The following is a 230686-nucleotide window of genomic DNA, read 5'->3' as shown; positions in this document are numbered from 1 at the left end:
TCCACCCCGGAATGGTGTCCGCATCCGGCAACCGGATGCGGCGGTGGAACACCTCGAGCAGCTCTTCTGGCGTCATCTGCCCATCGTGCTCCACCGCCGCAACGGATTTACGGCAGGACGCGGTTCATCAGGTCGAAGAACGCGTTGGCCAGCACCAGCTCGTAGCGGTCGTCGAGTAGAGCGGCGAGCTGGCTGATGTCGGTCGGCGTCCAGTTCCAGGCGTTGATCCCGCCGGAGATGAACAGCGGCTTGCTGCCGTCCCACTTGGCGACCTGGACGTCGAGCGCGGCCTTGTACTCGGCCGCGTTACCCGGCGCGCCCCACTGACCGGCGATCGGCAGACCGCCCTTGCGGGTGGCGAGCAGCTCGCCGTCCCAGGTCTGCATGATGCCCTTCAGCGGCGTGTACTTCGCGAAGCCGCGGGCGATCTCCTCCGAGAGGACGACCCACTTGTCGTCCTCCCGGTGCGAGTAGGAGTAGACCTGGTCCATGCCGGTGCGGCGCAGCTGCGAGCCGGTCAGCTTGAGGAACTGGGTGAACTCGCTCGGCACCCAGGAGCCCGGGTAGGTGTAGCCCGCGCCGGACGGGCCGCAAACGAGCAGGTCGTTCGCGGTCGCCGTCCGCTGGAAGTGACTGAACAGGTTCGGACCGGTCTCCAGCAGCAGCGGACTGATCGTCCAGTTCGCCGGAGCGTCACCGCGATGCGGGTCGTCCCACAGCTCGCGCATGTGCCGCTGGCAGTACTGGATGTTGTCGCCCTCGCCGAAGGTGAGCGTCAGGTAGACCTTGTTCTTCGGCTTCGTGATCCGACGGATCGGTCGGACCTTCTCCGAGATCGGAGCGGTGTAGCCGGCGTGCACGGTGCCGTTCATGTAGAAGTCGGCGGCGATCACCGGCGACCCGCCCTTGGAGGCGAGGTCGACGCCGTCCCACTCGCCGGCGACGTCGTTGGCGAACCAGCCCATGTACGGCGCGAGCGTCGGCCACTTCGCGAAGTGCTCGATGACCAGCTCACCGGACGCGCCGCTCGGCGGCAGCCACAGCACCAGCGCCTTGGTCGCGGTCACGTAGTCGCGGAAGTACGCGAACGGCTCGATCCGGGTCGGCGCGGTGTCGGTGATCGTGACCAGGTACTGGTTCCACATCGTCACGGTGACCACGAGGGACGTCGTCCCGGCGGGCGGGTCGAAGGCGTAGATGTAGTAGCCGCCGCCGTCGCTGAACCGGTTGGCGTCGCCGCCGATACTCGAGTTCGCGCCGTCGAAGAGGTACTGCTCCTCCTCCGGGGTGCCCGGCTTGAAGTGCGCGATCTCCACGCCGTTCGCCTTCACCCAGACCTCGGACACCGACGGGCCCCACCCGTCGTTGCCGAACGAGTCCTGGAACCGGACGAACACCTTGCCCTGACCGAGTTTCGGCGAGACGTCGAGATCGTAGTTGCCGCGGTTGGACGAGTCCCGGATCTGGCGGGTCTCACGCGCGATCTCCTGCCACTGCACGTTCTCGACGGCGACCACCCGGGTCGGCGGCAGACCGGCCAGCAGCTTCTTGGTGACCCGCGGGAACAGGTGCTCCAGCTGCCACCGGTAGGTCTTCAGCCGGTCGTCGTCGAACTGGCCGCGCAGGTCCTTCAGGATCCGCAGCCCGTGCGCCTTGGCCTGGTCGGCGTTCGCGACGACGGCGTCCTCGAGACCGGCCAGCGTGGTGGCGACGTTGAGCGAGTCCGGGACGGCGGGGTCGTACACGATCGCGCCGCGGACCCGGTGCCGGTACTTCGCGACCAGGTCGAGCGGGTTGCGGTGCAGCGTCGTCGGCAGCCGCATGTCGGCCAGCCACTTGGCGTCCGGCGTGCTCTGGGTGCCGGTGTCGAACAGGAAGTACAGCTCGGGCCGGGTGCGGTTGACGATGCCTTGCAACGTTGTCAGCAGCGTTTGATCCTGGCCGCTGAGTTTGCTCGCGTCGCCATAGTGCAGGTACTTGGGGCGGTTGAAGGCCGGCAGCAGCCGGGCGGGGCTGCCGGACGTCGATGAAGCAGCTTCTGCGGCCGTTGTGAGCCCCGGAACGAGTCCGATTCCTCCTGCCGTCACCGCACCGCTGCCCGCCAGGAACGTTCGTCTCGAGACCATCGTGACCACTCCCCTGTCGCTGACATCGATGTCAAATCTGGCCGGACAGTAGCAACCCCATGAGAGCGTGTACAGGCCTCGTTACAACGTTGACGGTCAGTGATTGGAATCGTTTCCGATTGATCGGACGTCTACCACGCCTGGCGCAGGATCTCCGTCGTCTCGGCCAGGCTGATCCCGGCCCGCCGGGCCGCGCGGGCCAGCACGGTCGCGGCCGCGCGCGTCTCCTCGTCGTCCACCTGGCTGCGCGCCGCGAGGACGAACGTCCCGTTCCGGCCGCGCGTCTCGATCATCCGGTCGGCCTCCAGCTCCTTGTACGCGCGGGCCACCGTGTTCACCGCGAGCCCGAGATCCCCGGCCAGCTGGCGCACGGTCGGCAGCCGCGTCCCCTGCGCCAGCTCGCCGCGCCGGATCAGCCCGTCAATCTGGTCCTTCACCTGCTCGTACGGCGGTTTCGCACCCGCCGGATCCACCGTGATGATCATCCGACGACCCGCCGCACCCGGCCAAGCCCCCACCGGCTGACGGCGACCGCCGTCGTCACGCAGATCAATCCCATCGACACCAGGAACATCCCGAACCCCACCCACACGAACGACGCCGGCACATCCGCCGGCCACTCGAACGAGCTCGGCACGGCGGCGCCCAGCAACCAGCTGACCGCAATCATCGCCGACCCGAGATCCCGCAAGGTCGCCGCCCGCAACGCCTCCTGCCACAGCAGCTGCTCCGGCCGCCCCGACGACTGACTCACCCCGAGCGCCATCCGCTGCAACCACACCCCGCCGCCCCACAGCGCCACGGCAATCACCCCACTGCCGACCAGGATCCACCCACGCTCCGGCCGATCCGCGCTCCCGAGCACCACCAGACCCAGCCCGATACAAACCAGCGGCACCACGACGATCACATGATGCGCGACAACCTCGATCGGACTCAGATAGTCGTCGAGCCGCCGCGGCCGCAACGTCGCCTGCCGCGGCCCGTCCACCCGCGACAACCGCACAGCCCGATACCCGTGCACCAACGTCGCCACCCCACCGATCGCCGCCACCAAAGCGAACAGCAACGTCAGCAGCCGAAGATCCAGCGCATCCCCCGTCACCAACTCGGCCCCGAACACCAAATCAGCCACCAACAACCCCACACCGGTCACCACCACCCCGGCCAGCACCCCCAGCACCACAACATCCTGCCGCCGCACAAACCACTGCCGAGCCGACTCACACAACTCCACATCCGCCGGCAACCCACCCCGCCGCAACAGCCGATTCACCTCCGCATCCGCCGCCCGCTTCCGCTGCGACCAAACCACCCCCAACGCAACCACCATCACCCCGAGCACCACCACCACGACCCCGCTCCCTCCACTCGTTTGTACCAAATGTATTGATACAAACAAGCGTCGTCAAGCCAGGCGGGCCAGGTCCTGCTCGACCGCGGCGCGCTCGGGGCTGGTGTCGAGGTAGGTGAGCGCGTCCTCGAGATGGGCGCGGGCCGGCTCGGGCCGATCGAGGACGGCGTACGCCCGTCCGAGCGTGATCAGCACCTCGGCGATCGTCGACTGCTCGCCGAGCTCGCGCCGGATTCGGAGCGCGCGTTCACCGGCTTCGACGGCCTCGTGCGGGCGCCCGCTGAGCAAGAGTGCGTTGGCGAGGTTGCCGCTGGCCCAGGCGATCCGCAGCCGGTCGTCGTGGCGCTCGAAGATCACCAGCGCCTCGGCGGCCCGCCGGACGCCCTCGACGTGGTCGCCGAGGTCGGAGCTGGTCTGGCCGAAGTTCAGCAGCATCGAGCCGAGCGGGTTGTCCTCGCCGCTGCTCCGGGCCGCTTCGACTGCTGCCAGGTGATGCCGTCTGGCCTGCTCCAGGTTGTGCATCCGTCCGTAGCAGATACCGAGACCGCTCAGGCAGACCGCGAGCCGGACGGGATCGCCCAGCACCCGAGCCGCTTCGAGCGACCGGAGGTGCTGGTGTTCGGCCTCCTCCAGCCGGCCGATCCGCGAGTACAGTCCGGCCAGGTTGCTGGACGTGTGGTAGATCGCCCACGGCTCCTCGGTGCGGAGCGCGCAGCGAACCCCGCGCTCGGCGATGACGATCCACTCGTCGTACTCCTGGCGCAGGTCGAAGTAGTCCCACAGCATCCGCGCCAGCTGCCAGCCGTGCACCGGCAGGCCGGACTCCAGCGCCTTCTCCATCAACGACGCAAACACCCCGAGACGCTGGTCGAACCAGCGCATCGCCGCATGGCCGTCCTGGAACTGTCTGCCGGGTACGCCTCGGATCGACTCGTGCAGCTCGAACCCGTTCGCTCCCGGCACCAGGGTGTGGCCGTGATGCACAGTGGCGACGTACCAGCCGAGCAAACGAGTAGTCGCCTCCTGCGGTACTGCGGCTCGGTCCTGGACGTAGGCGCGGATCAGGTCGTGGAAGTCGTACGAGCCCAGCGCGGGCTCAGCAAGCAGGTGGACGGCGCTCAGCCGGTCCAGCGTCGCACGGGCATCCGGTCCGGACAGATCGAGGACCGCCGCGGCAGTGTCCACCTCGAACGGGCCGACCGGCAGTACAGAAAGCAGGAGAAGGGACGCCAGGTCGGCCGGGGCCAGCTGGTCGCACGACCAGGACAGGACGGCGCGTAGGTCGGTCTCGTCCTCATCCACTCGCAGCAGGCTCAGCTTGTCCTGGTGTCCTTGGAGATCGGCTGCGATGACCTCCAGCGACTCATTCGGGTACCTGGTCACCCGCTCCGCGACCAGACGCAACGCCAAGGGCGAGAAGGCCGACAGCTGCAGCAGACTGTCCACTGCGGCCGGTTCGGCACCGACTCGGTGTCCGCCGGCGACCGCAGCCAGCAGCTCCCGGCCCTCGGCCCGGGTCAGGTCGCCGAGCTCCACTGCGGTGGCGTTCTCTCGGACCTGCAGTCCACGCAGGCGATTGCGGCTGGTCACCAGAACATCCGGACCGGCACCGGGCAGCAGCGGACGAACCTGGCGCGCGTCGAGCGCATTGTCGAGCAAGAGGAACAACCGGCGCCCTGCGGTTCGGCTACGCAGCAGGGCGGACCTCTCATCGAGCGTCGACGGGATGGACTCCTCAGGTACGCCGAGCGACCGGAGCAGGGACCAACAGGCTACTTCCGGCTGCAGCGGCGTCTCCGGGCCGAAGCCGCGTAGGTCCAGATAGAAGAGGCCGTCCGGGTAGCCGTCAGCAGCGCTGTGCGCCCAGTGCAGCGCAAGCGCGGACTTACCGATGCCACCGGGCCCATGGACCAGTGCCAAGCCGGAGCCGGCCCCAGCAAACGCCGTGCGCAGCCCGTCCAGTGCGGTGGCCCGCCCGACGAACGCCCCCGGCGGTCTGGGCAGCTGATGTGCCGGGGCAGCCGCCTGACCGACCAGCAACTGCCGGTACAGCTCCTGCAGAGGCGCCGACGGATCGGTCCCCAGCTCGTCCGCGAGCAAGCGGCGTACGGTCTCGTAGGTTTCCAGGGCCTCAGCCTGTCGCCCCTGCTTGGCGAGCGACGCGATCAGGCGCAGCCAGAGCGACTCGCGCAGCGGGTGGCTTCTGGTCAGCAACGCGAACTCCGTGGTCAGAGCTGCCAGCTCGTCGGCCTCTGTCTCCAGATCGAACCGCGCCTCCAGCAAACTGAGGTACTGCTCCTGCAGCATCGGTGCGTACGCCGCCCGCAACTCGTCGGAGCCGCAGTCGACCAGCGGCTCGCCTCTCCAGAGCGCGACCGCCTGCCGCAGCTCTGCGGCCCTGGTACTTCGGCAGAGCTGCAGGAACTCCTGGACGTCGACTTCGACGCCGTCCGCCAGCCGGTACCCGGACGGCCCGCTGAGCAGCAGGTCCTTCCCCAGCACCCGACGGAGCCGGGCAACCGTGTTCTGCAGCGCCGAACGTGTCTGCGGCTTGCCGTTGTGCCAGAGCTGCGCCATCAGCCGCTCAGCTTCGACCCAGCCCTCGGCGAGCGCCAGCGCGGCCAGCAGAGAACGCTGCTGGCGCGCGCTGACGACAAGGTCCTGGCCGTCCAGCTCTACCGTGAGCGGGCCGAGGACTCCGATTCGAAGGCGTGTCCGCACTCCGTCATTGTCCCAGACCTCCGGTCTACGAGGCGGTCAGCTTCCAGCGCTGACAGGCGCCCTGCCAGTACTCCCAGACGTTCATCGAGTTGGTGGTGGTGCTGACACAGCCGGGGACGTCGAGGACCAGGCCCGACTCGGTCTGCTGGACGGTGTGGCTGCCGTCGATCGCGGGTTCGATCCGCCAGGTCTGGCAGTCGCTGGCGTCGAGGTCGAACGCGATGACCTGGCCGCCGATCAGCCGGGAACAGCCGGCGACCTGAAGCGCCTTCTGCGAGCCCGGGTCGATGATCTGGTACACGTCGTCGCCGAGCGGCTTGAGCTGCCAGCGCTGGCACTGGGTGTTGGACCAGTTCCAGACGCGGACCGGCTGTGCGCCGTCGCAGTTCGTCAGGTCCAGCACGTAGTCCTTCTGCGCATCGTTGATCGTCGTCATCGTGCGCATCTTGTACCGGCCGTCGAGCTGCGGTGAGTTGAGCGCGGCCCGGACGACCCACTGCTGATCCGGCTGCTCGGCGCATGGCCGCTGGACCAGGTCGCCGCCGTTGGCGACGCCACCGCTGATGCCGCCGCACTTGCCGCTGTGCGCGAACTTGAGCCGGAACACCGCGTCGTAGCTGCTGCCTTCGACGTACTCGAGCAGGACCTGCTGGTTACCGGTCCCCTGGCAGGTCGTCTGCACGATCGCCGCCTCGTTCGCCGTACTCGCGTTCTTGACGTCCAGACACTTGAGGCCGTTGCCGCCGTTCACGTGCGCCGGGTGCAGCTCGTACTGCTCGGTGCCTGCCACCGGGACGATACGGAAGCGCTGGTGCAGGCCGCTGTAGCAGTCCCACTGCTGGAAGACCGGTGTCCCGGTCTGAGCACCCGCCTCGACTTCCATGCACTTGCCGCTGTGCCGCGCGACCAGCTCGTACGTCCGGGACTCCAGGTCGAACGGCGGCGCCGTACTCGCTCCGACGTTCGTCTCCTTCCAGCCGGACGCCGGTGCGCCGAAGGCCGTACCGGTCGAGCGCAGCTGGAAGGCCTCCCGACCGCCTCTGGTCAGCGACGAGACCAGTGCGACGTCGTCCTTACCGTCCTTGTCGTAGTCACCGACCTGCAGGTACGAGCGGACGGCGTCCCATCCGCTGCCGGTCCACCAGTCCTGCAGAGCGAACCCGCTGCCCGTGCCGTGGAAGACGCGCAGTCGTGCGCCGGGGCTGTCGTCGTAGACCGTCACTACGTCGTCCTTGCCGTCGCCGTCGACGTCCCCGATCACTGGGTTGCCCTTGTCCAGGCAGTAGTCGCCGGAGAACGCGACGGACGGCGCAGCGAACCCGGTACGAGTCGAGCGGTAGGTGTCGACCACTGTGGTGCAGGCTGCGGTCTGCTTGAGCACAACCAAGTCGTCGACCTGGTCGCCGTCCGTATCACCCACGACGATCTTGCTGTGCGCCCACTCCCCCGAGCCTGCGGCGGTTTGCAACCACTGCACGGGCGCACCGAGATCTCCACCCGGGTAAACCAGCGCCTGCCAGTTTCCCTGTCCAGTGTTGAGCTGGAGGACGATGTCGGCGATTCCGTCACCAGTAACGTCACCCGCGGCGACTCGGGCCGAAACAACCGTCCAGCCAGTAGTGGCACGCTGCCAGACCGGTCCGCTGCGAGCGTCGTACCGATCACCGTCGGACTCCAGCAAGTAGAGGCCGACCCGGTGGCCGGGTTCGTCGCGGAACAGCGCGATGTCAGCCTTGCCGTCGCCGGTGAAGTCGCCCTGGACCGAGCGGGTCCGGGACAACGCGAAACCGCCGCTGTTGTCGCTGTCCCAGGCCATCGTGCCGTTGGTGAAGCCGCCGTCCTTGCTGGTCAGGTTCCACACTCCGGTCCGGCCGGCGCCGTGGTCCAGGACCAGGTTGACGTCGGCCGCGCCGTCGCCGTTCACATCACCGCGCACCTTGTACTTGTTCGGGTTCGTCTTGGCGATCAGGCGCCATTCGGCCGGCGGGCCCGCGGACCCGGCCCGGTCGACCGCGCTGACGAACAGGCTCCGGCTGCTCGACGGAACCGTCATCGGCAGCCGCGCGGCGCCGTCCGGCCCGGCCTTCACCCGCATCGTCATCTTCGAGCGGACGAAGCCGTAGCGGTACTCCGCCACGTCGGTGTCCCCCGCGCCCGGCTGCAGGTTCAGGAACCCGACCTCCCGGGCCGGCTGACCGGGGAGACCGTGCGGGAAGTCGGTCGACGTGATCGTCGGCTTCTTCGGCTCCACGATGTCGATCTTGAAGAAGCACGGCTCGCTGAACGGCCCGAACTCGACGCCGTCGTCGGCGACCTTGTCGTTGCTGCGCGCCGTGTAGAAGTAGGTGCCGCCGTTGACCAGCTGACCGTCCGGGACCGGGGACCAGCTGAACGCCGTCCCGCTGCCGGTCAGCGCCGAGTCCTGCAGATGCGCCGACGTGTTCTCGGGCCAGCGGGCGATCTCCAGCCGATTCGAGATGTTGTCGCCGTCCGGGTCGCTGACCACCGCGGAGAACTGCGGCTTGGTGGTACCGATCACCGTCGGCGCGGCCTGCGTGCCGCACGGGCGCGGGGTCGTGAAGTTCACCCGGATCGGCATCCGCGGCGGGGTGTTGTAGGTGACGACGAGCGCCGCCGTACCGGCCCGGAACTTCTTCCACTGGTACTCCCCCGGGCCCTGGATCTGCAGCGACTCGTTGGGCGCCTTGAGGCCGAACGTCACACTGGACTCGCGGCGATCCGCGACGCCCTGGACGAGCGACTTCAGCCCGTCGGTCATGAAGCCCATCGCGAAGTCGTTCCCGCGCGCGGCGCCCTCCGCGGTTGCCAGGTGCTGGAGCCAGTGCCCGCCGGTGTTGTTCCAGGTGACCGGCTGCGCGCGGCTGATCGGCTTGGTGTGCCAGAGCTCGACCGGGGTCGGCGTACCGGACGGGGTGTGCCAGAGCGTGATGCTGAACTTGGCGTCGATGATCCGGGCGCCGGCGAGCCCCGACGTACCGAGTTGGAACAGTGATCGGTAGACGTCGGGGTCCGAACCCCAGGCGGAGCCGACCTTGGCGCCGTCGCCGCGGTCGTAGTCCCAGTACGACTGGTCCTTGTGCGCCTGGTTGACGTGGGTCCACAGGTCACCGACGAAGCTCGTCCAGGGCGGATCGATCCGCAGCGGGAACTTCGTGTCCGGGCCGGTCAGTAGTCGCTGGTCGGGGACGACGGTCAGGACCCCTCCGTCATGCTTGACCGGCATCGCCGCCGTACGCTTCGCGGCGTCCCACATCAGCGCCTGAGTCGAACTGAACACCGTGCGTCCCTTGCGGTCCAGCGCAACCGTCGTCCCGTTCGCCTGCACCTTGATCGTCAGCCCTTCGGCGCGGACCGGGAAGCTCAGCCGTCGCAACGCCGGGTTCAGCGCGGCGGCGCGATTCTTGACCACCAGCACCTTGGTGAACCCGGCCGGCTCCGCACGCAGCTCCAGATCGACTCCGGGCAGCACCTCACGGTAGGTCGCGGCCGGCCCCCGTAGTACCGGCCGCGACAGGTTACCCGGCCAACCGAGCCGGATCCGCGCGTTCTTCTTGCCCAGCGCAACCAGATCCACACCCGGGCCGCCGCCGGACAGCACCAGCCCCGTCCCGCTCGCCGTCGGCCGAACCTTGCCGTCGGCACCGAAGCGCAGCGTGTGATCGACCGGCGTCCACCCCGTCGCCGTCCGCACCCGGACCGCCTGCGCGTGCTGGATCAGCGTGTGTTTGCCGTCCGGATTCACGAAGACCTGACTGGTCTCGGTCCGCGCGCCGTCGACCTCGACCGGTTTTCCGGTCCGCCGTGCGTCCGCGGCCGCGCCCTGGAGCGGTTGCTGTTCCGGCGCCGGCACAGCCACGGATTCGGGTGTCGCTTCGACCGAGAACCCCAGCGGGATCAGGACGAGCGCAGCCGCGACGGCCAGCGATCTGAGTATTCCGGGACGGCGCACGGACGGCTCCCTCTGCAGCAGGCGGATCGAGGACGGCAGTCACGGTGACATCGGCCCGGCCGGGCGCGGAAGCATTACAAGATTCCTTGCAGTCTCACTTCCAGATTTCGTGAAATCGTTGCCCGGCCGCGTGGGCGATCGCTTCACTCGGGGCGATTCCGTCCCCATTCAGGAGGTAGATCCATGCGTCGTCGACGACGGCACGTGTTCCGGACCGCCGTGGCGGGGATGGTGGCGTTCAGCCTGCTCGCCAGTACGCCGGGGCTGTCCGCCGCCACGCCACCACCCGAGAGCCGAGCCACGAAGGACCCCAAGGCAGGCTGGAAAGCCCGCAAGGACCAGCCGATCCCCGTCCAGGACATCGCGGCGAAGCCCGGCGTACCGGACCGGGACGGCGAGCTGGCCGTCACCAGCGTGCCGGCGCCGGTCTGGCCGCAGGCTGGGAAGGCCGAGGTCGCCGTCCCCAAGCCTGACGGCAGGGAACAGTTCCGCAAGCAGCTGAGCGGCCGGGAGCAGTTCCGCGGCGCACGCGCCGGCGTCCTGCCAGTACTGATCGGCCCAGCCGCGACCGTCACTGCCAAGTCTGCCGCTGCCCCGGCCAAGGTCGCCGTGGAGCTGGACGGTCGGATCGGCAACGAAGTCCGGCTGCGGGTGCGTCGTACGGACGGCGTTCGCAGTAGCGGCCCGGTGTCGCTGCAGCTCGACTACAGCGGCTTCAAGCAGGCCTTCGGCGGCGACTGGAGCACGCGGCTCCAGCTGGTGAAACTGCCGGACTGTACGGACGCCGCCTGTCGCGCGATCCCGCTGCCGACGCGTAACGACGGCAGGGGCCAGGTCGCGGCCGACGTACCGGTGGGTGCGGAGTTCTCGACGTTCGCCCTGCGGGCCGCGGCGTCCGGTCCGGCCGGCGATGCCACGGCGACCTCACTGAGCCCGACCGCGACCTGGCAGGTCGGCGGCTCCTCGGGCGACTTCGCCTGGTCCTACCCGATGCAGGTCCCGCCGAGTCTCGGCGGCCCGAAGGCCGACCTGTCGCTCAGCTACTCCTCGGGCAGCGTCGACGGCCGGACGACGGCCGGTAACAGCCAGTCCTCCTGGGCGGGCGCCGGCTTCGAATTCGCTCCGGGCGGCACGATCGAGCGTAAGTACGCGCCCTGCGGCGGCAAGTCCGAGCAGACCGGGAACAACGGCAAGACACCGGTCGGCGACTACTGCTGGGCCACCGACAACGCGACGTTCTCGCTGAACGGCGGTGGCGGCGAGCTGATCCTCGACGACGACTCGAAGAAGTGGAAGTCGCGCACCGACGACGGGATGACCGTCGAGCGCAAGACCGGCGCCGCGAACGGCGACAACGACGGCGAATACTGGGTGCTGACCGACAAGGCCGGCACCAAGTTCTACTTCGGCCAGAACAAGTTGCCTGGCGCAACCTCTGCCGCGCAGGACACCAACTCGGCCTTCACGATGCCGGTCTTCGGCAACCACGCCGGCGAGCCGTGCCACGGCGCCACGTTCGCGACGTCGTACTGCGACCAGGCGTACCGCTGGAACCTCGACTACGTGGTCGATGCCTTCGGCAACACGATGAGCCTGTTCTACGACCGCGAGGAGAACCGGTACGCCCGCGCGGGCACCGCGACGACGGTCAGTAAGTACACGCGGGCCGGCAACATCAAGCGGATCGAGTACGGCCAGCGCGACGGCAAGGTCTTCGACGACGCCGCCAAGGTCGCGGCCGTCACCTTCGACACCGCCGAGCGCTGCGTCAAGTCGTCCGGTTGCGTCGCGGCGGACTACCCCGACACGCCGCTCGACCTCGAGTGCACGAGCGACACGAACTGCAACAACAAGTTCTACCCGTCGTTCTGGACCAAGAAGCGGCTCGCCAAGATCACCAGCCACGTCTGGCGCGGTTCGGCCTTCGCCCCGGTCAGCTCGTGGACCCTGCGGCACACCTACCTGAACCCGAACGACGAGGGCCGCTCACCGATGCTGTGGCTCGAAGGCATCACGAACGCCGGCCTGGTCGCCGGCCAGACCACGTTGCCCGAGACAACCTTCGGCGCCGAGCTGAAACCGAACCGCATCCTCGGCCCGGACTCGATCGGCCAGCCCGCGCTGAACTGGCCGCGGATGAAGACGATCACCTACGGCACCGGCGGCCAGATCGTCGTCGGTTACCTCGGCGCCGACTGCAGCCTGCCCGGCAACGTGCCGGCTCCCGACCAGAACACCAAACGCTGCCACCCGATCAAGTGGACCCCGCAGAACCAGGCCGAACGCGAGGACTGGTTCCACAAGTACGTCGTCGGCTCGGTCACGGAGGTCGACCTCGTCGGCGGCACCACCGGCTCCGTCACCAAGGTCGAGTACCTGACCCCGCCCGCCTGGCGCTACGACGACGAGGACGGCCTGGTCGAGATCGGCAAGAAGACCTGGTCCCAGTGGCGCGGCTACGAGAAGGTCAAGGTCATCACCGGCGACGGCGTCGACGGCCCGCAACAGGTCAAGGTCAACACCTACTTCCGCGGTATGGACGGCGACAAACTCGCCGCCGGCGGCACCAAACAGGTGACCATCACCGACTCCACCGGCGCCAAGACCCCCGACACCAACGCCTTGTCGGGAAAGCTCCGCGAACAGGCGACCTACGACGGCGCCACCCTCGTCGACCGCGCCGTCACCGACCACTGGGTCTCCAAAGCCCGAGCCACCCGCGAACGCCCCTGGGCCACCACCACCGCCCACCAAGTCGAAGAACAAGCCGTCCGCCAGGACGAAGCCGTCGGCGCCGGCTGGCGCAAAAGCGCCTCCTCCAACACCTTCGACCCCACCACCGGCCTCCTCACCGCCAAAACCGACGAACGCGACAAGTCCACCCCCACCGACGACACCTGCACCCGCTACGAATACTTCGCCAACCCCTCCCGAGGCCTCACCGGCCTCCCCACCCGCCAGCAAACCGTCGCCGCCAGCTGCAACCAGCCCTGGACGAAGGCCGACGTCCTCACCGACCAGAAAATCACCTACGACCCAACAACCGGCGCCAGACTGACCACCCAGCGACTGAGCGGCTTCGATGCGGCCGGCCAGGAGATCTACCAGACGGTCAGCACGGCGAAGTACGACGTGTTCGGCCGGACCGAGCGCACAGCTGACGCCAAGAACAACGCGACCAGCACGGAGTACACGCCGAAGTCGGGCGGGCCGCTCACCGAGACGAAGGTCATCCAGCCGAACGGCCAGACCAGCACGACGAAGGTCGACCCGGCCTGGGGCGAAGAGACCGAGGTCGTTGACCCGGCCGGCCGCAAGTCGACCACCAAGCGTGACGGACTCGGCCGTGTCATCGAGAGCTGGCTCGCCGGCAACTCCGGCGGCGTCCCGAACCAGAAGACGGAGTACGCCGACGGTCAGGACAAGTCCGGTCTGGTGACCATCAGCTCGCTCGGTGCGGGCGGCGAGGTCGAGGTCAAGCGGGAGTTCAGCGACGGTCTGATGCGCCGGCGCCAGACGCAGGTCGAGTCGGCTGACGGTTTCGGCCGCGTGGTCACCGACTACATCTACGATTCCCAGGGCCGCGAGGTGAAGCAGAACGGCCCGTACTACAACGACGCTCCACTCGGCTTCGAGATCGTCAAACCTGCCGACGAGCGGAATCTCCCGGCGCAGAAGGTGACGACGTACGACGCGCTCGGCCGGCCGGCGGCCGAATCGCTGCGGTCGGAGAGCAACCAGCTGTGGAAGCGTACGCACGACCACGCGACCGGCGTCCAGACGACCGAGCCGCCGAACGGCGAGCAGGCAACGACCCGGATCACCGATCTCGAGGGCCGGCTCGTCGAGCTGCGCAAGTTCCACGGCAGCACAGCGACCGGGGACTACGACGCGACGACGTACGCCTATCACCCGAACGGACAGCTGGCTGTCCTGACCGACGCCGCAGGTAACACCTGGCGCTACGACTACGACCAGCGTGGCCGCAAGGTCAGGGACGACGACCCGGACAAGGGCGTGACGACGTACACCTACAACGACCTGGACCAGCTGGAGACCTCGAAGGACGCTCGCGGCGTCGTCCAGTCCTTCAGCTATGACGCGCTCGGCCGGCGGACGGCGCAACACACCGACGGCAAACTGCTCAACGAATGGAAGTACGACGACCTCAAGGCCGGCTCGCTGACCAGCACGACCCGGTACGTGAGCGGCAACCCGTACACGACCCGGTTCACCGGCTACGACGAGGCTGGTCGGCCGAGCGGGCAGCAGGTGGTGATTCCAGCGAGTGAAGGAAAGCTGGCGGGCACCTACACCGTCAGTCAGACCTACGCACCGGGCGGTCAGCTGACATCGGCAAAGTTGCCTGGTGTCGGCGGTCTGCCCGAGGAGACGCTGAACTACGGCTACGAGGGCAACCGGCCGACCAGTCTGATCGGGACCGATCGCTACGTCACGGAGGTCGACTACACGCCGTACGGCGAGACCAGCCGGATCAAGATGGAGCGTGGTGACAACTGGGCCGAGCAGCATTATGACTACGAGCTGGGCACGCACCAGTTGAAGAGCGCTGTCTTCATGACACCGAACGGGCTCGAGTCGAACGTTGCGTACTCGTACGACCAGGCCGGCAACATCACCAAGGTGACGGACTCGCCGACCACCATCAGTGCCGTCGACACCCAATGCTTCGGCTACGACCACTACCGGCGGCTGACCAACGCGTGGACTCCGGGCGGCGGCGACTGTACCGCTGCTCCGACCAAGGCCGGGCTGGGCGGGCCGGCGCCGTACTGGCACAGCTGGACGTTCGACGTCACCGGTAACCGGAAGTCCGAGAAGCGGGTCACTCCGACGGCTGAAACGACCAGCACGTACGAGTATCCGGCCGCGGGTGGGCCGAGACCGCATGCGGTCCAGAAGGTCAGCAGTGGGGCAAAGGTCGACTCCTATGCCTACGACGAGGCAGGCAACCTCAAGAGCCGGACTCGCAATGGAACTCCGGAAACTCTGTCCTGGACCGGAGACGGCCATCTGGACACCGTCGCCGGAGGCGGCAAGTCGTCGACCAACGTGTACGACGCCGACGGCAATCGCCTGCTCCGCAAGGACGCCAAGGGGACCACGCTGTTCCTCGGTGACACCGAGCTGACGCTGAGCGCCGACGGATCACTGCTCGGCACCCGGTACTACTCACTCGGCGACCAGAAGGTCGCGATCCGAGTGGGTTCGGCCAAGCTCACCTGGGTGAGCAGCGATCACCACGGCACGATGAGCATCCAGGTGGACGCCGACAGCCTCGCGGTCCAGCGTCGCCGGACGACGCCGTACGGGGAGAACCGGGGAGCCGCCCCGACCACCTGGCCGGGCCAGCGCGGCTTCGTCGGGGGTGTGGACGACGCGCAGAGCGCGCTGGTGCACCTCGGCGCCCGTGCGTACGACCCAGGTCTCGGCAGATTCATTTCGGTGGATCCCGTCATCGACCACGAGGATCCGCAGCAGATGAACGCGTATGCCTACGCGAACAACAGTCCGGTCAGCTTCAGCGACCCGGACGGCCAGCGGTACGTGGTCGAGACCGTCACCATGCTGCGAACCGTCGTCAAGGTCAACTACAAGCGGATCATCGAGGAGAAGCGCGTCCTCGAACGCACCCGGGTGTTCGTCCGCGTGCTCACCTTCGCGTCGCAGGTCCTGCGGCAACTCGGCTTCCATGCGGTAGCTGCCGTGCTCGGGTACTGGGCCTGGCGGGAGACCTGGAAGATCGTCAAGATCCAGCGGACCATCCGGGAGCTGGTCAAGGTCCAGGAACGGGTCACGAAGCTTCTCAGACGCTGGGTCGACGAGCCCGAGGCCAAACAGCTCGACCAGATGATGAAGAACGTCAACAACCTGCTCCGTGCGGCCGCCCTTCAAGCCGCCGCGGCGGCGAGCCAGTGGGCCGCCGTCCACCAGCGAGTCAATCGCGCCGAGCGTGGTGGCGGGGGCGCGTCACCGGCCGGAGCCAACCCGGCGCCGCCGGTCGACGTCCCGCTGAAACCGGTCAGCCCGCAGACCCAGCAGTACATCAAGTCGGGTGTGAAGCTCACGGTGGGAGGACTCGCGGCCGGAGCCTGCGGCGCGCTCAGCTTCGGCTTTCTCGCAGCCGTCTGTGGCGCGGCCGCCGGAGAAGCCGCCGACTCCTGGGCGGGCGAGGTGACCAAGTGGTGGGCCGAAGGCGGCGGCAAGACCTGGCGGCAGCGGGTTGCCAACGGGAACGCCGACCCGAAGAAGTGCCACTACGCGATGGGTTCGGGGAACTGCTGAGCTGAAACGGCCGGGCCGCGGGGTTCGTCCCGCGGCCCGGCTGGGTCAGGTGAGGAGGTTGAGGAGGGCTTCGGCTCGGGGGGTTCGGTGGACTTGGACTGATTGGCCGGTGCGGGTTCGGGTGATGAGGCCGGCGGCGGTGAGGTGGGTGCAGTGGTAGGTGGTTTGGCTGGGGGTGAGGGAGGTTTGGCGGGCGAGGGCGCCCATGGTGGTGGGGGTTTCGAGGGTGCGGAGGAGGGTGGCGCGGACGGGGCCGAGGAGGAGAGTGAGGACGTCGGTGGTGGTGGGGGTCGGGGTGGTGGGGGTGAAGCCGGGGACGGGGTAGCCGAGCCAGGCTTTGGCGGGGTCGTCGAGGTTGAAGATGGAGGCTCGGGTGCCGGCGACCAGGGGGACGAGGTGGAGGGGGCGATCGGCCAGGTCGGACTGGTACGGGAGGGAGTCGGGGAGGTGGAGGACGCCGTCGGCGTAGGTGGTGCGGCGGGCGAGGGTGCTGAGGATGACGTCGAGGGTGCCGGTGACTGCGGCTCGGCCGATGCGTTCGGTCTCGCGTTCGCGCAGTGGGGTGCTGGCGGCCCAGATGGGGCGGTAGATGCGCCAGGCGGCGGTCAGGACGGCGGTGTAGCTGGCCAGCCAGCGGGTGGGGTTGCGGAGCGCGGCGTTCCAGGAGGCCGGCGGGCTGTCGGGGAGGATCTGCTCGATGCTGTCGATCAGCTCCTGCGGGCTCAGGTCGGCGATCTGCTCCAGCTGCTGGTCGACGGGGGCCGCGCTCATCGGGGTCAAGCAGTCCGGCAGCAGACCGTGTTCGAACTGGGCTGCCACCGCGGCGACCGCCGTACCGGGCAGCTCGCGGCGCAGCGCCGTCGTCCAGGCTCGTGGCACTCCTTGGCGTGGTCCGCCGACGGCGTCCACCAGGATAGCGGTCAGGCTCGTGATCGCCGGAGACAGCACCCGCACCTGGACGGCGTCCAGATCGCCCAGCACGAGCCGAGTCCGCCCGGCGGGCAGAGCACGTACTGCCGGCCCCCATGCCGGGTTCTCTCGTAGTTGCGCCAGCTCTCCCATGTGAGGTCCCTCCCGGGCTGCCCAGCCGCGACGTCCCGTCGCAGCGGCCCCCGGCGGGAGCCGGCCTCAGTACAGCCGCGGCCGCTCGCAGTCCGGTCGCACTCCGCTCTCAGTCCGCGAAGTCGGCGGGCGTGTAGGGGCGTTGTTCGACGAGGACGAGCCAGTTGCCGGAGTTGTCGCGGAGGACGGCTTCGATGCCGTAGGGGCGTTCGGAGGGCTCTTGGAGGTACTCGACGCCGTTGGCGACCAGGTCGGCGAAGGTCTTGCGGCAGTCGTCGGTGGCCAGGCCGACGCCGTGCATCATGCCTTTGGCGAGGATCCGGCGGACGGCGTCCGCGGACTCGGCGTCCATCGGCGGGCCGGGGAGCATCAGGGCGAGCTCGAGTTCGGGGTGGTCGGCCTGGTGGACGGTGACCCAGCGGAAGTCCGCGCTGAGGGTGATGTCGGTCTTCAGGACGAAGCCGAGTTTCTCGGTGTAGAACGCCTTGGCCGCGTCGATGTCGTTCACGTAGACGGTGACCAGATGGACGTTGGTGATCACGGTGTCTCCTCGTTGTCGGTGAGATCTCGACCGTAGGCGTGTGGGCCGCGCGGTTGCTTCTCCGGAATTGCGGAGTCCAGCCCGAGCATGAAGACGAAGCACCCGGGGATTCGGGCGCCCTGCTGGGTGCGCTGGTACGCCGTCGGCGTCGTCCCGACCAGCTCGGTGAAGCGGCGCGAGAACGTGCCCAGGCTGCTGTAGCCGACCAGCCCGCACACCTCGGTCACTGTCAGGTTCGTCGCCCGGAGCAGGTCGGTGGCGCGCTCGATCCGGCGCCGGGTCACGTACTGCATCGGCGTCTCGCCGTACTCGGCCGCGAAGCAGCGGAGGAAGTGGTACTTCGACACCCCGGCTGCCCGGGCCAGGGCGGCCAGATCGAGCGGCTCGGCGAAGTGGCGGTCGGCCGTGTCGCGTGCGCGGCGCAGGTGCGCCAAGAGGTCCACCGGCACCATGCTGCGATGGTAGTACTGCAACCGGACGGCCGGCTGCGGACCTATAGGGGTATGACGATGACTTCGCGGCGGACGGACCATGCTCCGCCGGTGGACGGGGACGAGGACCTGTGGGACGCGCTGCGGGCGCGGGATCCGGAGGCGCTCGGGGAGTTGTTCAGCCGGTACGCGGACGCGGTGCATGCCTACGCGGTGCGGCATACCGGGTCCTACGCGTACGCCGACGACGCCGTCCAGGCGACATTCGTGACGGCGTGGCGGCAGTTCGGGCGTACTGACCCCGGACCGTTGCAGCACGGGAGTGCGAAGCCGTGGCTGCTGGCAATCGCTCGAAACGAGCTGCGGAACAGCACGCGGGCCCGACGCAGGATGACGCAGTTTCTGCTTCGCCAACCGGCTCCTGTGCACCACCCGGACCACTCCGAGGCCGTAGCGGCTCGGGTGGACTCGGAGCAGCACATCCGGGCCGTGCGGGCAGCCCTGGCGGCTCTTCCGGGCCATGAGCGCGAAACGATCGAGCTGGTCTATTGGGCCCAGCTGTCGATTGCGGACGCCGCTGTCGTCCTCGGAGTCGCCGAGGGCACTGTCAAGGCCCGGCTGTCCCGGGCGCGCCGTCGTCTGCCCGCACTGCTGGAGGAAAACCGATGAACCTCAGCACTCCCCCGCCGGTCGAGCAGCTCGACCCGGAGTACGCAGCCGACCTCAAGCACGACCTGGTCCGCAAAGCACGCCAGCAGGACCAGCCGGGATCGCACCGGCGCGCGCTGTTCACCTGGGTACCGATTGTCGCGGCCATCGCCGCAGTCGCGGTCAGCACGATCAGCGTGGTCAATCTGAGCCGTTCCGACGGCTCAGGACCGGCAGGGCCGCGCGGCGTCGTCCAGGTGCCTGCCAACGAGTCACCGGAGCAGACACTCGAGAGGGGCATTGCGACTCCGCCTGAGATCGATGGAGCGGCGTGGGAATGCCTCACCCCACAGAAGAACGCCTACGGCTACCCGAACCACCTGGGTAACCCGGAGCAGGCGAAGACCATTCGCAGCGCGCACTGGATCACTATCCCGGGCAGTACGCCGCGGCTGGCGCTCACGTTCGTCACCAAGAAGGACAACGTCTGGTACCAGTGCCTGGACGGCGAATTCCTGCGCGACGGAACCGTGGCCGACGGCCGCCACTGGACCGACGACCCGGTCCACGGCACCTGGGCCTGGTCGACGGTAGATGGAGCAGCGCGGGCGTCGTTCTCGTTCCGCACCGACCCGCGAGTCGACCGGGTCCAGCTCCGGATCCGCGGCACCGAGAAGGCGTCGCCCTGGTTCTGGGTGCAGGTCGAGGACATGTCGGGGTACGTCGCAGGCGAACTACCCGGTGCCGTGGCCGAACACCGCCGGTCCGAGGTCGACGTCCGCGCCCTGAACAAAGACGGCAAGCAGATCTGGGCCAAGACCTTCGGGTGAACGCAACGCGCCGGCCGGACCCTCAAGGGGCCCGGCCGGCGCGGGGTGGTCTCGGTTGGCGGAGGGGTCAGCCGCGGCCGCCCTGCGTGCTCACCCGGTCTTCCTGCTGCACCAGCGCGTCGAACTCGGAACGGGTCAGCTCGCTGGTGTCACCGGCCAGCGGAGCCGTCCGGCTGCAGTTGACGGCCGGGGCCGGCTGGCCGGTCAGGTACGCGATCGCCACCCGGAACGTCTCGCAGCGGCGTCCGTCCTCGGCTCCGGCCGGGTAGCCGATCGCTGCGTTGACCCGGCCCATCTTGAGGGCGTCGGCGTACGGGTTGATGTTGCGGGCGACCGTCCAGTACCAGCGGGCGATCTGCGCGCTGTAACGGATGTCCCGCGCCAGCTCGGGGTTGGCGATCAGATCGACGCCGAGCCACTGGCCCGCTGGGCGGTAGTTGAAGTCGCCGGTGAGCTGGATGTAGCCGCGGCCGCCGTACGGGCGGGTGTCGCCGATCTCGCGGATGTCGTACTCGAGGCGCGACTCGTGGACGAGCGTGGCCAGGAAGGCGGCCTTGCGGTACGGCGTGTTGATCTGCGCTTGGCGCATCGCCTGGTTCAGCCCCGGCAGCCCGGCCCTCACCGTGTCCGGCTTGGCGATCCGGCTGCGGAACATCGCGTCGATATCGGCGTAGGTGATGTCAACCCAGGGCGGCTCGGGCTCGGTCGCGCACTCGGCGACGCCGGGCAGTTTGTCCTCGGGAATCGAGACGAACACGACCGAGACATAGCCGCCGAGCGCGGGCACGTGGGCCCACCACTCGCTGGTGCCCTCACTGGTCGTCACCCGGCTGCCCCGCTTCTGGCAGTCGACGTCGATCTGGGTCGGGCCGGGCAGCGTGCGGACGACCGCGGCCGTGAGGTAGGCGTCGGCGCGGACGTTCACCCCCGTGCCGTACGTCGAGAACACGGCCGCCTGTGCGGGGGTCGCGGCGACCAGGCCGGCGGCGATCACGCCCAGTCCGGCGAGTAATGCGGTACTGAGACGGCGAAGGATCATCAGGAACTCCAGGGCGGGAGGGACGGAAATCCGTGAAAATTTTCCTATAGACCACTTTCCATGGTCACTTTCCACCGATCTCCGTCCCGCGGCAACCCTTTCGACCCTGATGAATCAGCCCTTCGACCCAGATCGATCAGCCGACCGTGCCCGGCGCCTTGGTCAGCGCCTCGAACTCGGCGCGGCTGAGCCCGCTGGTGTCGCCGGACATCTTGGCCGGGCGCGTGCACTTCACGCCGCTCGGCACCGAGCCGCTCAGGTAACGCAGCGCGTTCTTGAACGAGTCGCAGCGCCGGGTGTCCTCGCTACCGGCCGGGTAGCCGATCGCGGCGTTGACCCGGCCCATGTCCAGGGCATCGGCGTACGGGTTGATGTTGCGCGCGACCGTCCAGTACCAGCGGGCGATCGGGGCGCTCCACTGCAGCGAGCGGGCCAGCTCCGGGTTGCCGAGCAGATCGATGCCGAAGTACCGGCCGGCCGGTCCGTAGTTGAAGTCGCCGGTGAGCTGGATGTACCCGCGGCCGCCGTACAGCCGGGTGTCGCCGATCTCGCGGATGTTGTACTCCAGGCGCGACTCGTGCACGAGCGTGGCCAGGAAGGCGGCCTTCCGCCGGGCCGTGTTGATCTGGGCGTCGCGCATCGCCTGGTTCAGCGACGGCAGCCCGGTCTCGACGAGCGACGGGTTCGCGATCCGGCTGCCGAACATCGCCTTGACGTCGGCCAGCGTCACATCACCGGTCTGCGGCGGATCCTGCGGGCAGTCCGGTACGCCGGGCAGCTTCGCACCGGGCGTGTCGAGATACGCGACGGTCGCATAGCCGTTGTGCGCGGGCAGATGCGCCCACCAGGTCGTCGTCCGCGATCCGACGGTGACCGAGTCACCGGACTTCTGGCAGTCGACCTCGACCGACGTCGGCCCGGCCAGCACCTTGACGACCGAAGCCGACAGATAGGCGTCGGAGCGGATGTTGAGGTTGTTCGCGGTGGTCCGGAAGGGCGCCGCGTACGCCGGGGCCGTCACGGCGACGCTGACGGCCGCGACCGCGAGCGCGGACACGAGAATGCGTTTGAGCATGAGCACTCCTGGGGCGGGAGGAGATGAGGACCTTCACCGTCCCACCGCCGCCAGGGAGTTGCTCAAGTACGCAACAGCGTCAGGCCTTCTTCTCCACGGCCTTGAAGTCGACGCCGGCTTCCTTGCGCTGGGCCGGGGTGATCGGCGCCGGGGCCGCGGTCAGCGGGTCGAACCCGCCGCCGGACTTCGGGAACGCGATCACGTCGCGGATCGACTCCGTGCCGGCCAGCAGCGCGGTGATCCGGTCCCAGCCGAAGGCGATCCCGCCGTGCGGCGGCGCGCCGAACTTGAACGCGTCGAGCAGGAAGCCGAACTTCTCGGTCGCCTCCTCGTCGGTCAGGCCCATCACCTTGAAGACCCGCTTCTGCACGTCCTCGCGGTGGATACGGATCGACCCGCCGCCGATCTCGTTGCCGTTGCAGACGATGTCGTAGGCGTAGGCCAGCGCCGAGCCCGGGTCGGTGTCGAAGGTGTCGACCGAGTCCGGCTTCGGGGAGGTGAAGGCGTGGTGGACGGCGGTCCACGCGCCCGAGCCGACCGCGACGTCACCGGCGGCGGTCGCCTCGTCGGCCGGCTCGAACAGCGGCGCGTCGACGACCCACAGGAACGACCAGGCCGACTCGTCGATCAGGCCGCCGCGACGGCCGATCTCCAGCCGGGCCGCGCCGAGCAGCGCCCGCGACGACTTGACCGGGCCGGCGGCGAAGAAGACGCAGTCGCCCGGCTTCGCGCCGATGTGGTCGGCCAGCCCGGCGCGCTCCTGCTCGGACAGGTTCTTGGCGACCGGTCCGCCCAGCTCGCCGTCCTGGCCGACGAGCACGTAGGCCAGACCCTTCGCGCCGCGCTGCTTGGCCCACTCCTGCCAGGCGTCCAGCTGCTTCCGCGGCTGGTCCGCGCCGCCGGGCATCACGACGGCGCCGACGTACGGCGCCTGGAAGACCCGGAACGGGGTGTCCTTGAAGTAGTCGGTGCACTCGACGAGCTCGAGGCCCATCCGCAGGTCGGGCTTGTCGGAGCCGAACCGGGCCATCGCCTCGGCGTACGTCATCCGCGGGATCGGCGTCTGGATCTCGTACCCGACGAGCTTCCACAGCGACGCCAGGACCTCTTCGGCCAGCGCGATGACGTCGTCCTGGTCGACGAAGCTCATCTCGATGTCGAGCTGGGTGAACTCCGGCTGCCGGTCGGCGCGGAAGTCCTCGTCGCGGTAGCAGCGCGCGATCTGGTAGTACCGCTCCATCCCGGCCACCATCAGCAGCTGCTTGAACAGCTGCGGCGACTGCGGCAGCGCGTACCAGGAGCCGGGCTGCAGCCGCGCCGGGACCAGGAAGTCACGCGCGCCTTCCGGCGTGGACTTGGTCAGCGTCGGCGTCTCGATCTCGACGAAGTCGTGGTTCGCGAGGACGTCGCGGGCCGCCTTGTTCACCTGGCTGCGCAGCCGCAGCGCCGAACCCGGGCCCTGGCGGCGCAGGTCCAGGTAGCGGTACTTGAGCCGGACCTCCTCGTTCACCGGCGTCGCGTGGTGCTCCTCGACCGGGAACGGCAGCGGGTCGGCCGAGTTCAGCACCTCGACCTCGGTCGCGATGATCTCGATCTCGCCGGTCGGCAGGTTCGGGTTGGTGTTGCCGTCCGGACGCGCGTTCACCTCGCCGACGATCTTCAGGCAGAACTCGGCGCGCAGCGGGTGCGCGACCTCCTCGTCGCGGATGACGACCTGGACCGTGCCGCTCGCATCGCGCAGGTCGATGAACGCCACGCCGCCGTGGTCGCGCCGCCGCGCCACCCAGCCGGCCAGCGTCACGGTCTGCCCGGCGTGCTCGGCACGCAACGAGCCTGCGGAATGGGTACGGATCACGAGTTCTCCTGGAGGGTTTCGATACCGGGTCGTACGTCGGCGGCCGGGGGTTCCCAGGTCGCCGGGTCGGCGGGCGTCTGCTCGCCGCTGCGGATGTCCTTGATCTCGGGGCCGTTCTCGGTGCTGAACAGCACGAACGGGATCCCCCGCCGGTCCGCGAACTTGATCTGCTTACCGAACTTCGCTGCCGCCGGCGCCACCTCGACCGGGATCCCCCGGCTCCGCAGCTGCGCGGCCGTCCGCATCGCCTCGGCCCGGTCCTCCTCGGCGTTCAAGGCGACCAGGACGGCGGACGGCGTACTGCGGCTGCCCTTCAGCAGCCCCTGCGACACCAGCCGGTGCACCAGCCGGGAGACGCCGATCGAGATACCGACACCGGGGTACGTCGTCTTGCCGTCGGAGGCGAGCGCGTCGTACCGGCCGCCACCGCCGACCGAGCCGAACGACTCCTGGCCGACCAGGTAGATCTCGTAGACGGCGCCGGTGTAGTAGTCGAGCCCGCGGGCGATCCGCAGGTCGGCCAGCAACAGACCGGGCGCGTGCTCGGCCGCGGCCGCCATCACCTGGCTGAGCTGCTCGAGCCCCTCGTCCAGCGTCGGGTGCTCGACACCGAGCGCGCGGACCTGCTCGACGAACGACGTGTCGGCGCTGGAGATGTCGGCCAGCTGGACCGCGAGCCGGGCCTGCTTGTCACTCGCGCCGGACTCGACCAGCCGCTCGACCACCTTCTCCGGGCCGATCTTGTCGATCTTGTCGACGATCCGGAGCACGGTGGTGACGTCGTCCAGACCGAGGCCGCGGTAGAAGCCCTCGGGGATCTTGCGGTTGTTGACCTTGATGACGAACTCGGGCACCGGCAGCTTGCGCAGCGCGTCCGCGATCACCAGCGGCAGCTCGACCTCGTAGTGGTTCGGCAGCTCGCCGCTGTCGACGATGTCGACGTCGGCCTGGGTGAACTCGCGGTAGCGGCCCTCCTGCGGGCGCTCGCCGCGCCAGACCTTCTGGATCTGGTAGCGGCGGAACGGGAAGGCCAGCTTGCCGCCGTGCTCCAGCACGTAGCGGGCGAACGGGACGGTCAGGTCGAAGTGCAGGCCCAGCGACGCGTCCTCGTCGGCGCCGGCGGCCAGCCGGCGGACGCCGTAGATCTCCTTGTCGGCGTCCTCGCCCTGATTGGACAGCCGCTCGACCGGCTCGACCGCGCGGGTCTCGATCGACGCGAAACCGTGCAACTCGAAGGCCTCCCGGATCGTGTCGAGGAACCGCAGCTCCACGATGCGATCGGACGGAAGGAACTCCGGGAACCCGCTGAGCGGGGTCACCTTACTCATGGCTTGGGAATCTCCAGGTCTTGCAGATAGGGGTTGGTCGCCTTCTCCCGGCCGATCGTGGTCTGGCCGCCATGACCCGGCAGGACGACGATCTCGTCGCTCATCGGCAGGATCTTGGTGGCCAACGTATGCAGCATCGCCGGATGGTCGCCGCCGGGCAGATCCGTCCGGCCGATCGACCCGGCGAACAGGACGTCCCCGGAGAAGAGCACCGCGGGCACGTCCTCCGGCCCGAGGTACGGCGTCGTGAAGGTGACCGAGCCCTTGGTGTGGCCGGGGGTGTGGTCGACGGTGAAGTGCAGCCCGGCCAGCTCGATGCGCTGGCCGTCGGTGAGCTCGGCGACGTCGTCCGGCTCGGCGAACTCGTGCTTGCCGCCGAGCAGCATCGCGGCCGACTCCCGGCTGATACCGGCCATCGGATCGGCCAGCAGATGCCGGTCGTCGGGGTGGATCCAGGCGGTCGCGTCGTACGTGCCGCAGACCGGGAGGACGGAGAACATGTGGTCGATGTGACCGTGCGTGAGCAGCACGGCGACGGGTTTCAGCTTGTTCTCGCGGACGACCTGCTCGACGCCGGCGGTCGCGTCCTGACCGGGGTCGATGACGATGCACTCCGCGCCCTGGCCGGTGGCGACGACGTAGCAGTTCGTACCCCACGAACCCGCGGGGAACCCGGCGATGAGCACGACTGACCTTCCGCAGACCTGAGCTGGACCACCCAAGGCTACCGGTGGCTCGTGGGCGACTTCGCACCGGATTGTGACGCAACAGCATTGCGTGACGGCCGAAGGTTTGTGATTGTTCTGGGATAAGCGTCGGGTTTGCGGCCCGACGCGCCCGGACGGCCCCTGTTCGCGCAGTTGGACCGGGGGCCGACCAGAATGGGCACGAGCGCAGTACATACCGCCGGAAGGGGCGAGTTGTGGCCGGAGAGAGCTGGGGCCGGGTAGCCGAGGACGGAACGGTCTTCGTACGGACGAAGGATGGCGAACGGGCGGTCGGCCAGTGGCCGGACGCGAACCCGGAGGAGGCCCTGGCCTTCTACACCCGCCGGTACGACGCCCTGGCGTTCGAGGTGGAGCTGCTGGAGCAGCGCGTCCAGGCGGGGACGGTCTCGCCGGACGACGCCCGCGCGGCGGTGAAGAAGGTGAACAGCTCGCTGGAGGACGCGCAGGCGGTCGGCGATCTCGACGGGCTGAAGACCCGTCTGGAGGCGCTCACCCCGCTGCTCGCCCAGCAGCGCGAGAAGCGCAAGGCCGAGCGGGCCGCGAAGGTCGAGGAGGCGCGCGCCGCCAAGACCAAGATCGCCACCGAGGCCGAGACGATCGCGGCCGGCACCGACTGGCGGCACGGCGTCACCCGGCTGCGCGAGCTGCTCGACGAGTGGAAGGCGCTCCCCCGGCTGGACAAGTCCTCCGACGACGAGCTGTGGCACCGGTTCTCGTCCGCGCGGACGACGTACACCCGGCACCGCAAGCAGCACTTCGCCGAGCTGTCCTCCAAGCGCGACGAGGCCGCCACCGTCAAGGAGCGCCTGGCCGCCGAGGCCGAGGGGCTGTCGGCGTCCACCGACTGGGGCCCGACGTCCGGCCGCTTCCGCGAGCTGATGCGCCAGTGGAAGGCCGCCGGCCCCGCCCCGCGTGAGGTCGACGACAAACTCTGGGCCCGCTTCCGCGCCGCCCAGGACACCTTCTTCGGCGCCCGCGACGCCGTCCAGGCCGAGGAGAACGCCGAACAGGTCGAGAACCTCAAGGCCAAGGAGGCCCTGCTGGTCGAGATCGAGGCCATCCTCCCGGTCAAGGACGCCAAGACCGCCCGCGACCAGCTCCGCGACCTGCTCGACCGCTGGGACCAGATCGGCAAGATCCCACGCGACTCGATGCGCCCCATCGACGGCCGCCTGCGCGCCGTCGAACAGGCCGTCAAGTCCGCCGAGGACGACGTCTGGGCCCGCTCCAACCCCGAAGCCCGCGCCCGCGCCGAGGCCACCGTCAAACAACTCCAGTCCCTCATCACCGACCTGGAGAAACAAGCCGCCAAACACGAGGCCCAGGGCAACACCCGCAAAGCCACCGAAGCCCGCGAAGCCATCGCCGCCCGCCGCGAATGGCTAACCCAAGCCCAAAACGCCCTCACCGACTTCAGCTGACCGAGACCACGCTGCGGCCTGCCACGGCAGGCCGCAAGATGGCCTGTGGATAACTCGACGCACGCCTCGGCGACTTCGGTCATCCTGCTGAGATGTTCAAGCACGACGACCCCCACGTCTTCGGTGGCATCCCCTTCACCGCCCGCCAAGTCCCGCGCAAACTGCGCTGGTTCCAGGACCGCGGGCTGATCCGTCAGCTAATCAAGGGCGTGTACGTCGACGTCCGCATGCCCGACACCCCACGGCTCCGCGCCGACGCACTGCAGCTCGTCGTACCGGCGGACGCCACAATCTGCGGGCGGACCGCCGCCTGGCTGCACGGCATCGAGCCGACCGCGCTAGGCCCGGAGTCGCTCCTGCAACCGCACTGGACCTTCAGTCCGCGCCCGTCGGTAGAGCTGCACGGTCTCAAGGTCACCTCCCCGGCTGCCACCGCGGTCGAGCTGGCCCAACAGCTCCCCCGGCCCTTCGCCCTCTCCACCATCGACGCGCTCCTCAACCGCCGCATCGTCTCCCGCAACGAGCTTCACGACGCCGCAGCCGCCTACTTCGCCCCCGACAGCACCTCCCAAGCCGCACAGCTCCTCCACCTGGCCGACGGCCGAGCCGACTCCCCCGGCGAGTCCTGGCTCCGCCTCCGCCTCTTCGACGCCGGCTTTCCACGCCCCGAGCTGCAAGTCCGCGTCGAGGGCCACGGCCGCACCTTCCACCTCGACCTCGGCTACCCCGATCACCCCGTCGACGGCCGCCGCCTGGGCCTCGAGTACGACTCCGACGCCTGGCACTCCACCGACCCCCAGCAACAACGCGACGAAACCCGCCGCACAGCCCTGGACGCCCTCAACTGGCACATCATCCCCGTCCGCCGCCCCGACCTCTGGGGCTCCTACCCAGCCCTAGAACTAGCCGTAGGCAGCTTCCTCTGCCAGCAGCCGCGCCTACCCCGCCGCTGGTAGACCGGCGGCGGGGTGCGGTCGGGTCAGGCGGTTCGGCGGCGGTGGATGACGAAGGCGAGGACGAGGATGCCGAGGGCTGAGGTGGTGAGGGGGAGCCAGAGGTTGGTGGTTGGGGTGGGGGTGGTGGGGGCGTAGCCGCCGGCGGTGCCGTTGGTGGCGTAGGTGCTGCCGGGTTGTTTGTCGGCGTAGCGGGTGACGACGAGGTCTTGGTAGGCCTTGGTGGTGATGGGGGCGCTGCCGACCGACTCGGTGGCGGAGGGGTTCAGGGCGCGGATCTGGTCGCCGGTGAGGGCGTACCAGGCGCCAATTTGGGGTTCGGTGAAGATGAGGGCGCCGTTGGCTTTGGCGAACATGCGGGACTCGGTGTCGCCGGTGGCTACGTTGACGGCTTGCCAGGTGCCGGTGGCGTCGGGGGCGGTGTAGACGGTGAGTTTGTCGGTGCCACGGCTGGCGGAGGTGGCGGCGTACCAGAAGGTGGCTACGGGGGCCGCGGCGTCGCGGACGAAGGCGGGGTTGAGCGCGTAGACCGGGCGGGCCTCGCGGGCGACGGTGGGTTTGGCGATCGTCTTGGCGGACTTCGACGCGGCCGTCGCCTGGCCGAGGAGGCTGAACGCGGTCGGCGAGCTCGCGGCGGTGGTTGCCTTCGACAACTCGGCGGCCGGGACGGGCTCCGGTCCGGCGGCCTGCGCGGCGGCGCCGAAGGCGAGGGTCAGGCCGAGGCCGGCGGCCAGGACGGCGGCCGAGCGGAGCAGGATGTTCTTGAGCATCTCAGGCTCCGATCCGGTAGAGCGAGTGCGTCCAGGTGAACTGCGAGTTCGATCGGTACCAGTTGTAGGTCGAGAAGTTGTAGCGCGGGTCGTCCGGCCACGGGTTGTAGTACTTGATCGTGGAGTCGGCGGAGTTGTAGCCGATGATGTCCATCATGTGCCCGCCACCGGCCGTCCAGCCGATCCGCGTCATCACCGGGCGACCGGCCGCGATCTCGGTGACGAGCGTGCTGAAACTGAGCGTCGACGAGACGTAGCTGCCGGAGCTGATCCCGATCGCGTTGAACGCGCGCTGGTCGTTGCCCAGCGTGGCCTGGTTGTTCGGGCAGGTCGCGTTCATGTTGTTGCCGAACGCAAGGTTGCAGAACTGGTTCTGCGAGTAGTTCTTGCCGTAGAAGGCGGCGATGCTGTTCCCGGTCGCGGCCCAGCACCAGTTCGACTTCTGCTGGGACTGCCCGGTGATGTTCAGGTAGTAGCTGCCGGGGGCGGCAGCGGCGACCGGCGCGAGCGGGACCAGTGCGGCCACGCCGAACACGGTTGCCAGTAGCAATGACCACGAGCGGCGGAGGCGGAGCCTGCTCATGTTCCCTCCTCGATTGGGGTGCTGGTGGCGTCCATAGTCAGGACGTGCCGCGGCCCCGGCAAGAAGTGACTCCCGCGCCGAATCGCGCTGTGAACGGCAGCAGGGCGTGAACAGCGGGTCACCGAGCGATATCGGCGCGCGCTGTGAACGTTTACACTGACGCGCATGACCGGTTCGTCGGTGCCCGCCGTCACCCCGGACTCCTCCTTCGCGACCGCGCTCCGGCAGGCGATCGCCCACCGCGGCCTGGCCCTGAACCGGATCCGCACCCACCTCGCCGATCGCGGCCTGCACGTCGGCATCGCCACCTTGAGTACCTGGCAAAGCGGACGCCGAGTCCCGCGCGACGACTCGCTCGCCGTCATCACCGCGCTCGAGGAGCTGCTCCAGGTCCCGCCCGGCTGGCTCACCGTCCGCATCCCGCCGGCCCGCACCGACCAGCTCGCGGCCCACCAGCCGTACGCCGTCGTCGACTACGCCGAAGCCCTCGGCCGGCTCCTGGACCGGCTCCGCCGGGAGGCCCACGGCCGCCTCCGCAACCTGACCGTCGTCGAGGAGATCCAGGTCGGCGCGGATCGCAGTACGCCGCGCCGCCGCGTCGTCCAGAGCGTCGTCGCCGTTCAGCCGGTCGATCGCATCATCGTCGCCCATCAGGGCGAGCCCGGCTGCGACGCCGAGCAGCTCGCCGTCACCGGCCTCAGCGGCTGCCGCAACGGCCGGATCGCCCGCTCCCCCGAAGCCGGTGCCATCCTCGCCGAGCTGCTCCTCGACCGGGTGCTCGCCGTCGGCGACACCGCCGTCGTCCACTACGAGATCGAGGACCACACGGCCCTACCGTCGACGAACTACTACCGCTTCGACGAGTGGGGCGGCACGCACTACGTCCTCGAAGTCCAGTTCGACCGGACGGCGCTCCCCGTCCGCGTCAGCTCGTACCGCCGCCCACAAGCCAAACCCGCTGCCGACCGCGACGAGCTGCTCCTCACGCCGGACGGCCGCGCGCATCTCCTCGAGTCCACCACCGAGCCGGGCCTCCTCGGCATCAATTGGGAGTGGGACTAACTGCGGAAGCCCGCGTGGACGTGATCGTGATGCGTCCGGTCCGAGAAGTAGGCCGCGCCTGACAGCACGACCGGCCCGCCGACGTTGTAGGAGCCGACCGCCTCGGAGGCCTTCATGTACGCCGAGATCAGCGTCCGCGAGGTGGACGGCGCGACGACCGCCTTGCCGTCGATCTCCCACGTGTCGAACGCGCGCCCGCGCGGGTGGTCGCTCGGACGATCGGTCCCGAACACGTTGATCGGATGGCCGGAGCGGATCACGCTGACGCCGATCCGGTAATCCTTGGCCAGCTCCAGCATCGCCGTCAGCACACTGTCGTGCACCTGCCCTGACCGCACATCGGCAATAGATGCCGGGGGCAACAGAATCTGCTCGTTCGCGAGCACTCGCCGCGCCAGCGCCGACAACTGCTTCGCCGCCGGCCCCGGCTGCGCCGGATGGGTCGCCGTCACGCGCCAGCTCCCACCCGAACGCGCGAGCCGGACGTCGACCGTCGTACCGCCCGTCACCACCCGGCCGCCGCTGATCGAGTACACCCGGCACGGCACCAGCACACTCGCGGTCGTGCTGAGGATGCCGCCGTACTGCGCGTCGATCACCTCGACCACGTTCCCCGGCCGCTCCAGCAGCTTGCGCACCGCGGCCAGCGCCGCGCGCTTCACCTCCGGGGCGATCTCCCCCGCCCCAGGCGCCCACGGACGCACGGTCGGCAGCGCCGGAGCGGACGGCGTCCCCGGAGTCGCGCTCCCCGTCCCGGTCGACCCCAGCCCCGGGGTCGGCGTCACCGGCGGTACCGTCCCGGTCGAGGTCGGCGAACCGCTGGGGGACGGCGTCCCGGTCGTCGATGAGCCACTGCAGCCGACCAGCAGCGCAGCACCCGCGATCAGCAGCCCGCGCCGCCCGAACTCACCCGAGGAGACCATGTCTGCAGTCTCCCCGGCCGCACAAACCGCCTACTGCGTCACGCGGTAGACGTCGAACACGCCCTCCACCGATCGCACTGCCTTCAGCACGTGGCCGAGGTGGGTCGGATCACCCATCTCGAACGTGAAGCGGGACTTGGCGATCCGGTCGCGGGTCGTGGTCAGCGCCGCGGACAGGATGTTCACGTGGTAGTCGGACAGCACGCGGGTGATGTCCGAGAGCAGACGGGCCCGGTCCAGCGCCTCGACCTGGATCGCGACCAGGAACAGCGACTGCGCCGTCGGGGCCCACTCGACCTCGACGATCCGCTCGGGCTGGGTCGACAGGTTCTCCACGTTGGCGCAGTCGGCGCGGTGCACCGAGACGCCCGCGCCGCGGGTGATCCAGCCGATGATCTCGTCACCGGGCACCGGCGTACAGCACCGGGCCAGCTTCGAGAGGACGTCGGTCGCGCCCTTGACGATGACGCCGGCGTCGCCGCGCGCCGTCCGCTTACGGCGCTCACGCGTCGCCGGCAGCCGCAGGCCCTCGGCCAGATCCTCGGCCGCACCCTCTTCACCGCCGTACGTCTCGATCAGCCGCCGGACGACGGCCTGCGCGCTGACATGCGATTCGCCGACGGCGGCGTACAGACCGGTGACGTCGGGGTAGCGCAGCGAGTTGGCGACCGCGGTGAGCGTCTCGTGCGACAGCAGGCGCTGCAGCGGCAGGCCCTCCTTGCGCAGCTGCTTGGCGATCGCGTCCTTACCGTGCTCGATCGCCTCGTCGCGGCGCTCCTTGGAGAACCAGTGCTTGATCTTGTTCCGCGCGCGCGGGCTCTTGACGAAGGCGAGCCAGTCCCGCGAGGGGCCGGCGCCTTGGGCCTTCGAGGTGAAGACCTCGACCACGTCGCCGTTCTCCAGGGTGCTCTCCAGGGGCACCAGGCGGCCGTTGACGCGGGCCCCGATACAGCGGTGGCCGACCTCGGTGTGCACGGCGTACGCGAAGTCCACCGGGGAGGAGCCGGCCGGCAGCGACATCACGTCACCGCGCGGGGTGAAGACGTAGACCTCGGAGTTGTTGATCTCGAAGCGCAGCGAGTCGAGGAACTCCGACGGGTCCGACGTCTCGCGCTGCCAGTCGACCAGCTGCCGCACCCAGGGCATCTCGTTCGGCGTGCTGACGTCGGTGACCGGGACCTCGGGGGCCGGTGCGTTCGGGTCTTCCTTGTACTTCCAGTGCGCGGCGATCCCGTACTCGGCGCGGCGGTGCATCGAGAAGGACCGGATCTGCAGCTCGACCGGCTTGCCCTGCGGGCCGATCACGGTCGTGTGCAGCGACTGGTACATGTTGAACTTCGGCATCGCGATGTAGTCCTTGAACCGGCCGGGGACCGGGTTCCACCGCGCGTGCAGGATGCCGAGCGCGGCGTAACAGTCGCGGACCGACTCGACCAGGACCCGGATGCCGACCAGGTCGTAGATGTCGCCGAACTCGCGGCCGCGGACGATCATCTTCTGGTAGATCGAGTAGTAGTGCTTCGGGCGGCCGGTGACGGTCGCCTTCACCTTGGCGGCGCGCAGATCCTCGTGCACCTGGTCGATGACCGAGGCCAGGTACTCGTCCCGCGAGGGCGCGCGCTCGGCGACCAGCCGGACGATCTCGTCGTACACCTTCGGGTGCAGGGTCGAGAACGACAGGTCCTCGAGCTCCCACTTGATCGTGTTCATACCGAGCCGGTGCGCCAGCGGGGCGTAGATCTCCAGCGTCTCGCGGGCGATCCGCTCCTGCTTCTCCTGACGCAGGAAGCCCAGCGTCCGCATGTTGTGCAGCCGGTCGGACAGTTTGATGACGAGGACGCGGATGTCCTTGGCCATCGCGACGACCATCTTGCGGATCGTCTCGGCCTGCGCGGACTCGCCGTACTTGACCTTGTCCAGCTTGGTGACGCCGTCGACCAGCATCGCGATCTCGGCGCCGAAGTCACGGGTCAGCTCCTCGACCGTGTACGGCGTGTCCTCGACCGTGTCGTGCAGCAGCGCGGCGCACAGCGTCGGGACCGTCATACCGAGCTCGGCGAGGATCGTGGCCACGGCCAGCGGGTGCGTGATGTAGGCGTCGCCGCTCTTGCGCAGCTGGCCGGTGTGGTACTTCTCCGCCGTCCGGTAGGCGCGCTCGATCATCGCCAGGTCGGCCTTGGGATGCGTGGCCCGGACCACCCGGAACAGCGGCTCCAGCATCGGAGCCCGGTTCGGATGCCGCGTCCCGCCGAGACGGGCCAGCCGGGCCCGCACACGAGCCGGGGCGATCCGCGGCGGCTGGGCGGCCGGCGGCGGTGACACGGGAGCCGGGCGCACCGGTGCCGGGGCGCGCGGAGGCTCCTGCGGTACTACGTTCGGTACCGCTGACGTCATCGCCGGGTCTTCGCCCACGTTGTGTCCCTCCGCCGACAGACCCCCAGTCTAGGGGCCACCGGCCAACGACAGAGAAACACCCTGTGGACAACACGCCGGGTCATTGACTGGTCACGCAGAGTTTATCCGAATTCAGACCGACAGCAACGAAGTGATCTGCTCACCGGCCAGCCGATCCCGCCACGGCAGGAACGACAGCTCCAGCAGGACGGCGGTGCCCGCGACCTCGGCCCCGGACCGCCGGATCAGCTTCAGGCACGCCTCGACCGTCCCACCGGTGGCCAGCACGTCGTCGATCACCAGCACCCGGTCACCGGGCGCGAACGCGTCCTGGTGCACCTCGATGGTCGCCTCGCCGTACTCCAGCGCGTACGACTCCTCGTACGTCGCGGCCGGCAGCTTGCCCTTCTTCCGGACCGGGACGAACCCGGCGCCGAGGGCGAGCGCGACCGGGGCGGCGAGGATGAACCCGCGCGCCTCGATCCCGACCACCTTGTCGACCACCGGGCGGCCGTCGTCGTCCGTACCGGCCGCGGCCAGCGCCTCGACCACCTGGGCGAACCCCAGGTGATCGGCCAGCAGCGGGGTGATGTCCTTGAACACCACCCCCGCCTGCGGGTAGTCCTGGATGTCGCGGATGCCGTCGGCCAGGACCTGCTCCAGCGTCCGCGCCATTACTTACCGCGCTTCGAGCGCGGCTTCCGCGACGGCTGCGGCCGGCCCGCGCCCGCGGTGTTCATCGGCCGGGACGCCGGCGTCGGCGCGGACCCGGTCGCCCGCGGCGCGTCCTGCACCGCCGTGGCGCCGGAGCCCGCCGTGACCAGCTTGTCCTGGACGCCGGACTTGGCCGTCGTCCCACCGGCGGCCTGGGCGCGCTTGGCGGTGACGCGGCGGTTCAGCGCCTGCATCCCCGGCTCGCGCTCCTTGAAGACCGCCAGCAGCGCCGGAGCGATGAAGATCGACGAGTAGGCGCCGACGGCGATACCGACGAACAGGGCCAGCGAGAGGTCCTTCAGCGGGCCGCTGCCGAGCACCCAGACGCCGACGGCCAGGATCGCCCCGACCGGCATCAGTGCGATCAGCGTGGTGTTGATCGAGCGCACGATGGTCTGGTTGACGGCCAGGTTGGTCGCGTCCGAGTAGGTGTAGCGGTTCGAGCCGGTGATCCCGCGGGTGTTCTCGCGGACCTTGTCGAAGACCACGACCGTGTCGTAGAGCGAGTACCCGAGGATGGTCAGGACGCCGATCACCGTGGCCGGCGTGACGTCGAAACCGATCAGCGCGTAGATGCCGACCGTGATCAGCACGTCGTGCAACAGCGCGATGATCGCGGCCATCGAGGCCTTGGGCTCGCGGAAGTAGCCCCAGATCACCAGGAAGACCAGGCCGACGAAGACCGCCAGCGCGATCAGCGCCTTGTTCGCGATCTGCTCACCCCAGGAGGCGCCGATCTGCTGTGAGGTGACCTGCTCCGGACCGATGCCGGCTTCCTTGGCGATCGCGTTCCGGACCGAGACGACCTGCGCCTGCTCGAGCGGCTTGGTCTGGACCCGGACCCGCTCGTTGTTGATCGTGGTGACGACCGGGTCGCCGAGGCCGTCGATGTTCAGCGCCTTCACCGTGTCGGTGAAGTTCTGCACGGTGCTGTCGGTGACCGCGACCTTCGCCTCGTACTCGACGCCGCCGCGGAACTCGATCCCGAGCGCCAGGCCGCGGGTGAACAGGCCGCCCAGCGAGAGCAGGACCAGGACGATCGAGACCACGAACCAGAGCTTGCGCTTGCCGATGAAGTCGTAGGAGACCTCACCCTTGTGCAGCTTGTTCCCGAGCTGTCCGAGCTTCGACATCAGACCTCCCCTCCGATCGGCTTCCGCGTGGACGGCGTCTTCCGCGGGCGCGGGGTCACCGGGCCGGCGCTGTGGCCGGGTAGCCGCTCGACGCCGAGATGCTCCGGATCCAGGCCGGACAGCTTGTGGCCGTGGCCGAAGAAGTTCGTCCGGGCCAGCAGCGTGACCAGCGGCTTGGTGAAGACGAACACGACGACCAGGTCGATCAGCGTGGTCAGGCCGAGCGTGAACGCGAAGCCGCGGACGCTGCCGACGGCCAGGATGTAGAGCACCAGCGCGGCCAGCAGCGAGATCGAGTCGGCCGCGATGATGGTGTGCTTGGCGCGGGCCCAGCCGGTCTCCACCGAGGAGCGCAGGCTGCGGCCCTCGCGGACCTCGTCGCGGAGTCGCTCGAAGTAGATGACGAACGAGTCCGCGGTGATCCCGATGGCGACGATCAGACCGGCGATCCCGGCCAGCGTCAGGGTGAACCCGATCGCCTTGCCGAGCAGGACCACCATCGCGAAGGTCAGCAGCGACGCGACCGCCAGCGAGGCGACCACGACCAGTCCGAGACCGCGGTAGTACAGGAACGAGAACAGCACGACGAGCGCGAGCCCGGCGATACCGGCCCAGATACCGGCCGAGAGCTGGTCCCCGCCGAGCTGCGGCGAGACGGTCTCGACCGACGAGGTGTCGAACGCGACCGGGAGCGCGCCGAACTTCAGCACGTTGGCCAGGTCGCGGGCCTCGGCCTCGGTGAAGCTGCCGGTGATCTGCGCCGTCCCGCCCGGGATCGGCTGCGAGACGCTCGGCGTGGAGATCGCGACGCCGTCCAGCACGATCGCGAACAGGTTCTGGCCCTCGCCGCGCTGGGAGATGTTCTGGGTGGCCTTGAGGAACTTGGTGCCGCCCTCGCCGGTGAACTCCAGGTTCACCTGCCACTGCAGGCCGCCCTGCGGGATCCCGGCCGAGGCGTCCGACAGGTCGGTGCCCTTCAGGATCGCGGGGCCGAGCAGGTACTTGAACTGCTGAGCCTTGTCACAGGAGAACTGCGGCTTGGCCGGGTCGTCGTCCTGCTTGTCGCCGCACTTGAACGCCGCGAACGCCGCCTGGGTGGCCGCATCGGGGGTGTAGGTGAGCGGGTCGCCGCCCGGCGCGACCGGCGGGACCGACGGCTTCGGGGTCGGGGTGGTCGACGGCTTCGGCGTCGGAGTCGGCGTCGCCTGCCCGAGAGCGCTGCTCCAGGCCCGCCCGTTCGGCGTCGAGCTGACCGGCGTACTCGGCTTGACCGACGTGCTCGGCTTCGGCGTGGTGCTCGGCTTCGGTGTCGAACCGGGCTTCGGCGTACCCGACGGGGTGGTCGACGGCACCGGCATCTGCTGCGACGCCTGCGCGTCGTACACGACCCGGAAGTACAGCAGGGCTGTCTGACCGATCTGGGCCACCAAGCTGTCCTGCGTCGCGCCGGGCACCGCCACCGTGATGTGGTTGTTGCCCGAGGTGGTGATGTCGGCCTCCGCGACACCCGCCCCGTTCACGCGCTGCGAGATGATGTTCTTGGCCTCGTTGAGCTGCTCGGAGGTCACCTGGCCGCCGCCGGTGACGTTCTTGGCGGTCAGCGTGATGGTGGTGCCGCCACGCAGATCCAGACCGAGCTTGGGCTTCCAGGTCTTGGTCAGTCCCATGATCCCGAACAGCAGGACCACGATGACTGCCAGGGCAAGCAGGAGCCGACCAGGGCGGGATGTCGTCGGAGTTGCCACGTCAGATTCAACCTTTGCTTCTGGGCAGGCCTAGGCGTCGTGAGGGCGCCTAGGCGCGCCGCAGGCCGTCAGTGGGGTATGTCAGTTCTCGGTGTGCTTCGGCGTGTCCTGCACCTTGCCGTCAGCCTTGTCCCGGCCGGCGTCCGGTACGTCGACCGGGTCCTTGCTCGGGTCGGTGACCTCACCCACCTCGTCGGCGACGTCCTTGGTCGCCTCGTCCGCGGTCTCCGGCTCGGCCTCGTCCGGGATGACGCGGCCGATGGCGGCCTTGACCACCTGGACCAGGACGCCGTCGGAGATCTCCAGCGTCACGTACTCGTCGTCGGTCTCCTCGACGATGCCGACCATGCCGCTGGTGGTGACGACCTTGGTGCCGGGCTGCAGCGCCGCGACGGTCGCCGCCTGGCGCTCGCGCTGCTTGCGCTGCGTGCGGCTCATGAACCAGATCATCCCGACGATCAGGATCAGCGGCAGCAGCAGCGTGATGCCGCCGCCTCCGGAAGAGGCCAACGGGGAGGCGAGGAGTTGCATCGGGTCTCAGAGTCCTTCGGAATCGGGAGTACGAACGTCCCGCACGCTCTGCTCACAGCGTGCAGGCCGCAGCGGAATGACCTCAGGTCAGGCCATCGGGAGTCTAACCCCGGCCGCCAACAACCGCGTCACGACACCGGGTCACGTTTGCGTTACTCGGCGGACGCCGGGCGGCCCTTCACTCTCCGTCGAATGGTTCCGCGATCACTCGGAGTCGAACAAGGTGTCCGCGAAGGTCGCTCCTTTCGGCACGGCCATCCCGAGGTGCCGCCAGGCGGCCGGGGTCGCGACGCGGCCGCGCGGCGTCCGGGCTAGATAGCCGGAGCGGACCAGGAACGGCTCCGCGACCTCCTCCACGGTCTCGCGCTCCTCACCGACTGCGACGGCCAGGGTGGACAGGCCGACCGGGCCGCCGCCGAAGCGCCGGCAAAGCGCATCGAGGACCGAGCGGTCCAGCCGGTCCAGGCCCATCTTGTCGACCTCGTAGAGCTCGAGCGCGGCCTTGGACAGCGCCAGCGTGATGATGCCGTCGGCGCGGACCTCGGCGTAGTCGCGGACGCGGCGCAGCAGCCGGTTCGCGATTCGGGGAGTGCCCCGGGAGCGGGACGCGATCTCGGCCGCCCCCTCGGGGGTGATGTCGACCTCGAGGAGCGCGGCCGACCGGTTGACGATCTTCTCCAGCTCGCCGGCGTCGTAGAACTCCAGATGGCCGGTGAAACCGAAGCGGTCGCGCAGCGGGCCCGGCAGCAGCCCGGCCCGGGTGGTCGCGCCGACCAGCGTGAACGGCGGGATCTCCAGCGGGATCGCGGTGGCGCCAGGCCCCTTGCCGACGATCACGTCGACCCGGAAGTCCTCCATCGCCATGTAGAGCAGCTCTTCGGCCGGTCGCGACATCCGGTGGATCTCGTCCAGGAAGAGAACTTCGCCCTCGCCCAGCCCGGACAGGATCGCCGCCAGATCGCCGGCGTGCTGGATCGCGGGCCCGCTCGTCACCCGCAGCGGCGCCGACAGCTCGGCGGCGATGATCATCGCCAGCGTGGTCTTGCCCAGGCCGGGCGGCCCGGACAGCAGCACGTGGTCGGGCGCGCGATGCCGGGCGCGCGCGGCATGCAGCACCAGCTCCAGCTGCTCGCTGACCCGGCGCTGCCCACCGAACTCGGCCAGCGTGCGCGGGCGCAGCGCGGACTCGATCTTGCGCTCTTCCAGATCCACGGCGTCCGCGGACACCAGCGGCCGGACGTTGTCGTCCATCGGCTAGGCCTTCGACAGCGCGCGCAACGCGGCCCGCAGCAGATCGGGAACCGACGGGTTCGGGTTGTCGGCGGCCAGCGGCGACACCGCGGTGACGGCGTCCTCGGCGTCCCGCGCGGACCAGCCGAGGCCGACCAGACCGGCGTGCACCTGGTCGCGCCAGGCCTCCGCGGCCTGCAGCGGCCGGCCAGACACCGTCTTCGACGGGGCGCCGATCTTGTCCTTCAGCTCCAGCACGATCCGCTGCGCGCCCTTCTTACCGATGCCCGGCACCTTGCACAGGACGGCGAGATCCTCCGAGGCGACCGCCTGGCGCAACTGGTCCGGGCTGAGCACGGCCAGCGCGGCCTGCGCGAGCCGCGGACCGACGCCGGACGCCGTCTGCAACAGCTCGAACAGGCTCTTGGCGTCGTCGTCGGCGAAACCGTAAAGGGTCAGCGAGTCCTCCCGGACGACCATCGAGGTCGCCACCCGGGCCTCCTGCCCGGGGCGCAGCCCGGCCAGCGTGCCAGGGTCGCAGTAGACCTGCAGGCCCACTCCCCCGACCTCGATCACGGCGCTGTCGACGCCGATCGCCGCCACCGGACCCCGTACGAACGCGATCACCGCGAACCTCCACTCACTGTCTTGCCGTGCCGCGCCGCGGCGGCCGTCTTGCTTTGCTGAGCCTCGACCGCCGCGCGCAGCCGCGCCTTCTGCAGCCGGGCCTGCGCCTCGGCCTGGGCCTCCAGCTGCGACCGGGCGGCTGCCGCCTGCTGCAACTTACCGGCCACGCCACCGCGCCAGACATGACAAATGGCCAACGCGAGCGCGTCGGCGGCGTCCGCGGGCGTCGGGCGCTCGGGCAACCGCAGGATCCGGGTCACCATCGAGGTCACCTGCTCCTTGTCGGCCCGGCCCGACCCCGTGACGGCGGCCTTCACCTCACTCGGCGTGTGCAACGCGACCGGCAGCCCGCGCCGCGCGGCCACCACCATCGCGATCCCGGAGGCCTGCGCCGTCCCCATCACCGTCCGCACGTTGTGCTGCGCGAACACCCGCTCCACAGCCACCGCGTCCGGCTGGTGCTCGACGATCCACCGCTCCAGCTCCGCCTCGATCCGGACCAGCCGCTGGGCGACCTCGTCCTCGACCGGCGTCCGGATCACGCCGACGGCAACCATCGTCGGCGGCCGCCCAGGCACGCCCTCCACGACGCCGAGCCCGCACCGGGTCAATCCCGGGTCGACGCCGAGCACGCGCATGGACCACCTCCGAACGTTTGTTCGACAAACCCTAACGGGCCGTTCGGACAGCCTGTTAATCGACGCGCCGCCCGCTCAGAAGAAGTCGAGCATGTACGCCGAGGCCCCTCCGAACGCGGCGTCCAGGACGGCGTCCCCGGCCGGAGATCCACCGCTCGCGAGGCCGGCGCCGCGCAGAGTGGCGAGTGGCGTTCCGGCGTACAGAGCGGCCAGGCCGCGAGCTCCCAGCCGCAGCGCATCGGCGCTGGCTGCGCCCGGCGTCAGGACGCCGACGCCGTCCGCGATCGAGAGCCGCCAGTCACCGGTGTTGCCGCTGAACTCGGAGTCGTCGATGTGCAACTCCGCCTCCAGCGTTCCTGGCCCGAAGCCGCGCGCAGCGATCGCGGCCGGCGCGTCGAGCAAGCGCAGCATCCAGCGCACGGCACGGGCGTCGCCGTCCGCCTCGTGCTCGGCCAGCAGGTGCACTGGGTCGTAGGGCGCGCTGAAAACGTTGACGGACTTCGCAATCGACGCACCGGAGCCGACAGTGGCCAGCAAGGCCCGCGTGGTCGCTTCTGAGCCCGCGATGAGCTCGTCGACGTCCAGGTTGCCGTCGGCCCAGTTGTAGACGACGAAACCGTCGTCGGCGACGTACGCGAAGTTGTCGTCGTCCTCTAGCCAGCTCTCGATCTCACTGAGCGGCCAGATCAGCGGTCCGTTCGACCGGCGGGCCTGATGGGTCTTCGACGCGAGGTCGAGGAACAGCTGCGCGTCAGCGCGCCCAGCACGGCGCACCTGCACGTCTCTGCCACCGAGGACGCGTAGGTCCGCAGCCTGGAAGGTGAACTTGTTGCGCGCACCGGCGAACTCGTAACCGAGGTGGCGGTACAGAACAGTGGTCGCCGGGTAGAGCCCGGACAGCGGGTAGCCCTTCTCCACTGCACGCTGCATGACACCGCGCATCAGCAGACTGCCGACGCCACGGCCGCGGTACTCCGGTGCGACGATCACGCCGGCCACACCAGCCATCGGCACCCGGCGTCCGCCCCACCACTGCTCGAACGGCCAGATGCGACCAGCCGCGACCAGCTCGTCACCTGCGGCCACTCCGACGTACCGGCCGTCAGCTATGAACCCCAGTGCGCTCTTGCGGAACTCGTCCTTGTCCCCACCCGGCCCGAAGGACCGCGCTCTGACCTGCCAGACCGTGTCCAGGTGTTCTTCGGTGATGTCGACGACCCGCAGCGCATCAGTCACCCGACCGACCCTACGTGAGCCGTGGGCTGCGGGGCATCGCTATTTCCGGTCGGTGACCCACAGGTTGATGGTGCCCTCGACGACGACGGTGCCGTCGTCCCGAGTCGCCTTCACCCGCACCGGTACGTCGGGGCCGGCGGTCCAGTCGTCCGGGTCGGTCTCGGCCGAGCAGGTGAGGCCGGAGGTGGACTTGGCCAGGTAGGCGACCTCCATGCCCTTGGGCAGCCACCTCTTGCCGCTGGGGATGGTCGCCTCGGCCAGCGCGCCCATGGCGGCTTCCAGCCCGTTGCAAACCGCGATGGCGTGCACCGTGCCGATGTGGTTCTGCACCGCCCGCCGCTTCGGCAGCACCAGGGAGGCGTAGTTCGGCCCCACCTGGACGAACCGCGGCCGGATGGACCGGAAGTACGGCGCCTTCCAGGTGAATGCCAGCGAGAACACCCGCTCCCCGCCCGGCACCGCCCGCAACCGCTCCCACATCGCCAGCACCTGTGTAGCCATGCCGGTCAGGTTACCCGCGAGTAAGCAGTTCCGCTAGGACGGCGGCGGCGCAGTGGACTCCCGGAAGATCAGCTGGTTGACCTTGCGGGTCACCGGCTGCGGTGCGGGCTGGCCGTTGATGGCGGCGAGCAGCCGATGGATGCCGTCACGGCCCTGACCCTCACGGTCGACAGCGACGGTGGACAGGGACGGCGTGGTGAAGCGGGTGATCTCGTCGTCGTCCCAGCCGAAAACGCTCAGATCATCCGGAACGCGCCAGCCGCGCGACAGCGCACCCCGGACGACGCCCTGCGCGACCACGTCGTTCGCAGCCACCACCGCGGTGACGCCGCAGTCCGCAGGCAGGCTGGTGACGGCGTCGAAACCGCTCTGCGCGGACCACTCGCCGCCGAGGACGCCGACCGACCGCAGCCCGAGGCGCTCGATCGTCGCGAGGTAGACGCTCTTGCGGTTGCGGGCCGAGGTGAACGTCTGATCGCCCGCGACGTGCAGAAATGTTTCGTGGCCGAGCCCGGCCAGATACTCGACGATTTCCCGGACCTCGGCCGCGCCGGCCAGCTCACCCAGCACGTGCAGCTTTTCGTCGTACCCCTCACTCTCGACCACCGGAACCCCTTGCGCGGATTTACTCCGGCTGACCACAGAGGAAATCGCAAGAATTCCGTCGACCTGGCCCGAACGCGCCAAATCGTCAATACGCGCCGACCGCGCCCGGGGGCCGCCCTCGACACTCACGACGTCGACCTGGTAGCCCGCCTGATGGGCGGTCTCGGAGGCCGCCGCGAGCTGCCGGCCGGGAAAGTGCGGACCGGCCGCGAGGACGATCGCGAGCCGGTTCGTCCGCCGGGTCCGCATCGACCGGGCGACCAGATTCGGCCGGTAGTCCAGCGTTTTCACGGCGAACTCGACCTTGACCCGGGTCTTGGGTTTCACGCTGTCGCGGTCCTGCAGATAGCGCGACACCGTGGTGTGCGAAACACCGGCCAGCCGGGCCACCTCGTGGATGGTCGCGGGCCGCTTGGGGCGTGCGTCGGTCACCGGCAAAGGTTACACCGAGCCCTTGACACCCGCCACGGGCTGCGGTTAGCTCCTGCAGCAGAAGTGGATCGATCACATTTTGAATCCAGCCTCAGGGAGGTCCCTGTGACTGCCTTTCTCCAGCGCTTACGCCGCGACTATCCGGTGCTTTTACTGGCGATCCCCGGAATGCTGGTGATCTGCGCGTTCCAGTATTACCCGCTGTGGGGAAACATCATCGCCTTCCAGGATTACCAGCCCTATCTCGGCGTCGGCCGGAGCCTCTGGAACGGCGTCGAGAACTTCGGCCCGATCGTCACCGGCGACCCGGCGTTCCTGAACGCGGTCAAGAACACGCTGATCCTGACCGCGATCCAGACCGTGATCGTGTTCCCGGCCCCGATCGTGGTCGCGCTGGTCCTGCACAGCCTGCTGTCGAACCGGATCCGCCAGTTCGTCCAGACGGTGATCTACCTGCCGCACTTCATGTCCTGGGTGATCGTGGTCGCCGTCTTCCAGCAGATGCTGGGCGGCACCGGCATGATCAACAACTGGCTGCGCTCGCACGGGTACGACCCGATCCATGTGATCGGCAACGTCGACGCCTTCCGCGCTCTGCTCACCTCACAGGTGATGTGGAAGGACACCGGCTGGGCGACCATCCTGTTCCTCGCGGTGCTCTCGCAGATCGACCGCTCGCTCTACGAGGCGTCAGCGGTGGACGGCGCCGCCCGGTGGCGGCAGACCTGGCACATCACGTTGCCGGGGCTGAAACCGATCATCATCCTGCTGCTCATCCTGAAGCTCGGCGACTCGCTGACTGTCGGTTTCGAGCAGATCATCCTGCAGCAGCAGGCCGTAGGAGTCGATGCGAGCGAAGTGCTCGACACCTACGTCTACAACAACGGCATCCTCGGCGGCGACTGGGGCGTCTCGGCCGCGGTCGGACTGGTCAAGAGCGTGGTGGCGCTGGTTCTGGTGCTGGCGGCCAACAAACTCGCGCACCGCCTCGGTGAGGAAGGGGTGTACCGCGGATGACAGCCAAGCCACGTCAGGTCCTCGTCGGCGGGATGCCGATGCCCGGACGAGCGGAGTCCGTCGTCAAAGCCGTTTTCCTGGTCGTCGTCTGCGCAGTGGTCATCGTCCCGTTCATCGGCGTCATTTCGACCAGCCTCGCTTCCCCCGACGAGGTGATCCGCGCCGGCGGTTTCGTCCTGTTCCCGAAGGACGGCCTGGACTTCTCGGCGTACCGCTCGATTCTGTCCGGTGGAACGGTGACCGAGGCGCTTCTGGTGAGCGCCTTCATCACTCTCGTCGGTACGGCGATCGCACTCACTCTGACGTGCACTCTGGGCTGGGCGTTGAGCAGACGCGGGACTGTCGGCAACAAGCCGCTGCTGTTGCTCGTGCTGATCAGTCTGCTGTTCAACCCCGGTCTGATCCCCACCTACCTGGTTGTGCAGCAGTTCGGGCTGCTCGACAGTCTGTGGGCGGTCATCCTGCCGGTGTCGATCAGCGCCTTCAACGTGATCGTCGTCCGGGCGTACTTCATCGGTCTCCCGGCGGCTGTCTTCGACTCGGCGCAGGTCGACGGCGCCTCCGAGTGGCGGACGTTCTGGCACATCGGGTTGCCACTGTCGAAGGCTGTCGTCGCTGTGGTCGGCCTCTTCTACGGCGTCAGCTACTGGAACAGCTTCTTCGGTGCCTTGCTCTACCTCAACGACAGCAGCAAGTGGCCGCTGCAACTGGTTCTGCGCACGTACGTCGTGAACGGCGTCGAGATCGGCGCCCAGGACCTCGGTGCGGCCAGTGAGGCGCTGCCACCGCAGACCTCCATCCAGATGGCGATTCTGATGATTTCGGTCGTCCCCATCCTGTGCGTCTACCCGTTCATCCAGAGGCACTTCGCCAAGGGCGTCCTGACCGGCGCGGTGAAGGGCTGAGAGGAAACCACCATGAGTTCACAGCTCTCCCGTCGTACGCTGCTGGCCGGGGTCGGCGCGCTCAGCCTGGCCGCCTGTTCCAACGAGGGCCGCGGCGGTCCGACCGGCGGTTCCGGCAACGCAGCCGGCGTCCGTCCGACGTACCAGCGCTACACCGGCGTGAAACCGGACTTCGCCGGCGCCGAGCACAACATCCCGGATGCGTTCAACCGCTACCCGGCCAACCCGGTGCAGGCGATCACCCAGCCCCCTGGTGACGGCCAGCCGATCAGCATCACGACGTACACGAACACGCCGATCCCGCCGAAGCTGGAGCAGAACCGGTTCTGGCAGGAGCTGAACCGGCGAGTCGGTTCTCCGATCACAGTGAGCCTGACGCCGTCGGTCGACTACAACCAGAAGTTCGCCACGGTTGTCGCCGGCGACCGGCTCAGCGACATCTTCTTGGTCGGTGCGGTCCCGCAGGTGCCGCAACTGCTGGGAGCGAAGGCCGCCGATCTGACGGCACACCTCTCCGGTGACAACATCAAGAAGTACCCCTACCTGGCGAACCTGCCCGAGACCGCGTGGAACAACTGCATCTACGGCAACAAGATCTACGGCGTCCCGATCCCCCGCGGCGCGATCAGCTCGCAGGCCCTCTACAGCCGGGCCGATCTGCTGGAGAAGCAGGGGTTGAACGAGGACATCAAGAGCGCTGACGATTTCCTCGAGCTGTGCAAGCAGCTGACCGACCGGCGCCGCAACCGGTTCGCACTGGCGACGTCGCCGACGCAGTACGTCCGGAACATGTTCGACATGCCGAACAACTGGCGTGAGGACAGCGGCTCGCTGGTCAGCTACTACGAGCACGAGTCCCACGAGGCGGCGTTCGAAGTCCTGCGGAAACTCTGGAGCGCGGGCTACGTGCACCCGGACGCGTTCTCCGGCCAGAACCAGGACATGAAGGTCCGCTTCGGCAGCGGGACCAGCGCGCTGGTCCAGGACACGTTCAGCGGCTGGCCGAGCTACCTGCAGACCGCTGTCGACAAGGACGCCCGGATCGGCATCATCGCGCCGCCGAAACACGACGGCTCCGGCACCGGCAAGATCTGGCTGGGCGCACCGGCCATCGGCTTCGTGGCGATCAACAAGAAGGCGGAGGGACGCGCCGAGACGCTGCTGGCCTATCTGAACTTCCTGGCCGCGCCGTTCGGCACCCAGGAGTACCTGTTCCGCAAGTTCGGTCTGCCGGGGCTGCACCATCAGGTCGTGGACGGCAACCCGGTGCTGACCCAGAAGGGTTTCAGCGAAGTTCAGCTCGGTCTCATGTACCAGGCGGACGGCCCGTGGACGATCTTCCTGCCGGAGAAGGCCGGGAACGCGGAGGCGGAGTTCAACGCGATGAAACGGACCTGCCCGACCGCTCTGGCCGATCCGGCCGCGGGACTGTACTCCGAGACCAGCGTCCGCAAGGGGCCGCAGCTGAACGAGGACATGACCCAGCTGACCAACGACATCATCCAGGGCCGCAAACCGGTCTCCGCCTGGGCCGGTGCGGTCAAGAAGTGGAAGAGCGGCGGTGGTGACAAGATCGCCGAGGAATTCACCCAGGCACTCGAAGCGTCGCGCTGAAAGGAACCACGTTGTCCAACACAGTCAGGTTCGCCGCTGTCGGTCTCGATCACGCTCACATCCACGGACAGGTCGCGGGGCTGATCGCTGCCGGGGCGGAGTTCGTCGCGATGGCCACCGACGACTGGTCGGCCGCGATCGCCCAGCAGGTCCGGGAGCGCTACCCCGACGTCGCCGTCCACGCGGACGCGGACGCGCTGATCAACGCGGACGGCATCGATCTGATCGTCACCGCCGGCGTACCGGACCGCCGCGGGCCGATCGCCGTCGCCGCCCTGCGCGCCGGTAAGGACGTGGTCACCGACAAGCCGGGCTGCGTCAGCTTCGCCCAGCTGGAGGAGATCGAGAAGGCGGTCGCGGAGAGCGGCCGGTTCTGGTCCGTGACGTTCTCCGAGCGGTTCGAGGTGCGCTGCGCGATCAAGGCCGGTGAACTCGTTCGGGCCGGCCGGATCGGTACCGTCGTCCAGACGCTGGGGCTCGGGCCGCACCGCGTCGGCGACCGCGGCCACCTCGGCGGCGGCGCCGGGCGTCCGGAGTGGTTCTACGACAAGAGCCGGTACGGCGGCATCCTGGTCGACATCGCGTCGCACCAGATCGACCAGTTCCTCTGGTACACCGGCTCCCGCACGGCCGAGGTGGTCGCCAGCAGCGTCGGCAACTTCGCGAACCCGGAGACGCCCGGCCTGCAGGACTTCGGCGACCTGCTGCTGCGCAGCGAGACCGCACAGGGCTACATCCGCGTCGACTGGTACACCCCGGCCGGACTGCCGACCTGGGGTGACGGCCGGCTGATGATCCTCGGCACCGGCGGCTACATCGAGCTGCGCAAGTACGTCGACATCGAGGGCCGTCCGGGCGGCGACCACCTGTTCGTCGCCGACCAGGACGGCACGCACTACGTCGACTGCTCGGACGTCGAGCTGACCTACTACGACGACCTCGTCCGGGACGTCCGGGAGCGGACCACCACGGCCGCACCGCAGGAGCACACCTTCGAAACGATGCGGCTGGCGCTGACTGCCCAGCAACAGGCCGTCGTCCGTGGAGCCGCCGAATGAAGGTCGCCATCGTCGGGTGCGGCAACATAAGCCGTCGGCACGCCGAGTCCTACGCAGCCGCGGGTGCCAAGCTCGTCGACGTCGCGGACGTCGTCCCGGAGAAGGCAGCCGCTCTAGCGGCGAAGTACGGCTCGCGAGCGCACTCCGATCTCACTGAGCTGCTGGCTGCAAGTGACGCGGAGCTGATCTCGATCGCCACTCCCCCGGGCAGTCACGCCGAGCTGGCGGTGCAGGCGCTGGCAGCCGGCCGTTCGGTGCTGCTGGAGAAGCCCCCGGTGCTGAGTCTCGCCGAAATGGACGCTGTGGCCGCGGCCGAACGGGACAGCGCCGGCTCGGCGTACGTGGTCTTCCAGCACCGGCACGGCTCAGGCGCGGTGCGAGCCGCGGACCTCCTGGGCCGTGGCGTGCTGGGAGCACCACAGGTCGCCGTCTGCGAGACGCTGTGGTTCAGGCCGCGCAGCTACTTCGATCCGGAGTGGCGGGGCACCTGGGTCGGTGAAGGCGGCGGGCCGACGCTCGGCCACGGCGTCCACCAGATCGACCTCCTGCTGCATCTGCTCGGCCCGTGGCGGACTATCCAGGCCACTGCGGTCCGGCTGGACCGTCCGGTGCAGTTCGAGGACGTGTCGATGGCATCGGTCGTTTTCGAGAGCGGAGCGGTCGCGACAGTCATCAACAGCCTCCTGTCGCCGCGCGAGCTGAGCCGGATCCGCATCGACACCACTGGCGGCACGCTGGAGGTCAACCACGTCTACGGCTACTCCGACGCAGACTGGACCTTCCACCCGGTTCCTGATGCCGCTCGGGCCTCCCAGCTTGGTCTGAACCCCGGAGTCCCCGGCGCTGCGGACGCGGCGACTGAAGCCGACCAGTGGACCGGTACCGCGGGTGACGACATCCCCAGCAACCACGAGGCGCAGATCCAGCGGCTGGTCGACGATCTGTCGGCCGGGCGACCGCACGGCACCACCCTCGCCTCGACCCGGCCGACCATGGAGTTCGTCACCGCGCTCTACGCTTCGGCCATCACCGGAATGCCGGTGCAGCGAGCCGCCCTGGTCCCGGGGCACCCGTTCTACCGGGCCCTACACGGGGACGTCGACCAGGACCGAATCAGCCAGGTGATGCGGATCTAAGACTCGCCTTCTCGGTTCTGAGGGGTTAGCCTCGCCCGGCGAGCAGGTTCGGGGGAACCACGGGGAGGCACGCGAATGGGTGTAGGCGCACCGCCACGGCCGGAAATGGCCGGAGAGATCGCCGAGTTCGGTTCTCGGCTGCAGGAGCTGCGGGCGTGGTCGGGGGTGTCGTACCGCGAGCTGCACCGGCGGATCGTCCGTAGCCGGACGGCACGCGGCGTGGCCGAGATACCGGCGTACGACACCGTCTACCGCTGCCTGCAGCCGGGGCGTTGCCGACTGGACGTCGAGTTGGTCGTGGACGTCGTCCGGGCGCTGATCGGCGAGACGGACGACGAGGCGGTACTGGCCTGGCGGCATGCGTACCAGCTGGCCAGTGGAGCAGCGTCGGACGCCGCAGTGGTCAAGGTGACCGACCGCCTGCCGGACGACCTCGAACTGTTCACCGGTCGCGCGGAGGAGCTGGCCCTGCTCCACCGGGCGGCTTTCGAACGGTCCGCGCCTGTAGTACTCGCGGTGGACGGGATGGCCGGCGTAGGTAAGACCCGACTGGCAGTGCACGCCGCGCATCGGCTGGTCGGGGTTGATCAGGTGCTTGCGGTCAATCTGCGCGGCTTCGACGAACGTGACCCGGCCGAGCCCGGTGCGGTGTTGGAAGCGTTTCTGCGGTTGCTCGGCGTCCGGGTCAGCCGTGCGCCCGGAGTGGAGCACAGCGCGCGGACGGCGAAGCTCGGTGCGGTGCTGCGCGACCGCCGGTCGGTCATCCTGCTCGACAACGCGGCCTCGGCGGAGCAGGTGCTCCCGCTCCTGCCCGGCGTACCGGGGAGCGTCGTACTGGTGACCAGCCGTCGCCGGCTGCAGCTGCCAGGGGCGCAGCGGTTGCAACTCGGTCCGTTCACGCCGGCCGAGTCCGACGAGTTGTTGCGGCGAGCGGTTGGGGAGCGGATCCGTGCCGATCCGGCCACGGCCGGGCACATCGCCGTCCAGATGGGGCAGTTGCCGCTCGCGCTGGTCGCGGGACGGATCGACGCCACCCCAGACTGGAGTCTGACCGACCATCTGGAGCGGCTCGTCGAGCGTGGGCGGATCCGGTGTCTTGATGATGCGGTCGAGAACGCGTTGGCGCAGTCGTACTCGAGTCTGCCGCCGGCTCGGCGCACGTTGCTGCGGATGCTCGCTCTGCATCCAGGCGCCGACTTCGACACCACTGCGGCGGCAGTACTGGCCGGTGCACCGGACGCCACCGATCTGCTCGACGAACTGGTCGCCGGGAACCTGCTGCAGCAGCGGGCGCCGGGGCGGTACGAGATGCACGACCTGGTCCGGGTGTACGCGGCGAAGTGCGGGAGCGACGAGGACCCGGCGAGTGCACGCCGGGCCGCGCTGACCCGCCTGGCGGACCACTACCGGGCGACGGCCGCGACAGCCATGTCCGTCTACGCACCACACGAGACGGACTGGCGACTGCGGGTCAGCCCGTCCGTCGTACCAGCTGACCGCGACGCCGCACTGGCCTGGCTGGAGTCGGAGCGCACCAATCTGGTCGCGTGTGGGCTGCTCGCTGCCGAGCAGGACCTACCGGCGCATGCGGCTGAGCTGTCGTCGATTCTGTACCGCTACCTCGACGACGCTGGGCACTACGCCGACGCCGAGGCTCTGCACGGCGCTGCGGCCAGAGTCGCGCCGCATGCGTTGCGGGGCCGGGTCTTGAGCAGCCTCGGCGTGGTGCGCTGGCGGCTCGGCAAATTCGCCGAAGCCCGCGAGGCGTACGCCGAAGCGCTCAGAATGGCCACAGCGACCGGGAACGACCGCGAGCGGATCCGTGCGCTGATCAACCTCGGTCTGGTGCTCGAACGCGTCGGTGCGTACAGCAAGGCGCACGCGAACTACTTACAGGCGATCGACATCTGCGCCACGATCGACGCCCGGCTCTCCCGGGCGCGTGCGCTGCACAACGCCGTCCTCCTGGACGAACGGCTCGGCCGGTACGAGACGGCGTACGAGCGCGTCCAGGAGTGCCTGGCGATCCTGCGCGAGACAGGTGACCGGGTGACCGAAGGACGCGCGCTCAACAGCAGAGCGGCCGTCAGCTTGAGCCTTGGTCGGCTCGACCAGGCACGGGCCGACGCCGAGCGTGCGATCGCCATCGCCCGCGAGGTCGCGAACCGAACCGGTGAGGCCTACGCACTGATCACTCTGGGCCGTGCGCTCGGCGCCATCGGCGCACTGGAGCCCGCACAGGCCAGACTTGAGCTGGCACTGCAGATCGCGCTCGAGGTCGCCAACCGGGACGCCGAAGCCCTTGCACTGAACGAGTCCGGCGCAGTGGCCAGCGCGGCGGGCGCACCGGCGTCCGCACTCGATCTGCATCGGACTGCACTCGCAGTCGCCGAAGAGACCGGTGACCCGTACGAGCGCGCCCGTAGTCACCAGGGCTGCGCTCGGGCGCTTCTGCTGCTCGGCAACGCGGCCGCGGCGCAGTCCGAGCTGCGACTGGCCCTGGCGCTGTTCGGGGAGTTACGGACTCCGGAGGCCCGGATTGTGGCGACTCATCTGGCCGCGCTGTCGGCTTGACCGGATTCGATCGGGATTGCGGACATCGCCGTCCGGGCGAAGAGAGCATGGGGCCCGCTGTCCGCGTCCGGGCAGCGACCGCCCCACCAGAAGGAGTACCGCTATGCGTTTCGCGACCAGAGCTCTGGGTGTCGCAGTAGGTTCGGCCGCACTGCTGGCCGTCGGTCTGACTCCCGCAGTCGCCGAGGACGGCCACGTGTACGTCCGCGTCCTGACCTACCCCTCCGGCGGCACGTCGGGCGGTGAGAGCGACGCGGACCTGAACTTCACAGCCGCGCGCTCGGTCACCTACAACAAGTGGACGATCAACGACACCTGCCCCGGTGACGGCTACCGGGTGATCGCCCGCGCCCGCGCACTCCTCACCAACGGCTCCTACGCCAACGGCACCTGGCACGAGGACGACGGCACCTGTGAGAGCGCGCCGTGGGGTCCGTACTCCGGCCGCGAACTCAACACCAGCGTCAACATCGTCAAGGCCGGCGTCCAGGTCTGCGTCGACCTCGGCGCCGAGCTGAAGTGCAACACCACGTTCCGGGACAACCCGCACACCTGATCCGCAGCGGATGCGGCCGGCCTCTGCTCGGGGCCGGCCGCATCGCATGTTCAGCAGTAGAGGTTGTCGCCCGGTGTGACGCCGAGGCGGCTGGTGAAGTTCTGGTACGCGGTCACCCGGGCCTGAACCTGCGCCGGGTTACCGCCGTTGCACTCGATCGAGCCGTTGATGGTGCGGATGGTCTGACCGAAGCCCTGGTTGTTGACCATCGCGTTGTGCGCAGTCATCGTCCCGGCACCGGTCTGCGTGTTCCAGAACCAGAGCGCGGTCTTCCAGGACACTGCGGAGTCCTGCTCGACCAGCCACGGGTTGGTGAGCAGCGGCAGGCCCAGCGCGTCACCTGCGGCCTTGTAGTTGTAGTTGTGGCTCAGCTGCATCGGACCGCGGCCGTAGTACGCCGACTGCCCGGCCGGGCACCCGTACGGCTGCTCCCAGTGGCAGTAGTTCGGGTAGTTGGCCTCGTTGATCTCCTTGATGTAGACCAGTCCGCCGGTCTCGTGGTTGACGTTGGCCAGGAACGCCGCCGCCTCCCGCTTGCGCATCGTGTCGTCACCGGTCGCGGCGAACGCCGGGTAGGCGCTGATCGCGCTGATCAGCCCGGCGTAGGTGTAGAAGCCGTTCCGGCTCGGGAACATCTGGTTGAACACGGCCTCGCTGACCGGGAACGCGCCCGGATTTGGCGGGTTTCCGCCACCACAGGTGTACGGATCCCAATACCAGGTACTCACCGTCGGCGAATATCCCGGATTGTCGTGCTCAGCCACGTAATACGCGCCCTGGAAGCGCACAATACTGCCGGCGGCGTAGAACTGGCCCTGCACCCAGTCGGGGTGATTACAAGCTGGCGGGTTTCCGCCATCGCAGTTGGTGTACGGATCCCAGTACCAGGTACTCACCGTCGGCGAGTAGCCCGGATTGTCGTGCTCGGCGATGTAGTACGAGCCTTGGAAGCGCACGATACTGCCGGCCGCGTAGAACTGGCCCTGCACCCAGTCCGGGGCGGTGCAGGCCAGCGGCGCGGCGGTCGCGGGCAGGGTGACGGTGATTCCCGGCACCAGCAGCGCGAGTAACGCGAACAGTAAAACAACCGTTCTTTTCATGAGTTCTCCGTTCGTAGGGGCGGTTACGTCCGGTAATTGCAGACTAAACGCCCACCACGACTAAAGAAAGATCTCAACGAAAAGAATCAGCCGCCGCGAACACTGCGTCGCGGCGGCTGTTCGGTGGAACTGGGTCAGCCGACCTCGGCCATGACCTCGTCGCTCACGTCGAAGTTCGCGTAGACGTTCTGGACGTCGTCGCTGTCCTCGAGCGCGTCGATCAGACGGAAGATCTTGTTCGCGCCCTCGGCGTCCAGCTCGACGGTCATCGACGGGACGAACGAGGCGTCGGCCGACTCGTAGTCGATCCCGGCCTCCTGCAGCGCCGTCCGGACCTTGACCAGGTCACTGGACTCGCTGATCACCTCGAAGGACTCGCCGAGGTCGTTGACCTCGTCGGCGCCGGCCTCGAGGACGGCCTCCATCACGTCGTCCTCGGAGTACGTCTTGCCGTCCTGCACCTTGCCGACGACGATGACGCCCTTGCGGTGGAACAGGTAGGCGACGCTGCCCGGGTCGGCCAGCGAGCCGCCGTTGCGGGTCATCGCCGTCCGGACGTCGGCCGCCGCGCGGTTGCGGTTGTCGGTCAGGCACTCGATCAGCATCGCGACGCCGTTCGGGCCGTACCCCTCATACGTGATCGACTGCCAGTCCGCACCGCCGGCCTCGGCGCCCGAACCGCGCTTGACGGCGCGGTCGATGTTGTCGTTCGGGACCGAGGACTTCTTCGCCTTCTGGACGGCGTCGTACAGGGTCGGGTTGCCCGCGAGGTCACCGCCGCCCGTGCGCGCGGCCACCTCGATGTTCTTGATCAGCTTCGCGAAGAGCTTGGCGCGCCTCGAGTCGATGACCGCTTTCTTGTGCTTCGTGGTGGCCCATTTGGAGTGGCCTGACATCGCGAACCCAACCCTTCTACCGCCGAACAGACTTTAGAGCCCGCGGACCAGGCCGGCGAAGTAGCCGTGCAACCGCGCGTCCCCGGTCAGCTCCGGATGGAACGACGTGGCCAGCAGCCGGTCGTGGCGAACCGCGACGATCCTACCCGTGGCCGGGCCCGAGCTCACGGTCGACAATACCTGGACGCCGCTGCCGACCCGTTCGACCCACGGTGCCCGGATGAACACGGCGTGGTACGGCGTGTCCAGCACCGCGAACTCCAGGTCGGCCTCGAAGGAGTCCACCTGCCGGCCGAAGGCGTTCCGGCGGACCGTGACGTCGAGCCCGCCGAGCGTCTCCTGGCCCTCGATCCCGCCGGTGATCTCGTCGGCCAGCATGATCATCCCGGCACAGGTCCCGAAGACCGGCATCCCGTCCGCGATCCGCTTCCGCAGCGGCTCGAACAGCTCGAACGCGCGGGCCAGCTTGTCCATGGTGGTCGACTCACCACCCGGCAGCACCAGCCCCGCCACCTGCTCCAGCTCGGACGGACGCCGTACCGGCCGGGCATCGGCGCCGACCTGCTCCAGCATCTCCAGGTGCTCGCGCACGTTCCCCTGCAGCGCGAACACTCCGATCACCGGCTTGCTCATGTCAGCTCTCCTTCCCGGTCTTGTCCACCGACCCGCCGGCTCCAGCCAGCTGGTGCTCGTTCGGGCCGATCCACAGCGTTTGGTAGATGCCGGTCACCTGACCGTCCGGTGCGGCCGCTGTGGCCGCAGCGAGGTCCGGATAGACGACCTCTCCCACTGTCCGGCCCTGCTGGATCCGGAACTCGTCCCGCCGGACGACGTCGCCCGGGTGCAGCTCCTCATGTTCCGACTGCCCGTTCAGCGCTCCGAGCCGCAGCTTCAGGCCGCCTTCGAACTGGACGTACATGTCGAACCAGAGCGCGTTCTGCTCGGCGTACTCCGCCGCCTCCGCGCGCACCGCGAACTTCCGCGGCGGCTGGTACTTGTCCGGGACGGTCTCCCAGTACACCGTCTCCACAACGGAGCCGACCGGGACGTACGTCACGTCTTGTCCACCGTGTGGCTGTTGAGGACCAGAACCTTGTGCGGGCCGATCCAGAGCTTCTGCTGGATCGCTGTGCTCACACCGGACGGCGCTGCCGCGACAACCGCCGCCGGGTCGTCGAACGAGGTCTCGTCGAACCAGGTGGTCGCCTGGACGACCTGGTCACCCGGCACCGGGTCCGGCTGGTCCCACTCGCCCTTCGGCGTCCCCAGCGCGACCTCCCCCTCCGGGAACTCCAGCAGGTACTCCAGCCAGACCAGATGCTGCTCCGAGAACTCCAGAGCCTCAGCACGCGTCTCGAGCACCCGGGGCGCGACGTACTTGTCCGGAACGCTCCGCCATCGGACCCGCTGCACCACCGAGCCCACCCGCAACAACGTCACAGCACTACTCGCCGCTGCCAGTTCAGAGTGACCTCGATCCGGCCCTCGTCGAAGGTGGCCGGCAGATCGCGTTCGTTGAGCAGCGCGAGCACATCCTCCAGGAGCGGCTCCCCCGGCGCGACATTCGCGGTATCCGGGTGCCAGAGCTTCAGCTCGAGCATCCCGAAGTCCACCGCGTGCCACACATCAGTGTCCGTGAAGAACACCAGCCCCTGCGGCTCCACCGCCGCCTGCAACACCTGCTTCGCCGCATGGTGATCCGACGTGTACCGAACCACCACGAGCCCCAGCGACTCCAGCTCGTCCAGCACAGCCTCCAGCCGATCCGGATCCGTAGTAGTCGGCCAACCAGCAGCCTCCTCATCCAGATCCAGCACAGCCTCACCGATCAGCAACGGCACCAACGCCCCCGCATCCACCGCAGGCGCATCCTCCCGAACCGCCTCCCCCAGCGCCGCGCTGATCACAGCCCGGTCGGCATACCCCGACCGCACCAACACCCGAGCCAGCCCCCGCAACTCACGCGCAGTCCGCTCATCAACCGCAAGCAGCCCCTCCGGAGTACTCACCAGCCGCGCTCAGCAAGCCGGTGCGGCTGCGGAATCTCATCGACATTGATGCCGACCATGGCCTCGCCGAGGCCGCGGGAGACCTTGGCGATCACGTCGGGGTCGTCGTGGAAGGTGGTGGCCTTCACGATGGCTTCGGCGCGCTGGGCCGGGTTGCCGGACTTGAAGATGCCGGAGCCGACGAAGACGCCTTCGGCGCCGAGCTGCATCATCATCGCGGCGTCGGCCGGGGTCGCGATACCACCTGCGGTGAAGAGCACGACGGGGAGCTTACCGGCCTGGGCGACCTCCTTGACCAGCTCGTACGGCGCCTGCAGCTCCTTGGCCGCGACGTACAGCTCGTCCTCGGGGAGGTTCTGCAGCTTGCGCAGCTCCTGGCGGATCTGGCGCATGTGGGTGGTCGCGTTCGACACGTCGCCGGTGCCGGCCTCGCCCTTGGAGCGGATCATCGCCGCGCCCTCGGTGATCCGGCGCAGCGCCTCGCCCAGGTTGGTCGCGCCGCAGACGAAGGGGACGGTGAAGTTCCACTTGTCGATGTGGTTGGCGTAGTCGGCGGGCGTGAGCACCTCGGACTCGTCGATGTAGTCGACGCCGAGGCTCTGCAGCACCTGCGCCTCGACGAAGTGGCCGATCCGCGCCTTGGCCATGACCGGGATCGAGACCGCGCTGACGATCGAGTCGATCATGTCCGGGTCGCTCATCCGGGAGACGCCGCCCTGCGCGCGGATGTCGGCCGGAACCCGCTCCAGCGCCATCACGGCGACCGCGCCGGCGTCCTCGGCGATCTTGGCCTGCTCGGCGGTGACGACGTCCATGATCACGCCGCCCTTGAGCATCTCGGCCATCCCGCGCTTGACCTTCGCGGTCCCGGTCTGCGGCGTCACGTTCTCGCTCACTGCATCCTCCTGATCGGTGGGGCTCCGCAGTCCACAGTAGGGGCCTTGAGCGACCGATTGTCAGTCCACCTCATTTCAAGTGGACTGATCGAGTGCGACCCCGAGCCGGGCGACGACGAGCCGCAGAGTCGCCGGCGGCGCGGTGAAGGGAATCCGGATGTGCCGCCGGTCGGTGCCGTCCGGCGTGAACAGGTCACCTGCTCCCAGCAGCAGGCCCTGCTCGCGTGCGGCGTCCAGAACGCGTCGGGCGCGGGTCTCGGTGAGCTCCAGCCATAGCGTCATGCCGCCGGTCGGCGTGGGCCACGTCACGCCGTCCAGTGTCTTCAGACCGGTCTCTAGTGCGTGCAGGTTGGCACGAAGCCGAGTCCGGCGCCGGCTGATCAGCTTGTCGAGCTTCTGCACGATTGCCTGGGCCAGTAGGTCGTCCAGCGCACTAGGCGATGCCACGCTGAGCTGTGCGCCGGTGTTGATCCGTCTGCGCAGCTGTTTGCCGGTGCGGACCCAGCCAACTCGCAGTCCACCCCAGACCGTCTTGGAGAGCGATCCGACGCTCACAGTGCGCGGATAGCGACTCAGTGGGTCAGCCTGCGCACCACTGGCCAGCCACAGCGGTCGCATCGTCTCGTCGCTGATCAGCGCGGCGCCGTACCGCCTGGCGATCTCGACAACTGTCGAACGTCGGTCTGCCGGCAGGCTGAGCCCAGTGGGGTTGTGGTTGTCGGCCTGGAGGTAGATGACCTTCGGACGGTGCCGTCGGCAAAGGTGTGCGAGCTGGTCGGTGTCCCACACCCCAGCAGGCCAAGCGGCAACGTCCAACCGGTGTCTGCGCAACAGGTCGAAGGCAGCCGGGTACGTCGGGGTCTCAGTGATTGCTACGCCCGGTCCAAGGTCCAGACCGGCCAGAGCGGCATTCAGACCGGCGGCTGCGCCGACTGTGAGCGTCAGCTGGTCCGGCTCGGTGGGAACGCCTTCCAGGGTGAGCCTTTCGGCGAGCGCCGTCCGTAGCTCAAGAGAGCCACCGGACGGTGGACCGTCGCCGCCCATGGCCTGCGGCAACGCATCCTCGACGACCTGGGCCGCGGCCTCAACCACGTCATGCGGTGCTGCAGTCGTTGCGAACCGCAGGTCGAGCAGCGGCTGGTCCCCAGCGGTCACAGTCGACGCAGGTGCGATCGGGTCCAGCAGCCGGTCGATCGGCCGAACGTGCGTGCCAGAACCGCGTTTCGTCTCCAGTACGCCGTCCGCGCGCAGGTGATCGAGTGCGCGGACGACGGTGACCCGGCTGAGCCCGAGACGCTCGGCCAGCACCCGCTCCGACGGCAGCCGCGAGCCGATCGACAACTCGCCGCGTTCGATCCGACGCAGGACCAGAGCCTCGACCTGTTCGGTCTTGGTCCCGTCTGCCGGGTCAAGGTCGCCAGCACGCCACATAAGTCCAGTCTGGCAGCACTGGCCTGACATCCCCGTTCTGTCGGTGGGAGATGTGAGGATTCGGACATGGACGAGCGGTGGGCGATTGCGGCGGCGGAGGGCGGCGGAGCCGTTCTCGCGCGTCTGCAACCGGACGGCCAGCCCGCCGGCGAAATCCTGCATGAGCCCGATCTGGCCGCAGCGGTCGGCTCGCGGCCGCAGGTGACGCGCTGGGTATGGCGCTCGTCCGCCGAGATCTACCCGCGGCTGCTGGCGAGCGGAGTCCGGGTGGAGCGTTGCTACGACATCGAGAACACCGAGGGCCTGCTGCTGGGGCATGCGGGTCGGCTGGGCGAGCCACGCTCGCTGGCGGCCGCCTGGGCTCGGCTGACGGGCGGTCCGGTGCCACTTGACCCGCCGCTGCGTGCCGCCGTACCGGGTGAGCAGTCGTCGCTGTTCGAGATCCAGGAGGAGCCTGTCGCGTTCGAAGCGCTCCTGCGCGTGTACGCCGACCAGCTCCGTCGGCATGGCGATGCCGAGCACCCGGAGCGGATGCGGCTGCTCACCGCGTCGGAGTCCTCAGGGATGCTGGTCGCAGCGGAGATGGACCGCGCCGGCCTGCCGTGGAGCGAGACAGTCCATCGGGAGCTGCTGGCCGAGCTGCTCGGTGAGCGTTTTGGTGGCAGTGGCGAGCCGCGTCGGCTGACCGAGCTTGCGGATGAGGTGTCGGCCGCGTTCGGGCACCGGGTCCGGCCTGACCTGCCGGCCGACGTACTCAAGGCCTTCAAGAACGCTGGGTACCAGCTGAAGTCGACCCGCCGCTGGGAGCTGGAGACGCTTGACCATCCCGCTGTCGCGCCGCTGATCGAGTACAAGAAGCTCTACCGCATCTACACCGCCAACGGCTGGAGCTGGCTGCACGACTGGGTCCACGACGGCCGCTTCCGGCCCGGGTTCCTGCCGGGTGGCACGGTGTCCGGCCGCTGGGTCACCAACGGCGGCGGTGGGCTGCAGATACCCAAGGTGATCCGCCGTGCGGTCGTCGCTGACCCCGGCTGGAGCCTGGTGGTCGCGGACGCTTCGCAGCTCGAGCCGCGCATCCTGGCTGCGATCTCGCGGGACCCGGCGCTGATGAAGGTTGCGGGCGACTCCGGCGACCTGTACAAGGCCGTATCGGACGCCGCGTTCGCCGGTAACCGCGACATGGCCAAGCTGGCCGTTCTGGGCGCGATCTACGGCCAGACCTCCGGTGACGGCCTGAAGAACCTGGCCATGCTGCGCAAGCGCTTCCCCCAGGCCGTGGCGTACGTCGACGACGCCGCGCGGGCCGGAGAGGAGGGCCGCCTGGTCCGCACCTGGCTCGGCCGTACCTGTCCGCCGTCCGGCGCCCCGCTCGACGCTGCGACGCTGGAGGGGCCGCCGGTCGACGAGCCCAACCCGGACTCGCGACATGCGCGCGCCCGCGGCCGCTTCACCCGGAACTTCGTCGTCCAGGGCAGTGCGGCCGACTGGGCGCTGCTGATGCTCGCTGCGCTGCGTCAGTCGCTCGCACCGCTCAAGGCCGAGCTTGTCTTCTTCCAGCACGACGAGGTGATCGTGCACTGCCCGACCGAGGAGGCTGAGACGGTGGCGACCGCCATCCAGGCAGCCAGCGATCTGGCCGGCACGCTGACGTTCGGGCCGACGCCGACGCGGTTCGCGTTCACGACGGCGACCGTGCAGAACTACGCCGACGCCAAGTAGTCCGGGAGGCCGTACCGCCGGAAGTCCTGGCATTCGAAGGCGGTCAGCTCTGCGATCAGACCGGCCTCGATCCGGAACACATCCAGCCCGAACGGCCGGTACAGGGTGTCGCCGGGCTCCCGGAGGTAGGCGGCCAGCGTGGGCTGGCGGTTGACGGATGTGATCAGGAAGCGCCAGTCGCCGCGGCAGGCCGGGTCCAGGTTCGGGACCAGGGTCTGCCGCGCTGCGTCGCGTCCCTGGAACCAGAACGGGTACGGCGGCATCGTGATCCGCACATCCGCGTGCATGAGCTCCGTCAGCGCATCTGGGTCGCCCGCGTCCCAGGCGTCGATGTACTTGCGCAGCAGCGCCTGCTCCGCCGCAGTCGACGCCGTGGCGGACCACTCCGCGCGATGCGGCGGCAGCTGCGCACGTAGTACCGGGCGGGCTCGTTGCAGAGCGGAATTGACTGCAGCGACGGTCAGGTCCAGCGTCGCTGCGGTCTCCTTGGCCGACCAACCGAGGACGTCGCGGAAGATCAGGACTGCGCGTTGCCGCGGCGGGAGATGCTGGATCGCCACCAGGAATGCCAGCTCGATCGTTTCGCGGCGGACGGCCTGGGCGTCGGGCTCTTCAGCACGGTCGAGCAGGACGTCGGGGAACGGCTGCAGCCAGGGCAGGTCGTCCCGCGCGGGGAGCGCTGCGGCTGGAAACGACGCTGGCTCGAGCTGGTACGGCAGGACCCGGCGGGGACGGCGTACGTCGTCAATGCACGCGTTTGTCGCGATCCGATAGAGCCAGGCACGCAGGCTCGACCGGCCCGCAAAGTCGGCACGATGTCGCCAGGCCCGCAGAAACGTCTCCTGGACGAGGTCCTCAGCATCGTCGTACGAACCGAGCAGGCGGTAGCAGTGCACGCGCAGCTCGCGGCGGTACGGCTCGAAGTCGAGGTCGGTCACCGGCCGTCCTCCAGTTCGATCGTGCCCGGCATGGGCGCGCGTCCGGCCAGCCGGAACCACTGCACCAGACGGCGCTGCCGCAGGTCGCGCGTGGACACCACTACGTCGTTATGGAAACGCCGGGCGAGCTGTACGCGTCGCATCGCCAGTGCGAGCTCACTGGACCACGGCTCGTCGTCGGTACCGGTGGCGTTGACTGCACGGGTCAGTGCGGACTCAGCCTGCTCGCGGTCCTCAGCAGTCGCGGTCCGAGCGCGGTGCGCGGCGTCGAGCAGGAGCAGCGACGACGCTGGGTCCAGTACGCCGGCTCCGGCGAGCTCAGCGACCAGTGCGGCTCGGCGTACCAGCTCTGTCTCCAGCGTGGCACGGGCGAGCTCGACACGGTGGTGGAGACGATCCAGGCGTCCTGCCGTCCAGCTCGCGTAGCCGCCGAACAACAGCAGCAGCACACCCGCCGACAGCAGTAACCAGGAGACCTTCACGACAACATTGGATCACCCCTTACGAAGCGCTGACGGTCCGGCCGAACCAGGTGGTCACCCACTCCGGCGCGATTAGCGTCAGGAGCATGGCTGATATCGGTGTGCTCGGTGGTTCCGGTTTCTACTCGTTCCTGGCGGACGCGCGGCCCGTCGAGGTGGAAACGCCGTTCGGACCGCCCAGCGAGCCGCCCGTCGTCGGCTCCCTCGCCGGACGCGAGGTGGCCTTCATCCCGCGGCACGGCGCAGACCATCGCTTCCCGCCGCACCGCGTCAACTACCGCGCCAACCTGTGGGCGCTGCGTGCGCTCGGCGTCCGCCAGGTCCTCGCACCATGCGCGGTCGGCTCGCTCCAGCCCGAGCTGGTTCCCGGTACCTTCCTCGTCCCCGACCAGTACGTCGACCGCACCTGGGGACGCCCGCAGACCGTGTACGACGACGTCGCCGTCCACACCACCGCCGCCGACCCCTACTGCCCCACCGGCCGGGACGCGGTCATTGCCACCGGCAACGTCGTCCCCACCGGCACTCTGGTCGTCATCAACGGCCCGCGCTTCTCCACCCGCGCCGAATCGCAGTGGCACGCCGCCCAGGGCTGGTCCGTCGTCGGCATGACCGGCGCCCCCGAAGCCGCACTCGCCCGCGAACTCGCGCTCTGCTACACCTCCATCGCCCTCGTCACCGACCATGACGCCGGCACCACCCCCGGCCAAGGCGTGACTGCCGACGAAGTCTTCAAAGTCTTCGCCCAGTCCCTCACCCGTCTCCGCACTCTCCTGAGCCAGGTAGTCGCGACCCTTCCCACGACGCCCGACTGCCCCTGCCGGCAGGCCCTCGACAACACCCCGGCCGCCGCCTCGGAGTCCGGTCGGCTGCTGGCGGAGGTCTCACGGTGAGGGTGTTGCTGACGGGTGGGGCCGGGTTCATCGGGCAGCACGTCCGCGCTCAGCTGGTTGCCGAAGGCCACGAAGTACTGACATTCGACAACTTCCGCCCCGACGTGCACGGCAGCCGCCCCGAGCCCAGCGACGACGTGATCGTGGGCGACATTCGCGACGCGGAGAACGTCCGGAGAGCGCTCCCCGGCGTCGACACGGTGATCCACCTGGCCGCCAAGGTCGGCCTCGGCGTCAACCTCGACGACATCGACGACTACGTCTCCACCAACAGCCTCGGCACCGCCGTCCTGCTCCGCGAGCTGGCCCATGCCGGCGTCCGCAACCTGGTCTACGCCAGCTCGATGGTCGTCTACGGCGAGGGCCGATACGACTGTGACCGGCACGGCCAGGTCGCACCCGGCCCGCGCCGCCCGGAGGACCTCGACGCCGGCCGTTTCGAACCCCCGTGCCCGATCTGCGCCGCCCCGCTCCGCCCAGGTCTGGTCGCAGAGAGCGCTCCCCCTGATCCCCGCAACACCTACGCCGCCACCAAGCTCAACGGCGAACACCTGACCGCGACCTGGGCCCGCGAAACCGGCAGCCGCGTCACCGCCCTCCGCTTCCACAACGTCTACGGCCCCGGCATGCCCCGCAACACCCCGTACGCCGGCGTCGCCGCCATCTTCCGCTCAGCCCTCGAACGCGGCGAAGCGCCCAAGGTCTACGAGGACGGTCGCCAGCGCCGCGACTTCATCCACGTCGCCGATATCGCCACCGCCGTCACCACAGCTGCCGCCGTCCTCCCCGACCAACCACCCATCACGACCTACAACGTCGGCTCCGACACCGTTCACACCATCGCAGATCTGGCCACCGAACTCGCGAAAGCGCTCTCCGGCCCCTCTCCCCTCATCACCGGCCAATACCGCCTCGGCGACGTCCGCCACATCACCGCCACCTCGGCCAAACTCCGCAGCGCCCTCCCCTGGGCCCCCACCCACACCCTCACAACCGGAGTCCCCACCCTCCTCACTCCCGCTCAGAACCCGGTTGGCGCCCGCAGCGTGTAAGCAGCTTCGAGTGCATCGACCTCGGACGGCGTGAGCGTCAGATCGACTGCCGCAGCGGCGTCCAGCAGTTGGTCCGGTCGAGTGGCCCCGACGACAGGCGCGGTGACGACGGGGTGTCGGAGAACCCAAGAGAGCGCGATCTGCGCCATCGGGACACCGCGCTCGACCGCGACCCGCTCGACGGCGTCCGCAACCGCCTGGCCGGCGTCCCCGAAGATCCGCTCCGCGACCGGATCGTCGCCCGACCGCGTGGTCGCCGTACCCCACGGCCGCGCCAGCCGGCCCTTCGCCAACGGGCTCCACGGGATCGACCCGACTCCCTGATCCGCCAGCAGGCCGAACATCTCCTGCTCGTCGGCCCGCTGCATGAGGCTGTACTGGTTCTGCATCGCGACGAACTTCGTCCACCCGTGCCGCTCGGCGACGTACTGCAGCTTCGAGAACTGCCAGGCCCACATCGACGATGCGCCGAGGTACCGCGCTTTCCCCGCCTTGATCACGTCGTGGAGCGCTTCCATCGTCTCTTCCACGGGCGTCTCCGGGTCGAAGCGATGGATCTGGTACAGGTCGACGTAGTCCGCACCGAGCCGCGTCAGCGACGCGTCGATCTGCTCGAGAATCGCCTTCCGGGACAGACCGGATCCGCCCGGCCCCGCATGCATCGGCCGATTGACCTTCGTGGCGAGGACGACGTCCTCGCGCCGGCTGTACCGCCGGAGAGCGCGTCCCACGATCTCCTCCGACGTTCCGCCGCCGTACACGTTGGCCGTGTCCCAGAAGGTGATCCCGAGGTCGAGCGCCTGCCGGAAGACCGGCCCCGCGGCCTCGTCGTCCAGGGCCCATCGGTAGGCCCCGCGGGCGGTGTCGCCGAAGCTCATACATCCGAGGGCGATCCGGCTGACCTTCAGTCCGGAGTCGCCGAGCCTGCGGTATTCCATCGCTGCTCTCCTCTGCGTCGTCGTGACCGCCAGCCAACGCCGATCCGGGCTCGCCCGGGAGTACCTGCCGTTCCGGGTAATGCCAGTACCTCCTCGCGAACCGGCGCCTGACATACCGTGGCCGGATGGACAACCGAGCTGAGGTCCGCAAGTTCCTCGTCTCGCGGCGGGCCCGGATCCGGCCCGAGCAGGCCGGGCTCCCGGCGTACGGCGGGAATCGTCGCGTCCAGGGTCTGCGGCGCGAGGAGGTCGCGATGCTCGCCGGGATGAGCATCGACTACTACGTCCGCCTGGAGCGCGGCAATCTGGCCGGCGCCTCCGATCTCGTCCTCGAAGGACTCGCGCGGGCGCTGCAACTCGACGACGCCGAGCGGACTCATCTGTTCGCGCTCGCTCGCACCGCCGGTCCCCGCGGGAAGCGCAGACCCGCCCCGGCGACGGTGCCCGCCAGCGTGCAGCTGGTTCTGGACGCGATCTCCGACGCCCCCGCCTGGGTACGCAACGCGCGGCACGATCTGCTGGCAACCAACCGGTTGGCTCGCGCTCTCTACGCACCGCTGCTCGCCGATCCGCGCCGCCCGGCCAACAACGCGCGGTTCGTCTACCTCGACCCGGCCGCGCGGGACTTCTTCCAGAACTGGGAGCGCACGGCGGACGACATCGCCGCGATGCTGCGCTCCGAGGCCGGCCGCAATCCGCAGGATCAGAAACTGATCGAGCTGATCGGCGAGCTCTCCACCCGGAGCGAGGACTTCCGCGCCCGCTGGGCCGCGCACGACGTCCGCTTCCATCGCACCGGCATCAAGTACTTGCGCCACCCGGTCGTCGGCAACCTCGACCTGACCTTCGAGGCGATGGAGTTCCCCGCGCACCCCGGGCTGACCCTGCTGCTCTACACCGCTCCCGCCGGCACGCCTACGGCCGACGGCCTCGCCCTGCTCGCGACCTGGGCAGCGACCGCCGTCCGTCCTGAGTGACCGAGCTATTTGCCAGCAGCAACTAGTTCGATCTTGGCGAGTTGCTCGAGGGCGTGTGCGGTGGACTGCGGATCGGCGGGCAGCAACGGCAGCCGGACGTCGGCGGTGGGGATGCGGCCTTGGGCTGCAAGCACGGCCTTGGTGACGACGGGGTTGGGCTCGGCGAAGAGGGCTTGAGCGAGCGGGGCCAGCTGCCCGCCCAGCTCCCGGGCTCGGGTCACCGCGCCTTGCCGCCAGGCGGCGATCAGGTCGGCGTACGCGCGGGTCGCCACGTGGGCACTGGCGAGGATCCCGCCGCTCGCGCCGAGGGCGAGCATCGGACCGGCGTACAGGTCGTCGCCGACCAGGACGCTGGTGCCGTCGGGGCGGCGGCTCATGAATTCGACGGTGTCGGCATCGATCCCGCCGACGGCGTGCTTGAAGCCGGCGACGTTGGGAAGCTCTGCCAGGCGGACGAGCGTTTCTGCGCTCAGCGTTCGGCCGGTTCGGTAGGGGATGTTGTAGATGATGAGCGGGACCGGGCTGGCGGCGGCGAGGCGGCGGAAGTGCTCGATGACGCCGTCCTCGGACGGCCGGGTGTAGTAGGGCACGACGACCAAAGCTGCGCTGACGCCGTCCTTGAGCTCCGCGAGCGCTTCGACCGATTCCGCGGTCGAGTTCGAGCCGGCGCCGACGATGAGTGGGGCGTTGCGGTCTGCGCAGACGCGCTTGCAGATGTCGAGGACGCGGCGGCGTTCGTCGGCGGTCAGGGTGGCCGGTTCGCCAGTTGTGCCGAGGGCGACGATGCCGGTCGCGCCGTCGGCGAGAACGGCGTCAGAGAGCGCTTCCAGCGCGTCTCCGGCCAGGACGCCGGTTGCGGTGAGCGGGGTGATCAGCGGAACGAAGAGCCCGGTGAATGCCATGCCCCGACGATCGCGTGGATCCAACGTCAAATCCAGTTCGCATTTCCATCGCCGAGCGTAAGCTCACCTTATGCTCGACGTCCGCAAGCTCCGCCTGCTGCGCGAACTCGCCCACCGCGGCACGATCGCCGCCGTCGCCGAGGCGCTCAACTACACCCCATCCGCGGTCTCCCAGCAGCTCACGGCCCTCGAACGCGAGAGCGGCGTCCCCCTCCTCGAACGCACCGGCCGCCGCGTCACCCTCACCCCGGCCGCCCACGGCCTCGTCGAGCGCACCGAGTCGATCCTCGCCCTGCTCCACGCCGCGGCCGCCGACCTCGAGAACGCGTCGAGAGCGCTCTCCGGCGTTCTCCGGCTCGGCGCGTTCCCGACCGCCGTCCCGACCCTGATCACCCCCGCACTAGTTGCCCTCAGCACCCAACACCCGGCCCTCTCCCTCACCGTCCTCGAACTCGACCCCGCCGCCGTCCCCGACGCCCTCCGCACCGAAGCCGTCGACCTCGCCCTCCTCCAGCACTACGACCACCTCCCCCGAACCCACCACCCCGCCCTCCAAACCGACCCCCTCTACACCGATCCCGTCCACCTAGCCACCCCCACAACCAGGCAACCCCAACCCCCCTCCGCCACCCCACCCCCCACCGCCACACCCCGACCCCTCCCTCCTGCGACCCCACACCCCGCCGTCCCCGCGCCTCCACACCTCGCCGTCCCGGCGCCTCCACACCTCGCCGTCCCTGCGCCTCCCCATCGACCCCCCGCCGTCCCGGACTCCTACCCCGCGACCGACGCGAGCACCGCTCCCGTTGACCTCCCGCGACCCCACGCCGACACCGGCGTCCGAGCCATAGCCGACCTAGCCGACTGGCCGTGGATCGCAGGAACGCCAGGAACCCTCTGCCACACGCTGACCGTGCGAGCCTGCGAAGCAGCCGGCTTCACCCCGCTGATCCGCCACCACGCCGACGACTTCGGCGCCGTCCTCGCCCTGGTCGCCGCCGGCCAAGGCGCAGCATTCGTCCCCGACCTGGCAATCACCACCCCACCCCCAGGCGTAACCCTCACCCCACTCCCCATCCAGCGCCGCACCTACCTCGCCTACCGCCGCGGCACCCGCAACCACCCCGCCATCGCCGCCGCCCGAGCAGCCCTCCACACCGCAGCCCACCCAGCCAACAGCCCACCAACCTAACCCCGTCCCCACGCCCCCAACCGCCCCTCAACCAACCGCCGTCAGATGCTCAAGTCCTGCACGACGGACACGTTCGCGGGGGTCTGCACCTGGGACGCCGAGGGCACTCGGCCACGTCTGATGGGCACGCGACGCGGCAGGCCGAACGCCTAAGACAGGGCGCACGAGGGTATGGCGCGGGCGTGCTGAAGCGTTCGCTGTGAGCACGCGTCCCCGGACGCTCGGCGACCGGCATGGGCACACTCGAAGAGCTTGCTGGGAGGCCGGAGCGGCGTCAGGCACGCACGAAGACTTCGCTCGGAGCGCCTCGCCCACGGCAGGCTCGAAGGGTTGGTTGGGACACTTGCCGAGCGTGCGGTCGGGCTTGGAGGGTTGTGGGGTGCGTGGGGGTGGGTTAGGTGGTGGGGGTGGGGACTGGGGGTAGGTCGATTTGGAAGGTGCAGCCGCCGGCGATGTTGGTTACGCCGATTTGGCCGTCGTGGGATTCGACGACGCCGCGGGCGATGGCTAGGCCCAGGCCGCCGCCGGAGGAGGTGAGGGGTTCGGCGGAGGCGGCTGCTGGGGTTCGTTGTTCGTCGCCGCGCCAGCCGATGTCGAAGACGCGGTCGAGGTCGTCGGGCGGGATGCCGCCGCAGCCGTCGGTGACGGCGAGGCGGACGCGGCCGTCGGGCTCGCGGTCGACTAGCAGGGTGACGGTGCCGCCGGGGGTGGTGTGCCGGATCGCGTTGCCGACCAGGTTCGTGACGGCGCGGGTCAGCTCGTCGGGATCGCCCTGGACGGCGAGCCGGTCGTCGCCGTCCGGCGTCGACAACGCCAGCTCGACGCCGGATGCTCGCGCATGCTCGGTGTTCTCGCCCGCGACGTCCTCTGCCAGCTCGCGCAGACTCACTGCAGAGCGCTTTCTCGGCAACTCCGCCGCCGAGAGCCGCGACAGTTCAAACAGGTCGTCGACGAGCCCCGTCATCCGATCGACGGTCGATCGCATCTGCCGCAGCGCACCCGGTACGTCGGTGATCACGCCGTCCTCGAGCCCTTCGGCGACGGCCCGGAGCCCGGCGAGCGGCGTCCGCAGATCGTGGGACATGAACGCGACCAGCTCCCGCCGGCTCGCCTCGAGAGCGCGCTCTCTCGCGTGAGACGCAGCCAGTTTCTGCCGGGTCATCTCCAGCTCGTCCGTCAGCGCCGCCAGCTCTGCGGGTACGGCGCCCGTCGCGGCGGCTGACGGCTCGTACGTCGTCCCGAGCCGGCGCAAGCGCAGTCCGACGTCACGGGAGCTCGCGCTCACCCAGTGCCCGAGCAATACAGACATGCCGAGGCCGAGCAACGCCGCGAAGGCGAGCGTCCAGAGCACGACCCAGGAGTCGTGCTCGGAGATGAACATCGCCCGGACGCTCTGCAGGACCGCGGCCAGCGCGGCCGCCATCGGCGCCAGTGCGGCGACGATGATCGTGACCCGCAGCGACCGGCGGCGGAACCGCCAGAGGATCGCGCCGCCGATCACCGCGACGACCAGCGTCCACAGGGTTGTCAGCGCGAGGATCGTGACGGTTGCTCGGTTCATCCCGCTTCACCGGCGAACCGGTATCCCGTCCGCGGGACGGTCAGCACGAGTCGCGGGTCCGACGGGTCGGCCTCGATCTTCTCCCGCAGCCGGCGGACGTGCACGGTGACGGTCGACGAGTCGCCGAAGTCCCAGCCCCAGACGCGGCGCAGCAGTTCGGCCTTGGTGTAGGCCTTGCCCGCGTGCGACACCAGGTAGGCGAGCAGATCGAACTCGCGGTGCGTCAGAGAGAGCTCTCTCCCGTCCAGGAACGCGATCCGCGCCGCGGTGTCGACCGTCACCGGGCCGGCGGTCAGCTTGGTCGGCGTCAGATCGAGCCCGGCCAGCCGCTCCTCGCGGCGCAGCATCGCCTGCACCCGCAGCGTCAGCTCCCGCGGGCTGAACGGCTTCACGACATAGTCGTCAGCCCCGACCTCGAGCCCGACCAGCCGATCCTCCTCCTCGCCCCGCGCGGACAACATGATCACCGCGGCCCCGTCGTCCGCCGCGCGCATCCGGCGCAGCACCTCCAGACCGGACATCCCCGGCAGCATCACGTCCAGGATCACCACCGACGGCTTCCACTGCTGCCACACCTCGACCGCGGCCACCCCGTCCGCAACCACCCGAGCGTCGTACCCGGCCTTGGTCAAATACGCCGAGACCACATTCGACACGGTCGGATCGTCGTCCACCACCAGCACACGAGTAGCCACAGCCAGAGCCTAGATCTTCCATCCCCGCACACCCTCACCAAACCCCGCACCCGCACGACTCCGTAAGCAACCCGTAGCCCCACCAGAGAGCGCTCCCCCGCTCTCTCTCACGACCCGCCTGCTCGCTTGCCCCTTCGCCTGCTCGCAACCGTGAACCGCCCGAGAGAGCGCTCACCGTAAGGGACTCGTAGGCGTTCGAAGGGCCTATACGGCGGCGGATTTCTTTACGGTCGAGGGGTGGCTGTTGATCTGGTTCTGCCCTGTCTCAACGAGGCTGCGGCGCTGCCCTGGGTGCTCGGGCGGCTCCCCGCCGGAGTTCGCGCGATCGTGGTCGACAACGGGTCGACTGACGGCTCGGCGGAGCTCGCCGCGCGGCTCGGCGCGACCGTCGTCCATTGCCCGGTACGCGGGTACGGCGCCGCCTGTCACGCGGGCCTGGAGGCTGCAGACGCGGACGTCGTGGCGTTCATGGACGCCGACGCGTCACTCGACCCACGACAGCTTGTCCGCGTCACCGCCCCCGTGCTGGCCGGTAACGCGGATCTGATGGTCGGACGTCGGAGAGCGGTCTCTCGGCGCGTCTGGCCGTGGCACCTCCGCCTGGCGAACGCCGAGCTGTCCCGGCGGATCAGGCACCGAACCGGCGTCCTGCTGCGCGATCTCGGGCCGATGCGCGCGGCTCGGCGTACGGCGTTACTGGGCCTGAACCTGGCGGACCGTCGCTCGGGCTACCCGCTGGAGACCGTCGTCCGGGCCGCGGACGCCGGGTGGCGGATCGCCGAGGTGGACGTCGATTACCTGCCGCGGTCGGGCCGGTCGAAGGTGACCGGAACGCCGCTCGGCGCAGCGCGAGCCGTGGTCGACATGTCGAAGGTGCTGAAGCGATGACGGCCGGCACGTTGATCGTGATCGCCAAGGAACCGCTCCCCGGACGGGTCAAGACGCGACTGCAGAGCGAGTTCACGGCTGCGGAGGCGGCCGCGTTGGCGCGCGCGTCGTTGGTCGACACGCTGACGACTGTGGCGTCGGCGTCCGCGAGCCGTCGCGTGGTCGTGCTGGACGGCGAGCCGGGGGCCTGGCTGCCGACTGGGTTCGAGGTCGTCGCGCAGCGCGGGGCTGGGCTGGACGAGAGGCTGGCGTTCGCTTTCGCGGACGTTTTCGACGGGACGCCGATGCTGCTGGTCGGGATGGATACGCCGCAACTGCCGGCCGCGTTGCTCGGGTTCCACTGGCCCGGGTACGACGCCGTCCTCGGGCTGACCGAGGACGGCGGGTACTGGTGCCTCGGACTGCGGGAACCGGATCGGCGGGCGTTGCTCGGCGTCCCGATGTCGACGTCGCATACAGGACGCGATCAGCTGCGGCGCCTACTGGATCTCGGACTGCGGGTGCTGTTGCTGCCGACGTTGCGGGACATGGACACGCCGGAGGACGCGGCGGCGATCGCTGCGGAATATCCCGGACTGCGGATGTCGCGGTTGTTCCGGCGACTGCAGCACTCGGCGCATCCTGGGTTGTTGTTCGAACGGGCGTTGGACGGCGCCGCGCGGGTCGTTGCTACTGGCATCGATGGGCGGACTGTGTCGTCGCTGTCCGAGCTGGAGCGGTGGCGATCGCCGGCCGACGAGGTCGATCGGCTCGCGTTGAGTCGTTGTGAGGGGCCGGTGCTGGACATCGGCTGCGGGCCGGGGCGCATCGTCACAGCCCTTGCTGAGCAAGGGATTCCGGCGCTCGGAGTCGACGTTTCGCCGCAGGCGGTTTCGTTGACGACGTCGCGTGGGGCGGCGGCGCTGCGGCGTCCGGTCCAGGATCGGCTGCCGGGCGAGGGGCGGTGGGGCAGCGTCGTCCTGATGGACGGCAACATCGGGATCGGCGGCGATCCTGCCGACCTGCTCCGCCGCTGCGCCGAACTGGTCCGCCCGAACGGGCTCGTGCTCGTCGAAGTCGACCCCGACGACGACCTCGACGACCCCACTCCCCTCATCCTCCGCACCACCTCCGGCCGCCGCTCCACCCCCCTCCCCTGGGCCCGCGTAGGCACCCACGCCCTCCTCCGGCACGCCCGCAGCACCCACCTCCACCCCACCGAAGACTGGCGCACTCCCCACCGAGCCTTCCTAACCCTCCGCCGCACCGCATGACCACCCCCGCCAACAACCACCCCCCAACCAACCAACACAAACCCCCACCACCCCAGCCAGTACGACCCCCGAGCCCAGCCGCCGGCGGTCCTGAGGCTGGTGTGGCGGCCAGGGCGCAACGGCCTGGGATTGGGGGCGTGGAGGCCGGAGCGGAACGGGCTCGACGCCGGGTCGTCAGCGAGCTCGGGACCAGCGCCGCCCGCCTGATGGCCAAGGCCCGACAGGCCCGCAGCCGAACCACCCGCGAGCCTGGGATTGGTCTTGCGGAGGTGGCGGTCAGGCGGGACAGGTTCGGCGCCAGGCCGCTGATCGGCCTGGGAATGGGGGTGCGGGGGTGATGGTCGGGGCGGGGCGGGTTCGGCGCCGGGTCGGCAGCGGGCTTCGGACCGGCGTCGCCGGCCTGGTCGCCAAGGCACGACAGGCCCGGAGCTGGGCCGTTGGCGAAGTTGGAAACGGGACCGCAGGGGGTGCGGTCGGGGCGGGGCGGGTTCGGCGCCAAGTCGGCGGCGGGCTGCGGGCCGGCATCGCCAGTCTGGCGGCCAGGGCACGAGAGGCCCGGAGCCGGGACGGTGGGAGGCCCGGGAGCGAGGTCGCAGGGGTAGTTGGGGCGGGGCGGGGTCAGGGCCGAGGGTGCGACGGCGGCGGGCACGGGAGCGAGGTTGCGGGGGTGATTGGGGCAGGGCGGGGTGTCGGCGGTGGTGGGGGCGTGGGGGTGGGGAAGGGGCGGGTTTGGGGGTGGGGGGTTGGTGGGGTTGGGGGTTCGGGGGTGGTGGTTTGGGCGGTTGGGGTGGGGTGGTGGCCGAATTTGGTGCTTGTGGTGGGGGTGTTGGGGGTTGGGGTGGGGGTTTGGCGGTTGGGGCGGGGGGTGGGGGTTTTGGGGGTGGTGGTGGTTGCTGCGGCTTGTCAGGTGCCGGGGGTGCTGCGGGCGCCGATCACTAGTACGGACGCTTATCGGTATGTGTGGGACGGGCGGGTGCAGGTGGCGGGGCATTCGCCGTACGGGCATGTGCCGTTGGACGACGCGTTGGCTCGGTTGCGGGATCCGGTGCTGTTTCCGGGGTTGTCGGCGACAGAGAGATCGGGAGAGAGCGCTCCCCCGCGGATCTCCGGGGATCCGGCGGCGGTCGCGGCGGCGTCGGCGGATGATCCGCGGACGAGGATCAACCGACCACGCGTGCCGACGATCTATCCGCCGGTGGCGCAGGCGTACTTCGCGTTCGTGGCCGCGGTGACGCCGTGGTCAGCCGGGACGCTGGGGTTGCAGATCGCCGCGGCTCTGCTCGCGGTTGCACTCACCTGGTTACTTGCGGTGAACGTGGCCGACAAACGCTGGGCGGCGTTGTGGGGTTGGTCACCGATCGTGGTGCTCGAGGCCGGCAACGCTGCTCATGTCGACGTGCTCGGCGCGTTCCTGATCACTGCCGCGGTGCTGATCGCGGCTCGGCGGCCGAGGCTGGCGGGAGTGCTGCTCGGCGCGGCCGCGAGCGTGAAGCTGCTCCCGTTGCTACTGATCCCCGCGTTCCGCGTCCGGCAGTCAGCTGTTGCCTTGGGCACCTTTATCGCGAGCTACGTGCCGTACCTGGCGGCGTCCGGCGTCCTGGTGGTCGGGTTCCTGCCCGGGTACCTGACGCAGGAAGGGTTCTCCGACGGCAGCTCCCGATCGGCGATTCTTGCGCTGTTGCTGCCTCCTGAGGCACGGCAGGTGGTGGCCGTGATCCTTGCGGGAGCGCTCTCCGTGCTCGCGTTCCGGCGCCGCGACCGCGAGCCGCTCGCCGTCACGTGCTGCTGGCTGTACGGCGCCGCCCTGCTGATCGCGACACCGACGTACCCCTGGTACGGCCTGCCGTTGATCGCGCTCGTCGCGCTGGCTCGGCGTCCCGAATGGATGGCGGTGCCGCTGGCGGCGTACCTGGCGTACGCGAGCTTCGGGCACGAGACCCGGCAGGGGCTGATCTACCTGACTGCGGCTGTCATCGTTGTCACCGTGACTACAGTGCGTCACTGTCCGCAGACTGTTCAGCAGTTTGACGCGACAACCACTACCCGCCAACACTGAGCAACGTGACCAAACGCATCGCCATCGCGACCTCGGCCGACTGGCCCGAGCTGCTCCCGGAAGAGCGGCCACTGGTGGAGGCGTTCGAGGCCGCCGGCCTCGACGCGATCCCCACGGTATGGACGGACCCGTCGGTCGACTGGTCCGCGTACGACGCGGTCCTGATCCGCTCGGTCTGGGACTACTACAAGCGGCACGTCGAGTTCACCGAGTGGCTCGGGCTGCTGGATAAGTCCGGCGTACCGGTGCTGAACGAGACCGACCTCATCCGCTGGAACAGCGACAAGCGCTACCTGCTCGAGTTGCGGGAGCGGGGCGTCGCGATCGTGCCGTCGCAGGTCGCGGCCGGCGCGTGCCTGCGCGAGGTGGTCGCCGGGCTCGACGGTCAGCAGATCGTGATCAAGCCGACCGTGAGCGGGGCCGCGTACAACACCGTCCGCGGGGTTGCCGGGTCGGCCGAGCTCAGCGACGCGATGACCGAGCTGCCGGACGCCGTGTACCTGGTGCAGCCGTTCCTGCCGGAGATCCAGACCGACGGCGAGTGGTCGTTGCTGTACTTCGGCGGCGCGTTCAGCCATGCGGTGGTCAAGCGTCCGGTGGCTGGTGACTACCGGGTGCAGCCGATGTTCGGCGGGGTGGCGACGCTGGAGGAGCCGGCGCCCGCGATCCTGGAGAGCGCCGAGAGAGCGCTCACCGCCGCGGGATCGCCGACCACCTACGCACGCGTGGACGGCGTCGTCGTCAACGGCCGGTTCCTGCTCATGGAGCTCGAACTCATCGAGCCCTACCTCTTCTTCCCCGAACACCCTCCGGCCGCTGCCCACCTCGCCACAACCGTCGCCGCCCAGCTCTAGCTGTCAGCTGGCGGCTGATTCGGGGTGGCCTCGGCGGCGGCCTTCGAGGAGGGTTTGGCCGGCGGCGGTGCCGGTGTACTTGGTGCGGCGGGCCCAGGCGTGGCATTCGGCGAGGACGGGGCACTGGGTGAGGCAGAGCTCGCGGGCTTTGCGCTGCTCGAAGCGGGTCGCGCTCTCGTCGAAGGCGCCGGCCTGGCCTGCGCAGGCGGCGCGGTCCATCCAGCGGTCGGCGGGATCCACGATCACGGTCAGTGTCGGCCTCATGGGAAAACGGTAAGTGTCGGGGAGCGCTCTCTCGGGTGCGTCTCGGAATATGGTCGTTAGTACATCGACTTAGTAGACATTTAGAGTCGGCACATGCCTGCTCTCGCGGAGATCCAGGCGGCCGCGGAGCAGTTGCGCGGGCGCATCCACCGCACTCCCCTGCTCACCTCGGCGGCGCTCGACGAGCAGTTCGCCGGTGCCGGCGGAGTGCTGGTTCTGAAGGCGGAGCTGTTCCAGAAGACAGGCAGCTTCAAGGTCCGCGGTCTGCTGACGAAGCTGTTGCGGCTGACGGACGACGAGCGCCGGCGCGGCGTCGTGACGGTGTCCGCGGGGAACGCGGCCGGTGCGCTCGCCTGGGCCGCGCGGGACGCGGGCATCCCGGCGACCGTGGTGATGGCGAAGACCGCCGTACCGGCGAAGATCGACGCGGCGCGGGCCTACGGAGCGACCGTCGAGCTGGTCGAGGGCGATTTGCTGGCGGCGTACGACGAGATCCGTACAGAGCGCTCTCTCACCGGGGTGCACCCGTTCGACGACGAGGACGTGATCACCGGCCACGGGAGCCTCGGCCTCGAACTGCTCGAGGACCGCCCGGAGATCGACACCGTGCTCGTCCCGGTCGGCGGTGGCGGGCTCATCTCGGGTGTCGCCCTGGCCGTGAAGCTGCTCAAGCCGGCGGTCCGCGTGATCGGCATCGAGCCGGAGCAGGCGGACGTCGTCAGCCGCAGCCTCGCCGCCGGGGAGCCGCAGCGTCTGCCTACTGCCCGCTCGATCGCCGACGGTCTCGCCGCACCGATCTGCGGCACCCGCAACTTCCCACTGATCCAGCAGTACGTCGATGACGTCGTACGGGTCTCCGAGGACGCACTGCTACAGGCCACCCGGCTCGTGATGTCCCGCACCAAGCTGGCGCTCGAGCCGGCCGCAGCGGCGCCGTTCGCAGCCTTGCTCGAGGGCAGCGCTCGCGTCGCCGGGGTTACCGCCGCCGTGGTCAGCGGCGGCAACCTGGACGTCGGCAAGCTCGCCCTCTGATCAGACTGTCGCCAGCTCCCGCGACCGTACGCCGGACGCGACCCCGTCACTCGGATCGTCGACGACATCGCCCTGCCGGACCGGGTCCTTCTCCGGTAGCAGGATGTCGCGGGCGACGACCAGCATCAGCCACAGCGTGCCTGCCATCCGCAGGATGACCGAGAGCCAGTAGATGCGATCCGGAACGTCCGGATTGCCTGGTGCGAGGAACTGGGCCAGATGCATCCACACGAGCATCCAGTAGAAGCATTCACAGGCCTGCCAGATCAGCCAGTCCCGCAGCCGCGGCCGGGCCAGTGCGACCAGCGGCAGCAGCCAGAGCACGTACTGCGGTGAGTACACCTTGTTGATCAGCAGGAACGCCGCGACCACCAGGAACGCGAGTTGAGCGAAGCGGGGCGGTCTGGGCGCCATCAGGCCGAGGATCGCGATCGACAGGCACAGGCCCGCGAAGATCACGATGTTCAGCTGGTTGACGTCGGCAACCTCATGCTTGGCCAGCTTCAGCACGTACCAGATCGAGCCGTAGTCGCTCTCCCGCTCGTCGTTGAACGTCCAGAACGACATCCACTCGTTCTTGGCGAGCAGATAGATCGGAGCGTTCACCAGACCCCAGGCGACCACCGCACCGATCACTGCCTGGACGAACGGCCACAGCTTGCGGCCGCGCAGGCAAATGATCAGCAGCGGCCCCAGCAACAGGAACGGGTAGAACTTGGCCGCAGTGCCGAGCCCGAGCAGGACGCCGAACCAGATCGGCTTCCCGCGGGACCAGGCGAACATGGCCCCCGCTGTCAGCGCGACAGCGAACAGGTCCCAGTTGATCGTGGACGTCACTGCCAGCACTGGTGCGGCAGCGACGTACAGGGCATCCAGTGGCTGCCCTCGCGCCGCGCCGGGACGGGTTTCGACACCGCGTGCGGTCGCGACGGTGAGGCCGACTATGACTAGCGCGCAGAGGAACAGCAGTGCGATGTTCACGACGAAGAAGACGCCGGCGGTGTCCCGCTTCTGCTCCTCGGTGAGGTCCTTCTTCGGGTCGCCGGTGAACAGCCAGGTGATCTGCGCTGCCGCCTCCATGAACCCGCCGGTGAGCACCGGGTACTCCAGCACCGGGTAGTTGCCGGTGTCCAGGAACGGGCGGTTGCCCTCGGCGAAACCGCGCTCCTGGTAGAGAAAGCCGATGTCGGAGTAGCAGAGCGCCTTGAAGGGCCGCCAGTTCTGCCGGTCCCAGCCGACGTCCATACAGGGCGCCTTCTGGAGGACGCCGAGGCCGAAGGTGATGGTGCACACCGCGAGCGCGATCCGCAGCGGCGTCCACCAGGACGAGCTGAGGCGGGAGAACCGCCCGGAGCGCCCACCGAGGCCCACGGTCAGCCCTGCCACGGCCGGATCCGCCTCTGACGGCGACAGCCGGTCGTGCGCACGCTGGCTTCCTGGTTCGGTCACGGTGCGCATCATCCCCTATCGGCTCGCGTTGCGACCAGGGCAGGTTACCCACCCGCACCCCGTCGACCTATCACCCCCACGCCGAAGCCTGTGCAGTCAGCAGGCCCGCAGTGCGTACCGGCTCCTCCCACCAGTGCAAATGCCCGGCGCCGCCGAACAGCTCGGGGCACTGCATGGCGGCACCCGTCCAGCTAGCTCTCTGCAGGCTCCTCTGGCGGCAGTGCTTGCTGACGCCGACGCCGGCGCCAGCGCGCTAAGGCTCTGCCGATCAGCAGGAGGGCCGCTGACGCGAGTAGTAGGCCCAGGGCGGCGGCGGCGATGAGTAGGCCGTCTGAGAGGCCGCGGGGGACGTAGGTGCAGGAGACATTGCGGGCCTTGGCGTCTACTGGCACGGAGATCATGCCGGACAGCGTTCCTGGCGGCGTAGCGGCGGCGCCGTCGACCGAGCACTCCCAACCGGCGGTGTTGATCGTGCTGATCACCAGCGTCCGCGCTGTGCCCGGTTCGAAGTCCGCAGTGACGTCGTGACCGCCGACGTCGATCGAGGCGGGCTTGTTCTTTCGCAGCTCGTCGACGGCGGTCTTCAGTCGGTTGTTGTCGAGACAGCCGATCGCACGCTCCGGCAGCCGCGTCGGACCGGACACCCGGAGCTCGACGGTGACCGAGCCGTTCGTCTGGGTCTTGCCAACCCAGGTCATCGGCGCACCGGTGTAGATCCCCGGCCGCTTCACCCCCGGCTTCAAGATCTGCCGCCAGCCGTCGCCACTGACCAGCGCGCCACCGACGAACTCAGGCGCCCACAGGTACACATCGGTGCCCGGTGCGCAGGTAGTAGTCAGTTTCAGATCGACCGTGGCGCCCTCCGTCAGCGGCCGCATCGAGAAGGCCTCGTTGCGCCGCGCGGCCGTAGCGCCCTTTCCGGACTCCAGCTCCGTCTCAGGGACCGTATAGACGTCGGCACCGAGTGCGGTCTCCTGGACGCCGAACGCACCCGGGTCCGTCGACACCCAAGGGGTGCCCGGGCGCAGCGTGACCAGCGGGCCGACGTCGCGCCGGACCAGCTCGAACATCCCCGGCGGCTGCTCCTGCACGCGGGCGCCGACTGCGAACACCGAGTCGACCACAGGGTTCTTCGGGTCGATCGGAGCGCGGCCGTACGAGCTGTAGCCGAAGCCCAGCTCGATCAGCGCCTTCGAGAGGGTGTCCTGGATCGTGCTCGTGTAGTACTCCGCGCCCTGACCGCCCATTAGCATCGGGTCGTTCACGGTCGTGTACTGGCTCGGAGAGACCCGGATGTTCGGCCAGTCGCGCGCAGTCTCCATCAGCGCGGCGATCCGGTCCTGCTTGGCGCCCCACGGGCCGTACTCGTGCATGAACTTGGCCCGGGCCTCGTCGATCGCAGCCGTCGACAGCGTCGCCTCGACCAGCACTGCGCCGATCAGCAGGACCGCTGCGGTTCGGCGTACCCAGGCGAACATGCCAGGACGCCACCGGGTCAGCAGAAACGCCAGCAAAGCCACACCGGCGACAACCGGCACCACCTCGCGCGTGGTCGGCGTCAGCGTCGGCAGATCCTGCACCTTGTAGAAGAGGCCGCCAACCAGTAGCAGCGGCACCACAACGGCCAGGAAGTTCCGTACGCCGGCCGCGACCGACATCCAGCCGACGACGACCAGCATCCCGGCGATGACGAACGCCTGCCGGAAGGGGCTGCCGTTCGGTGAGTCGAAGCCGTGCCACACCTCGTGCGGGAACGGCAGCTGCATGCTCCAGAGCGTCAGCCCGACGAACGCCGTCCAGACCAGCCGCTCCCACCGCGACACCGCACGGTTGAAGGGGAAGCTCAGAGCGAGCAGCAGCATCACTGTGCCGATGGCAAGACCAGGCGACGACCCGACACCCTCAGACCCCGGCAGCAGCCGCGAGAGGAAGTCGTACCAGTCGAGTGGCTTGAAAACCTCGTCCGGACTCGGTGTGGCCGTTTTGACCAGCTCGTACGTCGGCAGCAGCAGCGGAGCCGCCAGCGCGATACCCACGGCTACTGCGACCAGGCACTGGACCCCGCCGCCGATGCGCCGCAGGAACGACCCACCGGCCGGGTCGGAGAGCACTCGCGCCAGTACGACGATGGCCGCGCCGATGGTCGCCATGTAGACCGTGTAGAAGTGCGACGTCCACAACAGCGCAACGACCAGCGGAGCCACGACGAACGCTGTGACGGACCGTTTGCGCCAGATCCACTCGCACACCAGGCAGATGGTCGGGAACGCGATCAGACCGTTCAGCCACTCGGTCATGTAGGCCGCATCGTCGATCGCCCACCCGCAGGTCGCGTACGACACCCCTGCGACCACAGCCAGCCAGACAGGGCCGGACGGGCGCAGCAACCGCAGGTAGCCCGTCATCGCCGCCGCAGCGACCGCTATGGCGGTGGTGGCGATGGCGAACAGCGCCAGGTCGATCTTGTCCCGGGGAAACAGCAGCACGATCCAGGACAGGCTGGACCCCAGGTAGGCCATGAAGTCGCCGATGAACGGGACGCCGTAGCCGCTGGACCAGTTCAGCACGAAATCGCCGGGCGCCTGGCCGGTGAGCAGGTCGCGCAGGTAGGCGTGCATCGGCACGAACTGCTGACCCAGGTCGTTGGTGTTTCGCGGAAGCGGTCCGAACGGGTAGGTTCCGCGAATGATCCCGCTGACGATGAACGTCGCCGCCGCGGCCAGCGCCGCCGCGGGGACCGGAAGCCAGAACCGGAGCCGGGCGGACGCCTTCCGGACCCGGCGCGAATCGGCACTCACTGCGGTCGCCACGTTGCGCTACGCTCCCCCGGACTCGGCGTACTCGTGGCGCGGTGCGGGCGGCCAGTATTCGGAGCGTAACAGAGGGTCAGCTCAACCGTTGATGATCGATGTACCCTGATGCTCTCGCGCGCTGAGGAGGAAGTCTGATGGAGGAGCTCGGGGCGACTGAGACCGCCGAACACTGGGACCGTCGCCATCGTCAGCTGGGCGCGCTGCGCTCGGGCGGTGACGCGGGGTACGACGAGGCGAGTAACGAGATCTTCTACGCGATGCGGCTGGGCCGGCTGATCGACATCGTCGGCGACCGGACCGAGCAGGCCGCGCCGCTGCGCATCCTGGACGCCGGCTGCGGCAAGGGCTACTTCGCGCACGCGATGGCCAGGTTCGGACATGCCGTCGACGGCATCGACCTCAGTGAGCACGCCGTCGAGCTGTGCCGGCAGAACGCCTCCGGCAACAGCAGCTTCCAGGTGTCGCCGCTGGCGCAGTGGCAGCCGCCGTACCTGTACGACGTCGTGTACAGCATCGATGTCCTCTTCCACATCATGGACGATGCGCTGTGGGAGGCATCGGTTACGAATTTGGCGACGCTGGTTCGTCTTGGCGGACAGCTCCTGGTGGTGGACCATCAGTCTGAAGTGGACCGCACGTGGTCCTACTACCAGCGGACGCGGGCGCTGCACCGTTACCAGAGTCTGCTGGAGCCGTTGGGAATGCAGGTGGACCGCTTCGTGCCGTACGGCTTCCGGGGCGCTCCGACCGGTTTTCTCGTTCTGGAAAGGGTGGCCTGAATGAGGCTCAACGAACTCGTCCGCGCGCTGCTCCCCGAAGGCGGGACGGTCGTCGACCGCACCGCGTCGGAGCACGCCTGGCCGCCGCTGATGAAGGTCATCGACGCCAAGCCGCCGACACCGGCCGACGACCAGCTGACCGCGGTCACCGTCGACGCCGACGGTCTCGGCGAGCTGCCGACCGTGCTGGCCGACGCCGCGCCCGGTGAGGGCCTGCTGGTCCTGCTGCCGTGGCCCGCGCACCAGCTGCCGGTCGGCCCGGTCGTCCAGGCGCTGGTCTCGACCGGGATGCAGGCCGTCGAGGCGCATCCGCTGACCGACACCGCGTGGGGCGTCGCCGTGGTCTGCCGCCGGGTCAACGACGAGATCGAGGAGATTCACGCCTACCTCGACCCCCAGCGCTCCCCCGGCCCGCTGAGCGGCCGGGCGCTGCTTCGGCTGGTCGACGAGCACATCGTCGAGGGCCTCGTCTGGCGGACGCAGGAGTTGCGCCAGAAGGACACCAAGCGGACGCTGGACGCCGCCTCGGCCGCTCGGGACGCGATGGCCGCCGAGCGCGACGCCATGCGCCAGGAGCGGGACGACGCCGTCGCGGCGACCGCCAAGGCGCAGGCGGCGGCCGACGTCCGGTACGCCGAGCTGGAGCAGCGGCTGGCCGACGCCACGGCCCATGCCCGCAAACTCGACGAACGACTGCGCGGCATCCTCAGCTCCCCCTCGTACAAGGCCGCGAGTTCCGCGGTCCGGTTGGCCCGCCAGCCGCGGCGCCTGCTCGGCAAGCGCGACAGCTGACATCACAGAGGCCGGTCGACCCCGCAAGGGCGACCGGCCTCTCTTTGCGTTCAGACGACCTGCGGTGACTCCTGGTCGGCCTCGGCCACGGGCGCCGGGACGGGCAGCTCACCCGGCGCCGCGTCGATGGTCTGCGGCGCCGGCAGCCGCAGGTAGGCCAGCCGGGCCGCCTCCTGCCGGCCGCGGGTGATCGCGTCCAGGACGTAGCCGACGGTCAGCACCAGGATCGCGACCAGACCGATCGTCGAGGCCAGGATCGCGGTCGGGAACCGCGGGACCAGGCCGGTGTCCAGATACTCCGCGATCACCGGGACGCCGAGGATCAGCGAGACCACGCCGAACACCGCGGCCAGGATGCCGTGGAACAGCGTCGGCCGCTCCAGCCGGGTGACGCTCAGGATCCAGCGCAGGATGCGCGTGCCGTCGCGGTAGGTGCGCAGCTTGCTCTCTCCGCCGGTCGGGCGCTCCTTGTAGCCGATCGCGAGCTCGGCCACCGGCACCCGCAGGTGCAGCGAGTGGATGGTCAGCTCGGTCTCGATCTCGAACTCCTGCGCGAGCGCCGGGAACGACTTCACGTAGCGCCGCGAGAAGACCCGGTAGCCGCTCAGCATGTCGGTGATCTGCCGGCCGAACAGCGCGCCGACCGTGCCGGTCAGCACCCGGTTGCCCAGGGTGTGGCCCGGCCGGTACGCCTCTTCGTTGGTGTGCTTGCGGACGCCGACGACGTGGTCGTAGGGCCCCTGCAGCAGCACCCGGACCAGGTCGCCCGCACGGGAGGCGTCGTACGTGTCGTCGCCGTCGATCAGCACGTACACATCGGCGTCGACGTCGGAGAACGCCCGCCGGACGACGTTGCCCTTACCCTTGCGGGCCTCGTGGCGCACGATCGCGCCGGCCGCGCGGGCCAGCGCCGCGGTGTCGTCGGTCGAGTTGTTGTCGTAGACGTAGATGCTGGCCGTCGGCAGCGCGGCGCGCAGCTCGGTCACCACCTTGGTCACCGCGACGGCCTCGTTGTAACAAGGCACGATCACGGCGATGTCGACGCCGGAGAACTCCTGCGGGTTACCCATGGTTTCCTTGGTTCCTTAACTCGCGGCAGGCTTCAGCCAGGTGCCGAGCACCGCACTGGACATGGTTCCGTCGTGGACGGCCCGGACGTACTCCGGACCCCGGACGGCCACCGCGCGAGCGGCCTCCCGGTCGGCGACCAGCTGCTCCACGACAGCGCCGATCGTGGTCGGGTCGGCGGGCACGATCGGCAGGTCGCGCCCGGTGACGGACTGGACGTGCTTGCGCACGCCTTCGTCGACGTTGACGACGACCACCCGGCCGGCCGCCATCGCCTCACAGGCGGTCACGCTGTACGGGCCGAGCACGAACTGCTCGAGCACGATGTCGGCGGCCGCCATCGCCGCCGGCATCTCCTCGCTCGGGATGTCGGTCAGCCGGCGGTACTCGATCAGGCCCCGGTCGTGCAGCGGCTGCATGGCCGCCTCGACGTACTCGGTGCCCTTGAAGCGGGGGTTGGTCGGCGCGTGCAGCACGATCGGCCGCTCGCGCTCCATCACCGGCTGGTCGTTGGCCCAGCGCTCCGGCTCGATGACGACCGGCAGCCACTTGGCGCCCGGGACGTCGACGAGCAGGTCCGGCGTGGAGACGAAGGTGGGGCCCTCGAAGGTGTTGAACAGCGTGCCCTCGCGCTTGGCCTGCGCCTCCAGCCGGACGAAGAAGTCGTCCCGCTCGTGGAAGGGCGACCACTCGTGCGTCTCGGCGTGCCGGCTGGGCAGGCGGACGTCGGAGCCGTGCGCGACCAGGCCGACGTTGACGCCCGCCGCCTGCAGCGTCTTCACGTCGCCGACGGCGTTCCGGGCGAACCGGGTACCGAAGACGGGCCGGCCGGCCTCGATCAGCACGTGGGTGTAGGCACCCCCGGTCAGGTACTCGACCTGCCGGTCCTGCCAGACGCGGTCGTCCAGCAGCTCGCGCTCCACCTCGAGGTCGGCCGGGAACCGGTACGCGCCGCCGGCGTACTGCATGTTCCTGGCCTGGACGCCGTCCAGGTGCCGCTCGGCCGCCCGGGCCCAGGTCGTCCCCTGGCCGGCGAAGTTCGCCGGGCCGACGAACAGCCGGATCTCGGCGTCCGGCGCCTTCGGGTTCGGCGGCAGGGCGGCCTCCCGGCGCTTGCGGTCGACGTTCGCGGCCAGCGTCTTGCCGCTCTCGCTGACGGCACGCTTGCCACGCCCGAGGAGCTTGCGAGCCGGGCCCGGGAGCATCGCGAGCACACGGGAGCGCGCCGTCTTGCGTCCGGGAGAAACAGGGGAACCCATGGTTGTGGTGCTGACCTTCCTGCTGACGAGTCGACCGGCGAAGGCGTGAACGCGACGGTCACCGAGGAGGTTACCCGGATATCAGGTCTGCCACTGGACCAGAATGCCGCCACGGGAGATCACGCCGTGGTCGAGGAGTTCGAATAGGCGTGGCGGACCCATTGTGCCGTGTCAGGCCGAGAACAGGAGTATCAGCCCTCCGGTGGTGTAGGCGACCATGACGACCAGGAGCGGGATCTGGCCGGCCAGAGCGCGGTTTCGGGGGAAGAGCGCCACTGCCCGATCGTGCGCCGAGATGACGCCCAGGAGGTGCCCGACGACGACAGCGCAGACCTGGATGGTCGAGACCGCAGTGGTGTGGTTGGTGATCTCGGCGTTCACTCCGTTCAGGCCGGTGCCGAAAACGTTCCAGCCGCGGCTCAGCGGGTCGCTGAGCTGGTTGATCGTGCGCTGGCCTTCCAGGATCAGCAGGGTGAGGTAGTGCGCTACGACATAGCCGAGGACGATCGGGACCACCGAGTGCGCGAACAGGCCAGGAAGTTTGGTGCGAGAGCTGTCGGACATCCTCCCCGCTAGGACCGTGGCCGCGGAGTAGGTGACCAGAACGAACAGCACGAAGCCAGCAAGCGCCAGTGTGCCGAGGAGGGTCTCCGAGTAGCCGGAGTCTTGCGACCAGGCGATCCAGCGGCTCGACCGGGAAAAGCCGTCGTACGCCGTGGAGCCGAGCAGTGCGGCGACCAAACCGACCAAACCGGGTTTCGGCGTCAGCGTGTCGAGGTTCTCCAGTGGACGCCGTACAACGAGGACTCCGTCGTTCCGGCGACCCCACGGGGCCAGCTTGGCCATCAGCGTCGCGTAGGCCTCGAACGGATCAGCCGCGGCGAACCAGCGGTCTCCGAACAGGACCGCGCCGAACAGCACGAAAACGACGTACAGCGACAGCCAGGCCTGGAGGACTGTCAGCGTCGCCCGGTCCGGCGCTACCAACTCCAGCCAGGCAAAGGCGAAGATCCCGGCGGTAGCCGGCCAGAGTCCGACTTTCGGGGAGAACTCGAGCAAACCGCGCCGCGGGTCGTGCCGCAGCGCTTTGCAGATCAGAAGGTGCAGAGTGCGCAGTGGGTTGAGGGTGCGCCAGACCGGACCGAGAACGAGCGACACCGGAACCAGACCGACCCAGACCAAGATGTAGACGACACCGAAGATCGGGTTCGTCAGTCGGTCCACTCCAGCCACCAGCGCCAGTCCGGCCCACAGAAACGCGGCCAGGCCGAGCAGGCGCACAGTCCAGCGCAGCCAGGCCGAATCGATCGCAGTGCGCAGTACTACGGGCAGCGGCGTACCACTCTGGGCACCGCGGTACTTCGGGCTTCGCCAGGCGACCGCGAGGATCACGAACGACAGCGCGATCGCGACCCCCGCACCGGTCACTGCGAACCCGAACGGGATCGGCAGGTCCTGACGACCGCCGATCCCATGCAGAGGCAGTTGCATCAGGACACCTGCAACTTGAACACGAGTTTGCCGCTCTCGTGCGTCTCGACCTCGAAGATGCCCTTGTCGCCGGTCTTGAAGGTCACCGAGGCCGATTTGCCCGGCTTCAGGTCGAGCGTCTCGTCGTAGCCGTGGACGTGCAGTGAATCGGCGGCGTCGCTGACCGCGGTGATCTGCACGGTCTGGCCGCTCTTCGCCTTCACCAATGCACCCCCGCTGCTGCTGACCTTTCCTCCCGCGATGGTCACGTCGACAGTGACGTCGGCGGCCGGCTTCGGCGTACTCGCCGGAGTGCTGGGCGGCGTGGTGGCTGGGATGGTCGGCGGAGTCGAGACCGGCGCACTGGTGGGGGCGGGCGGCGGGGTGCTGGTCGGTGTACCGGAGCCGGCGGGCTCCTCAGAGCCGCAGCCAGCCAGAACGAGGGTGAGCAGGGCAGCGGCAGCTACGCCGCGAAGTGACAGCCGCATGACGGCTTCCTTCCGGAAAGGCACGCAGGAATGCGTGAATCGAGTGAGGTCAGCGCGAGGAACAGCTGACTGTCACGTCCGGAGGATGCAGAGCCGAGTCAGATCAGGTGGGTCCGGCAAGACGGCGCGGTGCTGGAACAGCTGCAGGACTGGAGCCTGGAGCGGCGCGTCACCGAAACGCAGCCGGGACAGCACGACGCCGAGGCCCAGCAGCAGCACAGATCCGAACAGCAACGCCGCCCACGGCACCTGCAGGTGGGCGCCCGTCTCCACGCCCAGTGTGATCGGAGCGACCATGGCGACCTGTTCCAGCCGCTCTATGGCGCCATGCGCGTCGAGCGGCAGCGCGATCGCTGTTGAGACGGTCAGCGCGGTCTCGGCAGGCTCTGGCCGGGCGTCGGCGCTGTGCAGAGCGAACAGGCCTAGCAGCGCACCCAGGATCACCAGGGAGCGCAGTAGCTGCGACCGTGCCACGTCTGCCATCAGAAGGCAGAGTACCGGGTCGGGCACACCGAGTGAGACGGTTGTCGATCGCGGCGACGCGGTGCGACACTGGCGTCATCACACGCCGTGAACCGAGCAGGTGGGGACCTGGTGAGCTCGGTGGCGCCGGTCAAGGGGGACAAGAGGTGGCAGGACGCGGGCGGGCGGTCATGCCCATTGCAGTGTTGTTGATGGCGCTGTGCGCCGCAGGGTGCTCCAGCGCAGTCGGTTCGACGTACGTCGGCGACGAACCGATCACTCCGGTCCCAGCGACGACGGCCAAGAGCCGTACGCCGCAGTCGGCCGGGAGAGCGGCGACGGACTGTTCGAAGTCGACAGTCCGGTTACCAGCCGTTTCCGCTGTCGACGGCGTCCGGCTGGAGGCCGCCACCGATCCGACCCGGACGACGTTGCTGTTGAAGAACACCGGCAACCTGGCGGTGCTCGTCGTCCCGGATGGGAAGTGGAGCACGCGGGTGCTCCCAGCGTCGTTCGCGAACCCTTCGGACACCGCTTCGCAGACGGCGCTGATCGCCGTCAACAAGAGCGGCATCCTGAACCCGCAGGAGCTACCGAGCCGCGTGCCACCGTCGCAGGCGCTCATCCTGCCGCCGCAGTGGGCGGTCTGTGGGCTCTCCGACAACGTCGGTGAGATCGCCGGGCTGCGCTACCTCCGGGAGAAGACGGCGAGCGCGGAGTACTTCGTGCTGAAGGCGCTGGCCGACCAGGTGGTCGCGGTGAAGACGCCGTCGGCGAGCAAGTTCGACGCCGGGATGCTGCGGTGTGCCAAGGCCACCCGCCAGCTCCTGAAGGAGCGCGTGGACCTGCAGGACATCGAGTTCTATGCGGAGCTGCTCAAACGGGACAGTCCGTGTCAGAAGGCGTTCACCAGCCTGATGCCCAGTGACACGGCCGCACAGCGGGCCATGGCCCAGGCGCTGAGCCGGCTGGAGCGGGTACCGCATCTCCTGGAGAACACTCCGCTGCTGGACGCGCACGCGAGCACCTGAGCCAGGGTGCCCTCCGGGGCCGATCAGGGTGATCCTCAACTGTGTGACCGGCCGTTTCGCGCGAGACTGGTGTCAACCAGTTCACACTCGGAGGAAACAGGACATGTTCGGCTTCATCATCGCGGGACTCATCATCGGCGCGCTGGCGCGGCTGTTCACCCCAGGCAAGCAGCGGCTCGGCCTGCTCGCCACTCTGCTGCTCGGCCTGGCCGGCTCCGTGATCGGCGGCACGATCGCCAACCTGCTCGGCACCGGCGGCATCTTTGAGCTCAACATCCTCGGCTTCATCGCCGCGGTCATCGCGTCGGTGCTGCTGGTCGGCACCGCCGAGAAGCTGTCTGCCCGCAACAAGAGCTGAACGCTCAGCGGTCCTCGCCCGCGAACGCCGGGCGCGGACTGCGGCCCACCGGTTGCGCCGGTCGCTCCAGCAGCGGCCGGCGCTTCTCGAGCGTTCTGGTCACCGGTGTGCCCTTGGTGACGGTCAGCTCCTCCCCCGCGTGCTGGAAGGTGATGCTGGCGTCGTCACCGTCGCGGACCGTGTAGGTGACCGCTCCGGAGTCGATGTCGACCGTCAGCCGCACGCTCTGCCAGCGGATCGAGAAGCACAGCTTCGTCAGCCCCTGAGGTAGCGCCGGGTCGAACGACAGACAGCCGTCGCGATCCCGCAGTCCGCCGAAACCGGCGACCAGCGCCATCCAGGCGCCGCCCAGCGATGCCATGTGCAGGCCGTCGCCGGTGTTGTGGTGGAGGTCGCGCAGGTCGATCAACGCGGCCTCATAGGCGTAGTCGTACGCCAGGTCCAGATGGCCGACCTCGGCGGCCATCACTGCCTGGACACAGGCGGACAGCGACGAGTCCCGTACGGTCAGCCGCTCGTAGTACTCGAAGTTCCGGGCTTTCTCCTCGGCGGTGAAGGCGTCTCCACACCAATAGGTCGCCAGCACCAGGTCGGATTGCTTGATCACCTGTTTGCGGTAGAGCTGGAAGTACGGCGCGTGCAGCATCAGTGGGTACTTGTCCCGGTACGCCTCGAAGTCCCAGTCGGCGTAGCCAGTGAAACCTTCGGACTGCGGGTGGACGCCGAGCTCTTCGTCGTACGGGATGTAGACGGCCGCTGCAGCGTCCCGCCAGGCCGCCTCCTCCTCGCTGTCGACGCCAAGCGTCCTGGCGGTGCTCGGGAAGCGTGCGGTCAGCTCAGCGGCCGCCCGCAGGTTCCGCGCGGCCATCAGGTTGGTGAACACGTTGTCGTCGGCAACTGCGCTGTACTCGTCCGGACCGGTCACACCGGGCAGATGCCAACAGCCGTGCCGGTCGTGGTGGCCCAGAGAGATCCACAGCCGAGCTGTCTCGATCAGCAGCTCCAGACCGACCTCTTCGATGAACTGATCGTCGCCCGTCGCCCGGTGGTACCGCATCACGGCCTCAGCGATGTCGGCGTTGATGTGGAACGCCGCCGTCCCGGCCGGCCAGTAGCCGGAGCACTCCTGGCCCCGGATGGTGCGCCAGGGGAAGGCCGAGCCGCGTAGTCCTAGTACCTCCGCGCGTTCCTTGGCCAAGCCGAGCGTCGAGTGCCGCCATCGCAGCGCGTCGGCCGCCGCGTCCGGCATCGTGTAGGTCAGCACTGGCAGGACGAAGCCCTCGGTGTCCCAGAACGTGTGCCCGTCGTACCCCGCTCCGGTCAGGCCCTTGGACGGAATCGCTCGCCGCTCCGCGCGCGCACCCGCTTGCAGCACGTGGAAGAGCGCGAACCGAACCGCCTGCTGTAACTCGGGGTGCCCCTGGACTTCGACGTCCGCACCGTCCCAGAAGTCGTCCAGGAACTCGGCCTGCTGTTTCACGAGCCCGTCCCAGCCGGAGAATCGCGCACTGGACAGCCCTGCGGCCACCTGGTCCCGGATGGCTGTTTCCGAGCGCAGACTCGACCAGCCATAGGACAGGTACTTCACCACCCGGAGCTTCTCGCCCGGCTGCAGCTGGCAGATCACTGTGGTGCGGGCCCAGTCCTCCCGCACGTCCTGGTCCATTGCGAACCGGGTGGGCGCTTCGACCTCGTGAGTCATCGCTGCGGCCATCAGCTGCTTGCTCTGTGTCGTGCGGTGCAGCAACACGATGCCGTTGTCGCCGCCGTCATGGCTGACCGGTTTGAGCGGGTTGTCCAAGACAGCCGCCACCCGCGGGTCGTCCGAGAGCTTCGGCTGCGTTTCGTTCGCCACTAGTTCGGACTGGATCACGAACCGGGCCGGCTGGTCGACCGCCTCGACTGTGTACTCGATCGCGGCCACTGCGCGTTGGGTGAGCGACACCAGCCGCCGACTGGTGACCCGGATCCGTTTACCTGCCGGAGAGGTCCAATCGACGTCACGTTCCAGCAGACCGGTCCGGAAGTCGAGGGACCGCTCGTGCCGGGTCAGATAGCCGTACCGGACGTCGAACGGCGAGTCGTCAACCAGCAGCCGGATCAGCTTGCCATTGGTGACATCCACGAGCGTCTGCCCGGACTCCGGGTAGCCATAGCCCGCTTCGGCGTACGGGAGTGGGCGCGCCTCGTAGAACGAGTTCAGGTACGTGCCTGGGATCGCGTAGGGCTCGCCCTCGTCCAAGTTGCCGCGCAGGCCGATGTGTCCGTTGGACAGCGCGAACAGCGACTCTGACTGCGCCAGGTCGTCCAACGCCAGCCGGGTCTCGCGCAACCGCCACGGCTCAACAGGGTGGTGTCCACGATCCGTCATCGGCTCACTCCGTCCAGCAGCTCAGCCAAGTCCTGTACGACGACGTCCGCCCCGTGAGCGCGTAGCTCAGCGGCTTGGCCGACCCGGTCGACACCTACGACCTGGCCGAAGCCGCCAGCCCGGCCGGCGGCCACACCGGCCAGTGCGTCCTCGAAAACGACCGCCTCGGTCGGGTCGGCACCAAACCGGCGTGCTGCGGCCAGAAAGGTGTCCGGGGCCGGTTTGCCTTTCAGACCGTCGGTCCGGATCGTCACGCCGTCCACGATCTCCTCGACGTACTGCGCGAGCCCGGTGACGGTGAGCACCTCGCGAGTGTTCGCACTCGATGAGACGACCGCACGTCGCAGCCCGGCCGCTGCGGCACTCTGGAGGTACCGGCGGGAGCCCTCGAAGACATGTACGCCGTCGGTGCGGATGCGCTGCTGGACCGCCTCGTTCTTGCGGTTGCCGAGCCCGCTGACGGTTTCCGCACTCGGCGGGTCGTCAGGTGCGCCCTCCGGCAGGACGATCCCGCGTGCGGTCAGAAAGTCGCGGACGCCGTCCATCCGCGGTTTGCCGTCGACATAGGCGTCGTACTCGTGCCGCGCGTCGAACGGCCGGAACGGCCCGCCGGTCCGCTCGGCGTAGCCCCGGAGGAACTCGTCGAACATCTCTTTCCAGGCGGCAGCGTGCACGGCCGCGGTGTCGGTGAGCACTCCGTCCAGATCGAACAGACAGACCCGGATCCCCGGCGGCAGTCCCAGCATCTCCACCCTCTCGCGTCGCGGGCGTTCGCCACCACAGTAACCACGCACCGGTGACGAAAACGCCACCTGTGCGATGACAGGCCGATTACCGTGGCCGCGCAAGTGCGGCGCCGGGGGACGCCGCACTTGCCAGGAGTGGGTCAGGGGTAGTTCACGACGTAGCGCTGCTGGGTTGCCGTGTTGGCCGTGCCGCCGGTGTTGTTGATGACGTTGGAGATGGTGCCTACGCCACCGAGGGAGACGGAGACGAGGCCGTGGAAACGGACTCCGGGGGTGTCGGGGACTTCGAACGAGCGGGTGGCGACGATGGAGTTGTTGGGACTGAAGAAGCAGTAGCTGCCGACGCCCCACGCCTCATGGTTGGTGACGTTGTCGGCGACCTTGTACGCCGCCCAGCCCTGAGTGCCGCCGCCGCTGGACCAGGCTGCCTGGTTGGGGACGTCGTACGGGAACTCGTTCTGGTAGAAGTACGTGCGGCCGCCGTTGCCGTTCCAGATGGTCTCGTACTCCTGGTAGTGCTCGACGAACAGGCCGTACATGGTCACGTTGTTGCCGTTGACGACCAGTCCGTTGGCTGCGGTGTTCACATCCCAGCCGACACCTTCGCCGTGGTCACCGCGCCACAGCCAGAGGTGATCGCCGATGACGTCGTTGCTGTTGACTCGGAGGCTCACTGTCGCCTTACCGACGTGTGCACCGCCGACGCGGACGAAGACGTCGTGCAGGGACGTCGGGTTCGCCGCGTGGCTCGCTGTGGAGCCCTGCGCGCCGATCTCGACCAGCACTGGTGAGTTCACCGGGCCGGCGTCGACGAGGATGCCGGCCAGCTTGACGCCGTCCACGTCAGCGACGCTGATCGCTGCTTTGCCGGTGTCGGGGATCAGGGTGGCCAGTCCGAGGCCGAGTACGACGGTGTTGGCCCGGTTCACCCGGATCGTGTCGTTGAGGTGGTAGATCCCCGGTGTGAAGAGCAGATGCTTGCCCTGGTCCAGTGCGGCGTTGATGGTGTCGACGGTCGCACCGGGCTTGACGACGAAGAAGTCGGCCAGGCTGATCGAGGTGCCGGCGGCTGGGCCGTTGGACCAGCTGGTACCGGAGGAGTTCGTCCGCAGCGCCGGTACGAACACGTTGTAGTTGCCGGCTGCATCGAAGTACAGGAAGGGCTTCTCGCGGACCTTCGGGGTCTGGCCGACCACTGTGTGCGAGGGGTTCGGGAAGTTCTGCTGCGGGGCGCCGTTGGTGCCGACGAACACCATGTTCCAGACGGAGCCGCTCCACGAGCCGAACTCCGAGTTCCGCGAGAACCACTGCTGCTGCGATCCGGAGACGACTCTGTTGTCGATCTTGGTGTCCGCGAACAGACCGCCGCTGGCCCAGCCGTCGCCGCCGTTCCACAGCTGCACCTCCGGCGCAGCCTTCAAGTGCATCCGCCGGTACGGCGCAGCCTGCGAAACCGCCCAGCGCTCGATCTGGCCAGGTGGCGTGGTCACTGCGAGGTTCTCGGCCGCACGCCAGAAGTTCTGCGTCGCGTTGCCCTTGTTGTTCGGGTTATCGCCCTGCTGCAGCCAGTCCGCCTCGACCCGGACGTGGCCGTTCAGGTTGACGTCGTCCGGCGACAGTCCGAGCCCAGCGACCTGGGTGTAGAAGCCTAGGTTCACGTCGGCGTTGTACGTGCCTGGCTTCCAGAGCACGGCGTACCGCTGGGTGCCGAACTGGTTCGTGTGCATCTCGGTGGCGATCTGGTCCAGCTTGTTCTGCATAGCTGTTTGCGAGCTGCCGGGTCCGTAGACGAAGACGTTCGGGCCGAAGTCCGGATTGCGTGGGTCAGTGGGCGACACCACGGGACCGGCGCCGTCTGCGGTGCGCACTGCGACCTCCCAGAGCGAGTATCCCCAGCCGGTGGCCCGCTGCGTGCCGGTGATCCGCACGTAGCGGCCGCTGCCAGCGACGTCGAGTGTCTGCGTACCGCCGGTACCGGTCGTCGTCGAGTAGACCTCGGTCCACGCCGAGGCGTTGTCCGACACCTCGATCCGGAAGGCCTTCCCGTACGCCGTCTCCCAGGTCAGCACGACCTGGCACACGCTGACCTTCGCGCCCAGATCGATCTGCAACCACTGCGGATCGGAGAAAGCGCTCCCCCAGCGCGTTCCCGGGTTGCCGTCGACCGCGGCCGCGGCCGGTACGCCGGCGTTCTCGCTGGACGACGCCGTGACCGGACGATTGGCCGCGGCATTCGCCGTACCGCAGGCAGCCGCGCGGTCTTGCTGAACAGTGCTGGCCGGAGCCGTACGAGGCCCGGCAACGGCGTCACCAGCGCCGAGGCCGGCCACCGCCATCGAAAGCGCGGCAAGACCGCGGAGAACCATCAAAGAACGCGCACGCAGGCGCGACGACACATCCATGGGCGACACCAATCAGGAGGGCGGGAGAAGGTCCGAGAGAGCGCTCTCTCAGAGAGTGGCTCCGCCCCGGACCCCTGTCAAGGGAACGTTCCCTCACACCGGTTCCGGAACTTCCCGCACCACAACCCATCCCCTACCCCGAGCAACCCCAATAGATGCCCCAAGCAACCACCGGCGTCCCCCGCGTTCGCCGTCGGCGGCCGGGCCGTTCCCCTGGCGCGCATAGGCGGCGGCCGCGATGGAGCTTCCGCAAGCCGCTTCCCGTCGAGCAGGCGCTGGCGGGTGAGAGTGAGTCGCCGCGAGCCGCCTCCTCCTAATGCAGGTCTAAGCAACCACCGGCGTCCCGCGCGTTTGCCGTCGGCGGCCGGGGCGTCCGCCTGGCGCGGGTGGGCGGCGGCCGCGATGGAGTTGCGGTAGGCCGATTCCCCGGCCGTGGGAGCTGACGGGCGTGGGTGGGCGCCGTGAGTCGCCTCGGCGGGGTGCGGGCCCTTGGCAATCATTGGCGTCTGTTGCGTTTGCCGTTGGCGGCCGGGGCGTTCGCCTGGCGCGGGTGGGCGGCGGCCGTGATGGAGTTGGTGTAAGCCGCTTCCCGTAGTGGGGAGCTGGCGCGTGTTGGCGGGGCGCCCGCGTGTTCGGCTGAGCGTCGGTTGTACGGCGGCCCGGCACTTCCGCTGGTCGACCGGGGACGGTGGAGGCCGCGTGTACGGCGGGTGGGCAGGTCGGTGTGTGTTCGGCGGGGGTGGGGTGGCGCTTGGCTGGGCGGGGGGCGACGGGTGCCGGGTGGAGTGGGGTGGGTTAGGCGGTTTCTCGGGGGATTAGGTGGGGGTCGAAGATGGTGGAGGTGGGTGGGGTTTGGGGGGTGGTCAGGTGGGTTAGGAGGAGGGTGGTCATTTGGGCGGCCATGGCTTCTACGGGTTGGGAGATGGTGGTGAGGCGGGGGCGGGTGAGGCGGGCTGGTTGGGAGTCGTCGAAGCCGATGAGGGCTACGTCGTGGGGGACGGCGCGGCCGGCGTCGCGGAGGACGCGGAGGGCGCCGACGGCCATCAGGTCGTTGGCGGCGAAGACGCCGTCGAGGTCGGGGGTCTGGGCGAGGAGTTCGGCCATGGCTTGTTCGCCGCTCTCGGCGGTGAAGTTGCCGCGGGCAACGTGAACGTAGGGGATGCCGCGGCGCTGGAGAGCGCGCTGGAAACCGGCGAGGCGGTCGATGGCGGCGGGGAGGTCGGCCGGGCCGGCGATGGTGGCGATGCGGCTGCAGCCGCGGTCGGCGAGGCAGTCGGCGGCCAAGGCGCCGCCGACGTCGTTGCCCACGTCGACGAAGCTGATCGGGACCATCGAGGACGGCCGGGCGAACAGGACGGCCGGGACGCCGGCGTCGACGAAGAGCTGCGGGAGCGGGTCGTTCGGGTGGGTGGAGACCAGTAGTGCGCCGTCGGCTTCGCGGCGGGCGACGTCCAGCGCGTCGCGGCGGGCCTTTTCGGAGTCGGCGAGCAGCACGGTCGCGCGCATCCCCCGATCGCGCAGGCAGGTCACGACGCCGCCGGTGATCCGCCCGAAGAACGGATCGGCGAAGACCTGCTCTGCGGAGCCGTCGGAGCCGGACATGACGAGGGCGACCGTCCCCGTCCGGCGGTTGACGAGTGTGCGGGCGGCGGCGTTCGGGAGGTAGCCGGTGGCGGCGATCGCGTCGTGGACGCGCAGCCGCAACGCCGGATCGACCGTGCCGACGTCGTTGACCACGCGCGACGCCGTGGCGCGCGAAACGCCCGCCGCCTTGGCGACGTCCTCCAAGGTCGGCGTCCGCCGCGGCGTCTGAGCTGGTGTCTTCGTCATCGCTGTGGATCGTATCTCTGACACTCGCCCCTGCCTCCAAAGTTATCCACAGGGTGCGGCGGCCCCAGGTGGTGGGCCGCCGCACCAGCACGTGGACGGATCAGCGTTTGTAGATCCCGAACTCGTAGAGCGAGTACCCCCAACCGGTTCCGCGGGCGGTCCCGGTCAGCCGGACGTACCGCCCGGTCCCGCCGGTGGTGATGTCGTCGACATCGCCGTTACCGGCAGCGGTGTTGTAGAGCGCTCTCCAGGCGTTCCCGTCGTCGGACACCTCGATCCGGTACTCGCGGGCAAACGCTCCCTCCCAGATCAGCTGGATCCGGTCGAACGACGTCACCTGCCCCAGATCGACCTGCACCCACTGCGGGTCGGCCCAATCGCTGGCCCACCGGGTCGTGTTGTTCCCGTCCGTCACGTTGGACGGCGGGAACGGCGCGCCCGGCCCGACCTGCTGGTACGACGACGCTGTCGCCGTCCGGCCGCGGGCGATGTTGGTCCCTTCGACCGGCGGTGCGACCGTCCGGAACGAGCGGGTCTCGATGCTGACGTGCCCACGCCCGTCCCGGACGTAGTCGTACAGCTTCCAGACTCCGAGCCGCTGCGGCACGGTCACCGTGAACGGCCCGCTCCCGGACGACGGCGTCCCGACCAGCGCGCCGCTGCCGTCGATGTACTTCCCACCGACCTTGAACTCGTGAGAGAGCGCGTCCCCGTCCGGATCACTGGCCGCGACGTTGACCGAGATCGTCCCGCCGGCCGGGACGTCGGTCGTCCGGCTGAGCGTCATCCCGGTGATCACCGGCGGCGTGTTCCCGCCGCCCGGACCGCCGAAGGCCTGCCGGATCGCGTACCAGGACAGGCTCTTCTGGTTCCCCGGCGTGATGTTGAACCACACCGCGCCGAAGTCGTCCTCCGACCCGTAGTGGAACAAGGTCGCCCCGAGCGCGACCCCGGCGTGCCCGGTGACGCAGTTCCAGGCCTGCAGGTACCCGTCGCGCTTCTGCAGGTCGGTCGGCTGGTTCGGGACGCCGTTCGCGTCGTTCGGCACCTCCCACTCGCCGGCCGGACCGCCCTCGGTCAGGATGTACGGCTTGGTGTAGCCGCCGTCGATCCAGTCCTGCTTCACGCGGCAGACGTTGCCGTACGAGTTGACCGCGAGCAGGTCGAGGTCCGGCGAGTACTGCTTGTAGTACGGCCAGGCGCCGGTCCACGCGTCGGTCGAGGTGACCGGGTGGTTCGGGTCGATCGCGTGGATCGCCTTGGCGCCCTCGTTGACGAACTTCGCGTACTCGATGCGCTGCTGCTCCAGCTCGGCGCCGGAGTAGCAGTTCTGCAGGCCGAGCACGGACTCGTTGCCGACGTTCCAGAGCAGCAAGCCCTGGTTGTCCTTGTACTCCGTCGCCCAGCGCCGGATCTCGCCGAGCATCGTCGTCTTGTAGCTGGTGTCGGTCACGTAGTTCACGCAGCCGCCGCTCCCAGGCCCCCCACCGGGCTGAAGCCAGAAGCCCGCGACCACGCGCATCCCGTTCGCGGCCGCCGCGTCGAACAGCGGCTTCGAGCTCGCGTCGGTCCCCCACGTGCGAACGGTGTTGACGCCGATCGCCTTCAGCTCGGGTAGCCGCTGCGCGGCCTCGGTCGCCGGCGGGCCCCAGGTCAGGCCCTTCACGGTCCACGGCGCGTTGTTCACCAGGAGCTGCCAGTTGCCCTGACTGCCGGCGACCCGGACGGTCCCGTTCCCCGGCGGCGGACCGGTGTCGCCCGGCGTACCGAAGACCTTGAACTCGAACAGCGAGATGCCGTAGCCGTTGGCCCGGGCGGTGCCGAAGATGCGGATGTGTTGGCCGCTGCCGCTCACGTTCAGCGTCTCGGTGCCGCCCCGGCCGGTCGTCGTGCTGTAGATCGGGTTCCATTGCCGGCCGTCGGCCGAGACCTCGATGCGGTAGCCGGTCGCGTACGCCGCCTCCCACTGCAGGACGACCTGCTCGATGGTCGCGGTGGCGCCGAGATCGACCGCGAGCCATTGGTTGTCGGCCCACTCGCTGGACCATCGGGTGTTCGCGTCACCGTCGACCGCGGCCGACGGCGGCGTACCGGCGCCCTCGCTGGTCAGCGCGGTCGCGGTTTTACCTTGGGACAACAGGGTCGCAGCCTGCGCGGGGACGGCCGACACCACCAGGTTGCCGAGCGCCACCAACGCCACCGCGACCAGCGCGGCCGTCGTCGAACGCCGTCGCCGGCGGGAACGGAGAGCGGGCAAGAGCTTCATCGGGCGGTACTCCTTCAGCGGGAGTTCAGCGGGAGAGAGACTGAGAGAGCGCTCTCTCGCGGAGTGATCGTGGCCGCTCCCGAAGACCCTTGTCAATGCCTCGCAACGCCGATCTCACGCTCAGCTGGTTCCGGAACCACAGAGGGTTGACACCGCGGGAGCCCCGGATCATGGTGTCTCAGAGAGCGCTCTCCCGCGATCCCGACCGCGGGCTGCCCCACCCCCCTGTGACGTCGACGCCCGCGGACATCCCCCGATCCCAGGAGGAGCTCCGTGTTCTCCCGACGCAAGAAAGTCCTGTACGCCGGCGGCACCGTCGTCGGCGTGATCGCCACCGTGCTGACCGCCCTGGCCGGCGCGTCCGCCCATGCCGCCGACGAGGTGACCCACCACGAGTTCCAGGTCAACTGCACCGTCAACCACCGCGCCGGCGACGACCCGATCGTGTTCCCGAACATGCCGGGCGCGTCCCACGACCACAGTTTCGTCGGCAACCGAACGACGAACGCCGCCACCACCCTGAACAGCCTGAACGCCGCCGGACCGTACGCGACCACCTGCCTGAACCCCGACGACCTGTCGGCGTACTGGTGGCCGACGATGTTCCGCGGTAACGATCCGGTGGCCCAGACCTGGCACCAGACCATCTACTACAAATCCGGCATCCTCGACTACACCAAGGTCCGTCCGTTCCCGCCGGGGATCCGGTACGTCGTCGGCAGCCCGACCGCCACCCAGGAGGACTTCCGCACCTCCCCCGGCGCCGTCGAGGGCTGGGAGTGCGGCGACAGCGCCCACAACTGGGACTTCCCGGCCAACTGCCCGGCGGGCACCCAGCTCAACATCCGCTACCAGGCCCCGAGCTGCTGGAACGGCCGCGACCTGGACACCCCCGACCACAAGAGCCACATGGCCTACCCGGTCAACGGCGCCTGCCCGGCGTCGCACCCGAACCCCGTCCCGATGCTCGAGTTCAAGATCGCGTTCCCGGCCGACGGGGACGTGACCAACGTCCGATTGGCCAGCGGCCGCGGCTACTCCTGGCATTACGACTTCTTCAACGCGTGGGACGAACCGACCCTCGCTGCCCTGGTGAGCCACTGCATCAACGGTGGCCTGCAGTGCAACTCACGCGGCTACGACCTCTACAAACCGCACCGGGGCCAGGTCCTCGGCGACAACTATCGGCTGCCCGGGCGCCCCTGACCCGGCGGCCGCACCACCCCTAGCCGCCCGCGGTGCCCGGGATCGGGCAGACCCGGCACCGCGGGCCACGTTGCCATCCGCAACAAACTCCGATGAAACGTTCGGCCCCTTTCCCGCGATAGGAACTCTGGGAGGGGGTGATCCGGCATGTGCGAAGTGACCCGCCGGTTGTTGGCGCTGCTACGCCTGTTGGAGACGGACCGCGGTCGGTCCGGCGTCGTCGACGACGACGTGATGCTGGACACCCATTTCGGTGTCCAATCGGTGGAGTTCCCGGCCGAGCGCTACTGAAGCCGACTCACGGCTCAGTCCTCGGCGGGCTCCCCCGCATCACACCGCCAGTACCCGCAGAAGTAGATCCGGTCCTTCGCGATCCCCCGGTCGTTGACCAGATGCCGCCGGACGCCGGTCGCCAGCCCCGACTCACCGGCCGCCCACACGTACGGCGTCCCCGCGGGGAACTCCAGCGACCGCAACGCCGCCAGCACACGCAGGTTCCGGACGCCGGCGCCCCGGTGCACCCAGGTCGCCGGCAACGCCAGCTCGACCTCGTCCGAAGCGTCCTCGACCTCCAGCAGCGCCGTCACCGGCAGCCCCTCCGGCACCTGCTCCAGGATCGCCGCGATCGCCGGCAACGCCGACTCGTCACCGACGAGCAGCACCCAGTCGGTGTCGACCGGCGGCAGGTAGTCCGCCCCGTCACTCAGCACACCCAACTTGTCACCCGGCCGGACATGCTCGGCGAACGACGACCCCGGCCCGGCCGAAGCGCCCGATCCGTGCAGCACGAAGTCGATGTCGAGCTCACCCTGCGTACGATCCAGCCGACGTACGGTGTAGTTGCGGACGACGGGTCGCGTCGCCTCGGGCATCGACGTCAGCTCGGGCCACCAGTTCGTCGTCACCGGCAGCGTGAGCTCGTCGACGACGCCGTTCGGCAGGAAGATCCGGACCAGCTGATCCGGCCCGTCGTAGGCGAACCGGCGCAGCTCGGTGCTCGCGACCGTGATCCGCGCCATCCGCGGTGTCAGCCGCCGCACGTCGGTGACAGTGGCCAGCATCGGGGTCTGGTCGCCCATCCGGATCTCCTCACAATTCCCCACGAACCGATTCCAAGTTAGGTTAGCCTAACCAACCGATCGAGCGAAGTGAGCGCCGATGACCGCCGCGATCCTGCTGCCTGACGACACCCTGCACCGCCGGCAGTTCCTGACGGTCACCGCGGGTGTCACCGCCTCGCTACTGACCGCCTGCGGAGCCGACGACGGCGCTCCGGCGCCCGCGGCCCGGCGTACGGTCGCGACCGACAAGGGCCCGGTCGAGGTGCCGTTGGTCGCCCAGCGGGTGGTCTGCGCCGACTTCTACGGCGCCTTCGCCGTGGTCGACCTCGGCATGATCCCGATCGCCGCCGCCGGCACCGGGTACGCCGACACCGGCGCGCGCTACGCGCCGAAGCTCAAGGGCGTCACGCTGATCGGCGACTTCACCGAGCCGAACCCGGAGAAGGTCGCGGCCGCCGGGCCGGACCTGATCCTGCGCACGATCGACACCGACGACGCCCTCTACCGGCAGCTCAGCGCGATCGCGCCGACCGTGGTGATCAGCTTCCAGCAGCTCAGGCTCCCGGACGTCGCCGTCCGCTGCGGCGAAGTCCTCGGCCGCAAACCGCAGGCTGACGCTCTGCTGAGCCTCTACCGCCAGCGCTGCGACGAGCTCAAGACCAAGTACGCCGACACACTCGCCCGACGCTCGTTCACCTTCGCCCAAGCCGCCTCCGACTCGACGTTCTGGACGCTCGGCAAGGCCTGGACCGACACGCAGGTCCTGCTGGACTGCGGCGTCCGCCTGGCCACGCCGTCCGCGACGCAGGCCAAGGCGACCCAGGAGTACTCGACCGAACGCCTCGGCGTCCTCCAGGACAGCGACGTACTGCTGATCCCGGCCGGTCCCGACGGCAAGACCGCCGCGCCGGACAACGCGCCGCTGACCGGCAGCCCGTTGTGGAAGACCCTGCCCGCGGTCCGAGCCGGCCGTGTCTACCCGGTGATTTCCGGTGCGTCCTCGCTCGGCAACGCGCTCGAACTCGTCGACCGGCTGGACGTCGTCCTCGGCGAACTCCAGGAGGCCTGACATGCGAGTACAACTGGGCGCCACCCAGGAGACGTTGCTGATCCCGCTCTACGGCCGCGCGGTCGAGACCCGGAAGAAGCGCCCGCTGGTCGCGGACCCGAAGGCCGTCGAGATGGTCGCGGCGATCGACTACGACTTCGCCAAGTTCGACGGCGGCCGGAGCCTGGTCGGGTCGGTGCTGCGCGGGATGATCTTCGACCACTACGTGGCCGCGTTCCTCAGCGACCACCCGGGCGGCACCGTGGTCGAGATCGGCGCCGGGCTGAACACCCGCTTCGATCGGCTCGACAACGGCCGCTGTCACTGGATCGACCTCGATCTGCCGGACTCGATGGCGCTGCGCCGGCAGTTCTTCCCGCCGAGCGCGCGCAACCAGCAGGTCGCGGGCTCGGTCCTCGACACCGACTGGCTCGAGATCGTCGAGCAGCACCCCGGGCCGTACTTCTTCGTCGCGGAGGCGGTCTTCCTCTACCTCGAACAGGACGACGTCCGCCGCGTCGTCGAGCAGCTCGGCGCGGCGTTCCCGGGGTCGCGGATCGCCTTCGACACCGCCGGCCGCGCGATGGTCGACACCCAGCGCACCCACGACGCCCTGAAACACATGGACGCCAAGTTCGACTGGGTCTGCGACGACCCGCGCACGCTCGAGCCGTGGGGCCTGCGCCTGCTCGACTCCCGCAGCCTCGCCCAACAGCCGACCCGCAACCAGCTCCCCTTCACCTACCGCGCGCTACTCCCGCTGATCGGCCTCAGCGCGCGAGCCAAGACCTACCGGATGAACCTCTTCACCCTCCGCTGACCCCGGGCCGACGAACGGGTAGTAGTCGGGGCCGCCGCCAACCTCCAGGCGTAGGCGGCGGCCCGCGCGACCACCTCTACCCGTCCGTGCGTACAGCTCCGCGGGCGGCCGCGACCTCAAGACCGCGGGGTGAGTCGGGGAAGCGGGTGAGCATCGCCGCCAGCTCATCGGCCTCGACGTTGGCGCCGAAGGCCTCGGTGCCGGGTTCGAGGCGGACGCCGTCGGCGAGGACGCCGGCCCGGACCGGATCGAAGCCGAGGTCGTCGACGATCCGCGCGGCCTCGGCCGCTTCGGCATCCGGCCCGGCGACGGCGATCGCCTTGCGGCCGGGGGCGCCGGCGGGCAGCGCGCCGTCCTCGAGATCGTGATAGCCCATGTGGTTGAACGCCTTCACCACTCGCGACGACGGCAGGAACGCCTGGATCAGCTCGGACGACGACGTCCGCGGATCGGTCAGGTCGTCGCGGATCCCGTCGACCTCCCACCAGTAGTTCATCGCGTCGATCACGAGTTTGCCGGTCAGCTCCGCCGCGGGGATCGTCCGGTACTTGCCGAGCGGCAGCGCCAGGATCACCACGTCGGCCCGGCGGACCGCCTCGACCGCGGTGGTCGCGACCGCGCCCGGCGTGACCACCTCGACGATCAGCGCGATCTTGGCCACGTCGCCCGAGCCCGCGATCAGCACCGGGTACCCGGCCCGCACCGCGAGCCGGGCCAGCACCGTACCGACCTTCCCGGCGCCGAGAATCGCCAGTGTCGGTTTGGCCGCGAAGCTCATGCCAGCAACTCCCGGACCATCGGGATCACCTTGCTGCCGTAGAGCTCGACGGCGTGCAGCCGGTCGGCGCCCGGGATCGCGCCGTTGGAGTAGATCAGGTCGAAGCGGCCGACCCCGAGCGACTTGATCGCCCCGGCGATCCGGCGCGCCACGGTCTCCGGCGACCCGACGTACATCGAGCCGTTGGCCACCTCGGAGTCGAACTCCGCGCGCTTGATCGGCGGCCAGCCGCGGAGCGCGCCGATCCGGTCCCGCATCACCTTGTAGTGCGGGTAATACAGCTCCTTGGCGGCTTCGTCGGTGTCGGCGATGAACCCCGGCGAATGCACCCCGACCGCCTGCGGCGTCGTCCCGAACTGCTCCGCGGCCCGGCGGTACAGGTCGAGGTACGGCGCGAACCGGTCCGGCGAGCCGCCGATGATCGCGAGCATCAACGGCAGCCCGTAGAACGCCGTCCGGACGACGGACTGCGGCGACCCGCCGACGCCGACCCAGGTCTTCAGCCCGGACTCGGTCTTCGGGAAGACGTCGGCGTCCTCCAGCCCGGCCCGGACCGTACCGCTCCAGGTCACCGGCTTCTCCTCGAGCAGCCGCGCGAACAGCTGCAGCTTCTCCTCGAAGAGCACCTCGTAGTCGGCCAGGTCGTAGCCGAACAGCGGGAACGACTCGGTGAACGAGCCGCGCCCGAGGATCACCTCGGCCCGCCCGTTCGAGAGCGCGTCGACAGTCGCGAACCGCTGGAAGACCCGGACCGGGTCGTCCGAGCTCAGCACCGTCACGCCGGAGCCGAGCTTGATCCGCGAGGTCTTCCCGGCGATCCCGGCCAGCACCGTCTCCGGCGTCGAGATCGAGTACTCCGGCCGGTGGTGCTCACCCAGCGCGATCGCGTCCACGCCGAGCTCGTCGGCCAGCACGGCCTCCTCGACCACCTGCCGAATCGCCGCCGCATACGACACCGGCTCCCCGTTCGGCCCGTTCGGCACATCCCCGAACGTGTCCAGCCCGAACTCCAGCCCGCTCATCCGACACTCCCTCTCGTCCCAAGTCCACCGTAAGTCTAGGTTGACACGTCAACGCCAAACAAACCGGCTTCATTCCAGGACGACGGGAACGGACGACGGGAGCGGGACGACGGCCTATCCGCGGCGGCGGAGTTCCTGGGCGCGGGCGGCCAGCCAGAAGCGGCCGCCGGCCAGGATGGTCAGTACTCCCATCGAGATCCACAGTGCTTGGTGCATGGGCCCTCCCCGGTCCTCGTCACACAGTTGTTCGGAGGACCGGTACCCGGCGCTATGCGCTCACCAGGTGTCGAAGTGCACCACGTCGTCGAGGGACTTGCGCGGCCCGGGCTTGAAGTCGGTGCCGATCGTGTACGCCGTCGGGATCAGCACGGCCTGCCGGATGTCGTCCGGGATGCCGAGCAGCTGCGCGATCTCCGTCTCGTAGTTGAGGTGCAGCGACGTCCACGTGGTGCCGAGACCGCGGGCGCGCGCGGCGAGCATGAAGTTCCAGGCGGCGGGCAGGATCGAGCCCCACAGACCGGCCTGGTTCCCCTCGGGCAGCGACCCGGCCTTGAGACACGGGATGACGAACACCGGCACCTCGGCCAGGTGGTCGCCGAGGTACTCCGAGCTGGCCTTGACCCGCGCCTGCACCGGGTCGTCGGTCGGCTCCTGCGTCGCGAAGTAGGCGTGCAGCGCGGTGCGGTAGTACTCCGCGATCGTCTTGCGGTGCTCAGGATCGGTGATCACCAGCCAGTGCCAGCCCTGGCGATTGCTCCCGGACGGCGCCTGCAGCGCGATCTCGATACATTCCTTGATCAGTTCGAGTGGGACGGGTTTGGTCAGATCGAGGCGCTTGCGGACAGCGCGGGTCGTCGTGAGCAACTCGTCGGGCGTGAGGTCAAGAGTGGACACCGCGACAGTCTTCCACCCGCTGGACGCCGACGCTCGGCGTCTCATGTCGCGCTCGCCGGACGACCGCGGGGATGAAGGCGCCCGCGCCGAGGAAGAGCACCGCGGTGATCAGCCACCCCGGCCAGCCCCAGCTGACCGCGATCGTGGTCAGCAAGAGCGGCGCGACCAGATCACCGAGCTGATGCCCCATCGCGTACGCACCTTGGTACTGCCCTTGCGCACCTGGCGGCGCGAGCTCGAAGCTGACACCCCACCCGCTCGCCGACTGCAGCATCTCCCCCAGCACGTGCACCAGAGCCGCAACCACCAGCAAAGCAACGGTGACCGCTCCCGACGTCATGTCCGTGACCGCGAGCACGCCGCAGGCCAACGCCAGTAACAACCCGGCCCGACGGCCGGCCCGCGCCGCTCCGGTGAGCGTCTCGGTCCCGCGGGCCGTGCGGATCTGCAGCAGGACGACGGCCACCGCGTTCACCACGAGCAGCACCGAGATCAGCCATCGCGGCGCATCGGTCGCCGTCACGACCCAGAGCGGGATCGCGAGCTGCGCCATCGCGTTGTGCATACTCAGCACGCCGTCCAGGACGACGAAGACCAGGAACGGCCGGTCCCGTAGCGCGGTCAGCCCCGACGGACCAGTTGCCGCAGGCACCTTTTCGACGATCGGCAGGCCGAACCGGACCAGCGCGGCCGTCACGCAATAGGTGAGGCCGTTGACGAGCAGCGCTCCGATGTAGAGATCGCGCTGATCGAGGGCCAGCACAATCCCGGCCACCGCGAGCCCGATCCCCATCCCGATATTGGTCGTCACCCGCAGCACCGCGCGCGTCCGGACCCGCTGATCGGACGGCGACAGCCCGGCGATCAGCGCGCCTTTCGCACCACGCTGGCCCGAGTCCGCGATCGCGGTCACCGCCGCGACGGCGACGTACCCGGCGAAGGAGTGGACCAGGGTCAGGCTGCTCATCGTGATCGCCTGCAGCAGCAGGAAGCCGACGTAGGCCCGGTTCGGCCCGAGCCGATCGGCGACCACGCCCATCGGCGTACTGGTGATCAGCCCGACCACCCCGGCGATCGTCAGGCCGATCCCGACCTGGCCGACCGACAGGCCGGCGACCCGGGTCAGGTAGAGCGCCCCGATGGCGGCGTACAGGCCGTTGCCGAGGGTGTTGACGAGGGTCGCGACGATCAGTCGGCGCACGGCGGGAGCGAAGGCGGTCACGACCCCACTCAACCGGTGATCGCGGCGCGCGCGCCGACGATTGACGATTCCCGGCAATCGAACGCCCGTGAGCGTTCGCCAGAGGTTTTCCGAACAGCTCTTTACACACGGTCGCCGACCATTGACTCTAGGTGATGGAAGCGTTCCCACATCCGCCCCGAAAGGTGAGGAACATGAAACTCCGCATGCTGTTCGGCGCCGCCGCTCTGGCCGGCGCCCTCACGATGACCAGCACTCCGGCGTTCGCCGTCAGCGGCACCGCGAGCTGGTACAACGACGCCGGCATCGGCGCCTGCGGTACCCCGCTGAACGCGAACACCGACTGGCTGGTGGCCGCGCCCGCGGGCCTGTGGACCAGCCCGAACCCGAACAACGACCCGCTCTGCAAGAAGTCCATCCGCGTGACCTACAACGGGCGCACGATCACGGTCCCGATCCGCGACAAGTGCCCGTCGTGTCCCACCAACAAGATCGACCTCAGCCGGCCGGCCTTCGCGAACCTGGCCAACCCGGACGTCGGCATCATCAACATCACCTGGGACATCGTCTGAAACCACCCGCCGGCGAGCAGCGTTCTGCTCGCCGGCGGTCTCAGGTGGTGGTGAAGCGCTGCTCGAACCCGTCGATCAGCGATTCGGCGCGGCGGTAGGTCTCGGAGCTGTAGGCGCCGATACCGCGCTCGGCGATCAGGGCGTTGCGCATGGCGTCCAGGTAGCGGCGCTGGATGATCAGCATCTGCCCGCGGTTGTCGGGCTCAGCGTCGCGGAACTGCCGGGTGATCACGAACATCTGCGGCAGGATCCGGTCCTTCATCGAGCTGACCAGGTCGGGGTCGAGTGGGGCGCCGTCGATGGTCTGCTCCTCGAGCGGGCCGAGGGCGTCGATGGCCGACTCCGCGATCCGCCGCAGCAGCGCCTGCGACGAGTCGCGCTTGTCCTCCGGGGTGACCGCGCTGAACTTCATCCAGGCAATCACCATCGGCAGCGTCAGCCCGAACAGCACCAGCGTGATCAGCGCGACCAGGAAGGCCGCGAGGACGACGGTGGCGCCGTGCGCCGTCCCGGGCGGGATGGTCTGGACGGCGGCGACCGTGACGACGCCGCGCATGCCGGCCCAGCCGACGACGAACAGGCCGCGCCCGGTCAGCGGCTCCCGCTCCTCGAAGTCGATATCGGCCCGGCCGCGGGCCAGCCGCTTGCGCGCCCAGGCGAGCCGGGTCTCCTCGCGTTCGCCACTCGGGTCCATCGCGTCGAGATGCTCCTCGAACGCGCTCAGTCTGGTCCGGGTCTGCTCGGCCCGGTCGTCGCGGCTGAAGCGGATCCCCAACGCCGGCCCGAGCAGGCCGACGAACCGCAGGACGACGAGCAGCCCGACCACGATCAGCACCAGGCCGCTGATCTCGCCGACCGTGGTCTCCTCGCGCGCGGCGTCGATCAGCTCGGGCAGCTGGTAGCCCATGGCCAGGAAGACCGCGCTCTCCAGCAGGAAACTGACCGTCGTCCAGGTCGTCGACTGGGTCTGCCGGTCCTGCGCGCTGAACCGTTTGCTGCCCAGGACGCCGGTCACGAGACCGGCCAGCACGACCGCGAGGACGCCGGACGCGTGCAGCTCCTCGGCCGGGAAGTAGGCCAGGAACGGGACGGCGAACGAGATCGTCGTGTTCAGCACCGGGTCGTCCAGCCGCTGCCGCAGCAATGCGGTCAGCCACCCGACGACCAGCCCGATCAGCACGCCGCCGGCCACCGCCCAGGCGAAGTCCAGGACTGTCGCGCCGAGGCTGAACCCGCCGGTGACGCCAATCCCGGCGATCGCCGTCCGCAGCACCACCAGCGCCGAGGCGTCGTTGACGAGACTCTCGCCCTCGAGCACGGTCAGCAGCCGCGGCGGCAGGCCGACCCGATGCCCGATCGCCGTCGCGGCGACCGCGTCCGTCGGGCTGACCACCGCGCCGAGCGCCACCGCGAGCGGGAACGAGATGTTCGGGAACACCGCGTGCACCACGGCGCCGATCGCCACCGACGAGACGATCACCATCACCACGGACAGCCAGGAGATCAGCCCGAAGTTCCGCCGGATGTCGAGCACCGGCAGCTGGACGGCCGCGGAGTACAGCAGCGGCGGCAGCACCCCCGCCAGCACCAGCTCGGGCTCCAGGTGGATGGTCGGCGCGCCGGGCAGGTAACTCGCCCCGATCCCGAGCGCCACCAGCAGCAACGGCGCCGCGACGCCCGTCCGCCGCGCGAACACCGACGCCGCGATCATGATCGCCAGCCCGGCTCCGGCCACAAGCAAGAACTGATGCTCCACGCAACCACCCTAGGGCGTGTCTCTCAATTCCGCGCCGTAGCGAGCATGTGCTCGGTGCGGTAGCTCGGTGCGCTGGGGCGAAGGGTTCGATGCGGCGCATCGTGCCCTTTGCACCAGTGCGGCGAGATGCCGTGCCGAGTGCAGCGCAGTAGGCGTGGGATTGGGAGACATGCCCTAGGCGCGTGGTCAGCCCCGCGCGGTGAAGACCCACCGGCCCGCGCCGACCCGGTACGTGGCGCCGTGCAGGTGCTCGGCTCCCCGGGGCGGCCGGACGCCGGTACCCGGCACGGTGACGGTGGCTTCGCGTGGAACGGTCACGGTCAGGCGGATGCGGCCGTCCCGGTGTTCCCAGGTTGACGAAACCAGGCCGCGGACGGTTTTGATGCTGGCGGCAACTCGCTCGAGCCCGGGCGGGAGCTGCGGCGCGATCGCGATCGACCGGTAGCCGGGCTCGGCCGGTTGAATACCGCCCAGGACGGTGTAGAAGGAGGCGTTGATCCCGGCGAACATTGCGTGGTCGTGCGTCTCCATGCCGGAGGTGTACAGCCACTGCTCCCACGGAGTCGTCGCGCCGTGTGCGATCTGGAAGCCGAACCCCGGGTACGTCGTCTGGTGCAGGATCGTCATCGCGACGTCCAATCGCCCGACGGCGGCCAGCGCGTCGACGAGGTACCGCGTCCCGAAGATGCCGGTGTCGAGGTGCCCGCGGTCCTTGCCCAGGATCGTCGCCACCAGCTTGTCCCCGACTGCCTGGCGATGCTCGGCCGGGACCATTCCGAACGCGATCGGCAGCACGCTGGTGGTCTGCCGGCCGCTGCTGTACGTCGTCCCGTCCGCACTGAGGAAATGGTTGTTGAAGGCAACACGGATCGCGTCGGCCAGCGCGGTGTACCGGACGACGTCGTCCGGCGTCCCGACCACACGCGCCGCTTTCGCCACCGCGTCGGCCTGCCGATAGGACAAAGCCGTGTTGACGAGTGAGCCCTCGCTGAAGCAGTCCCCCGCGGTCGGGCTGCCCATCCCGTCGTTCGCCTCCGGCCCGTGGTCCGGCGGGCACCAGTCGCCGAACGAGCGCTCGGCCGGCCAGATGTGACTCGGCACCTCGGCCGCGTTCCGGTCCACGAACGTCTTCATCAGCGGGTACGTCGCCGCGAGCGTCGCCCGATCGCCGTACTCCTGGTAGAGCGACCAGGCGAGAACCACCTGCCCACCGGCCATATCGGGGTACTGCGACTTGATCTCGTCGGTCGGCAGCGCCGTCCCGGGCGGCAGGTCCTTCAGGTACTTGGCGTAGAACGCGTTCATCCCGAACTCACGGATCGCGGCCTCGTGATACGCCTGGACGTCCATCGCCGGCGGCGTCCGCTCGTCGCGGACCGGGGTGTCGGTCGGCTGGCTGAGCGAGTTGTTCAGGATGCTCCAGCGGTTGTTCCGCCAGATCCGGTTCAGCATCGGGTCCGACGAGTCGAAGCGCCCGGTGGACTCGACGTCCGCGTGGATCGCGCGGCCGGTGATGCTGTCCAGGGTCGGCGTCCCGGGATAGCCGGTCACCTCGACGTACCGGAAGCCGTGGTAGGTGAACCGCGGCTCCCAGGTCTCGCCGCGCGGGTCGCCGCGCAACGTGTAGGTGTCGGTCGCGGCGGCGTTGCGGTTGGTGAAAGTGTCGAGCAGGCCGTCCGCGCCGAGCTCCTCCGCGGTCCGCATCCGGACGACGTTGCCCGCGGCCCCTTTCACCCGGAGCCGGTTCCAGCCCGCGATGTTCTGGCCGAGATCGAAGATGTGGACGCCGGGTCTCGGCGTCGTCAGCGCGACCGGGCGCAGGTCGCGCTGCACCCGGATCGGCGGCGCGGTGTTCGGCGCGAGCTCACCCTTCGGCGCGGCGACCGTGGTCACGGCCGACCAGGCGCTGTCGTCGTACCCGGCGACATCCCAGCCGGGCCGCTCCCGGCGGGCGTCGTACGACTCGCCGTGATAGATGTCGTTGGCAACGATCGGCCCGTCGGCCCACTTCCAGCCGTCGTTGCTGACGACCCGCTGCCGGCTGCCGTCGGCGAAGGTCAGGTCGAGCCGGACGAACGCCTGTTTCGGGCCGAGCCAGCGGAAGCCGTACTGGTTGTACCGGGCGCCGTAGCCGTTGCCGAGCCAGATGCCGATCGCGTTCTCCCCGCGCCGGATCTGCCGGGTCACGTCGTAGGAGTCGGTCAGGTTCCACCGGTCGTACGGCGTATTGGCGGGCGCCAGCACGTGGTCCCCGACCTTCGCGCCGTTCAGATGCAGCTCGTAGAACCCCAGCCCGTAGACCTCGACCCGGGCCGACCGGACGGCCTTGCCGACCGCGAACTCGGTCCGCACCAGCGGGGCGTCCCCGCCCGCGCTGATCCATTCGGCCTCCACCGCTGCTTGCGGCACTACGCCGCCACTCACCAACACCATCGCCAGCGACCCGACCAATCCCCGTATCCAGCCCATACCCGACGAGCCTAGGCAGGACCACAGCGTCAGGTCCCGGCTACTGACCGATACCGGCCATGAACGCGGTCAGCTCGGCGGCGACCAGCTTCGGCTCTTCGTAGGCCATGAAGTGACCGCCGCGATCGGGGGCGAGGTAGCGGCGGATGTCGGACGCCGCCCGCTCGGCGATCGACCGCGGGAAGAGCGGCATGTTCCACTCCTGGCTCTGGGTGACGGCGACCGGCGCGGTGATGACTGGACGCGGCTGGTTGTGCGGGCCGTCGAAGTACGGGCGGAACGACGTACCGATCGAATCGGTGCCCCAGTAGAGCGTTAGGAGTGTGCAGAGCGCGTCGCGGTCGAACCGCGATTCGAGGTCACCATCGCAGTCGGACCAGGCCCGCAGCTTCTCGATGATGAACGCCGCCAGACCGGCTGGTGAGTCGAGCAAGGCACTGGCGACCGTGTCCGGGCTGGTGCCGATGATGGCCTGGTAACCGCCGTCCTCCTCACCCCGCTCGTCGTCGGAGTCCAGCCAGGTCTGCTCTGCTTCGGTGATCGGCTCGGCGAACTCACTCGGGAAGGGGCCGTGAATGACGTGGACGCCGGCGACCTGCTCGGGGTGGAGCGTCGCCAGCCAGCCGCAGACCGAGCCGCCGATATCGCCGCCGAAGGCGAAGTAGCGGTCGTAGCCGAGAGTCTCGGTCATCAGCCGATGGAAGCGTTCGGCGATCGCCGCGCGGGTCGTCGGGCCTTCGGTCACCTCGGACCAGAGGAAGCCGGGCAGGGTGGCGATCACGACGTCGACGTCCAGCAGGTCGGCCAGCGGGAGCAGCTCGGTGAACGCGCTGGGCCAGCCGTGCGTGAGCAGGACGGGCGGCCGGCTCGGGTCGCGCCTGAGGTGCACGAAGTGCGTCCCGCCCTCGACGTACTGCGGGTAGTCGTTCAGCCGGGCCTCGGCGCGACGCCAGTCGAACTCATCGGCCCAGTACGACACCAACGCACGCAGGTACTCCGGGTCGACGCCGGCCTGCCAGCCCGGCGCGGTCGCGGTAACGAAGCGCGTACGCCGAAGCCGCGCTCGCAGCTCATCGAGGACGTCGTCGGGGACGGCGATCCGGAAGCGATCCATCGGGCTACTCCTTACCTGCTTCGCCGCGAACCAGCGGAAAAGCGTTGATCTGCAACTGCACCGGCCGCGCGGTGGGCGCCTTGGGCAGCGCCAGGTGGCGGGCGATCACGGCGTCCAGCTCGGCCATCAGCTCACCGAGCCCGGCCGCGGTCAGCCGGAGATTGACGGTGTCGAACGAGGCGACGTCGAGCCACGCGCGGTCGAACGCCTGCTCGCCGTCGGCCCGGAACTCGCGGACGGTCTCGTCGCGCCGACGCATCCACTCCGCGTCGATGAGCTCGGTCGCGAGCCGCTCGGCGCTGCCCGCGGGCTGCTCGTGCGCCGCGGGCAATGTGATCGAGCCGGGACGCCGCATCCACCAGCGCTCGCGCGCCGTGCCGCGGCCGGCGTCCTCGGTCACCAGGCCGTGTTTCTCCAGCTGGCGCAGGTGGTAACTCGTCGCGCCGCTGGACTCGCCGAGCCGGGCGCCGAGGCCGCTGGCCGTCAGCGGCCCGTACATCGACAGCTCGTCGAGGATGCGGACGCGCAACGGATGCGCCAGCGCGCGCAACGCGGCGGTCTCCAGCGCGGGGGCTCGGTCGGACATGATGCAAAGATAGCTTTGCAACCATTTCTTTGCAAGCGCGGACAGGATGCGCACCCGGTCCGGACAAGTCCCTGACATTCGCTCGGCATCGTGGCGGGTATGACGAGCAGAAGACTGTTGCGCTGGGCCCCGCTGCTGCTGGCGGCCGCGCTGGCCACCGGATGCGGAGCCTCGAAGGCGGACCCCCAGGCCCAGGGCCAGGACGCGGGTAAGGCGCCGGAGATCGCGACGCTGAAAACGCCGACGCCGGGGAAGAAGACCACCACGACGACCCCCGCGGATCCCGACGCCGGCCGGGTCCGGGAGCGGATCGACATGACGGACGCCGACCGCAAGCGGCTGCTCGAGCCGTATCTGGCGTGTATGAAGGAGAACGGCATCGACGTCTACGCCAAGCGCAAGGAGGCCGGCGTCCTCGGCGACGGCCCGGCGACCGACCCGGTGAAGGCCAAGACCGCCGGCAAGGTCTGCGCGCCGAAGCTGCCGCTGCCGCCGTGGGAGGTGGACGCCAAGAACCCGGACGCCCTCGACTTCGGCCGCAAGGTCGTGCAGTGCCTCAAGAACAAGGGCGTCAAGTACGTCGAGCTGTCCTCGGACACGTCGTCCGGCGTCGTCGGCCCGTCGCTCGGCGGGAAGAACAACGACATGCAGTCGATCACCAAGGGAATGGACCTGATGCCGCAGTGCCAGCGCGAGGTGGCCGGCAAGTGACCTCGCGCCGACGTGTGCTCACCGCCGTCGCGGTGCTGGCGGTCCTGTCCGGCGGCGGCCTGGCCGTCGTCCGGTACGTCGACCGCCCGCAACCGGCGGCCGCGACCGACGGACCGGACCCGGCCCAGACGGTGGCGATCACCCGCACCACGCTGTCCCAGTCGAAGGAGCTCCCCGGCGAGCTGGGGTACGGCGGCAGCAGCACCGTGAAGGGCAAGGCGACCGGAACGATCACCTGGTTGCCAAAGGCAAGTACCACGGTCGGGCGCGGTGACGTCCTGTACCGGGTGGACGACAAGCCGGTGGTGCTCTTCTACGGCAGCACTCCGCTCTTCCGCACCGTCGGCAAAGCGGCCCCGCCGCCGAGCACCCCGCCACCATCTCCGCCTCCACCTTCGCCTCCGGTCAAGGACAAGCCGCTCAGCGGCCCGGACATCCGGGTCGTCAAGCAGAATCTGACCGCGCTCGGCTTCCTGCCGAACACGACCACCGACAAACTGACCGACGCGACCACCAAGGCCATCAAGAAATGGCAGAAGTCGCTCGACCAGCAGCAAACCGGGGTGATCGACCCCGCCATGGTCGTCGTGCTGCCGGGCGCCGTCCGGATCAGCGCCGTCAAAGCAGCGCTCGGCGATCCGGCCGCGGCCGACGTCCTCGACGTCACTTCGACCGAGAAGGTCGTCACGCTCACCTTCGACGCCGACTCCACCGAGGGCATCAAGGCCGGTGTCAAGGTCAAGCTCAACCTGCCGAACGGCAAGTCCACCGCCGGCACCATCCGCAGTATCAGCACCGACGCCACTCCCCCGCCGGACGGCGGTCCGTCGGACGGCGACAAGAAGCCGCAGCTGGTCGCGACCATCGCCCTGGCCAAGCAGGCCGACAGCGCGGGCCTCGACTCCGGCCCGGTGCAGGTCGTCGTCCCCGGTCCGAGTCATCGCAACGTCCTCGTCGTACCGGTCGCGGCCCTGCTCGCACTGCGCGAGGGCGGCTACGCCGTCCAGGTCGTCAGCGGGTCCACGACCACCCTGGTCGCCGTCGAGACCGGGATGTTTGCCGACGGCAACGTCGAGATCATCGGCGACGGCCTGCAGGCCGGGCAGCAAGTGGTGACCACCTCATGACCGCGGTGGTCGAACTCAGCCATACCGTCAAGGAGTACCCCGGCGGTGTCCGCGCGCTCGACGACGTCTCGCTGCGGATCGACTCCGGCGAGCTGGTCGCGATCGTCGGCCCGTCCGGCTCGGGCAAGTCGACGCTGCTCAACCTGATGGGCACGCTCGACCGCCCGACCGCGGGAACGGTCGCGATCAGCGGGCACGACGTCGCGTCGCTGTCCGATCGCGAGCTGTCCGCTCTGCGCGGCCGCTCGATCGGTTTCGTCTTCCAGCAGTTCCACCTCTCGGACGGGCACACCGCCACCGAAAACGTGGCGACCGGTCTCTTGTACGCCGGGACGCCGCGCCGGGCCCGCAAGCCGCTGGCCCTGGAGGCGCTCGCCAAGGTCGGCCTCGCACATCGCGCGGGTCATCGTCCGCATCAGCTCTCCGGCGGCGAGCGGCAACGCGTCGCGATCGCCCGCGCGCTGGTCAACAACCCATCCGTCGTCCTCGCCGATGAGCCGACCGGCGCGCTGGACACCGCCAACGGCCTCGCCGTCCTGGAGTTGCTCAACCAGCTGCACGCGGCCGGTACGACGATCGCCGTCATCACCCACGATCGCGATATCGCCGCGCAGCTTCCGCGCCGGCTGGAGATGCGCGACGGTCAACTGGTGACCGCCGCATGACGCGGCTGACCCAGCCAGTCCGGCTGGCCTTCTCCGATCTGCTGCTGCTCGGGCTCACCCGGCTCCGGACCCGGCCGCTGCGCGCGGCGCTTTCCGCGCTGGGCATCTCGATCGGGATCGCGACGATGATCGTAGTGACCGGGATCCCGGCGTCCAGTCAGCAGGCGGTGCTGGACGAGTTGTCGACGTTGGGGCCGGACTTGCTGCGGGCGGCCGCCGTCCCGGATGCGAGCAGCCCGAGCGACGAGCCGGCCGGGCTTCCGGTGCAGGCGGTCGGGATGGCCGGGCGGATCGGGCCCGTGCGGGACGCGACCGGGGTGGCGAACGTGCACGCGAGCGTCCGGCGGTCGGACAAACTCGACTCCACCAGCAGCGGCAGCGGGATCACCGTGCTGGCCGGTACGCCGAACCTGGCCGGGCTGCTCGGGACGACGATGTACTCGGGGAAGTTCCTGTCACCGGCCACCGAGAAGTTCCCGACCGTGGTGCTCGGCGCGAAAGCCGCTACCTGGTTGGGGATCACGACCCTGCCGACCGGGCAACCGCTCCCCCGGATCCTGCTCAACGACACCTGGTTCACCGTGATCGGCGTCCTCGCGAAGTCGCCGCTGGCCCCCGATCTCGAGCAGTCCGTGGTGGTCGGGTGGGACGCCGCCAAGGCGAACCTCGGCTTCGACGGCCGACCGACCGTGGTCTACGTCCGCTCCACCGACACCGCGGTCGAGGACGTCCGCGCCGTCCTCGGGCGGACGCTCAGCCCCGAGCAGCCGGGCCTGGTCCAGGTCAGCCGGCCGTCCGAGGCGCTGGCCGCCAAGCGGATCACCCAGAACGCGTTCTCCACGCTGTTTCTCGGCCTGGCCGGGGTGGCGCTGCTCGTCGGCGGCATCGGCGTCGCGAACACGATGGTCATCTCGGTCCTGGAGCGCCGTCGCGAGATCGGGTTGCGGCGGGCGCTCGGTGCGAACCGGCGGCAGATCCGCGGGCAGTTCCTGACCGAGTCGATCGTGCTCTGCGCGATCGGCGGCGCGATGGGCGCCGTCCTCGGGGTGGCCGGCGTGATCGGGTACGCCGAATCCCAGGGCTGGCCGGTGGTGATCCCGGCGTCCGCGCTGCTCACCGGGCTCGGCGCCTCGATCGCGGTCGGCGTCCTGGCGGGCGTGTATCCGGCCGTCCGGGCATCGTTGCTCACGCCAACGGAAGCGCTGGCAGCAGATTGATCCGGCCGCCTATAGTCGACACCATGTGTGCGCAGGTCGTACTCGCCGAGGACGACGAGAAACAGGCCGAGCTCGTCCGGCGGTACCTGGAGCTGGAGAACCACACGGTGTACGTCGTCCACGACGGCCGGGCCGCGCTCGAAGAGGTTCGTCGGCGACAGCCCGACCTGCTGGTGCTGGACGTGATGCTGCCCGGTGTCGACGGGCTCGACGTCTGCCGGATCCTTCGCCAGGAGACCGATCTGCCGGTGCTGATGCTGACCGCCCGCGCCGAGGAGGACGACCTGCTGCTCGGGCTCGACCTCGGCGCGGACGACTACATGACCAAGCCGTTCAGCCCTCGCGAGCTGGCGGCCCGGGTCCGTACGCTGCTGCGGCGGACGCGCGGCTCCGCGACCGCCGAGCCGAGCACGCTGTTGCGGGTCGGCGGCGTCGCGGTCGATCTCGATCGGCACGAGCTGTTTGCCGATGGCAACCAGATCCCGTGTACGCCGGGCGAGTTCCGGCTGATCGCGACGATGGCCGCGCGACCGCACCGGGTCTTCACCCGGGCCCAGCTGCTGGAGAACCTGCACGGCGTCGACCAGTACATCACCACCCGGACGATCGACACCCATGTGCTCAACCTGCGGAAGAAGATCGAGCCCGACCCGCGGCGTCCGGTCCGGCTGCTGACTGTGTACGGGGTCGGCTACAAGCTGGCCGACGGCTGAGATGGCCGCCCGGCGCAGTGTTCTGGTCCGGCTGCTGGCCGGCGCCGTCCTGATCGCGCTCTGCTCGATCGCGGCGACGGCCTGGCTCGCGGCCCGCAGTACGACGGTCGCGATCCAGGAGCAGCAGGGGCAGGCGCTGGCCGACGACGCGACGATCTACCAGACCGTGATCGAGTACGCCGCCACCCACAAGAGCTGGGCCGGGGTCGAGCCCGTGCTCGCCAAGCTGAGCGCGTCGTACGACCGGCAGATCAGCCTCACCGAGCGCGACCGGACGCCGATCGCCGGGAAGCCGGTGCCCCCGGAGCAGGACGGGTCGGCCATCGTCGATCCGCTCCGGATGAGCAGCAGCCTGGCGGGGGTGAAGACCGGGGGCGATCTGATCGACCCGCGGGTGGTCGGTCCGTTCGCGCTGACGGCCGCGCAGAAGACGAAGTACAACGGCCTGGCCAAGGAGGTGCTGACGTGTACGCAGCTCCGCTCCGCGCAAGGCCGGATCGTCGTCGATCCGTTCGGGCGGCCGACGGTCGAGGACGCGCCGCCGGGGACCATCGAAGCGTGTGACGGCAATGAGCTGAAGGTGATCGAGCCGCCGCAGCTCGCGGCGTACGAGCGGCTGCAGAAGCTGGTGAACACCTGCCTGAGCGCGCGCGGCCCGGTGGCGCCGATCAAGTTCCAGGCCGATCTGAGCTGGGGCATCGTGCGCGGGCCGGCCGCACAGGAGTCGGGGGCCGCTCCGGTGCCTCCCGATCCGGACGCGGTCGACAACTGCCTGCTGGATGCCCGGCGGACGATGCTGAAACCGTACGTCGCGCCGCTGGCCGTCCTGTTCGTCAGCACCCAGAACGAGGCCGCCCCGGCCGAGTTCGACCTGTCCCCCGCGAGCCAGAAGCGGATCGCCGGGGTCGCGGCGGCGATTCTCGGCGTCACTGTACTGATCGCGGTCGTCGGCGGGATCCGGCTCGTCCAGCCGCTGCGCGCGCTGACCAAGGCGTCGCGGCAGATGACCGGTGGCGACGAGAACATCCGGGTCCGGGTCCGCGGCCGGGACGAGATCGGCCAGCTGTCGCTGGCATTCAACGAGCTGGCCGACAGCCGGGCCCGGACCGAATCGTTGCGCCGGGCAATGGTCAGCGATATCGCCCACGAGCTGCGCACGCCGCTGAGCAACATCCGCGGCTGGCTGGAGGCCGTCGAGGACGGCGTCGCCCAGCCCGACGCGGCGTTCATCGCATCGCTCAGCGAGGAGGCCGCCCTCCTCCAGCACATCATCGACGACCTCCGCGACCTGGCCACCGCGGACGCGGGCAACCTGCGCATCCACCCCGAACGCGTCTACCTCGGCCTGCTCTTCGACCAGGTCGTCGCCACCAACCGCGCCCAGGCCGAGCACGCCGGCATCACGTTGTCCGCGGCAACCATCGGCGACATCGAGCTGGACGCCGACCCGGTCCGCCTGCGCCAAGCGGTCGGCAACCTGGTCGCCAACGCCCTACGCTTCACCCCCGCGGGCGGGACCGTGCGCATCGAGGGCAGCCAGGACGCCGGTCACGTTGTCATCGACGTCATCGACACCGGCGCCGGAATCGCCCCCGAGGACCTCCCCAAAGTCTTCGACCGCTTCTGGCGCGCCGAACAGTCCCGCAACCGCCACACCGGCGGCAGCGGCCTCGGCCTCCCCATCGTCCGCAGCCTCATCGAAGCCCACGGCGGCACAGCTACCGTCACAAGCACTCTCGACCACGGGTCGACCTTCACCCTCCGCCTACCGGCCTGACCGGCCACGGCGTCTCGGCATCCGGTACGCCGCCGCCCGCCGGACCGGATGCGCGACACTGGGTCATCATTGTCTAGTAAATAAGGTGACATAGATGACTACCGAAGCGCAGGCGACCCTGAACGACGTGAACCTGGCCGCGGTCGGCGGACTGGTCGCGGCGATCCAGGCGGATCCGGCGAAGGCCAAGACGACCTGGGCGGCGCACGTCACCTGGAACGGCGCCTTCACCTCCTCCGCCCGCATCCGCACCTTCGACGCCGTCCCCTCCGACGAGCCCGCCGCCCTCGGCGGCACCGACCAGGCCCCCAACCCCGTCGAACAACTCCTCGGCGCCCTAGGCAACTGCCTGGCCGTCGGCTACGCCGCCAACGCCACCGTCGCCGGCATCCCCCTCGACGAACTCACCATCGACGTCAAAGGCGACGTCGACCTGCACGTCTTCCTCGGCCTCGCCGAAGGCCACGCCGGCTTCGACTCCATCACCGCCACCGTCCGCCTCAAGTCCTCAGCCCCCACCGACCAGCTCGCCGCCCTCCACGAACGCGTCCAAGCCTCCTCCCCCGTCGGCCATACCCTCACCAACCCGATCCCCCTCACCATCACCCCCGCCTGACCACCCAGCGGCGCGGTGGCAACACCGCGCCCCGTCACCTCAGCTCGCCGGCTCATGCCCCACCAAGCCGGACCGCGAAGGAAGCGGCGGCGAGCTGGTCTCGCGCAGGTGGAGTGAGAAGTGTCGATCGGCGGGGTGGTGGGTCGTCATCTCCTTGGAAGCGGCTGTTGGAGCTGCTCGGCGGAGGAGGCGGGATGACGATCGGCGTGTTCGTGAGTGTGACGGTTGATGGCGTGATGCAGGCGCCGGGGCGGGCGGATGAGGACGGGCGGGGCGGGTTCGGGTGCGGCGGGTGGGCGGACGGGTATCAGGACGAGGTGCTGGCGGGGTTCGCCGGGGAGGGGATGAGCGCCGGCGGCGGGCTGTTGCTGGGGCGGCGTACGTACGAGGATCTACTCGGCTTCTGGACGACGACGCCGGAGCCGAATCCGTTCACCGAGGTGCTGACGAACAGCCCGAAGTACGTCGTGTCCCGGTCGGCCGGGACCGGGCTCGGGTATCCGAACTCGACGCTGCTGGCCGGCGACGGGGTGCCGAACGTGCGGCGGCTGGCGGCGGAGTACGACGGCGCGCTCACGGTGCTCGGGTCCGGGGAGTTGGTGCGCGCGCTGCACGCCGCGCGGCTCGTCGATCGCTACATTCTGTTGATCCACCCGATCGTGCTCGGGTCGGGGACGCGGTTGTTCGGCGCCGGGGAGCGGGCGAACCTGGTGCTGGAGCGGTCGATTCCGACCACGACCGGTGTGATCATCGCCCAGTACGCCGTGGCTCGCTGAGGAGGCGGAGATGCGTTACACGTTGTTGCTGCACTATGCCGAGGGGGACGTCGAGTCGCTGGGAGCAGAGGTGATCGAGGAGGGACAGCGGGCCTTCGGGGCCTATGCGCAGACGTTGGAGGCGGCCGGGGTGCTGGTGGCGGCGGAGGTCTTGCAGCCGTCGGTGAGTAGTACGACGGTGCGGATGGTGGACGGTCGGTTGCAGATCCAGGATGGGCCGTTCGCGGACACCAAGGAGCAGTTGGGTGGAACCGTGGTGATCGACGTGCCGGATCTGGATACGGCGATTCGCTGGGCCCGGGAGGCGCCGCCGGTGCAGTGGGGCGCGGTGGAGATCCGGCCCGGGGCGACGTACACGGTGAACGGCGTGTGGACCGCGAACCAGTGAGGGTCGAGGACGCCGCCGAGCAGGTCGCGCGGACGTCGTACGGGCGGTTGATCGCCCTGCTCGCGGCCTCAACCGGGGATCTGGCGCTGGCCGAGGACGCGCTGGCGAGTGCGTTCGAGCAGGCATTGCGGAGCTGGCCGGAGGACGGCGTCCCGGCGAATCCTGAAGGGTGGTTGCTGACCGTGGCGCGGAATCGGCAACGGGACACGTGGAAGTCGGCGGCGCACCGGACGTCGGATCCACTCGAGTTCGCGGACGGACGGTCGACGTCGCCACTGGACGATCTCGACCCGGACGCGCTCGGCGACCGGCGGCTCGAGCTGCTGTTCGTCTGCGCGCATCCAGCGATCGACGCCGCCGTCCGAACGCCGTTGATGCTGCAGACCGTGCTGGGGTTCGAGGCCGCGCAGATCGCGACCGCGTTCGCGGTGCCACCGGCCGCGATGGCACAGCGGCTGGTCCGGGCCAAGCGGCGGATCAAGGACACCCGGATCCCTTTCGTCGTCCCGGATCCGCGGGACCGGCCGGAGCGCGTCGCCGCCGTCCTCGAAGCCGTTTACGGCTGTTACGCGATCGCCGGGACCGGCGAGCTGGCCGATGAGGCCCACTATCTCGCGGTCACACTGGCGGCGCTGCTGCCCAGCGAGCCGGAGGCGTGGGGGCTCGCCGCGCTGATCACCCTCTCGCTGTCCCGCGCCGCCGCTCGCGGCACGGAGTACGTGCCCCTCGACGAGCAGGACGCCACCCGCTGGAACCAGGAGCTGATCGCCGAGGGTGAGCGCTATCTACGCCGCGCCGCCGGTGGCCCACCGGGCCGATTCCAGCTCGAAGCCGCCATCCAGGCCGTGCATTGCGACCGCGCGCGCACCCGGCAGACCGACTGGCCGGCGCTGCACACCCTCTACTCGGCGCTGATCACGGTCGCGCCGACGCTCGGCGCCCGAGTAGCCCTGGCCGCCGTTACCGCGAACCTCCACTCCCCCGCGGCCGGTCTCGCAGCCCTCGACCAACTCGATGCCGAGGCCTTCCAGCCCTTTCACGCCACCCGCGGTGAGTTGCTCACCCGGGCGGGCCGGGCGGCGGAGGCCGCTGCCGCTTTCACGACGGCGGCCTCCTTGACGACGGACGAGTCCCTCCGGAGCTATCTGCTCGACCGCGCGGCTAGGTGCCGTCGATGAGGCGGGTGGCCAGGTCGGGGTTGAACTGACCTGCGGGCGTCGAGGGGGCGATGCCGCAGGGGCCGTCGGAGACGCCGGGGGTTTTGATCCAGAGGAGGAGTTCGGCGCCGCCGCCGGTTTGGGCGGGGACGCCGAGTTTGCGGCCGGCGGGGTTGCACCAGGAGCCGTTGTGGCCGTTGCCGTTGCGGCTGGTGTCGATGACGAAGGGTTTGGCGGTGGCCAGGTAGCTGTTGACGGAGTTGGCGTAGGTGATGGATTCGCTGGTGCGGTAGAAGTTGGAGACGTTGACGGAGAAGCCGCGGATGTTGGCGATACCGGCCTGGTCGAGGCGGTAGGCGATGGTGGAGGCGGTCGTCCAGCCGGCGTTGCCGGCGTCCAGGTAGGCGTAGGTGTTCGGGGCTTTCTGCTGCAGCATCTGGGTGGCGTAGAGGAGCATGCCGAGGCGTTCGTCCTTCTGTGCCTGCGTCATGCAGTCCATCCCGTTCAGGGCGTCCGGCTCGATGATCACCACGGCGGGTTTGGCGCCGATGCCGGCCGCGAAACTCGAGATCCAGGTCCGGTAGGCGCTGACACTGCCCGCACCACCACCAGAGTGGCCCGCGCAGATGTCGCGATCAGGAATGTTGTAGGCGACCAGGACCGGCAGTTTGTCCTGCCCGTCGGCGGCGCCGGTGTAGTTGGCGACCGCGGTGCCGATGGTGCTGTCGTTGCCGAACCAGCGCGCGATCGGTTTCGATCCGATCGAGCTCTGGATCCGCGCGGCGCGCGCGTCACCGGCGTTGTTCCGCGCCCAGACCGCGGGCAGCGAATCGGGGTTGACGTAGAAACCGCTGGTCAGGCCGATCGGGCTCGCGGCGGCGGCCGGTCCGGCGGGCGCCAGGTCGGCGGCGATCAGGATGGCCGCGAGCACAGTTCTCCGAAGAAACATCCGAGCTCCTTTCTGGAAGCGCTCCCAAGAATGCATACGTTGAGCGCAACCTGATTCGCCGTCAATAGCTCATCAGTTCCGGAAGCGCTCCCAGCCGTTGGAACCGGTTCCGACCAGTGCATTTCGCTCCGCTAGGGTGAGCCGGTGTCCCGAACTCGTCTGCTGATCGGCCTCATCGGACTGATCGTCGTCGCGGCGGTCGCCGTCCTGCTGATCAAGTTGCCGAAGGCATCGGACGCCGAACCCGACCGGCCGGCCGCCGTCGTACTGCCGCCCGTGCACGCCGGTCTCGACTACCAGCTCGGCGGCCCGTATCCGCCGCCGGCCGGCGTCCAGGTCGTCGTCCGCGATCGGACGGCGCCGATCGCCGACGGCCTGTACAACGTCTGCTACGTCAACGCCTTCCAGACCCAGCCGGGCGAGGAGTCCGACTGGGACCAGGACCTCCTGCTCAAGGACGCCGCCGGCAAGCTGGTCATCGACGAGGACTGGGACGAGCCGCTGCTCGACCTGCGGACCGCCGACCAGCGCACCCGGATCGCCGCGAAGGTGAACGGCTGGATCGACGGCTGCGCGGCCAAGGGCTACCAGGCGATCGAGCCGGACAACTACGACAGCTACACCCGTTCCAAGGGTCTGCTGACCGCCGGTCAGGCCAAGGAGTTCCTCACGCTGCTGGCCGCCCACGCGCACACCAAGAACCTCGCCATCGGCCAGAAGAACACCGCCGACCTGGCCGTCGACCGCAAAGCCGTCGGCCTCGACTTCGCCGTCTCCGAGGAGTGCGGCCAGTACGACGAGTGCGACACCTACGCGGCGGCGTTCGACGACAACGTGCTCGTGATCGAGTACACCGCCGACGGTCTCCGCAAGGCGTGTACGGCGTTCGGCGACCGACTCAGCATCGTGCTGCGCGATCGCGACGTGCGGACTCCCGGCGACTCGGCGTACGTCCGCAAGACCTGCTGAGCGACCCCGGATGCGGGAGACTGGAGCGCATGCAGTCTTTCTGGTTGGCCCGCAAGCTCCGCAAGAACACCGATCGGCTCGCCTTCTACAAGGCGGCCCAGCTCATCTACAGTTCGCCGGGCGACACCGACAAGATCCTGCAGCTGTTCGGCGAACGCCGCGACCGCGACTTCACCGAGAACGTCTTCTACGGCCTGCAGCGCGCCAGCCACACCAACCACACCGAGGGGCATCGCCCGGTGCCCGACGTCCCGCCGGCCGTGGCCGTCTTCCTGCGCGACCGGTTCCCGGAGTACCTCGCCCAGGACGGGTCTACCTCGACCGGCCGGCACGACCTCGCCGAATGGATCGTCGACGCGGCGCTGAAGTCGACCGACCCGAAGTCCCGCGCCGAGCTCGCCGGGCTGCTCAGCGAAACCGATCAGCCGAAGCTGCTCGACCAGCTGCAGGGAGCCTTCTCGACCGCACTCCAGAACGAAAAGGGCGGCTACGACTCGAAAGTCCGGCTCTGGACCAACCGCGAACCCACCGAGCTGACCCGCGTACTCCTGGCCAACCCGCACCTGCCCACGCCGCTCACGGCTGAGGAACGCGCCGCCCGCGGCAGCTATGTCAGCGCCGACGGCGCAGTCCTCACGGTCTTCAAGAGTCGGCTCGACCGGCTCCCCGACTTCCTGATCCCGCAATACGCGAACGCCGCCGCCCGCGACCTGCTCGGCGCGATCGAACTCCAGGGGTCGATCGACTTCACCGAGCGCCTTCGCCGCGTCGTCCGCGAGCTCCCGCCCGGCCCGGCCCGGCAACAGGTCGTCTTCGAGGCCATCCAGGGCAATCCCGAAGCCGTCGCCGCCGCGGCCGACGCCCACTACGCGCCCGCGAAGGACCGCGACGCGCTCGCCTTCCTCTACATCACCGAGCAGTGGGACCGGTACGACGAAGCCGACCCGGACGGCTCGCGGATGATCGCGTACTGCGCCGAGCACGCCCGTCCATACGTCGGCACCTACCGCCATCAGATCGAGCGCGCGGCGCAGGCCTCCGGCCGTCCCAACCCCTGCCCGAAGTTGCCCAAGGCCCCACCCAACCCCAACCCGTTCCGCTCCTACCAGTCCGGCAGCTGGCCCACCGACCCCGGCGGAGGCAGCGGCGGGTTCTCCGGTGGCGGCAGCTTCTGAAGGTAGTGCCAGCTCTACCTCCGGACTCCTGCTGGCCGGATCGATTGCCGCGGGCGACGCTCATAGCCTGGAAGCACCAACTTCCAAGGAGCCCAAGATGTCTGTGTCCCATCGCCGCATCGCCCTGACCGTGACCGCTGTGGCGGCACTCGTCGGCGGCACGGCCGTGTCGTCGGCCGCGGTCGAGACCGCCCGGCCGAACAACGCCGTCCAACAGAGCCTGAACGCACTGGTCAAAGGCCCGAGTTTCCCGGGCGCGATCGCGACCGTGCGGGACCGACGCGGTCACGTCCGCACCTACACCGCCGGCGTCGGCGACCTCGACACCAAGGCGCCGGTGCCGAAGGCGAGCCGGGTTCGGATCGGCAGCAACACCAAGACGTTCACCGCGGTCGTCGTCCTGCAGCTGGTCGGCGAGGGGAAGGTCGGTCTCGACGACCCGGTCGAGAAGTACCTGCCCGGAATGGTCCGCGGGGACGGGATCGACGGCCGCAAGATCACCGTTCGGCAGCTGCTGCAGCACACCAGCGGCATCCCGGACTACGACGAGCTGCTCGTCGACGGCTACCCCGCGATGCAGCACGTCTACTGGGAACCGCGTGAGATGGTTGATGTTGCCCTGGGCAAGAAAGCGCTCTTTGCGCCGGGCACCAGCTGGGAGTACAGCAACACCAACTACATCCTGGCCGGGCTGCTCGCCCAGAAGGTGACCGGCCGGCCGATCGCCGAGGAGATCACCAAGCGCGTCATCGAGCCCGCCGGACTCCGGGACACCTACTGGCCCGCCGTCGGCGACCAGCGCATCCTCGGCCCGCACCCGCAGGGCTACTTCAAGACCACGCCGGACGGCAAAGCCGTCAACGTCACCGAGATGGAGCCGTCACTCGGCTGGGCCGCGGGCCAGATGATCGCCTCTCCCGGCGACCTGAACCGCTTCTTCACCGCGGTCATCAACGGCAAGCTCCTCAAACCCGCTCAGCTCCAGCAGCTCCTCACCACCGTGCACGCGCCGGACATGGACGTCAACGGCGACGGCGAGTACGGCCTCGGCATCGCCAAGCTCGAACTCTCCTGCGGTGGCTACGCCTGGACCCACGGCGGCGACATCTTCGGCTTCGAGACCCGCAACGCCGTCACCCCCGACGGGCGCGAAGCAGCCCTGGCCGTCACCGCCATGCCGACCACGTTGGACGACGCCAAGCGCGTCGCCAAGTCTCTCGACACCGCTCTCTGCAGCTGACCGACGATCAGGAGGCGGCCTGCCCGAACGGCACGGCGGCCCGGGTGACCACGGGCGCTGGGTGCTCCCAGCGTCCACGCCGGGCCAGCTCGGGCAGGACGCCTTCGCCGAACCAGTAGGCCTCTTCCAGATGCGGGTAGCCGGACAGAACGAACTCTTGGACGCCGACAGCGGCGTACTGCTCGATCAGGTCGGCGATCTCGGCGTACGAGCCGACCAGGGCGGTGCCGGCGCCGCCGCGGACGAGGCCGATCCCCGCCCAGAGGTTCGGGTGGATCTCCAGACCGTCCTTGGTGCCTTCGTTGAGTGCGAGCATTCGCCGCTGCCCCTCGGCTTCGCTGCGGCGCAGACCGTCCTGAACCTTCTTGATCTGCTCGTCGGAGATTCCGTCGAGCAACCGGGCCGCCTCGGCCCAAGCAGCCGAAGCCGACTCCCGCGCGATCGAGTGCAGGCGGACGCCGAACCGGAGCTCGCGCCCCTGCGCCGCGGCCAGTGCGCGGACCCGCTCGATCTTCGCGCCGACCGCTGCCGGCGGCTCGCCCCAGGTCAGGTAGACGTCGGCATGCTTGGCGGCGACCTCGAGCGCCGGAGCCGACGAGCCGCCGAAGTAGATTTCCGGGATCGGGTCGGGCCGCTGATTGAGGACGGCGTCCTCGACCTGGAGATGCTCGCCGCGGTGGGTGACCGTCTCGCCCCTCCAGAGCCGGCTGACGATGTCGAGGAACTCGCCGCACCGTTCGTACCGGCCGTCCTTGTCGAGGAAGTCGCCGAACATCCGCTGCTCGTGGCTCTCACCGCCGGTGACGACATTCAGCAGGAGCCGGCCGCCGGACAGGTTCTGGAAGGTGCCGGCCATCTGCGCGGCGAGGAACGGTGAGATCAGACCGGGCCGGAACGCGACCAGGAACTGCAGCCGCTCGGTGAGCCCGCTGAGCATCGCCGTACTGATCCACGCGTCCTCGCACCAGGCGCCGGTCGGGGTCAGCGCCGCCTCGAAGCCGAGCTGCTCGGCGCTGCGGGCGATCTGACCCAGGTAGGGCACGGACGCCGGCCGGCCGGACGACCCGGCCGACACCCCGTGACCACCGCCGACCACCTGCCGGCCGTCACCGCCGTTCGTCGGCAGGAACCAGTGGAACCGCAGCCGCTGTGTCATCGGGATCCTTCCCACCCTCTCGGTCGCATTGTCGACAGAATTACTCGACAAAGAGACCGGTGCAAGCGATCCGCGGATATTCACCGATGGGCGCCGGGCTGGGCGTGGTCGACCGCCCAGGAGAGCGCGTACTCGGCGATCTCCTCCCAGCCGTCCTGGCTGACCAGGCGGTGCGTGCGGCCGGCGTACTCCTTGAACTCGACGATGCCGGGACCACCGGCCTTGCGGTACTTCGCGACGACGGCCTTGCCGATCGCGGGCGGGACGACGTGGTCGATACCGCCGACGATGACCAGCAGCGGCGCACGGTCGGCGCGGGCGTAGTCGACCTTGGTGACGCCGGACTTCTCGTTCAGGACCGAGGTGACGCCTTCGAAGAAGACCCGGTTGTAGGAGTTGACGGCGTACTCCGCCCAGAGCCGGTCGGACTCGGCGCGGGGCAGGTCGTTGCCGAAGGTGAAGTGGAAGTGCCGCTTGGAGAGCGCTTTCGCGCCGTTCTTGCCGAACGGGTTGGACAGGATCGGGAAGCCGGACCACAGCGTCGAGAGCGGGAGCGTCCTGACGCCGGCGGTCTGGCCGGGGGCGACGCCGACGTACGCCGCGCCGAGGCCGCGGTCGGCGAGCATCTGGGTGAGGACGCCGCCGAACGAGTGACCCATGATGATCGGCTTCTCGGGCAGCGTCCGGATGATCGCCTCGTAGTGGTCGGCGATCTGCTTCAGGCCGATCCCCGCGAGCGCCTCGGGGTTGGAGCGGATGTCGGCGACATCGCGGTCGTCGATCCCCGGCCAGCCCGGGACGACGACCTCGTGCCCGCGGGCCCGGAAGTACTCCGCCCAGGTGTCCCAGCTCTTCGGGGTCATCCAGAGACCGTGGACCAGGACGATCGGCAGTTTGTGCGTCATGATGAGCTCCTTGTTTAGGTAGGTAGACCGTTCCTTCTACTTAGAACCTTAGGGACGCTCCGCGCGGGTTGTCAAGGGGTAAGTAGAAAGGTCGTTCTATCATGGTGAGATGGCACCCACGACCGGCTCCCGCGGACCTTCCGAAGCCCGGGCGCGCCTGATCCGGACGGCGAGTGAGCTGTTCTACGCCGAGGGCATCACCGCCGTCGGCGTCGAGCGGCTGATCGCGGCGGCAGGCGTGACCCGGGTGACCTTCTACCGGCATTTCCCGAGTAAGGAGGACCTGGTCCTGGCCTATCTGCAGGCCGAGGACGAGGCGATCCAGGGCGCGTTCGCGGCGGCCGCGGCGTCCGGGGCGGAGCCGCGCGCGCTGGCCGAGCTGGTGATCCAGGCGCTCGGCGACGACATCGAGCGCCAGCACACCCGCGGCTGCCCGTTCATCAACGCCGCCGCCGAGTACCCGGACGCGTCGTCACCGATCCGGAAGAAGATCGCCGAGCATCGCGAGTGGTTCCGCGCCACCCTGGAGCAGGTGATCACGGCCGCCGGCCTGCCCGACCCGGCCGAGAAGGCGGGCGCGCTGGTCCTGCTCCGGGACGCCGCGATGGTCGGCGGCTACCTGGACGGCCCGGAGGCGGTCCGCCCGACCTTCGAGCGGACGGCCCGTGAGGTGCTCGCGCGCTAGCGCCGTCCGGCCCAGAGCTGCCGGGCCGCCGGCTGGACGTCGGTCACCAACTCGCCCGCGCCGCCGAACTCCATCTCCACCCGGCCCGCGGTGTACGCCGGCCAGCCGGGGTCACCGGTCTTCGCGAACTGGACCCAGGCGGCGTGCATCCGGGTGGCCAGCTCCTGGTCACCCGGGCCGCCGAGCAGCGTGCGCCAGTTCGGGTCGGCCAGGTTGTCGAAGACGTACGGCAGCTCCATCGCGTGACTCGCGCCCAGGCGGCCTTCGTACGCCGGGGACTCCCAGCTGAAGCGGTAGACGTGCGCGCGGCCGTGCGCCTCGGCGAAGTTCAGCGCGGGGATGCGGTAGACGGCGTCCGTGAGCAGCGCGACCATCGCGTCGTGATCGCGTCGCGGGCCGCTCGCCCAGCCGTAGTACGCCGCCCGGTCCTTCCGCCCGAGGCCGAACAGGCGCGACATGATCACCGTCGCGATCCGCGTCTTCAGGCCGCGGCCGGGCAGATCCAGGAAGAACAGCCGGCCCTCCTGGGTGTTGTAGCCGAGCAGGACGTCGATGTCGCCGCCCGCGCCGCTCTCGATCGCGCGGATCGGCAGCTGCGGCAGCACGTCACCGTCGATCACCGGCTCGAACGGCATCAGGTTCGTTGCCACGTCACCCCAAGTCCGCCGGAACGGCGACTTCCCGAGCTGCGCCGACACCGCCGACTGCGCCGTCACCAGCTGCTCGCTCGTCGCGGTCGCCACGGCCTCCGGGGACGCGGGGACGCCGAGCGCCTTCGCGACCCGCCGCGCGACGTTGGACGCCGCCGTCGGGGTGATCGCGTGGTGACCGGCGCCCGACTCCATGATCGCCCGGTGGAACAGGCCCTTGGCGGCCGGCATCGTCATCAGCGCCGCGACGCTCATCGCCCCGGCCGACTCCCCCATCACCGTCACCCGCTCCGGGTCGCCCCCGAACGCCGCGATCGACTCCCGCACCCACTGCAGCGCGGCGACCTGGTCGAGCAGCCCGAGGTTCGGCGTCCCCGCCCCGAACCAGGCGAACCCGTCGATGCCGAGCCGGTAGTTGACCGACACGAACACCACGCCGTCCCGGGCGAACGACGCCCCGTCGTACGCGCTGATCGCGTTCGACCCCATCACGAACGCGCCCCCGTGGAAGAACACCACCACCGGCGCCGAGCCGCCGACCTCCGGCGTCCACACGTTCGCGTGCAAATAGTCGTCACCGGCAATCATCACGTTCGGCAGCAGGTCCGGCATCCCCGGCGTCTCCCCCACCTGCGGCGCCGTCGGACCCACCTCCCGCGCCTCCCGCACGCCGTCCCAAGCCGCCACCGGCGCCGGCGGCTCGAACCGCACCGGCGGCGCCGCGTACGGGACGGCCCGAAACACCGCCCCGTACTCGAACATCACACCGCGAACAGAACCAGCCGGAGTAGCCACCACGGGATCGCTCATACCCGCAGTCTGCCAGCCCCCACTGTCCTGCTACTGGTTCAGGCGGACGCCGCCGCTGTCCTGCCGCTTTCGTGTACTACGACCGAGAGTTGTCAGCCATCAGATCGCCGGGTTAGGAGTGCTGACAGGTTCACGGTTGGGTCCTTTGGGGTGGGGTGAAGGCGAGGAGGGTGTCGGTCCAGGTGCCGGGGAGGGGGGTGGGGGTGGTGTAGGGGGCTCGGGGGTTGTTGCTGTGGGGGGTGATGGTGAGGGTGCCGGCGGGGGTGGTGGTGATGAGGTCGGGGCGGCCGTCGGCGTTGAGGTCCTGGAGGTCGAGGGTGGTGGCGGTGGACCAGGTGGTGCCGAGGCGGTAGGGCTTGGTCGGGTCGGTGGGGTTGGGGTCGGCGGTGGCCGGGTTCCAGGTCCAGCGGGAGGTGCCGGGGTTGGGGAGGACCCAGAGGGCGCCGTCTTGTTCGCGGACGACGAGGTCGCGCTGACCGTCGCCGGTGACGTCGCCGAAGCGGACCAGGTTCGTGGTCTGGAGGCCAGTGGCGAGGTCGGCCCAGTTACCGGGCGTGAGCCAGGGGCTGCTGGTGGTCTTGCCGTCGTGGAACCAGACGCGCAGGTTGCCCGCGGGCATGCGGGAGAGCAGGTCCGGACGGCCGTCGTCGTTGACGTCTTCGAGCAGGACGGTCGCGGCGTTGTTCCAGCCGCTCATCCCGAAGACCTTGCTGGTCGGGCTCCACGGCCGGAGCGGGTCGGCGGTCGAGTGCGGGTGGAACCACACGCTGCCGTCGCCGGACGGCACCCGCACGAACAGATCCAATGCGCCGTCCAGTGACACATCGCTGAGCAGCAGCCGGTCCGGCCCCGCCCAATCAACTCCGACCGCACGACGGGTCGTCCGACTCCACGGCCGCAGCGGGTCGCCGCTGTACGGGTAATGCCAGAGCCGACCATCGCGGTCAAGGCCGACCGCATCGCCCGAGCGCACCGGCGGGACCGTCGTTCCCCCGCCCACCCGCAGCCCGGCCGCGCCAACGGCGGCTCCGTTCAGTTTCGCGACGACGGCGGAATTCCCCTCGGCCAGCGCCTTCGCGCGTCCGCTCGCGTCGATCGTCGCCACGCGCGGATCAGCCGTCGACCAGGTGACCTGGCTCGTAACGTCCCGGCTGCCGCTCGGCGACACCAGCGTGGCCCGGTACGCCGTCGTCGTACCAACCGTCTTGGACGCCGTCCGCGGCGAGATGCGCAGCACCGACTGCACCCGCGCCACCGGATTGACCGCGACCGCGTCGTACGCCGAGAAGTCGCCGACCGGGATCGCCGCCGGCCAGGGATTCTCCCCCGCCGACGCGCCCGTGTGCAGCGCGACCCGCAGTGCGCCGAACCGATCCGTCGCGAGCAGATCGGCCAGACCGTCGCCGTTGACGTCCTGGAAATCGAGCCGGGAGTCGTCGGCCCAGCCGGTCCCGGCGTTGTACGGCGCGGACGGATCGGCACTCGCCTTGGCCACGCGGGCCGGCTTCTGCCACTTCCAGCGCGCCGTCCGCTTCTTGCTCGCGGCAACGACACCCGGATGCGGCAGTACCCAGACCGCGCCGTCGTCCTCACGGATGATCAGATCGCGCAGCCCGTCCCCGGTCGCGTCTCCGAACGCGACGACGTCCGTCCGCTCCAGCCCTTCGGCGATGTCGTACGCCGGGGTCAGCCACGGGCTCGCCGTCGTCTTGCCGTCGTGCGGCCAGACGCGCAGGTTCCCGCCGCCCTGCCGGGCCAGCAGGTCCGGGCGACCGTCCTGGTCGACGTCCTCGACCAGGACGGCGGCGGCGTTGTTCCAGCCCGCCATCCCGAGCACGCGGACCGTCGGATCCCAGGCGGCATCCGATCGGGTCGCGTGGTACCCGACGGTCCCGTCACCGGCTGGGTCCCGGGTGAACAGGTCGGGTTTGCCATCAAGCGACACATCGGCCAGGGCCAGTACGTTCGGCGCCTGCCACCCCGATCCGATCTGCCGACGTACGGCGGGATCCCAGGGACGGGTCGGGTCACCGGTCGCGGGATGCGCCCAGAGCCGGCCATCGCGATCGCGGGCCACCAGCTCACCCGGCGCCGGACCGCCGGACACTGTCGGCCCGGCCACGGCGGGCACGGCGAACAAGGTGCACAAGGCAACGAGTCCGGCGATCGCTCGCCGGCGGAACAGTTGGACAGCCATGAGGACTCCGGGGACTCAGAGAACGATCGGACGGTTCGGGGACACGGGCCGCTCACGCCCGTTCACCCGCAGCGTGCGCAGGCCGGGCAGCGGCGGCGTGTGCAGCAGCACCTTGGGCCGGTCGCTCCAGCGCCAGGTGGGTTTGAAGGTGATGTCGAGCCGCTTCCCGTGGTTGGCCAGCCGGAAGCGCAGATCGACCAGACCGTGCTCGGTCGGCACCTTGTCGAACACGGTCTCCTGCTCCGCGCTCAGCCAGGGCAGCGGACACAACCGCAGCAGGTGCAGCTCCTTGGCGGCGACCGCGTCGTCGATGACCGCCTTCAGCAAGTGCCAGGTGACCAGACCGGACGTCGACAGCTGGCCCTGCATCCCGTGCCGGTGCTCGTTGGAGATATAGGTCTGCGGCGACAACCCGGCCACGAACAGGCTGTACACGCCTTCGAGGTACTTGGCCCGATCGCCGGACTGCCAGCTGTGCGAGACGTTCCAGCTGTAGCAGGGCTCGCAGCTCGACACCTCGTGCAGCAGAGTCGCGCGGTGGATCGGGTTCGACCGGACGTCCCACAGTTTCGAGTTCGGGCCGATCCGGAAGTAGTCCAGATGCGACTTCATCAACGGGTCGCTCGCCGGGAACACGCCTGCCCACACGAAGAACAGCGGACCGCCGTCGAGTAGGAACGCGTCCTGGAAGATGTGGAACGGCCGCTCGGTGTAGTCGGCCTTGGGCACCGGATGCCGCGTCCCGTCCGGGTGCGGCCAGGTCGGCGCTTTGCTCATCAGCTCGCGGTACGCGCTGACCAGCTTGGTCTGGAACGCCTGCCGGGCCTGGTCGAACTCGGCCGTTCGCGGGTGCTTGAGCTTCCCGAGCAGCCGGACGGCGGTGGCCAAGCCCTTGTAACACCAGGCCTGGGACCAGACGCCCTGCGTCTCGAGCAGCTCGTCGGTGGCGACCGCCTTCGGCATCAGGCCGTGGATGCCGTCGTGCTCGGTGTTCTCACACGAGTCCTTGATGAACTCGCAGGCCTTGACGACGACGTCGGTCCAGTCCCGGACGAACTGCTGGTCACCGCTGAGCAACCCGTGGTACGCGATCGTGTGCAGGATCGCGCCGTGATCGGACAGCCAGTCGAAAGCCTGCAGATGTCGCGGCGATCCCAGATAGCCCGGATGCTCCCGATAGGCCTGGCCCGGTGGCTTCCGAGTGCCCTGAGTGGTCTTGAACAGCTCCAGGTGTTTGCGGGCGATCCGATGCCGGCCGAGTGGGTCGAGCAGCATGTGGAAGGCCATCGACGTCGGCGTCGCCCACAGGACGTCGTACCCGAACGAGCCGGTCAGGAAGGTGTGGTCGCCGGTCTCGGGGCTCTTCTCGCCGACGATCTCGGCCAGCTCGGTGAACCGCTGGAACGCCTCGTTCACGAACGGCTCCGGCGTCCGGATCCGCGCGCCCGGATCCGCGGTCGACGTCCAGTAGGCATTGGCCTCGGCGAGTGCGCCGTCCCAGCCGAGCGCGAGCTCGCGGTCGAACTCGGCGCGCGGCTGCGGCCGCATCGCGACCAGCAGATCCACATGCGCGCCCGCCTCGACGTTCAGCGTGAGCTTGAGGTCGTAGACGCGCTCGGTGCTCAGCTCGGTGAACGACGCCTGGTCCTGCCGCAACGGCGACGTCCCGATCCGGATCGTGTCGTCCAGGTGCTGGATCCGGCGCTCGTACGGGCGATTGCCCGGATTGAAGACCGGGGCGACGCGCATCCGGCCGGGCATCGGCGCCTGCGCCGGGTCGTACTCGAGTGTGACGCCGTTCTGGTCGGCGTACCGGTCCCGGAAGAACAGGTGCCGCCGGGAGAGCCGGACGACGAACGGGATCGTCGCGGGGGCCCGGACCGGGTCGACCTCCTCCACCTCGAGCCGGACCCAGGCGTACAGCGGATCGGTCTCCTGCTCGTAGTCGCCGCCGCCCTTGAGATGGCCGAGGACGGACTGCCGGACCACGACGCCCTGCGGCAACCGCCACCTGGTCCACAGCACCGGAGCCACCGTGTCGGACCGCCAGCCCTGCTCGCCGATGCCGAGGTCGTCGTGCCACAGGTAGCGCGCGTGATTCACGAATGCCGGGGTGCCGCCGTGGAAGTCCGGCGGCAGGAACTGCAGCTGCATCCCCTGGCCCTGGTACTTCATCACGTTGTCCTTGGTGTTCCAGCCCGGCCCGGGCTCACACATCAGCATGCCGTTGTAGAACACGTTGAAGCGGAACAGATGCCCCTTCCAGCCGATCGGCGTCCACTCCTGGCGTTGCGGCTCCCACCAGGTCCGCGCGGTGGCGAGATCCGGCTCCGGGCGCGGCGCCGGGGTGCCGCCGGCGACGATCTGTTCGTCCGTGACGGCCGCGTCGGCCGCGGTCGGGCCGAGCGTGCCGGCGACGGCGGCGCCGCCGGTCAGCGCGAGGAAGCTTCTGCGGGGAAGGTTCGACATGACGGTTGTCCCTCGGGGTGGTGGTCAGATGAAGAAGGTGCGGGCCGGCTCGGTGAAGCCGTCGGCGATCAGTACCGAGTTGCCGTAGGGGGTGGTGGTGAAGCCTTCGTCGTTGTGCCAGGCCCAGATCTCGCCGTTCGGCTCGATACTGGCGATCTCGTCCCGCCCGTCGTGGTCGAGATCCATGAACCGGACCTCGGCCGGGACGGTGAACCCGCCGGCGATCAGCACCGAGTCGCCGTACGGACGGGCGGCGAAACCGCGGTCGTTGTGCCAGGCAACGACGTCGCCGTTGACCTGGACGGCGGCGATCTCGTCCCGGCCGTCGCCGTCGATATCGGCGAAGAAGGTCCGGGCCGGGTCGGTGAAACCGTCGGCGATGATCGTGTTGTCGCCGTAGGGCATGGCCGAGAAGGCGCCGTCGTTGTGCCAGGCCCGGACGTTGCCGTGCTCGTCGCCGGTGACCTCGATCAGCTCGGCGCGGCCGTCGTCGTCCAGATCGGCGAACTTGACCCGGTCGGGGTGGTGGAAACCGGTGGCGATCACGACCGAGTTCCCGAACGGGTTGACCCGGAAGCCGCCCCAGTTCAGCCAGGCGTGGATCTCGCCGTCGGTCTGGATCGCGATGATCTCCTTCCGGCCGTCGTCGTTCAGATCGGCGAACCGGACCCGGGCGGGGTCGGTGAAGCCGTCGGCGATCTGCAGCGGCAAGCTGTACGGGCGATGGGCGAAACCCAGGTAGTTCTGGAAAGCGTCGACGACGCCGTTCGGCCGGACGACGGCCAGATCGGCCCGGCCGTTCCCGTCCAGTGAGGCGGCTCGGTGACCGCCCTGGACCGGCAGTCCGTTGGACCAGGTGAGGTCGATGGAGAACAGGTGCCGAGCGCCGTTCACCCAGGCATGCACCATCACTTTGTCGCCACCGGTCAGGCCGTCCGCTTCGGTCACGACGTCGGCGCCGCCGGGACCGCACAGGCCGGTGTTGCCGGTCGTCATGAACGGCGCGGCGGCGCGGGTCCACGGTCCGGACATCGACGTCGCGGTCGCGTACGCCGTCAGGTAGCCACAACCCTCGTAGCTGCCGCCGGAGTAGAAGAGCACCAGCCGCCCGTCGCGCTGGACGATGTCGGGCGCCTCGATCACCTGACCGGCCGGCGCGGTCAGCATCGCGATCCGGTTGCCGATCAGCCGGGCGCCGTTGTCTACGGCCTGCTGTGCCCACAACGTGCTGGACTGGCCGACGGCGTTGCCGTCGTTCTTCCACAGCAGCCAACGCGTCCCGTCCGCGGCGATGAAGGTGTTGGCGTCGATGGCGCCGCCGGACTGCGTCGTACAGATCAGCGGCTGGCCGCCGTACGGGACGAACGGGCCGAGCGGCGAACTGGACAGCGCGACGCCGATACATTGCCGGTTGGAGGCGACGTGCCGAGCGGTGTAGGTCAGCGTGTACGAGCCGTCGGGGTTGGCGGCGACGTCGGGCGCCCAGGTGGCGCCGTACCGCGACCAGCCGTCGGACCAGCCCTGCGGCATCGCGTCACCGCGCATCCGCCACGGCCCATCGATGGTCGGCGCGCTGGCGACCGGGACGTGCAGCGAGTTGTTGGTCGAGTAGGCGTACCAGGTGTCGCCCACGCGCAGGATGTCCGGATCCGGGAAGTCCTGGCCGAGCATCACTTTCGGCACCTCGGGGATCGGCGGTGCGGCCGCGATCGCGCCGGGCTGGTACGCCGTGGTCGTCAGCGCCGCGGCGACGGCGAGCACCAGCAGCCGCCGGAGTCGGGGGAAGTGTCGGGACATCGCGTTCTCCTCGGGTCGCGCAGCGGGCGGGCTCAGGAAAAAGTGGCGAATGTTCGATATTTCGAATATAGTTTCGGTATATCAGGTGAGAGTAGAGCGCGGCGCGCGGCCGTGACAAGGGCTCAGGCACGGGGAAGGACACGAGGATGGACAGTGAACGGGCAGCCTCGCCCGCGGTCGCCAGGACGCTGACGATGCTGGAGACACTGGTCGGCGCCGAGGACGAACTGACCTTGACGGCGCTGGCGAAGAAGGCCGACATCCCGCTCGCGACCTGCGCGGCGATCCTCTACACGCTCGAGGATCGCGGCTATGCGAGCCGGCGGATCGTTGGCCGCAGCCACTTCTGGCGGCCCACGCTGCGGCTGTACGGACTGGCCACCCAGCTGGTACGGAAGGTCGACCTGTCGACGATCGCGCAGCAGGAGATGCGGGAGCTCGCCGAGCAGCTCGGGCTACCGGTGCATCTCGGCGTCCTGACCGGGACATCGGTCGTCTACGTTGCCAAGGCCGCACTGCCGGGCTTCATCCAATTCGACACCTACCCGGGCAAGGTCGCGCCGTACAACCTGACCGCGCTGGGCAAGGCGATCGCCGCGTACCTGCCCGACGACGAGCTGGAGCCGCTGCTCGCGCATCTCAGCGCCGGGCAGGGACCGCGGGCGCACGAGGCGACCCGAAAGGCGTTCGGGCAGGAGCTGCACACCGTCCGCACCCGCGGGTACGCGGTCGAGGACCAAGAGGAACAAGCCGATATCGCCTGCCTGGCGGCGCCCTTCTTCGACGGATCGGATCGCGTGGCCGGCTCGGTCGGGGTGACCGGCTTCGCGAAGGATCTGCGCGGAAAGAAGCGGGACGCCGCCCAGGCCGGGCTGCGCAAGCTCGCAGCCACGATCTCGCACCGACTGGGCGCCTCCGTCAGCTGAGCGGATCGCGGAGGCGGGCCGTGAGCGCGTGCCCGAACATCAGCTCGGCATCCGCGATCGCGGCCGTGGACGGCGCGATCGCGGCGGCCCCCGCGGCGGTGAGGCGCTGGTAGGTCACGGTCTTGAGGAACTTCCCGACCCAGAGACCGCCGGTGTAGCGGCCGGCGCGGCCGGTGGGCAGGACGTGGTTGGTGCCGATCGACTTGTCGGAGAAGGCGACCGTGGCCTCCGGGCCGATGAACAGCGAGCCGTAGTTGCGCAGATGCGCCGCGTACCAGTCGTCGTCCGCGGTCTGGATCTCCAGGTGCTCCGGCGCGTAGGTGTCGGAGACCTCGACGACCTCGTCGTGGGAGTCACAGACCGCCACCGTGCCGTACGCGCGCCATGCGGCGCCGGCCACCTCGGACGTCGGCCAGTCGCCTTCCAGCCAGCGGTCAACCTCAGCGATCACCGCCGTCCCGAAGTCGCGCGACGTCGTGATGAGCAGCGCCGGGCTGTTCGGTCCGTGCTCGGCCTGGCCCAGGAGGTCGGCCGCGACCAGCCGCGGATCGGCGGTCTCATCGGCGATGACGGCGACCTCGGTCGGACCGGCGAGCAGGTCGATGCCGACCGTCCCGAACAGCTGCCGCTTCGCCTCGGCGACGTACGCATTCCCCGCCCCGACGACCAGATCGACCGGAGCGACGTCCTCGAATCCGAAGGCCAGCGCGGCGAAGGCCTGGACGCCGCCCAGGCAGACGATCAGGTCCGCGCCGGCCAGGTCCATCGTGTAGAGCTGGGGCGCGTAGATCCCGTTGCCGTCCCGCGGCGGCGCCATCGCGATCACCGTGTCCACACCGGCCACCTTCGGCACAGTGACGGTCATGATCGACGACGCGATCAGCGGGTAGCGGCCACCCGGCGAGTACGAGCCGACGCGGCTGATCGGGAGGTGCTTGTGCCCGAGGACGACGCCGGGCAGCGTCTCGACCTCGAGGTCGGTCAGCGTCGCGCGCTGCAGCCGGGCGAAGGTCTCGACCTGCTCCCGGGCGAACTCCAGGTGCCCGGCCAGCTCCTCGTCGACGGCCGCCGCGGCCGCCTTGACCTGGCTCGCGGGCACGATGAACGAGTCCGGGTTCCATCGATCGAGTTGTTCGGAGTACCGGCGGATCGCGGGCAGCCCTTCCCGCTCGACATCCGAAAGGATCCGGCTGACCGTGTCGATCACCTCCGCCGACCGCTCGACCCGCTCCGGCCAGCCCGCTTTCAGCAGCTCCACGACTCTTCCAATCTTTCGAAATAACAGATATAAATTCAGATTCTCGAATAACCATAACCGGAAGGGATCCGCGCGCGCCATGACTTCCAGCCCGCACGTCGACACCACGAAGGCCCCGCGACCGCGCGGCCACTACGCCCAGGCCCGGATCGCCGGCGACCTGATCTTCACCGCCGGCTTCGGCCCGGTCGACCCGGCCACCGGCGCTCTGGTCGGGGCCGACGATGTCGCCGAGCAGACCCGGCAGACCCTGCGCAATCTGGCGGCCGTACTGGCCGAGGCCGGCGCCAGCCTGGCCGACGTCGTCAAGCTGACGGCGTTCCTGGAGGACCCGGATCGCGACTGGGACGCCTACGACGCGGTGTTCCCGGAGTTCTTCCAGCCGCCCTACCCGGCCCGGCTGACCGCCGGCGCGCACCTCGGGACGATCCTGGTCGAGATCGAGGCGGTGGCCGTCCGGCCCGCCGCGCGAACCCTTGCACCAGGCCCCCAATGACTCATATCATTCGATTTTCCGAAGGCTTATCCGATATTTCGAAGAATGGATCAGGTCGATGAGGATCCGGAACGCGGCCCTGGTGGCCGCCTTCACGCTGGCGCTCGGCGCCGGCTGCGGTAGCGGGGGCGGTGGGACGGCCGCCGGGCCGGACGCCGCCTCCTGGCGGGACGAGGTCAAGCCCGGGCAGCTCGAGGTCGGCGTCCTGCCGGCCAAGGGCACGCCGGGGCTGAAGTTCCTGGACGAGCTCGGCACCGCGCTCGAGACGGAGCGGCCGGGGACCGAGGTCACACTGACGTTCGCGAACACCGAGGCCCGCCCCGGCATCGAGCAGCGCTGGCGGGCCGGCACGCCGCCGGACGTCGACTACGGCATGTTCGACGGCACCGTGCCCAACCTGCGCGAGTGGGCCGACGACGACGCGCTCGTCGACCTGACGCCGTACCTGCAGCAGGCGGATCCGGCGTCCGGCAAGCCGTGGCTGGACCGCTACAGCCCGACGGTCCGCAAGTTCATGGAACACCCGGAGAGCAAGAAGATCTACGCCGTCCCGTCCGAGCTGTCGCTGCACGCGCTGTTCTACAACGCCAAGCTGTTCAAGGATCTCGGCATCAAACCGCCGACGACCTGGGACGAGCTGCTCGCCGCGGCCGGCGCACTGTCGGCCAAGCAGGTCGACCCGATCGCGCTGACCGGGCTGTTCGAGCCCTACATGGGGATGTGGAGCGACCATCTCTGGCTGCGCACGGTCGGCTACCAGAAGGCGCGCGGCGTCCTGACCGAGGGCAAGGGCCACATCACCGAGGACCCGGGATTCCTGAAGGGCCTGCAGATGCTGCAGGAGCTGCGCGACAAGAACGCGTTCCTGAAGGGTTTCAAGGGCACCGACTTCACCACCGCGCAGGCGCAGTTCTTCCAGGGCAAGGCGGGCATGATCCTGATGGGCTCGTGGCTGGTCAGCGAGATGAAGGACGTGATCCCGAAGGGGTTCGAGCTCGGCGTCGTCGCGTTCCCGAAGGTGACCGGCGGGGCCGGCGACCAGGGCGCGGTGATGGCAGCGCTGCAGAACGTGTCGATCTCGGCCAAGAGCCCGGACATCCCGCTGGCCCTGGACTGGATCAACCGGCTGACCAGCGTCGAGACCCAGACCAAACGCGCCACCGAGATCGGCGAGGTCTCCGCGGTGGTCGGCGTGCCGAGCCCGCCCGGCGTGCCCGGCATCGACGCCGTCCTGTCGCAGGCCGAGTCGCTCGAACCGCGTGACTACGGGCTGAGCCAGAGCAAGGCCGGTAAACCCGTGTACGCCGAGATCGCGCGCCTGCTGTTCGGCGAGCAGAACGCCGAGCAGACCCTGCAGCGGTTGGACGCCGCGCTCCGACGCGTCCACAAGAACTGAGATGCATCGGCTCGCCCAGCGGCGGATCATCCTCCCGTTCCTGTTACCCGCCGCCGTCCTGCTGGTGCTGTTCTTCCTGTACCCGCTGGTCCGCACCTTCGGCATCTCGCTGTCGGACTGGACCCGCACCGGCAACTCCCGGTTCGTCGGCGGCGCCAACTACACGGCGCTGCTGACGGACCCGGAGTACCGGACGGCGCTGAAGAACACCTTCGTGTTCACCTTCATCGGCGGCTGCCTGCTCTTCCCGCCGGCGGTGGCGATCGCCTGGGCGCTGAACCAGCCGATCCGCGGTGAGAAGTTCTTCCGGTTCGTCATCTTCGCGCCGGTGGTGCTGTCGGCCGCGGTCGTCGCGCTGATGTGGAAGTTCATCTACCACCCGACGCTCGGGCTGATCAGTCCGGCGATGGCCGAGCTCGGCCTCGGCGGGATGGCTCGCGAATGGCTGGGCGATCCGCTGACCGCCTTACCTGCGGTCGCTTTCACCACCGTCTGGCAGGGCATCGGGATCTGGGTCGTGCTGTTGTCGGCCGGGTTCGAGCGGCTCCCCCGCGACGTCCTCGAGGCCGGCCGGGTGGACGGCGCCGGCGAGTGGCGGTTGTTCTGGTCGGTGATGATGCCGCTGCTGCACGACCTGCTGCGGATCCTGCTGGTGCTGTGGATCGTGCAGAGCATGCAGGCGTTCGCGTTCGTCTACATCATGACCGGCGGCGGCCCGTTCGGCTCGACCGAGGTGGTCGGCACGCTGATGTACCGGGTCGCGATCGATCAGACCGAATTCGGGTACGCCGCCGCGATGGGCGTCGTCCTGGTCGCGATCCTGCTCGCCGTCACCGCGATCCTGAACAAAGTGCTGAAACGAGACGATCTTGAGTACTGACGGCCGGCGGCACCATCTGCTGATCTACCTGGTCCTCGGGACCATCGCGTTCTCGGCGGCGGCCGCGTTCGCCTGGGTGCTGAACGTATCGCTGAAGACCAACCAGGAGTTCCTCGGCAGCCGCCCGTGGGGTCTCGCGGAGGGTTTCCACTTCGAGAACTACGTCAACGCCTGGACGAGCGCGGACGTCGGCGCCTACTTCGGCAACAGCGTCGTCGTCAGCATCACCGCGACCGTCCTCGGCGTGGCGGTGTCGGCGTTCGCGGCGTACCCGATCGCGCGGATCCCGTTCCGGGCCAACGGCGCGGTCCTGGCGATCTTCCTGATGGGTCTGATGGTGCCGTGGATGGTCACGTTCATCCCGCTCTACCTGACCCTGCAGGACTTCGGGCTGCTGGACACCCGGATCGGGCTGGTCCTCGTCTACGCGACGTACAACCTGCCGTTCAACATCTTCGTGCTGGTCGGCTTCCTGCGGACGCTGCCGCGCGAGCTGGAGGAGGCGGCCGCGATGGACGGCGCGGGCCCGGCCACGACCTTCGTCCGGGTGATCCTGCCGCTGCTCGGGCCCGGCGTGGCGTCGGTGACGATCATCAGCTTCCTGAACAACTGGAACGAGTTCTTCTACGCGCTCGTGCTGATCCACAGCCCGTCGAAGATGACGCTGCCGCTCGGCCTGTTCCAGCTCGGCCAGGCGGCGGAGTACGGCACCAACTGGGTCACGCTGTTCGCGGGCATGATCATCACCGCGCTGCCGGTGCTGATCGTCTTCGCCCTGCTGCAGAAGCAGGTGACGAAGGGCCTGACCGCGGGCGCGCTCAAGGGCTGATCAGAGCGCGTCCAGCAGCGGGACGAGCGTGAGCCAGTTGCTCCGCGCGGCCTCGGCGGCGGCCGTCGCGTCGCCGGCCGCGCAGAGGTCGATGATCAGCTGGTGCTGCGCCACGGAGTCGCGGCCGTTCAGCGAGCCGAAGCGCAGCCGCTCCAGCCGGCGCAGCACCGGCGTGTACTGATCGAGGACGGCGGCGACCGCTGAGTTCGCGCTGACCCGGACCGCGACAGCGTGGAAGTCGTCGTCCCCTTGCAGGGCGGCGTCGACGTCCGCAGCGTCGAGAGCCGCGGCGAACCGCTGGTTCGCCGCGCGCATCTCGTCCAGATCGGCCTCGGTCAGCTGCGGGACCGCCTCCCGGACGGCGAGCTCATGCATGGCCGCGGTGACCGTCTGGGCCTCGCGCAGGCCACGGGCCTCCAGCGGGCTGACCATCGTGTAGCGGCCCGGCTTGGTCTGCACCAGACCCGCCTGCTCCAACCGGGCCAGCGCCTCGCGGACCGGCGTCCGGCTGACGCCGAGCCAGCCGGCCAGGTCGACGTCGTTGAGCCGCTCCCCCGGCAGGAAATCGCCCTTGACGATCGCGTCGCGCAGCGCGCGGAAGGCGTCCTCGCGCAGCAGCGAGCGGGGGACCACGACGCGTTCCTTCGGTACCGGCATCCGGCCATTATCCGATCAGAAGAGCCCGCTGTAGGCGTTCAACGCGGGCTGGCCGCCGAGATGGGCGTACAGGACGTTCGACTCCTTGCCGATGTCGCCGCTGCGAACGAGGTCGATCAGGCCGGCCATCGACTTCCCCTCGTAGACCGGATCGATGATCATCCCCTCCAGCCGCCCGGTCAGTCTGATCGCGTCCAACGTCGACTGCACCGGGACGCCGTACAGATCGCCGGCCCAGCCCTCGTACACGGTGATCTCGTCGTGGCGCAGGTCGCGGCCGAGCCCGATCAGCTCCGCCGTCGCGCGGGCGATCTTCTCCACCTGGGCGTGCGTCTCGGCCAGCTTCGCCGAGGCGTCGATACCGAGCACGCGCCGCGGCCGGTCCTGCCCGGCGAACCCGGCGATCATCCCGGCGTGCGTACTGCCGGTGACACTGCAGACCACGATCGTGTCGAAGAAGACGCCGAGCTCACGCTCCTGCTGCTCGACCTCGTAGGCCCAGTTCGCGAACCCGAGCCCGCCGAGGCGGTGGTCCGACGCCCCGGCCGGGATCGCGTACGGCGTCCCGCCACCGGCCCGGACCTCGTCCAGCGCCTGATGCCAGCTGTCCTTGAACCCGATCCCGAAACCCGCCTTGACCAGCCGGACATCGGCGCCCATCACCCGCGAGAGCAAGATGTTGCCGACCTTGTCGTTGACCGGGTCCGGCCAGTCCACCCAGCTCTCCTGCAGCAGCACCGCCTTCAGGCCGACCTTCGCCGCGACGGCCGCGACCTGCCGGGTGTGGTTCGACTGAACGCCCCCGATCGTCACCAGCGTGTCCGCGCCCTGAGCCAGCGCCTCCGGGATCAGGTACTCCAGCTTGCGAGTCTTGTTCCCGCCGTACGCCAGGCCGCTGTTGCAGTCCTCCCGCTTGGCCCAGACCCGGGCGCCGCCCAGATGAGCGCTCAGCCGATCCAGCGGGTGGACCGGGCTGGGGCCGAACAGCAGCGGGTAGCGCTCGAAGTCGTCCAGGGCCATCGTCGCCTCCTTCTAGCTCTGCGATGTGCAATATATTGGATGTTAGAGCACAGAGCGGAGACAAGCCAGCGCGGCCGGGGGTGATCCGGCCGCGCTGGAGGGTGACTAGATCAGGGCACCCAGTGGTTGTGCGTAGCGGTGATCATGACTTGGAGCTGGATGCTGGCCGCGTAGTAGCTACTGGTGTCGACCGGGGTGTTCAGCATCTTGTTCCACAGAGCGTCCAGCCAGGCCTGACTGCCGGAGTCCGTCATGGCGGCGACGGCGAACGGTGCGAAGTACGCCGCGCTGCTGCCGCTGCTGATCTGGGTCCCGTTCAGCTGGTAGCCGATGGCGATGTTGTTCGGGTTGCCGCCGGTCTTGGACTTGACCCAGGTGTTCAGCTTGCGGGCCGCGGCCAGCGAGGTGCTGTCTCCGCTGGTCACCGCGTCGGCGCCGATCCGCCACGGGTCACGGCAGGCGTTCCAGTAGAACCGGCCGTCGTTCGGCGACTCCAGGACCTGACCGCCGGCCGGCTTCGGGCTGGAGTTCGTGTTGATGACGAAGTCCGGCAGCAGGCCGGTGCTCGCCGCATAGTTGGCCTGCAGGGAGCTGATCACGTTCTGGTGCGCCGTGCGGATGGTGTCCCAGACGGCGTTACCGGTGGCCGCCTTGAAGGCGCGGAAGTGATCGGCCATCCAGTCCGACGTCCGGGAGATGTAGTAGTACTGGTCGCCGGAGCTGCTCCAGTCGCCGAGCTTGAGCAGGTTCGTGCTCGGGTTGATCTCGCTGGCCCGGATCGCGTTGATGTGCTTGATCGCGAGCTGCTTGTAGTTGTAGGTGCCGGCGCTGCCCCACTGCTTGTCGGCGAGCAGCAGACCGTAGGCGACGTCCATGTCACCGTCGGTCGCGCTGTCCGAGCCGTTCACGCTCTGGCAGGAGGCGTTCTGCTCGGCGGCCAGCAGGTCCGGATTGTTCACCGAGGGGTGCGCAATCATGTACTTGACCAGGCCGTCGAAGATCGTCTTGGCCTGTGGGTCGGCGCCGGCCATCGTCGCCGTGATGACCATTCCGTAGCCCTGAGCCTCGGCGACGTACGGGTGGTCGGCGTCCGGCGAGATGATCTGGTACCAGCCGTTGCCGCAGTTCTGCCGAACGAACGCGGACTTCCACTGCTGGTAGTAGTCGATGACCTTCTGGTCGAGCGTGGCCTGACTGCCCGACGGCTTGAGCATGCCCGCGACGTACGGGAACTGATGGCTACCGAACGGGACCGCGGGGCCGCTGCCGCCGGACTGCGTGGTCGCGGTCACCGCGTTGCTCGCCGGGGAAAGGTTGCCGGCGGCATCACGGGCTTTGACCGTGTAGGTGTAGCTGGTCGACGCCGTTCGCCCGGTGTCGGTGTACGTCGTACCGGTGCTGGTGGCGACCTCGGCGCCGTTGCGGGAGATGACGTAGCCGGTGACGCCGACGTTGTCGGTCGAGGCGTTCCAGCTGAGGGACACACTGCTGGACGTCGTACCGGTGCTGGTCAGACCGCTCGGCGTACTCGGCGGTGTGGTGTCACCGCCACCGCCGGTCGTGCCGTAAACCTCTAGATCCCACAGCGAGTAGCCGTACGTCGTCCCGCGGGCGGTGCCGGTCAGGCGGACGTACCGGCCGCTGCCTGTCACGGTCAGATCGTCGATCGCGCCGTTGCCGGTGGTGGTCGAGTAGATCTGCGTCCACGGCGCCGAGCCGGTCGGCGAGGTCTCGATCCGGTACGACTTGCCGTAGGCGGCCTCCCAGTTCAGCTTGACCCGGGAGATGTTCGCGGTACTGCCGAGGTCGACCTGGATCCACTCGGGATCATGACCCTCGACACTGGCCCAGCGGGTGGCCGAGTTGCCGTCGACGGCCAGGCCGGCCGGGAAGCTGCTGTCCTCGACCGACGACGCGGTCGCGGGTCTGCCCTGCGACAGCAACGGGTCCGCGGCCTGGGCGGACAGGACAGGGGGAACAACCAGAACCGAGGCGACGACCGCGGCAGCGGTCAGCCCACGCAACAGTAAAGACATCAGCAGTGTCCTCCGGGCGGTGAAGGGGAAGGAGCGACAACAACCGTTAGGAAACTTTCCTATTGGTTAGCCGAAGGTAGGACCCAACCCGCCCGAGCGCAAGACCTCGGGCCCGCCCGGATTCCGCAGTGTGCCAGGGAAATCCGGCGATCATGCGTTTGAATGCCGACTACCGGAGCGGCCCCGCGGGTACCGGCCGGAGATGGATGATGTGCGACTACTCGAAGCAGCCGGCTTACTGGCCAAATCACTGACGCCCGGCGATCTTGACCACACTCTCGGCCAGATCACCGCCGCCGCGGTCAGCGTCCTGCCCCAGGTCGAGTACGCCAGTATCACGATCAAACACACCGACGGCCGGGTCGAGACCGAGGCCCCGACCGACCCGCTGCTGCTCCCGCTCGACATGGCGCAGTACGAGCTGCGCGAAGGCCCGTGTTACGACGCCGCGACCGACGGGCAGCACGTGATCAGCCCCGACCTGGCCGTCGACCAGCGCTTCCCGAAGTACGCCGCGATCGCCGTCGCCGCCGGCATCCGCGCCCAAGCCGGTCTACGGCTGTTCGACGCGCCGAAGTCTCAAGGAGCCTTGAACCTCTACTCGACCGCCGTCGGCGCCTTCGACGACCTGGCCGCGCTCGGCCCGCTCTTCAGCCACCAGTCGGCGGTCGCGATCGCCTACGCGCACCAGGTCGGCAACCTCACCGACTCCCTCCAGACCCGCGGCATGATCGGCCAGGCCGTCGGCATCCTGATGGAGCGCTACACCCTCAACCACCAACGCGCCTTCGCCTTCCTCACCCGCCTCTCCCAGACCCGCAACGTCAAACTCCGCCAACTGGCCGACGAACTCGTCACCGAAGCCAACCAGACCGGCGAGGGGATCAGGTGAAGATGCTGACGCCGCCGGGGCCGACGAGGAGGCCGACGACGATCAGGACGACGCCCCACAGCAGGGCGCCGCGGACGATCGACACGATGCCGGAGATGACGAGAATCGCCGCGATGATCCAGAGCAGGAACTCCATGATGCGTCCTTTCGCTGATGCCGGCAGACCCTCTGCCGAGCCCCCGTGGAACCAGTGATCCAGTACCCGCGGTTATGCGTCAGCTGAGTGCTTTCAGGAGGGTGGCGGAGAAGGCTGGGAGGTCGTCGGGGTTGCGGCTGGTGATCAGGTTGTCGTCGACGGCGACCTCTTGGTCGACCCAGGTTGCGCCGGCGTTGCTGAGGTCGGTGCGGAGGCTCGGCCAGGACGTCAGGGTGCGGCCGCGGACGGCGTCCGCCTCGATGAGCGTCCACGGCGCGTGACAGATCGCGGCGACGGGTTTGCCGGAGGCAACGAAGTCCTTGACGAAGGCAACGGATCGGTCGTCGCGGCGTAACGCGTCCGGGTTCGCCACGCCGCCGGGGAGGACGAGCGCGGCGAAGTCGGCGACCGTTACGTCGGCGACCGGCTGGTCGACGGGCCATTTGTCGGCGGCGGCCAGGTGGTCGAAGGTTTGGACTTCGCCGCTGTCCGGGCTGACCAGCACCGGCTCGTGTCCGGCGTCCTTGACGGCCTGCCACGGGTCTGCGAGCTCGACCCGCTCGATTCCTTCGGCGGCGACCAGAAAGGCGATCTTGCTCATCGGGTTCTCCTCAGGTTGCGGGGTAGGCGTTGTCGCGCAGGGCGCGAGCGAGGTGGGCGGCGTTCGCGGCCGCGGTCTTGGTGGTGGCGCCGGTGGTGTCCGGCTTGGGGCCGGCTTCGTTGTAGTCGACCGACCCCATCGCCTCGCCGACCCAGTACGTCGCGCCGGCGGCCGGAAGGGTGAAGCCGACGTCGTTCAGGGCCTGGAAGACCTCGGCGGTGACGTGGTGCGCGCCGTCTTCGTTGCCGACGACACCGACCAGGGCCACCTTGCCGTAGACGAGCGGACGGCCCTCGGCGTCCTTCTCCGACAGCTCGGCATCCAGCCGTTCGAGGACCAGCTTGCAGACGCTGGCCGGCTGGCCCATCCAGATCGGGGTCGCGATGATCAGGATGTCCGCGGCCAGCACCTGCTCCCGCAACGCCGGCCACTCGTCGCCGTCCCCCTCGTCGACGCTGACGCCGAACCGGACGTCGTGGTCGACCACGCGGACCAGCTCACCGGTCACGTCATGGTCGACCAGCGCGGTCAGCAGCTCCCGGCCGATCAACTCCGAACTCGACTTCGCCGGTGACTTCTTCAGCGAGCAACTCAACACCAGCGCCCGAAGTGACGACATCCGAACCAACTCCCGTCCCGGCGCGACACCGTCGGCCGCGCCCGCGCCGTCCGGTACCCCCACTCCCCGCATGAAACCTCCCCCGGCGGGGAACCACGCAGATGTGCAGGTCGAAGACACCCCGTCGGTCATCCAGCCAACCGACCACGAGCTGATCACCAACGCCGTCGACGGCCTGCTCTACTGCCTGCACTGCCCCCTGGTCGCCTACGACCTCGCCGACGCCGCCACCGAGCCAACCTGCCCCATGCCGCTCGCGCAGTAGGTGTCTGCATCCGGGATGTGCGTGGACGTCGAGGAGAGGAGCTGGGGATGGCGGGTGTGGTGCATCGGAGGGTGGAGGTTGACGGGGTCTCGGTGTTTTATCGGGAGACGGGGCCGGCGGATGGGCCGGTGGTGTTGTTGCCGCATGGGTATCCGTCGTCGTCGTTTCAGTATCGGGGGTTGATGCCGGCGCTGGCGGATGAGTGGCGGGTGCTGGCGCCGGACTTTCCTGGGTTCGGGTACAGCTCGGCGCCGGAGGGGTTCGAGTACAGCTTCGGGGGTTACGCGGAGCTGCTCGAGAAGTTCTTGGCGCGGCTGGGGGTGGAGCGGTTCGTCCTCTATCTGTTCGACTACGGGTCGCAGGTGGGGTTCCAGTTGGCGCTGCGTGATCCGGAGCGGGTTGCGGGGCTGATCATTCAGAACGGCGATGCGTACGAAGAGACGCTCGGCCCGAAGTACGAGTCCTTGAAGGCCTATTGGGCTGAGCCGACTCCGGAGCGGCAGGCGGTGCTCGCCGAGGCGGTGAGCGCGGACGGACTTCGCGACGAGGTACTCGGCGAGGTCCCGCCGGAGACCGCCGAACGGATCAGCCCTGACCTGTGGCAGCTGGCCTGGCCGCTCATGGAGCCCAATCGCGACATCATGATCGGCTTCTTCCTCGAGATCGCCGACAGCGTTCGCCGCTACCCCGACTACCAGGCCTACCTCCGCAAGTACCAGCCGCCCACCCTCATCATCTGGGGCCCGCAAGACGGCTACATGCCCGCCGAGGCGGCCCGCGCCTACCTGGCCGACCTCCCCAACGCCGACCTGCACCTGTTCGAGGACGCCGGCCACTGGCTGCTCGAATCCCACCTCGACGAAGCCGTCGCCCTCATCCGCCCCTTCCTCCGCACGGTGGGTACCCCATGACGACCCACGCTGTCCGCCCAATCGTCGTCGGCGCCGGTTTCGGCGCGGCCGCCGCCACCGCCGCGCTGATCGGCGTCCTGGCCGTCACCGACACCAGCTCGCAGTACGCCGGACTCGAACAGCCCGCATGGGCCCCACCCAGCTGGCTGTTCGGCCCGGTCTGGACGATCCTCTACGTGATGATCGCCGTCAGCGGATGGCTGGTCTGGCGACGCAGCGGCTGGAGCTGGCAGCTCGTCCCGTACGGCGTCCAGCTCGTGCTGAACGCCCTCTGGACGCCGCTCTTCTTCGGCGCCGGCCTGCGCGGCACAGCTCTGGTCGACATCGTCCTGCTCTGGCTCGCGATCGGGACGACGATCTGGGCGTTCCGCACCGTCCGGCCCGCAGCCGCCTGGCTACTACTCCCCTATTGGCTCTGGACGACGTTCGCCACCGCGCTGAATGCGGCAATCTGGGCCATGAACCGCTAGGGCTGCCCGAGGAGGGCAGCCCCGGTCGGGGTGATGGTGTGGGTGGCCCGGCGGGAGCGGTCGGTGGTGAGCAGACCAGCTTCGCGCAGGACCCGAGCGTGGTCGCTGGCCGCGGCGGGTGAGAGGCCCGCGCGAGTGGCGATGTCCGTCGTACACAACGGTCCTTGAGCCAACAGCGCGAGCACAGCGGCCCGATTCGCGCCGAGCAGGCGGTCGAGCTGGGGGTCGTGCTGGTCGGGCACCGGCGTAATCGGGACGACGAGCAGATCGGGGCGCTCGAACTTCGTGTCCAGGAAGAACATTACGCGGGTCGCGAAGATGGACGGTGCGATCACGAACCCGCCGTGGCCGGCCGGGAAGTGCCGGGACTCCGAACCCGGGAGATCGATCGTGAGGACCGGCGCCGCCCAGCTGATGGTCGGGTGCAGGTTGGCGAGCATCTGGCCGATGCCGCCGCTCACGAGCTCCCGCACGCGGTCGTCGACGAACCGGCGGGCGGCCGCCTCGCTGGACGCCGCGATCGCGCCGTCCAGCGTCTGCTCGTACATCGTCTGCACCGCCCGGACCAGCCCCCGCCGGGCCCGCTTGTCGCGGGTGACCAGCTCCTCGGTCCAGCGCGGCACGGGACGCTGGTACGGCGGGGTCTCCAGCGCCTCCAACTCGGTCTGGTAGTAGTCCGGCCCCAACGAGGCCAGCCGGTCCAGCCCTTCGTCGAGACTCCTGGCCCCCGCAGTCGGCAGGCACAGATCCAGAACGTGGGCCGGCGGCCGACAGACCTCCAGCAACCGCCGAACCAACCCGTCCTGAGCGACCCGGGGCGCGACCGTCCGGCGCCAGCGCCCCTGCCACCGCTGCGAACCGGCGCAGCCCGCGACCTGCAGCATTGTCGCCGCCAGCGCGGACTCCACCACCGGACCGGCCGAGCTCAGGCGCACATGACTGAGGTCATCCGCGTTGAAGCTGATCTGCACCTGAGCCCCCTCAGAACCGGAGCCCCCATCATCACCCGACCAGGGGCCACCCCGGCGATCAGCTCTCGAAGGCCGTCGGCAGGTACTGGTCCACGTTGTCCTTGGTGACGACCGGCGCGAACAGCTGCACTGTGCGCGGGACCTCGACCTCCACCAGGTCGGTCAGGGCCTTCTTCTGCTCCAGCAGACGCGCCAGCCGAATCCCGTCCGCACCCTGGGTCGACGGGTAGATGACAGTCGCCTTGATCAGGGAGTTCCCCGCTTTGATCTCCTTCATCACATTGGCCGAGCCGGCGCCGCCGACGACGAAGAAGTCCTTGCGGTTCGAGTTCTTGATGGCGGCCATCACGCCGACGCCCTGGTCGTCGTCGTGGTTCCAGATCGCGTCGATCTTCGGCGCAGCCTGCAGCAGGTTCGCCGCCGCCTTCTCCCCCGACTCCACCGTGAACTCCGCGGCGACGCGGTTGTTCACCTTCAGCCCGCACTCGGCGAGCGCATCCTTGAAGCCCTTGCTCCGGTCCTGAGTCAACGGCAGCGAGTCGATCCCGGCGATCTCCGCCACGATCGAGTCCTTCTTGTCCTTCAGCTGCGAGCACACGTAACCGCCGGCCGAAACGCCCATGCCGTAGTTGTCACCGAGCACCGTCGTCCGCGCGGCGGCCGGGCTGTCGAACTCGCGGTCGACGTTGACGACCGTGATGCCGGCCTCCATCGCCTTGGTCGCCACCGGAGTCAGCGCCGCGCCGTCGAACGGCAGCAGCACGATCGCGTCCACCTTCTGGTTGATGAAGGTCTCGACCTGGCTGATCTGCAGGTTCACGTCATTGGTGCCTTCGGCAACCAGCAGCTCGACGTCGGAGTACTTCTTCGCCTCGGCCTGGGCGGCCTTGGTGATCGCGCCCATCCAGCCGTGGTCGGCGGCCGGCGCCGAGAAGCCGATCTTCACCTTCTGACCGGGCTCGTCGTTCTTGCCGCTGGCCGCGGCCTGCGGCGCGGGGTTGTTCGGCTCGGCCTTGGGGGTGTTGCTGGTACAGGCGGCCAGTGCGAGGACGCCGAGGCCGGCAACGGTGACGGTGAGGGCGGTACGTCGGAACATCGGTCTCTCTCCTATGAGCGGGCGAAACGTTGCTGGAGCAGGACCGCGATCACGATGATCAGGCCCTTCGCGACGGACTGGGCGGAAATGCTCAGGTTGTTCAGGGTGAACACGTTGTTCAACGTGGTGAAGATCAGGACGCCGAACACCGTGCCGACGATCGTCCCGCGACCACCCGACAGCAGCGTGCCGCCGATGACCACAGCCGCGATCGCGTCGAGCTCATACAGCTGGCCGTGGGTCGAGCTGCCGGTCGTCGTCCGCGCCATCAGCATCACCGCCGCGATCCCACAGCACAGACCCGCAAGCACATACAAAGCAACCGTGTGCCGCTGGACCTTGATCCCGGCCAGCCGCGCCGCCTCGGCATTACCACCGACCGCGAACGTCCGCCGTCCGAACGTCGTCCGGTTCAGCACCACCCAACCGGCCGCGGCGACCAGCAAGAAGATCCACACCAGCACCGGGACGCCGATCAACGTGCCACCGAAGAAGTCGACAAAGGAGTTGTTCGACACGATCTGCGTCCGGCGATCCGAAATGATCTCCGCCAAACCACGAGCACCGGCAAGCATCGCCAGCGTCGCGATGAACGGGACCACCTTGCCGTAGGCAACAAGTAGACCGTTCACCAGACCGCAGGCGGCGCCGACCAGCAGCGCGGTCGAGACCATCACGATCCAGTGGAAGTCCTCGGCCAGCTGCTGCGTCGCCAGGGTCGTCGCCCAGACCGATGCCAAGGCGACCATGGCGCCGACCGACAAGTCGATACCGCCGCCGGTGATCACGAACGTCATGCCGATACTGACCACGCCGATGACGGCGGCCAGGCGCAGAATCGTCAGCACGTTGGCGCCGGTCGCGAAGGTGTCCCCCGCGGTCGCCGCGCCGACGATGCAGAGCAGGACGAGCGCGACGACCAGGCCGAGGTTGCGCCCGGCTCCGGTCTTCAGCAGGCTCGTCGAGCGCGGCGCCGCCGGTGCTCCGACAGTGTCCTGACTCATCGAGTGGCTCCTTCCATCACCAGGTCGAGCACCCGGTGTTCGTCGATCTCCTCAGCCGGCCCGGCGTGGACGGCCCGGCCCTCCCGCATGACGATCACCCGGTCAGCCAACCCGAGCACCTCTTCGACCTCGCTGGAGACCAGCACGATCGCCACGCCGCTCGCGGCCAGCTTCCGCACGAGCGCGTAGATCTCCGAACGTGCTCCGACGTCCACACCGCGGGTCGGCTCGTCCAGCAGCAACACGCGGCAGTCCCGCAGTAGCCAACGGGCCAGCACGACCTTCTGCTGGTTGCCGCCGGACAGATTGCGGACTGGTCGCTCGACACCGGCCGGACGGACGTCGAGCGCCTCGACCAGCTTGCTCGCGGCCGCCCGCTCGGCCGAGCCTTTGAGTAGACCGCCGCGCGCGAACCGGTCGAGCGTCGAGACGGTGATGTTCTTGTAGACGGCCTCGTCGAGCAGCAACGCCTGACTCTTGCGCTCCTCGGGCGCCAGGCCGACCCCGGCCCGCACGGCCGCCTGGACCCGCCCAGGCTTCAGCTCCCGGCCGTCCACCCGAACGACCCCGGTGGCCGGACGCCGAGCGCCGTACACGGTCTCCAGGATCTCCGACCGGCCCGAGCCGACCAGCCCGGCCAGGCCGAGGATCTCCCCGGCGCGGACCTCGAAGGAGATCGGGGCGAACTCTCCCGCCCGGCTCAAACTGCTCACGCTCAGGACGGTCGGCGCGGTGGTCAGGATCTCCTGCCGCGGCGGGAACACGTACTCGATCGAGCGACCGGTCATCAACCGGATCAGCTCCTGCGTCGGCGTCTCCCGCGCATCCAGGCCGGTCGAGACCGTCGCGCCGTCCTTGAGGACCGTGACCCGATCGCCGATCTCCCGGATCTCCTCGAGCCGGTGCGAGATGTAGACGACGGCGACGCCGCGCGCGGTCAGCCCGCGGATCACCCGGAACAGGTTCGAGACCTCCTCCGGATCGAGAACCGCGGAGGGCTCGTCCATCACGATCAGGCGCGCGTCCCGCGACAACGCGCGAGCCATGCTGACGACCTGCTGCCCCGCGGCCGGGAGCGAGCCGACCGGCCGGTGCAGCGGGATCTCCGCGTGGCCGAGCCCGGTCAGGATCTCGCGGGCCCGCGTGTTCGCCTCGTGCCGGCGGCTGAAGCCGAAGGACGACGGCTCGTGCCCGAGGAAGATGTTCTCCGCGACGGCCAGCTCGGGCACCAGGTCGAGCTCCTGGTAGATCGCCGCGATCCCACGCTCGATCGCCGCGGTCGGGCTGTTCAGCCGGACCGGTTCGCCGTTGATCGCGATCGACCCGGCGTCCGGCTGGTGCGCGCCGGTCAGCACGCGGATCAGCGTCGACTTCCCCGCGCCGTTCTGCCCGAGCAGGCAGTGCACCTCACCGGCCCGCACGTCCAGATCGACGCCGTCCAGCGCCCGGACGCCGGGGAACTGTTTGACGATCCCCGTCATGCGCAGCAGATCCACCGAGTGCTCCCCCGACTTTCGACAGCCGTGCACGGACTTTTGGTTATGAGCAACACAAAGTAGGGAGTCGGCAGCGCCTCGTCAAGAGCGTGGCTGCTGCCGACCGGGCCGAGGGGCCCGGGTCGAACGGGCCCCTCGGGGCTTGTCAGCCGATCGGCTCGATCCAGACGTTGCGGAAGCGCGGGTTCGCGCCCGGGTCGCCGTGGTCCTGGAGCCTGATCGCGCCCGGGGTCGGGCCTTCCGGGATATTGCCGCCGGTACCGCCGTCGATCGCGACGTCACGATGGACGGTCTGACCGTTCCAGACCACCGTCACGCGCGCGTTGTCGACCTTGCCGGCCGCATCGAACCGCGCCGCGCGGAAGGTGATGTCGTAGCTCTGCCAGGTGTTCGGCGCGGTCGCCGCGTTCACGTCCGGCGCCTTCTTGGAGTAGATCGAGCCGGCCTCGTTGTTCCGCGGCGGCTGCCCGAACGACTCCAGCACCTGGATCTCGTACCGCTCCTGCAGGTAGACGCCGCTGTTCCCGCGGCGCTGACCGGTCACGTCCGGCGGGTAGTCCGGCTCGAGCCACTCGATGTGCAGCTTGAAGTCGCCGAACTCCTGCTTGGTCCTGATGTCACCGCCGAGCGACTCCATCGAGCCGCGGGCGATCGGCCACGTCGCCGGACTGCCGTCGTCCTTCTTCTCCCAGGCATCCAGGTTCCGGCCGTCGAAGAGCTGGATCCGGGTCGCCTCGGCGATGGTCAGGTTGTCGAGGTTGACCTTGCCGGTGTCCAGACCGTCGTACCGGTAGGAGATCGTGTTCTTCCCGGCCTTCAGCCGGAGCGGCTCGGTCTGGACGGCCCATGCGCTCCAGATCCCGGTACTGGCGAGCCTGGTCTGCTGCACCTTGACGCCGTTCACGTACATGCTCAGCGACTTCAGCCCCGGCGGGTTGGGCCCGTTGGAGTACCGCAGACCGGCGTTGTACGTCGCCGCCTTCGGCACGTTCACCGTGAAGATCGTCTCGGCGCCCTCGCTGGTGTAACCGTCGACGAAGCCCGGGCCGTAGTACCCGCTGTGGTTCTTGTTGACGCCGGCGCCGTTGCGCAGGGTCGCCTTCTCCGCCTCGTAGGTCTGGCCGGGCAGCTGACCGCCGACCAGCGAGTTCAGCGTGTACCAGGCCTCCGTGCTCCACAACGGCGTACCGGACGCCGAAGCGAACGGCCGCGGCGAACGGACGTGGACGACGTGCCCGGCCCGCAGACCGTCGATCCGCAGCGTCACCTTCTTACCGTCCTTGGACGGCGTCGCCGTCGTCACCCGCAGCGTCTGGTTGTCGATCTTCGGACCGCCGTACCCGATCGTCGGGTGGTAGCGCCACTGCTGGACCCGGTACTTCTTCGCCAGCTCCTGCAGCGTCTCCGCCGACATCGGCTGGGTGTACTCGAGCTCGAACCCGCCCGCCACCGCGCGCATCGCCTTGATGTCGAAGGCACTGGTCGCGTTCGGCGTCAGCTTCTGCAGACCGAACTTGAGTTTGCCCTCCTGGCCCCAGTTGCCGCCGGCGCCGATCCCGCCGGTGTAGAGCGCGCCGTCCGGACCTTCGCTGAGGTGGTTGACGCCGGACTCCAGCCCCTGGGTGAGCCGGAAGACCGCGCCCTGGTACTCGCCGTTGACCTTGTCCAGGAAGACCCGCTGGAGGCCGCCGTACGTGACGTCGCCGTACGCGAGCTGGCCGGCGAACGGGCCGCGTTTGAGCAGGATCGGGTTGGTCGGCGAGTTCGCGATCTCGTTGTGCGGCAGCCAGACGACCGGCGCGGTCACCGGCGTGGAGTCGAACGGACCGGCGGGATTCGTGTAGTGGTTGAAGAATCGGCCCGGCTTGATCCGGACGATCTTGTTCGACGGCAGCCAGCCGCCCTGGTTGTCGGCGACGAAGATGTCGCCGTCCGGGCCCCAGCCGATCCCGTTCGGCGTCCGGAGCCCGCCCGCGAGATAGGTGACCGCGCCGGTGCGCTTGTCGATCTTGATCGTCGTCCCGCGATTGGCCGCCGGCTGCGGGTCGGTCGTCGCGCCGCCGTAGTTGATGGCGACCGAGAGGTTCAGGTAGAAGTAGCCGGCCGAGTAGAGCAGGCCGAAGGCGAACTCGTGGAAGTTGCCGCCGTACGGCCAGGTCGCGACCGTCCGCGGGGTGTCGGCGACGCCGTCCCGGTTGGCGTCGTTGAGCTCGACGAGCCGGTTCTTCTCGGAGACGTAGAGCTTGCCGTCGACGTACTTGATCCCCTGCGGCTCCTTGAGACCGGTCGCGAAGCGCTGGAACTTCACCTTCGCCGGATCGGTCGCGCCGGTGACGTTGCTGAGCAGGTAGACCTCGCCCTGGACGAGATCCGTCCCGCCCCAGGTGGTGATCGCGAGCCGGCCGTCGGGCAGCCAGTCCATCCCGGTCACCTGCGGCTCGAAACCGTCCGGCCGCAGGTTGGTCAGCGTGAGGCCCGGATAGACGCTGTCGAGTGGCAGCCCGTCACCCGGCGAGTCGGTCGAGGCCTCACATTCCTTCTGGCCGGGGGACGTCACCCGGACGACGTCCGCGTCGGTGCTCAAGGCGGACGTCGGGACGAGGACGAACGCCTCCGAGTTCGGCGTCCGCCACTCGAGTTTGATCTCCTGCCCGTGCAGGTTGTCGAAGTGGTCGATCCGCAGCGGATGCGAACCCGCGGCCAGCTCCACGGACGCCGTCGCGGCCGGATCCGAGCCGTGCAGGCCGTCGTGGTTGATCACCAGCTCGTCGTCGAGCAGCAGCCGGGAGCCGTCGTCGCTGGTGAGCCGGAACTCGTAGCGGCCGGCCGCGGTGATGTTCAGGTTCGCGGTCACCTCGGAGACGAACTGGTCCGCGATACCGAAGTCGTCGGTGCTGCTCCAGTTGATCGTCGGCAGCAGTTTGTCCACGTTGGGGGTCTGCCGGGGTTTGAGCGTGCAGAGCCGGTCGAGCGGGGCCTGCAGGTCGAAGACCCGGAGCGTGACGCCGGGTTCCTGCGGGGGCAGCGCGGCCCGCGCCGGCCCGGTCACCAGGCCGGGAAGCGCGATCAGCACGGCGGTCACGGCCGCGATCGGCCGTCGGTAACGTTTCCGTACGGAGGGAAGCAACATCGTTACTCCTCGAAATGGGCGGTGACCGGACCTTAGGACGACTTTTGCCACACGTCAATCGAAAGTCAAGAACCGATCGGCGAAAGGATTTCGTCGTAAGCTCGTCCGGTGATCGGCGAACAAGACCCAGCGGGCTCCGACCTGTTCCTGCGGCTGCTCCTCGACGGCCGGCCGCGGACCCGCGCCGAGCTCGTCGACTCCAGCGGCCTGGGCCGCTCGACGGTGAACATCCGGATCGAGTCGCTGCTGTCGACCGGGCTCGTCGTCCCGTACGACGACGCCGAGTCCACCGGCGGCCGGCCGGCCGCGCGCTTCCGGTTCAACCCGGCGGCCCGGGTGATCCTGGCCGCCGATATCGGCGCCACCCACGTGACGGTCGCGCTGACCGACCTGCACGGCGAGATCCTCGACCGCGCCAACACGCCGCTGAGTATCGCCGAAGGGCCGGAGGCCGTCCTGCGAACGGTCGCGAAGACGGGCCGCGCGCTGCTCCGCGGCGCCGGTCGCGCCAAGACCGAGCTGGCCGGGGTCGGCATCGGCCTGCCCGGCCCGGTCGAGCACTCGACCGGCCGCCCGAACCACCCGCCGATCATGCCCGGCTGGGACGCGTACGACGTCGTCGGCCGGCTCGGCGGCGAGTTCGGCGTCCCGGTCCTGGTCGACAACGACGTGAACATCATGGCGCTCGGCGAGCACGCTACCCAGTACGCCGACGTCGAGCACCTGCTCTTCCTGAAAGTTGCCACCGGCATCGGCGCGGGCATCATCAGCGGCGGCCGCCTGCACCGCGGCGCGCAGGGCGCGGCCGGCGACATCGGTCACATCCAGACCCCCGGCAACACCGAGATGTGCCGCTGCGGCAACCTCGGCTGTCTGGAGGCGGTCGCTTCGGCGTCCGCGCTCGCCGCGAAGCTGGACGGCGCGACGTCCAGCCAGGACATCGTCGAGCTCGTCCGCTCCGGCAACACCGCCGCCACCTCGGCGGTTCGCCAAGCGGGCCGTGAGATCGGCACCGTCCTGGCCGCCGCCGTCAACCTGCTCAACCCCTCGGTCATCGTCGTCGGCGGCTCCCTGTCCCAAGCCGGTGACAGCCTGCTCGCAGGGATCCGCGAAACCCTCTACGCCCGCTCGTTGCCCCTGGCCACCACCGGCCTGCGGATCGTCACCGCCCACGCCGGCCAGGACGCCGCCCTCCGCGGCGCCGCCATCCTCGTCCAGCAACACGTCCTGGCCCTCTGACCCGCGCGCGGTCGACGGGTGCCGGAACGCGAAACGGCGCCCGGGGGCTGCCCGGGCGCCGTCTGCGAAGGGTGATCAGCCGATGGTCTTGACCGCGGTGATCAGGGAGCCGTTGGTGGTGTCACCGGACAGTTCCCAGAAGAAGGCGCCGCCGAGGCCCTGCTGGTTGGCGTACGTCATCTTGCTGCGGATGGTGGCGGGGGTGTCGTAGCCCCACCACTGGCCGTTGCAGAAGGCGTAGGCCGTGCCGCCGACGGTGCCGGTGGACGGGCAGCGGGTCGAGATGAGCTTGTAGTCCTCGATCCCCGCTTCGTACTTGCCCGGCGCGGCGCCGGTGGCGCGGCCGCCGGGGGCGGCCTGGGTGACGCCGGTCCAGCCGCGGCCGTAGAAGCCGATGCCGAGCAGCAGCTTGGAGGCCGGGATGCCCTTGCTCTTCAGCTTCTGGATCGCCGCATCACTGTGGAAACCGGCCTGCGGGATGCCGTTGTACGACGTCAGCGGCGAGTGCGGAGCCGTCGGGCCCTGCGCGTTGAACGCACCGAAGTAGTCGTACGTCATCGGCATGATCCAGTCGAGCTTGGGCGCCGCCGCGGCGTAGTTCGTCGCGTCGATCTTGCCGCCGTTGGTGCCGTCGGCGGTGATCGCCGCGGTGACGAGGGCCGAGGAGCCGAAGCGGTTGCGCAGCGCAGTGATCACGTTGTTGAAGGCGTTCGGCCCGCTGGTGTCACAGCTCAGACCACAGGCGTTCGGGTACTCCCAGTCGATGTCGATACCGTCGAAGACATCGGCCCAGCGCGGGTCCTCGACCAGGCTGTAGCAGGAGTTCGCGAACGCGGTCGGGTTCTTCGCGGCCTCGGTGAAGCCGCCGGACCAGGTCCAGCCGCCGAACGACCAGACCACCTTGATGTTCGGGAACTCGCGCTTCAGCTTGCGAAGCTGGTTGAAGTTCCCGCGCAACGCGCCGGCGTCCCAGGTGTCGGCGACGCCGTCGACCGAGCCGGCCGCGTCGTAGGCCTTGTCGTAGGCAGCGTACGAGTCGCCCATCGTGCAGCGGCCGCCGGTGGTGTTACCGAAGGCGTAGACGATGTTGGTCAGCTTGGACGCCGAGCCGCTGGTCTTGATGTTCTTCACGTGGTAGTTGCGGTCGTAGACCCCCCACTCGGTGAAGTAGCCGACGACGCGCTTGGCGGCCGCCGGGGCGTTCACCGCGGCGGGCGCCTCGCGAACGGTCAGCGCGGACTGGTCGCTCGGCTCCGCCTGGGGCGCGGCGGACGCGCCGACGGCCGGCAGCAGACCGGCTCCCAGCAGCGCGGCCGCGGTCAGAGCGGATGAGACGGGGCGGAATCTCATAGTTGGTACCTCCGGGAAAGTTCATGGCAGGGGCAACTGCCCGCATCCTGCCCCACACTTCCAGTTAAGAAACGGAACTTCCTAAAGTAATTCGGCAACCGATTACCCACCAAACGCGTGATTGATTTTCAGTCTCTCGATGTCAGTCGCCGACCTCTTCCCCGAACCCTCGATCACGCTTACGGTTCCGGCGGGTGAGAGCGCTCTCACACCCCTGCATCTTCCCGCCCCGGAGGTGGTTCCCGTGAGTCCGAACCGAACCCGCCGACGTCGCGCCCGCTGGCGCGCGACCGTGATCGCCCTCGTCCTGGCCCTGTGCTCGACCCTCCTGGTGGGCGGCGTGGCGAAGGCCGCCGACGACTACACGCAGTCCGTCAGCTCACTGAACGCGACCCAGGCCCAGATCGTCTTCACCCCGACCACGCCCGCGGTGTACGTCGACGTCCACTACATCGTCACCGGTCAGGGCCAGCAGAACTTCCGGATGGACCTGAGCGGCGGCACCTGGCGCAAGACGGTCAGCGGCCTGACGTCGGGCAGCGTCGTCGACTACTGGTTCACCTACGAGAAGGGCGGCCCGCAGTACGACAGTCCGCACTTCAGCTACACCCACGGCTCGGCCACGCCGGCGGTCGCGACGCCGACCTTCTCCCCCGGCGGCGGTAACTACGCGACCGCGCAGACGGTGACGATCGCGACGGCGACCGCCGGCTCGACGATTCGCTACACGGTCGACGGTTCGACGCCGACGGCGTCCTCGACGCTCTACAGCGGCCCGATCAGCGTCGCGACGTCCCGGACGATCAACGCGATCGGGCTCAAGGCCGGGCTGGCGAACTCGGCGGTGGCGAGTGCGACGTACACGATCGGGAGTACGCCGATCAGCTGCACGACCCAGCCCGACGTCCCGAACTTCGGGCCGAACACCCGGATCTTCGACCCGAGTATGTCGAACACCGCCATCCAGGCCCAGCTCGACGCCGACTTCAACGCGCAGAAGGACACGCTGACCCACCAGATGGGCACCGGCCGGATCGCGCACCTGTTCAAACCCGGCGCCTACAGCGTGCACGACGACGTCGGCTACTACACCTCGGTCGCGGGCCTCGGCCAGAACCCCGGCGACGTGGTCATCAACGGCGCCATCACGGTCGACGCATTCAACGAGTCCGATCAAGGCGTCGCGCTGCAGAACTTCTGGCGGTCCGCGGAGAACCTGGCCGTGAACCCGATCGGCGGCTCGAACCGCTGGGCGGTCGCGCAGGCGGCGCCGTTCCGCCGGATGGACATCCGCGGCAACCTGCAGCTCTACCCGGCCAGCTACGGCTTCGCCAGCGGCGGCTACATCGCCGACTCCAAGGTGTCCGGGCAGACGGCGTCCATCTCGCAGCAGCAGTCGTACACCCGCGACAGCAACCTCGGCAGCTGGGACGGCGGCGTCTGGAACATGGTCTTCTCCGGGACGCCGGGCGCCCCGCCGACCACCTTCCCGAACCCGCCCGAGACGACGCTCGCGACCACGCCGGTCTCCCGCGACGTCCCCTACCTCTACCTCGACAACACCGGTAAGTACCGCGTCTTCACCCCGGCCCTGCGCACCAACGCCTCGGGCGCGAGCTGGGCGAACGGCTCCACCCCGGGGACGTCGATCCCGATGAGCCAGTTCTACGTCGTCAAGGCCGGTGACACCGCGTCGACGATCAACGCGGCGCTCGCCTCCGGCTGCAACCTCTTCTTCACGCCGGGGATCTACCACCTGAACCAGACCCTCAACGTGACCCGGCCGAACACCGTCGTCCTCGGCATCGGCTACCCGACCCTGATCCCGGACAACGGCGTCAACGCGATGCAGGTCGCGGACGTCGACGGCGTCCGGATCAAGGGCATCCTCTTCGACGCCGGGACGACGAACTCCCAGGCGCTGCTCACCGTCGGCCCGGCCGGGTCGTCGGCCAACCACGCCGCGAACCCGACCACCCTGCAGGACGTCTTCTTCCGGATCGGCGGCTACATCCCCGGCCACGCGACGACCAGCCTGATCGTCAACAGCCACCACACGATCATCGACCACACCTGGGCCTGGCGCGCCGACCACGGTAACGCCGGCACCTGGGGCTGGACCGAGGCGACCGGCGACACCGGTGTGATCGTCAACGGGAACAACGTGCTCGCCACCGGCCTGTTCGTCGAGCACTACCAGAAGACCCAGGTGATCTGGAACGGCCAGGGCGGCCGGACGATCTTCTTCCAGAACGAGATGCCGTACGACGTCCCGAACCAGGCCAGCTGGAACCGGCCGAGCGGCCGCAACGGCTACGCGGCGTACAAGGTCGCCGACCACGTCACCTCGCACGAGGCGTGGGGCCTGGGCAGCTACAACTTCTTCAACGTCAACCCGTCGGTCAGCGCCTACAACGCCTTCGAAGCGCCGGTGAACGCCGGCGTCCGCTTCCACTCGCTGTGCACGGTGTCGCTCAACTACAAGGGCACCATCACCCACGTCATCAACGACACCGGCGGGGTCACCCCACCCGGCACCGTCCCGGTGAACGTCGTCAGCTATCCCTGACCCCATCGACCCGCGGCCCGGATCAGCCCACCTGATCCGGGCCGCGCCCGCCCTTCGGTGGCGCCAAGACTTGTTTTCGGTCCACCGAACTTCTAGATTCGGATGATGAAGGCTGGCTGGAAGACCTGGGGCGTTTCGGTCGTGGCAGCGACGGCGTTACTCGCGGGCTGCTCGTTACCCGGCGGCGCCGCGGCGTCGGACGACCGACCAACGGTGCTGACGACGTTCACGGTGCTGGCCGATATCGCCCGCAACGTCGCGGGCGATCATCTGGCGGTCGAGTCGATCACCAAACCCGGGGCCGAGATCCACGGCTACGAGCCGACGCCCGGCGACGTCCGGAAGGCGTCGAAGGCCGACCTGATCCTGGACAACGGCCTGAACCTGGAGTCGTGGTTCGCGAAATTCGTCGAGAGCGCGGAAGCGCCGCACGCCGTCGTCTCGGACGGCGTCCGCGTCCTGGACATCACCGAGGACGCCTACGCCGGGAAGCCGAACCCGCACGCCTGGATGAGCCCGCTGAACGTGTCCACCTATGTGGACAACATGGTCACCGCGTTCAGCAAACTCGACCCCGAGCACGCGGCCGACTACGCCGCGAACGGGAAGGCGTACCAGGCGAAGCTGCAGACCGTGCAGAGCGAGCTGGTCAAGGGGCTCGCCGGGCTGCCGAAGAACGAGCGCGCGCTGGTCACCTGCGAGGGCGCCTTCTCCTATCTCGCGCGGGACGCCGGGCTGACCGAGAAGTACATCTGGCCGGTGAACGCCGAGCAGCAGGCGACGCCGCAGCAGATCTCGTCGACGATCGAGTTCGTCAAGGCCGGCAAGGTCCCGGCGGTGTTCTGCGAGTCGACGGTCTCGGACAAACCGATGCAGCGGGTGGTCGACGCGACCGGGGCGAAGTACGGCGGCGTCCTGTACGTCGACTCGCTGTCCGAGGCGGACGGCCCGGTGCCGACGTACCTCGACCTGATCCGGCACGACGCGGCGACGATCATCGCCGGGCTGACGGGCCGCTCGTGACCGCGGCGATCGAGGTCTCCGGCCTGTCCGTCCGGTACGGCGAGATCCGGGCGCTCGAGGACGTCGACCTGCGGCTCGAGGCCGGCCGGGTGACCGGGCTGATCGGGATGAACGGATCGGGGAAGTCGACGCTGTTCAAGGCGATGATGGGGATCCTCCGGCCGGACCAGGGCGAGATCCGGATCGCCGGCCGGACCGCCGCCGAGGCGCGCCGACACGGCACGATCGCGTACGTCCCGCAGAGCGAGGACGTCGACTGGAACTTCCCGCTCTCGGTCCACGACGTGGTGATGATGGGCCGCTACAGCCACCTGGGCTGGACGCGGCGGCCCGGCCGGTCCGATCGCGTCGCGGTCGCCGAGGCCCTGGAGCGCGTCGAGCTCAGCGAGTACGCCGATCGCCAGATCGGCCAGTTGTCCGGCGGGCAGCGGCGGCGCGCGTTCGTTGCCCGCGGCATCGCGCAGGAGGCCGGGATCCTGTTCCTCGACGAGCCGTTCGCCGGGGTCGACAAGCGTTCCGAGGCGACGATCGTCCGGCTGTTACGTGAGCTGGCCGCCGACCAGCGGACGATCCTGGTCTCCACCCACGACCTGCACGCGTTGCCCGAGCTGGCCGACGAGGCCATCCTGCTGCTGCGCCGGATCCTCTTCCAGGGCTCGGTTTCCGAGGCGCTCCGCCCGGAGAGTCTGGCCCGCTGCTTCGGTCTCGACCCGCTCGAACAGGACGCCGTGTCATGACTCTGCTCGATCTCCTGCTCGAACCGCTGTCCTACGACTTCATGGTCCGGGCGCTGATCACGACGGTCGTCGCGGCGGTGGTCTGCGCCGTCCTGTCCTGCTGGCTGGTGCTGATCGGCTGGTCGCTGCTCGGCGACGCCGTCTCGCACGCCGTCCTGCCGGGGGTCGTGATCGCCTACATGCTCGGGCTGCCGTTCGGGATCGGCGCGGTGGTGTTCGGGTTCCTCGCGGTCGGGCTGATCGGCGCGATCCGCAGTACCAGCCGGGTGAAGGAGGACGCCGTGATCGGGATCGTGTTCACGACGTTGTTCGCACTCGGACTGGTGCTGATCTCGGTCGTCCCGAGCCAGACCGACCTGAACCACATCATCTTCGGCAACATCCTCGGCATCTCGCCGTCCGATCAGCTGCAGATCGGCGTCCTGGCGGCGGTCGCGCTGATCGTCTTGCTGGTCAAGCGGCGGGACCTGACGCTGTACGCGTTCGACCCGGTGCACGCGCACGCGATCGGACTGTCGCCGCGGCGGCTCGGCGGGCTGTTGCTCGGCGTCCTCGCGTTGACCGCGGTGGTCGCGTTGCAGGTGGTCGGCGTCATCCTCGTGGTTGCGATGCTGATCATCCCGGGGGCGACGGCGTACCTGCTGACGGATCGGTTCACGCGGATGCTGTGGATCGCGCCGTTGCTGTCGGCGACCAGCTCGGTCGTCGGGATCTACCTCAGCTACTGGCTGGACGCCGCGTCCGGCGGGCTGGTCGTCGTCACGCAAGGCGTCACGTTCGGGCTGGTCCATCTCTTCGGTCCGCGGCGCGGCCTGGTCAGCACGTATCTGGCAAGCTGGTCGCGGCGGGCGGTCGCGAACGGATGACGGGGAGGCGAGCAGTGGCGGAGACGCAGGTGACCGAGAACTACCTCAAGGTCGTCTGGAACGCGCGTGAGTGGTCCGACGGCCCGGTCACGGTCGGCGTCCTCGCGTCCCGGCTCGGTCTCGCGCCCTCGTCGGTGTCCGGCGCCGTCCGCAAGCTCACCGAGCGCGGCCTGCTGACGCACGCCAAGTACGGCGACATCGAGCTCACCGACCAGGGACAGCGGCTGGCGCTGGCGACCGTGCGCAAACACCGGCTGATCGAGACGTTCCTGGTCGAGTACCTCGGCTACACCTGGGACGAGGTCCACGACGAGGCCGAAGTCCTCGAGCACGCGGTCTCCGACCTCTTCGCCGAACGCCTCGCCGCCAAACTCGGTCAGCCCGACCACGACCCGCACGGCGACCCGATCCCCCGCGCCGACGGCACCCTGCCGATCACCGACCACCCGGCCCTCGACACCATCGAACCCGGCCGCCACGTCCGCGTCGCCCGCGTCTCCGACGAAGACCCCGACCTCCTCCGCCACCTCGCCGACCTCGGCATCACCATCGGCACCACCCTCCAGATCCACCGCCGCCAAGACGCCATCGGCACCATCGACGTCGACCACAACGGCGCCTGCCACATCCTCGGCCTCACCGCCGCCCACTCCATCCGAGTCGCCGCCACCTGACAACTTCCGGCCACCCGCTCCTGGCGCGTGACCGGCCGCCGTACGTTCGCAGGGTGACCATCTCGCGGACAATCGTTGCCTTGGGCCTCTTGTTGCTGACCGCCTGCTCCGGCCCGGCCGATCAGCCACGCACCGAGCCGACCGCGACCCCCACTCCGACCATCACGACACCCGCACCGACACCGGGTGTGCAGTTGGTCGCCTGGGCGGACGGGATGTGTGATGGCATCGAGCAGTTGGCGAACCAGCGCAGCAAGGCGAGTCAGACGCTGACGATGATGAAGGACGCACGCATCGGCTCACTGGTGGCCAAGAGCTATCCGGTCCAGGTTGGAACCTCGCTGCAGCTGACCGCCGATGCCTTCACCGCGCTGGAGCCGACGGGTAACGCGGCCGCCGACCGCTTGACCGCGCAGTACAGGACCGTCCTGTCCAAGGCGGTCCCGAAGGTCGAAGCCCTGGCTGGTGAACCACAGGACGCTTTCGGGCGCGACGACGCCGAGGCGGTCCGCGTGACCCGCCAACTGGCAACGCTGATCACCGCCGTCAAACCAGCCGGACCAGATCTCGCCGCGCTGGTGAAGGCCGACCCGATGATCGCCCTCGCCTATCGCCAGGCACCCACCTGCAAGCCGGCCAACCAGGCCCTCCCGGTCGCCGCCGACGGCCAGAACTACGCGGCCTGCGCCGACGGTAAATGCGTCGTCCTGATCAAGAAGTCCGCCGCCTTCACCGTCCGAGGCACGCGCATCACCGTCAGCGTCGCCGGCGGCGCCGTGAGTATCAGCAACCGCACCTCCGACGGTGGCGGCTTCTCGACGAATGTCGGCGTCGGCGGCGAAGCCGGTTGGGGCACCACCGGCTCGATGACCAAGGCGACCACGCTGGGCGTCAAGGGCACCTCCGCCGTCTTGCGCATCACCTAACCGGACGCAGACCGTCCGGAATCGGGAGTAGCGTCCTCAGCATGGCTATCGCGATGTATCCCAGCTTCGTCCTGGACTGCCCCGACCCGGCCGCCCTCGCCGCCTTCTACGGTGAGCTCCTCGGGTGGAACGTCAAAGCCGACGACGGCTGGGCGGAGATCCGCCCTGAGGACGGCGGCAACGTCATCTGTTTCCAGGGCGTCGAGAACTTCAAGCCCCCGGCCTGGCCCGGCCAGGAAACACCTCAGCAGGTGCACCTCGACGTCATGGTCCGCGACCTCGACGAAGCCGAGCCCCAAGTACTCGCCCTCGGCGCCACCAAACCCACCCACCAGCCCGGCACCACCTTCCGCGTCTTCCTCGACCCCGCCGGCCACCCCTTCTGCCTCTGCGTCAGCTGACATCTTTGCCCTGCGGTACGGGCCGGGTACGGGCAGGAACCTGCCGCCGGCGGCGCCTAGAGTCACGGGCGCCAGATCGGTTGCAGGATTCTTGGAGGGTTTTGTGAAGGGACGAATTGCCGGCGCCGTGGTCGGAGTCGCGGCAGCGCTGGCGGGAGTCGGGGCGTTGCTCGTCGCCGGTCCGGCGCAGGCGGCCGACGGGTTGGAGCTGGCTCGGCTGTACTACCCGTCGGGCGCGACGAAGGGCGGCGAGGCGCGAGCCACCGTCGACTTCCGCGGCCGGAAGTCGGTGGTCTTCCGGGACTTCAAGGTCCGCGACGTCTGTCCCGGTGACGACCTCCCGGTCCGCGGCCGGGTGGAGTGGGTCCATGCCGACGGAAGCCGGGGCGTGGGCTCGTGGAAGGCGGACACGAACGGGTGCGGTGTCGACGGCACCAACTTCGGGGACATCCGGCGGACCGATACCAAGGTCATCGTCGAGGTCATGCTGACGGTCTGCGTCTACCGGCAGTCGGGCGCCAACATCCGTTGCCACACCAGCGGCGGCCGCGCCAACCCGCACGTCTGACCGGCCGCCGCGGGTTCGCGGCCGATTGCGGCGGAATGTCCATGGTGGGGGGACGAAGTCTCATTCTCTCGGTGGTCGTGCGTCCATACGCTCTGAGGTTCGGGGGCACAGTGGCGGACGAGCGAGGGGATGGACATGCGAAGTTCCCGCAGGGCAAAGGGTTTGGCAGTGCTGGTCGCGGCGCTGGCGCTGGCGGTGCCGTTGCTGACGGCGATGCCGGCGCAGGCGTTGGTGACGCATACGGTGACGTCGCCGGACGGGTTGACGAACATCACGGTGACCGATCAGGCCAGTGGTGCGCTGACGTACAGCGTGGTGTCGGGGAGTACGACGATCTTCGGCGACTCGCCGCTCGGGATCGCGACCAGTGGTGTCGACTTCACGTCGGGGCTGTCGTACGTCGGGGAGGCGCGCTCGGTGATCACCGAGACGTACTCGCTGCCGGCCGGGACGAAGCCGAGTTACAGCAACGACGGTCGGCAGATGACGCTCACGTACTCCAAGAGCGGCGCGACCATGCAGCTGGTGGTGCGGGCGTACAACGACGGGATCGCGTTCCGGTACGTGCTGCCGGGCAGCGGGAACGTATCGATCACCGGTGAGTCGACCGGGTTCCGGTTGCCGGCCACGACTGGCGGGTGGGCGGCGCCCTGGAACGGCAACTACGAGCAGGACTACATCTACCGCAACGCCGCGCAGCTCAACTCCGGCGTCGATCTGACCATGCCGGCGCTGGCGTCGATCAACAACAACGCCTACTACACGTTGATCAGCGAGGCCAACGTCTACAACTCGAACGCCAGTTACGCGCCCGGCATGCTGGAGGGCGACGGCCTCGGGACCGGGTTGCTGAAACTGTCCCGGACCCCCGACCAGGGGTTCCCGATGGCGAGCACCTATCCGTTCCAGACGCCGTGGCGGGTCGCGATCATCGCGCCGAACCTCGACGTCCTCTACAACTCCGACCTCGTCCAGAACCTGAACCCGCCCGCCGCGAGTACGCCGTCCTGGGTCAAGCCCGGCCGGGCGGCCTGGTCCTGGTACTCCGACGAGGACAGCGCCTCCGACCTGACCAAACAGAAGCAGATGGTCGACTTCGCCGCGGAGATGGGCTTCGAGTACGTCACCGTCGACTGCTGCTACACCCCGGCGGTCGACCTGCCCGCGATCTCGGCGTACGCCGCGCAACGGGGCGTCAAGATCTTCGCTTGGGTCACCGCGGACGCGGCTCAGACGCCCGCGCAGGCCAACCAGCTGGTCGCCGACCACAAGGCGTACGGCGTCGACGGGCTCAAGGTCGACTTCTTCCTGAACGACTCCCAGGCCGTGCAGCGCTGGTACCAGTCGATCGGCGACGCCGCGGGCGCGCACCAGATGATGCTCAACCTGCACGGCAGCACCAAGCCCGGCGGTGAGAACCGCACCTGGCCGTGGTTGCTGACGTCGGAGGCCGTGGCCGGCACCGAGCACTACAAGTACCCGCCGCCTACGACCGCGGCCGCCGACGTCACGTATCCGTTCACGCGTGGCCCGATCGGCTCGATGGACTACACGCCGACGATGATCTCGCAGAACGCGTCGATCCTGACTCAGGGTCACACGCTCGCCCAGGCGATCGTCTACAACACCGGCATGATCAACTACGCCGACTCGGCCGCCGCTTATCAGCAGTGGCCCGGCCGGCACCTGATGCGGGCCATCCCGACCACCTGGGACCAGACGAAGGTCGTCGAGGGTTTCCCGGGTGACCACATCACGCTGGCCCGCCGATCCGGCGCCGACTGGTTCATCGCCGGGATGACGTCGCCCGCGCGGACGGCGTCCGTACCGCTGACGTTCCTGGGAGCGGGCACCTACACCGCGACGATCTTCTCCGACACCGCGGCCGGTCGGGTACAGGTCAGCACGCAGTCGGTGACGAGCGCGACGACGTTGTCGCTGCCGATGATCGCGACCGGTGGCGTCTCGGTGCACATCTCGCAGACGCCGCTCCCCCAGGTCGGCAACGGCGACACCCGGTACGAGGCGGAGTCCGCGGCCAACACCCGCGCGGGCGCGGCCTCGGTCGACGCCTGCAAGGGCTGCTCGACCGGCTCCAAGGTCGGCAATGTCGGCTCGGGCGGTTCGGTGCAGTTCAACAACGTGACGGCGACGACGGCCGGCACGCACAAGATGACCTTCACCTACACCTCGGCCGACCCGCGGTCGGTCCGGATCACCGTCAACGGCACGGTGCTGAGCACCCAGAACCTCCCGGACTCGGGCGGCTGGGAGTTCGTCAACAAGTGGACGGTCGACGTCCCGCTGGTCGCGGGCGCGAACACGATCAAGTTCGACAACCCGAGCGCGTTCGCCCCGGATATCGATGCCCTGATCATCGAACGGGCCACCGAGGCGGAGGCCGCCGGGAACACTCTGGCCGGCGGCGCGGTCACGGCCGCGTGCGCAGGCTGCTCGGGCGGCACGTTCGTGAAGTCGCTCAACGGCGCCGGCACCCTCGACGTCAACGGCATCACGGCGGCGGCCGCGGGTAACCACACCGTCCGCCTGGACTACGCCAGCGCGACGGCCCAGACCGTCCAGGTCCAGGTCAACGGCGGGACGGCCGTCACGGTCAGCCTCCCGGCGACCGGGTCCGCGACCGCGGTGGCGACCAAGACGCTGGGCCTCGCCCTCACCGCAGGTTCCAACGTGATCAGAGTCAAGAGCGCGTCGTCGGCGGCGGTCGGGATCGACCGGGTGAGCGTCGTCCGCTGATCGTCCGTAGTCAGGCCGCGCACCCCGTGTAGCAGCGGGGTGCGCGGCCGCCGTTGTTTCGTCGATTCGTCCATGCCGCAGCGCCGAACGACCATGTTCGCGGGCGTCCGCGCTGACTAGGGTTGCGCTCCAAGAGGCCTGCAGAGCGCCGTTATCCCAACGCAACATGGAGTGATTGTGGGCAACCAGGTCGGGTCCCGTCCGAGCGTTCGCAACGGTGCCGTCGCTGCGACCGTCTCGGTCGGCGAATCATCCATCGACCTGATGATCACCCGGCGCGATCAGCCCCTCGCGGTGGTTGCCCTGGGCATCAGCGTGGACGGCGCTGATCTGAGCGCCGGATCGACCGTCGTCTCCGCGGCCGAGTTCCCGGTCGTCGAGGAGTGGTTCGCCGCCGCGGGGAAGGCGCGCGGCGACCACCTGGTCGACCACCGGGAGCTGCGGGTCGACCTCCACCACCCAGCCACCGGGCGCGACTGGGTCGTCCGCGTCCGGGTCAGCCCGGACGGCGTCGCCGTCCGCTACGCCATGCCGGAGCTACCGGGCACCACGACCCTGACCGCCGACCACACCCGCGTCGATCTGAGCCAGTTCTCCCGGGCCTGGGTCCTCGAACACCAGACCTGGTACGAGACCCCGCGCGTCGGTGTCGACCTGGCCGACCTCGAGCCCGGCGCATACGGCTTCCCGTTCCTCGCCCGGTCCGACGACGGCTACCTGCTGGTCTCGGAGTCCGGAATCGACGGCCGGTACGCCGGAGCCCACGCGGCCGTCTCCGGTCAGCGGCTCGGGTTCGGGATCGCCGACGTCCCGGTCGAGATCGCCCGCGGCGATGTCACGCCGTGGCGAGTCTTCGTGATCGGCTCGCTCGCGGACGTCGTGGAGTCGCTGCTCGTCGACGAGCTGGCCGCCCCGGTCCGTCCCGAGCTGGCCCGCGCGGACTGGGTACGCCCCGGCCGGGCCGCCTGGTCGTGGTGGTCCGACTTCTACTCCGGCGCTCAGCTCACCCAGCAGAAGCGCTTCGTGGACGCCGCGGCCGATCTCTCCTGGGAGCACCTGCTGATCGACTGCGGCTGGGAGGAGACCTGGGTGCCGGAGATCGTCGCGTACGCGAGCCGCCGCGGCATCCAGGTGCACCTCTGGACCGTCTGGCACGACCTGGACGGACCGGAGAAGCTCGGCAGACTGGCGCTGTGGCGTTCGTGGGGCGTCGCCGGGATCAAGGTCGACTTCATGGAGTCGGAGTCCAAAGACCGCTACCGCTGGTACGACACCGTGCTGCAGGAGACCGCGCGACTGGGCCTGATGGTCAACTTCCACGGCTCGGTGATCCCCCGCGGCTGGGCGCGGACCTGGCCCCAGGTCGTCGGCTACGAGGCCGTCCGCGGTTCGGAGTACTACGTCTTCTACAACGACACCCCGCTGACCGCCGAGCACAACGTCATCCAGCCGTTCACGCGCAACGTGGTCGGCGCGATGGACTACACGCCGGTCGCCTTCTCGGCCCCGGACCGGGTCACCAGCGACGGTCACGAGCTGGCTCTCGGCGTGGTGTTCGAGTGCGGTATCACGCATTTCGCGGACGACGTCGCGGCGTACGCCGAACGCCCGTTGGCCGCCCGCTTCCTGGCCGAGCTCGCGCCTGCCTGGGACGAGACCGTCCTGCTGTCCGGCACACCCGACACCGAGGCCGTGCTCGCGCGCCGGTCCGGCGACCGCTGGTTCATCGGCTGTATCGCCGCCGGCGGTCAGCGCGTCGTGTCGGTCGACCTGAGTCGGCTGGGACTGACCAACCCGCAGGCCTGGATCGTCGAGGACGCCCCCGGCGGACTGGCCGAACGAGCGCTGACGGCCCGATCGTTCGACGTCAAGCTGGCCACCAACGGCGGTTTCGTCGCGATCGTCTCGGACGGCGATCTGTTCCGCGCCCGCCCGCGCGCGACAGCGGATGCGCCGACGGTCGAACCGGCCCTGGTCGAGCTCGACGAACACCACGCGGCCGTGATCACCACCAAGGCACAGGTCCGAGTTGCGCCCGGCTGGAGCGCCGAGTCGCTCGGCGGCGACCGCTGGCGCATCCAGGCGCCGGGCGATCTGCCGCCGGGTGCGCAGGGCGTCGTCACCGTCGAGTCCGGTGCGGTCCCGCCGGTGGTCGCGCACGCGCGCGCCGTCGTCCCGCTCACGGCCGGCATCCACCGCGTGTCGGCCTTGCCGATGCTTGCCTTCGACAACGAAAGTGGACCGGTCGAGCGCGATCAGAGCAACGGCGGCGGCAATCCGGCCGACGGGGCGCCGATGCGGGTGGCCGGGACGCATTTCACCGACGGGCTCGGCGTGTCCACGCCGTCGTCGGTCGAGCTGTACTTCGGCGGTCACGTCGGTCGCCTCACCGCCTCGGTGGGGATCGACGACGAGACGCCGCGGACCCGCGCCCGCGCCGTCGTGAGCGGCGACGGCCGGGAGCTGGGTTCGGTCGAACTGGGGGCCGGGGACACCGCGGTCGAGCTCGATCTCGACGTCTCCGGCGTTCGCGTCATCACCTTGTCCACCCGACAGGTCGCCGCCGGCGATCCGCCCGCGCACGTGGACTGGGCCTCGGCCCGCCTCATTGTGACGAAAGGAAGCAAATGACCAGGAAATCGTTGCTCGCGCCGGCCATCGTGATGGTCGCGGCGCTGCTCGCGGGATGCTCGGGCGGTAGCGGCTCGGACGACGGGCCGGTGACCATCACCTACGGCATCTGGGCCGGCACGCAGACACCCGCCATGCAGGAGATCGCCGACGCCTTCACCGCGGCGAACCCGGACATCACGGTGAAGATCCAGGAGCGCCCGTACCCCGAGTTCTGGTCGACGCTGCAGACCGGCGCCGCCGGCGGGACGGCGCCGGACGCGTTCTGGATGCTCGCCCAGCAGATCCGCCCGTACGCCGCCGGGAACCAGCTGCTCGACATCTCCGATGCCGTCAAGGAGCAGCAGGTCGACCTGGCGAAGTACCCGAAGGCCGTCCTGGACCTCTACGACCAGGGCGACGGCAAGCTCTACGGTCTGCCGAAGGACGTCGACACGAACGCCGTCTGGTTCAACAAGGCGATGTTCGACAAGGCCGGCGTCGCGTACCCCAAGGCCGGCTGGACCTGGGCCGACTTCCGGGAGACCGCGAAGAAGCTGACCGACCCGGCGGCCGGCACCTGGGGCGTGGCCGCGCCGCTGGACTACCAGGGCGGGTACTACAACTCGATCTTCCAGGCCGGCGGCAAGGTGATCGCCGACGACGGCAAGACGGCGGCCATCGACAGCCCGGAGGCTCAGGCCGGGATCAAGTTCTGGACCGACCTGCAGGCCGACAAGTCCTCGCCGACGCTGCAGCAGCTGTCCGACACCGAGGCCGAGACGATGTTCGAGCAGGGCAAGGTCGCGATGTACGTGTCGGGCGCCTACTGGGCGCTGAAGCTCTACGACAACAAGGCGATCCGGGCCAAGGTCGACATCGCGCCGCTGCCCACCGGCGTCAAGCAGGCGACCGTGACGAGCGGGATCGAGAACGTCGGGTACGCCGGGACCAAGCACCCGGAGGCGGTGAAGAAGTTCCTGCTGTTCGCCAGCGGCGAGCAGGCGGCGAACATCCAGGCCAAGTCGGGCGCGGTGCTCCCGGCGTACCAGGGCACCGAGAAGACCTGGATGAACGCGATGCCGGAGTTCAAGAACCTGCAGGTCTTCATCGACGCCAAGGCGTACTCCGTGCCGCTGCCGGTCCAGGGCAACGCCGCAGAGTGGCAAGGTCTGCAGGCCAAGTACCTGACGCCCGCCTGGGACGGCAAGACCTCGGTCGCCGACGCCGCCGCTCAGTACGCCGACGCCATCGACAAAGTGCTGGCCGAGAACGGATGAGCCGCTCCCCGGGCCGGACGGACTGGTCGGCGTACCTGATGATCGCGCCGGCCTTCGCCGGGCTGGCCGCGCTCTACCTGTGGCCGTTCCTGTCCACGTTCCTGAAGAGCTTCCAGACCGTGCCGGTGTTCGGCCCGGGCCGGTTCACCGGCGGCGCCAACTACGACAAGCTGCTGACGGACGCCGATTTCTGGGGTGCGCTCGGCAACTCGGCGAAGTACACCGCGATCGTGCTGCTCGGCATCCCGCTGGCGATCGTGCTGGCGGCGATGATCCAGCAGGTCGCCCGCGGCCGGGCCGCCTACCGGGTGTTGTTCTTCCTGCCGGTCGTCACGCTGCCGGTCGCGGTCGGCATGGTCTGGCGGTTCATCCTGAACGGCGACTTCGGGCTGCTCAACTACGTGCTGTCGCTGGTCGGCGTCCCGGGCCAGTACTGGGTGGCCGACGACCGGTTCGCCGTCTACGCGTTCGCCGTGGTCGGGATCTGGATGGGGCTCGGCGTGAACCTGATCATTCTCGGCGCCGGTCTGCAGAACATCCCGGTCGATCTCTACGAGGCGTCGGCGCTGGACGGCGCGAGCCGGGTCCGGCAGTTCTTCTCGATCACGTTACCGCTGCTCAGCCCGAGCGTCTTCTTCGTGACCATTCTGACGACGATCTCCGCATTGCAGATGTTCGATCTCGTCTTCATCATGCTGGGCAGTGTCAACAACACCGCGCTGAGCGGTTCGAAAACCATCGTCTACCTGTTTTACGAAGCCGCTTTCGTGCAGTTCAAACAGGGCTATGCCGCGGCGATCGCGATCGTGTTGCTGGTGATCATCATGATCGTGACCGCGGTGCAGTTCGCCGTCCAGAAGAAGTGGGTCGTCTATGACTAGCCGCGGCGCCGGGCAATGGCGCATTCACGCCGTCCTGATCGTCGCGGCGGCGCTGATGGTGGTGCCGTTCGCCTGGGAGATCCTGACCGCCTTCAAGACCAGCAACGAGGTCGCCTCGCTGCCGCCGACGCTGTTCCCGGCCGAGCCGACGGCGAACGGCTTCCGGACCTTCTTCGACAAGACGCCGTTCCTGGCGCAGTTCCTGGTCTCGGCGGGTTCGCTGATCCTGCGCGTCGTGGGCCAGGTGTTCGTCGCCGCGCTGGCCGGCTACGCGTTCGCGCGGCTGAACTTCCCCGGCCGCCGGACGTTGTTCGCCTGCTTCCTGCTGATGCTGATGGTGCCGAGCCAGCTGTTCCTGCTCGGCCAGTTCGACATCATGAAGGGGCTGGGGCTGCTCGACACCCTGCCCGCGCTGGCGATTCCCGGCATCTTCTCGGCGTTCGGGACCTTCCTGATGCGGCAGGCCTTCCTGACCATGCCGAAGGAGTACGAGGAGGCAGCACGACTGGACGGCGCGGGCACCTTCCGCACGTTCTGGAGCGTGATGCTCCCGATGGCGCGGCCGATGCTGGCCGCGCTCGCCGTCCTCACCTCGCTCTACTCGTGGAACGACCTGCTCTGGCCGCTGATCGTCGCGCCGGCCGGTGACGCTCGTCCACTGCCGGTCGGGCTGGCCAGCCTGCAGGGCCAGTTCGGCACGGACTATCCGACGCTGATGGCGGGCGCGCTGATCTGCACGCTGCCGCTGGTCGTCGTTTTCGTCGTGCTGCAACGGCAGTTCTTCGCCGGTATCGCGAACAGCGGCCTCAAGGGGTGACGGATCAGACGGCGTCGCGGCGGCGGAACTGGGTGGGGCTCATGCCGTGGAAGCGACTGAACTGCCGGGAGAAGTAGAGCGGGTCGGCATAGCCGAGCTCGTCGGCGATACTCGCGACCGTCGCCGGCGAGCCGTCGAGCAGCTGCCGCGCGCGAGCCATCCGCAGGCTCTGGTGATAGGCCAGGACGCCGCCGCCGGTGACCTTGCGGAACAGGGCGCTCAGGTGTGAGGGCGAGACGCCGACCAGCTTCGCCAGATCCGGAACCCGGACACTGCTGTCCAGGCGATCGGCCAGGTAGCTCATCGCGCGCTGCAGCGGGTCGCCGTCGGCCGGCATCACCCGGTCGACATTGATCTGCGTGAGCAGCTTCCACGCGGCGCCCGCCGTACCGATCAGCCAGGCCGGCGCCTGGCCGCGCTCGAGCGTGGAGACGATCTCGTCGAGCAGCGCGACCGCGCGCTCCATCCGGCGGATCGGGACGATCGGCCGCTCCACCGACACCTCGAGGGTCTCGACCAGCTCGGCGACGTCCGTGCCGGACAGGTGGCACCACCAGATCGTCCACGGGTTGGCGGCGTCGGCGCCGTACGTGTGCGGCACGCCGCGCGGAATGATCAGCGCGGACTGCGATCCGATCCGGTGCGTGGCGTCGCCGACCCGGGCCCATCCCGTCCCGGACGCGCACACAATGACGATCGTCTCGTCAATTCCGCGCGGCCTTTGCATCCGGTGCCCCGCGGCGGCCGGGAAATAGCCGGCGACGGTGACGACCAGCCGCCGGGTGACCGGTCGCGCCAAGGCCGCCGTCACCACCGGTCGCGGTACCACCACGATCCGCTCGTTCCGAAAGCCTTCCTGAATGGACATCCCCCTATGATGCCGGGAAACGCGTTATTCGAAGGCGGCCGCGACGACATTGCGGTGGTATTCGAAAATGACGCTCGTCCGGGTGGAGGCGACACTTCGCTCACCGGAGAGATGGTCGACGACGAACCGCCGCAGCTCCGAGGAGTCCGGGACCGCGACGTGGACCAGGAAGTCGTCGGTACCGCCGACGAAGAACAGCTGCACGACCTGCGGGAGACCGCGGATACTGCGGGTGAACTGGCTGATGCTCTCCTGCCGGAGCCCGGCGCGGAGCGTGACGCCGATCATCGCCTGCAGCCCGTTGCCGATCGCGGACTGGTCGACCGCGGCGTGGAAACCGGCGATCACCCCGCGGTCCAGCAGCGAGCGCACCCGCCCGTGCGCCGTCGACGCGGCGATCCCGGCGGCCTGGGACAGCTGGCCGTTGGTGGCCCGGCCGTCACCGGCCAGCCGGGCCAGGATCCGCTCGTCGACCGAATCAAGCGCTGGAGTCGGAAGATTCTTCGGCCCGGACGCCGACTGCGTCCCCACGGTCGAACGCATCAGCGGAATCTCCTCGGATCGCCGGAAAATCTTCAGCAGCAGGCTACCGCAGCCGAATCCCGTGTGACAGTTTCCCCGAATCCGCGAACGGCGAAGAGGAGAGCAACGATGCGCGTCGGCGTCCCCACCGAGGTCAAGAACAACGAGAACCGGGTGGCGATCACCCCTGCCGGGGTTGACGCGCTCGTGGCTCGCGGCCACCAGGTCCGCGTCCAGCAGGGCGCCGGCCTCGGTTCCCGCATCCCCGATCACGAGTACGCCGAAGCCGGCGCGATCCTCGTCGAGACGGCCGCGGAGGTCTGGGGCGACTCCGACCTGGTGACCAAGGTCAAGGAGCCGATCGCCAGTGAATACGACCTGCTGCGCGCCGACCAGGTGCTGTTCACCTACCTGCATCTCGCGGCCGACCGGCCGTTGACCGAAGCGCTGCTCGCCGCGGGGACGACGTCCATCGCGTACGAGACCGTGCAGCTGCCCGACCGCACGCTGCCGCTGCTCTCGCCGATGAGCGAGGTCGCGGGCCGGCTCTCGGTGTCGGCCGGCTCGTACTTCCTGCTCAGCGCGGCCGGCGGCCGTGGCACGCTGCTCGGCGGCGTCGCCGGCACCCACCGGGCCAAGGTGGTCGTGATCGGCGGCGGCGTCGCCGGTGAACACGCCGCCGCGAACGCCATCGGCCTCGGCGCCGACGTCACGGTCATCGATCTGTCGCTGCCGCGGCTCCGCGAGCTCGAGCACCGCTACGCCGGCCGCATCCGGACCAGTGTCTCCAGCCGCTGGGAGATCGCCGAGCAGGTCGAAACGGCCGACCTCGTGATCGGCTCGGTCCTGATCCCCGGCGCCGCCGCGCCCAAGCTCGTGACCGATGCCATGGTCGCCACCATGAAGCCGGGCTCGGTCCTGGTCGACATCGCGATCGACCAAGGCGGCTGCTTCGAGGGCTCCAAGCCCACCACGCACGACGCCCCGACTTTCGGAGTCCACCAGTCGCTCTACTACTGCGTGGCCAACATGCCCGGCGCCGTCCCGGAGACCTCGACGCGGGCGCTCACCAATGCCACGCTCCCCTACCTCACCGCCCTGGCCGACCACGGCTGGCAGGCAGCCACCGACCAGGACCCGGCTCTGGCCAAGGGCCTGAACACCCTCGCCGGTCAGGTCACCAACGCCGGCGTCGCCGAAGCCTTCGGCCTCGAGCTGGCCGCGGCCTGAGCAGAAGTCGAGCGCCGATTGACCTGGTAGCCGAACCGGTCACCCCACAACCCTTCGGCAATGAAGTTGAAACTCGCCGTCGCGGTCGCCGTGACCACGGCCGGTCTGCTGTCCGCCTCCTTCTTCGGAGAAACGACAGCGACCGGCTCGAGTACCACGTCGCCCTTTCTGACCGGCCGTAGCGGCGCACCAGCCGCGGACATCGCACTCGACTACGTCAAAGCTCATCCGGAGGTCTACAAGCTCTCGGCCGCCGACCTCGGCACCCTGAAACTGCGCAAGGACTACGTCGACGACCTCGGCACGCATCACGTGTTCTGGACCCAGGAACTCGACGGCGTCGAGGTCTTCGGCAAGGGCTTGAAGGCCAACGTCACCAAACACGGTGAGGTGGTCTCGATCTTCGGCGGGCCGGTCACCGGCCTGACCGGCCGAGCCCGCGCGCGGTCGGGCGCGCCGACGGCGCTGTCGGCAGCCGCCGCGCGCACGGCCGCGGCCGCGGATATCGACGGGACGCCGGCCGCGGCGACCGCGAAGACCACCGGAGCAACGGTCAAGTGGAGTAACGGCGACCGCGCCAAGCTTGTCTGGTTCAGTACCGGCGCCGGTCTGCGCAAAGGCTGGTCGACCTATGTGAACGCCGGGACGAACAAGGTCTTCACCCACGTCGTCGACGCGCAGACCGGCGCGTTGCACCACCGCAAGGACCTGACCCGCGCCGCGCACGGCGACGCGCTGGTGCAGGACAACTACCCCGGCGCCGCCAAGGGCGGGACGCAGCGGGTCGAGAACCTGATTCACCGCAACTGGCTGCCGAAGAACGCCAAGTCGCTGCTCGAGGGGACGTCGGTCAGCGCGTTCGCCGACGTCAACGACAACAACGAGCCGGATCCGGATGAGATCGTCGCCGTCCCGAACGGGCAGTACCGGATCGTCCCGTTCCAGAGCTCGTCGTTCTGCGCGGCGGCGTTCGTCTGCACCTGGGATCCGGCCAAACCGAGCTCCTGGAAGACGAACAAGGACCAGAACGTCACCAACGGCTTCTACCTGGCCAGCAACTTCCACGACTGGCTGGCCAAGCCGCCGATCAGCTTCACCCCGGCGGCTGGCTCGTTCGACGCGGCCGGCGGCGACCCGGTCAAACTGAACGCGCTCGACGGCGCGGCGACCGGCCCCGACGGTGGGCCGGACGAGCTCCACGTCAACAACGCCTACATGGCCACACCGCCGGACGGCACGTCGCCGGTGCTGGCGATGTTCTTGTTCCACGCGCCAGGCGGCGACGACGTCCAGGAGCCGTGGGTGCCGTCCAGCGGCACGAACTCGGCGGATGTGCTGTACCACGAGTACGGCCACGGGATGAATGCCCGGCTGGTCGTCGACGCGGCCAACCACTCCGCCCTGGATACGCTCCAGGCCGGCGCGATGGACGAGGCCTGGGCCGACTTCTACGCGCACGACTACCTGGTCGCCCATGGTCTGGAACGCGACACCGCAGCGTCGGGAGACCTCCTGGTCGGCAGATACGCCACCCACGGCAAGACGATCCGCACGATGGCGATCGACTGCCGGGTCAACGCCGTCAGCCCGCAGTGTGTCCAGAAAGACGGCAGCCGCGGCGGCTACACGTACGGCGACGTCCCGACGATCGGCCGCGTTCCCCAACGGCACACCTCCGGTGAGGTCTGGACCCAGACCCTGTGGGATCTGCGCGAACGCCTGGGCCGCGAGCACGCCGTCCGCCTCATCACCCGCGCGATGGAGCTGTCACCTCCCGAGCCGACCATGCTCGACATGCGCAACGCGATCCTGCAGGCCGATCTGGTGGCCAACGGCAAGAAGGCCGCCGAGATCTGGGAGGTCTTCGCCAATCGTGGCCTGGGCTGGTTCGCCGGCACGGTCGACAGCAGCGACGGCTACCCGGCCGAGGACTTCCAGCTGCCGCCCAAGTCGGGCGCGAACCGGCTGACCGGGACCGTCCGGGACAAGTACACCGGCGCCCCCGTCCCGGCCGCCAAGATCGTGTTCACCGGCCACGCCTCCGGTTTCGCCGGTAGCTACCTCGCGACATCCGATGCTCAGGGCAACTACTCCCTGCCGGACGTCCGCCCCGGCACGTACCGCAAGGTCGTGGTCCGGGCCCCGGGCCACGAGCCCCTGGTGCAGGACGTCAGCGTCCGGGCCGGGCAGCCGGCCGACTTCACCCCGCGCCGCAACTGGGCCGGCCACGCGAGCGGCGCCAAGATCATCGGTTTCACCGGGCTCGATCGGAGCGACGACGGATGCGGTCCGGGCGCGGCGATCGACGGGAGCCAGGAGCACGGCTGGGTGACGTCGACCGGTAACGACAACGGCGATCCGGCCAAGGCGATGATCCCGAAGCACCTGGATGTCGAGCTGCCGCGCCCGATCGACGTGGCGGCGTTCGCGGTCGATTCGACCCCGGATTGCGTGGCCGACGCGTCCGCCGCGACCGGCAAGTACCGGATCGAGACGTCCGCCGACGGGACGACGTGGGCCACCGCGCAGGCCGGGGAGCTCACCGCGGCGAGCCTCGGCAAGTACACCGAGCTGACGCCGACGGCGAACGCGGCCAAGGTCCGGTACGTCCGGTTCTGGATGCTCAGCCCGCAGAAGCCCGACCTCGCCACCGCCTGCCCGGACGAGGTGTTCGGCAGTGGGTGCGTCTACACAGCGCTCGCCGAGCTGCAGGTGTTCGGCAAGTAGCGTCAGACCGCCCCGTAGAGCTCGCGGTTCCAGAGGATGCCGCAGATCTCTTCGAGGCCGCGGGTGAGGTGCCGCCGATAGGTACTCAAGGGCAGATCGAGCCTTTCGGCGGCAACCTCCTGCGTCGGTACGCCGCGCAGGTAGGTGGTTGCGACGGCCCGGTACAGGTGCTGGGTGCGGGCGTCGCCGTCCAGGACCTGCGCGGCCGCGCCGATCACCTCGCGCAGTCCCTGGACCGGGTCAGTGTTCTTGCTCTCGGCAACCAACCGGCTGCGGATCAACGGGTTCGCCGCCAGCTGGTCGGTCCGCCGCCATGCGCGCAGCGCCCGGCGTACGGCGGCATCGAAGTCCTCGCGGGACAGCACGGTGAGGTTGTCGCTGGGCGCGCTCTGCTCGAGCTCCGCACCGAACAGCTCGTGGTTGACGTAGCGGTGGAGCCACAGATCGACTGGAACGGCCCGCCAGTCGTGTGCGAACAGTGTCACCTCCCCGCCGGCCACCTGATCGTGGTCGAGGTATTCGAGCTGCTCACGCCACCGATCGACGTCCGAGACCGCGACGTACGTCCAGGCCAGTCGTTCGCCCTTGATCCACTCGTGGATCAGGCGCATCTGCATGAGATCGCCGGTGCCGCAGGGCAGCTCGCATTCGGCGGCCAGCACGAAGTAGCGGACGACGGTCAGGTGCTCGCCGCCGCGGACCGGGCCGGCCGCGCGGCTGTGCTGCCACGCCGTCGCCACGACCGCATCCGCGGCGAGATCGTCACCCCGCGGCTCCTCCAGACGCAGCTTCGCGACAAAGGCCGTCGGCATCGGCGAGCCCGGCGATCGGTAAACGGAGAAGGCTTGCGGCTGCCGCTCCAGCCAGTACGTGAGCGCCGGCAGCGCGGCCTCGCCGAGTGACCGGACGCCGAGCTCCAGGACGGCGCGGACGTCGTCCGGGCCGTCGATCGGCTGCTCGGTACCGAGGTCGCCGCGTTCCCAGCTGAGGTAGCGCTGCATCACCGGGCTGGTGCGATGCAGGAACGCGAGGGCACGCAGCTCCTCCAGCGCGGCCATGCCCTCGGCCGCGCGAATCTTGTCCAGCAGATGCGCCTTCAGCTTCCGGTGCACGGATTCGTACCCCGTCGCGTCGCGCCACCGCAGGTCGACGTCCAAGGCATCGCGGACGACGTCGTGCGGGTAGAGCCCGCGGTCGCCGTACTCGACGAACGGCTGCAGCCGCAGCCAGGCGAACAGATCCGCGGACTCGGTCGCGGAGCCGAGCACTGCCCGAAGCAGCTCCTCGGTCGTGTCGTAGGCATGCGCGCAGATCTCCAGCGCCAGCCGATGCCGAGCGCTCGGCACCGATCCGACCAGCGTCGACAACAACGTGCGGACGACGTCGTGCGACGGCCGCATCGATCGCGTCAGCCGCCGTCCGTCGACGGCCACCTCGGCCGCCAGCGACAGCGCCAGCGGATGACCGCCGGCGAAGGCGAGGATCGGCTCACGGCAGCTGTCGCCGACGCCGCGCGCCCGCAGCAGCTCCTCGGCGACGTCCGGCGGCAGGTTCCGCAGGGAGATGACCCGGAGCAGCTCCGTCCAGGCCAGGTCGGCGCGCCACCCGGGGTCCGGCGGCAGTCGATGCGCGATCACCACGAGGACGTCGGCCGGCAGCGCGGGGACGAACTTCTGCCGGAACCAGTCCTCGAGCTGCTCGTCCCAGGCGACCTCGTCGACGAGCAGAACGGTCGTCTCCCCCGCCGCGATCTCGGCCTCCCGGTCCAGGAACAGCTCCCGGGACGGACCGGCGCCGCGGCCGTTCACGCAGACCACCGGACGGCCCGCGCCGCGAGCGTCCTCGGCGAACGCCTCCAGCAGCGCCGTCTTGCCGATCCCGGGCGGCCCCGAGACCCACAGCACGACGAACGCCGCCGCCGGGGACGCCGCCAAGGCGCCGGCGAACAACTCCCGCTCGGCGGTCCGACCGGCGAACCGCCGCATCCGCGCCGACCGCAGCCGAACCGCCAGCGACCGCTCCTCATCGCGCACCGGGACCATACTCACCCTCTCCACCACCGACAGTTACTACTTAACCGGTTTTGTCGACAGTAGACAGCGCTTTCCATCTCCGGCAACCGACGTAAGCGCGGCTTAAGCGTGCGGGCCGCGAAGTGCGACAAAGACGCCACAACCGGCGCGTGAGCTGAAACATTCACCGCGCGAGTCGCGCCAAACTCCGGACGACGACCCGGCCGACCAGCCGCGGCGCCAGCAGCTCGCTGGTCGGTGCTGCCAGACTCGCGACGCGGGCGACCGCAGCACTGAGCTCCCGATCGTCCGGAGCGACGCGCACCAACGCTTGGACGTAGCGGTCCGCCAGATCGGCCACGCGGCTCCGCAGTGCGGCGTCCCGGCCGGCCGCGATCCGCCACGGATCGGCGAGCAGGGCGGCGCTGCGGGTGAAGTAGCGCTCGGTGACGCCAGCGGTAGCTTCCGCACAGACCTCACGGAGCAGGACAGCCTCGCGGGCCGCCATCGTCACGCCCTGGCCATACGCCGGGTTGAAACTGCACAACGCGTCTCCGACCGCGACGAACCCGTCCGGCGGCGTGGATCGGTCGTACCGACGCCAGCGATTCGACCCGGCGTTCAGCCGAACCGGCTCGTCCAGCGGCTCCGCCGTCCGCATGACGTAGGCGACGTCCGAGCAGACCAGCGACTCGGCCCAAGCCGTCAGACCTGCTTCGCTGCTCGGGGGTTCGGCGCCGAGCATGCCACCGAGGAGGACGGCGAACACGTCGTGCTCCTGCGCCATCACGATGCCGCAGCGCGGCTCCTCCCGGGAGTAGTTGACCCAGGTGGCGGCCCGGCCACCGAGCGCGCCGGGCACGCGCCGATAGTGCCTGCCGACGTAGACGACATCCACCGCGACCTCGTCGACCTCCGGTCCGGAGTACCCCAGCGCGCTCAGCCAGCACGTCGCGCGCGACCCGCGACCGCCCGCGTCGACGACCAGATCCGCGACCAGATGCGAGGTCGCGCCGCCGTCCAGACGCGGTAGCAGTTGGACGCCGGTGACGCGCTGCCGATCGCCGATCAATCCGAGGACGTCGTACCCGGAGCAGATCTCGACCTCGGGCAGCTTCTCGACCCGAGTCCGCAGTACCGACTCCAGGAGCGGGCGGCTGATGCCGAACCCGGTCAGGCCGGTCGTCCCGGAGTGGAGCCGGCGGCCGCCGACGTACGAGTGGACGTCGCGCTGCGGGTCGGCGGGGCAGGCGCCCACGCTCAGCAGGTCAGTGCTGAAGTCGGGTAGTAGATCGTCGAGGGCCTGGACGCCGCCTGCCAGCAGCCACTGCGGTTTCCAGCCACCGGCCGCCGCCGCACGGCCTTCCGTCGCATCCCAGTCAATCACGGTGACGCGCGCGAAACTCCGGCTCAGCGCCACCGCTGCCAGCAAGCCGCTCACCCCGGCGCCGACCACCACCGCCCGATCCATTTGCATGCACCGATCGTCGGATCGGCGAACGGTCAACGGCCAGGCCATTCGCCGATCAGCTTTCGTTCACCTCGATGGCCGGAGCATCCAGTTGGGTGGAGGGAACTGGACGCTCCGGCCGGAGGCGGCACACGAGAGTGCCTCTTCCCCGCCCCGGGGTGCGAGACGATGGGTTCGTGTGCCGAGTACAGCGTGCCCCGGGGAACCGCCCAACCCCCAGGTCATTCGCCGCCCATCACCGGCTCATCGGCGTCAGCCGAGTGCCGACCACCAGCCGCAGTTGCTCTCGATCCCCGGATCGGCCGGGCCGACGCGGTCCAGCGACATCGTCTGGACGTCGTCGTCCGCGGTGAAGCGCGGCCAAGCCGGGGAGCTCGCGGAATTGGGCGTGCCGGTCCGGGCGAACGTCGTCCAGTAGGTCGCCAGTTGGTCGGACAGGCGATCCTGGGCCGGGTTGAGCTTGGTGCCGAAGGAGCCGGGCCACAGGTAGTACAGCTCGGTCCCGTGCGCGGCGCCTTCGTCGAAGTCCGGCCAGTCCTTGAAGCTGGGGGCGGTCCGGTCGGCGAACTGATAGGCATAGACGGGCGTGTGCTGACTGAGGCCGCGATAACCGCGGAGGTTCAGGCAGGTGCTGAGGCCACCGAAGTAGCCGCGGGCAAGGGTTTTGTCCGTCAGCATGGTCGCCAGCGCGATCGCCGGTGACGGGTAGGCAGTCGCCGGATACTTGGCCAGCACCGCGTCGGCCTGCTCGCCGAGCAACTCGCGCGTCGTCGCCTCGTACCCCGCGGCCGTGACCGGGTCACCGGCGTCGAAGTACAGCAAGCTGACGACGAGCCGGGCCTCGTCACGCGTCGTCCCCCAGAGCAGCGGCACGCGCCGGAACTTGCCATCGGCAATCAGCTGTTCCGGCCGGGTCGGGAATTCCTTGCCGCCGACAACTGGCGCCGCGGGGACGTCGGTCCCCCAGGTGTCCAGGACTTCGGCGGTCGGCTTGGCTCGCAGGCAGGCGAGGTCCGCGCATCCGGTGCGCCCGACGAACGCCGTCCCCAAGGTCTCGGCCTCCTGCCGCGTCGCGCTGGTCGGCTCGGCACAGGCCCAGCTCTGCCCGATCGCCTTACTGAACAGGCCTGCCGAGCCTGGCGTGACCAGATGACCGCAGACGCTGGCGGCGCCGGCCGACTCACCGAAGATCGTGACGTTCCCCGGGTCGCCGCCGAAGGAGCGGATGTTGCGCTGGACCCAGCGCAACGCCTCCTGCTGATCCTGGAAACCGAAGTTGCCGGACTGGTTCCGGCCTTCCGTCGTCAGCTCAGGTGTGGCGAGGAAGCCGAAAACGCCCAGGCGGTAGGAGATGGTCACCACGACGACGTCACCGCGTTTGACCAGCTTGACCGGGTCGTACGCCGCGGCTTCGCCGTTCGTGAACCCACCGCCGTGAATCCACACCATCACCGGCAACGGCCGCTGGATCCGGCTCGGCGTCTTGATGTTCAGGTAGAGACAGTCCTCGTTGACGATCCGGCCGGATCCGAACCCCGGGATCTGCGAACACCCCGGTTTCGGCTCGGCGGCGTCCAGTACGCCGGACCACGGCTTGGCCTGCTGGGGCGGTCGCCAGCGCAACTCCCCCACCGGCGGAGCCGCGAACGGAACACCTTGGAAGGACCGCAACCCGGCGTCAACCGTGCCACGGACGACGCCGCGGTCGGTGCCGACGACCGGCCCGGCGGTGGCTGTGATCGGCGGTATCGCCACCGACGCGAGGAGCAGGACGAGTAGCCCGGACACAACCCGATGGAGTCGCATCAGTACGCCACATCCGCGATCTGCAAGGTGTGGGCCATGTTCGTCCACTTCTCGAAGTACTCGTTGTTGGCGTCGGAGCCGACGTAACTGCCGAGCGGATGCCGGCCCGACTCGTCCTGGGTGAAGACCATCGCGCCGGAGTCGCCGTACTGTGCACAGCAGGGCCCGACGGTGACGGCCAGGCCGCCGGTGCAGCCTTCGGCGTCGCACAGGGCCGCGGCGGTCTTCCAGATCTCCAGATTGCAGCGATCGCCACTGACTCCACCCGAGATGCAGACCCCACCGAGGCCTGCGACCGTGGATCGAGCCGAAGACAGCTTGACGGTGCCGTGGCTCTGGGCGCCACCTGGACCGCTGTGGTTCCGCGTTCCGACGACCGCGTCGATCAGCGCGAAGTCGTTGGCCGGGAACGGCGCGTTGTAGGTCAGGTTGCCGTGACTGAACATGCCGCTCTTGAGCGAGGCGCCGAGCCGGAAGCAGTGCCCGGCCGTCGTCATCGCCTTACGGCCGTTCTCGAGTTTGACCGCGATCCCGGTGCTGCACCGCGTGTTGCAGCACGGCTTCGCGCGGCCCTGGCCGTTGACGATCGCACCGCCGAAGTGCGGGCTCGGGTCGAGCGCCCGGCTGTAGGCATCAGCCTGGACGCCGACCGGCGCGTCGGCGACCGTCTCCGGCTGCTGCCGGGAGGACTTCGCGTTGGACGCCCGGACCGTCACGTCGATCGGACTCGCCTGCTCGATCGCCGGCCAGACCTCTCGCGGCAGCGTGGTCTCGACCAGGACCGTGTCGGAGGCGCCGTCCAGGCTGAGCGTCGAGACGTTCCCCTGCTGCCGATACCCGGGCGTGTCGATGACCTTGGCGATCGACTGAACCGCCTGATCGACGTCCGCCGTCGTGTACCGGCTGACCCGCAGCGCAACATCGACCTCGGCCTTGTCGAGACCGGCCTGTTCCCGCGGCAGCACATAGGTCCGCTCGCCGGTAGGGCCCGTGTAGAACTCGACCGCAGCCTGCCGCGCGGCCGCGGTCGCCACCGCGACGGCAGCATCATCGGTCGTTCGAGCCTGGGCCGGCAACAAGGTCCAGGCGGACAGGAACAGCGCGGCGACCACAAGCGCACCGCGTTTCAGGAAGGGCATAGCTGTTTCCGTTCTGGTCATCGACGGCGACCGCCGTCGAGCTGAAGATGAACTTCGTTGGCGGAGCGGTTGCCCAGCAGGAAGAGACAGCCGTCGACGATGTCCGACATGCTGGGCAGGACGCCGGTGAGCGAGCGCTCGCGGGCCGGTTCGAGCGCGGCCTGGTTGCCGGCCCAGAACGGGCTGTCGCCGACCGCGCCGGGGTGGATCGTGTTCACCCGGACGGGCGCGAGCTCGGCGGCCAGGCTGGCCGCCAGGCCGATCGTGCCGGCGTTGGCCGACGAGACGGTCAGCGAGCCCGGGTACGGGACGTCCTTGGAGAAACCGCCGAACAGCAGCACGGAACCGCTGCGTGACAAGCGGTCGCAGACCGCGCTGACCGAGGCCGAGTACCCGACCAGCTTGACCACCGCTAGCCGGGTCGCGCGGGCGACGTCGTAGTCCCGGATCCGGTTCTGGTCCCGTTCCATGCCCACAGCAACAACGTGGTCGAGCTCGCCCACCTCGGCCAGATCCGCCGCGATCCGCCACGGCTTCGACAAGTCACTGGCGAACCCGAGCACCGGGCCACTCACACCTTCGACAGCCGCGATCTCCCCGGCCGCCTCCTCCGTCCGACCGACCTCGCGACCGGTGATCGCGACGTAACTCCCCGGCTCCTGGGCCAGCCGGATCGCGAGCTCCTTGCCGATACCCGACGTACCGCCCAGAATCAGCGTTCTCATGTAGTGATCTCCTCACTCGACAGATGCGCCCTGAGGTTGCCGCGAGCAACCGCTCACCGAACAGCCCGAAGTCCGGTCACCTTCGGCCCGCCACGGAACGCGGACAGCGAGTGAGAGAGCTCAGGAGAAGGCGCCCCAGCGACCGCAGGTGACACTCGGGAATCCCTCGTTCATCCACTGCGTACACGCCCGGAACTCCTTGACCGGCGCATCGAGGCTCAGCGAGGCCGACTTGCCGCGCCCGACCACCACCTCACCGAACTTCCCGCCGACCAGCCGATACTCGACCCGGCCGCCCGTCGCCCTGGTGTGCGTCGAGCCGTAGACCCAGACCCAGCCTTTCGCACCGTTCCCGGGGTGGTTGTCGGCGGCAACCTGAGTGCCCTGGAACTCGGCCTCCACCTGCTTAGCCGAGGCGACCTGCGCAGACGCAACACCGATGACAACCGTGACCGCGGCGAGCGCCGTCGCGGACCTGATGAGTTTGCTGTGCATGACCTGACTCCTTGATGGTTGAAGGCCGCCGAGCCCACAGGAATCAGTGCCGGCCGCTCGTTCGGAAGGTCGGTCGGCGCTCACTTTGTGATCGGGAGGTTGGGTGGGCGGAAGTCGGGTGGCGAATGGGCTGTCGTTCGGGGTGGCGGACGGCGACTGTGGGCGGTCGGGAGCTCTCGGCTCGGGGGCTTCCGGGTTGCCCGATTGGAGAGTTCGTCATGAAGAAGCTCATCGCCGTCCTGGCCCTCACGACCTCGGCCGCCGTCCTCGCTCCGGCGAACGCGACGGCCGCGCCGGCCCCCGCCGCACCGGTCGAGAACCCGGTGGTCACCCCGCAGGGGCGAACCTTCTACTACCTCAAGCAGATCGGCGTCTACAACAAGGTGAACGGCGCCGGCGTCACGCTCTTCATCACCAACACCGTCTCGAAAGTGGTCATCAACGGGCTCGGCATCGGGCTCCGCCTGATCAACGACGGCGAGGCGAACGTCTCCTTCAACGGGTGGTACGAATCCGCGGACGGCAAGAGCGTCGAGTTCAAGACCCTCGGCCTGCAGGACTACCCGGTCTACAACCAGCTCCGCGACCGCTGGACCTTCGACATCGCCGGCGACATGCCGGACATCATCGTCCGCTGACCCCGCCTATCATGACCGGATGGCGAGGGATTCCGGCGTGTCCAGCCGCGACAGGATCTTGACCACGGCGCGCGGGCTGATCGATGCCAACGGGTACGACGGGATGGCGGTTTCGGAGTTGTCGTCGCGGTCGGGGCTGCCGCCGAGCTCGATCTACTACCACTTCGGGAACAAGCTCGGCGTCCTGGCCGCGCTCCTGGAGCGGACGTTCGAGGAGTTGCACTCGTACTTCCCGCAGCCCTCGTCGTACGACGACCTGCCGCCGGTCGAGCGGCTGGAGGCGTGGTTCGGGGCGGCGTGTACGGCGCTCGACCAGCAGCCGGACTATCTGCGGCTGCTGGTCTCGGTGAGTGTCGGCCCGCAGAAGGACGTCGAGGCGGTCGCGACGACGCTGCGCCGGATCCGCGCCTACGCCCACGCCTCCTGGACGGCGGCGCTGACGCCGATCTTCCCGGCGGACGCGGCGCTCGTCGACCAGCTGGCCGTGCTCGGGCGGGCGCTGTCCGACGGGCTCGCGGTGAGTAACAGCGTCGACGGCCTGAGCCATCGGGCGCAGGTCGCGCCGTTCATCGCGCTCGTCCGCGGACTGGCGGAGTCACAAAAGAGATAGAACGATCGGTCTTGACTTCGGTCGCACGGTCTTGCATTCTGTGAATGGAACGCTCACTACACAGATTGGATCATCGTGACCACCCTCGACTCCCCCGTCGTGACCAGCGCGCCGGCGTTGCGCCGGTTGTACTTCGTGCGGTTCGGCTTCGCCGTCGTCTGGGCCGCCCTGCTGTTCAGCACCGCGAAGCACCTCGGCGGGCTCGCCACCGCCCTGCTCGTCCTGTATCCGCTGTTCGACGTCGCCGCGGCCGTCGTCGACGCGCGCTCGAGCGGCACCTCCGGGCCGACCCGCGGGCTGTACGTGAACATCGCGATCAGCCTGCTCGCCGCGCTCGGCCTGGTGATCGCGACCGGCTCCGGCGTACCGCAGGTGCTGCGGGTCTGGGGCGCTTGGGCGATCGTCGCCGGCGTGATCCAGCTGATCGTGGCGATCAAGCGACGCGCGATGGGCGGCCAGTGGCCGATGATCCTCAGCGGCGGTCTGTCCGTGCTGGCCGGCGGCTCCTTCGTCCTGAGCGCCTCGGGGCCTGACCCGGTGCTGAGCAGCCTTGCCGGGTACGCCGTTCTCGGCGCGATCTTCTTCCTGGTCTCGGCCATCCGCCTCGGCCGCGCTGCGAAGGGGAACTGAGATGGATACGACGTACGACGTCATCGTCATCGGCGCCGGACCGGTCGGAGAGAACGTCGCCGACCGCGTCGTCCAGGGTGGTCTGAGGGCCGCCATCGTCGAGCGGGAGCTGGTCGGCGGCGAGTGCTCGTACTGGGCCTGTATGCCGACGAAGGCCCTGCTCCGCAGTGGCGCCGCTCTCCGTGCGGCCCGGCAGGTCCCCGGCGCGCGCGAAGCGGTGACCGGCGAGCTGGACGTCGCCGCCGTACTCCGGCGCCGGGACTCCTTCGCCTCGAACTGGCAGGACGACGGGCAGGCAGCCTGGCTGGAGTCGGTCGGCGTCCCCCTCTATCGCGGGCACGGCCGACTCAGCGGCGAACGGACCGTCGAGGTGGCCGGCGGCCCGACCCTGACCGCCCGGTACGCCGTCGTCGTCGCGACCGGGAGCAGCGCCTTGGTCCCCGAGATCGAGGGCCTGCGGACGGCGTCCGCGTGGACCAGCCGGGAAGCTGTCGCGACACAGAAGATCCCAGCCCGCCTCGCCGTGATCGGCGGCGGAGTGGTGGCCACCGAGATGGCGACCGCGTTCGCCGAGCTGGGCTCGTCGGTCACCATGCTGGCCCGGGACGGCGTACTGCCGACGGCCGAGCCCTTCGTCGCGGAGCACGTCATCGAATCCCTGGAAAATAAAGGGGTTTCGGTACGACTCGGCGCCGAGGTGGTCGCCGTCAAGCGGAACGCCGACCACACGGTCGCGATCACGCTGGCCGACGGCGCCCAGCTCGAAGCCGACGAGCTCCTGGTCGCGATCGGCCGCACGCCGAACACCCAGGATCTCGGCCTCGACACCATCGGCCTGCCCCCAGGCGACTGGCTCATGGTCGACGACACCCTGCGGGTCAACGACTGGCTCTACGCCGCCGGCGACGTGAATCGGCGCGTACTCCTCACCCATCAAGGCAAGTACCAGGCTCGCCTGGTCGGCGACGTGATCGTCGCCCGCGCGAAGGGCGAGCCGGTCGACAACAGCCCGTGGGGCCGGCATGCGGCCACCGCCGACGAACGCGCCGTCCCCCAGGTCGTCTTCACCGACCCCGAAGTCGCCTCCGTCGGCCTGACCGCGGCCGCCGCCGAGGCGGCCGGCCTGCGCACCCGCGTCATCGACTACGACCTGGCCGCGACCGCCGGCTCGTCCCTGCATGCCGACGACTACCGCGGCCACGCCCGGATGATCGTCGACGAGGACCGCAAGGTGATCGTCGGCTTCACCCTGGTCGGCCCCGATGTCGCCGAAATGTTGCATGCAGCAACAATCGCGATCGCCGGCGAGGTCCCGATCGACCGCCTCTGGCACGCCGTCCCGGCCTTCCCCACCGTCAGCGAGGTCTGGCTCCGCCTGCTCGAGGCGTACGGCCGCTGATCAGCACCCCCTCGATCCATGCGGTAGCGTACAAATGGCAGCGGCTGATCGACTGGAGGACGCGGTGGCCAAGGCACGAACTCCCCGGCAGGCCTGGATCGACGCGGGGCTGACGGCGCTCGCCGGGGGCGGGCCGGACGCCGTCCGCGTCGAGAGCCTGGCGCGGGCGCTCGGCGTCACGAAAGGCGGCTTCTACGGGTACTTCGCGAACCGGGAAGAGCTGCTGAGCGAGATGCTCGACACCTGGGAGCGGCGCTCGATCCCCGCAGCGATCGAGTGCGCCGAGGACCAGGGCGGCCCACCGGTCGCCCGGGCGCGCATCGCGGCCGAGCTGACGTTCGCCCCCGACCTGCTGCCGATCGATCTCGCGATTCGGGACTGGGCCCGGCGTGACTACGCCGTCGCCGAGCGGCTGCGCCGCGTCGACAACCAGCGGATGGGCTATCTGCGGGCGCAGGTCGGGGCCGGCTTCACCGATCCGCTCGAGCTGGAGGCGCGCTGCCTGCTGGCCTTCGCGGCCGCGATCGCCGGGGATCTGATCGCGGCCGACCTGGTCAACGACCCCGAGGCGGTGTGGAACCGCGCGACCGAGGTGCTCTTCGGGGCGGACTAGCCCGCTTCCGGCGCCGGGAGCCAGCTGTCGGTGGTCTTGGTCGCGGGCTGCTGGTCGATCAGGCGGTGCAGGATGTCGAGGGCTGGATGCTGCCAGTCGGCGCGCCAGACCATGCTCCACGGATAGAGCGGGGTGGGGTCGGTGAGCGGGCGAAGGGTGGCGCCGGGGACGGCGGGTTGGCCGGTCGTGGTCAGAACGGGTGGCTCGCCGGGGCGTAGGTGGTGGGCGAGCTCGTCGATACCTCGGACGCGGGGATGGGTAGGCACAGGCAGCGCGCCGTACGCGGTGAGCAGCTGGAGTGCGACGTCCTCCCACTCGGGCGTGACCTGGTCGCCTGCTTGCCAGCAGATGCTCATCCCCCGCAGGGCCTGGAGGGGAAGCGGGCCGGAGCCGGCGAGCTCATGAGTTGCGGGGAGCAGGAGCGCGAGCGGTTCGTGCCCGGCCGGGCGGTACTGGACGCCGGTGGGGACGGTGACCGGGCCGAGGCGGCCGAAGCCGACGTCCAGGGTGCGGGCCGCGATGCGGACCAAGGATGACGCGAGGCTGGACTCGAAGACGGAGTAGAACTCGAAACCGTCCTCCAGTTGCCGGGCGGCCGCGAGCAGGCGGGCGGGCGCCGTACCGTTGCCGACCACATCGACCACCACGCGGCCATCGGGACCGTGCAGCGTCGCGAGCAGCTCGTCGTGGCTGGTCAGTAAGTCGCGAGCGCCGGGCAGGAACGTCTCCCCCGCCGGCGAGAGCGTGACGTTGCGCGAGCTGCGATCGAAGAGCCGGAGGCCGAGCTGGTCCTCGAGTTTGCGGACGTCGCGGCTCACCACCTGCTGCGCGACGAACAGCCGGGCCGCCGCGCGGCCGAAGTGCAGCTCCTCGGCGACCGCGACGAAGTGCCGGACGAGCCGCATGTCCAAATTCGCCTTCACGCCACCTTTGTAACACCCGATCTGTGTTGATCGGGCCGAAGAAGGTGTTGGACCGGGCCGCCACCGCCCGCCGACGATAGTTCCATGTCAACGCACCCGGAACGCCTGCTGACCTTCGACGACGTCGTCCTCTGCGCCCAGGCGTTCGGCGACCCTGCTGATCCGCCAGTGCTCCTGGCCGCAGGCACCTCCTGTTCCATGGACTGGTGGACGCCGGACTTCTGCCTCCAGCTCGCCGACTCTGGATACTTCGTCCTCCGCTTCGACCAGCGCGACACCGGCCGGTCCACCCACGACCGGCCCGGTGAGCCGACCTACACCCTCAATGATCTCGCGACGGATGCCGTCCGCGTGCTCGACGGCTACGGGCTCGAGAGCGCGCACTGGGTCGGCTTCTCCCAAGGCGGCTGGGTCGCCCAGCTCGCGGCTCTCGACCACGCTGACTCGGTCCGTTCCCTCACCTTGCTCTCGACTCGCCCGACTGGGCACGGACCAGCCGACGACGACCTGCCCGAGGTTTCCGACGCACTGATGGCCGCCTGGCAGACCCCCGGGCCCGATCCCGACTGGGACGACGTCGACGCCGTCACCGACTATCTGGTCGACGGCGAACGGACGCTGGCGGCCGAGCCTTTCGACGTGGACGCCGCCCGGGCCATCTGCCGCAGCAGCGCCGTCCGAGCCACCGACGTCCAGGCTCAGCTGAGCAACCACCCGATGGCCGATCAGGGCCCGCGCTGGCGGGAGCGGCTGCCTGAGATCACCGCACCTACGCTCGTGTTCCACGGCTCCGAGGACCCACTGTTCCCGCCTGACAACGGCCGCGCCCTCGCGGCCGCGATCCCCGGCGCCCGGTTCGAGGAGCTGCCCGTCGGTCACGAGCTGCCGCCCCGAGTCCATCGCCACGTCATCGACGCGATCGCCGAGCACCTCCGCCGCTAGCGATCCGCGGGCACCCGCCAGACATCGAGGTACTGCGCCCAGGTGAGGGTCGCGCCTATCTTCAGCCGTTGCGCGGGCAGGGCCGACTCTCCCTGTGGGCCGGCCCGATGGACCACCGCGGTGGCCAGCTCCCGGGTGTAGCCGACGTGCCAGGAGGCCACCGGCTCGGTGCCTTTGTGCTGTCGGCAACGACATTTCGCGTTGGCCTTGCGCTTCTCGACAGTCAACGCGTTGACCGTGGTCGCCTTACCGGCCCGGACGAGTTCGTCGGTCACCTGGGCCACCTTCTCCGGGTAGACCTGGGTCGGCTCCAGGCCGCGGTGATTGGTTGCCGACCACAACAGCTTGCCGCGCGCGTCGCGAACCTCCTTGACCACATGCGGAGCGACCCGGCGTCCATTCGCGACGAAGACGCTGTACGCCGAAGCGACGTCGAGCGGCGACGCCAGCGCATCCGGTCCGAGGCCGGGGGCGAGCCGGTCCGCCTTGGGGATCCGCGGGATACCGGCCGCCTCGGCCGCCGCCGCGATCAGCGGACCGCGACGGGTGTCGACCAGATCGAAGAACGCCCGGTTCAACCCCGCCTCGGACGACGGCAGCTCGAACTCGCCGGCTCCGGGGCTGAGCCCGGCCGGGATCGCGAACGGGCGTAAGAGGGCTCCCGGCGGCGCCTTCGTGGTCGCCCAATTCTGCTGGCTCTTCAGGAAATCCGCGCCACCGACCAGCGCGACCACCTCACCGGTCCCGGGCCGCACCGAAGCCAGCCCGATCTGCAGACCGGGCACCGACATCTGCTTGGCTGCCGCGGCCGCCCTCGTCTGCAGCGCGTGGTCGAACGTGGTGACCACCCGCAGTCCGCCGCCGCTGAGCCGATCGCCGGTGAAACCGTACTTGGCCAGCTCCCGCCGCGTCAGGTCGAGCAGGAATCCGGTCGGACCGGCGTACCGATTGCCCTTGGGTTTCTTGCGCAGCTTGGGGACAGCCTTCCGGTACTGCGTCAGCTCGCGCCGCTTGATCGTCGACATCTCGGCCATCCCGTTGAGGACGTACCGGTAGCGGCCGAGAATGCGCTCGGCCGCTTCGGGATCGTCGGAGTCGAACCGGGTCGGGTTGTTCAGCACGGTCGCCAGGTACGCCGCCTGCGGCACCGTCAGGTCCTTCGGGTGATCGACCCCGAAGTACACCTGGCCGGCCGCGCGGACGCCGTACGCGCCCTCGCCGAAGTAGATCGTGTTCAGGTAGTTGCCCAGGATCCACTTCTTGTCCCGGTTGCGGCTGATCTTGGTCGCGATGAACAGCTCGTCGAGTTTGCGCGACATCGTGCGTTCCTGGTTGAGGTACATCACCTTCACGTACTGCTGGGTGATCGTCGACCCGCCCTGCAACTGCCGGCCGCGGGCGATCGCGACCGCGGCCCGGCCCATCCCGGGTAACGAGATCCCGGGATTGGTCCAGAAGCTGCGGTCCTCGGCCGCGATGACGGCGTCCTGCACGTGCGCGGGGATCTGGTCCAGCGGGACCGACCGGCGATTCTGCTCGTAGAACGAGCCCAGCGGCGTCCGCCCGTCGGCGTAGCTGACGACCGTCGTGTTGGCCTCGAACTTCTCGTTCGCGTCCGGGATGCCGGTTCGCGCGTAGCCGACGAAGAACGCCGTCACGATCCCGATCACGGCGACGAAGAACAGGCCCAGCAACCACCCCGCGATCCGCCGCCACTTCCGTCGATGGGACTTCCGGACCAACACGTGGCGCACCAGGGACCTCCAGAGCCGGGGCGAACATCTGTGCCCTCAAGGACTCGCCACCCACCCGATCCGGATGACCGGCCACGCTCATTTCGTCCGGAAGGACGACCGGTCTCGTCCTTCCGGACGAGGAGCGGCGGCGGCTGTAACGCGCCGCGGCCCGATCGGCAACTAGGTTCTGTGAACAACGCCATGACCGAATCACGAGGAACCAGCCGCGCCGGGCCGCCCCGGACGGGCAGCGGGCTGCTCGCCGACTTCGAGACGATCTACCGGGCGAACTTCGGCACCGTGGCCGCTTTCTTCGCCCGCCGCAGCACCGACCCGCAGGACGTCGCCGACCTGACCGCGGACACGTTCGTCCGGGCGATCAAGTCGTTCGCGACGTACGACGCCGCCCGCGGCACGGCCCGGGCCTGGCTGCTCGGCATCGCACGGCACGTCTTCGCCCGGCACTGCGAGGCGCGGACCCGCCACCAGGAGGCCGCCGCCCAACTCGCCGGCCGGGCGGGGATCGACATCGACGAGGCCGCCGAGCTGGTGGTCCGGATCGACGCGGAACGCGAGGGACGGCTCCTGTTCGAGAGCCTGGCGGCCCTGTCGGCCGCGGACCGGGAGGTCATCGAACTCGTCGATCTGATCGGGCTCGCGCCGAGCGAGGCCGCCGAGGCATTACAGGTCTCCCCCGGCGCCTTGCGCATCCGGCTCTTTCGGGCCCGGCGCAGGCTGCGCGCACTCGCGGGACCGGAAGAAGGTGAAAGCTGATGGGTACGTTCGAGGATCGGCTGCTGGAACGACTGGTTCGCGAGCATGGAGCCGAGTTGGCGGCCGCTGAGCCGGAGCGGCCGACGCCGTCCAGACACCGGCGGAAGCTGGTGCTCGGCGGTGCGATTGCGGTGGCCGCGGCCGCCGCGGCGGCGGTCTGGATCCTGCCGAGCGGCAGCGGACCGGCGTACGCCGTCACCCGGACGGCCGGCGGCGTGACGGTGAGCATCTCCGACGTCCAGGCGGTGGGCGCCGCGAATGCAGAGCTGCGCCGGCTCGGCGTCCCGGTCCGGGCGGTCCCGCTGACGGCCGGCTGCAACGAGCCGCTGGTGACAACCGGCAGCGGATCGCCGACTGGCACGTACGCCGACGGCGCCGGGCCCGGCGGCGGTGAGATCACCGTGTCGACCGACCAGATCCCGCCGGGATCGACAGTACTGATCGGGGCTCTCCAGGAAGGTCATCGCGTGACGCTCAGCCTGACTCCACCGGTGCAGGGGAAGATCCCCGGCTGCCTGCGATCGACGGCGGGGCGGTGAGCACGGTGTCGACACGAGTGAAGGCTGCCGTCGTCCTGACCACCGCGGTCGCCCTGGCCGCGGCGCTGCTGACCTGGTCCGAACGACCGGTCGCGGCGGCGGAGGCGGCGAAACCCGCGCGATCGGTGACGCTGATCTCGGGCGATCAGGTGATCCTCGGCCCGACGGACAAGTCACCCGTCAGGATCGTGCGGGCGAAAGGGCGGGAGAACATCGCGTTCTCCGTCCAACGACACCCGTCCGGCGTCTCGGTCGTCCCGTCCGATGCCTCTCGATCACTCGCCAGCGGGCAGCTCGATCCCCGGCTGTTCAATGTGACCGGGCTGATCGCGCAGGGGTACGGCGACGCGGGTCCGCATCAGCTGTCGGTCCTCGTTCGGTACGGGCCCGGCGTCCGGCAGGCCGCCGCCGGCGCTGACTTGATCAGGCAACTGCCCGCCATCGACGCATCCGCGCTGCGGATCAGCGATCGGCGCGGGACGTTCTGGCAGACGATCAGTGGCGACCCCAAGGCTCTCGGCAACGGTGTCGCCAAGGTCTGGCTGAACGCACGCCGACAGGTGTCGCTCGATCGGAGCACCGCCCAGATCGGCGCCCCGGCGGCGTGGCGAGCCGGCTACACCGGCCGCGGCGTCGCGGCGGCGGTCCTGGACACCGGCATCGACGAGCGCCACCCGGACCTGAAGGGCCGGATCGCCGAGGCCCGCAACTTCACCATTGAACCGGACACCACCGACGTCGTCGGGCACGGGACGCATGTCGCGGCCACCATCGCGTCCGGCGACCCGAAGTACCGCGGCGTCGCGCCGGACAGCTCGCTGCTGGTCGGCAAGGTCTGCGACACCGAAGGCTGCCCGGACGACGCGATCCTCGCCGGTATGGAGTGGGCGGCCGCGAAGGGCGCCAAGGTCGTGAACCTCAGCCTGGGCAGCCAGGACCTCCCCGGCATCGACCCGTTGGAGGAGGCGGTCGGGCGACTCACCGCGCAGTACGACGTCCTGTTCGTTGTTGCTGCCGGCAACTCTGGCGGCGCGGGCGACGGCAGTCTGGGCAGCCCGGCGTCCGCCGACGCGGCGCTCGCGGTCGGCGCGGTCAACCGACAGGACGGCCTGGCCGCGTTCTCCAGTCGCGGCCCACGCCCCGGCGACAGCGCACTCAAGCCGGACCTCACCGCACCGGGCGTCGAGATCGTCGCCGCGCGGAGCAAGGACGGCTTCCTCGGTACGCCGGGGCAGGTGCGGACGGCGATGTCGGGAACGTCCATGGCCGCACCGCATGTGGCCGGCGCCGCCGTACTCCTACGTCAGCAACACCCGACCTGGACCGCGCCGCAGATCAAGGCCGCGCTGATGGGATCGGCCGTTCCTGCCAATGGAGTCAGTGGTTTCGGCCAGGGCGCCGGGCGGTTGGATCTCGCCCGCGCGGTTCAGCAGCAGGTTGTGGTCGAGCAGTCGAGTTTGTCATTCGGCTTACAGGCTTGGCCGCATGACGACGACAAGCCGCAGACCCGGCCGCTGACCTACCGCAATCTGGGGTCGACCGCCGTCACGCTCGACCTCGCCGTCCAGGCTGAGGCCGAGGTCTTCAGCTTGAGCGCGGCGAAACTGACCGTGCCGGCCGGCGGTACGGCGAGCGTTCAGGTCACCGCCGACACTCGGCGGAAGTCCCCGGACGGTCTGCTGACCGGGCGGGTGGTCGCGACCAGCGGCGAGCTCCGCGTGGTCGCGCCGATGGGCGTCGACAAGGAACGCGAGAGCTACGACCTGACGGTGTCCGTCGTCGGGCGGGACGGACGTCCGGCGTCCGCTTATGAACTGGGTGTCATCAGCCACGACCGCTGGTTCGGGAAGAGTCTGCGCGATCCGAGTGGTACCGCTCGCGTTCGGTTGCCGCGTGGGAGCTATCTGCTGGACGGCGCGGTCGCGACCGGGGCCGACACCGATGTCGTGGTGGTACCGGCGCTGAAGCTGGATCGGAATCGGACCATCACCCTCGATGCCCGGAAGGCCGCGCCGGTCGGGCAGGTCCCTGCGAATCGGGCGGCGCGTCCGGTCGCGGCGTCCACCGGGATGAACGTCGTCCAGGGGGCGGATGTCCTTGGTACGGCGCATCTGGGCGCGGAGGGCGGTTCGCTGCGGTCTGTTCAGATCGGTGCTGATGGACCGCGGCGCCGGGTGATCGGGTTCTTCCAAGGGGTCTCCGCGGTGCCTGCCGCGGATGGCAGCTTGACCGATCTGCCGGTGGTTTATCACCTTGCCCGCTTCACGCCGGGGGCTGCGGCGAGCGGCGTCCGCAAGGTGTCTGATCGGCAGCTGGCCTCGATCCGGGTGCGTTCGGTTCCGCAGGGCGCGGCGCGGACCGCCGTCCGGGACTCCATCGCGATGTCGACCGAGCTCCCGGGCGCCTCCGCGGGTCTTGGGATCGGTCTGCCGATCAGCTTGCCGAGCGAACGGACCGAACTGTTCAGCACCGAGGTCGCGTGGCAGCGAACCTTCGGCCAGAACCCGCGCGACGGCCTGGTCGAGGTCATCGAGTACGCGCCGGCCCGGCAGTACCGCCGCGGCCCGGGACGCGAGCTGTGGAACGGCGGCGGCGTCCACGGCCCGTCGCTCCCCGGCCCGGAACACCTGGCGGCGTACGCCCTCCAGCAGCCCGAGGGCATCCGCTTCACCGTCGGCTTGTTCAGCCCGTCGGCCGAAACCTCCGCCGTCACCACAGTGGACCGCGGCAGGACAGTCATCCGCCGCGACGGCGAAGTGATCTGCGAATCAGCCGTGGACGGTCAGTGCTTCGCCGAAGGCACCCACAAAGGCGCCTTCCGCATCGAGACCGAAGCCGAACGCACCCTCACCGACACCTCGACCAAGATCACCGCGACCTGGACCTTCACCAAACCGACCACCACCCCAGGCCCGCTCCCCATCCAGGTGATCCGCTTCGGCGCCCAGCTCGCCGAAGACAACTCGACCCCAGGCTCCCGCCCCCTCCACATGCCCCTCCACCTCCAACCCAACCCCGGCTCCCCCACCACCCGCCTCCGCTCCCTCACCCTGGAAATCTCCACCGACGACGGCGCCACCTGGCGACCCGTCCGCGTCACCGGCACAGGTCTCCATCGCCAAGCCACCATCCCCAACCCACCCACCGGCTACGTCTCCCTCCGAGCCAAAGCCACCGACACCACCGGCAACACCGTCGAACAAACCATCCACCGCGCCTACCGCCTCCGCTGACCCACCCGGCCGGCTGACCCCCTCAGCCGGCCGGGTACTCAACCACCACCCCAGTCGCATTGGCAGCCGCCGGCTGCGCCGCCCCAAGCGTGACCGGCCCCGCGACCGACTCGTTCGACGTCCGGAAGATGACGCCGGCCGTCGCCTCGGCGTCCTGATCGAACTTCACGGACGCCGGTTTGTCACTGACAGCGGACCCCGCCACCGGCGATCGCACGTCGCCGACCGCCTCGTGTGCGACGAAATGCATCATGACTCGCGATCCGATCTCGGCCTGGACGGCGTGCGTCGGTGCGTCCTGATCGGTGAATGCCGTCACCCTCGGCCGCTCCAGCGCCGGATCGGCCACCCCGGACAACACCTCGATCTCCTGAGCAGTCCACGACGTATAGAGATCCGGCGAGCAGGTCGACGTCACCGTGATCCTTGCTTCGGCGTCCGAACTGTTGAACCAGTAGTGCACCCAAAGACCGCTCCGGCGGCCCTCGACCTCGGCCAGCATGGACCAGTTGAGGAAGCCTCGGGAGTCGGTGATCCGGCAGTTGATCCCCGCGTCGGCGCCACCCTGGACAGCCGAGGTGACGACCGCCAGGGACCCCACCGGCACCCGGAAGGTCGAGGAGGGCCGGCCCTTGTCGGCCCAGGTGATCCGCGTGGGAGTCGTCCGGACGATCGCCCCCGGCGTCGGCGCCGTCACCAGGTCGGGCGCCGGTCGGCCATCGCCGGACAGCGTCGCCAGCAGCACCGCGGCCGCGACGAGCGCCGAACGAACCTTTCGGACGCCGGATGGGTCGTGGGAACCTGCCGCCGCGGCGAGCTCATCCGCGAACTCCTGCCCGGTGCGCTGCCGATGCTCCGGGTCGGCGGACCGCGCGCGATCGATGATCCGGGCAACTTCCGGCGCGATCCCCGCGCGGCCGACGGCCGGTGCTTCCGGAAGTCGGCCCGACAGCAGCCGATAGGCCAGTACACCGAGTGAATAGACGTCGGAGCGGGTGCTCACGCCGGAGCCTTGAAGTTGCTCCGGAGCGACGTACGCCGGCGTACCGCCGACCAGCGAGAGGTGCGAACCACCGCCGCCGACAGCCAGCCCCAGGTCGCCGATCAGCAGCCGCTCCGGCGCGGCGCCTTCACCGCGAAACAGGATGTTGCTCGGCTTGATGTCGCGGTGCACCACACCTTGCCCGTGCAGGACGGCGACGGCACGGGCGGCCCGGACGGCGAGATTCAGGGCGGCCGCGGCCGGCAGCGGTTTCTCGTCGAGCCGATCGGCGAGCGTCCCGCCGTCCGCGAAGGCCATCACGAAGTACGGCGTACCGTCGTCCAGCTCGCCGACGTCGTGGACGGTGACCACGCGATCGGATTGCACCCGGCGCAACAACTGGGCCTCGCGGACGAACCGGGCCCGCATGCCGGCATCACCGGCGTGCACCTCGGCGAGCACCTTGATCGCGACCAGATCGTCGAGTGCCCGATCCCGGGCGAGCCACACCACGCCGAATCCCCCGGCCCCGAGCATCCGGATCCGTTCGTAGCGATGCCCCAGTTCCATCCCCATCCCCCGTCCTTCATCCTGAGTCAGTGTCCGGAGCCTGCTCTGCGGGCTCGTGCGGCGTCGATCCGCGGTTGCAGCCAGTCCAGGTCGCCGGGACCGATCCAGCGCATCCGCAACAGCCACTCGCACAACGGTCGCCGGGCGTCGGGCACCTGCAGCCCGACGACGCCACCGGCCACGAGTTGCTCCCGAACGGCCTGCACTCGGCGCATCACCGTCGAGTACTCCAGCCCGAGGAGCAGAGCGACGTCCGCGTACGTCAGCGGATTGGGATCGTGCAGAGCGCCGGACCGCAAGTATCCACGAGCCAACGCGACCAGCACCTCACGCCGGTTGTCGGTCAGCGCCCGATGATGCGCGAACGTCGACACCGGATCGATCGGCGGGTCGACCGCGACCGGCGCCATCAGCTCGGCCGGCATCAGCACCAGCTCGTAGTCAGCCAGCTTGCCGACCACCCGGATCGTCTGCCGTGGCTGATCGATCGCGCGCATACTGGGCGCCCCCGCGGACGACACCGCCAACGCGAACGTGGACCCGGGCGCGTCGTAGATCTGCAGCGGGCACTTCGTACTGAGGTTCACGACGAACCACACCCCCGCGCGCCAGTGCACCATCCCCATCCGCCTGCTGATCGTCCGGTCGCCGCGCCCGATCGAGATCGTGCACGACGCGTCCCGCCCGAACGTCAACGAGTCCCCCGGCGACAGCGTCCGCCGGACCCCCTCGTACTCGACCACCAGCTTCGTCACGGCACGTACCCTACGGCCCGCCCGGGTAACTGGTTACCCCTCACCATCGACGTCCGCCAATTCCCTCGAATAGCGTTTCCCCCGCACCACGGAAATGCCAAACCAACGGGAGGAACCGAATGACGGCAATGCGGAAATCCATCGGCGGTTTACTGACCGGCGCGGCTCTCGCGGCCGGGCTGCTCACCGCCAATGCATTACCGGCGACGGCCGCATCCTGCTCGACCTGGCAGTACGAGGTCGTGGACGGCGGCACCAATGTGCACGACAGCTACAGCACCAGCAGTCCGGTCGTCGGGCGGCTGAACGGCGGTGTGCTCGTCAATTCGAAGTCCGTCGGTTCGGCCTGGGTCCGGATCGACACCTGGTACTTCCACGAGGGCGACATTCCGCGTCGCCTCTATGCCTCCAAGTACGTCCCGAAAGCCAATCTCGACTACCGAAAGTGCTCGTGAGCGCATGCTGAAAATTGCCCGCCGAATTGCCGCCCCGGCGGCGATCGCCACCGCCCTGACCATCGTCTCGGCCGGCCACGCCACCGCCGCCGCCGAGGTCTACGTCGAAGCCGCCGCCAAACTGGACGGCAAATGGAAGGCGCTCGGCACCTACTACCGCAACCTCGACGGCACCACCCTCGACAAACTCTGCGTCCGCACCTACAACTCGATGCCCGGCGCCACCTCCTTCGCCGCCATCGTCGACCCCCACACCGGCTACCACTACGCCCACATCGAAGACACCGCCGCCACCGACGGCAAACCCGCCTGCCAACCCGGCAACTTCCGCCTCACCGGCCGCAACCTCCTCCTCGTCGTCGAACACCGCAACACCGCCACCCACCTCGACGCCAAAGAAGTAAAACCCTTCACCGGCTGACCGCCAGCGGAACCGCCGCGGTTCGCAGTGAAGCCTCTTGTCAGCGTCTTGTCGGGGCTTTGTAAGCGGCGGTTCCTACGCTCCGGGCATGACCCGTATCCGTGTGCTTCTCGCCGCAGCCGTGTCTGCTTCTGCGCTACTCCTGGCGCCAACTGCCGCAGCGGAATCGGTAACTCCCAAGCCGGACGAGTTCGCCCCGCTGTTCAACTGCGCCACCTATCCCGACAACCAACCCCTGTCCCGCGGTCAGTCACTGATCCGCGCGCAGAGCTGGATCGACGCCCGGGTTCCCTACAGCCAAGGCGCATGTCACGCGAACCAGTACGGCTCCTACCGGACGGACTGTTCCGGCATGGTCTCGATGGCCTGGGGACTGCGTGAGTCGTACACGACGAGCAGCATTCACCTCGTCTCCCACGAGATTCCCCGCGAGGACCTCCAGCCAGGCGACGCGCTGAACCGGCCCGGCAACCACATGGGCCTGTTCGTGGGGTGGGCCGACGCGGCCCGGACCAAGCCGATCGTCCGAGAGCACACCGGCCCCGACGGCGCGGCGCCGGCCGAGAACGTGTGGTCGGTCGCCCGGGCCGGGACTTTCACGCCGATCCGGTACGACAAGATCGCCGCGGACGGCGGCGCCGCACGACACCGGATCAGGAGCGCCGACGGAAGCTGGACCGGCTTCGGCGACCTCGGCCTGGGCTCGGTGACCCAGGCCGCGATCGCCGCGGCCCCGAACGGCGACACCCACGCGCTCGCCATCGCCGGCGGCCGACTCCAGCACCGCCTCCGGCATCCGGACGGGAACTGGACCAGATGGGCCCCGGTCGGAAATGAAGGACCCGTCGGCGCCGTGACAGCAGCGGCCGATGGGGGCGGCAACCTGCAGATCGCGGCCGTGATCAATGGTCAGGCCGAGCATCGCATCCGCTACGCAGACGGGACCTGGTCCGCCTGGGGCGCAGCAGGGCTCGGCAACGGCAGCTTCACTGGTCTCGCATCGGCCATCGACCCCGCACGGAAACTCTTCCACCTGGTCGGTGTCTTCAACGGGCAGACCCATCACCGCATCCGCCGAGCCGACGGCAACTGGACACCCTGGGCCCACGTGGCCAACCCAGGCACGGCAACGGCCGTCACCGCGGCGATTGACAGCGCCGGGACCCTGCACGTCGCTGCCCTGATCGGCGGCCAGCCACTGCATCGCCTTCGGACGGCTTCCTCGGGCGAGTGGACCGGCTGGGGTGAGATCGGCGCCGGTTCAGGCAGCTTCACCGGCGTCTCCGCCGCTGTCGACCCCGGGACCAACGCCCTTCACCTCAGCGCGATCTTCAACGGCCAGATCCACCACCGGATCCGCAACACCAACAGCAGCTGGAAGCCGTGGGCCCACGCCGGCAACCCCGGCACCGCACTAACCATCGCCACCACCGTCGATCCCGACCGGAACCTCCACCTGATCACCGCCTCCTGACCGCCGGTCTGGTCTGCCCCCGACCGCGTTCGCCTACCCACCCGGATCCGCGACGATCCTGCACACAACATCTTCCTGACCGACAAGCCGGTCACCGGAACAGTGCACCTGCCACCGCACGGCCCACGCCGAATCAAACTCGATCGAGGCACCTACCAGCTCGACGTCGAATTCGACGGCGCACAAGGCGCAACCTCCTCCCCGAGGTTCATTCCCGCCGGCTGGTACACCTGGCGCTGCACCCTAAGCGGCACCGGCAAAGTCAACCCGAACTACGCCGCCCGCTGCTACGTCAACGCCAAAGAAGCCGCCGCCAGCCTGGTCGTACCAGCAGGCGACTTCCACCGAGTCGAACTAGACCCCAAACCATCACCTGTCTCAGCTGACTCAAACAACTAAGCACCGAACCCCCACCCCACCCCACCAACAACCCCGGCGGCGCACACCAACAACTCCCGCCTAGTCATCCGCACCCAACAATCCAGCACCACCTACTTCAACTCAGCCGAGGTCTCTCCGAGGAGTCTGCGGGCGATGAGCAGTTGCTGGATTTGTTGGGTGCCTTCGAAGATCATCGTCGCCACACACTTCCCCGACCGCGAGCAGACGCACGGCGCCACCTGCTAGATTCCCCGCTGCACTACTCGGGGTCATCGGTGAGGAGCATTGCGTGGCTGGGCGAAGATGGACCCGTAGGTCAGCTCTGCTCGCCAGCGCAGGCGGTGCGGGAGTCGTCGTAGTGGTGACGGTTTGGTTGCTCCGACGGACGGCTCTGTCCGACGGTGCCGACATTGCGTCGGTGCTTGCCTTGACAGTCAGCCTCGCGACCGCGCTCGCTGGATTCAGGCGGCGACCGCCCATCATCGATGACAGCCTCCTCGCGGAGAAGGCTCGGGCGTTGGCAGCGGCGGTTTCGACGACGGAGGCCAGGGCTCTCGCTCAGCTGCTCGGCGACAGCGGCGAACCGCGGCCGGCGAACGTCAGATACGCCCAGGTCGACGGCTCTCTGGTGCGATGGCGATTGGACGGCGGGGAGGAGACTGGCACCTTGTCGACCATCGCGGCCTACTACGCTTCTCTGACCATCGGGCGCTTGGTCGTACTCGGTGAGGCTGGGTCCGGGAAAACCGTTGTCGCGCTACGACTGCTGCTAGACCTGAACAAGGCTTTGACGAATTCGCCGGCCGGATCACGCCTGCGAGTTCCGCTGCGACTGAGTCTCCCGGCGTTCACGGCCACTGGTGAATCCAGCGCTGTGCTGCGCGATGAGCTCGACCGCTGGATCTCGAGCGAGCTCGTCTCCACCTACAATGTCGAGCCGGACATCGCGAACGCGCTGCTCGCCGGCGGCTGGATCCTTCCGCTGCTCGATGGCCTCGACGAATTGGACGCCGAGGGCGGCGCCCCACACCGCGCCCGCGCAGTTCTGGCCGCGCTGAACCTCGACGCAGGCCCCGTCGTCCTGACCTGCAGAACCGACAGGTACCGCGAGCTCACCGATGACATCGCCCAGCGTGCATTGCAGGACGCGACAGCCGTCACCTTGCAGCCTCTGGAGGCACCACAGGTCGTCTCCTGGTTGGAACACCGCCTTCCGGGTGCGGGGAACCGAAAGCGTTGGCAGCCGGTCCTCTCCAAGCTCCAGGCTCACCCCCGCGGGAGACTGGCCCGGTGTCTGTCGTCGCCGCTCCGGCTTTATCTGGCGCTCACCGTCTACCAGAATCCGATGACCGCTCCGCGCGAGCTCTGCGAACTCTCAGCTAGCGAACTGGACGCACACCTGCTCGGACAGCTCACTGCGGCAGTGACAGCTCTGAATCCGCGGAAAGACGGCTCGCGCTACACGCCAGCCCAGGTCGATCGCTGGTTGCGGACGCTCAGTGGGCATCTCAGCCGATTCGCAGGCAGACAGGGATCCACCTCGGACTTCACCCTCAACGATCTTTGGCAGTGCCACGGCGACTCACCCGGCCGAAGGTTCCGGCGCCAGGCCGTTGTGCTTCTGCTTCCGCTCATGGTTGGAGCCTCGTACGCCGGCCTGAGCGTCATGCTGGCTGGAACGCCTATGTTCGGATGGTCAGTTGTAGCGCTTGGCTGGATCGTGCTGGTAGGTCATGTCCTGTATTTGGCCATGTCCATGCGTTCGTTCCGCCCTGGTCGGGCCGATCTCCGGTTGACCGGCTCGCGACGGACGTTCCAGGGGATGCGATCCACCGTGGTGGCGGGGGCCAAGATCGGCCCCCCTTCAGGGGTCATCGTGATGCTCGGCTTCGGCCTCGCAAGCAACGATCCGCCAACTGAGCCGGCACAGATCCTGCATGCTCTAGGCCGTCTCGTCATCTTCGGCTCGGCGGCGGGCCTGATGTACGGCATCCTCGCCGGGTTCTGCGTAGGGATCCTCAACGGGATCACAGTCATTCACAACTCGGCGACAAGACCAAGCGAGCCACATCGGCAGGCCGTCACGTCCGCGCTCCTGTCAGCTCTCATGTTGGCGCTCGTGTTCTCCGGAACGTCCAGCGGTCTGAAGTCTGGCTCATCGTTCACCAACACTCTCTCAGGTTTTGGGTTCGGATTCGTCGCCAGCTTCGCGCTATCCGGCGTCACGCGCTGGTATCCGCAATATCTGGCGTACATCCTCGCTCGCTCCAGAGCCGGCGATCTGCCGCGCCGCCTCCCGGAGTTCCTCGACTGGGCCTACGACGCCGGCCTACTTCGCATGTCCGGCACAAGAATCCAGTTCCGCCACCGCGAGGTCCAAGACCACTTCGCGCCATAGCGCCCGCCGGCTACGTCGGCGGGCCTGAGATGTCGAGGACGTAGACCTCCACGGAGACCTGTGGAGCTTCGATCGCTGCCTGAGCCTCAAGGGCTTCGCGAAGAATTCTCTTGTCGGTCCATTTGGCGCTCAGGTTCTGCGGGCGCTTCGCCTCGTCAATCCAGTAGACGAGGTAGATGCCATTCCGCAGGTTGAGCGGTTTCATATATCTAGAGACCAGCTGGCCAGGCAGCGCAGTCAGCAGATCTGGGTGCCCGATCCGCTTGGCCTCACACACCACTCGCGCGACGAGGTCCGAACCGGTCTTTGTCGCCGTGATGTCCATGCGGGTGCCAGTGCCCGCCTTCTTGTCGCGGGTGGCCTGCAGCTCCCGATCGAGTATCAGGTGCGGCTTCAGGCCTTTGTTGAGTTGCCGAACAAGCCAGTCGCTGATCGTGTCCTCGATGTCCGGGACGGCGTCGGGATCGCCCGGGTGCCCGTTCCAGATCTCCCTGAATCCGCCCTCAAAAGTGAGGTAGTGCTGGATTCGATCCAGTTCTTCGATCAGAACCGCAGCCAGGCCGGCGTCGTCGCGGACGACCCGGGCGTCCGCGTGACTCAGGATGCCGAGGAGGTCTTCCGGGTTCAGCTGTCCCCGGGCGTTCTCGGCCGCTCGAAGCCTGCTGCTCTGCATCAAGTGGCGGATGTGGTCCGCCTCGGGCTCGGAGCGTCCGTCCAGCAGCGACTCAAGGACCGCCGTCATACCAGCTTCGGCCAGCAAGCTGAGTAGCCGGTTGAGCAGTGATCGTGGTTCCGAGAACGCGCTCTCCAGATCATCAGTTTGATGAGGCTGCGCAGCGACAAACAACAGGGCGGCGAAGTCTTTGACCTTGTGCAAGTCGATCGACGAGGGCTGCATGCGAGGAATCAGTTGCGGGTTACCAATCTTGCCTGCATGTACCCACCGCTCGACCAGCGCATCGGGTTGCAGCGCGGCAAAGACTGGGTCGCCCAGCACTGCAACCTCTGCCGGATCCCGCAGCTCGTACGCGATCTCCAAGGCAATCTCTGGCTGATTCCTCAGCAACGCATCCATCGCGTGCTCGCGACGCTCCAAGGCTTGCGTCTCATCGCGCACCACCTCGGTCACCGCGGCAACGAACTCCGCATCGTCGTAGTTCGCCAGCGGATGGTGGCCGAAGTCGCGGCCCGAGCCGCCAGTAACCAGGGCAACCATCGCCTGCCCGATAGCAACCTTTCCGCCCTCTGGCGCTGCCTCGAGGATCAGCCGTTGTGGACTGTCGGGATGACTCATGTGCTCGGTGTGCGCGATCACCGGAGCCCACTTCTGCCAATCGTCGCCCGACAAGCTCCGCAGAGCATCCGGTGCATGTCGAGCGAGCGTCGCGATGGCATAGACGCCGTACCAGTCCGGCAGTACCAAGTCGCCGGGCTTCTGATGCAACTTCGCCCACTCGTTCACCCTCGGAGACCACACCCGGAGGTAGGAAACGCTGAGGTCGAGGACCTGCTGTTGTTCGTCGGGACCGAGAATCGGCCAGTACGCGCGTGTTGTGAGGTCGAAGGTGAAGATGTCGTCGTTGTTGGCCTCCGCCAGCGCATACGCCAGATGCCACCACTCTTCGGGAGTCTGCTCTACCTTGGAAAGGCATTCGCGCAGCGACTCCAATCTGGCTGGAGTGCTGTCGGATTCCGCACGCTCCGATGCAGCCAGTTCGCGCCCGAACCTCGCCTCCTCGGAATCGAGCGGGCAGACGCCTCGCTGTGCCGATGTAGCCTCGAATGCCGGGTGGCTCTCGGACAATGCGAGGATCCGATCCGCCGTCTGAGCGTCCGGTGGAGCACCAGCCAGCATCCCGATCATCAACGCGACGCCGGCTTGAATCTCGCCGTCCAGGTCGCCTGCCAGATCCATGAGCCACGACAGGTCTGCAGGCAGCAGGAGCTCAAACCGCACCGCGGTCAGCCGACCACCGGCTCGATTTGACCGCAGAACCTCGATTCCGAGGCGCTGACGTCGTTCGGCAGCGCTTCCTCGCCATGGCGGTCGCTCACGGTGGTAAAGGTAGGTGGATCGCAGATGTGTCAGCAGATCAGCCAACCCATTCAGCACACCCGGCTGCTCGAAGTTCTCCCAGCTGACGTCGATGAGACTCCGGAAGTAGCGCTCTAGATGAGTATCGCGGTGATCTACAGCAATACCCGCGGCTCCTGACAGCAGAAATCCAAGTGCGTCTGGAGCCACGAGCCGCGGGATCTTCTCGAGGATCAGCGCGTACCGGCCGACGTAGTGTCGATGCCGAGGCGACCTCATGCTCTTCGCGATGTCTTCGGCAGCGAACTTGCCAGGAAGCCCCGCTGCGAGCACTGCGGCCAGGACCTCGTCATCAGGATCGTTGTCCTTACTCAAGAACAGCAACGGCGCTAGTCCTGCGAGCGTCTGGTCATCAGCGACGACAGCAAGCGCGTCGACGGCCTCGGCCCGAACAAACGCTCGTCGAGATCCGTCGAACGCAAGCGCTCGAAGCTCGCGAGCGAGATCGCGGACATCGCACTCGCGCGCTATCCGGCAGATCCAGATCGCTTGCCAATCGGTGGCCGGTCTCGCCGCCGCATCGCGCAACTGATCCGCGAGACCGGGGTACGCCAGACCTGACAGGTCCACTCCCCAGGGCTCAAGGATCCAGCCCGACGCCGTACCGTCCAGGAGTCCATCGACCATCTGCTTCATCAGTGAGGCATCGAGTACCTCGATCGCCGAGGTCTGCAGCAGAGCCTTGGCGTTGCGTACGACAAGCTCAGCGTCAACATCAGCGGATTGCGTCAACAGCCACGCCATCGTGGGAAGGAGGCTGTCGGGCACGACACCGTCGGCACCAGCCCCGAGCAACGACCGCAGCCTCCGGCCGCCGACCTTGCGCCGCGAGAGGTACTGGGCGGCGAGGAACTCCGCATAGGTTCGGTGGACGAACTCGAGCTCGCCGGACGACACCGCACCGAACAGCGTGGTCCCGAGCGTCTCTCTGTAGGTGTCGAAGCTGAACGTCGCGGTTGAGGACGGCTCTGGCTCGGAGGGAAGGCTACGCACCCCGATGGCGTCTGTGCCCGCGCCCACCCCGAGGCGGAACCGTCCGTTGGAACTGAAGATCGCGAAACCTGCCAGTCGCTCGGCGACGGCCAGCATCTGATCCGGAAGCAGAGCTGAGCGTGCAGGGAACTTTCCTCGTTCCTCCAGCAAGCGCGCAATCGAGTAGGTCATGGAGTCGGCCAGCCGTGCCGGAACGCGGTTGTTCGCACGCCAGTACTGGAGGAGATCCAACAGCTGTAACGGACTTGCCAGCAGACGCCCCAGGCCAGCGGCTCGGACTGCTTCGATGAACTGTGTGGGGTCGGGTTCGCGGCTCGCCACCACCGTTCGCACAGCCCCTTCGTCGAGTGGCAGCAGAATCCGCTCGCAGTCTTGCGACCACGCCGACCTCAAGCGTGCTGACAGATCGGCATCCCAGGCCGCCGGTCTGCAAGCCAAGCGCCACCGGATACCGATGTACTGGGGACCGCACAGAAGCCGACTCAACCGGTAGCTCAAGTGGGGATCCGTTGCGGCAGCTTCATCGATTGCGTCGATGTAGATCGTGTCCGCCGTGGCCGCTACCTCCTCGAACAGCCGGGGCAGCCCGTCCGGACCTGCCATCCTGATATCGATCTGCGCAGCATCGGCCTCATGCTCTCGCAGTTCCTCGAAGACAGTACTCTTGCCGAGTCCGCCTGCGGCCAGCAGGACGAACGACTCATTCAAACCGATGAGTTGCTCGCCAGTGAGCGGCTTCTCCACGGAGGACGAGTCGCTGGTCATCGCGGACGCGTCAAGCAACCCGTCCGGGGTGTATACGACACGCGCATCAGTCTTGGCGAACCAGCGTGTCACCGCGATCGTCTCGTCCATCACCACAAGGATGCCACCGCCGTTCGGCGAGCCGCGTCGCCAACACTGCCAGTTCGAGGTCGAGGCGCCTCGTCCAGGCTCCTACCGCCGCCCGCCGCGGGGATTCGGGCGGGGTGCGGGCCGGTCTTTGATGCCGATCAGCACGTCCTTGCCGAGGTGTTCCTTGATCAGGAAGACCAGGCGATCGCCGTCGATCAACTCCATCCGGCCGTGCTCACGCGACTTCTCCCAGCACTTGGCGGTGAACCAGGACGTAGTGACGAGAATGCCCCAGCCCGCGCGTTTCTCCTCCATCGCGCCGGCGAGCTCGCGGACATGGCTGATGCCGACGACCTTGCTCCAGCGCTTGGCCTGAACGATGCTCAGTCCTCCCATCAGCGGCGTTCGCTTGGCGATGACGGCGTCGACGCCGTCATCGTTGCTCTGCTCGGTGTTCCAGCCTTCGGCGCCTTGAGCGATGAAAATCTGACGGACGAGGTGCTCGAAGTTCGTCGGCGACATGTCCATCAGGTCGGGCCGGGAGTCAAGGGTGGAGACGGCGTCGAAGCCTTCGATAAACGAGTACTTACTCAGATCGAAGTCGAGAATAGGCTCGATCGGGTCCAGCTCGTACGGGTGCGGCGACACGATCGCGTTGAGGTGCCGAACGCAGGCGGCCGGCTCCACCTTGCGCAGGTTGGTGTCCTGGGGGAAGACATCCCGCTCCACGTTCAAGCTGATGATGCAGGGGTACTCGTTCTCGCCGGTGCCTGGGTTCAGGGTATGCACGTGGCCGTTGAAAGCGACGGTCTGGAGCTTCGGATCGCTGTTAAACAGGTCTCGGACGTGGAGCAGGGCGACCTGGCTGATCACTTGCCGATAGAGAATGCCAGCGTCCTTCGGGTTGGTGGCCGTAGGTCTGATCTCGTCCTTCGTCGGCAAGAACCTGTACGACGCCACAGCAGGGATCACGCTCTTCGGCGGAAGCTCCAGCTGAACGACCACCTGCTCGGTTCGCGGATTGAAGGTCAACTCGGCGGCCCGCGGGAACGACGGCGGCATCGGCACGGACTTGAGGACCTCTCGAAGATACTTCTCCACTGCCTCGCGATCGCGAGCTTTCAGCTGCGCTGCCAGCTGGTCGACAGCACGGTTGTGGGCCTTAATCGCTCCGGCGGCGTTCGCGAGCCGTCGCCGGTGGTCACGTTTGAGCTCCGCGATCGCCTGAAGTCGCGCTTCCTCGGCTGCCGCGTGATCAGCAGCCGCACTCTGGAACGAACTCTCCGCCCACTCCCGTCGACGCTCGTACCGAGCCACGCCCCCGAACATCCTCGAGATCGCGCCTGGCTCGCGGGGAGCGAACTGGTCCCAACTCGGTTCGGCGACCCGGTTGCCCAGTTCGCCCAGATCCAGCCGCGGGGCCTCGAATACCCGGCGCATCGCCTCGACGTCAATCTTCGCCGACCGGGACAGTCCAGCGGACAGGATCGATCCCAGTCGGGTCGTGGTGGTCAACAGCTCTGCGTTTCGCGCCTCGGCCTCCTGACCGCGAGCGATCAGGTACAGACGCTTGCGTTCCTTCTCGGCCTCGCGCGCAGCGCGCTCTTGCGCCTTCCGCTCACGCTCGTCGGCCCGCGCGGCAGCCGCTATCTGCCGCTGCCGTTGGCTGGGCGAAACCCCACCACGCCCCATCTGCCCTCCCGACAACACGCCCACGATGTACCTGGTCGCCGGGCGCGACTCCGCACACACGGCTACACAATGTTACGAGAACTCCGGCGTTTGTGTGCAGGTGTCGGGTGGGCTCCTTCAGGGTGTATGGGTGGGCGCGCATGCGCTTCACAGGACTCAAGCAGCGGGTGATACGAGTATCGCGCGGTCCCGCGCTGGGTCTACGCTGCCGACTCCCGAGTACGCGGGATCTCCGGAGGAACACTCGTACTTGCTTGAGGTCGACGTGGGCCTCGTCGGCTCCGGCCGACCTAGCGCATCCCGCGTAGACGACCACTCGTTGCAGCTCGAGGAACTCCCGCGCGGGCCTTCAGGGTGACCGCCCAGCTATTTCAGCTCGGCGGAGGATTTGCCGAGCAGGCGGCGGGCGATGATCAACTGCTGGATTTGTTGGGTGCCTTCGAAGATGTCGAGGATTTTGCTGTCGCGGGACCATTTTTCGAGGAGGTGGTGTTCGGAGTAGCCGAGGGTGCTGGTGAGTTCTACGCAGCGGAGGGTTATTTCGTTCGCGGTGCGGCCGGCTTTGGCTTTGGCGATGGAGGCTTCCAGGGAGTTGGGGCGGGCGTTGTCGGCCATCCAGGCGGCTTGGAGGGTGAGGAGGTGGGCGGCTTCCCAGTCGGATTCGAGGTCGAGGTAGGTGGCCGCGGCGGCTGGTTGACGGTGGGTGGGGCGGTCGTAGTCGGGGGTGATGCCGGCTTCGGCGAGGAGGTCGCGGGTGAGTTCGAGGGCGGCGCGGGCGACGCCGACGGCCATGGCGGCGACCAGGGGGCGGGTGTTGTCGAAGGTCTGCATGACGCCCGCGAAGCCCTTGCCGGTGTCGATCTCGGGGGAACCGAGGAGGTTGGCGGCGGGGACGCGGCAGTTCTCGAGCCGGATGGTGGCGGTGTCTGAGGAGCGGATGCCGAGTTTGTGCTCGAGGCGCTCGACCGTGAGGCCGGGGGTGTCCTTGGGGACGACGAAGGACTTGATCGCGGCGCGGCCGAGGGTCTTGTCGAGGGTGGCCCAGACGACGACGGCGTCGCAGCGGCCGCCGGCGGTGACGAAGATCTTCTCGCCGTCGATCACGTAGTCGTCGCCGTCGCGGCGGGCCGTCGTCCGGATGTTCGCGGAGTCGGAGCCGCAGCCGGGCTCGGTGATGGCCATCGCGGCCCAGACGCCGTCGAAGCGGCGGAGTTGTTCGTCGGAGGCGACGGAGGCGATGGCGGAGTTGCCGAGGCCCTGGCGCGGCATCGAGAGCAGCAGGCCGACGTCGCCCCAGGACATCTCGATGATGGAGAGGGCCGAGGAGAGGTTGGAGCCGTTCTTGACGCCGGTCTCCTCGCCGCCTTCGGCTCGCCGGACGCCGGACGCGCCCGCGCCGGAACCGGTGCCTGAGGCACCTAATCCGTCGACCATCGCGGCGAGCATGTCGAGCTCGACCGGGTACTCGTGCTCGGCCTGGTCGTAGCGGCGCGAGTTCGGGCGGAGCATCTCGGCGGCGACCTGGTGGGCCTGGTTCACGAACGCGCGGAACTTGCGCGGTGTCTCGAGGTTGATCATCAGAGCAGCACCGCGCCTTCCATGACGCCGATCGCCCGCAGATCGCGGTACCAGCGTTCGACCGGATGTTCCTTGACGAAGCCGTGACCGCCGAGCAGCTGGACGCCGTCCGTCCCGATCTGCATGCCCTTGTCGGCGCAGAGCCTGCGGGCCAGCGCGACCTCGCGGGCGAACGGGAGGCCTTGTTCGGCTCGCGAACCGGCGCGGTAGGTGACGAGCCGCATGCCTTCGAGCTCGATCGCGATGTTCGCGACCATGAAGGCGACAGACTGGCGGTGGCTGATCGGTTCGCCGAACGCCGTCCGCTCGTTCACGTACGGCGTCACGTAGTCCAGCACCGCCTTCGCCGTACCGAGGGAGAGCGCGCACCAGCCGAGGCGGGACAGGCGAACGCAGTCCGCGTAGTCGGCGAGCGTGCCGAGCTGGACGGCGGGGACGTCGTTCAGGATGACGCGGCTGAGCGATGCGGCGCGCAGGCCCATCGACGGCTCGGCCTCGATCGTGATGCCGGGGTGGCCGGACTCGACGAGGAACAGCGCCGGGCCCTGGTCGTCGAGCTGGGCGGCGATGACGAACAGCTCGGCCTCGGCGCCGCGCGGGACGAGCGACTTCACGCCGGTCAGCTTGCCGTTGGTGACGCGGGTTTGCAGGTCGAACGGGTCGAACAGCGGGCGCGGCTCGAGGATGGCGAGCGCGGCGGCCGGCGGTGCGGCGTCGCCGGTGAAGGCGGGCAGGTACGTCGCTTGCTGGGTCTCGTCACCCCAGAGCGAGATCGCCGTGCTGACGGCGGCCGGGGCGAGACAGGCGACCGCCTGACCCATATCTCCGTGAGAGAGCGCTTCCGCGACGAGAACGCCGGTCATCGCGGAGCGTTCGGTGACGATCCCGCCGAGCTCCTCCGGGACCTCGATCAGGCTCAGCCCGAGATCCGCGGACGCCGACAGCGTCTTGGGCTCCGCCGTACAAGCGGTATCCGCCGCCGCGGCCGCGGGACGCAGCACCTCCGCCGCGAACTCACGCACCACCTCGACCACGGTCTGCTGGTCCTCGGTCGGCGTCAGGTCGAACCGCCCGCTCCCCCGCGCCACCGGCAACCGCGCCGGCTTGGTCAGCTTCGACGCGGCCGAGAAACTCCGAGAGAGCGCTCCCGCCGTCCGGAAACCGCTCTTGGTCGCCTCGAACACCACCCGCTCGGTCTGCCGCCGCCACCCGAACCGGTCGATCGTCCGCGACTTGGCCAGCCTGTTCAGCAGCGCGACCCCCACCCCGATCACATCCCGCCGCGCCCGACGCTCCCGCTCCACCACGCTCATACCCGCCACTGTAAACCGAAGTTACAACCAGAGTCACGTGACCCAGACCACACCCTCCGGCTAGTTGGGGAGGGTGGTGGCTTTGGTGGTTAGGTAGCGCTGTTCGGGGAGGGAGGTGGTGCGGCGGGCGGCGGAGAGGTAGAGGGTGCGGGCGAGGGTGGGGTTGCCGGCGCGTTCGTGGAGGTGGGCGCGGACGGCGTCGAGGCGGTGGGATTCGGTGAGGCTTTTGTTGGCGTCGAGGGTTTCGAGGAGGGCCAGGGCGGCTTGGGGGCCTTGGATCTGGGCGAGGGCGATGGCTCGGTTGAGCGTGATCATGGGGTTGGGGGTGAGTTGTTCGAGGAGGAGGTAGAGGGCGTGGATCTGGGGCCAGTCGGTGTCGGCGGCGGTCGGGGCCTCCGCGTGGACGGCGGCGATGGCGGCTTGGAGCTGGTAGGGGCCGACGGTGCCCTGGGCGAGGGTTGCGAGGGTGAGGGCGGCGCCTTCGGCGATCTGGGACTGGTCCCAGAGAGCGCGATCTTGCTCGTCGATGGGGACGAGCTCGCCGGACGGCGTCGTCCGGGCGGCACGCCGGGAGTCGGTCAGGAACATGAGCGCGAGCAGGCCCGCGACCTCGCCGTCGTCCGGGAGGGCGGCGCGCAGCATCCGGGCCAGGCGGATCGCTTCGGTGGTGAGCTCGACGCGTTGCAGTGACTCGCCGGAGCTGGCGGTGTAACCCTCGTTGAAGATCAGGTAGAGGACCTGCAGGACGACGCGGAGCCGGTCCGCGCGTTCGGCGTCCGGCGGGAGCTCGAAGCGGCTGCCCGCCTCGCGGATGCTCTTCTTGGCGCGGCTGATCCGCGGCGCCATTGTTGCCTCCGGCACCATGAAGGCGCGGGCGATCTCGGCCGTCGACAGCCCACCGACCGCGCGTAACGTCAACGCCACTTGGGACGCCGGGGTCACCGCCGGATGGCAACACAGGAAGAGCAGCGTCAACGTGTCGTCGGATTCGACATCCGGCACCGAATCAGCGCCCGGGGCAACCAACTCGCCGTCCATCAAAGCGACGGCGTCCTCGCGACGGCGGCGCGCGCTCTCACTGCGGAACTGATCGGTCAGCCGCCGCGACGCGACCGTGATCAGCCAGCCGCGCGGATTCCCCGGGACGCCGTCGTCCGGCCACTGCGTTGCCGCAGCGAGCAGCGCCTCCTGGACGGCGTCCTCACACAGGTCGAACTGCCCGTACCGCCGCACCAAGAACCCCACGACCTGCGGCGCCAGCCCCCGGAGCAAGCCCTCCAGCTCACCATCCACGCCCGGCGCCGCCATCTCAGGCGTCCCGGTGTTCAGGCGCCAGGATTCCGGTCTCCAAGGTTTGGAGGAGGACGGCGGGGGCCGCGTAGCGGGTCAGCTCACCCTCGTTGACGGCTTCGCAGGCGATGTAGACCATCCACCAGAGCAGGCGGTTGATCCAGGTCGGCGGGAGCGACTGAGCGAAGACGCCGTCCGCGTGCCCGCGGTCGACCAGAGCTTCGATGGGCTTGCTCACGACGTCCAGCCGAGCGAAGAAGTCCTTGACCCAGTCGCTGGGCTCCGGCGTCCCGAAGGTCGGCTCGTTGAACAGGAAGAACAGCCGCGGCCCGAGGTCGAACCAACCCGCGATCATCCGCTGCAACGCCTCGCGCGGCGGGCCCTGCTCGAGATCAGCCTCAGCGATCAGGCGCTCGATCTGCTCGAGCAGGTCTTCGCCGAGGGCGTGGATGAGCGCCTCACGGTCCGGGAAGTAGCGGTGCAGCGTGCTGCGGGCGACCTGCGCCTCGGCGGCGATCTCGCTCAGCGACGCATGCCGGTGCCGCGCGAAGACGGCCGCGGCCGCCTCCAGGATGGCCCGCCTGGTCCGGCTCCGGGTCCCCGACTCCCCTGTGTCCACCATGGACAGCACTTTAGCTCTATAAGTCGCTGAAGTTTATTTTTAGGACACTGATGTCCGATCCTGCTACCCTGCTGCTTCGAGGCGAGGGGAGATCGGGATGACCGAGAAGCGCTGGCAGAATCTCCGGACGTTGTGGTCGTTCATCCGGCCGCACCGCCGGACGCTGGCGCTCGGGCTGGTGCTCGGGCTGGGGACGACGGCGGCCAGCCTGGCGACGCCGTTGGTGTCGAAGGCGGTCCTGGACGGGCTGGCGGCGTCCACGCCGATTGGGCCGATCGTCGGGCTGCTGATCGGGCTGCTCGTGCTGAGCTCGGGGCTCGGGCTGATCCAGTGGATCCTGCTCGGGCGGATGGGCGAGCGCGTCGTCCTGGACGCGCGCAGCTCGATGGTGCGGCGGCTGTTCCGGGTGCGGGTCGGCGAGCTGGCCAGCCGCTCCCCCGGCGAGCTGGTCACGCGGGTCACCTCCGACACGGTGCTGCTGCGGGAGGCGGCGGCGTCCAGTCTGGTGGAGCTGGTGAACGGCACGATCATGCTGATCGGTTCGCTGGTGCTGATGGCCGTGCTGGATTTGGTGCTCTTGGCAACGACTCTGGGTGCGCTGGTGGTGGTCGGGGTGATCGTCGCGGTGCTGATGCCGCCGATGGCGAAGGCCCAGGAGCAGGCGCAGGGCGCGGTCGGGCGGTTGGGCGGCGCACTGGAGGGCGCGTTGCGCGCGATCCGGACCGTGAAGGCGAGCCGGGCCGAGGGCCGGGAGAGCGAGCGGGTGATCTCGGAGGCGGCGGAGTCCGCGCGGCAGAGTGTGCGCGCGGTGCGGTACCAGGCGGTCGCGATGACGGTCGCCGGGTTCGGGATCGGGCTGGCGACGATGCTGATCCTCGGGCTCGGCGCCTGGCGGGTGAGCGAGGGAGCGCTCTCTGTCTCGGCGCTGGTCGCGTTCCTGCTCTACACGTTCCAGTTGATGGAGCCGGTGTCGACGTTGACGAACACGGTGACCGCGCTGCAGTCGGGGGTCGCGGCGGCGACGCGGATCCGCGAGATCGAGGCGTTCGAGATCGAGCCGCCCGGTGCGAGCGGCGTACGTCGTCCGCCGGGTGATCTGAGCACCTCCGCACTCACCTTCGAGGGCGTCACCGCGCGCTACGCGCCGGGGGCCGCGACCGCGTTGCAGGACGTGGATCTGGAGATCCCGCGGATCGGGCACACCGCGATCGTCGGGCCGTCCGGCGCCGGCAAGACGACGATGTTCTCACTGTTGCTGCGCTTCCTGAACCCGGAGAGCGGGCGGCTCGTTCTCGACGGGATACCGCTCTCTGAGTGGTCTCTGGAGGATCTACGGCGGCGGATCGTGTACGTCGAGCAGGACACCCCGCTCGTCCCCGGCACCTTGCGCGAGAACCTGCGCTACACCCACCAGGACGCCACCGAGGAGACGCTCTGGGAGGCGCTCCGCGCGGTCCGGCTCGAGGAGCGCGTCCATGAGCTCCCCGACGGGCTCGACACCATGCTCTCCACCGCGGTCATCTCCGGCGGCGAGCGGCAGCGGATCGCGCTCGCCCGCGCTCTCGTCAGTACGCCGGAGATCCTGCTCCTGGACGAAGCCACCGCTCAACTCGACGGACTCACCGAGGCCGCCGTCCACGACGTCATCGCCCGCGTCGCCCGCACCGGCGCCGTCCTCACCATCGCCCACCGCCTCTCCACCGTCATCGACGCCGACCAGATCGTCGTCCTCGAGTCCGGCGCGGTCCGCGCCCGCGGCACCCACAACCAGCTCCTCACCACCGACTCCCTCTACCGCGACCTGGTAGCCGCCCTCCGCATCACCACCCAAGTCAGCTAGCCGCGAACGGCTGAGCGGGTTGCGGCGCCGTCAATCGGAGACTGAGGACCAGAGCCGGCAGTTGTGGGTGGTGGAGAGGTCGGTGGCTCGGACGGTTGATTGGCCGAGGTCCTGGCCCAGTACGCCGCGCGGTGTCAGTCGCGGCCAGGGAGCGCTGCCCGGGTGGTTGGGGTTCGACGTGCGGGCAAAGCGGGTCCAGTAGTCGATCATCTGGTTCGACAGGATGGTTTGTTGCGGGTTCAGGTCGACGAGACCGAACAGATAGGCCAGTTCGGAGCCGTGGGCTGCTCCGACCGGAAAGTCCGGCGTTTCCGGTACTCCTTGGGTGTTCGGTGCGGTCCGGTCAGTGAAGTCGTAGGCCCAGACAGGTACGTGCCGGGCAAGAGCGCGGCCGGCGTCGAGGGATCGGCAGGTCCAGCCTGCGTCGGTCAGAGCCGCGGCCCAGGCCAACGCCGGGGTGCCGTAGGTGGTGGCTGGGTAGGCACGGGCGATGGACGTCGCGTGGCTGCCGAAGGAGCTTTCGAGCAGGCGCGTGTACTCGGCCTGGTCGATGGTGTATCCGGTCGCCAGGATGAACCCGACGTACAGGCGCATCTCGTCCAAGTTCGTTCCCTGCAGCACCGGGACTTTGGCGAAGTTCCCCGAGTCGAGCGCGGCCGATGGCTTACGCGGGAGAGTTTTGGTGCCGTAGGCAACGAAGGAGAAGGTGTTCATGAGGTCGGTGGTCACGAGCTGCTTGGCCGGTTTGGCGCGTAGGCAGTCCAGTGCGTCGGTTGTGCAGCCGAGGCCGCCGGCCGCGCGGACGCCGTTGGCTTCGACGGAAGCGGTCGGCTGCCACGGATCGTAGCTGCCAATGCCGGGGGCCAGGCCGTTCGGCGGGAACTGGGTGCGGCACGAACCGCTCTGAATGATCGCCTTGGCGAACAGCCCGCGGGCGGCTGGAGCGGCCAGTTGCGAGCACGTGCTCATCCCGCCGGCGGACTCCCCGAACAGCGTGACGTTGGCGGGATTGCCGCCGAAGAACACCGCGTTGCGCTGCACCCAACGCAGTGCCGCCTGCTGATCCTGGAGGCCGAAGTCACCCTCGCCGCGTAGCGCCGGGTGACCGAAGAAGCCGAAGATGCCCAAGCGGTAGTTGATCGTCACGACCACCGCGTCGCCGCGGGTGGCGAGTTTGGCGGTGTCGTAGTCGCTTCCTGATCCTTGAGTGAACCCGCCGCCGTGGACCCAGACCATGACCGGACGAAGTACTCCGGGCTTGGCTGAAGCGGTCACATTGACGAACAGGCAGTCCTCGGAGCCGGTCGTCGCGGTGCCACTGACCTGAGCACAAGACGCACCAGGCTTGCTGGCATCGCGGATTCCTGGCCAGGGTGCAGCGCGCTGCGGCGACCGCCAGCGCAACGCACCAACCGGCGCTGCGGCGTAAGGGATCCCCTCGTACGTGACATGGTCGCCATGAGCCACACCCCGGACGAGCCCCCGGTCGGTCAGCGTCACCGGACCGGACGCATCCGGCCGTACCCCGGCCGACGCAGGACCGGCCGCCGCGGTCAAAGCGGCGGCCATCAGACCACCGGCGATCAGTCGCTTCATCATGTGAGTCCCTTCCGTGCTGTGCCCCCGCGAGCATGGATGGTGAACAGCAGCAGGATCGCTGCGGCAATCAGGATCGCCTGAACAACTGCTGCCACCGGGTGGAAGCCGTACTGGCTGACCTGCACCAAGACACCAGCCCAGCAATACGTCAGGACGGCGCCTGTCACCGCCGCGGCCACATGCGGACCGGTCCGTCGCACGGCCCATCCCGCTGCAACCAGGACGGCGACAGCAACCATGATGGACACCGATGCCGGAAACAGACGCTCGTTCGCACCCAGGTGGTAGACGAGAACGAAGATGCTGCCGGCAACAAACACCACAGCGCCGACCATTGCTGCAGGCAAAGAGTTCTGGACTGGACGACGTCCGCGCACGGTCAGCGCGGACAGCACCAGCACTGCAGCCAGCACGGCCGCGGCAGCCAGCTCGGCCGGCTCCGCGACGAACTTCTCAGTCGCGTACGTGCCCAGACACAGCGCGGCCGCGCCTAGCACGTAGGCAACCGCCGCACCGACCAAACCGGAGGTCCGAAGCCATTGTCCTTTTCGGCCGGTCGCCAGCTGGACCAGCGCGATCGGTATGACGATGCTCCAGACCGAGTGGATCGTCAGAACGAAGATCGCCCACGGCGCTCCGGTGCTGAGCCCCGGGATCTGGCCGTAGCTGTTCAGCTCCAGACCGACGTAGCGGGGACTGAACAACGACTGGGTGATCAGCCCTTCCTCGATGACTCCGAACGCCGTGGCCAGCAGGAACATGGTCGGCCAGCCGCGCCCTCGGCGGACGGTGACCTCGCGGATCAGCAGCGCCCCGCCGCCGTACAGCATCACCAGCACCGGATACAGCGCCGCGCTGCTTGGTCTGGACAGCGGGACGTTGCCCAGCAGGAACTCACTGATCAGTGGAGCGACCAGTAGCAAGAACAACGCCGGATGACGTTGCAGGACACTCATCACGCCCCCTTCCTGGTCGCCGCGTCGAACAGCGCGACCAACTCGTCGGCGTAGGCGGCGACGTCGGCGATGCGGTGGGTGTAGATCTGCGCCTGGGCGCCGTCCAGCACCGAGCGCAACGCGACGGCCATCACCCGGGGATCGAAGTCGCGTAGCTCGCCGGCCGCCTGCCCCGCCCGGAAGATCCCGGCCACCTCTTCGTACTCCGGCTCGTGAACCGCGGCACCCAGCACCAGCTTGCCGTCGGCATCACGAAAGTTGCTCCAAATCTCCTGCAGAGCCTGCAGTTCGCGCCGATCCTCGGCGTACCAGTCCAAGCTGGCGCGAATGAACACCGAGATCTTCTCCGACGGAACCGTCACCGCGGCCATCCGCGGCCGGATCGCCGCCTTCGCCCGGTCGAACACGTGCTCCACAACCGCCCGCAACAGGTCGTCCTTGCCGGCAAAGTGGTACGAGATCAGCCGGGTACTACTCAGCTCGGCCCGCTCGGCGATCCGCGCGTACGACGTCGCCTGGAACCCGGCATCAGCCAAACACCAGATCGCGGCAGTCACGATCTGCTGCCGACGCGCCACCGTCGTCACCGACCTATTTACTGGCATGAGTAATTACTACCACAGCCAAGTAAACCGAAACGTAGGAGCCAGGTAGTTGGTGGTGGGTGGGTGGTCAGCTGGTGGCGGTGGGGTAGGTGGGTAGGAGGAGGCGGTAGGTGTGGGGGGTGGTTAGGAGGGTGGTGTTGTCGGCGAATTGGTCTATGGCGCCTAGTGGGGGGAGGGATTGGAGGGTGGGGGTGGTGAGGGTTTGGTGGAGGGCGGTGGCGAAGCGGTGGGCGGCGAGGACTTGGGCTGGGCGGTCGTGGTAGGGGCGGGGGGTGGGGTCGAGGGGTGGGGTGAGGGCTAGGACGTTGTGGCGGGTGGCGACGGCGGTGTAGGCGGCGGTGAGGGCTTGTTCGCGGGCTGGGTGGGTGGTGGCGGTGAGGGCTTGGTGGAGGTGGTGCGGGAGGGAGTCGGGGTGGGGTTGGGTGGTGAAGGCGGTGCCCAGCCATTTGGTGTACGGCGCGTAGGTGCGGGCCTGGAGGAGGGAGAGGCGGATGAGGTCGCGGGCCAGGCGGGCGGTGACGATGCGGGAGCCGATCTCGTCGCCTACTTCGTGGGTGCGCTGGACGAAGGACTCTTCTTCGGCGATGCGCGTCCACTGGCAGGCCATCAGCCAGCGCCAGAGCTCGTCGGGGTACCAGGCCAGCTTGTCGCGGACGGGCTCCAGGCGGCCGTCGTCGGCGAAGACCGGGCCTGCGGTGACGCCGAGGAGCTGTTGCTGCGGGGTGATGAGCCAGTCGGAGAGCGTGATCTCACCGGTCGCGTCGAAGCCGAGCTGGCCGATCAGCCAGTCGCCGAGGGTGCTGACGGTGATGTGATGGACGGGCGCCTGGGTGTCCCAGCCGAAGCGGACGGCGTGGCCGGCGAAGGTGTCCGGCAGCCCGCGCTCGACGGCGGCCCGGACGGGCTCCGGGTCGTCGACGAAGAGCTGCAGGCGCGGACCCCAGCCGTGGTCGGTCGAGCGTTCGGTGTCGTAGCCGAGGACGTCGGAACCCCAGCCGAGCAGCGCCGCGGCGTGCGGGACGCCGACCAGCGGGCGGATCACCTCCGCATAGAAGTCCGCGCTGAGCTCCCGGGCCGATCTGAAATCCGTCACCCAGGCATCATTCAGCCGAACAACCAGCCCGGCCAACGATTTACCGCGGCCGGCAGTCCTACTTCTGCAGACGGCGAAGCACAGCGGACGGGAAACGCCGGGTCAGCGGGCCCAGCACCGAGGCGTCGCGCAGGGCAGTTCGAGCGGCCAGGTGACCGCAAGCCCCATGGACGCCGCCGCCCGGGTGAATCGCGGAGCTGCCGAGGTAGAGCCCGTCGACGAACGTCCGCGGACTGCCCAGCCCGATCGTCGGCCGGAACACCAGCTGCTGCTGGAGCTGCATCGTGCCGCCGCCCAGCGCACCGAAACCGAGCGCCGCGTTCCCGGCCTCCAGCCCACTCGGCCGCTGCAGCTCCCGATCGATCACCACCGACGAGAACCCCGGCGCATACCGCTCGATGGCGGCCTCCATCCGCTCCCCCAGCAGCTCGGCCGCCGCGTCGTCCGCGATCCCGCGCGGCAGATGCGCGTAGGCCCACACAGCTTCCGTCCCGGCCGGCGACCGCGACGGATCGGATTTCGTCGTCTGCCCGATCAGCAGGAACGGCTGCTCCGGCACCCGCCGGGTGTCCAGCTCCGCGCCGAGCCGCACCAGCTCGTCCGCCGTCCCGCCAAGATGGACGACGCCCGCCGAGCGCGCCTCGGCCGCCGTCCACGGGATCGGCCCGCTCAGCCGGAAGTTCAGCTTCACGGTCGGGTAGTCCCAGTCGAACCGCTCGTCCAGGTCCCGCCGCAACCCTGACGGAATAGTTGCCCCCGACAACAGCACGTCGTACAGCACCGGCGCCGACGTGTCCGCGATGACCGCCCGCTCAGCGGCGACGTACTCACCCGAAGCCGTCCGGACGCCGCTCGCCCGCCCACCCGAGACGTCGACGCCGACCACCGGCGTCCCGGCCGCGAACAGCACCCCGGCCTGCTCGGCGCGCCGCACCAGCGCACCCGAGAACGCACCCGAGCCGCCAACAGCGACCGGATACCCGACGTCCTGAGCCAGCATCGCGAGCAGCCAGCCCATCGTCCCGCTGACACTGCCCGACAGCGGTGCGTCAGCGTGCAGCGCGTTGCCCGCGAGCAGCGCGGCGCCCTGCGGCCCGGTGAACAGCTCCTGCCCCATCCGGTGCATCGGCATCGCCATGAACCGGGCGAATCGCAGCAACTCCCCCGCCGAGCCGAGCTTGCGCACGAGCTGCACCGCGGGCGTGACCGGCGGCCAGGCCGTCAGCAGCGACTTGAGCAGCGGCTCCCGGAGCGCGACGTACTGCTCGTACAACCGCAGCCACGCCGCGCCGTCGCCGGGATGATCCGCGCCGACCGACTTCGCCGTGTCCTCGGGATCCGGATGGATCGACACCGAATCACCCGACGGATCCAGCAAGTGCGTCAGCGCCAGCGGCGCGTAGCCCCACTTCAGCCCGAACTTCTCCAGCTCCAGCGCCCGCATCACCGGCGACGCCACACCCAGCGGGTAGTTCGAGCTGAACCGGTCGCTGATCCACCCGTCGCTCTCGGTCGACCGGACGGCGCCGCCGTAGCTGTCGGCGGCCTCGAGCACGAGCACGTCCCAACCGGCGTCGGCGAGCGCGATCGCACTCACCAGCCCGTTCGGCCCCGAACCGATCACGACGGCGTCAACACTGCGCGGCAGCATGTCTACGACCTTAGCTCGATGACCTGGGCTCCTCCGTCAGTACCCGCCGCGCGCGCATCTCATCCCGCGCAGCGGAAGCCGATCGTCTCGGAGCGGTCCAGGCCGCCGCCGGTCAGCACCAGTTTGAAACTGACCTCGGGCGCCTGCGGGCCGCCGTCGGCGTACCACTCGGAGCCCTGGGCAACATAGTGCGAGCCGCCCTTGAGCAGGCAGAAGCGGCTCCGGCCGTCGCGGTGCTCGCTCTCGGTCAGGTTCCAGACGAGCGGTTCGGCGCGGCCGAAGCCCTCGAGACCAGCCGCGACCTGCCACTCGTCCTCGGTCGGCAGCCGGCCGCCACGCCAGGCCGCGTACGCCCGCGCGTCCGCCAGCTCGACGTACGTCACCGGCTGCTCATCGGTCCCGGACGCCGGCGCCCCGCCGACCCAGTGCTTGAGGAAGCGGTTGGCGATCAGTGGCCGATACCCGGTCGCCGCCAGGAACTCGGCGTATTCCGCGTTGGTCACCTCGGACGCCGCCACCGAGATGGCGCCCAGACTGACCTCACGCGTTTCCGTCCGGACGGCGTGCAGCCGCGGCGACCAGGCATCGACGTACGGCGTCTGGTCGTACAGCCCGGTCTCGCGCTGCCGGTAGCGCACGGTCAGCGTCCGCTCCCCCGCCGGTACGCCGACCGCCGCGCCGATCGCGGCCGCACCCGAAGTCGTTGGCAACGGCAACCGCTCCGCGGGCCGCAGCGGAAAGGCGGAGTCGGCGACGTGCGGCCGCGGCAGCGTGCCCAGCCGGCGCGCGGTCGCCCGGCAGGACGGGCCCGCGGTCGCGCCGACCCGGACGATCCCCGCGATGCCGCGCCCGGGCACGGTCAGATGGACGCCGTCGTCGTCCGCGGTGATCGGGACGCCGGTCGTGACGTCGTACCAATCGCCGACCTGGTCCTCCGAGCGCAACACGACGCCGTCGAAATCCTCGTCGTCGCGGTTGATCAGCGTCCAGAACGTCACATCGGCGAGGTCGAAGCGGGAACCGTGGACGCCGTGCACGCGCGCCTTCTCGGGGACTTCGGGTGTGAGCTGGATCCAGTCGCCGTTCAGCAGCACCGGCGCGAAGGCGCGCTGCGCCGCGACCATCCGGCGCAGCGTCGAACGGTCGCGCGCGTTCCAGCCGACCCAGCTGGAGAAGACCGACTCCCAGACCATCATGCCGACGCCGTTGATCCAGGCCGACTGCAGCTCGTCGCTGTGGTCGCGGTGCCAGCGACGGATGTGATGCATCAGGTGCCGGCGCTCGAACAGGTGCGCCCGCAGGACGCCGGGCGCGTGCGTGTCGCCGAACCATTCGGCCCAGGACAACGGGTGATCGCCGATCCTTGCCATCGGCAACCGGTTCTCGCTCTCGAACACGATCGCCGGATTCGCCGCCCGGACCGTCCGCGCGAACGCCGGGTCGGCCTCCGGCAGCGTGTCCAGGAAGACGCCGTCGACGGCGTACTCGGTGACGAGCGCCGCGAACTCCTCGGCGTCCGGGCGCGCGGGCCGGCGGGTGCCGGTGTCCCACGGGTTGTAGTCGAAGAACACCTTCAGACCGTGCCCGTGCAGCTCGTCGACGAGCTGCCGCAGCCCGGGGACGTCGCGGTAGAAGTCGAACTGGTTGCGCGCGTCGATCCCGATCACCGGGTAGGCGTGCCACAGCACGACCGCGTCGTGACCGCCGAACTGCTCGGCACTGTGCCGGACGAACCGCTCCGGGGTGAAGCGGCCGCTCGCGACGTCGTACAGCAGGTCGTCCCAGAGCCAGACGAGCGCGACCGAGTACGCCGTCTGGGCCCACTCCCGGCCCGGCTGCTCGTAGCGCGACCCGTCGTACGGCGTCCGCTCGTAGGTGCCGATCAGCCACTCGGCGAGCTTGGCCCGCCACCGCGGGAGGTCGGCCGCGTCCTCCGGGGCGCCGATGATCTTGGCGTCGTCCAGGAAGGACAGGTCGGCCCGGAACCCCAGATCCACCCGGGCGGGCAGGTCGATGGGCCGCGGTTCGAGCGAATTCACAGGTACACCTCCGCATAACGCGCGTCGATCGCATCCCCGTGAGGGACCGAGGCAACTGCTCCCGCGGTCTGGACACTCAGTGAAGCAGCTACGTTAGCGCGTCGGACCGCGTTCGTCAGGTCGCTGGGCGTGATCGGCTCACTAGCTGACCCGGAAGCCAAAGTTGCGGCCAGCACTCCGCAGAACGTGTCGCCCGCGGCAGTCGTGTCGACCACGTCAACCCGCACCCCTGGTACGGCGATCTCGTCGTGACCGCGGGCCAGGATCACCGCACCGGCCCCGCCGAGCGTGACGATCGCGGCCGGGACCAGCTCCAGCAGGCGGGCTCGGTCCGGCCCGGCGACCGACTCGGCCTCGCTCTCGTTCACCACGAGCAGGTCGACGTCGGCCAGCAGCTCTGCGGGCAGCTCAGCCGCGGGGGCGGCGTTCAGGATGAAGTAGGAGCTGGCCGCGGCGGCTGCAGCGACAGTGGCCAGCGGGATCTCCAGCTGGGCGAGCACGATCCGCGCGCCGCCGATCACCTCGACGGCCTGCTGCGACAGCGTCAGCTCGCCGTTCGCGCCGGGAGCGACAACGATCGAGTTCTCCCCGGACTCCTCGACGGTGATGATCGCCGTCCCGGTCGGGGCGTCGCTGCCGCCGACCAGGGCCAGGTCGACACCGGCTCCGGCCAGGGTGTCGCGCATCAGGACGCCGCCGTCGTCCGCGCCGAGGGCCGCGACCATCGCCGTCCGGGCGCCGGCCCGAGCCGCGGCGACCGCCTGGTTCGCGCCCTTGCCGCCCGGACCGCGGGTCATGACGCCCGCGAGGACGGTCTCACCCGGGCGCGGGATCCGCCGGACCGGCAGCACCAGATCCACGTTCGCGCTGCCCACCACGACAACCTCCGGCTCCACCCCGCGCCACCTCCACAGTCCCGGCCGACAGCTTTCCGGCCCCACCCTCCCATGACCGACCGGCCAAAGCGCGACCGCGGAGCTTGTACCCCGTTCCGCGCGCCGTACTCCTGCCGGACGGCGTGCTGAACGCAACCTTCAGCCGGTAACTGATCGCCGGACTCTCGGCTCGGCCGGGTAGGCTTTCGGCAGTTGGATTGTCGACATGAATCTGGGGTGGGGACATGACCAAGACTGCTGTGGTGCGCGCATCCATCGGGGCCGGGCTGGCAGCTCTGCTGTTCGGGGCGGCGGCCGCCGGCCCGGCGATCGGCCTTGCCGCCGACCGCGAGACCGGCACCGTCAAGCTCGCGAAAGCGGCGGGTGACAAGAAGGTAGAGGTCATCAAGTAACGGATACCTCGACGCCCGGCATCGTGCTCACGGTGCCGGGCGTTTCCTATTCGTCGTCGCCCTCGGCGCCCGGGCGCTCCGCCCAGGGGGTCTCCTTGGCGGGCCGGACGACGATCAGCTTGTCACCCGCGGCCAGGACCGAGACGTTCGAGTCGTAGTACCGGTGCACCTTGCCGTCGCGGACGACGGAGACGACGCGGTCGGGCAGCGCGGACGGCGGCTTGCCGACCTCGCGGCCGAGCACCGGGCGCTCGGCCACCTCGAGGCCCTCGCCGTACG

At 69.1% G+C, this 230686-nt stretch carries 195 protein-coding genes and 1 pseudogene (2 of these 196 cut by a window edge); 86 read left to right on the top strand and 110 right to left on the bottom strand.

Annotated features, from left to right (window positions below; genetic code table 11):
• The 6 genes from ACZ6ZD_RS32590 to ACZ6ZD_RS32565 form a co-directional block, all read right to left on the bottom strand.
• A protein-coding gene (locus tag ACZ6ZD_RS32590) for a GNAT family N-acetyltransferase (RefSeq protein WP_465677895.1) crosses the window boundary here: on the bottom strand, nucleotides 1–76 show its 5' end (the start). Its footprint begins 722 nt before the window's first position; 76 of the gene's 798 nt are visible here — the first part of the coding sequence; the start codon lies at nucleotides 74–76; its stop codon lies beyond the left edge, outside the window.
• A 31-nt stretch (nucleotides 77–107) separates the two neighbouring features.
• Entirely contained in the window at nucleotides 108–2126 is a 2019-nt protein-coding gene (locus ACZ6ZD_RS32585) for a GxGYxYP domain-containing protein (protein WP_465677893.1), read from the bottom strand.
• Between the two features lie 131 nt (nucleotides 2127–2257).
• Nucleotides 2258–2611 (bottom strand): GntR family transcriptional regulator, encoded by a 354-nt coding sequence (locus ACZ6ZD_RS32580; protein WP_465677891.1) that lies wholly within the window; start codon nucleotides 2609–2611, stop codon nucleotides 2258–2260.
• Nucleotides 2608–3480 (bottom strand): hypothetical protein, encoded by an 873-nt coding sequence (locus ACZ6ZD_RS32575; protein WP_465677889.1) that lies wholly within the window; start codon nucleotides 3478–3480, stop codon nucleotides 2608–2610. Before ACZ6ZD_RS32575 ends, ACZ6ZD_RS32580 begins: the two co-directional genes overlap by 4 nt.
• Before the next feature lie 54 nt (nucleotides 3481–3534).
• Nucleotides 3535–6201 (bottom strand): AfsR/SARP family transcriptional regulator, encoded by a 2667-nt coding sequence (locus tag ACZ6ZD_RS32570; RefSeq protein ID WP_465677887.1) that lies wholly within the window; start codon nucleotides 6199–6201, stop codon nucleotides 3535–3537.
• A gap of 25 nt (nucleotides 6202–6226) precedes the next feature.
• Nucleotides 6227–10171, bottom strand: coding sequence for an RICIN domain-containing protein (locus ACZ6ZD_RS32565; protein WP_465677885.1), 3945 nt, complete (start codon nucleotides 10169–10171; stop codon nucleotides 6227–6229).
• A 183-nt stretch (nucleotides 10172–10354) separates the two neighbouring features.
• Here ACZ6ZD_RS32565 and ACZ6ZD_RS32560 point away from each other — a divergent pair, with 183 nt between their 5' ends.
• Nucleotides 10355–16477, top strand: a complete 6123-nt coding sequence (locus tag ACZ6ZD_RS32560) for an RHS repeat domain-containing protein (protein ID WP_465677884.1) — start codon at nucleotides 10355–10357, stop codon at nucleotides 16475–16477.
• A 45-nt stretch (nucleotides 16478–16522) separates the two neighbouring features.
• On the opposite strand, the gene ACZ6ZD_RS32555 is transcribed toward ACZ6ZD_RS32560, so the two are convergent.
• The 3 genes from ACZ6ZD_RS32555 to ACZ6ZD_RS32545 form a co-directional block, all read right to left on the bottom strand.
• Nucleotides 16523–17539, bottom strand: coding sequence for a hypothetical protein (locus tag ACZ6ZD_RS32555; RefSeq protein ID WP_465677882.1), 1017 nt, complete (start codon nucleotides 17537–17539; stop codon nucleotides 16523–16525).
• 109 nt (nucleotides 17540–17648) lie between these two features.
• Complete coding sequence (locus ACZ6ZD_RS32550) at nucleotides 17649–18080, bottom strand: VOC family protein (RefSeq protein WP_465677881.1); 432 nt, start codon at nucleotides 18078–18080, stop codon at nucleotides 17649–17651.
• Nucleotides 18077–18532, bottom strand: coding sequence for a helix-turn-helix transcriptional regulator (locus ACZ6ZD_RS32545; protein ID WP_465677879.1), 456 nt, complete (start codon nucleotides 18530–18532; stop codon nucleotides 18077–18079). Before ACZ6ZD_RS32545 ends, ACZ6ZD_RS32550 begins: the two co-directional genes overlap by 4 nt.
• A 6-nt stretch (nucleotides 18533–18538) precedes the next feature.
• On the opposite strand from ACZ6ZD_RS32545, the gene ACZ6ZD_RS32540 reads away from it, so the two are divergent.
• On the top strand, nucleotides 18539–19180 hold the full coding sequence (locus ACZ6ZD_RS32540) for an RNA polymerase sigma factor (RefSeq protein ID WP_465677877.1): 642 nt from the start codon (nucleotides 18539–18541) through the stop codon (nucleotides 19178–19180).
• Nucleotides 19177–19989, top strand: coding sequence for a hypothetical protein (locus tag ACZ6ZD_RS32535; protein ID WP_465677875.1), 813 nt, complete (start codon nucleotides 19177–19179; stop codon nucleotides 19987–19989). Before ACZ6ZD_RS32540 ends, ACZ6ZD_RS32535 begins: the two co-directional genes overlap by 4 nt.
• 67 nt (nucleotides 19990–20056) lie before the next feature.
• Here the strand turns inward: ACZ6ZD_RS32535 and ACZ6ZD_RS32530 are convergent, their stop codons facing one another.
• The 5 genes from ACZ6ZD_RS32530 to ACZ6ZD_RS32510 form a co-directional block, all read right to left on the bottom strand.
• Nucleotides 20057–21028 (bottom strand): glycoside hydrolase family 19 protein, encoded by a 972-nt coding sequence (locus ACZ6ZD_RS32530; protein ID WP_465677873.1) that lies wholly within the window; start codon nucleotides 21026–21028, stop codon nucleotides 20057–20059.
• A 136-nt stretch (nucleotides 21029–21164) separates the two neighbouring features.
• Nucleotides 21165–22103, bottom strand: a complete 939-nt coding sequence (locus tag ACZ6ZD_RS32525; protein ID WP_465677871.1) for a glycoside hydrolase family 19 protein — start codon at nucleotides 22101–22103, stop codon at nucleotides 21165–21167.
• Between the two features lie 79 nt (nucleotides 22104–22182).
• Nucleotides 22183–23958: an aspartate--tRNA ligase gene (gene aspS / locus ACZ6ZD_RS32520; RefSeq protein ID WP_465677869.1), complete on the bottom strand. Its 1776-nt coding sequence runs from the start codon at nucleotides 23956–23958 to the stop codon at nucleotides 22183–22185.
• Nucleotides 23955–25286: a histidine--tRNA ligase gene (gene hisS / locus ACZ6ZD_RS32515; RefSeq protein ID WP_465677867.1), complete on the bottom strand. Its 1332-nt coding sequence runs from the start codon at nucleotides 25284–25286 to the stop codon at nucleotides 23955–23957. The genes aspS and hisS overlap by 4 nt, the downstream gene beginning before the upstream one ends.
• Nucleotides 25283–25972: an MBL fold metallo-hydrolase gene (locus tag ACZ6ZD_RS32510; protein WP_465677865.1), complete on the bottom strand. Its 690-nt coding sequence runs from the start codon at nucleotides 25970–25972 to the stop codon at nucleotides 25283–25285. Before ACZ6ZD_RS32510 ends, hisS begins: the two co-directional genes overlap by 4 nt.
• Before the next feature lie 236 nt (nucleotides 25973–26208).
• On the opposite strand from ACZ6ZD_RS32510, the gene ACZ6ZD_RS32505 reads away from it, so the two are divergent.
• Both ACZ6ZD_RS32505 and ACZ6ZD_RS32500 read left to right on the top strand, forming a co-directional pair.
• Entirely contained in the window at nucleotides 26209–27435 is a 1227-nt protein-coding gene (locus ACZ6ZD_RS32505) for a DUF349 domain-containing protein (RefSeq protein ID WP_465677863.1), read from the top strand.
• A gap of 92 nt (nucleotides 27436–27527) precedes the next feature.
• Nucleotides 27528–28391 (top strand): hypothetical protein, encoded by an 864-nt coding sequence (locus ACZ6ZD_RS32500; protein WP_465677861.1) that lies wholly within the window; start codon nucleotides 27528–27530, stop codon nucleotides 28389–28391.
• Between the two features lie 23 nt (nucleotides 28392–28414).
• Here the strand turns inward: ACZ6ZD_RS32500 and ACZ6ZD_RS32495 are convergent, their stop codons facing one another.
• Both ACZ6ZD_RS32495 and ACZ6ZD_RS32490 read right to left on the bottom strand, forming a co-directional pair.
• Nucleotides 28415–29158, bottom strand: coding sequence for a hypothetical protein (locus ACZ6ZD_RS32495; RefSeq protein WP_465677859.1), 744 nt, complete (start codon nucleotides 29156–29158; stop codon nucleotides 28415–28417).
• Between the two features lies 1 nt (nucleotide 29159).
• Entirely contained in the window at nucleotides 29160–29741 is a 582-nt protein-coding gene (locus ACZ6ZD_RS32490) for a papain-like cysteine protease family protein (protein WP_465677857.1), read from the bottom strand.
• 165 nt (nucleotides 29742–29906) lie between these two features.
• Between ACZ6ZD_RS32490 and ACZ6ZD_RS32485 the strand changes: the two genes are divergently transcribed.
• Nucleotides 29907–30803, top strand: a complete 897-nt coding sequence (locus ACZ6ZD_RS32485; protein ID WP_465677855.1) for a hypothetical protein — start codon at nucleotides 29907–29909, stop codon at nucleotides 30801–30803.
• Here the strand turns inward: ACZ6ZD_RS32485 and ACZ6ZD_RS32480 are convergent.
• The 12 genes and pseudogenes from ACZ6ZD_RS32480 to ACZ6ZD_RS32425 form a co-directional block, all read right to left on the bottom strand.
• Nucleotides 30800–31726: a hypothetical protein gene (locus ACZ6ZD_RS32480; RefSeq protein ID WP_465677853.1), complete on the bottom strand. Its 927-nt coding sequence runs from the start codon at nucleotides 31724–31726 to the stop codon at nucleotides 30800–30802. The genes ACZ6ZD_RS32485 and ACZ6ZD_RS32480 overlap by 4 nt on opposite strands.
• A 30-nt stretch (nucleotides 31727–31756) precedes the next feature.
• The gene (locus ACZ6ZD_RS32475) at nucleotides 31757–34120 is read right to left on the bottom strand and encodes a RelA/SpoT family protein (protein ID WP_238355905.1); all 2364 of its coding nucleotides are present in this window, start codon (nucleotides 34118–34120) and stop codon (nucleotides 31757–31759) included.
• A 132-nt stretch (nucleotides 34121–34252) separates the two neighbouring features.
• The gene (locus ACZ6ZD_RS32470) at nucleotides 34253–34795 is read right to left on the bottom strand and encodes an adenine phosphoribosyltransferase (protein WP_465677851.1); all 543 of its coding nucleotides are present in this window, start codon (nucleotides 34793–34795) and stop codon (nucleotides 34253–34255) included.
• Entirely contained in the window at nucleotides 34795–35967 is a 1173-nt protein-coding gene (secF, locus tag ACZ6ZD_RS32465; RefSeq protein ID WP_465677849.1) for a protein translocase subunit SecF, read from the bottom strand. Before secF ends, ACZ6ZD_RS32470 begins: the two co-directional genes overlap by 1 nt.
• Nucleotides 35967–37712: a protein translocase subunit SecD gene (gene secD / locus ACZ6ZD_RS32460; RefSeq protein WP_465677847.1), complete on the bottom strand. Its 1746-nt coding sequence runs from the start codon at nucleotides 37710–37712 to the stop codon at nucleotides 35967–35969. Before secD ends, secF begins: the two co-directional genes overlap by 1 nt.
• A gap of 81 nt (nucleotides 37713–37793) precedes the next feature.
• On the bottom strand, nucleotides 37794–38243 hold the full coding sequence (gene yajC / locus ACZ6ZD_RS32455) for a preprotein translocase subunit YajC (protein ID WP_465677845.1): 450 nt from the start codon (nucleotides 38241–38243) through the stop codon (nucleotides 37794–37796).
• 204 nt (nucleotides 38244–38447) lie between these two features.
• Entirely contained in the window at nucleotides 38448–39494 is a 1047-nt protein-coding gene (gene ruvB, locus ACZ6ZD_RS32450; protein WP_465677843.1) for a Holliday junction branch migration DNA helicase RuvB, read from the bottom strand.
• A gap of 3 nt (nucleotides 39495–39497) precedes the next feature.
• Nucleotides 39498–40100: a Holliday junction branch migration protein RuvA gene (ruvA, locus tag ACZ6ZD_RS32445; protein WP_465677841.1), complete on the bottom strand. Its 603-nt coding sequence runs from the start codon at nucleotides 40098–40100 to the stop codon at nucleotides 39498–39500.
• Between the two features lie 106 nt (nucleotides 40101–40206).
• A pseudogene (gene ruvC / locus ACZ6ZD_RS32440) lies at nucleotides 40207–40738 on the bottom strand (crossover junction endodeoxyribonuclease RuvC); the annotation flags it as partial.
• Nucleotides 40739–40813: 75 nt separating this feature from the next.
• The gene (locus ACZ6ZD_RS32435) at nucleotides 40814–41974 is read right to left on the bottom strand and encodes a GNAT family N-acetyltransferase (protein ID WP_465677839.1); all 1161 of its coding nucleotides are present in this window, start codon (nucleotides 41972–41974) and stop codon (nucleotides 40814–40816) included.
• Nucleotides 41975–42013: 39 nt separating this feature from the next.
• A complete protein-coding gene (locus ACZ6ZD_RS32430) occupies nucleotides 42014–42475 on the bottom strand; it encodes a hotdog fold domain-containing protein (protein ID WP_465677837.1) in 462 nt (153 codons plus the stop codon).
• 33 nt (nucleotides 42476–42508) lie between these two features.
• Nucleotides 42509–43513, bottom strand: coding sequence for a LacI family DNA-binding transcriptional regulator (locus tag ACZ6ZD_RS32425; protein WP_465677835.1), 1005 nt, complete (start codon nucleotides 43511–43513; stop codon nucleotides 42509–42511).
• A 105-nt stretch (nucleotides 43514–43618) separates the two neighbouring features.
• On the opposite strand from ACZ6ZD_RS32425, the gene ACZ6ZD_RS32420 reads away from it, so the two are divergent.
• From ACZ6ZD_RS32420 to ACZ6ZD_RS32390, 7 genes are all read left to right on the top strand, one after another.
• Nucleotides 43619–44530, top strand: coding sequence for an ABC transporter permease (locus ACZ6ZD_RS32420; RefSeq protein ID WP_465677833.1), 912 nt, complete (start codon nucleotides 43619–43621; stop codon nucleotides 44528–44530).
• A complete protein-coding gene (locus ACZ6ZD_RS32415) occupies nucleotides 44527–45435 on the top strand; it encodes a carbohydrate ABC transporter permease (RefSeq protein WP_465677831.1) in 909 nt (302 codons plus the stop codon). Before ACZ6ZD_RS32420 ends, ACZ6ZD_RS32415 begins: the two co-directional genes overlap by 4 nt.
• Nucleotides 45436–45447: 12 nt before the next feature.
• Nucleotides 45448–47049, top strand: coding sequence for a type 2 periplasmic-binding domain-containing protein (locus ACZ6ZD_RS32410; protein ID WP_465677829.1), 1602 nt, complete (start codon nucleotides 45448–45450; stop codon nucleotides 47047–47049).
• A gap of 11 nt (nucleotides 47050–47060) precedes the next feature.
• Entirely contained in the window at nucleotides 47061–48107 is a 1047-nt protein-coding gene (locus ACZ6ZD_RS32405) for a Gfo/Idh/MocA family protein (RefSeq protein ID WP_465677827.1), read from the top strand.
• A complete protein-coding gene (locus ACZ6ZD_RS32400; RefSeq protein ID WP_465677825.1) occupies nucleotides 48104–49243 on the top strand; it encodes a Gfo/Idh/MocA family protein in 1140 nt (379 codons plus the stop codon). Before ACZ6ZD_RS32405 ends, ACZ6ZD_RS32400 begins: the two co-directional genes overlap by 4 nt.
• 75 nt (nucleotides 49244–49318) lie before the next feature.
• Entirely contained in the window at nucleotides 49319–51817 is a 2499-nt protein-coding gene (locus tag ACZ6ZD_RS32395) for an ATP-binding protein (RefSeq protein WP_465677823.1), read from the top strand.
• A gap of 103 nt (nucleotides 51818–51920) precedes the next feature.
• Nucleotides 51921–52373, top strand: coding sequence for a hypothetical protein (locus tag ACZ6ZD_RS32390; protein WP_465677821.1), 453 nt, complete (start codon nucleotides 51921–51923; stop codon nucleotides 52371–52373).
• A 50-nt stretch (nucleotides 52374–52423) separates the two neighbouring features.
• On the opposite strand, the gene ACZ6ZD_RS32385 is transcribed toward ACZ6ZD_RS32390, so the two are convergent.
• The 8 genes from ACZ6ZD_RS32385 to ACZ6ZD_RS32350 all read right to left on the bottom strand — a co-directional run bounded on the left by ACZ6ZD_RS32385 (nucleotide 52424) and on the right by ACZ6ZD_RS32350 (nucleotide 58705).
• Nucleotides 52424–53473 carry a glycoside hydrolase family 19 protein gene (locus tag ACZ6ZD_RS32385; RefSeq protein ID WP_465677819.1) on the bottom strand — a complete coding sequence of 350 codons (1050 nt, stop codon included), beginning with the start codon at nucleotides 53471–53473 and terminating at the stop codon, nucleotides 52424–52426.
• Between the two features lie 134 nt (nucleotides 53474–53607).
• Entirely contained in the window at nucleotides 53608–54369 is a 762-nt protein-coding gene (locus ACZ6ZD_RS32380; RefSeq protein ID WP_465677817.1) for a YebC/PmpR family DNA-binding transcriptional regulator, read from the bottom strand.
• Between the two features lie 33 nt (nucleotides 54370–54402).
• On the bottom strand, nucleotides 54403–55002 hold the full coding sequence (pdxT, locus tag ACZ6ZD_RS32375) for a pyridoxal 5'-phosphate synthase glutaminase subunit PdxT (RefSeq protein WP_465677815.1): 600 nt from the start codon (nucleotides 55000–55002) through the stop codon (nucleotides 54403–54405).
• Nucleotide 55003: 1 nt separating this feature from the next.
• Entirely contained in the window at nucleotides 55004–55426 is a 423-nt protein-coding gene (locus tag ACZ6ZD_RS32370; protein ID WP_465677814.1) for a hypothetical protein, read from the bottom strand.
• Nucleotides 55423–55809: a hypothetical protein gene (locus ACZ6ZD_RS32365; protein WP_465677812.1), complete on the bottom strand. Its 387-nt coding sequence runs from the start codon at nucleotides 55807–55809 to the stop codon at nucleotides 55423–55425. The genes ACZ6ZD_RS32370 and ACZ6ZD_RS32365 overlap by 4 nt, the downstream gene beginning before the upstream one ends.
• A complete protein-coding gene (locus ACZ6ZD_RS32360) occupies nucleotides 55806–56378 on the bottom strand; it encodes a DUF6891 domain-containing protein (protein ID WP_465677810.1) in 573 nt (190 codons plus the stop codon). The genes ACZ6ZD_RS32365 and ACZ6ZD_RS32360 overlap by 4 nt, the downstream gene beginning before the upstream one ends.
• Complete coding sequence (gene pdxS, locus ACZ6ZD_RS32355) at nucleotides 56375–57274, bottom strand: pyridoxal 5'-phosphate synthase lyase subunit PdxS (protein ID WP_465677808.1); 900 nt, start codon at nucleotides 57272–57274, stop codon at nucleotides 56375–56377. Before pdxS ends, ACZ6ZD_RS32360 begins: the two co-directional genes overlap by 4 nt.
• 75 nt (nucleotides 57275–57349) lie before the next feature.
• Nucleotides 57350–58705 carry an aminotransferase-like domain-containing protein gene (locus ACZ6ZD_RS32350; RefSeq protein WP_465677806.1) on the bottom strand — a complete coding sequence of 452 codons (1356 nt, stop codon included), beginning with the start codon at nucleotides 58703–58705 and terminating at the stop codon, nucleotides 57350–57352.
• A gap of 66 nt (nucleotides 58706–58771) precedes the next feature.
• Here ACZ6ZD_RS32350 and ACZ6ZD_RS32345 point away from each other — a divergent pair, with 66 nt between their 5' ends.
• Nucleotides 58772–60427, top strand: a complete 1656-nt coding sequence (locus ACZ6ZD_RS32345; RefSeq protein WP_465677804.1) for a bifunctional 3'-5' exonuclease/DNA polymerase — start codon at nucleotides 58772–58774, stop codon at nucleotides 60425–60427.
• On the opposite strand, the gene ACZ6ZD_RS32340 is transcribed toward ACZ6ZD_RS32345, so the two are convergent.
• A complete protein-coding gene (locus ACZ6ZD_RS32340; protein WP_465677802.1) occupies nucleotides 60409–61365 on the bottom strand; it encodes an RNA polymerase subunit sigma-70 in 957 nt (318 codons plus the stop codon). The two genes, ACZ6ZD_RS32345 and ACZ6ZD_RS32340, sit on opposite strands and share 19 nt — an antisense overlap.
• Nucleotides 61362–61847, bottom strand: coding sequence for a hypothetical protein (locus ACZ6ZD_RS32335; protein WP_465677800.1), 486 nt, complete (start codon nucleotides 61845–61847; stop codon nucleotides 61362–61364). The genes ACZ6ZD_RS32340 and ACZ6ZD_RS32335 overlap by 4 nt, the downstream gene beginning before the upstream one ends.
• Nucleotides 61848–61933: 86 nt before the next feature.
• On the opposite strand from ACZ6ZD_RS32335, the gene ACZ6ZD_RS32330 reads away from it, so the two are divergent.
• Together ACZ6ZD_RS32330 and ACZ6ZD_RS32325 are read left to right on the top strand one after the other, a co-directional pair.
• Complete coding sequence (locus tag ACZ6ZD_RS32330) at nucleotides 61934–62740, top strand: S-methyl-5'-thioadenosine phosphorylase (protein WP_465677798.1); 807 nt, start codon at nucleotides 61934–61936, stop codon at nucleotides 62738–62740.
• Complete coding sequence (locus ACZ6ZD_RS32325; protein ID WP_465677796.1) at nucleotides 62737–63792, top strand: NAD-dependent epimerase/dehydratase family protein; 1056 nt, start codon at nucleotides 62737–62739, stop codon at nucleotides 63790–63792. Before ACZ6ZD_RS32330 ends, ACZ6ZD_RS32325 begins: the two co-directional genes overlap by 4 nt.
• Here the strand turns inward: ACZ6ZD_RS32325 and ACZ6ZD_RS32320 are convergent.
• Nucleotides 63762–64730 carry an aldo/keto reductase gene (locus tag ACZ6ZD_RS32320; protein WP_465677794.1) on the bottom strand — a complete coding sequence of 323 codons (969 nt, stop codon included), beginning with the start codon at nucleotides 64728–64730 and terminating at the stop codon, nucleotides 63762–63764. The genes ACZ6ZD_RS32325 and ACZ6ZD_RS32320 overlap by 31 nt on opposite strands.
• 125 nt (nucleotides 64731–64855) lie before the next feature.
• On the opposite strand from ACZ6ZD_RS32320, the gene ACZ6ZD_RS32315 reads away from it, so the two are divergent.
• On the top strand, nucleotides 64856–65707 hold the full coding sequence (locus ACZ6ZD_RS32315) for a helix-turn-helix domain-containing protein (protein ID WP_465677792.1): 852 nt from the start codon (nucleotides 64856–64858) through the stop codon (nucleotides 65705–65707).
• Between the two features lie 5 nt (nucleotides 65708–65712).
• On the opposite strand, the gene dapA is transcribed toward ACZ6ZD_RS32315, so the two are convergent.
• On the bottom strand, nucleotides 65713–66609 hold the full coding sequence (gene dapA, locus ACZ6ZD_RS32310; RefSeq protein ID WP_465677790.1) for a 4-hydroxy-tetrahydrodipicolinate synthase: 897 nt from the start codon (nucleotides 66607–66609) through the stop codon (nucleotides 65713–65715).
• A gap of 70 nt (nucleotides 66610–66679) precedes the next feature.
• On the opposite strand from dapA, the gene ACZ6ZD_RS32305 reads away from it, so the two are divergent.
• Nucleotides 66680–67801 (top strand): LysR family transcriptional regulator, encoded by a 1122-nt coding sequence (locus ACZ6ZD_RS32305; RefSeq protein WP_465677789.1) that lies wholly within the window; start codon nucleotides 66680–66682, stop codon nucleotides 67799–67801.
• Between the two features lie 394 nt (nucleotides 67802–68195).
• Here the strand turns inward: ACZ6ZD_RS32305 and ACZ6ZD_RS32300 are convergent, their stop codons facing one another.
• Together ACZ6ZD_RS32300 and ACZ6ZD_RS32295 are read right to left on the bottom strand one after the other, a co-directional pair.
• Nucleotides 68196–69362: a sensor histidine kinase gene (locus ACZ6ZD_RS32300; protein ID WP_465677787.1), complete on the bottom strand. Its 1167-nt coding sequence runs from the start codon at nucleotides 69360–69362 to the stop codon at nucleotides 68196–68198.
• Nucleotides 69359–70057 (bottom strand): response regulator transcription factor, encoded by a 699-nt coding sequence (locus ACZ6ZD_RS32295; protein WP_465677785.1) that lies wholly within the window; start codon nucleotides 70055–70057, stop codon nucleotides 69359–69361. The genes ACZ6ZD_RS32300 and ACZ6ZD_RS32295 overlap by 4 nt, the downstream gene beginning before the upstream one ends.
• 237 nt (nucleotides 70058–70294) lie before the next feature.
• On the opposite strand from ACZ6ZD_RS32295, the gene ACZ6ZD_RS32290 reads away from it, so the two are divergent.
• The 4 genes from ACZ6ZD_RS32290 to ACZ6ZD_RS32275 all read left to right on the top strand — a co-directional run bounded on the left by ACZ6ZD_RS32290 (nucleotide 70295) and on the right by ACZ6ZD_RS32275 (nucleotide 75108).
• Nucleotides 70295–70945, top strand: coding sequence for a glycosyltransferase family 2 protein (locus ACZ6ZD_RS32290; protein WP_465677783.1), 651 nt, complete (start codon nucleotides 70295–70297; stop codon nucleotides 70943–70945).
• The gene (locus tag ACZ6ZD_RS32285) at nucleotides 70942–72198 is read left to right on the top strand and encodes a DUF2064 domain-containing protein (RefSeq protein ID WP_465677781.1); all 1257 of its coding nucleotides are present in this window, start codon (nucleotides 70942–70944) and stop codon (nucleotides 72196–72198) included. Before ACZ6ZD_RS32290 ends, ACZ6ZD_RS32285 begins: the two co-directional genes overlap by 4 nt.
• Before the next feature lie 880 nt (nucleotides 72199–73078).
• Complete coding sequence (locus ACZ6ZD_RS32280) at nucleotides 73079–74254, top strand: glycosyltransferase 87 family protein (protein ID WP_465677779.1); 1176 nt, start codon at nucleotides 73079–73081, stop codon at nucleotides 74252–74254.
• A gap of 5 nt (nucleotides 74255–74259) precedes the next feature.
• Complete coding sequence (locus tag ACZ6ZD_RS32275) at nucleotides 74260–75108, top strand: ATP-grasp domain-containing protein (RefSeq protein ID WP_465677777.1); 849 nt, start codon at nucleotides 74260–74262, stop codon at nucleotides 75106–75108.
• A 3-nt stretch (nucleotides 75109–75111) separates the two neighbouring features.
• Here the strand turns inward: ACZ6ZD_RS32275 and ACZ6ZD_RS32270 are convergent, their stop codons facing one another.
• A complete protein-coding gene (locus tag ACZ6ZD_RS32270) occupies nucleotides 75112–75372 on the bottom strand; it encodes a WhiB family transcriptional regulator (RefSeq protein WP_465677775.1) in 261 nt (86 codons plus the stop codon).
• A 93-nt stretch (nucleotides 75373–75465) separates the two neighbouring features.
• Here ACZ6ZD_RS32270 and ACZ6ZD_RS32265 point away from each other — a divergent pair, with 93 nt between their 5' ends.
• Entirely contained in the window at nucleotides 75466–76404 is a 939-nt protein-coding gene (locus tag ACZ6ZD_RS32265) for a threonine/serine dehydratase (protein ID WP_465677773.1), read from the top strand.
• Here the strand turns inward: ACZ6ZD_RS32265 and ACZ6ZD_RS32260 are convergent, their stop codons facing one another.
• The gene (locus ACZ6ZD_RS32260) at nucleotides 76405–77862 is read right to left on the bottom strand and encodes a glycosyltransferase family 87 protein (protein WP_465678184.1); all 1458 of its coding nucleotides are present in this window, start codon (nucleotides 77860–77862) and stop codon (nucleotides 76405–76407) included.
• A gap of 182 nt (nucleotides 77863–78044) precedes the next feature.
• Nucleotides 78045–80651 (bottom strand): YfhO family protein, encoded by a 2607-nt coding sequence (locus tag ACZ6ZD_RS32255; RefSeq protein WP_465677771.1) that lies wholly within the window; start codon nucleotides 80649–80651, stop codon nucleotides 78045–78047.
• 149 nt (nucleotides 80652–80800) lie between these two features.
• On the opposite strand from ACZ6ZD_RS32255, the gene ACZ6ZD_RS32250 reads away from it, so the two are divergent.
• Nucleotides 80801–81445 carry a class I SAM-dependent methyltransferase gene (locus ACZ6ZD_RS32250; RefSeq protein WP_465677769.1) on the top strand — a complete coding sequence of 215 codons (645 nt, stop codon included), beginning with the start codon at nucleotides 80801–80803 and terminating at the stop codon, nucleotides 81443–81445.
• Nucleotides 81446–82237: a hypothetical protein gene (locus ACZ6ZD_RS32245; RefSeq protein ID WP_465677767.1), complete on the top strand. Its 792-nt coding sequence runs from the start codon at nucleotides 81446–81448 to the stop codon at nucleotides 82235–82237.
• Between the two features lie 50 nt (nucleotides 82238–82287).
• Here the strand turns inward: ACZ6ZD_RS32245 and ACZ6ZD_RS32240 are convergent, their stop codons facing one another.
• The 5 genes from ACZ6ZD_RS32240 to ACZ6ZD_RS32220 all read right to left on the bottom strand — a co-directional run bounded on the left by ACZ6ZD_RS32240 (nucleotide 82288) and on the right by ACZ6ZD_RS32220 (nucleotide 87005).
• Nucleotides 82288–83307: a glycosyltransferase gene (locus tag ACZ6ZD_RS32240; protein ID WP_465677765.1), complete on the bottom strand. Its 1020-nt coding sequence runs from the start codon at nucleotides 83305–83307 to the stop codon at nucleotides 82288–82290.
• A gap of 15 nt (nucleotides 83308–83322) precedes the next feature.
• Nucleotides 83323–84564: a hypothetical protein gene (locus ACZ6ZD_RS32235; RefSeq protein WP_465677763.1), complete on the bottom strand. Its 1242-nt coding sequence runs from the start codon at nucleotides 84562–84564 to the stop codon at nucleotides 83323–83325.
• Between the two features lie 171 nt (nucleotides 84565–84735).
• Entirely contained in the window at nucleotides 84736–86055 is a 1320-nt protein-coding gene (locus tag ACZ6ZD_RS32230; RefSeq protein WP_465677761.1) for a hypothetical protein, read from the bottom strand.
• Nucleotides 86055–86522: a cupredoxin domain-containing protein gene (locus ACZ6ZD_RS32225; RefSeq protein ID WP_465677759.1), complete on the bottom strand. Its 468-nt coding sequence runs from the start codon at nucleotides 86520–86522 to the stop codon at nucleotides 86055–86057. The genes ACZ6ZD_RS32230 and ACZ6ZD_RS32225 overlap by 1 nt, the downstream gene beginning before the upstream one ends.
• A 72-nt stretch (nucleotides 86523–86594) precedes the next feature.
• Nucleotides 86595–87005 carry a hypothetical protein gene (locus tag ACZ6ZD_RS32220; RefSeq protein WP_465677757.1) on the bottom strand — a complete coding sequence of 137 codons (411 nt, stop codon included), beginning with the start codon at nucleotides 87003–87005 and terminating at the stop codon, nucleotides 86595–86597.
• 170 nt (nucleotides 87006–87175) lie between these two features.
• On the opposite strand from ACZ6ZD_RS32220, the gene ACZ6ZD_RS32215 reads away from it, so the two are divergent.
• Both ACZ6ZD_RS32215 and ACZ6ZD_RS32210 read left to right on the top strand, forming a co-directional pair.
• The gene (locus ACZ6ZD_RS32215) at nucleotides 87176–88015 is read left to right on the top strand and encodes a hypothetical protein (protein WP_465677755.1); all 840 of its coding nucleotides are present in this window, start codon (nucleotides 87176–87178) and stop codon (nucleotides 88013–88015) included.
• 103 nt (nucleotides 88016–88118) lie between these two features.
• Entirely contained in the window at nucleotides 88119–88373 is a 255-nt protein-coding gene (locus ACZ6ZD_RS32210) for a GlsB/YeaQ/YmgE family stress response membrane protein (protein ID WP_171679213.1), read from the top strand.
• Nucleotides 88374–88377: 4 nt separating this feature from the next.
• Here ACZ6ZD_RS32210 and ACZ6ZD_RS32205 read toward each other — a convergent pair whose 3' ends face one another.
• The 5 genes from ACZ6ZD_RS32205 to ACZ6ZD_RS32185 form a co-directional block, all read right to left on the bottom strand.
• Nucleotides 88378–90744, bottom strand: coding sequence for a glycoside hydrolase family 65 protein (locus tag ACZ6ZD_RS32205; protein ID WP_465677753.1), 2367 nt, complete (start codon nucleotides 90742–90744; stop codon nucleotides 88378–88380).
• The gene (locus tag ACZ6ZD_RS32200) at nucleotides 90741–91490 is read right to left on the bottom strand and encodes a beta-phosphoglucomutase family hydrolase (RefSeq protein ID WP_465677751.1); all 750 of its coding nucleotides are present in this window, start codon (nucleotides 91488–91490) and stop codon (nucleotides 90741–90743) included. Before ACZ6ZD_RS32200 ends, ACZ6ZD_RS32205 begins: the two co-directional genes overlap by 4 nt.
• 140 nt (nucleotides 91491–91630) lie before the next feature.
• Nucleotides 91631–93892, bottom strand: a complete 2262-nt coding sequence (locus ACZ6ZD_RS32195; protein WP_465677749.1) for a discoidin domain-containing protein — start codon at nucleotides 93890–93892, stop codon at nucleotides 91631–91633.
• A 795-nt stretch (nucleotides 93893–94687) separates the two neighbouring features.
• Entirely contained in the window at nucleotides 94688–95722 is a 1035-nt protein-coding gene (locus ACZ6ZD_RS32190; protein WP_465677747.1) for a LacI family DNA-binding transcriptional regulator, read from the bottom strand.
• A gap of 100 nt (nucleotides 95723–95822) precedes the next feature.
• On the bottom strand, nucleotides 95823–97988 hold the full coding sequence (locus tag ACZ6ZD_RS32185; RefSeq protein WP_465677745.1) for a discoidin domain-containing protein: 2166 nt from the start codon (nucleotides 97986–97988) through the stop codon (nucleotides 95823–95825).
• A gap of 273 nt (nucleotides 97989–98261) precedes the next feature.
• Here ACZ6ZD_RS32185 and ACZ6ZD_RS32180 point away from each other — a divergent pair, with 273 nt between their 5' ends.
• Together ACZ6ZD_RS32180 and ACZ6ZD_RS32175 are read left to right on the top strand one after the other, a co-directional pair.
• Entirely contained in the window at nucleotides 98262–99194 is a 933-nt protein-coding gene (locus tag ACZ6ZD_RS32180) for a DUF1996 domain-containing protein (RefSeq protein WP_465677743.1), read from the top strand.
• Nucleotides 99195–99341: 147 nt separating this feature from the next.
• Entirely contained in the window at nucleotides 99342–99485 is a 144-nt protein-coding gene (locus ACZ6ZD_RS32175) for a hypothetical protein (RefSeq protein WP_465677741.1), read from the top strand.
• Between the two features lie 14 nt (nucleotides 99486–99499).
• Here the strand turns inward: ACZ6ZD_RS32175 and ACZ6ZD_RS32170 are convergent, their stop codons facing one another.
• Nucleotides 99500–100273: a siderophore-interacting protein gene (locus ACZ6ZD_RS32170; protein WP_465677739.1), complete on the bottom strand. Its 774-nt coding sequence runs from the start codon at nucleotides 100271–100273 to the stop codon at nucleotides 99500–99502.
• A 79-nt stretch (nucleotides 100274–100352) separates the two neighbouring features.
• Here ACZ6ZD_RS32170 and ACZ6ZD_RS32165 point away from each other — a divergent pair, with 79 nt between their 5' ends.
• Nucleotides 100353–101324 (top strand): ABC transporter substrate-binding protein, encoded by a 972-nt coding sequence (locus ACZ6ZD_RS32165; protein ID WP_465677737.1) that lies wholly within the window; start codon nucleotides 100353–100355, stop codon nucleotides 101322–101324.
• Between the two features lies 1 nt (nucleotide 101325).
• Nucleotides 101326–102123, top strand: a complete 798-nt coding sequence (locus tag ACZ6ZD_RS32160) for a class I SAM-dependent methyltransferase (RefSeq protein WP_465677735.1) — start codon at nucleotides 101326–101328, stop codon at nucleotides 102121–102123.
• A 76-nt stretch (nucleotides 102124–102199) separates the two neighbouring features.
• Here ACZ6ZD_RS32160 and ACZ6ZD_RS32155 read toward each other — a convergent pair whose 3' ends face one another.
• From ACZ6ZD_RS32155 to ACZ6ZD_RS32140, 4 genes are all read right to left on the bottom strand, one after another.
• Nucleotides 102200–102901: an NADPH-dependent F420 reductase gene (locus ACZ6ZD_RS32155; protein WP_465677733.1), complete on the bottom strand. Its 702-nt coding sequence runs from the start codon at nucleotides 102899–102901 to the stop codon at nucleotides 102200–102202.
• Complete coding sequence (locus ACZ6ZD_RS32150; RefSeq protein ID WP_465677731.1) at nucleotides 102898–103923, bottom strand: LLM class flavin-dependent oxidoreductase; 1026 nt, start codon at nucleotides 103921–103923, stop codon at nucleotides 102898–102900. Before ACZ6ZD_RS32150 ends, ACZ6ZD_RS32155 begins: the two co-directional genes overlap by 4 nt.
• A 276-nt stretch (nucleotides 103924–104199) precedes the next feature.
• Nucleotides 104200–104817: a nitroreductase family protein gene (locus ACZ6ZD_RS32145; RefSeq protein ID WP_465677729.1), complete on the bottom strand. Its 618-nt coding sequence runs from the start codon at nucleotides 104815–104817 to the stop codon at nucleotides 104200–104202.
• Nucleotides 104804–106039 (bottom strand): MFS transporter, encoded by a 1236-nt coding sequence (locus ACZ6ZD_RS32140; RefSeq protein ID WP_465677727.1) that lies wholly within the window; start codon nucleotides 106037–106039, stop codon nucleotides 104804–104806. Before ACZ6ZD_RS32140 ends, ACZ6ZD_RS32145 begins: the two co-directional genes overlap by 14 nt.
• Before the next feature lie 173 nt (nucleotides 106040–106212).
• Between ACZ6ZD_RS32140 and ACZ6ZD_RS32135 the strand changes: the two genes are divergently transcribed.
• Nucleotides 106213–106590 (top strand): cysteine/serine endopeptidase inhibitor, encoded by a 378-nt coding sequence (locus ACZ6ZD_RS32135; protein WP_465677725.1) that lies wholly within the window; start codon nucleotides 106213–106215, stop codon nucleotides 106588–106590.
• 40 nt (nucleotides 106591–106630) lie between these two features.
• Here the strand turns inward: ACZ6ZD_RS32135 and ACZ6ZD_RS32130 are convergent, their stop codons facing one another.
• From ACZ6ZD_RS32130 to ACZ6ZD_RS32115, 4 genes are all read right to left on the bottom strand, one after another.
• Nucleotides 106631–108346, bottom strand: coding sequence for a cation:proton antiporter (locus ACZ6ZD_RS32130; protein WP_465677723.1), 1716 nt, complete (start codon nucleotides 108344–108346; stop codon nucleotides 106631–106633).
• Nucleotides 108347–108532: 186 nt separating this feature from the next.
• Nucleotides 108533–110815: a family 78 glycoside hydrolase catalytic domain gene (locus tag ACZ6ZD_RS32125; RefSeq protein ID WP_465677721.1), complete on the bottom strand. Its 2283-nt coding sequence runs from the start codon at nucleotides 110813–110815 to the stop codon at nucleotides 108533–108535.
• Nucleotides 110816–110855: 40 nt separating this feature from the next.
• Complete coding sequence (locus ACZ6ZD_RS32120; RefSeq protein WP_465677719.1) at nucleotides 110856–111929, bottom strand: epoxide hydrolase family protein; 1074 nt, start codon at nucleotides 111927–111929, stop codon at nucleotides 110856–110858.
• A 4-nt stretch (nucleotides 111930–111933) separates the two neighbouring features.
• The gene (locus ACZ6ZD_RS32115; protein WP_465677717.1) at nucleotides 111934–112515 is read right to left on the bottom strand and encodes a helix-turn-helix domain-containing protein; all 582 of its coding nucleotides are present in this window, start codon (nucleotides 112513–112515) and stop codon (nucleotides 111934–111936) included.
• Nucleotides 112516–112614: 99 nt separating this feature from the next.
• Here ACZ6ZD_RS32115 and ACZ6ZD_RS32110 point away from each other — a divergent pair, with 99 nt between their 5' ends.
• The 10 genes from ACZ6ZD_RS32110 to ACZ6ZD_RS32065 all read left to right on the top strand — a co-directional run bounded on the left by ACZ6ZD_RS32110 (nucleotide 112615) and on the right by ACZ6ZD_RS32065 (nucleotide 121683).
• A complete protein-coding gene (locus ACZ6ZD_RS32110; protein ID WP_465677715.1) occupies nucleotides 112615–113226 on the top strand; it encodes a hypothetical protein in 612 nt (203 codons plus the stop codon).
• Nucleotides 113223–114353 carry a peptidoglycan-binding protein gene (locus ACZ6ZD_RS32105; RefSeq protein ID WP_465677713.1) on the top strand — a complete coding sequence of 377 codons (1131 nt, stop codon included), beginning with the start codon at nucleotides 113223–113225 and terminating at the stop codon, nucleotides 114351–114353. The genes ACZ6ZD_RS32110 and ACZ6ZD_RS32105 overlap by 4 nt, the downstream gene beginning before the upstream one ends.
• Nucleotides 114350–115018, top strand: a complete 669-nt coding sequence (locus tag ACZ6ZD_RS32100) for an ABC transporter ATP-binding protein (protein ID WP_465677711.1) — start codon at nucleotides 114350–114352, stop codon at nucleotides 115016–115018. Before ACZ6ZD_RS32105 ends, ACZ6ZD_RS32100 begins: the two co-directional genes overlap by 4 nt.
• Nucleotides 115015–116235 carry an ABC transporter permease gene (locus tag ACZ6ZD_RS32095; RefSeq protein ID WP_465677709.1) on the top strand — a complete coding sequence of 407 codons (1221 nt, stop codon included), beginning with the start codon at nucleotides 115015–115017 and terminating at the stop codon, nucleotides 116233–116235. Before ACZ6ZD_RS32100 ends, ACZ6ZD_RS32095 begins: the two co-directional genes overlap by 4 nt.
• Before the next feature lie 23 nt (nucleotides 116236–116258).
• Complete coding sequence (locus tag ACZ6ZD_RS32090; RefSeq protein ID WP_465677707.1) at nucleotides 116259–116948, top strand: response regulator; 690 nt, start codon at nucleotides 116259–116261, stop codon at nucleotides 116946–116948.
• A gap of 1 nt (nucleotide 116949) precedes the next feature.
• Complete coding sequence (locus ACZ6ZD_RS32085; RefSeq protein WP_465677705.1) at nucleotides 116950–118725, top strand: sensor histidine kinase; 1776 nt, start codon at nucleotides 116950–116952, stop codon at nucleotides 118723–118725.
• Nucleotides 118726–118819: 94 nt separating this feature from the next.
• Complete coding sequence (locus ACZ6ZD_RS32080) at nucleotides 118820–119341, top strand: OsmC family protein (RefSeq protein WP_465677703.1); 522 nt, start codon at nucleotides 118820–118822, stop codon at nucleotides 119339–119341.
• 194 nt (nucleotides 119342–119535) lie between these two features.
• Nucleotides 119536–120117, top strand: coding sequence for a dihydrofolate reductase family protein (locus tag ACZ6ZD_RS32075; protein WP_465677701.1), 582 nt, complete (start codon nucleotides 119536–119538; stop codon nucleotides 120115–120117).
• 10 nt (nucleotides 120118–120127) lie between these two features.
• The gene (locus ACZ6ZD_RS32070) at nucleotides 120128–120505 is read left to right on the top strand and encodes a YciI family protein (RefSeq protein ID WP_465677699.1); all 378 of its coding nucleotides are present in this window, start codon (nucleotides 120128–120130) and stop codon (nucleotides 120503–120505) included.
• Entirely contained in the window at nucleotides 120487–121683 is a 1197-nt protein-coding gene (locus tag ACZ6ZD_RS32065) for an RNA polymerase sigma factor (protein WP_465677697.1), read from the top strand. The genes ACZ6ZD_RS32070 and ACZ6ZD_RS32065 overlap by 19 nt, the downstream gene beginning before the upstream one ends.
• Here the strand turns inward: ACZ6ZD_RS32065 and ACZ6ZD_RS32060 are convergent.
• Nucleotides 121667–122611 carry a glycoside hydrolase family 6 protein gene (locus tag ACZ6ZD_RS32060; RefSeq protein WP_465677695.1) on the bottom strand — a complete coding sequence of 315 codons (945 nt, stop codon included), beginning with the start codon at nucleotides 122609–122611 and terminating at the stop codon, nucleotides 121667–121669. The two genes, ACZ6ZD_RS32065 and ACZ6ZD_RS32060, sit on opposite strands and share 17 nt — an antisense overlap.
• Nucleotides 122612–122755: 144 nt before the next feature.
• Here ACZ6ZD_RS32060 and ACZ6ZD_RS32055 point away from each other — a divergent pair, with 144 nt between their 5' ends.
• The 3 genes from ACZ6ZD_RS32055 (at nucleotide 122756) to ACZ6ZD_RS32045 (ending at nucleotide 125995) form a co-directional block, all read left to right on the top strand.
• On the top strand, nucleotides 122756–123580 hold the full coding sequence (locus tag ACZ6ZD_RS32055) for an endo alpha-1,4 polygalactosaminidase (protein WP_465677693.1): 825 nt from the start codon (nucleotides 122756–122758) through the stop codon (nucleotides 123578–123580).
• 29 nt (nucleotides 123581–123609) lie between these two features.
• Nucleotides 123610–124755: a hypothetical protein gene (locus ACZ6ZD_RS32050; protein WP_465677691.1), complete on the top strand. Its 1146-nt coding sequence runs from the start codon at nucleotides 123610–123612 to the stop codon at nucleotides 124753–124755.
• Between the two features lie 97 nt (nucleotides 124756–124852).
• A complete protein-coding gene (locus tag ACZ6ZD_RS32045) occupies nucleotides 124853–125995 on the top strand; it encodes a serine hydrolase domain-containing protein (protein ID WP_465677689.1) in 1143 nt (380 codons plus the stop codon).
• Nucleotides 125996–126002: 7 nt separating this feature from the next.
• Here ACZ6ZD_RS32045 and ACZ6ZD_RS32040 read toward each other — a convergent pair whose 3' ends face one another.
• Both ACZ6ZD_RS32040 and ACZ6ZD_RS32035 read right to left on the bottom strand, forming a co-directional pair.
• The gene (locus ACZ6ZD_RS32040) at nucleotides 126003–127151 is read right to left on the bottom strand and encodes an LLM class flavin-dependent oxidoreductase (RefSeq protein WP_465677687.1); all 1149 of its coding nucleotides are present in this window, start codon (nucleotides 127149–127151) and stop codon (nucleotides 126003–126005) included.
• An 80-nt stretch (nucleotides 127152–127231) separates the two neighbouring features.
• A complete protein-coding gene (locus ACZ6ZD_RS32035; protein ID WP_465677685.1) occupies nucleotides 127232–128056 on the bottom strand; it encodes an alpha/beta hydrolase in 825 nt (274 codons plus the stop codon).
• 109 nt (nucleotides 128057–128165) lie between these two features.
• On the opposite strand from ACZ6ZD_RS32035, the gene ACZ6ZD_RS32030 reads away from it, so the two are divergent.
• Nucleotides 128166–128741: a TetR/AcrR family transcriptional regulator gene (locus ACZ6ZD_RS32030; RefSeq protein ID WP_465677683.1), complete on the top strand. Its 576-nt coding sequence runs from the start codon at nucleotides 128166–128168 to the stop codon at nucleotides 128739–128741.
• On the opposite strand, the gene ACZ6ZD_RS32025 is transcribed toward ACZ6ZD_RS32030, so the two are convergent.
• The 4 genes from ACZ6ZD_RS32025 to ACZ6ZD_RS32010 form a co-directional block, all read right to left on the bottom strand.
• A complete protein-coding gene (locus tag ACZ6ZD_RS32025; RefSeq protein WP_465677681.1) occupies nucleotides 128738–130201 on the bottom strand; it encodes a carboxylesterase/lipase family protein in 1464 nt (487 codons plus the stop codon). The genes ACZ6ZD_RS32030 and ACZ6ZD_RS32025 overlap by 4 nt on opposite strands.
• A gap of 130 nt (nucleotides 130202–130331) precedes the next feature.
• Nucleotides 130332–132398 (bottom strand): FG-GAP-like repeat-containing protein, encoded by a 2067-nt coding sequence (locus tag ACZ6ZD_RS32020; protein WP_465677679.1) that lies wholly within the window; start codon nucleotides 132396–132398, stop codon nucleotides 130332–130334.
• A 15-nt stretch (nucleotides 132399–132413) separates the two neighbouring features.
• Entirely contained in the window at nucleotides 132414–134867 is a 2454-nt protein-coding gene (locus ACZ6ZD_RS32015) for a hypothetical protein (RefSeq protein ID WP_465677677.1), read from the bottom strand.
• Between the two features lie 24 nt (nucleotides 134868–134891).
• Nucleotides 134892–136664: a family 43 glycosylhydrolase gene (locus ACZ6ZD_RS32010; RefSeq protein WP_465677675.1), complete on the bottom strand. Its 1773-nt coding sequence runs from the start codon at nucleotides 136662–136664 to the stop codon at nucleotides 134892–134894.
• 146 nt (nucleotides 136665–136810) lie between these two features.
• On the opposite strand from ACZ6ZD_RS32010, the gene ACZ6ZD_RS32005 reads away from it, so the two are divergent.
• Nucleotides 136811–137590, top strand: a complete 780-nt coding sequence (locus ACZ6ZD_RS32005) for an IclR family transcriptional regulator (RefSeq protein WP_465677673.1) — start codon at nucleotides 136811–136813, stop codon at nucleotides 137588–137590.
• Here ACZ6ZD_RS32005 and hisD read toward each other — a convergent pair.
• Complete coding sequence (hisD, locus tag ACZ6ZD_RS32000) at nucleotides 137583–138848, bottom strand: histidinol dehydrogenase (RefSeq protein ID WP_465677671.1); 1266 nt, start codon at nucleotides 138846–138848, stop codon at nucleotides 137583–137585. The two genes, ACZ6ZD_RS32005 and hisD, sit on opposite strands and share 8 nt — an antisense overlap.
• Before the next feature lie 79 nt (nucleotides 138849–138927).
• Between hisD and ACZ6ZD_RS31995 the strand changes: the two genes are divergently transcribed.
• The 4 genes from ACZ6ZD_RS31995 to ACZ6ZD_RS31980 are packed head-to-tail and all read left to right on the top strand — an operon-like array spanning nucleotide 138928 to nucleotide 142449.
• The gene (locus ACZ6ZD_RS31995) at nucleotides 138928–139344 is read left to right on the top strand and encodes a RidA family protein (RefSeq protein WP_465677669.1); all 417 of its coding nucleotides are present in this window, start codon (nucleotides 138928–138930) and stop codon (nucleotides 139342–139344) included.
• Between the two features lie 58 nt (nucleotides 139345–139402).
• Nucleotides 139403–140740 carry an ABC transporter substrate-binding protein gene (locus ACZ6ZD_RS31990; RefSeq protein ID WP_465677667.1) on the top strand — a complete coding sequence of 446 codons (1338 nt, stop codon included), beginning with the start codon at nucleotides 139403–139405 and terminating at the stop codon, nucleotides 140738–140740.
• A 1-nt stretch (nucleotide 140741) separates the two neighbouring features.
• Nucleotides 140742–141620: a carbohydrate ABC transporter permease gene (locus tag ACZ6ZD_RS31985; protein ID WP_465677666.1), complete on the top strand. Its 879-nt coding sequence runs from the start codon at nucleotides 140742–140744 to the stop codon at nucleotides 141618–141620.
• A complete protein-coding gene (locus tag ACZ6ZD_RS31980) occupies nucleotides 141610–142449 on the top strand; it encodes a carbohydrate ABC transporter permease (protein WP_465677665.1) in 840 nt (279 codons plus the stop codon). The genes ACZ6ZD_RS31985 and ACZ6ZD_RS31980 overlap by 11 nt, the downstream gene beginning before the upstream one ends.
• Here ACZ6ZD_RS31980 and ACZ6ZD_RS31975 read toward each other — a convergent pair whose 3' ends face one another.
• The 3 genes from ACZ6ZD_RS31975 to ACZ6ZD_RS31965 all read right to left on the bottom strand — a co-directional run bounded on the left by ACZ6ZD_RS31975 (nucleotide 142450) and on the right by ACZ6ZD_RS31965 (nucleotide 146162).
• A complete protein-coding gene (locus tag ACZ6ZD_RS31975) occupies nucleotides 142450–143106 on the bottom strand; it encodes a GntR family transcriptional regulator (protein WP_465677664.1) in 657 nt (218 codons plus the stop codon).
• Nucleotides 143107–143121: 15 nt separating this feature from the next.
• The gene (locus ACZ6ZD_RS31970; RefSeq protein WP_465677663.1) at nucleotides 143122–144126 is read right to left on the bottom strand and encodes a 1-aminocyclopropane-1-carboxylate deaminase; all 1005 of its coding nucleotides are present in this window, start codon (nucleotides 144124–144126) and stop codon (nucleotides 143122–143124) included.
• Between the two features lie 110 nt (nucleotides 144127–144236).
• Complete coding sequence (locus ACZ6ZD_RS31965) at nucleotides 144237–146162, bottom strand: glycosyl hydrolase family 8 (protein WP_465677662.1); 1926 nt, start codon at nucleotides 146160–146162, stop codon at nucleotides 144237–144239.
• 202 nt (nucleotides 146163–146364) lie between these two features.
• On the opposite strand from ACZ6ZD_RS31965, the gene ACZ6ZD_RS31960 reads away from it, so the two are divergent.
• On the top strand, nucleotides 146365–147054 hold the full coding sequence (locus ACZ6ZD_RS31960; RefSeq protein ID WP_465677661.1) for a GAF and ANTAR domain-containing protein: 690 nt from the start codon (nucleotides 146365–146367) through the stop codon (nucleotides 147052–147054).
• Here the strand turns inward: ACZ6ZD_RS31960 and ACZ6ZD_RS31955 are convergent.
• The 3 genes from ACZ6ZD_RS31955 to ACZ6ZD_RS31945 form a co-directional block, all read right to left on the bottom strand.
• On the bottom strand, nucleotides 147047–147190 hold the full coding sequence (locus ACZ6ZD_RS31955) for a GPGG-motif small membrane protein (protein ID WP_171679088.1): 144 nt from the start codon (nucleotides 147188–147190) through the stop codon (nucleotides 147047–147049). The genes ACZ6ZD_RS31960 and ACZ6ZD_RS31955 overlap by 8 nt on opposite strands.
• A gap of 79 nt (nucleotides 147191–147269) precedes the next feature.
• Nucleotides 147270–147791, bottom strand: a complete 522-nt coding sequence (locus ACZ6ZD_RS31950; RefSeq protein ID WP_465677660.1) for a type 1 glutamine amidotransferase domain-containing protein — start codon at nucleotides 147789–147791, stop codon at nucleotides 147270–147272.
• Nucleotides 147792–147801: 10 nt separating this feature from the next.
• Nucleotides 147802–148482 carry a flavodoxin family protein gene (locus tag ACZ6ZD_RS31945; protein ID WP_465677659.1) on the bottom strand — a complete coding sequence of 227 codons (681 nt, stop codon included), beginning with the start codon at nucleotides 148480–148482 and terminating at the stop codon, nucleotides 147802–147804.
• Here ACZ6ZD_RS31945 and ACZ6ZD_RS31940 point away from each other — a divergent pair.
• Genes ACZ6ZD_RS31940 through ACZ6ZD_RS31930 form a run of 3 tightly spaced genes read left to right on the top strand, consistent with a single transcriptional unit; the run spans nucleotide 148481 to nucleotide 150056 of the window.
• Nucleotides 148481–148675: a hypothetical protein gene (locus ACZ6ZD_RS31940; RefSeq protein ID WP_465677658.1), complete on the top strand. Its 195-nt coding sequence runs from the start codon at nucleotides 148481–148483 to the stop codon at nucleotides 148673–148675. The two genes, ACZ6ZD_RS31945 and ACZ6ZD_RS31940, sit on opposite strands and share 2 nt — an antisense overlap.
• Nucleotides 148676–148722: 47 nt before the next feature.
• Nucleotides 148723–149586, top strand: a complete 864-nt coding sequence (locus ACZ6ZD_RS31935; RefSeq protein ID WP_465677657.1) for an alpha/beta fold hydrolase — start codon at nucleotides 148723–148725, stop codon at nucleotides 149584–149586.
• Nucleotides 149583–150056, top strand: coding sequence for a TspO/MBR family protein (locus ACZ6ZD_RS31930; RefSeq protein ID WP_465677656.1), 474 nt, complete (start codon nucleotides 149583–149585; stop codon nucleotides 150054–150056). The genes ACZ6ZD_RS31935 and ACZ6ZD_RS31930 overlap by 4 nt, the downstream gene beginning before the upstream one ends.
• Here ACZ6ZD_RS31930 and ACZ6ZD_RS31925 read toward each other — a convergent pair.
• From ACZ6ZD_RS31925 to ACZ6ZD_RS31905, 5 genes are all read right to left on the bottom strand, one after another.
• Nucleotides 150053–151027 (bottom strand): ArsR/SmtB family transcription factor, encoded by a 975-nt coding sequence (locus ACZ6ZD_RS31925; protein ID WP_465677655.1) that lies wholly within the window; start codon nucleotides 151025–151027, stop codon nucleotides 150053–150055. The genes ACZ6ZD_RS31930 and ACZ6ZD_RS31925 overlap by 4 nt on opposite strands.
• 58 nt (nucleotides 151028–151085) lie before the next feature.
• Nucleotides 151086–152123 carry a substrate-binding domain-containing protein gene (locus tag ACZ6ZD_RS31920; RefSeq protein WP_465677654.1) on the bottom strand — a complete coding sequence of 346 codons (1038 nt, stop codon included), beginning with the start codon at nucleotides 152121–152123 and terminating at the stop codon, nucleotides 151086–151088.
• 11 nt (nucleotides 152124–152134) lie between these two features.
• On the bottom strand, nucleotides 152135–153127 hold the full coding sequence (locus tag ACZ6ZD_RS31915) for an ABC transporter permease (protein ID WP_465677653.1): 993 nt from the start codon (nucleotides 153125–153127) through the stop codon (nucleotides 152135–152137).
• Nucleotides 153124–154623 (bottom strand): sugar ABC transporter ATP-binding protein, encoded by a 1500-nt coding sequence (locus ACZ6ZD_RS31910; RefSeq protein WP_465677652.1) that lies wholly within the window; start codon nucleotides 154621–154623, stop codon nucleotides 153124–153126. The genes ACZ6ZD_RS31915 and ACZ6ZD_RS31910 overlap by 4 nt, the downstream gene beginning before the upstream one ends.
• A gap of 145 nt (nucleotides 154624–154768) precedes the next feature.
• Nucleotides 154769–157753: a 3-keto-alpha-glucoside-1,2-lyase-like domain-containing protein gene (locus ACZ6ZD_RS31905; RefSeq protein WP_465677651.1), complete on the bottom strand. Its 2985-nt coding sequence runs from the start codon at nucleotides 157751–157753 to the stop codon at nucleotides 154769–154771.
• A gap of 108 nt (nucleotides 157754–157861) precedes the next feature.
• Between ACZ6ZD_RS31905 and ACZ6ZD_RS31900 the strand changes: the two genes are divergently transcribed.
• On the top strand, nucleotides 157862–158992 hold the full coding sequence (locus ACZ6ZD_RS31900) for an ROK family transcriptional regulator (protein ID WP_465677650.1): 1131 nt from the start codon (nucleotides 157862–157864) through the stop codon (nucleotides 158990–158992).
• A gap of 75 nt (nucleotides 158993–159067) precedes the next feature.
• Here ACZ6ZD_RS31900 and ACZ6ZD_RS31895 read toward each other — a convergent pair whose 3' ends face one another.
• Nucleotides 159068–160342: a glycoside hydrolase family 18 protein gene (locus tag ACZ6ZD_RS31895; RefSeq protein WP_465677649.1), complete on the bottom strand. Its 1275-nt coding sequence runs from the start codon at nucleotides 160340–160342 to the stop codon at nucleotides 159068–159070.
• Nucleotides 160343–160586: 244 nt separating this feature from the next.
• On the opposite strand from ACZ6ZD_RS31895, the gene ACZ6ZD_RS31890 reads away from it, so the two are divergent.
• The 13 genes from ACZ6ZD_RS31890 to ACZ6ZD_RS31830 all read left to right on the top strand — a co-directional run bounded on the left by ACZ6ZD_RS31890 (nucleotide 160587) and on the right by ACZ6ZD_RS31830 (nucleotide 176451).
• Nucleotides 160587–162911, top strand: coding sequence for a chitobiase/beta-hexosaminidase C-terminal domain-containing protein (locus tag ACZ6ZD_RS31890; protein ID WP_465677648.1), 2325 nt, complete (start codon nucleotides 160587–160589; stop codon nucleotides 162909–162911).
• 105 nt (nucleotides 162912–163016) lie between these two features.
• Nucleotides 163017–163934: a metal ABC transporter substrate-binding protein gene (locus ACZ6ZD_RS31885; RefSeq protein ID WP_465677647.1), complete on the top strand. Its 918-nt coding sequence runs from the start codon at nucleotides 163017–163019 to the stop codon at nucleotides 163932–163934.
• Complete coding sequence (locus ACZ6ZD_RS31880) at nucleotides 163931–164671, top strand: metal ABC transporter ATP-binding protein (RefSeq protein WP_465677646.1); 741 nt, start codon at nucleotides 163931–163933, stop codon at nucleotides 164669–164671. The genes ACZ6ZD_RS31885 and ACZ6ZD_RS31880 overlap by 4 nt, the downstream gene beginning before the upstream one ends.
• Nucleotides 164668–165537 (top strand): metal ABC transporter permease, encoded by an 870-nt coding sequence (locus ACZ6ZD_RS31875; RefSeq protein WP_465677645.1) that lies wholly within the window; start codon nucleotides 164668–164670, stop codon nucleotides 165535–165537. The genes ACZ6ZD_RS31880 and ACZ6ZD_RS31875 overlap by 4 nt, the downstream gene beginning before the upstream one ends.
• Nucleotides 165538–165551: 14 nt before the next feature.
• A complete protein-coding gene (locus tag ACZ6ZD_RS31870) occupies nucleotides 165552–166211 on the top strand; it encodes a metal-dependent transcriptional regulator (RefSeq protein ID WP_465677644.1) in 660 nt (219 codons plus the stop codon).
• Nucleotides 166212–166264: 53 nt separating this feature from the next.
• A complete protein-coding gene (locus tag ACZ6ZD_RS31865; protein WP_465677643.1) occupies nucleotides 166265–167137 on the top strand; it encodes a hypothetical protein in 873 nt (290 codons plus the stop codon).
• Between the two features lie 41 nt (nucleotides 167138–167178).
• Nucleotides 167179–167538, top strand: a complete 360-nt coding sequence (locus tag ACZ6ZD_RS31860; RefSeq protein ID WP_465677642.1) for a VOC family protein — start codon at nucleotides 167179–167181, stop codon at nucleotides 167536–167538.
• A gap of 103 nt (nucleotides 167539–167641) precedes the next feature.
• Complete coding sequence (locus ACZ6ZD_RS31855) at nucleotides 167642–168106, top strand: hypothetical protein (RefSeq protein WP_465677641.1); 465 nt, start codon at nucleotides 167642–167644, stop codon at nucleotides 168104–168106.
• A gap of 135 nt (nucleotides 168107–168241) precedes the next feature.
• The gene (locus tag ACZ6ZD_RS31850) at nucleotides 168242–170863 is read left to right on the top strand and encodes a glycoside hydrolase family 97 N-terminal domain-containing protein (protein WP_465677640.1); all 2622 of its coding nucleotides are present in this window, start codon (nucleotides 168242–168244) and stop codon (nucleotides 170861–170863) included.
• Between the two features lie 177 nt (nucleotides 170864–171040).
• Nucleotides 171041–173494, top strand: coding sequence for a glycoside hydrolase family 97 catalytic domain-containing protein (locus ACZ6ZD_RS31845; RefSeq protein ID WP_465677639.1), 2454 nt, complete (start codon nucleotides 171041–171043; stop codon nucleotides 173492–173494).
• On the top strand, nucleotides 173491–174753 hold the full coding sequence (locus tag ACZ6ZD_RS31840) for an ABC transporter substrate-binding protein (RefSeq protein ID WP_465677638.1): 1263 nt from the start codon (nucleotides 173491–173493) through the stop codon (nucleotides 174751–174753). Before ACZ6ZD_RS31845 ends, ACZ6ZD_RS31840 begins: the two co-directional genes overlap by 4 nt.
• Nucleotides 174750–175634, top strand: a complete 885-nt coding sequence (locus tag ACZ6ZD_RS31835) for a carbohydrate ABC transporter permease (RefSeq protein ID WP_465677637.1) — start codon at nucleotides 174750–174752, stop codon at nucleotides 175632–175634. The genes ACZ6ZD_RS31840 and ACZ6ZD_RS31835 overlap by 4 nt, the downstream gene beginning before the upstream one ends.
• Nucleotides 175627–176451: a carbohydrate ABC transporter permease gene (locus tag ACZ6ZD_RS31830; protein ID WP_465677636.1), complete on the top strand. Its 825-nt coding sequence runs from the start codon at nucleotides 175627–175629 to the stop codon at nucleotides 176449–176451. The genes ACZ6ZD_RS31835 and ACZ6ZD_RS31830 overlap by 8 nt, the downstream gene beginning before the upstream one ends.
• A 4-nt stretch (nucleotides 176452–176455) precedes the next feature.
• Here the strand turns inward: ACZ6ZD_RS31830 and ACZ6ZD_RS31825 are convergent, their stop codons facing one another.
• Together ACZ6ZD_RS31825 and ACZ6ZD_RS31820 are read right to left on the bottom strand one after the other, a co-directional pair.
• Complete coding sequence (locus tag ACZ6ZD_RS31825) at nucleotides 176456–177319, bottom strand: helix-turn-helix domain-containing protein (RefSeq protein ID WP_465677635.1); 864 nt, start codon at nucleotides 177317–177319, stop codon at nucleotides 176456–176458.
• A gap of 24 nt (nucleotides 177320–177343) precedes the next feature.
• Nucleotides 177344–177862 carry an Lrp/AsnC family transcriptional regulator gene (locus ACZ6ZD_RS31820; RefSeq protein WP_465677634.1) on the bottom strand — a complete coding sequence of 173 codons (519 nt, stop codon included), beginning with the start codon at nucleotides 177860–177862 and terminating at the stop codon, nucleotides 177344–177346.
• 108 nt (nucleotides 177863–177970) lie between these two features.
• Here ACZ6ZD_RS31820 and ald point away from each other — a divergent pair, with 108 nt between their 5' ends.
• Nucleotides 177971–179071, top strand: coding sequence for an alanine dehydrogenase (gene ald / locus ACZ6ZD_RS31815; protein WP_465677633.1), 1101 nt, complete (start codon nucleotides 177971–177973; stop codon nucleotides 179069–179071).
• 60 nt (nucleotides 179072–179131) lie between these two features.
• On the top strand, nucleotides 179132–181798 hold the full coding sequence (locus ACZ6ZD_RS31810) for a M36 family metallopeptidase (RefSeq protein ID WP_465677632.1): 2667 nt from the start codon (nucleotides 179132–179134) through the stop codon (nucleotides 181796–181798).
• Nucleotides 181799–181800: 2 nt separating this feature from the next.
• Here ACZ6ZD_RS31810 and ACZ6ZD_RS31805 read toward each other — a convergent pair whose 3' ends face one another.
• The 6 genes from ACZ6ZD_RS31805 to ACZ6ZD_RS31780 form a co-directional block, all read right to left on the bottom strand.
• Complete coding sequence (locus ACZ6ZD_RS31805) at nucleotides 181801–183846, bottom strand: hypothetical protein (protein WP_465677631.1); 2046 nt, start codon at nucleotides 183844–183846, stop codon at nucleotides 181801–181803.
• Nucleotides 183847–183994: 148 nt separating this feature from the next.
• Complete coding sequence (locus ACZ6ZD_RS31800) at nucleotides 183995–185287, bottom strand: FAD-dependent oxidoreductase (RefSeq protein ID WP_465677630.1); 1293 nt, start codon at nucleotides 185285–185287, stop codon at nucleotides 183995–183997.
• Between the two features lie 246 nt (nucleotides 185288–185533).
• Entirely contained in the window at nucleotides 185534–187087 is a 1554-nt protein-coding gene (locus ACZ6ZD_RS31795; protein ID WP_465677629.1) for a carboxylesterase/lipase family protein, read from the bottom strand.
• Nucleotides 187087–188226 carry a chymotrypsin family serine protease gene (locus ACZ6ZD_RS31790; protein WP_465677628.1) on the bottom strand — a complete coding sequence of 380 codons (1140 nt, stop codon included), beginning with the start codon at nucleotides 188224–188226 and terminating at the stop codon, nucleotides 187087–187089. Before ACZ6ZD_RS31790 ends, ACZ6ZD_RS31795 begins: the two co-directional genes overlap by 1 nt.
• Nucleotides 188227–188243: 17 nt before the next feature.
• Nucleotides 188244–188951, bottom strand: coding sequence for an SDR family NAD(P)-dependent oxidoreductase (locus tag ACZ6ZD_RS31785; RefSeq protein ID WP_465677627.1), 708 nt, complete (start codon nucleotides 188949–188951; stop codon nucleotides 188244–188246).
• 120 nt (nucleotides 188952–189071) lie between these two features.
• Nucleotides 189072–189446: a hypothetical protein gene (locus ACZ6ZD_RS31780; RefSeq protein ID WP_465677626.1), complete on the bottom strand. Its 375-nt coding sequence runs from the start codon at nucleotides 189444–189446 to the stop codon at nucleotides 189072–189074.
• A 218-nt stretch (nucleotides 189447–189664) separates the two neighbouring features.
• On the opposite strand from ACZ6ZD_RS31780, the gene ACZ6ZD_RS31775 reads away from it, so the two are divergent.
• The 5 genes from ACZ6ZD_RS31775 (at nucleotide 189665) to ACZ6ZD_RS31755 (ending at nucleotide 193336) form a co-directional block, all read left to right on the top strand.
• Nucleotides 189665–190084: a hypothetical protein gene (locus ACZ6ZD_RS31775; RefSeq protein ID WP_465677625.1), complete on the top strand. Its 420-nt coding sequence runs from the start codon at nucleotides 189665–189667 to the stop codon at nucleotides 190082–190084.
• 19 nt (nucleotides 190085–190103) lie between these two features.
• Nucleotides 190104–190694: a TetR/AcrR family transcriptional regulator gene (locus ACZ6ZD_RS31770; protein WP_465677624.1), complete on the top strand. Its 591-nt coding sequence runs from the start codon at nucleotides 190104–190106 to the stop codon at nucleotides 190692–190694.
• 75 nt (nucleotides 190695–190769) lie between these two features.
• The gene (locus tag ACZ6ZD_RS31765) at nucleotides 190770–191324 is read left to right on the top strand and encodes a hypothetical protein (protein WP_465677623.1); all 555 of its coding nucleotides are present in this window, start codon (nucleotides 190770–190772) and stop codon (nucleotides 191322–191324) included.
• A 1-nt stretch (nucleotide 191325) separates the two neighbouring features.
• Entirely contained in the window at nucleotides 191326–192723 is a 1398-nt protein-coding gene (locus tag ACZ6ZD_RS31760) for a dihydrolipoyl dehydrogenase family protein (protein WP_465677622.1), read from the top strand.
• A gap of 64 nt (nucleotides 192724–192787) precedes the next feature.
• Complete coding sequence (locus ACZ6ZD_RS31755) at nucleotides 192788–193336, top strand: TetR/AcrR family transcriptional regulator (protein WP_465677621.1); 549 nt, start codon at nucleotides 192788–192790, stop codon at nucleotides 193334–193336.
• Here ACZ6ZD_RS31755 and ACZ6ZD_RS31750 read toward each other — a convergent pair.
• Nucleotides 193333–194259, bottom strand: a complete 927-nt coding sequence (locus ACZ6ZD_RS31750; RefSeq protein WP_465677620.1) for a LysR family transcriptional regulator — start codon at nucleotides 194257–194259, stop codon at nucleotides 193333–193335. The genes ACZ6ZD_RS31755 and ACZ6ZD_RS31750 overlap by 4 nt on opposite strands.
• Nucleotides 194260–194343: 84 nt before the next feature.
• Between ACZ6ZD_RS31750 and ACZ6ZD_RS31745 the strand changes: the two genes are divergently transcribed.
• Nucleotides 194344–195201, top strand: a complete 858-nt coding sequence (locus tag ACZ6ZD_RS31745; RefSeq protein ID WP_465677619.1) for an alpha/beta fold hydrolase — start codon at nucleotides 194344–194346, stop codon at nucleotides 195199–195201.
• On the opposite strand, the gene ACZ6ZD_RS31740 is transcribed toward ACZ6ZD_RS31745, so the two are convergent.
• Nucleotides 195198–196955 (bottom strand): transglycosylase domain-containing protein, encoded by a 1758-nt coding sequence (locus ACZ6ZD_RS31740; protein WP_465677618.1) that lies wholly within the window; start codon nucleotides 196953–196955, stop codon nucleotides 195198–195200. The genes ACZ6ZD_RS31745 and ACZ6ZD_RS31740 overlap by 4 nt on opposite strands.
• Before the next feature lie 183 nt (nucleotides 196956–197138).
• On the opposite strand from ACZ6ZD_RS31740, the gene ACZ6ZD_RS31735 reads away from it, so the two are divergent.
• From ACZ6ZD_RS31735 to ACZ6ZD_RS31725, 3 genes are read left to right on the top strand one after another with little or no spacing between them, the layout of a single operon-like run.
• A complete protein-coding gene (locus ACZ6ZD_RS31735) occupies nucleotides 197139–197711 on the top strand; it encodes an RNA polymerase sigma factor (protein ID WP_465677617.1) in 573 nt (190 codons plus the stop codon).
• The gene (locus ACZ6ZD_RS31730; RefSeq protein ID WP_465677616.1) at nucleotides 197711–198250 is read left to right on the top strand and encodes a hypothetical protein; all 540 of its coding nucleotides are present in this window, start codon (nucleotides 197711–197713) and stop codon (nucleotides 198248–198250) included. Before ACZ6ZD_RS31735 ends, ACZ6ZD_RS31730 begins: the two co-directional genes overlap by 1 nt.
• A gap of 5 nt (nucleotides 198251–198255) precedes the next feature.
• A complete protein-coding gene (locus ACZ6ZD_RS31725) occupies nucleotides 198256–201483 on the top strand; it encodes a S8 family peptidase (RefSeq protein ID WP_465677615.1) in 3228 nt (1075 codons plus the stop codon).
• A 22-nt stretch (nucleotides 201484–201505) separates the two neighbouring features.
• Here the strand turns inward: ACZ6ZD_RS31725 and ACZ6ZD_RS31720 are convergent, their stop codons facing one another.
• Both ACZ6ZD_RS31720 and ACZ6ZD_RS31715 read right to left on the bottom strand, forming a co-directional pair.
• A complete protein-coding gene (locus ACZ6ZD_RS31720) occupies nucleotides 201506–203041 on the bottom strand; it encodes a serine/threonine-protein kinase (RefSeq protein ID WP_465677614.1) in 1536 nt (511 codons plus the stop codon).
• A 20-nt stretch (nucleotides 203042–203061) separates the two neighbouring features.
• Entirely contained in the window at nucleotides 203062–203790 is a 729-nt protein-coding gene (locus ACZ6ZD_RS31715; RefSeq protein ID WP_465677613.1) for a hypothetical protein, read from the bottom strand.
• 119 nt (nucleotides 203791–203909) lie between these two features.
• Between ACZ6ZD_RS31715 and ACZ6ZD_RS31710 the strand changes: the two genes are divergently transcribed.
• The 4 genes from ACZ6ZD_RS31710 (at nucleotide 203910) to ACZ6ZD_RS31695 (ending at nucleotide 208919) form a co-directional block, all read left to right on the top strand.
• The gene (locus ACZ6ZD_RS31710; protein ID WP_465677612.1) at nucleotides 203910–204245 is read left to right on the top strand and encodes a hypothetical protein; all 336 of its coding nucleotides are present in this window, start codon (nucleotides 203910–203912) and stop codon (nucleotides 204243–204245) included.
• A gap of 4 nt (nucleotides 204246–204249) precedes the next feature.
• Complete coding sequence (locus tag ACZ6ZD_RS31705; protein WP_465677611.1) at nucleotides 204250–204666, top strand: hypothetical protein; 417 nt, start codon at nucleotides 204250–204252, stop codon at nucleotides 204664–204666.
• Nucleotides 204667–204754: 88 nt separating this feature from the next.
• A complete protein-coding gene (locus tag ACZ6ZD_RS31700) occupies nucleotides 204755–206140 on the top strand; it encodes a PLL family lectin (protein ID WP_465677610.1) in 1386 nt (461 codons plus the stop codon).
• Between the two features lie 799 nt (nucleotides 206141–206939).
• The gene (locus ACZ6ZD_RS31695) at nucleotides 206940–208919 is read left to right on the top strand and encodes an NACHT domain-containing protein (RefSeq protein ID WP_465677609.1); all 1980 of its coding nucleotides are present in this window, start codon (nucleotides 206940–206942) and stop codon (nucleotides 208917–208919) included.
• 10 nt (nucleotides 208920–208929) lie between these two features.
• Here the strand turns inward: ACZ6ZD_RS31695 and ACZ6ZD_RS31690 are convergent, their stop codons facing one another.
• From ACZ6ZD_RS31690 to ACZ6ZD_RS31665, 6 genes are all read right to left on the bottom strand, one after another.
• Nucleotides 208930–212862, bottom strand: a complete 3933-nt coding sequence (locus ACZ6ZD_RS31690) for an NACHT domain-containing protein (protein WP_465677608.1) — start codon at nucleotides 212860–212862, stop codon at nucleotides 208930–208932.
• 81 nt (nucleotides 212863–212943) lie between these two features.
• On the bottom strand, nucleotides 212944–214533 hold the full coding sequence (locus ACZ6ZD_RS31685; protein WP_465677607.1) for a restriction endonuclease: 1590 nt from the start codon (nucleotides 214531–214533) through the stop codon (nucleotides 212944–212946).
• A 366-nt stretch (nucleotides 214534–214899) separates the two neighbouring features.
• Nucleotides 214900–216111 (bottom strand): acyl-CoA dehydrogenase family protein, encoded by a 1212-nt coding sequence (locus ACZ6ZD_RS31680; protein ID WP_465677606.1) that lies wholly within the window; start codon nucleotides 216109–216111, stop codon nucleotides 214900–214902.
• Entirely contained in the window at nucleotides 216111–217424 is a 1314-nt protein-coding gene (locus tag ACZ6ZD_RS31675; protein ID WP_465677605.1) for an acyl-CoA dehydrogenase family protein, read from the bottom strand. The genes ACZ6ZD_RS31680 and ACZ6ZD_RS31675 overlap by 1 nt, the downstream gene beginning before the upstream one ends.
• A 60-nt stretch (nucleotides 217425–217484) precedes the next feature.
• Nucleotides 217485–218732 carry an RNA polymerase sigma factor gene (locus ACZ6ZD_RS31670; protein ID WP_465677604.1) on the bottom strand — a complete coding sequence of 416 codons (1248 nt, stop codon included), beginning with the start codon at nucleotides 218730–218732 and terminating at the stop codon, nucleotides 217485–217487.
• Between the two features lies 1 nt (nucleotide 218733).
• On the bottom strand, nucleotides 218734–219336 hold the full coding sequence (locus ACZ6ZD_RS31665) for a TetR/AcrR family transcriptional regulator (RefSeq protein WP_465677603.1): 603 nt from the start codon (nucleotides 219334–219336) through the stop codon (nucleotides 218734–218736).
• Nucleotides 219337–219433: 97 nt separating this feature from the next.
• Between ACZ6ZD_RS31665 and ACZ6ZD_RS31660 the strand changes: the two genes are divergently transcribed.
• On the top strand, nucleotides 219434–221176 hold the full coding sequence (locus ACZ6ZD_RS31660) for an ABC transporter ATP-binding protein (RefSeq protein ID WP_465677602.1): 1743 nt from the start codon (nucleotides 219434–219436) through the stop codon (nucleotides 221174–221176).
• Nucleotides 221177–221206: 30 nt separating this feature from the next.
• Here the strand turns inward: ACZ6ZD_RS31660 and ACZ6ZD_RS31655 are convergent, their stop codons facing one another.
• The 7 genes from ACZ6ZD_RS31655 to ACZ6ZD_RS31625 all read right to left on the bottom strand — a co-directional run bounded on the left by ACZ6ZD_RS31655 (nucleotide 221207) and on the right by ACZ6ZD_RS31625 (nucleotide 230015).
• Nucleotides 221207–222772, bottom strand: coding sequence for a carboxylesterase/lipase family protein (locus tag ACZ6ZD_RS31655; protein ID WP_465677601.1), 1566 nt, complete (start codon nucleotides 222770–222772; stop codon nucleotides 221207–221209).
• Nucleotides 222772–223731, bottom strand: a complete 960-nt coding sequence (locus tag ACZ6ZD_RS31650; RefSeq protein WP_465677600.1) for a hypothetical protein — start codon at nucleotides 223729–223731, stop codon at nucleotides 222772–222774. Before ACZ6ZD_RS31650 ends, ACZ6ZD_RS31655 begins: the two co-directional genes overlap by 1 nt.
• Entirely contained in the window at nucleotides 223731–224318 is a 588-nt protein-coding gene (locus tag ACZ6ZD_RS31645) for a TetR/AcrR family transcriptional regulator (protein WP_465677599.1), read from the bottom strand. Before ACZ6ZD_RS31645 ends, ACZ6ZD_RS31650 begins: the two co-directional genes overlap by 1 nt.
• 85 nt (nucleotides 224319–224403) lie before the next feature.
• The gene (locus ACZ6ZD_RS31640; RefSeq protein WP_465677598.1) at nucleotides 224404–225429 is read right to left on the bottom strand and encodes a DUF4037 domain-containing protein; all 1026 of its coding nucleotides are present in this window, start codon (nucleotides 225427–225429) and stop codon (nucleotides 224404–224406) included.
• A 58-nt stretch (nucleotides 225430–225487) separates the two neighbouring features.
• Complete coding sequence (locus tag ACZ6ZD_RS31635; protein ID WP_465677597.1) at nucleotides 225488–227080, bottom strand: phytoene desaturase family protein; 1593 nt, start codon at nucleotides 227078–227080, stop codon at nucleotides 225488–225490.
• Nucleotides 227081–227139: 59 nt separating this feature from the next.
• A complete protein-coding gene (locus ACZ6ZD_RS31630; RefSeq protein WP_465677596.1) occupies nucleotides 227140–229119 on the bottom strand; it encodes an SUMF1/EgtB/PvdO family nonheme iron enzyme in 1980 nt (659 codons plus the stop codon).
• On the bottom strand, nucleotides 229116–230015 hold the full coding sequence (locus tag ACZ6ZD_RS31625) for a ribokinase (protein ID WP_465677595.1): 900 nt from the start codon (nucleotides 230013–230015) through the stop codon (nucleotides 229116–229118). Before ACZ6ZD_RS31625 ends, ACZ6ZD_RS31630 begins: the two co-directional genes overlap by 4 nt.
• A gap of 224 nt (nucleotides 230016–230239) precedes the next feature.
• Here ACZ6ZD_RS31625 and ACZ6ZD_RS31620 point away from each other — a divergent pair, with 224 nt between their 5' ends.
• Entirely contained in the window at nucleotides 230240–230407 is a 168-nt protein-coding gene (locus ACZ6ZD_RS31620) for a hypothetical protein (RefSeq protein WP_465677594.1), read from the top strand.
• 46 nt (nucleotides 230408–230453) lie between these two features.
• Here ACZ6ZD_RS31620 and ACZ6ZD_RS31615 read toward each other — a convergent pair whose 3' ends face one another.
• Nucleotides 230454–230686: the 3' portion of a potassium channel family protein gene (locus tag ACZ6ZD_RS31615; protein WP_465677593.1), read on the bottom strand. The gene runs 745 nt beyond the window's last position; the window shows 233 of its 978 coding nt (coding positions 746–978); its start codon lies off the right edge, out of view; its stop codon occupies nucleotides 230454–230456.

This window comes from Kribbella sp. NPDC104218 (genome assembly GCF_055584105.1).
This window is presented reverse-complemented; position numbering and strand designations above follow the sequence as displayed.

Coding starts and splice junctions, on each gene's coding strand:
- ACZ6ZD_RS32585 (WP_465677893.1), bottom strand. CDS start 2,126: ATGGTCTCGAGACGAACGTTCCTGGCGGGCAGCGGTGCGGTGACGGCA.
- ACZ6ZD_RS32580 (WP_465677891.1), bottom strand. CDS start 2,611: ATGATCATCACGGTGGATCCGGCGGGTGCGAAACCGCCGTACGAGCAG.
- ACZ6ZD_RS32560 (WP_465677884.1), top strand. CDS start 10,355: ATGCGTCGTCGACGACGGCACGTGTTCCGGACCGCCGTGGCGGGGATG.
- ACZ6ZD_RS32555 (WP_465677882.1), bottom strand. CDS start 17,539: ATGGGAGAGCTGGCGCAACTACGAGAGAACCCGGCATGGGGGCCGGCA.
- ACZ6ZD_RS32545 (WP_465677879.1), bottom strand. CDS start 18,532: ATGGTGCCGGTGGACCTCTTGGCGCACCTGCGCCGCGCACGCGACACG.
- ACZ6ZD_RS32540 (WP_465677877.1), top strand. CDS start 18,539: ATGGTAGTACTGCAACCGGACGGCCGGCTGCGGACCTATAGGGGTATG.
- ACZ6ZD_RS32535 (WP_465677875.1), top strand. CDS start 19,177: ATGAACCTCAGCACTCCCCCGCCGGTCGAGCAGCTCGACCCGGAGTAC.
- ACZ6ZD_RS32530 (WP_465677873.1), bottom strand. CDS start 21,028: ATGATCCTTCGCCGTCTCAGTACCGCATTACTCGCCGGACTGGGCGTG.
- ACZ6ZD_RS32525 (WP_465677871.1), bottom strand. CDS start 22,103: ATGCTCAAACGCATTCTCGTGTCCGCGCTCGCGGTCGCGGCCGTCAGC.
- hisS (WP_465677867.1), bottom strand. CDS start 25,286: ATGAGTAAGGTGACCCCGCTCAGCGGGTTCCCGGAGTTCCTTCCGTCC.
- ACZ6ZD_RS32500 (WP_465677861.1), top strand. CDS start 27,528: ATGTTCAAGCACGACGACCCCCACGTCTTCGGTGGCATCCCCTTCACC.
- ACZ6ZD_RS32495 (WP_465677859.1), bottom strand. CDS start 29,158: ATGCTCAAGAACATCCTGCTCCGCTCGGCCGCCGTCCTGGCCGCCGGC.
- ACZ6ZD_RS32490 (WP_465677857.1), bottom strand. CDS start 29,741: ATGAGCAGGCTCCGCCTCCGCCGCTCGTGGTCATTGCTACTGGCAACC.
- ACZ6ZD_RS32485 (WP_465677855.1), top strand. CDS start 29,907: ATGACCGGTTCGTCGGTGCCCGCCGTCACCCCGGACTCCTCCTTCGCG.
- ACZ6ZD_RS32480 (WP_465677853.1), bottom strand. CDS start 31,726: ATGGTCTCCTCGGGTGAGTTCGGGCGGCGCGGGCTGCTGATCGCGGGT.
- ACZ6ZD_RS32475 (WP_238355905.1), bottom strand. CDS start 34,120: ATGACGTCAGCGGTACCGAACGTAGTACCGCAGGAGCCTCCGCGCGCC.
- ACZ6ZD_RS32470 (WP_465677851.1), bottom strand. CDS start 34,795: ATGGCGCGGACGCTGGAGCAGGTCCTGGCCGACGGCATCCGCGACATC.
- secF (WP_465677849.1), bottom strand. CDS start 35,967: ATGTCGAAGCTCGGACAGCTCGGGAACAAGCTGCACAAGGGTGAGGTC.
- yajC (WP_465677845.1), bottom strand. CDS start 38,243: ATGCAACTCCTCGCCTCCCCGTTGGCCTCTTCCGGAGGCGGCGGCATC.
- ruvB (WP_465677843.1), bottom strand. CDS start 39,494: ATGGACGACAACGTCCGGCCGCTGGTGTCCGCGGACGCCGTGGATCTG.
- ACZ6ZD_RS32430 (WP_465677837.1), bottom strand. CDS start 42,475: ATGGCTACACAGGTGCTGGCGATGTGGGAGCGGTTGCGGGCGGTGCCG.
- ACZ6ZD_RS32415 (WP_465677831.1), top strand. CDS start 44,527: ATGACAGCCAAGCCACGTCAGGTCCTCGTCGGCGGGATGCCGATGCCC.
- ACZ6ZD_RS32410 (WP_465677829.1), top strand. CDS start 45,448: ATGAGTTCACAGCTCTCCCGTCGTACGCTGCTGGCCGGGGTCGGCGCG.
- ACZ6ZD_RS32400 (WP_465677825.1), top strand. CDS start 48,104: ATGAAGGTCGCCATCGTCGGGTGCGGCAACATAAGCCGTCGGCACGCC.
- ACZ6ZD_RS32395 (WP_465677823.1), top strand. CDS start 49,319: ATGGGTGTAGGCGCACCGCCACGGCCGGAAATGGCCGGAGAGATCGCC.
- ACZ6ZD_RS32390 (WP_465677821.1), top strand. CDS start 51,921: ATGCGTTTCGCGACCAGAGCTCTGGGTGTCGCAGTAGGTTCGGCCGCA.
- ACZ6ZD_RS32385 (WP_465677819.1), bottom strand. CDS start 53,473: ATGAAAAGAACGGTTGTTTTACTGTTCGCGTTACTCGCGCTGCTGGTG.
- ACZ6ZD_RS32380 (WP_465677817.1), bottom strand. CDS start 54,369: ATGTCAGGCCACTCCAAATGGGCCACCACGAAGCACAAGAAAGCGGTC.
- pdxT (WP_465677815.1), bottom strand. CDS start 55,002: ATGAGCAAGCCGGTGATCGGAGTGTTCGCGCTGCAGGGGAACGTGCGC.
- ACZ6ZD_RS32350 (WP_465677806.1), bottom strand. CDS start 58,705: ATGTGGCGTGCTGGCGACCTTGACCCGGCAGACGGGACCAAGACCGAA.
- ACZ6ZD_RS32345 (WP_465677804.1), top strand. CDS start 58,772: ATGGACGAGCGGTGGGCGATTGCGGCGGCGGAGGGCGGCGGAGCCGTT.
- ACZ6ZD_RS32330 (WP_465677798.1), top strand. CDS start 61,934: ATGGCTGATATCGGTGTGCTCGGTGGTTCCGGTTTCTACTCGTTCCTG.
- ACZ6ZD_RS32320 (WP_465677794.1), bottom strand. CDS start 64,730: ATGGAATACCGCAGGCTCGGCGACTCCGGACTGAAGGTCAGCCGGATC.
- ACZ6ZD_RS32315 (WP_465677792.1), top strand. CDS start 64,856: ATGGACAACCGAGCTGAGGTCCGCAAGTTCCTCGTCTCGCGGCGGGCC.
- dapA (WP_465677790.1), bottom strand. CDS start 66,609: ATGGCATTCACCGGGCTCTTCGTTCCGCTGATCACCCCGCTCACCGCA.
- ACZ6ZD_RS32305 (WP_465677789.1), top strand. CDS start 66,680: ATGCTCGACGTCCGCAAGCTCCGCCTGCTGCGCGAACTCGCCCACCGC.
- ACZ6ZD_RS32300 (WP_465677787.1), bottom strand. CDS start 69,362: ATGAACCGAGCAACCGTCACGATCCTCGCGCTGACAACCCTGTGGACG.
- ACZ6ZD_RS32285 (WP_465677781.1), top strand. CDS start 70,942: ATGACGGCCGGCACGTTGATCGTGATCGCCAAGGAACCGCTCCCCGGA.
- ACZ6ZD_RS32270 (WP_465677775.1), bottom strand. CDS start 75,372: ATGAGGCCGACACTGACCGTGATCGTGGATCCCGCCGACCGCTGGATG.
- ACZ6ZD_RS32265 (WP_465677773.1), top strand. CDS start 75,466: ATGCCTGCTCTCGCGGAGATCCAGGCGGCCGCGGAGCAGTTGCGCGGG.
- ACZ6ZD_RS32260 (WP_465678184.1), bottom strand. CDS start 77,862: ATGCGCACCGTGACCGAACCAGGAAGCCAGCGTGCGCACGACCGGCTG.
- ACZ6ZD_RS32250 (WP_465677769.1), top strand. CDS start 80,801: ATGGAGGAGCTCGGGGCGACTGAGACCGCCGAACACTGGGACCGTCGC.
- ACZ6ZD_RS32245 (WP_465677767.1), top strand. CDS start 81,446: ATGAGGCTCAACGAACTCGTCCGCGCGCTGCTCCCCGAAGGCGGGACG.
- ACZ6ZD_RS32240 (WP_465677765.1), bottom strand. CDS start 83,307: ATGGGTAACCCGCAGGAGTTCTCCGGCGTCGACATCGCCGTGATCGTG.
- ACZ6ZD_RS32235 (WP_465677763.1), bottom strand. CDS start 84,564: ATGGGTTCCCCTGTTTCTCCCGGACGCAAGACGGCGCGCTCCCGTGTG.
- ACZ6ZD_RS32230 (WP_465677761.1), bottom strand. CDS start 86,055: ATGCAACTGCCTCTGCATGGGATCGGCGGTCGTCAGGACCTGCCGATC.
- ACZ6ZD_RS32225 (WP_465677759.1), bottom strand. CDS start 86,522: ATGCGGCTGTCACTTCGCGGCGTAGCTGCCGCTGCCCTGCTCACCCTC.
- ACZ6ZD_RS32220 (WP_465677757.1), bottom strand. CDS start 87,005: ATGGCAGACGTGGCACGGTCGCAGCTACTGCGCTCCCTGGTGATCCTG.
- ACZ6ZD_RS32215 (WP_465677755.1), top strand. CDS start 87,176: ATGCCCATTGCAGTGTTGTTGATGGCGCTGTGCGCCGCAGGGTGCTCC.
- ACZ6ZD_RS32210 (WP_171679213.1), top strand. CDS start 88,119: ATGTTCGGCTTCATCATCGCGGGACTCATCATCGGCGCGCTGGCGCGG.
- ACZ6ZD_RS32205 (WP_465677753.1), bottom strand. CDS start 90,744: ATGACGGATCGTGGACACCACCCTGTTGAGCCGTGGCGGTTGCGCGAG.
- ACZ6ZD_RS32200 (WP_465677751.1), bottom strand. CDS start 91,490: ATGCTGGGACTGCCGCCGGGGATCCGGGTCTGTCTGTTCGATCTGGAC.
- ACZ6ZD_RS32195 (WP_465677749.1), bottom strand. CDS start 93,892: ATGGATGTGTCGTCGCGCCTGCGTGCGCGTTCTTTGATGGTTCTCCGC.
- ACZ6ZD_RS32190 (WP_465677747.1), bottom strand. CDS start 95,722: ATGACGAAGACACCAGCTCAGACGCCGCGGCGGACGCCGACCTTGGAG.
- ACZ6ZD_RS32185 (WP_465677745.1), bottom strand. CDS start 97,988: ATGAAGCTCTTGCCCGCTCTCCGTTCCCGCCGGCGACGGCGTTCGACG.
- ACZ6ZD_RS32175 (WP_465677741.1), top strand. CDS start 99,342: ATGTGCGAAGTGACCCGCCGGTTGTTGGCGCTGCTACGCCTGTTGGAG.
- ACZ6ZD_RS32170 (WP_465677739.1), bottom strand. CDS start 100,273: ATGGGCGACCAGACCCCGATGCTGGCCACTGTCACCGACGTGCGGCGG.
- ACZ6ZD_RS32165 (WP_465677737.1), top strand. CDS start 100,353: ATGACCGCCGCGATCCTGCTGCCTGACGACACCCTGCACCGCCGGCAG.
- ACZ6ZD_RS32160 (WP_465677735.1), top strand. CDS start 101,326: ATGCGAGTACAACTGGGCGCCACCCAGGAGACGTTGCTGATCCCGCTC.
- ACZ6ZD_RS32155 (WP_465677733.1), bottom strand. CDS start 102,901: ATGAGCTTCGCGGCCAAACCGACACTGGCGATTCTCGGCGCCGGGAAG.
- ACZ6ZD_RS32150 (WP_465677731.1), bottom strand. CDS start 103,923: ATGAGCGGGCTGGAGTTCGGGCTGGACACGTTCGGGGATGTGCCGAAC.
- ACZ6ZD_RS32135 (WP_465677725.1), top strand. CDS start 106,213: ATGAAACTCCGCATGCTGTTCGGCGCCGCCGCTCTGGCCGGCGCCCTC.
- ACZ6ZD_RS32125 (WP_465677721.1), bottom strand. CDS start 110,815: ATGGGCTGGATACGGGGATTGGTCGGGTCGCTGGCGATGGTGTTGGTG.
- ACZ6ZD_RS32120 (WP_465677719.1), bottom strand. CDS start 111,929: ATGGATCGCTTCCGGATCGCCGTCCCCGACGACGTCCTCGATGAGCTG.
- ACZ6ZD_RS32115 (WP_465677717.1), bottom strand. CDS start 112,515: ATGTCCGACCGAGCCCCCGCGCTGGAGACCGCCGCGTTGCGCGCGCTG.
- ACZ6ZD_RS32110 (WP_465677715.1), top strand. CDS start 112,615: ATGACGAGCAGAAGACTGTTGCGCTGGGCCCCGCTGCTGCTGGCGGCC.
- ACZ6ZD_RS32100 (WP_465677711.1), top strand. CDS start 114,350: ATGACCGCGGTGGTCGAACTCAGCCATACCGTCAAGGAGTACCCCGGC.
- ACZ6ZD_RS32095 (WP_465677709.1), top strand. CDS start 115,015: ATGACGCGGCTGACCCAGCCAGTCCGGCTGGCCTTCTCCGATCTGCTG.
- ACZ6ZD_RS32090 (WP_465677707.1), top strand. CDS start 116,259: ATGTGTGCGCAGGTCGTACTCGCCGAGGACGACGAGAAACAGGCCGAG.
- ACZ6ZD_RS32085 (WP_465677705.1), top strand. CDS start 116,950: ATGGCCGCCCGGCGCAGTGTTCTGGTCCGGCTGCTGGCCGGCGCCGTC.
- ACZ6ZD_RS32080 (WP_465677703.1), top strand. CDS start 118,820: ATGACTACCGAAGCGCAGGCGACCCTGAACGACGTGAACCTGGCCGCG.
- ACZ6ZD_RS32075 (WP_465677701.1), top strand. CDS start 119,536: ATGACGATCGGCGTGTTCGTGAGTGTGACGGTTGATGGCGTGATGCAG.
- ACZ6ZD_RS32070 (WP_465677699.1), top strand. CDS start 120,128: ATGCGTTACACGTTGTTGCTGCACTATGCCGAGGGGGACGTCGAGTCG.
- ACZ6ZD_RS32060 (WP_465677695.1), bottom strand. CDS start 122,611: ATGTTTCTTCGGAGAACTGTGCTCGCGGCCATCCTGATCGCCGCCGAC.
- ACZ6ZD_RS32050 (WP_465677691.1), top strand. CDS start 123,610: ATGCAGTCTTTCTGGTTGGCCCGCAAGCTCCGCAAGAACACCGATCGG.
- ACZ6ZD_RS32045 (WP_465677689.1), top strand. CDS start 124,853: ATGTCTGTGTCCCATCGCCGCATCGCCCTGACCGTGACCGCTGTGGCG.
- ACZ6ZD_RS32040 (WP_465677687.1), bottom strand. CDS start 127,151: ATGACACAGCGGCTGCGGTTCCACTGGTTCCTGCCGACGAACGGCGGT.
- ACZ6ZD_RS32035 (WP_465677685.1), bottom strand. CDS start 128,056: ATGACGCACAAACTGCCGATCGTCCTGGTCCACGGTCTCTGGATGACC.
- ACZ6ZD_RS32030 (WP_465677683.1), top strand. CDS start 128,166: ATGGCACCCACGACCGGCTCCCGCGGACCTTCCGAAGCCCGGGCGCGC.
- ACZ6ZD_RS32025 (WP_465677681.1), bottom strand. CDS start 130,201: ATGAGCGATCCCGTGGTGGCTACTCCGGCTGGTTCTGTTCGCGGTGTG.
- ACZ6ZD_RS32020 (WP_465677679.1), bottom strand. CDS start 132,398: ATGGCTGTCCAACTGTTCCGCCGGCGAGCGATCGCCGGACTCGTTGCC.
- ACZ6ZD_RS32015 (WP_465677677.1), bottom strand. CDS start 134,867: ATGTCGAACCTTCCCCGCAGAAGCTTCCTCGCGCTGACCGGCGGCGCC.
- ACZ6ZD_RS32010 (WP_465677675.1), bottom strand. CDS start 136,664: ATGTCCCGACACTTCCCCCGACTCCGGCGGCTGCTGGTGCTCGCCGTC.
- ACZ6ZD_RS32005 (WP_465677673.1), top strand. CDS start 136,811: ATGGACAGTGAACGGGCAGCCTCGCCCGCGGTCGCCAGGACGCTGACG.
- ACZ6ZD_RS31995 (WP_465677669.1), top strand. CDS start 138,928: ATGACTTCCAGCCCGCACGTCGACACCACGAAGGCCCCGCGACCGCGC.
- ACZ6ZD_RS31990 (WP_465677667.1), top strand. CDS start 139,403: ATGAGGATCCGGAACGCGGCCCTGGTGGCCGCCTTCACGCTGGCGCTC.
- ACZ6ZD_RS31985 (WP_465677666.1), top strand. CDS start 140,742: ATGCATCGGCTCGCCCAGCGGCGGATCATCCTCCCGTTCCTGTTACCC.
- ACZ6ZD_RS31975 (WP_465677664.1), bottom strand. CDS start 143,106: ATGCCGGTACCGAAGGAACGCGTCGTGGTCCCCCGCTCGCTGCTGCGC.
- ACZ6ZD_RS31970 (WP_465677663.1), bottom strand. CDS start 144,126: ATGGCCCTGGACGACTTCGAGCGCTACCCGCTGCTGTTCGGCCCCAGC.
- ACZ6ZD_RS31965 (WP_465677662.1), bottom strand. CDS start 146,162: ATGTCTTTACTGTTGCGTGGGCTGACCGCTGCCGCGGTCGTCGCCTCG.
- ACZ6ZD_RS31960 (WP_465677661.1), top strand. CDS start 146,365: ATGGATGATGTGCGACTACTCGAAGCAGCCGGCTTACTGGCCAAATCA.
- ACZ6ZD_RS31955 (WP_171679088.1), bottom strand. CDS start 147,190: ATGGAGTTCCTGCTCTGGATCATCGCGGCGATTCTCGTCATCTCCGGC.
- ACZ6ZD_RS31950 (WP_465677660.1), bottom strand. CDS start 147,791: ATGAGCAAGATCGCCTTTCTGGTCGCCGCCGAAGGAATCGAGCGGGTC.
- ACZ6ZD_RS31940 (WP_465677658.1), top strand. CDS start 148,481: ATGAAACCTCCCCCGGCGGGGAACCACGCAGATGTGCAGGTCGAAGAC.
- ACZ6ZD_RS31945 (WP_465677659.1), bottom strand. CDS start 148,482: ATGCGGGGAGTGGGGGTACCGGACGGCGCGGGCGCGGCCGACGGTGTC.
- ACZ6ZD_RS31935 (WP_465677657.1), top strand. CDS start 148,723: ATGGCGGGTGTGGTGCATCGGAGGGTGGAGGTTGACGGGGTCTCGGTG.
- ACZ6ZD_RS31930 (WP_465677656.1), top strand. CDS start 149,583: ATGACGACCCACGCTGTCCGCCCAATCGTCGTCGGCGCCGGTTTCGGC.
- ACZ6ZD_RS31920 (WP_465677654.1), bottom strand. CDS start 152,123: ATGTTCCGACGTACCGCCCTCACCGTCACCGTTGCCGGCCTCGGCGTC.
- ACZ6ZD_RS31915 (WP_465677653.1), bottom strand. CDS start 153,127: ATGAGTCAGGACACTGTCGGAGCACCGGCGGCGCCGCGCTCGACGAGC.
- ACZ6ZD_RS31905 (WP_465677651.1), bottom strand. CDS start 157,753: ATGTTGCTTCCCTCCGTACGGAAACGTTACCGACGGCCGATCGCGGCC.
- ACZ6ZD_RS31895 (WP_465677649.1), bottom strand. CDS start 160,342: ATGAGATTCCGCCCCGTCTCATCCGCTCTGACCGCGGCCGCGCTGCTG.
- ACZ6ZD_RS31885 (WP_465677647.1), top strand. CDS start 163,017: ATGAAGGCTGGCTGGAAGACCTGGGGCGTTTCGGTCGTGGCAGCGACG.
- ACZ6ZD_RS31875 (WP_465677645.1), top strand. CDS start 164,668: ATGACTCTGCTCGATCTCCTGCTCGAACCGCTGTCCTACGACTTCATG.
- ACZ6ZD_RS31860 (WP_465677642.1), top strand. CDS start 167,179: ATGGCTATCGCGATGTATCCCAGCTTCGTCCTGGACTGCCCCGACCCG.
- ACZ6ZD_RS31850 (WP_465677640.1), top strand. CDS start 168,242: ATGCGAAGTTCCCGCAGGGCAAAGGGTTTGGCAGTGCTGGTCGCGGCG.
- ACZ6ZD_RS31840 (WP_465677638.1), top strand. CDS start 173,491: ATGACCAGGAAATCGTTGCTCGCGCCGGCCATCGTGATGGTCGCGGCG.
- ACZ6ZD_RS31835 (WP_465677637.1), top strand. CDS start 174,750: ATGAGCCGCTCCCCGGGCCGGACGGACTGGTCGGCGTACCTGATGATC.
- ACZ6ZD_RS31830 (WP_465677636.1), top strand. CDS start 175,627: ATGACTAGCCGCGGCGCCGGGCAATGGCGCATTCACGCCGTCCTGATC.
- ACZ6ZD_RS31825 (WP_465677635.1), bottom strand. CDS start 177,319: ATGTCCATTCAGGAAGGCTTTCGGAACGAGCGGATCGTGGTGGTACCG.
- ACZ6ZD_RS31820 (WP_465677634.1), bottom strand. CDS start 177,862: ATGCGTTCGACCGTGGGGACGCAGTCGGCGTCCGGGCCGAAGAATCTT.
- ald (WP_465677633.1), top strand. CDS start 177,971: ATGCGCGTCGGCGTCCCCACCGAGGTCAAGAACAACGAGAACCGGGTG.
- ACZ6ZD_RS31810 (WP_465677632.1), top strand. CDS start 179,132: ATGAAGTTGAAACTCGCCGTCGCGGTCGCCGTGACCACGGCCGGTCTG.
- ACZ6ZD_RS31800 (WP_465677630.1), bottom strand. CDS start 185,287: ATGCAAATGGATCGGGCGGTGGTGGTCGGCGCCGGGGTGAGCGGCTTG.
- ACZ6ZD_RS31795 (WP_465677629.1), bottom strand. CDS start 187,087: ATGCGACTCCATCGGGTTGTGTCCGGGCTACTCGTCCTGCTCCTCGCG.
- ACZ6ZD_RS31790 (WP_465677628.1), bottom strand. CDS start 188,226: ATGCCCTTCCTGAAACGCGGTGCGCTTGTGGTCGCCGCGCTGTTCCTG.
- ACZ6ZD_RS31785 (WP_465677627.1), bottom strand. CDS start 188,951: ATGAGAACGCTGATTCTGGGCGGTACGTCGGGTATCGGCAAGGAGCTC.
- ACZ6ZD_RS31780 (WP_465677626.1), bottom strand. CDS start 189,446: ATGCACAGCAAACTCATCAGGTCCGCGACGGCGCTCGCCGCGGTCACG.
- ACZ6ZD_RS31775 (WP_465677625.1), top strand. CDS start 189,665: ATGAAGAAGCTCATCGCCGTCCTGGCCCTCACGACCTCGGCCGCCGTC.
- ACZ6ZD_RS31770 (WP_465677624.1), top strand. CDS start 190,104: ATGGCGAGGGATTCCGGCGTGTCCAGCCGCGACAGGATCTTGACCACG.
- ACZ6ZD_RS31760 (WP_465677622.1), top strand. CDS start 191,326: ATGGATACGACGTACGACGTCATCGTCATCGGCGCCGGACCGGTCGGA.
- ACZ6ZD_RS31745 (WP_465677619.1), top strand. CDS start 194,344: ATGTCAACGCACCCGGAACGCCTGCTGACCTTCGACGACGTCGTCCTC.
- ACZ6ZD_RS31735 (WP_465677617.1), top strand. CDS start 197,139: ATGACCGAATCACGAGGAACCAGCCGCGCCGGGCCGCCCCGGACGGGC.
- ACZ6ZD_RS31730 (WP_465677616.1), top strand. CDS start 197,711: ATGGGTACGTTCGAGGATCGGCTGCTGGAACGACTGGTTCGCGAGCAT.
- ACZ6ZD_RS31720 (WP_465677614.1), bottom strand. CDS start 203,041: ATGGGGATGGAACTGGGGCATCGCTACGAACGGATCCGGATGCTCGGG.
- ACZ6ZD_RS31710 (WP_465677612.1), top strand. CDS start 203,910: ATGACGGCAATGCGGAAATCCATCGGCGGTTTACTGACCGGCGCGGCT.
- ACZ6ZD_RS31705 (WP_465677611.1), top strand. CDS start 204,250: ATGCTGAAAATTGCCCGCCGAATTGCCGCCCCGGCGGCGATCGCCACC.
- ACZ6ZD_RS31700 (WP_465677610.1), top strand. CDS start 204,755: ATGACCCGTATCCGTGTGCTTCTCGCCGCAGCCGTGTCTGCTTCTGCG.
- ACZ6ZD_RS31690 (WP_465677608.1), bottom strand. CDS start 212,862: ATGGACGAGACGATCGCGGTGACACGCTGGTTCGCCAAGACTGATGCG.
- ACZ6ZD_RS31685 (WP_465677607.1), bottom strand. CDS start 214,533: ATGGGGCGTGGTGGGGTTTCGCCCAGCCAACGGCAGCGGCAGATAGCG.
- ACZ6ZD_RS31680 (WP_465677606.1), bottom strand. CDS start 216,111: ATGATCAACCTCGAGACACCGCGCAAGTTCCGCGCGTTCGTGAACCAG.
- ACZ6ZD_RS31675 (WP_465677605.1), bottom strand. CDS start 217,424: ATGAGCGTGGTGGAGCGGGAGCGTCGGGCGCGGCGGGATGTGATCGGG.
- ACZ6ZD_RS31670 (WP_465677604.1), bottom strand. CDS start 218,732: ATGGCGGCGCCGGGCGTGGATGGTGAGCTGGAGGGCTTGCTCCGGGGG.
- ACZ6ZD_RS31665 (WP_465677603.1), bottom strand. CDS start 219,336: ATGGTGGACACAGGGGAGTCGGGGACCCGGAGCCGGACCAGGCGGGCC.
- ACZ6ZD_RS31660 (WP_465677602.1), top strand. CDS start 219,434: ATGACCGAGAAGCGCTGGCAGAATCTCCGGACGTTGTGGTCGTTCATC.
- ACZ6ZD_RS31655 (WP_465677601.1), bottom strand. CDS start 222,772: ATGAAGCGACTGATCGCCGGTGGTCTGATGGCCGCCGCTTTGACCGCG.
- ACZ6ZD_RS31650 (WP_465677600.1), bottom strand. CDS start 223,731: ATGAGTGTCCTGCAACGTCATCCGGCGTTGTTCTTGCTACTGGTCGCT.
- ACZ6ZD_RS31635 (WP_465677597.1), bottom strand. CDS start 227,080: ATGCTGCCGCGCAGTGTTGACGCCGTCGTGATCGGTTCGGGGCCGAAC.
- ACZ6ZD_RS31620 (WP_465677594.1), top strand. CDS start 230,240: ATGACCAAGACTGCTGTGGTGCGCGCATCCATCGGGGCCGGGCTGGCA.